Source organism: Bacillus sp. ISL-4, from assembly GCF_018613275.1.
In the GTDB taxonomy this organism is placed as follows: Bacteria; Bacillota; Bacilli; order Bacillales; family DSM-1321; genus Peribacillus; species Peribacillus simplex_E.
In genome coordinates, this window is sequence record NZ_JAGGQN010000003.1 from 1 (window position 1) to 210,182 (window position 210,182).

A 210,182-nucleotide genomic window follows, 5' to 3' on the forward strand; every position below is an offset into this window, starting at 1 on the left:
TTGCGAAGTACTCTAAAACTGCATTTGATTTTTCGTCTATCGAATATTTAGTCAAAAAAACTGCACCTCCAATTGTTAGATGTTGTCTAACAATTGGGGTGCAGTTCATTTTCCATGGCTCCTTTTTTATGTTTCAAGGGCCAGTCGAAGAATATTGTCTCTCTTTAAAATCTTGCTCGGTGTGATTGGCTTGCCCCTGATAAAAGCTGCACAACCAAACAAGGAAAAAAAATATATAACACTTCTTTTGACCACCTGGCACCCATTCATTCTATTTGATAATCCAGATATTCTTATCTAAAAACTCCCAATTCTGCGGGAATTCCAAACCAATCTGCCAATAAGTTGCACCTATCAGTTCATATGCATCAATCATTTCATATTTTGCGCTTATCGATCGAATATCTTCAAACCAAACTACATGGTTCGAATTCTCTCTTCGATAAGAATAGGTAGGGGAAGCCGCTGAAGTGTCAAAAGTTATTTCAGAGCCAGTTGCAATGGCAAGATTTTGGGCATTTTGAGCTGATAAAGCTTTAGTCTCGTGGCTTGGTACTATCCAATCGTATCCATACATAGGAAATGCCGACTGCAGTTTATACTCAGGTATAGTCGTCAAAGCATAACGAAGAACCTCGCCCATCCACCAAAGTGGGGAAATGGGTTCAGGCGGGCCAGTTGGATACCCATAGTCAATGGTCATCACGGCAACAAGGTCGGCTGCCTCTCCGATCCCCCGATAATCATGCCCCCCTACAATTCGATTATTAGGATTATCCGCTGTTTTTGCATGTACATTCACATGCAGGATCAGTTCGTTCAACCCCTCCTTTAATTCTTTTAAAAAAAGCACATAATCGGAACGCCTGGCAGGTGGGATGAATTCGATGTCCATACTGACACCCCCATAGCCTTTCTCCGTAACGAAATTCAGCATACTATTGATTAAATTCGCTCTATATACTGAACTAGCAAGGACATCACCAGCCAAATCAGCATCAAAATCACCACCTTGGAAGTTCCGGATCATCAGTAGCGGCTTCACCCCTGTCTGCTCGCATTTCGCAATAAGGGGGAGATCATCGCCATCAACGTATGCATTTCCTTCCCTTGTAAACGAATAAGCTACAATGGCTAAATAGGATAGTTTATCACCATTCTGCTCAAGTGTTTCAAACACTACTCCACCTGAAGTCGGGAAAGCAAAACCCAGCGTAATCAATTGATTTTTGTAAGGAGACGGAATTAAAATTTCCGTACCGATTTTTAGCGAGTTTGCAACGATTCCTGGATTGACCTCCATGATTTCCGCTGCACTCGTACCAAAACGACTGCCTATTCTAGTAAGGGTATCCTGACTTTTAATTAGATACCTCCGATTCACCGCTTTTTCATTAGGTATATACAATGCCAGGCCAGGGACCAAAGTTGTTGATTCCAATCCGTTTACTTCAATTATCCTCGATGGGTCAACTTTATTTTTCGTGGCAATTTCCCAAAGACTGTCACCTTTTTTTACAATAATGATCGTCATTTAAAGCCCTCCAAACTCCCTCCAAAAAAGTTTATGTCATTCAGGTAATTGGATAGAACGCATTATCACATTTCCTATTGATGATATCCTGGTTTTTTAGACTTTATTTTAAATGGGAATGAAGGATCACTAAAAAAGAGGCTGTCCTAAGGGACAACCCCACGCTATAAGCCATCAGTTGATTTTTCGTTTCACATACTCCCATACATCAAAGTAAATTCTTAATATCATAGAACTTCCCATTCTCCAAATCTTCCGCTTCAAGAAGCTGCAAAAGTTTATCTGCCACAAATTCGGTGCTTCTTAACATGCCATTCTCTTTATATTCATGGAATTTGACTCGATCAGAAAAGTCCCGTTCGTCTGCTGACCGGATTGTCCCTTGCATCTCCGTATCCATTACACCTGGTGAAAAAGAAATGAGAGACGTAGGGAAAGATGTTTTATCCTGTTCCAACCCTGCAACGCGTGTGAACATTTCTAGCCCCGCCTTAGTGCTGCAATAGGCTGACCAGCCATGATAAGGGTTTTTTGCTGCTCCTGAAGATATGTTGACCATTACCTTCTTTCTGTTCCAGTCCTTTGTCTGTTTAACGAATTCATCAGCCAATACGATGGGTGCCATGAAATTCACCCGCATGCTTGTTTCCAAATTTACTATACCAAGGTTTCCTACCGGCTTAATCGGTTCAATGACACCTGCATTGTTAATGAAATAAATGTCACTTGTTTCATCGACAGCAGCAAGAATCTCATTGACTAAGGAAGGTAACTTTTCAGTTTCATTCAAGTCCATCGAAATAAAAGTAAGTTTCGTCCCGGATCGGTCAGCCATCTGCTGCATTTCAGGATGGGCTGTACGGGAAACTAAGATGCAATGATCACTCGTCTGCAAACATCCTTTGGCGATTGCAGCCCCTAAACCTTTTGAAGCTCCTGTGATTATAAACGTTTTCACGACATTTCCCCCTTTTATGGATATAAACTATTGTACCAAAATGGAGTCCAAAATGGTCTCCTGCCGAATCCCTTTCACTATTTTTACCGAAGAGATGTTTACTATAATTTTAAAACAGTCTTGGTTATACTCCGTGATTTATTATTTGCGACACTCCTGCCGAAAATTTGCTAGCCGAGACCCCGGTGACGCTTGCTTTGATGAGGCTTGGCAGACAGTCGGCGGAAAGGAACGGATTTCTGAAATCATAGCTAGAACTTTTTTGAGTGTTTGTAAAATTTTGAACGTTGTTCAAAGAAAAAAACTGCAGGCAAACTCGCTTTTTACGAATTTGTCTACAGTCTGAGCGTCCCATATAGTAATGGTCCGCATCTTTAAAAATTATAATATGGGTGATACCAGCCTTGCAATGGACTCTTTAAAACGAATCCACTTTGAACGCTTTTCAAACTCTTCAATTGTAAGCTGCCTGCATACTTCGACATCCTTATAAAAAATCTTTGTCAGTGTTTCGGCCATTCCTTCATCATAAATGAAGGCATTTACTTCAAAGTTCAATTTAAAACTACGGACATCAATGTTAGCAGTCCCCACCGAGGAGACCTCTTCGTCCACCACGATCATCTTCGCATGAATAAAGCCGTTATCATAAATGTATATCTTAGCTCCCGCTCTTAATAACTGCCCTGCATTGAACGTTGTTGCCCAATAAACGAAAAGGTGATCAGGTTTATTCGGAATCATGATTTTTACATCTAACCCTGATAAGCTGGCAATCCTGAGTGCATCCAATAAACTTGCATCCGGTATGAAGTAAGGTGTTTGAATGAGAATCGATTTCTTTGCTGAAGATATTAATTTAATATAGCCATTTTTAATTTGTTCCCATTCAGAATCCGGCCCACTTGTCACTATTTGCAAATCTATATTGCCTTGAGGCTTTAAAACAGGGAAATAATGAGGCTGATAAGTTATATCATGGTGCTTTGATGCCTGATTCCAATCCAGGATAAAGCGGGTTTGAATGGCTTTGACAGCCGAACCCTTTATTCGAAGGTGTGTATCACGCCAAAAACCGAATTTTGGATTAAGCCCTAAATATTCATCACCAACATTAAAGCCTCCAACATACCCTACTTTTCCATCAATGATGACTAGCTTTCGATGGTTCCGGAAATTCAGACGTAAATTTATAAATTTTAATTTGGATGGAAAGAATGCCTCCACTCGCCCTCCTGCCTGCCTAAATTCCCTGAAGAAACTTTTAGTCATCCCCCTAGAACCCAGCTCGTCATAAAGAACCCGAACTTTGACGCCTTCATTCGCTTTTTTAGTCAAAGCTTCAATGAATCGTTTACCAAGGCCATCCCTTTGAATGATGTAGTATTGTATGTGTATATGGTTTTCTGCCGCTTCGATATCTTTAAAAAGCTGGTCAAACTTATTTTTTCCTTCCGTAAAAATATCGACTTGATTATCTTCAGTAAGCACGGCATCATTGTTCCGGAGATGCATATAAATCAAATCACGGTAATTACTTGAAGAAGCATTTCGAAAAGGAAAATGATCCGTTGAAAGCTCTTCCATCTGTTTATCAAGGATTTCTTCAATCCCGATTTTCTTCTTGTCCTCCCATTGGAATAAGTGGGCGTGCCTTAAACTCGTACCAAAAAGGAGATATAAAATAAAACCAACTACAGGGAGAAAATATAACACCAATAACCAAGCCCAGGTGGTGCTCGCTTCCCTTCTTTCAAAAAATATGACAATCGTGGCAAATAAAATATTTAGAATGATGACGAGGCCGAGCAAAACCGATGTAACATGCGTAAATTCCATAGTATACCCTCACTCAATTTTTATCCCTTTAAGGATACCATGCAAATTCTTTATATCAAAGGATTTGCTTATCAGAAATGAAAACAGAGAATTCAAAAAAAGGCCTCTTCCTGTAGAGGCCCATTTTAAAAAAATCCATCCACCCTGGACACTAGAATTTCTCAGATTGGTCAAATTGTTTTCAAGCATTTTCCTAAAAATTCCAATTCAACAATAACCATAAATATAATTGCTTATCGGCTTCTCACTAATAAATTCACAGCTTCTTTTACTAGCTCTTCGGGATTCTTTTCTCCGGTTTCATTAGCCTCCCGGACGCATTCTACAAGATTTGAACTTACTATTACCCCGATTGTCCTATCGATTGCAGATCTAGTGGCAGATAACTGCGTTACTACATCTCGGCAATCTTTGTTTTCCTCCATCATTTTCAATATCCCACGAAGCTGTCCCTCAATTCGCTTCACTCTATTTTTAACCTGCTTATCATATTCCATGTGAGGCCTCCTACCATGCCTATTACTTATGAATCCTATCCAGACATCCATCACAAAACCTATACAGTTGAAATGAAGGATCGATAAAAATCTTACAATTTATAATACATACCACTTAGGTATAATTGTCAAGTGCCAATATTCAATAATGTTAGCTCCAATATGTAATTTCTATTTTTGTACTAGGAGACTTTGTGCAACTGCCTCAGAAAACTCGATCGTCATTTGGGGAACGTAGGTTTTTAACAAAGCATTGACGATAGGGGCTTTAGCTCCTTTTGCCGTAATCGCCAGGCATCCAGTCATTTTAGTCTGTCCAATTCCGCACTGTTCTGCTAAAAAATAGCCATGCCCATCAAATTTTTCATTTAATCCCTTAAGTTTAAATGTTACCTTTTCGGGTTCAATCCATTCCAATATATTCACTTCAAGTTTTATTTTCTTCTTCATTAATCCCAAATCGCTTTTAAACTCCCAAATGAGTGTCCTTTCATTCATCATCTCATGATTGATATATCCTGGGACAAGAGGTGCCCAGTGATCTATGACACTGACAAATCCCCATACCGTTTTTAATGAAACAGGTAAAATGATACTATGCACACCTTCTGACAAAGCAGTTCCCCCTTAATCATTCTATTTACATCTTTTTAATGTATGGCTGAATCATATTGAATAGAACGGTAAGCTCAGGTTTATAAACAAAATTCTTCCTGTGGTAAGAAACCATTTAAAGATACTAACAGTAAAGAACCACCCCTCGGTAATAAAGGGACGATCCTTTTTTGTCGTATTCCTTATCAATCTGACGCAAATTCAACCGTATACATATTCAATCTTGGATCTGGGTTAATCCAGGAGCTTTCAAATACGAAGACCACTTTATAATTTGCGTAATCGGTATAAGTGACATAGTACATCCCTTCTTGCTCCACCTCACTTACAGGTTCACCAATCAATCCCTTCAACATGGATAAATGGATGGTTTGCAATTGCGGATCAAAATCATCAATGGCGGTAATCGTTTTTCTTCGCTTTAATAGGACCTATTAAATAAAGAGCTGCTATTTTGGTATGAGTTTTTTATATGTATCATCATCAATACTTAACTTAATTAGGTTCAAAAATATTATATTAAGGAGGAATTGGATTCTTAATTTACGGACCTGAAATGTTAATAGGTCTACAAGCACTGTGGATTTAGTTCCTAAAAAAGTTGCTTTGCTGGCACTTTAGCAGACTGACTGGCTTATTTGGATATTTATGAGGATCTGTAGCACCCAATGCTATTAGATATATTCCATGGGGGATGGATTATGAATAGTTAAACACCCTCCATGATTAGATCGACGGTCAAAAAATAACTGAATATTCAGATTTTAATACCTGAAAGCAGGGTAACATTTCATAAAGGAATGTATATAATAAATGACTATGCCTTTATACCAACGGTCCTAAAGGCATAGTCATTACATCAAAAATCATATAGATTAATGTTTTCTACTAAAATACTGGTTATTGCCGATCAAAAAGAGAAGCTCCCGCTATACCGGGTTTTGTCATCTCATAAGGATTTAGAATGAGATCCAATTCTTCTTCTGTCAACACATCATATTGTAAACAAAGTTCGCGAACTGATTTGCCTTTTAGTATTGCTTCACGCGCAATACGTGAAACCACTTCGTACCCAAGGTGCGGATTGACTGCTGTAATCACTCCAACACTTTGTTCGACATAATCTTTTAAATGTTGCTCATTAGCTTCAATGCCTTCTAAACAATAATCTGTAAAGACATTGAAAGCATTGTTCATTATGCTAATTGATTGCAATAAGTTGAATACAAGCACTGGCTCCATTACATTCAATTCTAGTTGTCCTGCTTCTGATGCTAAGCAAATCGTATTATCGTTCCCAATTACTTGGAATGCGACTTGATTAATTAATTCTGGCATTACCGGATTTACTTTTCCTGGCATGATGGATGAACCTGGTTGACGTGCTGGAAGTGTGATTTCTCCTAATCCCGCTCTCGGTCCTGAAGCCATCAAACGTAAATCATTAGCAATTTTAGACATATTCATCATACATACTTTCAATGAAGCTGACACTTCAGTATATGCATCCGTATTTTGGGTTGCATCTACTAAATGTTCTGCTCCTACAAGCGGCAAGTTACTGATTTCAGCTAAATATTTAACAACATTTTCAATGTAACGAGGATCTGCGTTCAATCCCGTTCCCACTGCAGTTGCCCCCATATTCACTTCATATAAATGTTGACGTGATTGACTGATTCGTTTTATGTCCCGATCCAACACGCGACTGTATGCCTCAAATTCTTGACCGAGTCTAATTGGAACTGCGTCCTGAAGATGTGTGCGTCCCATTTTGATAACATGATCAAATTGTTTTGCTTTATTCTTTAAAACCGTACTCATCTTGGTCATTGTTTGTAACAATTGCTCTAAAAGCCGTAGTGTTGATAAATGAATGGCAGTAGGGAATACGTCATTGGTTGATTGCGACATGTTAACATGGCTATTTGGACTTAATTGTACATAATCCCCTTTATTGTGTCCCATGAGTTCTAACGCACGGTTGGCAACGATTTCATTAATGTTCATATTCATCGATGTACCTGCGCCGCCTTGAATTGGGTCAACGATGAAATATTCATGCCACTTTCCATCGATCACTTCATCAGAAGCCTTGACGATAGCGCTTCCAATACCATCATATAACCGTTTGGTATCCATATTTGCTAAAGCGGCTGCTTTTTTAATCATAGCTAGCGCACGAATCATTTCTTCATTGACTTTGTAACCGGTAATCGGAAAATTCTCTACAGCGCGTAGAGTTTGTATTCCATAATAAACATCTGCCGGAATTTCCTTTTCCCCAAGAAAGTCTTTCTCGATTCGGTATGTTTTCTCTTCTATCAACATTTCCTCTTACCCCTTTGTTTGTACTATAATGTAATGTCCTCTGCAATCGGTGTTTCCATCATTTCCTTCACTTTTTTGGGATCCTGTGTCTTGGCTAAAATCCACATCAACTTAGGAACGATGGCTTCTGTATTCATATTTCTGGAACGAATGATGACATTCTTATTCACTTTTCGTCCCACTTCGTAAATATCCATATCTTCCCCTTCTTCTAAACATTGGGTAGTAATGACTACGGATATTCCACACTGTACCAACTCATTCAATTTTTCTAATATATTTCTTCCTTGAAATGGAATACCACCGCTGCCATAACTTTCAATTACGATTCCCCGACATTGATTTTTCAGAGAATCAAAGAATTCAGGCTTAATACCGGGATGCAGCTTAACCAAAGCAACATCAGTACATAGGGAAGCATCTAACTTAGCTTCCTTTTTCTTTGGTGAATGAACTGGCTTTAGATACTCAATTTTATCTTTGAATATGGTAGCGATATATGGATAGTTAATACTTTCAAACGAATCATAGCTTTTAGTTCTCAATTTAATGGCCCTAGTACCCTGGATGACTCTACCATCAAAAACAACATATACTCCTCCAATATCTTCACAAGCAAACCGGATCGCATCAGAGATATTTCTTTTGGCATCTGTCTTTTTAAAGGCAATTGGGATTTGAGAACCTGTAATGACAATTGGCTTCCCTAAATCTTGTAACATATATGAGAGCGCAGCTGAAGTGTAAGCCATTGTATCTGTTCCATGGGTAATCACAAAGCCATCGTAATCATGGTAGTGCTCATGAATGGATTGTGCCATTTCTGTCCAATCTTCCGGCTGCATATTTGTACTATCAATATTCATCAAAGGCTTACTATCAATCTGATAAAGTAAATCCAATCCCGGCAGGTGTCCTAAAAATTCGTCAGCTTTCATCTCTGGAACCAGTCCATTTTTTCCTTCTAACGATGCAATTGTACCACCTGTAGTAATTAACATCAACTTCTTCATTTTTGACTTCAACTTCTCCAATATACTACCCCCTATAAAGCCTCCCTGTTTTACAATCATTCAATCATCTTAGAAAAGGATGTTTTCGCTGTAAATGTACATGTTACGCGTACACCACATGTTATTATAGTCATGTTCCAGAGTGAAATCAAGCTAAAATCATTCATTACGCGTACGCTTTTTCCAATATGATGTTATAATGGATTTATATAAAAGGAGAGTAATAAGAATGATTGTAAATAGATTAACTACATTAAGGAAGGCCAAAAGGTGGTCTTTGCAATATACCGCTGACAGACTCGGAATCGCCAAGAGTACCTATGCAGGTTATGAATCGGGCCATCGCCGCCCTTCATTAGAAACGATTAATTTATTAGCAGGCTTATATGATACATCCACCGATTACATTCTAGGTCGAGTGGATTATCCATCTAAAGATATTACCACAGAGTCACCTCGAGTCATGGAATTAACGGATTCACCAAATATGGAGCTGGCTGTAGATGGAATCTCTCTTTCTGAAGAGGAAACGATTCAATTCATCGCTTTTATTAGAGCTAAACGAGAAGTGGAAATAAATCGCGATAAACAAAATGAAACATAGCAGACATTCGTATATGGGGGAATGCACTGCCCTTCATCACCAGGTTCTTATAATATTCACGATGTAACTGGCATGATTTAATTAAAACTGTAAACTTCCATGGCTTTAACCAGTTAGGATAAGTCGGTTATGATTAATCGTTGAGTTTGCCCTTTTGGCGTTACATGTAATTAAACTTACTAACTGGGATTGGTGGTTTTTAGAATTCTAATAGTGCGCCGAGTTTAGAAAATTAAGTTTTATTATTTATATATAGAAGAAAGTCGACTAATTGAATGCTTCCATCATCATTATTCTGTTATCTTCTTAAACTTACTTCCTTTTCCATCAAGGGAAGATGAGTAAATTCCGCTGTTTTTTCTATCCACCATATATGCTTATTTAAGTTTAATCTCCGACTTTCCCTCTTGATTTATATGCAATGAAAGAAAAACCATAGCAAAGCTCATGGTTTTTCCTAAGTATATAAATGGAAATTGCTTTCTCATCTTTAAAGCTAAAAACGAAGCTGAATTTTGGAAGCCTCATGATGTGCTTCTATTTTCGGAAAGCAAAATTATAAAATCCTTAAAGGTATGGAAAATTGCCCCATATCTTGATTGTTTAAAAGTGTCTCATTCAATATACTGTTTCCCAATAAATCAAGGCATCTCGTCTTCTTTTTCCCGATTTTTGAAAGCTTCATGTGTGACAATATCCTCGATTTGTTCATATTGCCGGCTATGTTCCTTCTCTTCGCTAATTCTATTATTGGGTAGATTTCCTGGATGTCCTTTTTCTTTGTGATTAAAATTTTTACCACGACTCATACTCATTCTCTCCTTTCCAATCATTGTTTGTTTAGTTTCCCCAAGCACACAAAAAATATGATTTATTTTCTCTTTTTCCTGTTTTTGCAGCAGGTTTGGATTAACCTGTAATTTTCAGCCGAAATTCATTGTAAAAACACTGAAAAAATAAGAGATATGAGTCAATCCAGGATGTTCCTTCACCCGATCTAGTACAAAAAAAGAACAGGACCCGTCAAATTATGACGCTTCCTGTTCTTTTTATTTATCCACTATTTACATTCCTGATAACAGTAAAAGGGCTAGGAGGATACCACCACGGAAGGTCGCCACTTTCTTGAAATGTCTGCAATATGATGCGGTGCCGTTCTGCAACATCCTCCAATTAAACGTGCCCCTGCATGGTGCCATTCTTCAGATTTCAGGTCGAGCCTGTTACATGATTCTTGACCATGCCAGGTTTTAGTTTCCGGATTATATGTTTCACCAGAATTCGGATAAACTATAATTGGTTTATGCGTGTTTGAACGCATCACCTGTATGGCTTCCGTGATACCTGATACAGGCGCACAGTTGATGCCAATTGCTGCAATTTGCTCACTGTCCCCAAACAATCTGGTACACTCCTCAAGCAATGTACCGTCACTAATCGCTTTTTCATTTTTCAATGAAAAGGATAGCCAAGCATAGACTTCTGGGTAATCTTTCAATAATGAATGTAATACTTTTGCTTCTTGCAGGGAAGGAATCGTCTCAAATGCTAAAATGTCAGCACCGGCTTCAATCAAAGCAGATATTCGCGAGCGATGAAATGCAGTTAAAGTTTCATCTGAAACACCATAGTTTCCTACATACTCTGAACCATCTGCAAGGTAAGCCCCATAAGGTCCAACTGATGCAGCAACCAATGGCTTAGGTCTAATCGTTTGATATTCTTCTTCCTTCCAAAATTCATCTCTTGCTTCCCTTGCAAGTAAAACCGTTTTCCGGATTAGTTCCAAAGCCTCTTTCTCTTGTATTCCGCGGAGGGCGAAACCTTCAACTGTTGCTTGGTAGCTTGCCGTTATCGCACAGTCAGCACCAGCCCGAAAGTAGTCAGAGTGAACTTGATAAATCACTTCTGGATTTTCAAGTAATACACGTGCAGACCACAGAGGATCGTCCAAATCGCAACCATGCCTTTCAAGCTCTGTAGCTAGAGCTCCGTCCAAAATCATGACTGAATGATCTCGTAATATTGCGTCAATTGGGCTAATTTTATTCTTCATGTTCTACTCCTCTTTTTCTTTATAGTTTGTGTCAGATAATAACTTCCATAGCAAAGCAAAATAAAAGGAATGCCACAATATAGTGCAATTCTTTGTGTAGGATCAAATGCAATTCCTATGCAAGAAGCAAGACATAGAAAAAAAGATACGATTGGTATGAGTGGATATAATGGTGTATGATAAGCCAAATCATTTACTGAATTTCCTTTGTTTATAAATCGTCTGCGAAATAGAAACTGCGACGCGCTAATACTCATCCAAACTACTACCACGGCTAGTCCAGAAATGGATACAAGCACTATATATACAGTATCCGGTGCAATAATACTCGAGAAAAGGGCTAAACCACCTCCCAACATACTGAAAAGGACTGCATATATCGGAACACCCCGTTTTGTCAATTTTGCAAATATGGGTGATATAGTTTTCTTATCTGCAAGTGACCAAAGCATTCTGGATGATGCATATAATCCTGAATTTGCAGCAGACAAAATGGCAGTTAATATAACAAAGTTCATAATATCCGCTGCATACGGCACTCCAATTCGTTCGAGAACTGCAACAAAGGGGCTCTCTAGTACGCTTGCATCCGAAATAGGCAATAATGCGGATAATACAACAATGGTTCCTACAAAAAAGATAATCAATCTCCATAATGTCATACGGATTGCCTTTGGTATCGTTTTTTCTGGATTCACTGTTTCTCCAGCTGCAATTCCGATTAATTCAGTTCCAGAAAATGCGAAATTCACCGCGAGCATCGTCATTAGAATGGCAAAAGCACCATTCGGAAATAAACCTGCACTTGTAAAATTGGATAATAACGGAGCTGATTGTGAATTAATTATTGGAATAAAACCTACCATTGCTGCAGCTCCCAGAATAATAAATATCACAATAGCAAATACCTTTATAGACGCAAACCAGAATTCGGATTCAGCGAAAAACTTAACGGTCCACGCATTTAAAGCCAAGACCAATATGGCAAATAGAGCACTCCATATCCAGACATTGATTGATGGAAACCATCGCTGCATCAACAATCCTGCAGCCGTAAATTCCGAACCTAGTGCAACAGTCCAGGTTAGCCAATACAACCAGGCTACTGTATACCCTGTCCCTGGTCCGATGTATTTGGCTGCGTAGCTATGAAACGCGCCTGTCTCGGGCATATGTACTGCCAGTTCACCAAGACATAGCATGACTAGATAAACCACTAAAGCTCCAATCAGATACGAAAGGATGGTGCCGAATGGGCCAGCCTGTTGAAGCGTATAACCCGAACTTAAGAATAAACCAGTTCCAATCACCCCGCCAAGCGATAGCATTATTATATGCCGTGCCTGCATTTTCCTTTGAAAATCATGTTTCCTTTTGTTCTCCATTCTTACTCTCCTTAATCTTGGATCCAGAAAAAACGAAAACGCACTCTAAAAGAGTGCGTTACTGACAAATAAACACGTACGGTCTTATCTATCAAGGTTTCACCCCCTGGAATTAGCACAGTGTCTTTGTAGACCTGCTGCTGAGGTTTCATAGGGCCAGTCCCTCCACCTCTCTGGATAAGAAATTATTTTTTTATAACTTTATCAATCTATGAAAAATTTGTCAAGTTTTGTTTCAGATTGTAAAGACTTCCTTTAAAATTCTAACGATCATGGCGCCGGCGGCATAAATATGAAATGGTTGCTCGTTTTTGGAACAGTCGCTTACCACATTAAAATGGAAGATAAAGCTAACCGGGTTATTTTGATTTAAAAAAATGACGCCATCTTAAAAAGATGACGACATTTTTTCTTTCTTTTCACTTAAGGACGTTCTATTTCAAATAATTCCCCTAGTTTTGTATAAGTATGACCCGCTAATCTTGCTACAGGTTTTAGCCCATTCTGGTCAATTCGGCCATTATGGTAAATATCTTGCTCTATATGATAGCAGACTATTTTCCCTATCAATAAATCACAACCAGGTTTATTCTGGGAACCTGCCAATGGTATCGCATGCTCTAATGTACATTCAAAGCGTACCTTCGCTTCTTGCAATCCAGGTACGGATACCATATCACTAACAGCCGGCGTGAAATTGGTAAGACCCAATTCACTTTCGTCAGATGGGAGTTCCTTCGCCGTTCGATTTGCATCAGCTACATTATTCTCATCAGTGATATGAACAACGAATTCACCTGTTTGAATTGCATTTCGAGCCGTGTCCTTCGAAACCCCTTCTTTCCGTTGAACAGAAATGGAAATCATCGGAGGATTTGAACTGACTATGTTAAAAAAGCTGAACGGCGCTATATTGATTGTACCGGTTTCGGATTTTGTCGTAACCAAGGCTATAGGTCTCGGGATAATGCTTCCAGTCAAAAACTTATAATTATCCCGTTCAGTCAGACTTTCAGGATTAACAGAAATCATCTTCATTCCCTCTCATTCTTATAAAAAGTTCTTTTGAAACCATGAACCCGCTGCCTCAACCTCTGAACGTGTTAACTGATGACCGTAATTTTCCCACTGAACATCCACTGTAGCACCAGCTTGCAGTAAAAGTTGATTAAGTTCATCAGTTTCTGCTGCCGGGCAAATCGGATCGTTTTTACCTGCAGCAATAAATACAGGTATATCCGAAAGGGACGGCAATGCAATACCTCGTCTAGGCACCATTGGATGATGAAGAATCGCTCCTTGTAATCCCCCTTCAAAATGGAACAGCAAACTTGCCGCTATATTTGCACCATTGGAATAACCTAATGCTACCACTCTTTCACGGTCGAAGTCATATTTTTTGGACGCTGATTCCAAGAAGTCATAAAGCTCCTTCGTACGAAAGATCAAATCTTCTTCATCAAAAACCCCTTCGGATAACCGGCGGAAAAAACGAGGCATTCCGTTTTCAAGTACATTTCCCCGTACGCTTAATACGGATGATCCCGGTGAAACCATTTCCGCTAATGGCAAGAGATCTGTTTCCGTTCCTCCAGTGCCATGTAAAAGCAAAAGCAATGGCGCTTCTGGATTACTTCCTTTTTGAAAAATATGCTTCATCATTTATCCTCCTCCAGTACTCTCGGCACTGCCGGCAGTAACGTTTTCTCCATGATTCCCCTTTTTTCTTCCAGCCATGGCGGAAGCATTAATTTACTCCCCATCGTTTCCTTCGTTTCATCATGAGCGAAGCCAGGTGGATCTGTGGCAACTTCAAAAAGTATGCCTCCATCTTCCCTGAAATAAATGGCATCGAAGTATTGACGGTCTGTAAAGGGTGTCACACCATAGCCATGGTTGGCGATATGCTCCCTCCATTCTTTATGATCTTCATTATCGATTGCACGCCATGCAAGATGATGGACAGTTCCCACTCCGATTTTCCCATTGGGCAAAACCGTTTTTTTAACATCTATCAAATTACCGGTGTCGGATGTGGATTTGAAGCGGATGTAATCGCCCTCTTCCTCAATTTTTTGCAGGCCCATCACTTTCTCTAATAGTTCCATCGTTTTGATCGGTTTTGATGTCAATAATACGGCACCGCCGAATCCCTTGACCGCCTTGGCAGCTGGTACACCGCCGAATGACCACTCGCTATTTTTCCCTTCTTTACGCTCAACCAGTTCAAGTTGCAAACCGTGTGGGTCTTGAAATTCCAGATATTCCTCGCCGAAACGTGAAACCTTTTTATAGTCTATGTTAAATTTACCTAAACGTATTTCCCAGAAACCCAATGATCCTTCCGGAACGGCATAGGTTGTAACCCCCACTTGTCCTGAGCCAATTCTCCCTTTGTATGCCCCAGGCCAAGGAAAGAAAGTGATGATAGTTCCCGGAGAACCTGATTCATCTCCGAAATACAAATGATAGGTGCCTGGATCATCAAAATTAACGGTTTTCTTCACCATACGCAGTCCCAATACTCCAGCATAAAAATCCACGTTCTCTTGAGGATTGCCTACAATTGCGGTTATATGATGTATTCCTGCATTTTGCTTTTGCATGCCGATTACTTCCTTTCCCGTTGATTAATTTGTTGGTTTTGTATTCAGCGGTTTTAAATTCGCTTCAATATCTTTTCTTTTCGATTCTAAAAATGGTGGCAGGGCAAGGTTCTCACCTAAGTGCTGCTCTGCTTCATCCACTGCAAAACCCGGTCCATCAGTAGCTAATTCAAATAAGATGCCATTCGGCTCCCTAAAATAGAGTGAATGAAAATAAAAGCGGTCCACATAACCCGAGTTCACGAATTTCGATTCACTAATTTTCTCTATCCATTTTCTCAGTTCCCCTTCATTATCCACCCGGAAGGCAATATGGTGTACTTCACCCCTCCCCAACCTTTCCCGAGGTATGTCATTCCTTTCTTCAATATGGAGTTCCCCTCCAGTTCCTCCCTCACCTGTCTCGTAAACGACTATCGGAGTTTTCCCCCTTATTGAGGATGGGTATGTGCCTGATTTCCTGAACCCCAATACCTCGGTAAGAACGCGTTCTGTTTGTACAATATTAGGTACAGTAAGTTTTACTGGTCCTAATCCAAGAATGGAAAACTCTTGCGGCACCGGGCTTCCACCCCATGGTAATCCTCCTTGAACGCCGTTATTATCCTGATCGGAAACTAAAAGAAGCCTCTGCCCTTCAGGATCTTTAAAAGAAAGCACCTTCCTTTCAAAACGGCTTGATATTTCATCATGCTCAACATTGAATTCAACAAACCGTTTTTTCCAATATCCTAGTGCTTCATCATCTCTCACCCTTAAGGAAATTTCTGAAATACTATTGTTCCCCTCATGAGTGCGGGCAGCATTGGGAATCTCAAAAAACGTCAATTCCGTACCCGGTGAACCAATTTGATCTCCATAAAATAAGTGATACACACGTACATCATCTTGATTCACCGTTTTTTTAATTAATCGCATCCCTAAGACTTTTGTGTAAAATTCAAAGTTATTTCCCGCTTTAGCTGTAATCGCCGAAACATGATGCAATCCTTTTAATTCCATCCGTACCACTCCTATCTTTATAAATCTCCCCTTACGGAGATGAATTAATCCATATATAATATCTCGAATTCAAAGTATTTAACCTGCACAATACTTTTAATGCAAATATCTTGATTTAAAGATAAACGACAGTGATAAATTTGTCAACCATTTTCATTCAAATAATTTCACCCGTATTCACTTATCATAAAATATTAAAATCAGGTCAAAATAAATCGGTATAAAGAATGGAGGTGTGATATATGGTTAAAGATTTTTTTAGCGCAATTGAAGATAGACGCTCTTATTATTCCCTTAGCAAGGAACGTGTTGTTCCTAATAAAAGGATTAAAGAAGTTATCGATCATGCCGTTCAATATTCCCCTTCCGCTTTCAACTCCCAAAGTGCAAGAGTGATTGTTTTAACTGGTCAAAGCCACGACCAATTATGGGATATCACGAAAAAGACATTAAGAAAAGCAGTCGGTCACAAAGATTTTGAAAAAACTGAAGAAAAAATGAAGTCATTTATAAATGGGTATGGTACGGTTTTATTCTATGAAGATCAGGCCATTATAGATAGGCTTCAAGAAACATTCAAAACGTATGCCGAAAACTTTCAGATTTGGTCGAACCAATCGTCTGCCATTTTACAATTTGTCGTATGGACTTCCTTGGAAATTGAAGGGTTTGGGGCAAGTCTTCAGCATTATAATCCTTTAATCGATGACGAAGTGAGAAAGACATGGGATATATCGTGTGATTGGAAACTCATCGCTCAAATGCCCTTTGGAAAACCCACTGCAGAGCCTGGCGATAAAGACTTCTCACCACTTGAAGACCGTGTGAAATTTTATCAATGATACAATAGGACTGGTTCTAAATAACGAGCCAGCCCTTTCATTTATTTCACTTTAGTAATCCGGAAATGTTGCAAAGAATTTTGAAAATATCAATGATGCAAAACCTATATACTCTACAACCGGCATGATTTTGATATCCTCACTGGCGTTCAACATGTACATTTCACATCCCCCTAGTAACCTATTGAATTGGTGAAGAACGCCCTGGTAGCCATTCTTTCAAATAATATGGGAGTACACCGGTATATTGTTTAGCAGCATGTCCACTTTTTATTAGGCTAAATGTCTTATCCTTACATTTTAAATGCTTCATTACCGGATAAATCATTTCCTGCGGGACCAATCGATCATACTTACTCGCTATTACCAAAACACTAGCATCAATTTTCGATAGCTTAGCTTTTTTTCCCCTTACCTTAAATCCCCCATTAACCAAGCTATTTTTTATCAAAAGGTCTTTGGTTAATTGTTTTGCGGCTGCTCCGGATAATGGTACATGCCCATTAACCCAAGCATTGAAGCGGCGCCAATTTTGAACGTACTCATCATCATCCGCTTGATTCAATAAAGATAAATAGGGTGATATATAGATAGGAGATGTAATTAACCGGATTCCATATTTAACTGCACTGGCTGGGATCGTTTGATAAATATCAATCGTATCGTTAAAATCCGCGGTACCTTCCTTTAACGCTTCCTGCCATTGATCAAAAAATTCTGAGGCACTGAAATCTACCGGTGTAGCGGAGAGGATCAAATTCTTGATTGGCTCGTCTGCAATGGCAGCATATATTGCGGCTATTGTACCGCCGAGGCAAAATCCCATGATTGTAATTTCTGATGCTCCAGAGTGGCGTAATGCCCGCTGTACTCCTTTTTGAATATAATCGACGATATAATCTTCGATCGATATTTCACCATCTTCAAAGCCCGGACTTCCAAAATCAAGCAAATACACATCAAAACCTTCATCTACAAAAGATTCTATTAAACTATTCCCGGGGGACAAATCAAGAATCAAAGGAGTATTGATTAGTGAATATATAAGAAAAACCGGCACATCATATTTTTTTTGTGCTGATGGATAATACCAAAGCGTTGATTTGTTTTTTTTCCACACCGCTATCTTCGGCGTCAGTCCCATTTCAGGCATTGGCTGATTAGGAATATCCATAAAATGTTTCCATTTAGATATGGAATCAGATTGATTTTTCGGCACTTTCCGCTTAGACATTTGAATTACCCTGTCCAAGTGAATCGAACTCAGGTAACTGCGAGCTTAACAATAATGAGTTATTTATAAAATCCGATACTCTTTTTTTACGCCCTTCCATTTCATTTGATTCCCGACTTGACTTCTTTTTCTTACTGCGCGATGATAAAGCATTGCGTTTATTACTAACTGAAGAATTACCTCTGACGTTCCCGCCCCTATCCTCTACAAGTATTGAGACCAGCTCTTCTAAACTATCAATTTTTTCTTCGAGCTGGATGACTAATTTCGCTACACTCGCTACATCTTTTTTTGTTGGATAATTCATGATGATGGACATTCTTTCTGAGGCTTCCTGCATTCTATTTATTCTAGGAATCTGCAATCGGGCATTGTCGCTTACTGCTTCTATTAACTCACGATTATTTAGCAGATCCTGAATTTTACCATTAAGCTGTTGCTCTTTTTGTGTGCCTAGTAATTTAATCCCTTTATAAAAATTTGATTTTCCCGTCATATATTTCTTCCTTCCTTTCTCCTCCGTTTACACTAATGCCGATATTCCACCGTCAATGATCAAAACATGACCAACCATATAGTCAGAAGCCTGTGAGGCTAAAAATACGGCGGCACCCTTTAAATCATCTTCATCGCCAAACCTGCCAGCCGGAGTTTTACCTAATATGTCATAGTCAGACTTTTCAAGAATTTTCTTTGTGATTTTAGTCGGGAAAAATCCAGGTGCAATTGCATTGACTTGGATCCCGTATCTAGCAAGTTTAACTCCTAAATCCTTGGTCATTGTAATGATGGCACCCTTACTGGTATTATAAGCTATCGTATCCAATAGCTCAGGAAACGTCCCGCCAAGACCTGTCACCGATGCAATATTTATGATTTTTCCGGAATTTTGCTGCTTCATGACCTTCGCTACAGCCTGTGAAAACAGGAATGTACCTGTAACGTTAACATTCAATACTTTTTCCCACTTATCCTTGGGAAGATCCAAAAGCGGACCTGACCAGGACGTACCGCTATTATTGACAAGAATATCAATCGTGCCGAATTGAGCAACCGTTTCCTTGACGACATGGTCAATGGCACTCTCATCCGTGATATCACATTCAAAGGCAACGGCATTAACACCCATCGATTGCAAGTCTTCACATGCCTCTTTACATAGAGGTAGATTTCGTGAAGCAATGACTATATTTGCACCAGCCTCCCCCAACGCCATGGCGATTTGTTTGCCCAGTCCTCTGCCGCCGCCGGTGATGATAGCCGTTTTATTAGTCAAATCGAACATATTACTCAATGTAGTCAACTTTTCAGCCCTTCCTTAATGAAGAATTTTTTATATAAAACCGTCTATATCATTATAGAAAAGCCTATCCAATATTGTGCTTAAAATAGCCTAATGCCTCTGCCTTTTGTTTCATCAACATGTATCCTTTATATCAATGCTTCGGTCAGCTTGCGGAAATTCGGCCTACTGGAAACTTAATTCGTCCGATTACTGGATAATACGACTGAGTGAGCAAAATCGGATACTTAACCGGGTTAAATCGTTTACACTATAGAATAGTAAGGAGGTTAAAAAAATGACGATACATCACTTTCATTTAACCGCCGAATGGCCCGGCGGCAGAAATGATATCGGCACGATTCATTCAGGGAATCTTCAAACACAGATAAGTATTCCTACTGGAATGGAGGGACCAGGGATCGGCACTAATCCTGATGAAATGCTTCTTGGGGCGGCAGCGACCTGCTATATCATTACCTTTGCTGCCATGTTAGAGCGAGCCCATATAGAAAAGGCGAGCTTGTCCATGCAATCGGAAGCGTTAGTGGATGTTACGAATGGTGTATTCACCTATAAGAAAATCATTCATTGCCCTGCACTTGTATTAGTACCGGGCACTTCTGAAAAAGTGATTGAAAAAGCGAGGAAACTTGCTGAAAAAGCTGAAACTTCATGTATGATTTCTAAAGCGATAAAAGGTAATGTAGCGGTGGAATTGAATGCGGCAATTTCCATAGCACAGTAACCTTGAACTGAAAAAGTGCCTAACCCTATGTCGGTTTAGGCACTTTTTGAACTATTGAATCATGTTCACTTTATTTTCAACCTCGCGGCACACTTCATCAGCCGTTAAACCATTTGCCTCAATGATGGACGCTTTCAATGAAGTATCGCTTATACCCATCACATTACTTTCCAACCCTGTTACCACACAACAATCCACGTTTTTTGCGTCAGCTTCTTGTTTAATCTCCACAACATCAAAACCTTTTTCGCGAAGTGCTTCCTGAATATTCGTTAATGATTCTTCAACACCGATTTTTGACATCAACACACACCTCCTCTACCCTCTAACCTGTCCTTTTCACCTTCAATATATGTATAGGATCTAAAGGAAATAGGGAAAGTAATATCGAGGTGATAAACATGAATGGGAAAAACAAGAAAGATGCTTCACAAACTCGTTTAGGTTCTTCTCAGATAGAGGGGCAAGGTACCACTACGAAAGAAACCGGGGCCTTCACTCAACCTTCTTCACTTAAAAAGCAAAAACGTTCCTGATAAAAGAGAATCCTAAATAAACCATGGAACTCCGCCTTCATGATACGCAAAAAAACGCTTGGTTTAACAGCCAAGCGTTTTCCTCTGCATGACCCTGTCTCACTTTACATTAATCATGGTCTTATATATTTTGTTTTCTGATTTCCCTTTGAATTTTCAGATCATTCAATTGATCTCCATCAATTGTTTTTGAATCCATTTTTGCTTTATCGGCTTCACCTGTGTTTAAATCACTTGCCCTTAAATTATTATTGGGCGCTGCTTGCTCGTTCCATTTGGTCATCATGATCTCCTCCTCAGTCCTTTATCCTTCCCAAACCTAAGAATATTCATGAATACACCCCATCATTTATTGCAAAGATAGGAATGGAGGTGGTTTTATTGGAACCAAACAAACCCGGCAATAAGAATGTACCGGATTTTAAAGAGTTGAACGACCGAATGATCAGAGAAGCATCACAGAGTCCCCGTTTAGTAATTAAAACAAATTTGGATGCAAAGAATGTAAAGGATGAGAACCCTTATGCGGATCGGATTAACAGTGAAGGATTTTCTGATTTTTTTGAGGAATAAAACAAAACCGGCTTAATAAGCCGGTTAATTTTAAAAATATTTTTTCTTCCAAAAAATGAATGCCGTCGTCCCAGCCAATGTGATGGCAATTAATAATGTAAAAATGAAAGCAAACCGATTATGTTCAAATGGCAGTTCCACATTCATTCCGTAAAAACTTGCCACCATCGTCGGAAGTGTTAAAATAATGGTCACCGAGGTTAGAAACTTCATGGCATTATTGACATTATTGGAAATGATCGAAGCGAATGCATCCATCATACCGCTAAGAATGGATAGATACACTTCTGCCATTTCGATTGCCTGAGCATTTTCGATGATTACATCCTCAAGCAATTCTTTATCTTCTTCATACATTTTCAAATAATTAAAACGGAGGATCTTATCAAGTACTACGCGATTGGATTTCAATGATGTCGTAAAATAAACCAGGCTTTTTTCCAAAGCAAGGAAAGTGTATAATTCCTTATTTTTCATGGACTGATGCAATTCACGTTCCGCTTCATTAGTCATCTTGTTAATCTGTTTCAGGTATCGTAAATAATAGGATGAAATCTCAAATAATATTTGTAAAGCAAACCTTGTTTTCTTATTAGTGAAAAATCCTTTGATTTTATTGTTTTTGAAATTCGCCAATATCGGTGTTTCTTTCAAAGACACTGTAATGAAACAGTCTTTGGTAAAGATCATACCGATGGGGATCGTTTCAAAGATCGGTAAGTCTGCTTCGTCCCTGGTCAAATATGGGAAGTCGACAATAATTAAAACATTATCATCCTCTTTTTCGATTCGTGGCCTTTCTTCATCATCAAGTGGATCTTTCATGAAATTGATCGGTAATTGCAAAGTCGTGCATATATAATCTATTTCAGCTTCTGTGGGCGCAACAATGTTCACCCAGGAACCTTTTGTCATGTCCTCGATATTGTTTAGGTGACGGTTTTCATCCGTCTTGTAGATTTCAATCATTTCTTGACCTCCTCTTCTATAGAGAAAGCCTTATTTACCTTCTTCGAGCAGATACTCATGGAGAATAACAGTCTCGACTTCTAGCATCATATTGGCTTCCTCTTTCTTTCTGGGTTCAGGATCATAAGAACTGCTGCTCACTCGTATCCACTTCCTTTCGATTCTTTAATCTTAATCCTTATTCATTTAAAGCACAATAAAGAATTTAATACCATGAATCCCTATCCCGAATTCGCAATCATCTGATTTTTTTCATTTGAAAAATATAATGAAAAAAACGCTTGGGTATCCCCAAGCGAGTCTGATTGCATTATCCATGCTTCGCATTATTATAATAGTGAACACCATACATGGCGCCTTCATCTACCATTTTATTATCGTCATGATCATATGGATCAGGGTGACCTGCCTTTTCAATTACTGGATCCAGCTCGGAAGCCTTCCTATTCCAAAAGCCTACTGTTTTTGCTTTTGCATTGGACCATATGTCCTTCACTTTTCCTCTGTTCGTTTTATTCGATAAAAATGAGACTCCGGCAACTCCGACTCCTATTAATACTACGTTTTTTCCTAATGCCATCATTACCTTCCTCCTTATTTATTGACTTGCTATAACTATACCCTACGCCAGTTAATTTAAACCTTTATTTATATGGAGGAATTTGATAAAAGAAATTAGGTTTCATTATTTCATTGTTATATGGCTGATGAAAAACGTGTGTCGTCGCTGGAGACACCGGTGGAATTAACCAGGTCCAGTCCCCCGTTATTTTCCGGTTACAAGAGGTTTCTTTTTCTTCGAATTTCTTGAATTGTTTAGCTGCTGTATGATGATCTACAATGCTGACTCCGTGTTTTTTATACGAATGAAGGACTGCTTCATTCAGTTCGATCAGGGCTCTATCTTTCCATAAATTCGAATCACGCTTAATATCCAAGCCCATCCTCTCCCCGATTGCCGGCAGCATATTGTAGCGTTCTTCATCCGCAAGGTTCCTGGCACCGACTTCCGTTCCCATGTACCACCCATTAAATGGTGCAGCTGAATAAGTAATACCGCCAATTTCCAACCTCATACCGGAAATGATTGGAACCGCATACCATTTGATTTGAAGATCTTTGAACCATTTTAGCTTAGGGTGGATGATTTGAACTTCTTTAACGAGGCTTTCAGGTATATCATGAAAACTAGGGGTTTTTCCGTCCAATTGGACTACAAGGGGTAAAATATCGAAAGGTCCGATTTTCCCTTCCCATCCTAATGCCATACATTGCTTGGTGAATTCGATTGAACTTGAATCGCCGATTACGCCATGTTCCGTCTCATATCCTGCATATCGAATAAGCTGATGATTCCAAATATCCACTTTTCGATCATGATCTTTCTGTTTGAAAATTGTAATCACAGGTCTGATGCTCCCATTATTCGTAGCATATTCGATATGCTCAAAGAGAGCCGATACTATTCCCTCTTCGCTTTGAATCATCCTTTTATCAATTACCCTCAGCGATTCCCAAAAAAAGCGCCCAATGCAACGATTGCTATTACGCCAAGCTAATTTAGCACCATATACCAATTCTTCATATGTATGTTCATATCTGCCTGTTTCATTTATTTCCTTGATAATTTGTTCGATCCTGCCATTTATGTCCTCTTCCGTTTTCAATAATTCCGGATAACTTGTCCTGATAAAGGATACGGCCTCTTGCAGTAAATCATTCATCTTTCCCCACGGATCCTTCCATTTGCAAAACTTTTTACTTCAATATTAAAATAACATATTTTTCATGGTATCTCTAAAGAACACAATTTTTAAAAAGCACATTTTTTTAAAGTGTGGCAATTCTGAGACGGAAAACTTTTCATGATACTTAAAGTAAGCTCATAAATTTCTTATACTATAACATCTCTAGTAACTAAATAATTATCGGTAAAGTTGTTACATTTGAGGTAAATGGATTATAATATATTAATAATGAGGTGATATGATGAATAATACGACACTTTGTCCACGATTTGAAAAAGGAATGCAAATCTTGAGTAAACGCTGGACTGGATTGATTGTCAATCAATTACTTAAAGGCCCTCAACGGTTTTGTAATATTGAATCTGCATTCCCGATAAGCGGCAGGATTCTTTCTGAACGTTTAAAGGACTTGGAAATTGAAGGTATTGTTAAAAGGGACGTATATCCAGAGACACCGGTCAGGATTGAATATTCTTTAACTGAAAAAGGCAAGGCCCTTGCACCGGTAATGAACGAAATTCAAAATTGGGCACAAGAATGGCTTGAACCAATACAGAATCAATGATATAGGAATTAAAGAAAGGAGGAAGGTCTGCCAGCTGCGGACTTCCTCCTTTTTTGTTTATGCGCCAGCGACTAGTGGTATATTTTTTACAGATAGAATAACACTAGGTTTATTCCAAATTTATGGGCGGTGAATTCATGAAACAAGCAGATTGCATTATTATTGGTGGAGGTATAGCCGGTATTCAGGCAGCCATCCAGCTCGGAAGATATAAACATGATATTATCGTCATTGATTCTGCTCAAGGCCGATCTTCAATTGCCAAGGCTTACCATAACATTCTTGGATGGCCTGATGGGGTAAGCGGCAAACAATTAAGGACGCTTGGCAGACAGCACGCTGAAAAATTCGGTGTCGGATTCTTGGATGATACAGTGAAATCTCTTGAAAAAAAGCAGGACATGTTTTTTATCCAAACAAAGAATGACAGGGAATATCAAGCCAAAATGATTTTTCTTGGTACTGGCATTACCGATAACATTCCTCCAATCAAAAACATCTATCCAACTCTTGGGACATCCACATATATATGCCCTGATTGTGATGGGTATGAGATCATGGATAAGCAAACCGTTGTCATGGGGGGCGGAAATGCGGGCGCGGGCATGGCGCTTACTCTATTATATTGGTCAAAAGATATCATTTACGTAAATCATTTGAAAACAAAAATTGATGATGAGTATAGGGAAAAGTTAAAGGAAAATCAGATTCCCGTAATCGAAGAGGAAGTTTGTGAGGTTCATGTTGATGCCAAACAGCAGTTGACAGCCATACAATTAGTATCAGGTAAAATAATCGAAGCTGAAAAGGCATTCACGGCATTTAAAGGTAACAAACTTAATAATGAGCTAGCCTTACAATTAGGTGTGCAAGTAAATGAAAACAATCATGTGGTGATTCATCCACGGACTAAAGAAACAAATATAAAAGGAGTCTGGGCAGGCGGCGACCTCGTTGCCCATTCCGAACAAGTCACCATCTCGATGGGGGATGGTACCCAAGCAGCGATATGGATTCATAAGAGGCTGTTAGGCCAGCCACTTCCTTATGATTGACAACCTGATGGAAAATTAAAAGGCGACCTGTCCATCAGGCCGCCTTTACATCCACGTTAGCTTTCAATACACATCTATGTTCGATTCCTTCCCTTAAAAACTTTAACCAAAATGAGAATGACCGCGATGATAAGCAAGATATGTATAAATCCCGCAGCCACTTTAAAGACTAAACCAAGAACCCATAATAATATTATTACACCAATAATTGTCCAAATCATGATTATCCCCTTCTTCCCTTCTTTAAATGATTTATTATTAATAAGAAGCTACAACGAAATTTTCTGCTTACATTTAAATTACCCATATCTTTCTGTAACAAACCCTTACCCTGTTTTTTTACATAAAACTGTAAATGCTGTAAATGATAATAAAGAAATGAGGAATCTTCCATATTGAAAAAACATCGACCATTAGGAAGAGACTTTCAGGTTTTATAGGTTCAACAAAAATCAAATAGAAGGAGTCGTTCATTCATGAAAAAGTTTTTAGTCATCTGTTTAACAGCATGTTCCCTGTTCTTGGTTAACCTGAATCACCCGGCTGCACAGGAAAATAAAGCAAAACCGGAAAGTGTCCAATTCACTGAAGCTCAAAAATCAGAAATCGCTAAGATCCAAAAGCAGATACTCGCTGACAAAAAGATATTGATTCAAAAATATGTCGAGTATGGCGCACTTTCAAAAGAAGAAGCCGATAAAATGGTTTCACATTTTGAAGAACATTATAAAATGATGGAAGAACATAATTTCCAAATTCCGCCGCACCGCCCACATACTCGACACACGCATAAGTAATTGTATGTTTTTGCCTATATAGCCTGATAATCCGACCTGATGAATAGGCCGGATTATTTTCATTTCTTTCGTCCTTGATAAATAAACATTACGCGTTTACCATTTACTAAAGGATTTATATTTCTCTTTAGCGAAATACATAACTATGAGAATTGAAAGGGTGAAAAGGATGAACAAAATAGGTATAACAGCAAGAGACTTATTTCACTTGAAATCAGTAACCGATCCAAAGCTATCCCCGGATGGCAGCATGGCGATTTATGTCCAAACCAGAATAGATGAAAAAACGGAAAAATACATTTCCAATCTGTATATGTTCAGCCTGATCACGAATGAAACAAAGCAATGGACGTTTGGGGATAATCGTGATACGTCACCAGCCTGGTCCCCCGACGGCAAGCATATCGCCTTTATATCGGACAGATCTGGTAAAAAACAAGTCCACATTATTGGGAGCATTGGTGGGGAAGCTCGACAGCTGACACATTTCGTTAACGGCGTAACAAAACCTATTTGGTCTCCTTGTTCCACCAAGTTGCTGCTTTCAACCGGATTAAAGGTGGGTGAAAACCTTAACACGGATAAGGAAAATGATTTGTCCAAAGAAGTTCATAGGTATGATCGGATTAAATATAAATGGGATGGGAGAGGCTATTTTGATCAGTTATATCAGCAGCTGGTTATAGTGGAAATTTTTAAGGGAGATTCCACATTGCTAACGGAAAACAATATTGATCATCATCCGAATGCATGGTCCCCAGACGGACAGCATATTGCATTCATTAGCGGGGATGCAGAAAGAAGTGATGATGAACTTTTTTCCGATATTTTCATCATGGAACTAGAAACGAAAGCTTTAGAGAGGATAACGGATGGCAAAGGGTTCTTTAGAGATCCGAAATGGTCACCCAATGGCGAATATCTATCTTTCATTGGCCATAATAAAGAATTTGCCGGTGCCACCTTTTCAAATATCTGGTTATATTCCATTTTCGATCAAACGACTCAGTGTTTGACCGATGGTTGGGATGTCCAAATTGGAGATTCCGCAATTGGGGATTTCCAAATCGGAGCCGTCGACCCAGGTATCTTATGGACAAACGATAGCCAAGGCTTTTACTTTTTAATAAGTGATTACGGAAATACCGGAGTTTATTATGGTTCCATTGAAGGAGCCATGTATCCATCGATCCTTGACCCGCAGCATATTTACGGCCTGACTATAGATCCCGAAAGCCATCGTGCTGTCGTGGCTATCAGTACACCTGTTCATCCCGGCGATCTTTTTGCTTATAACCTTACCAATGGCGATAAGCAACAAATCAGTTTTGTTAATGATGATTTTTTGAAGGATAAACATTTATCCATGGCTGAACCCATTACATTTCCATCTGTTGATGGACTTACCATCCACGGCTGGATCATGAGGCCGACCGATTTTAATGGTAATCAAAAATATCCGCTCATTTTAGAAATCCACGGCGGTCCGCATATGATGTATGCCAATACCTATGTTCATGAATTCCAGACCTTGGCTAATGAAGGGTATACTGTATTGTTCACTAACCCGCGCGGGAGTGTAGGATATGGCCAAGACTTCGTAAATGCCTGCCGGGGCGATTATGGAGGCATGGATTATAAGGACTTAATGGCTGGAGTTGATCACGTTTTAGCTACGTATGATTTTATCGAGCATGAAGATTTAGGGGTATCCGGAGGAAGTTATGGAGGGTTCATGACAAATTGGATCATCGGACATACCAACCGCTTTAAGGCCGCTGTAACTCAGCGTTGCATAAGTAACTGGCTAAGTTTTTATGGGGTCAGCGACATTGGCTATTATTTTACAGAGTGGGAAGTAGGCGGCGATATCGTTAACTCTGCTGAAAAATTATGGCAGCACTCTCCTTTAAAATATGTTTCCAATGTGAATACCCCTTTACTTTTACTTCACGGTGAAAAGGATTTCCGCTGTCCCATTGAACAAAGCGAGCAATTTTTTGTCGCTTTAAAACGGCAAAAAAAAGAAGCAGTGCTTGTTTCATTCCCTGAAGAAACTCATGAAGTATCCCGAAGTGGATCTCCAAAAATGCGCCTGCAACATGTTGAGGAGATCAAAGGATGGTTCAATAAGTATCTTTAAAAAACAAAAACTCTGTTAGCAAAAGCTAACAGAGTTTTTGTTTTTAGTGTTGAATTTGGTCTCTGTCCTCGGAAATTGAACTTAAAGCATTTCCCGCCATTGAATTTGTCTGTTGGTGTACAGCAAGATCACCTAATGCCACGACTCCCACCAGCTTGTCATTCTCAATGATAGGGAGCCTTCTGATTTGTTCGGTAGCCATTAACTCTTCAGCTTCATCCACTGACATATCAGGCGTACCTGTTACAAGGTTCGTGGAAATGACATCAGTAATTCTAGTTGAATTCGGCTTTTTCTCGGCAACACAGCGAATGACGATATCCCTGTCTGTGATGACACCAATTAAATGGTTATTCTCCAATACAGGAATGACACCAACATCTTCATTCTTCATTTTGACTGCTGCTTCATATATATTATCTTCTGCAGTGCAACAATCCACGTCTGTTGTCATGATATCTCTTAATGTAGTCACGGATATCCCTCCATTTTCATAAGTTGCTTGTTTATTTTTGACTTTTGAAGAGAAATTATTCATGGAACACGTTCATGCTTCATTCCACATATTTCCCATGATCCGGTTTAGCTAATGAATCGAATTCCTTTGCAAGCTTTGATAAACCCATTTCCAGTTCTTGCCCTTCAACAGGATACCCGTGCCCCGTTATGGCAACAGCCGGCTTCATACTTTCCAATAACTTTACAGATTCTTTTGCAGCCTCCCAATCGGTTGTCAAATACCGCGGTGGGCCCGCTATTTCTTTTTCCTGAGTGATTACCTTGTATAGGGAATCTTGCCTGACATTCACAAAAGCATCTCCAGCAATCAAACTTCGGTCACTTTCACGAAAAAGTGAGATATGTCCTTTTGAATGGCCAGGGGTGTGAACCCATTTCCAATTACGAAGCCCGGGAACACTATGATCATCAGGCAATGGCTGAACTTTTTCATCAAGGTTGATTCCCTCATTCGGAAATATCCATGAAATTTTTGCGACCATCCCTCCTTCAACAGTAGGATCCGGATTGGGGTAATTTTCCTGTCCCGTTAAATAAGGCATTTCTTTTATATGGGCATAAACTGGAGCTTTCCAATACTCCATTAACTCAATCAGTGCACCAACATGATCGAAATGTCCATGGGTCAAAATAATGGCAGCTGGTGGATTTTGTGGTCCATATATTTCTTCAGCAGTTTTCTTTATTACCTCCGCTGAGCGTGGCATCCCTGCATCTATCAATACCCATTTATCATCTTTGGGTGACCCTACAAAAATTACATTAACGATTTGGACGGAAAGACAATATATATTCTCATTTATTATCTGTACATCACCACTGGATACTGAGGTCATTGGCATCAATTTTTCATTCAAATGATTATCATCCATTTATATTCCTCCTAATTTTGAACATACTTTTTTTAAAAGGATACCCTGTACAAGAAAATAAAAAACAACCTATTATTTATATAGGCTGTTTCAGACAGAAGACAAATTCGAAGAAAAAGCGAGTCTGCCTGCAGTTTTATATTTTTAAAAAAGTTGCAGATGATTTCAGAAATCCACTCCCTTTCCGCCGACTGTCTGCCAAGCCTCATCAAAGCATGCGTCTGTGGGGTCTCGGCTGACAGTTATTCGGCAGGAGTGTCGACAAATTCGAAGAAAGGCCAGTTTACCTGCAGTTTTTTTATTTTTTTAAAAAAGTTGCAGATAATTTCAGAAATCCGCTCCCTTTCTGCTTAGTCTCCTCGCCGCGAGCATCTAGCGGGGTCTCGGCTAGCCATTAAACCGAGTCTTCTTTTGAAATCCTGTCCGGGGCGCGACGCTTCCGGAAGCCCTTTTGTCAACAAACTGAAACAACTAATAATCTATAGGCTGTTTATCAGTATACATCCCTCCGGGTAAATACTGTAAAAGATACAATTAAAGCAAGAGCCCACCAAACGAGCAAGGTAATGACAGATGATAATAAAGTCATCCCTTCTATCGGTGGAGCCGTCCCGCTAATATAAGCGGTCAACTTCAAATTCACCATAAAGAAATATTTCGCTGATTCCCATGATGAAACCATATTGTTCAATATAGCCCCGGAAATTAATGCAGCCAGCATGATTCCCATGCCTGCAGGGGTGCTCCTCACTAAAACTGAAAGCATGAAAGAAAGGGTCCCTACAACAACCGCCACCAGCCAGACAAGTCCCAAATCCATCAATAGGAATTTCCATTGTTCAACTAACCTTACTTGACTGACATCCACATCAGCTCCATTCAATTCGAATCCGGTTATTACGGGGGCTCCCCATCCTTGATACCCGAAAACGATTCCTGATAAAAGGTAAGACAATAAGGCTGTCATCGCCACGATAATCGAAACCGATAATAATAATGTTACATATTTGCTCAATAAGATTTTCCAGCGCTCCACTGGCCTTGTCAGCAGAAGCTTGATCGTGCCTTGTCCATTTTCGGAAGAAACCAAATCACTGGCTACAATCATGACTAACAGCGGAATGAATAAATCAATTGCATTTTCCAAAAACATGCGTGTAAAAGTAGCTGCTCCTGGTTCTGAGGGATTGATATCATGATCGAGATAATATTGCTGCTGCTTCAGACTTACTTGCAGCTGTTCACGCCACTCATCCAGCATCCTATTCGAGCCCAACCGATTTTGAGTATCAATGATTTGCTGCTGAAGAGCTGCACGCCAATCATCAGTTCCCAACTTCTCCCGCTGCTCTTCCACTTGTTTGTATTGGGCATATGTAAACATCAATACTAAAATTCCAACGATGATACCGATTATGATCAGCCGCTTTTTTGCCAACATCTTCATCAATTCATTTTGGACCAAGTTATTCAATGCCTGCACCTCCGACACCGGTAACTTGCAAAAACAACTCTTCCAATCCCGGGAGCTTTCGATTCATTTCATGCACCCTCACCCCTGCTTGGTTAAGTGCAGCATTCCATTCGGGTGTATTAAGTTCATCATAAGCTGTAATGATATATTTTTGATCTAAGGTAATATCGGTGAAGCGGCTAAGAATTTCCACTCCCTTTTGAATAGGGTCCACCCGCCAAATTATCCGCTCCTGCGCGGATAATAAGCTTTCCACTGTATCCGTTTTAATAATTTCCCCGCCTTTAATAATTGCGACCCTGTCACAAAGTTGCTGTATTTCACCTAATAAGTGTGAAGAAACCAGAACACTCATACCTTCTTCTTCAGCCAACTTCCTGATGAATTGTCGCATTTCACGGATTCCGGCAGGATCTAGACCGTTAGTTGGTTCATCCAAAATTAACAGCTTAGGGCTGTTCAGCATTGCCTGCGCGATTCCTAAACGCTGCCTCATCCCTAACGAATAGGTCTTCACTTTATCGTGAATTCTCGCTTGCAGACCGACGAGTTCAACAACCTCGATCATTCTTGTTTCATCGACTTCAGGTAACATTCTTGCAAAGTGGAGCAAATTATCCCACCCACTCAAAAATGGATATAATTCTGGATTTTCAACGATGCAGCCCATTTGCTTCATAGCCTTCGTAAATTCCTGACGAACATCATACCCGCATATATGGATGGAACCCGAGGATGGCTTAATCAATCCGACCAACATGCGGATTGTCGTCGTCTTACCTGCTCCATTCGGTCCTAAAAAGCCGAAAACCTCACCTTCATGCAACTCAAAATCTATTCCTTTAATAATTTCCCGTTTGCCAATCTTTTTTCTCAAGTCCCTAACAGACAATGTCACCTGTTTCATCGTTCCACATCCTCCCATTTTATTAAAGGAGCAACTCTATCAGCAATTAAACGATACCCCTTCTTATTAGGGTGAAATTTGTCCGAATACAAATACTCATTTACCGACAATTGAAATAAATCGAATGTTGGAACGAAAATTGCATTTTCATAATGAGCCACGACTTCTGCCGTTTCATTATTCCAGTCCCGTACGATGCGGTTCGTATCAAAGTCTTTATCCAAATCTATAAATGGATTATACAGGCCAAGCAACAAAATAGTAGCGGAATCATTGACTTTATTTATATCTTTAAAAATTTCATGTAAATTTCCCAAGAAATTCTTTTGTGATACGGATGTAGCTTCACGATCATATTCAAGCAGGGTCTGCCCTTTTTGAAATAAATCGTTACCCCCGATTGTAACTAAAATAACATCAGCTGCCTGGATTTGGCGCTTAACTTCCGGTTGTTTCACTTGCTGTACCAGTTCTTTAGACACTTGTCCATTAATTCCAAGGTTATGAATGATTGGTTTTCTATTATATTGACTCTTCAAATCTTCAACAACAAGTCCAACATAGCCTTTGCCTGTTTCATCACCTGTGCCACGTGTTAATGAATCGCCTATCGCCACTACCGTAAAATCATCGGGAAGATCATTTTTAATGGGGTTTTCTTCAATTACTTCCATATCTGATGATCTTTTTCCATAATGGTCCATAATCGCCCATCCTAAGCAAAATACAAAAAACAGGCCGATAAGAGCTGATACGATGGTAGTAACCAACACCTTTGGTTTACTCAAAAACACTCACCCTTCCATTCATTCTCTATCTTCCATTAAATCATATTATTTCCAAAAACAAAAAAACGTTTACTTATGGTTAAAAATCCCAATAACTTAATTGTTAACAGCATTTCTTTAATAAACCGCACTCTTCCCCTCTTTTTTTAATAAAAAAAGGCAGAAATGGGACTCATTTAATCCCTTTCTGCCTTTTTTTGATTTACGTTTAATCGATTCCTGACCAACCACGGAATTCCCTTTGATTTTGTCTACTCTTTTTGACCCGGAAACATGATGCCACACACTAAAGATGTCACTCGTGACGGCCTCTAGTAAAGAGAAATGAACTGTCGTTAATGCAGCACCTAAACCTGAGTTTTGCATGCCCACTTCAATTGATTTTGATCTTCGTATGGAAGTTTTAACACTTTAGCAGTAAGAAAACTAATAATCCAAACGAATTATATAGGACCATCACTCCGAATAAAGCAGGCCCTGATTCAAGTATCTTCTCCTTATTAGAACTGACCACTCATCATTTTTCAATTATACCTATAGGTTTCCCCATTACTTTTAAATTCTTTTCTAACTTCATGAGCCAAATTGTAAGCAGCATCCCGATCAGTGTGAGTAAACCAAAAAATAAATAGACTGAATATATTCCTGATTTTTCCAATAGTATTCCGCCGCTGAAGGTACTGAACCAGTTCCCCAATCCGTTGCCAATGGCGGAATAAAGCGTTATTGCTGTTACTGTTATACGTGCAGGGACAACTTCCCTGATATATTGTAAAGCTGCTGGAATGAATAAGCCAAGTGAAAACCCTTGAATGATCGAAGTCACATATACGGTAGCCAAACTTGGTTCGGTGAAGTACAAACCCCAGCGGACCAATGAAGCCGCGCCAGCCAATAAGGTAATTGGCAGCAGGCCTATCTTATGAATCCAGGCACCTGCCAATCTCATAAAGGGGATTTCCGATAATACAGCTAATAGGAACGCAATGCCAATTCCTGTATATGTTCCGCCTCTTGCCTCGACAAATAAGCCATAGTATACATTATTTGCAAGATTAGGACCAAAAAGCAAGAACGTTATTGCAAGAAAGATAATAAATCGCTTCATGGTAATCAATTCTTTCATTCCACCGAAAAGTTTCACTTTTCCACCAGGTGGCTCTTCGGGCAAACGAAGAGCCAGACTAGCCGCTATCAACAGGCCGAAGAAAAAGGCATAAAATATAACGGAAGGACCCATAAAGGATTCAGATAACTTTCCCATTACAAAAACAGCCACACCGTAACCAAGTGATCCGAATAAACGGATTTTCCCATAATTCGATTTGATTTTTGTTGTATATTGAAGGGTGATGCTATCAGAAACTGGTATTATCGCACTTTGAAAGATGGCCAAAGCAATTGCGACGGATACTAAAAGGAAATAATGTTCGAACAGCAAGTAGCCCAAACCGAATACACCAGCAAGAAACGATGTCATTGCAAGTATTTTTGCTGGTCTCCCGCTCCAATCACAGACAATTCCCCAAAAAGGTTGAAAAACGATCATCACTATCGGTCCAACAGACATGATCGTCCCTATTTCAATACCGGATAAACCTGCCTCATTGGCCAAATAAATGCTTAATAGCGGTGTTAAACTTCCCACTGCAAAAAAAGAAAAAAGGTAAAATACCTTCAAGCTAATAATATTGACATGCTTTTGTTTTTCCAAATCCCGTTCCCCCACGCAGACATCTTCTAAAAAATTGATGATTTTTTTCATTGCTTCCTATTAGGCATTTTAAATAGGAATCACGATATTAAAGACTGTTCCTTTATTGACTTCGCTCTCGACAAAGACATTTCCCGAATGGCTTTCTATGATTTTAAAGCTAATCATGAGACCTAACCCATTACCAGATTTTTTCGTTGTGAAAAATGGTTCTCCGAGTCTCTTAAGCTGCTCTGGCGGCATCCCAATTCCTGTGTCGGTAATGGATATATGCACATTATCCTCTTTAAGTTCAGTAATGACTTTTATGACCCCACCGTCAGGCATAGCTTCCATACCATTTTTAATGAAGTTCAATATGACTTGTTTTAACCGATTCTCATCACAACGAACGAGGATTTCTTCGTCATTACAATCCGAAATCAGCGTGATGTTCTTCTTCCTAGCTTCAAACTCCGTCAAAGATAAAATGTTTTGAATGATCGACACAAGATTCTTCGTTTCCAATATCAAAGCCTGTGGTTTGGCCAATTGTAAGAACTCTTCAACTATCTCATTCACACGATTGATTTCATCCATGATTATTTCTAGATATTCTTGTTTATTTTCGTCCGTTTCATCCAATTGCAAAAATTCCGTATACCCTTTCATCGAGGTCAGCGGATTCCGTATTTCATGTGCCACCCCAGCAGCAAGCTGACCGACAGCGGCTAATTTATCCTGCCGATGGAGCATCTCTTCAGATTGTTTACGCTCAGTTATGTCATATCTAAGTGCCAAAAACTGAAATGGCTTTCCTTCTTCGCTGAAAAATGGAACAATTGTTGTATCGACCCAATAAAAACTGCCATCTTTCGCCTTGTTTCTAATTTCACCTTTCCAAACTTTCCGTTCATGGACGGTCTTCCACATTTGTTCAAAGAATTCCTTTGAATGGTATCCGGAATTAACCATTTTATGGGTCTGGCCTATCAATTCACCTTTCCCATAACCTGAAACCTCCGAGAACTTTTCATTCACTTCAATAATGACTCCTTTATCATCGGTTATCGCCACAATCAAAGATTGGTTGATTGCATAATGCATATCTTCTAGTTCCTTGATTGACCCCTTTAAAGCATTTTCTGCTTTTTTACGACTGGAAATATCCGAACGGATGGAAATATATTGATATGGTTTCCCCTTTTTCATAAAAGGAACGATAGTTGTATCCACCCAATAAACATTACCATCTTTAGCCCGATTGCATATTTCACCATGCCATGTTCTCCCTTGGCTGATCGTTAGCCATAAGTCAGTGAAAAATTCTTTTGCATGATAACCAGAATTGATTATGGAATGATTTTTCCCTATTAGTTCATGTTTTTCATATTGTGATATTTCCAGGAATTTTTCATTAACATATGTAATAATTCCTTTTGCATCCGTGATGGCGACGATTGCCGATTGATCTAAAGCATAACGGATATCACTCACAGTATTATCGCTTTTTGCTAACCGACGGCCCACGATCGTACTTGAAGCTATCAAGCTTGCAAGTATGAATAATGAAACGAAGCATGTAAGATAAAGCATAAATGGAGTGAGTGGAACAAATTCACCCGTTTCATTTTTAACGTTCATCGGTAACACTCTCACAAAAAGATAATAGCCTTCAATGATTGCCCCACTCATCATAAGCGTACTGACTGGCTTTAGCGAAGATTGGCTTAATTTATTAAAATAAAATAATATTGCAAGCGCTGCTACAAATAATATAAAGATACTGAAAAGCGTACTGAGAACCGACAATGGGCTAAAATGCAAAGAGTGATTTAAAGATGATGTTCCCATTATATAATTGGATAAAATGGCCATCGTAAACATGAAACCGCAAAAAACAATTTGCAGGACTTGTGTTTTATACGAAATGGCCAATAACCCAGCCCCTGCGAGTGCTATCGCTAATGCTAACGAAAAAATTATTGTAGAAAAGTTGTATGCTGCCATTCCTGAATTATCGAGGGTGTATATGACCACAAAATTAAGCGTCCAGATAGCCACTCCCATAGAGCAGCTGCTCCCTATATATACCAGGCGTTTATATCTCTCTATCGTCAGTAATGTTGTCAGTAAATCTAAGGCCGTATAACACGCCATTATTATCAATAGTACTGCAATCATAAAGAGGACAGGATTTGATGCCACAATTGATTGTTCCATTTTTTTACTTGATCACCTCTACCGTTCTATTCTCCTATATTGTAATGTAAATTCATAGGACCTCAAAGGTTTTTTATTTCCTTACACCTGTATATTTTCACTCTGATTCTTTCGGCGCACCCCCTACCTCAAGAAAATGCAGGTTTTTTCATAAAATCAATAAAATGAGAAATACTATTGTTTTATATAGAGTAGAATATGAATACATGGTAATGACAAGCATTCACAACCCTGCTTCATCATTGCAGGGAATTATCAATAATACTAATAATTATTCAGGAATATAATAATTAGGAATGTTAATTTCTTTATTTAATTATACCTATAGGTTTATAATTAAATAGAACCTATATAGAGAGAAGGAGTGGGGGGCATGATTATGTCAGACCTGGCAGGTGCAAGCACAACAGAAATTATGCAAAAGAAGACCCAGCATAAAAAATTAACACTTAGACAAATTTTGCAGAGAGGTCTTTTAATTACAATCGGTGCGGTTTTAATGGCTGTCGGCCTCGAGATTTTTTTAGTGCCGAATAACGTAATCGACGGGGGCATAACGGGTATATCGATTATGTTATCTTACATCACTGGATGGAAGCTTGGAATCTTTCTTTTCATTTTGAATCTTCCTTTCTTTTTTATCGGTTATAAACAAATCGGAAAAACCTTCGCGTTATCTACCCTTTATGGAATTTTAGTCCTTTCCATTACCACTACATTGCTTCATCATGTACCAGCTTTCACTCAAGATATCCTCTTAGCGTCCGCTTTCGGCGGAATGATTCTTGGCATTGGTGTTGGAATGGTCATTCGATATGGCGGCTCATTGGATGGTACAGAAATACTTGCTATTCTCGCTAGCAAGAAGCTCCCTTTTTCCGTTGGGGAGATCGTCATGTTTTTTAATTTATTCATCCTTGGCAGTGCGGGCTTCGTATTCTCGTGGGATCGTGCCATGTATTCGATCATAGCTTACTTCGTGGCATATAAAACGATGGATATCGTCATCGCAGGTTTGGATGAATCCAAATTTGTTTGGATTATCAGTGATGAATTTAATGATATCGGCGAAGCGATAATGAATCGTCTTGGACGGGGCGTAACCTTTTTAGTTGGAGAAGGTGCTTATTCCGGTGATGATAAAAAAGTCATCTTTTGTGTAATAAACAGGCTTGAGGAAGCAAAACTTAAAGAGATAGTCAAAAGCTTCGATCCATCTGCATTTCTTGCCGTAGGGGATATCGCGGAAGTTCGAGGCGGTCGATTCAAGAAAAAAAATATCCACTAACCTCATCTGCTTTTTGCTTCATCCAATTGGCAAAAAGATAAAAAAAGCTGAAGGGAGAATCCCCTTCAGCTTTTTTTATCTAGCCTTAATAATTTCTTGGATTGTTGATTGCTTGAAGCATTCTGGTGCCGGGTTTCATCTCGCTACTACATAACGGACAAACATGTTCATCATTACTTGTAAAGTTATCGCGAATCCAACCTTTGCAATCTTCTGATGTACATTCCCACACCTTTGTTTCTTCAGGAATGATTTCTTCCGTATTATTTCTTCTATACATATATCTCACTCCTTAGAATTGAATTGACTCCGTCCTGCATAACAGATCACAAGCCATAAAGATAAAAGAAAGAATAGATGGCGTTTAATCTAAATTGTGAGTAAATAACCATTCGTAAATCTAAGTATGATTATTGTTCTTTCAAACAAACATTTGAATGGTAAGAACTTGAGATTACGACATGAATTTTTCATATCTCATTAACCATTATATCATATATATGCTTTATATATTTGAAGAAAGATTCTAAAAAAGAAATGATTCCCCAAAATGAAACACAGTCCCTGACTTACCCTTCAAGATAATCGAGACTGCGCTGTTTAAGAATCCATTTCATATGGTTCTTCCTGCTCGTTCAATGAACATTTCAAAGTGTATCGAGCATGAGAGTAATTTTTAATGCCAAAACCTAAAACAATGAAAGCCCTGCCTCTCTCCCATCCATACGGTTCCTAGACCGTGCCTGCGAGAATCAGATAAAAGCTTGTAAGTACATGTTTATTAATTAAAACCGTCCGTAATTCCAATTGGGTAGATTAAATTCCAAAAGACAAATGGTACATAGAAGTAAGTTAATGAAGAACAGAAATGGATCGAGGAAAATAATTACATGTAGTTCTTTTTTCTAGATGTATTTAACTTGTTCTACTTCATCATGAAAATGATGAAAAATTATTTTATTAATAAAAATGTTACTTTAAATTACCCTCCAGTGCTTTCTTTTCATAACACTGAAACTTAATAATACCATAAATATTTTTATATGTAAAGCGTTAATCAAAATGAAATCACTCGTCATACTTCTTCTTAAAATAAAAAATAAAGAGGCTATGATTCACCTCTTTTATTTAAACGCATTATACTCATTTTCAATTTTTGGAAGTTCTCTGACTTCCTCAACTAATTGACTTCCGCACATTGGGCAATCATAGTTTTCCGAGGCAAAATCTTTTCTCATCCAACCATTGCAATCTGCTGATCCACATGCATATACTATCGTATCTTCCATAACGATTTCTGGTTCCTCTGAATTCTTTTTACCAAAATACATGAGCAACCTCCTCTTTTTTATATAAAGACTCTGATTAAAGGCGCAAAATTTCTCCTTTTTATCATTTCTAGTATACGCAATAAACTAAATTCTTATTTATTCAATGAAGAAATTATCAAAAAAACCTTAACACCTTTCGTTTTCCAACCCTGCTTTAACCAAGATCGCTTTAATCATGAAGTAGGAAATATGCTCAGGCAGGGCTTCTTTTAGTGGTTTCAATTTTTCAGAAACCAATTGTTTCGCTGTTTCCAAAACAAGATCAAACTCTTTATCCGAGAAAATATCATCCCATTTGATATCCAAGTGTTCTTCTGCACACTTTAATAAATGATTTTCAATTGAAACGGAAGACAGCCCTCTCAATGTTCCTATTTCCTTGATTGATTTGCCTTCCCGATATAAGCGATAGCTTTCTAAATGAGATGGTTTAGTAGCTCGCTTTACCGTTTCCTTTGTAACCATAGTATTCGTTTCTAAATCAGGATGTGCCTGTACATATTGGGAAATCCCTTGTAAGAACACAGATCCGAAGCGTTCAAATTTCTGCATCCCTACGCCCTTAACTTCAAGGAATTCCTCTTCCGTCCTCGGCAGTTTGACGGCCATATCTTTCAAAGATGCATCGGAAAAAATAATGAATGGAGGTACATTTTCCTTACTTGCCAATTCTTTTCTTAACTGTCTTAACTCTTCGAACAACCCATGATCCGCACTGATGCTGCTTACTTTTTTTATTTCCTTACGCAGGACTTTTTTCTGTCCCATTAACACTTCCCTGCCAGCATTGGTAACCTTGAGGACCGGAAACTGGCCCCCCGTCATTTCGATGTACTGTTTTGCTGTCAGGAAATCAATGAAATCACCTACATCCTTCGCAGATTGATCTTTGATGATGCCATAGGTTGAAAGCTTCTGGAATCCGAACTCTTCAATTTTCTTATTGCGTGATCCCGTAAGCACTTGGGAAATCATCGTTTTACCGAACCGCTCACCCATTCGCAACATGCATGAAAGGACCATCTGTGCCTGTGTAGTTACTTCAACAGAGTCACGTTTATCTGTACAATTTTCGCAATGACCGCAATCTTCCGGGTTTTCTTCTCCAAAGTATCGAAGGATGAAGGCTTGCAAGCACCCTTCTGTAAAACAATAATCCTTCATCCTGTTCAATTTCTTCAATTCCTGGGATTGCCACTCCTGCGAGGGATTTGATTGATCAATCAAGAAACGCTGTATCTGCATATCCTGAGGTGAATATAAGAGGATACATTCACTATCCAAACCATCCCTCCCTGCACGGCCCGCTTCCTGATAATAACTCTCCATGTTCTTTGGAGTTTGGAAATGGATGACGTATCTAACATTCGACTTATCGATTCCCATCCCAAAGGCGGATGTTGCCACCATCAAGGGAACGTCATCACGAATGAATTGGTCTTGCTGTTCCGACCGGTCTTGTTCATTCATGCCAGCATGGTATCGACCTGTTTTGAATCCGGCTTTAATAAGCTTGGCATACAAGGTATCGACTTCTTTCCTAGTGGCTGCATATATGATACCCGATTCACTTTTGTTTTTCTCTAAATAGCGCATTAAAAACCGTCCGCGATTTTCTTCTTTCACAACGGAAAAGAACAGGTTATCTCTGGAAAATCCCGTTGATACTGTATGCTGCACGGATATTCCCAGTGACTGACATATATCATCGGTCACATGCGGTGTGGCTGTTGCCGTTAATGCCAGTACAGTCGGAGCTGATGGCATGTTTTTCAATAAGGTTTTGATTTTTAAATAACTTGGTCTAAAGTCATGTCCCCATTGAGATATGCAGTGAGCCTCATCAATGGCAACCAATGAAATTTCCACACTAAATAGATCCTGTTGAAATGCAGGATTTTCCAACCGTTCAGGTGCAACATAAACCAGCTTATATCTACCGTGCTTAATATCGTTCATTCTATTGGATGATTCTAACCCAGAAATGGAGCTATTAAGAAATGTGGCATCAATCCCATTTTGTTCGAGGCCATCTACTTGGTCCTTCATCAAGGAAATAAGTGGGGATATCACGAGTGTTACACCTGGTAACAGAAGGGCTGGGATTTGGTAACATATTGATTTACCTCCGCCAGTAGGCATGATTCCCGCTGTGTTTATCCCTCCCAAAACCTGTTCGATAATCTGTTCCTGACCTTTTCGGAATGACTCATAACCAAAGTATTCTTGTAAATATTCACGTGCTTTTTCCATCAATTCACTACTCCTCCAATTTACCTTGTTAGGATTTATAAGGATCTATTTCTTTCATTGTACCTGCTTTTCCCGTGAACCAAAAGGACAAAAAAAGCAGACACATTATGTCTGTGTCTACTTTTTTCAATATATAAACATGTTTTGTATGGTTTAATTAATTCAGGATTTGAACTTTGACGTTTTTAACGCCCCAATTATTAGCATCTTGTTCATTAGGAATAAAGATGTCCACTCTATTTCCTTTGATGGCACTGCCAGTATCTGCAGCCGTCGCGTAGCCGTAACCTTCGACATAGACTTTTGATCCAAGTGGAATGACTGATGGGTCTACGGAAATCACTTTTGCATTCGGGTTGGCTTTCAAGTCAACTCCTGTAGCTGTTGTACCGCTACATCCTTGACAGCTAGCCGTATAAGCAGTTGCTCTAACAGTGATTTCTTTTTCGATTCCTGCTTGATTGCTGGATTCATTGTTTGTGTCTGCTTTCTCTGATGATTCTGCTGGTTCCGATTGTTCAACCGGCTTTGTTTGTTCTGCTGGTTTCGATTGTTCCACTGGCTTTGATTGTTCTGCTGGTTCCGGTTGTTCTGCCGGGGCAGCTTGCTCTGATTCCTGCGCAGGCCCTACACTCGCAGCTTCGACTTTGTTAGCCGCCGGTTTAATGACCAGTTTCTGGCCAGGACGAATTGTATCTGAATTTAAACCGTTCCAAGATTTAATATCCTTTACTGCTACATCATATTTGTCTGCAATTTCCGATAAGGTATCCCCAGACTTGACTTTATGGTGCTCCTCTTGAGAAATATGTATGTTTTCCCCTGCATAAATCGTGTCTGAAGATAAATCGTTCCAAGACTTAATATCTTCTATTGATACTTTATACGTTTGAGATATCCCCCATAATGTGTCTCCATCTTTCACTTTGACATCTTCTGCTTGTACCGGAATTGTAAATGCACCGGATATTGCAGCCGCTGCCGCTAACGATAAGATTGATTTTTTCATATGTTGTTACCTCCTTGTGAGCTGCTTTATAAGCTACGAGTTAAATCTTAACATAGTTTTTTTCTATTCAAAGAACAAACAGATAAAGAATAGATGACAAACATCACAGTAAGATAACGAGACTATAACAAGATTTTATAATATTCTGAAAAAACATCATTTTCCAGATAATTTCCTTTCCTGACCAAGGGAGTCATATTATGCTTTACCAAGCATAAAAATTAAAAGGCTATATCTTTACAAAGGAGGTATTTTTGTGACTCGGGAAAAGACTTTTACCTTAGTTAAGTCATATAAACCTTTCCATAGTAAATTCGATCCTTGCCCGCCAATTGGGAGAAAGTACTACAGGACACCTCCTAATTTGTATATTAATTTTCAACCGCCGAATTTGGAGCAGTTCACACCAGAAGAAGCTTTGAAATACGGGACACTTTGGAAATTCTTTTATGATTTTTATGATAATCCATACCGGGAAAGGGAGACGTAAATGAAAAATAAACTGGATGATGAATATTATCAGTTGCTTGAGCAAATCCAGGCTGCCGATTTCGTACTGGTCGAGTTGACTCATTATCTGGATACACATCCTAACGACCAGCAGGCTTTACAGCAATTCAATCAATTCCATGAATATTCCAAACAATTGAAATCGGTTTTTGAGCCTAAATATGGTCCATTATTGGGATTCGGAAACAGTTCAGGCGGTGAAAATAAATGGGAATGGGGCCAAGGCCCATGGCCCTGGCAGGTATAAGGAGAGATTTCTATGTGGGTTTATGAAAAGAAGCTGCAATATCCAGTTAAAGTCAGAGACTGTAATCCTCGATTGGCTAAATATTTGATAGAGCAATATGGGGGTGCTGATGGTGAATTAGCTGCAGCGCTCCGATACCTAAATCAACGATATACAATTCCCGATAAAGTGATTGGCCTGCTAACGGATATCGGAACGGAAGAATTTGCCCATCTGGAAATGATCGCCACGATGATTTATAAACTTACAAAAGACGCTACCCCCCAGCAGATGGCAGCAGCCGGCCTAGGTGAACATTATGTCAATCATGATAGTGCTCTTTTTTATCAAAACGCGGCAGGAAATCCGTGGACTGCCACATATATTCAAGCTAAAGGCGATCCCATTGCTGATTTATATGAAGATATTGCCGCTGAAGAGAAGGCCAGAGCAACCTACCAGTGGTTAATTGACATCTCGGATGATCCGGATATCAATGATTCACTCAGATTTTTGCGCGAGAGGGAAATCGTACATTCGATGAGGTTCAGGGAAGCTGTGGAGATTTTAAAAGAAGAAAAAGGTAAAAAGAAGTTCTTTTAATGAAATTCAGATGAAAAAAGCAGCGGAGAAAATCCGCTGCTTTTTTCATTTACGGTCTGAAGAATATGTCCATCCATCTTCCTGGTAAATCTTTTCTTCCTTCATCAGTTTGCCGAGAGCACGCTTGAACGCTCCCTTGCTCAAACCGAAGTGAAATTTAATATCATCAGGTGGCGTTTTGTCACCATAAGGCATTGCACCGCCGCGATTCATTAAATAAGTGAAAATGACATCAGCATCTTCCCCCATTAAATCTTGTTTAAAAGGAATTAATGAAACATTAAGCGTTCCATCTTCTTTACTATCAATGACGCGCCCTTCAACTAATTCACCAAGACGGGGCTCCTCCTTGCGTTCACTTTCGTGAATGAAACAGCGGTACCCTTCTTGTGAAATAAAGAAAGATCCAACCATAAGCAAACGATAGACATTTCCCTTAATACTGGTGTTTCGCACTCCTTTTAAAGGAGCTGTCACTGCAATCTCCTGAATTACATCTTCCGTTGCAAGTTTACCAAACAGACGATCATGACGATCTGTCTTCAGGGATACATATAAACGATCACCAACCTCAGGCCATAAGCGATCTATATTCGGAAGGTCATCCAGGGATACAAGAATATCTTTGGAAAGACCGATGTCCACAAAAACACCCAGTTTCCTTTTCACATTGACAACTTCTGCCCAGCCATATCGATCAATCTGAATTTCGGGTATCTTCATTGTCGCTGTTAGCCTTGCTTGTTTGTCATGGTAGATGAACACAGTTACTTCATCGCCAATCTCAAGTTCCGTTCCTTCATTCATTTCATTATGATGAAGTAAGACATCTTCTGAACCATCCGTTAAAAACCATCCGAAATCAGCCTTACGTTCCACTTCTAACTCTACAGCCATGCCGGCCTGAATTTTTTGCATGAATAAAAATCCTCCTGTAACTTACCTTTACCTACAATTGTACCCAATTATTTATTTTTCCAACATATTTGAATTTATCATTTTTTTGTTGTTCTGTATACCTATTACGTTTTTTTATTTTTTAACCCTTGTTCTTCATGGAGTGCCTTAGGGTTCAGAATCTGCCCTTATTTACCGTTACTTAACAAGGTATGCATGATCACTTTGGATAATTGGCTCGGTTTATATGGTTTAACTAAATAATCCTTAGCTCCCAAGGAAAACCCTTCTCCCTTCTTCAAGTACGGTCGATACAAAAACGGGAATCTCATTCAAGTCAGCAAATCCTTTTAATTCCCTCAGGATCGTCCAGCCTTCCGTCTCTCCCTCTTCAAGAAGGATATCCATTACAATGGCATCCGGAGGTGAGGTTTTTAGCTTTTGAAATGCCTTTTTACCACTTTTGAAATAGTTGACGTGGAAGCCACTGTCCATCAATTCATATTTTAGCAGTTCCGCTAAGCACAATTTATTTAACATTTGTCATAAAGTTTACTTATTTACCTGACTTATCTTCTAAATCCGCAATTTCATACTCAGGTATTTCGATGATATAATTAAATGATCAACAGAAAGGAAAAAGTAATCATTCATGACAAAAAAATTGTATTATACATCCACCAAGACTTCCCAATGGGAGACCAAAATTCAGGAGAGCTTTGAAGAAGATGGCTTTTACTACATCACGCTTGAAGAAACCGCGTTTTATCCCGAAGGGGGCGGTCAGCCTGCAGATACTGGTTTAATAGAAGGAATCACCGTTCTTGACGTTAAAAAAGGCAATGATGGAAAGATTCTGCATAAGACGGAGAGAAGGCCAGATTCAGAAATCGTTCATTGTGAACTTGATTGGTCCCGCCGCTTCGATCATATGCAACAGCATAGCGGCCAGCATTTACTCTCTGCTGTCTGCAGGGAACTGTTCGACTCTAATACGGTCAGCTTTCACCTTGGAAAAGAATATTTAACGATCGATATAATGTCAGGATTTCAATGGACTGAAGTACATACGGCTGCTGCTGAAAAGCTAGTTAATCAATATATCATCGAGAATCGCGAAATACTTATCTATTACGTGACAAACGAGCAATTACAGACACTTCCTGTCGTCAAAATGCCTAAATTTTCAGATAATATCCGTATTGTTGAGATTGAAGGGATTGAATTTAACCCTTGCGGTGGAACTCATGTAGGGCGTACCGGTGAGATTGGCTTAATAAAAATTTTCAAAACGGAAAAGCAGAAAGAACATACCCGTCTCTATTTTAAGTGCGGCTTCAGGGCATTGAACGATTATTCCGAAAGTCTAGGAATTCTTTCAGCATTATCGAATAAGTTCAATACCGGACGTACAGAGATTCTGAATAGGGTGGAGAAACTGGAGAATGACTATAAGCAGCTACTATCGGCAAATGAAAACTTAAAACTTGAAAATGCAAACTTTCTTGCTGACTCTCTGCTTGCAGAAAATGCAGGGGGATTCATCTCTCATATTTTCGAAGGTAGCTCAATGAAAGAACTCCTTTACCTTGCAAGTACGATTGTAAAAAAGGAAAAGGTTACCGTATTATTAGCATCACGTAAGGAGCAAAAGGTCATCCTTTCGCACAGTGGGGCCCTCCCCTTTCATTGCGGACAATATTTCAGGGCTGAACTCGGTTCGTATAATGGGAAAGGCGGAGGGAACGAACAGACTGCACAAGCAGGTTTTGCTTCACAAAATGACTTCATTGCATTTTACCAATACACAGTTGAAAAATTAGGCCATACTCCTGGTGTATAAAACCTTTGCAAAGTGGTTGAAGACATTCGTGATGAACACGGAAATCATGACTTCTCAGAATGAGAAAAGAGAGGACAAATTAAGTCCTCTCTCTTTTATTCTTCTATTTTCAATTTCACTAATCCATGTTCTTCAATATGAAGATGATATTTTTCTTCGAGCTCCATGATACGTTTAAACGCTTCCTCCTGATTGTATTCGTGTTTTTCCGACTCCTCGGCTAACTCTTTTCTAGCCAAATGGTATGCAAGCTTATCCCTGAATACTCCTTCTTCATACTCATTTATGACTTCATGAAGTTGCTCCTCCAATTCCCTGCTTAAATCAAAAATTTCATATTCCTTCACGAACTGTACTCCTTCCATGCCGAAATCTTTGGCAAAGGAATTGAGATACTGTTCCATCTCACTGAATTCTTTATTATCTTCAGTATCGGAAGCAACCCAATATCCGTACTGAACCATTTTGAATAATGTTTCATACTGTTTCTTGGTAAAATTGATTTTCATTGTCGATACTCCTTTTCCGGTTTCCCTTACAACAAAAAGAATAAACCGCAATGGAACAAAAGTCCAATGCGGTTTATTCTCAATCCAATATTTCCGTTACAGAAAAATAAGCTGCTTTTTCCGTATCTACGACATAATGGCAATCGCCTTTAACTAAATTATAATAACGGTGCTTTTGAATATTTGAAATCATTTGAGTTGAGTCGTCGCCCTCAACCTCATGCTCTAGTTCTTTGCCGCCCGGAAAATAAAAACTAACTTTCAATTTCATCTTTCTCATCCTTCCCCTCATCTGGTTGAATCACTCTTTTATTTCTTATCCTTTCTCATGCAGTTTTAAACATAAATAATATGCTTATTCACTTTTTCCATGATATTCTAGGGAAAAACGGAAATCAGAAGGTGTTTTCATGAAGATAAGGAAAGCCATAGAAGAAGATGTAAATGGAATAGCAAATGTTCATATTAACAGCTGGAAAACGACTTATAAAGGAATCCTCCCGGAACAATATTTGTCCTCCATGAATCTGGAAGCCAAAAAGAAAAACTGGCTAAGAAATTTAAAGATGCTGCATAATGCCACCTTTGTAGCGGAAAACGCCAATGGGGAAATCATCGGTTTCGCTGCCGGCGGGCCTGAACAAACGAATGATGCGCATTTTCAAGGTGAAGTATATGCCATTTACTTTTTAAAAGAATATCAACGACAGGGACTCGGCCGAAAAATGATAAAAGCGGTCATACATGAGCTTATTGAAATGGGACATAAGAATTTAATAATCTGGGCATTAAAGGATAATCCTTCATGCGATTTTTACAAAGCCCTTGGCGGTCAAATGATAGCTGAAAAAACCGTTAAAATGGCAGGCATCGAGCTCATCGAAGTCGGTTTCGGGTGGGAAGATATTCAGGATATCCTTTTGCATTTGTAAGCGTATCCCGAGGAGGGTGGTTACACTCCACCCTTTCTCTTTCATATCTCGATAAGGAAAGCATTTTTCTCATTACCTAAAAAATAAAGCCTGTGCAATGGCCTTGTCATTGTTACGTACAGCAATTTGATATCAAGTTCATTTCCATGGCAATACGCTTCTTCCAGGGATATTGCAAATACGACATCGAATTCGAGACCTTTGGCTTGATAAGAAGGAACAATCAACGTTTTATCCTTAGGGATGTTTCCCTCTTCATCTATTAAATGAAAGTCTTGATGGAATCCCCTTAGTTTCTCGTTTGCCAGTTTGCAATCTTTCATCGTTTTAGCAATAACGGCAAACGTTTTAAATCCTTCTTCTTTAAGACTTGCAATAAGTTCGATAAGTTCTTCTTCCCAACCTTCCTTTTCAATGGAAATGAATTCCGGCTCTTTGCCATGACGGACTACAGGTTCAACTTCCGGGAAATCATATGTTAACAACTGAAGTATTTCATTAGCTTGTTTCATTATTTCAACAGTTGTTCTGTAGCTTTTTTGTAATTCGGTATACGTCGCCCGAGGAAAAATACGACTGTGAACCTCTTCCCATGTTTGAAGTCCGCGGTATGAATGAATGCCTTGTGCAAGATCGCCTACAAGAGTGAACATATCGGTATCCACTGCCGTCTTTAGTGCCTGTAACTGCATGAAGCTGTAATCCTGTGCCTCATCAATGACGACATTTTTTGCTTTGTTTTCTTTATCGACACCAAAAAGCCGCTCATGAAGATATAATAATGCTCCTAAGTCTTCCATCTCGTAACTTTTAACAGAAAATAATTTATGATTATACTCACATAATACACTGGCATCTTCAACAGTAAGTTTACCGTTGCTGTAAGAGGCAAGACGCTCCGGATCTTCGTATAACTCCTGATAGTAATCCAGGAGACCTTTACTTTTGAATTGCTTAAAATACCCTTTTACGGAAGTACGAATCGCCTTTTGGATCTGACCTATCCTTTCCTCCTTTTTATCGAGGCATTTTGTAACAAAATCCTTACGAATAACTGGATCAATATTTTTATAGAGAGCTTTTTCAATTTTGGCATCATAAAGGTCAACAACACGTTCAAGCATTATTTTCTTTTTCAATTTCACTTCATTTTGTAAAATGGCCTTCAGTTTGTCTAGTCTGCTGTATAACGGTAAATACCAATAATCCTCTTCCAATAATCTAATGAACTTCTTTTTGGAATAGAGGCGATATTTATCACAATAAAAATCTGCATTCGGATGAAAACCCCTGAAAATATCCTTTACATATTCGTCCAATATATATTTAAAGACAGGGGAGCCCTTCAGACCTGATATCCAGACGGCTGATTTAATTTCTTCATCATCCTTTTCCAGCAATCGAGTTAATTTATCATCCGCTACAAGCTTCACTTGCTTTCCTATCGCTGCCTGAACATATTCGGAAAATGTGAATTGTTTAACCTTTTCGACACCCAATTCAGGTAAAGCTTCAGATATGTAATCAATGAAAACCCGGCTCGGAGCAAGAATCATTAATTGTCGCGGATCGAACAAGTCTTTATAGTGATAAATGAAATAAGAGATCCTATGTAAAGCAATTGTAGTTTTACCACTGCCCGCTGCGCCTTGGACAATGATAGGTTTATTCAAATCTGCACGAATGATTTTATTTTGTTCTTCCTGGATCGTGGTAATGATATCTGTCAATCGATTGCTGGAACTTTTGGAAAGGGATTCCTGCAATAATTCATCCGTTGTTGTCAAATCAATGTCCCTTATCTCCTCCAAGACACCTTCTTCGATCATTAGCTGTCTTTTTAAAGTGATGTTCCCGCTGAATGTCTCTCCTTCCGCTTCATATTCTATTTCACCAATCCGTCCCTCATAATAGAGGTTTGCAATCGGGGATCGCCAATCGACGATGATTTGTTCTTGGCTTTCCCTCTGATAAAGCGATGTTTTTCCGAAATAAAGGACTTCTCCTCTATCACCGTCATTCCTTTCAAAATCCACTCTTGCAAAATAGGGCTTTTTACTTGCTTTGCGTAAACTTTCAAGTTCGGTTTTGGACATCTCAAAAAAGTTGGCCGTCGTCAGCAACTGTGAATATAAACCTGATTCAGACCAATCGGCATCGCCAAAAGCTTCTTTCATATTCCGCTGAAATTGATCTTTGCTTGTTTCTGATGTTTTGATGACTACATCGATATAACGTTTCGTAAAATCCAGCCGCTGCCGTTCCTGTTCAAAATCAGGGTGATTACCCAATGAAACCACTTCCCCTTCCTTATTTAGTTATCAAACTCATTAAAATGCCGATGCTAAGACGAAATGGACATTTATACTATCAGAAAAGCCAATGGTTGACAAATCTGGAGACATAGAATTATATAGTTGAAATTTTACCTCCCCTGATATTTCATAAAATTTGCAGAATATACTAAATACTCCAGATTTAATTTCACTATAATATGTTGACTTATGAAGGAGCTTCCAAAATGCTTTCAGGAGGAAAATCATTGAATACTTTTTTTACCATTCTAGGAATAGGAAGTTTATTTCTATTTCATCGGATCGATATCACATTATCCGATGCAATTATGTTAATGACAATTATACTATCCTCTTTATACATCATGATATGCAATGAATTGATTGTATATCAAAAAGATGTCAAACCCATCAAGCACCATGGAACGAATGAACCCTACCCTGCTCTTCCTTTAAACCTCCTATACTTCTGCACAGAAGTTTCCGTTGTTAGCAAGTAGACGAACCCTGATATTGCATTACTTAGGGGCAACCATACCTTCCGTCTTACATGTTATCTTATTTATATATTGGGAAAGGCTGCATTTCAGGTACCTTGGTGCTATTGGGATTGATCATTAGTGTAATTATGTCTGTGATGCGGGCTTTAATTGACTTTTTATTATCCATGAAAGCCGTCCGCCCTGAAAAGGAATCCGATCAAATAAAGATGACCCCGGTAAAAGGGGCGCGGACATCATAGAAAGATATAATATGGGCGGGGAATTACTATAGCTGGGACCGGGCGTTGGCATCATCATGAAAGGTATGATGGATTGGGATACCTTTATTCGGTCGAATCATTACAGTTGCAGACGCCTTTGATGCAATTATCTCCGATAGAGCCTTGGGTACGGAGATGTCAATGGAAAAGGCATGGAAATCATTGAAGATGGTATGTGCAGGGAGTGGGATCTATACCTCGCCAAACGCTTCATCAAAAAGAAAAGAAAAGAGCTTTTCTATTCCGGCACTGGCAAACCGAATCAAAAACGGCTGAATGATCCTGAGGGCCGAACCCTCCATACCATAAAGGAATTTACTTCAAGCAAATTTTTAATGTTTCTCCTACGACTTTAACTAATCAACTCTCTTGGCTTTAATGCTTCAATAATATGTGCTCATCATGATTATCTGGGAATGATCAGCAACTCCATGAGGGTAAAGTGCTCGATTATACCTTTCTTCTACAATTGTCATCATCTCTTAACATAAATAACGCTAATTTAATATTTTATTGGAAACTCACATTATATACTTAAATTACAATTAAATAATTTTTATAAGAAAGTAGGTACTGTCATGGAAATAAATGAAAGACAACCAATGCTATCCCCTAAATTAATCCATGAACTTGAAATTTTATCATCCAAAACAAATATGCCTATCTCCGAACTATTAGAAATATCTGTAGTATCACTGCTGGAAAAGGTGAATAATACCAAAGAACTAAATGTTGGACTTAATAATAAGGAAATGATTTTAAGAAATAAAATCATCATTAATCAAAATAAAGAGGTTTTGAATAACCAAAGCACTTGACCATATAGGTGAAGTGCTTTTTGGTTCCTAACTGCCACTGTTTTAATGGATAAAATATTCTATCGTGGTTTCCAATGTAATATTTCTTAAAATAGCCCCAATAAAGTATTCTGCAAAATTCCCTTTGATGAATATACCATGTAGGGTTCCTGAAAAAATCATATCTGTTTGAATGTGTAATTTCGAATAAAAAAAGCAGCTATTAACTGCTTTTCAAAAGGAGTGCTATCTAAATGTTAAACAAAGTTGATTGGAGACTCCTGCTTAGAAAAGCGCGGCCAAGCGAGTTCCCTCCGTTCCAATCAACGCTTGAATTTTTACAAACCCTCAAAAAACTATAGACAAACTTGATTCTCCAAGTTTGCCTACAGTCTGAAACAGCTATTAAACTGCTTATCAATAAATCATGGTTTATTTGATGTCACGTATGTACCTGCTATGAAATCATGTATCGCTCTATGGTCTTTTCTTAGCCCGACCATGAATGCACTAACAATAAACCCTATCCCCAATGTAATGGCATACACCAAAGCAGCAACTAAATACCTCAATAGCATTGTGCCTATTCCTAATTTTTTGCCGTCCATCCTTACTATTCTTATTCCCATAATCCTTTTACCTACTGTATAGCCATACCATAATATCGGAACAAACAGCATGTAAAGAAAGTGGAAGAACGTTGAAAAGTTTTCATTTTCCCAATCTCCAGTAATCAACCCGAAAATTATCGCTAATGGTAAAGATACTATTATGCCATCCAATAATCCTGCAAAAAAACGTTTCCAAAAACCTACTGAATCACTCATTTATGATCCTCCTGTCGTGTTAGTTACAGTTACCTATATTACCAATTAAAAGGTTGATGCGTAATGAGTCTTTATACCTATAAATTTCTTCTATGAAAAAATAAAACATACTTTATACGCAACAATTTAAAAACAAAATTAAATCCTTGTGTAATTTTTGCTTATAAACGTTTGTTTTTGCTAATCTGCCTTTAATTTTCATAAGAAATAAGATACAATTTAATGAACGGCATTTAAAAAATTATTAGACATAAACTGCTGTTTGTGTGAATCAGCGTATAACTAATGAAACAAAGTGTTGGACACGTTGAAACAAAAGTATTTTGGAGGAATGTAAATAAATGATTACAGTAAATAATGTTGGTTTACGCTATGGCGATCGTAAACTGTTTGAAGATGTTAATATAAAGTTCACGCCTGGTAACTGCTATGGTCTTATTGGTGCAAATGGTGCAGGTAAATCCACTTTCTTAAAAATCCTTTCAGGTGAAATTGAAGCACAATCCGGTGATGTCCATATGGGGCCTGGCGAACGCCTTGCCGTTCTAAAACAAGATCACTTCGCTTTTGAAGAGGAAGAAGTCCTTAAAGTTGTCATTATGGGACATGAAAGATTATATGAGGTAATGCAAGAAAAAGATGCCATCTATATGAAGGAAAACTTCACGGACGAAGACGGAATGAAAGCTGCCGAACTTGAAGGTGAATTTGCCGAATTAAACGGCTGGGAAGCTGAACCTGAAGCTTCAATCCTCTTAAAAGGCCTTGGCATTGCAGAAGACCTGCATACAAAGAAAATGGCTGAATTGAACGGTGGCGACAAAGTTAAAGTATTACTTGCCCAGGCACTATTCGGTAAACCGGATGTTCTTTTACTGGATGAGCCTACCAACCACTTGGACTTAAAAGCGATCAAATGGCTGGAAGAATTCTTGATCAACTTTGAAAACACTGTTATCGTAGTTTCCCATGACCGTTACTTCCTTAACAAAGTTTGTACACATATTGCGGACCTCGATTTCGGTAAAATCAAAGTTTATATCGGAAACTATGACTTCTGGTATGAATCAAGCCAGCTTGCCCTTAAACTGACTCAAGATGCCAATAAGAAAAAAGAAGAAAAAATCAAAGAGCTTCAAAATTTCATTGCACGATTCAGTGCTAATGCGTCCAAATCGAGCCAGGCAACATCCCGTAAGAAATTATTGGACAAAATCAGCTTGGATGACATACAGCCTTCTTCGCGCCGCTATCCATATGTCGGCTTTACACCTGAGCGTGAAATCGGGAACGATCTGCTTCGTGTCGATGGAATCTCGAAAACGATCGATGGCATAAAAATATTGGATAACGCTAGCTTCACGATGAATAAAGGCGACAAGATTGCATTTGTCGGTAAAGATGAGATTGCTAAAACAACAATGTTCAAAATCTTGGCAGGTGAAATTGAACCGGATAGCGGTTCATTCAAATGGGGCGTTACGACCTCTCAGGCTTACTTCCCTAAGGATAATGCTGAATTCTTTGAAGGCGTCGATTTAACTCTTGTCGATTGGCTCCGTCAATATTCTCCTAATGACCAGAGCGAAAGCTTCCTGCGCGGTTTCTTAGGCAGAATGTTATTCTCTGGCGATGAAGTAACGAAAAAGGCAAGTGTACTTTCAGGGGGCGAAAAAGTCCGCTGTATGCTTTCTAAAATGATGTTAAGCGGTTCGAACGTCCTAATGCTTGATGAACCTACTAACCATCTGGACTTAGAGTCAATTACGGCATTAAACAACGGTTTGATCAGCTTTAAAGGATCTATGATCTTCTCTTCTCATGATCATCAGTTCATCCAAACTGTAGCGAACCGAATCATTGAACTTACACCAAAAGGTACAGTCGATAAGCAAATGAGTTATGATGAGTACCTTGAAAATAGCGAATTGCAAAAGCAAGTGGCTGAAATGTACAAATAATACTTTTATGAAAGCACATCCTTATTGGATGTGCTTTTTTCGTTCCCGATTCTTCTGCCTCCATTTATTTCATACCTTTAATGTATTGAAGGTATAAAAAACACGCTGCAATAAATATAATAATATTCCCCGAAAGATGAGCAATGAATAATTTCATCGATAAAAAGGTATATTGGTAAGGAAGGAGTGAGTTAGAATTGGATGGTCAAACAGTGAAAAATATTTTTGATGATACAGGATACCTTTTTTTATATGATAAATTCAGTTATCATTTTTATGTATCCGGATTGTTCGACTTAGTGGATCAAGAAAAAATAATCTCGGATTTTTTAAATTCTTATGGATTCGATGATAAAAATCCTCTCTTTTTTGACGACTTTTCCTTTTATTTTAATTGCTTTCATTATTCCCACCAAAAACAAAAGATGATAAATTACTTGAAAACCGAGTATGACGAACATATTTGTTAAGTATAAAGGGCCAGATAAACTGATCCTGCTTTTTTTAAACGAGTACTATTCAAAAAAGATAAGAGCATATTAGTGCTCTTACCTTTCTTCATTTTATTTTTCTCTGTTACTCTTCCTTCCCTGCTGCCATATTCATGTTCGCTTCGATATTCTCCTGGCTGACGGTGGAAAATGGTAAATTTCGCTTTCCTGAGAAATTCTCAAGCAAGTCTTTTACATATTTTCTCTTTCTTTAAAGAATCTTATATACTCTTGGTTATTATGTAGTTGTTCAGGTGTTCCTGTAGCTACATTGTCCTACGAATAATTATAATAATATCTGAATTGATAATTGTATCTAGTCGATAGGAACTCTCAGATAGAAATCCGCAAACGATCGAGAGACGAAAAGGGGAGATTCCCTCCAACCGGTTCTTCTTTATAAATTAAGGAGGTATCACCATTAAAATCGGATAGGGTACCCTTCTTAACTCTGTACAGTTTTAATTTCGTTTTAGTTTTAGGTCCTGAAAAATTGTAAGCCTTTTGTCCGCATTATTCATTATTGCTATATTGTCTTTTTATAATGAATAAAAGTGTAATCTTATTGACCTGTAAATTGTGGTTTTCTCCGTTCGCTAAATGCAATAAGTGCTTCTACACGGTCTTCTGTAGGAATCGTAAGTTCATATGCCTTTGCCTCAATGGCTAGTCCTGTTTGCAAATCCGTATTCATTCCCTGAGTGATGGCATATTTTGCTTGTTTTAATGCAACCGGACCGTTTTTCATCATATCTGCAGCCAATTCTTCACAGACAGTTTTCAGCTCGGTACGCGGCACCACTTTCACAAGAATGCCTAAATCAAGTGCTTCTTCCGCTGTCACCTTTTTAGCAGTAAAGATAAGCTCTTTCGCTTTTGTTTCACCGATAAGTCTCGGTAACCTCTGTGTACCGCCGGCTCCTGGTATGATAGCCCAACTTGTTTCCGTTAGTCCCACTGATACACCTTCGACTGCTATGGCAAAGTCACAAGAAAGTAGCCATTCAAGCCCTCCACCCAATGCATAACCATTAACAGCGGCAATTGTCGGCTGGGGAAGCCCCGCAATACTGTTAAACACATCTCGAATTGCTTTGACATTTCTTCTTACTTGCGCTTCATTTAATGTCTTTCTTTCTTTCAAATCCACGCCTGCGCTAAATGCTTTATCACCTGCTCCTGTGAAAATAACCACACGGATGTCCTGGTTAGCATAAATCGCATCTACTGCTTCCTGAAGTTCAATAAGGGTCTCATAATTAAAACAATTCAATACTTCTGGACGATTCACTGTTACAAAAGCAATATGATTTTCCACTTTATATATAACGTTAGACATGAAAATTATCTCTCCTTTTCTTAGAAGAATAGCCCTTACTAGACCAAGCTAATAAGGGCTTATTTTTTACTCCTCAATGTTTTCTATGATTGCTGATATGCCCTGTCCAACACCGATACACATGGTGGCAAGTCCATACTGGACATTTTGCTTTTTCATCTCATGAAGTAGTGTTGTTAAAATGCGTGCGCCGCTAGCACCTAGCGGATGGCCAAATGCAATCGCACCACCGTTTACATTCACTTTTTCCGGGTCCAATTTTAATTGACGGATACACTCAATAGATTGGGAAGCAAACGCCTCGTTTAATTCGACAAGTCCAATATCATCTACTCCTAAATTTGCCCTTTCTAATACTTTGCGTGTTGAATAAATAGGGCCAAGGCCCATAACAGATGGTTCCAGGCCGGCAACTGCACCGACAACATATTTGGCTAGAGGTTTTAATCCGAATTCCTTCGCCTTTTCTTCACTCATTAACAGTAATGCTGAAGCCCCGTCATTTATACCGGAAGCATTCCCAGCTGTTACAGTGCCGCCTTCAAAAATTGGTTTCAGTTTTCTCAGCTTTTCAATCGTTGTATCCGGACGCGGATGTTCATCTCGGTCGACAACTACCTCATTCCCTTTTCGATCTGTAAAACGGACCGGTACAACTTCATTCTTAAAACGGTCATCTTCTAATGCTTGTTTTGCTCTTTGCTGACTTTGAAACGCAAATTGGTCTTGGTCTTCTCTGGACACCGAACAGCGTTGGGCTACGTTTTCTGCTGTTTGCGGCATTGAGTCCGCTCCATACATCTCTTCTAGCTTTTTATTCGTAAAGCGCCAGCCAATCGTTGTATCCAGAAGCTCCATTAAACCTCGCGGAAAATCACTTTCCGGTTTTGCCATGACATATGGAGCCCTTGTCATGCTTTCCGTTCCACCGGCAATGTAAATATCCCCTTCGCCTACCGCAATGGATCTAGCAGCATACATAACAGCATCAAGACCTGAGCCACATAGCCGGTTAATCGTTGTACCGCCCACACTGACAGGGAGTCCGGCCAAAAGTGCTGACATTCTTGCCACATTGCGATTATCTTCACCAGCCTGGTTGGCATTCCCGAAAATTACATCCTCAATTTGTTCTAGAGGAAGATTGGGGTTTCGTTCAATAAGTGCCTTAATGACAGCAGCCCCCAAATTATCCGGCCGAACACTCTTTAACGTGCCTTTATACCTTCCAATCGGAGTTCTTACAGCATCTACAATCACTACTTCTCTCATTTCCCAATCAACTCTTCTTTCTCTGTATAGTTATAGACACCTTTACCTGATTTACGTCCAAGACGACCCGCTTTTACATACTGCTCCAGTAACGGAGCCGGCCGGTATTTTTCACCCAACTTTTCATGTAAATATTTTAAATTGTTCAAACGTGTATCAAGACCCACTAAGTCTACCAACTCAAAGGGACCCATTGGGTAATTAAGGCCGAGTTTAATCGCTTTATCAATTTCTTCTGGTGTCCCAAGTCCCTCTTGAAGCATATAAAAAGCTTCATTGCCAACTAACGCATTGATGCGACTCGTTACGAAACCAGGAAACTCATTAATGACAACCGTTTCTTTCCCCATCTGCTCCGCCAATTTTTTGATAGCTTCCGCTGTTTCATCACTCGTTTCAAGACCTCGAATAATTTCGACAAGCGGCATTTTATGCACCGGGTTAAAAAAGTGCATGGCGATGGTCTGAGCAGGACGTTTTGCATAGGAAGCAATTTCCGTCGGACTCATAGTAGAGGTATTCGTTGCAAAAATGCAATGAGCTGGTGCGCATTGTTCAATTGTTTCAAACACCTCTCTTTTAATTTCAGCTTTCTCAGGTACAACCTCAATAATGAAATCAGCCGACGAAGCCGCCTTTTGTAAATCTGTTAAATAAAACAAGTTAGCTTTTGCCTTCTGCTCCTGTACATTGGAAAGTTTACCCCTTAAAAGTGCTTTTTCAAAAATAGTGTTCAGTTCAGCTTCAGCATTTTTAAGTGAAGTTTCATTGACATCAACCAACGTAACGTTAAAGCCCCCTACCGCTCCAACATAAGCAATTCCACGTCCCATGACGCCTGAACCTACTACAACAAGACTGTTCATCATTTCCCCTCCTATTTTTTATGAATTTTCTTCTACGATTAAAATTAAAAGCTTACTATTATAAGGTTTACATAGTTTTAGTTTTGTTAACGCTTTCTTTTTGTTCAGTAACAGCATTTTCTTCCTTTTCAAATGGATCGTACATTTTTTCCCGGATAAACAGCCCAGGAATCACCGCTGCTAAGACATAGGCAATACCCAGAGTAGCTAAGCCTAACCCGATTGATTGAGATTCCGCAATGAAACCAATCATAAATGGAGCCATCGCTGCCCCGAGTCTACCTATATTATACGATCCTCCTACAGCTGTACCACGAATATGTGCTGGAAAACTCTCATTCATGTATGTGGAATTGACTGCATATGGCATACCATAGAGAAATCCCAGAATTGTTAATAACGCAATAACGTTAGTCGGTGTATTGTAAAGATAAACGATTGGTAAGAGAATCGCAGTAGATAGACCACCAATAATAAACATCGTTTTTCGACCGTATCGATCTGCCAGCCAACCTGTAATGATTTTACCTAAGATTGCAGCTGTGTAGGTTCCTACAAGATACCCTGTCATCTTTTTAAAATCAATACCTAAATCAGTTACAATATATGTCGGCAGCCAGGTACCAACACCATAATAAGCAAATTGTAAGAAGGTCGCAGTAATACCCCATAATATAAAAATCTTTCTTGTTTTTGAATCTTTGAAGATTGTAGCCCACTCGTTTTTCTTATTCCCCTTTTGTTTTTGCGCTTGCGCTCTTTCTTTCCATCCTTGAGGTTCTGGAACCCGGAATCTAATATAAATGGCCAAAAGAACAGGTATGACAGCAATAAAGTATAGAGGCCGCCATCCGTATTCAGGCAAGATTGCACCCGCCAATAAAGCGGCCACTAAATATCCTAATGAATATGCTGCTTGTATCGTACCTAAGACCGTCGTTCTCCTTTTCGTAGGTACATATTCAGCCATAAGCATCGTAGCGATCGTATATTCCGCCCCTATTCCAATAGCAGAAATGAAACGAATTACGATAAATTGCTCATATGTTTGGGCAAATCCAAGTACGCACGTTCCAATTGAGAATAGAACCAACATCCAGGTCGCCATTCTTACCCGGCCAAATCGATCAGCTAACCAACCACCACAGATTCCGCCGACACCCATACCTACTAAGGACCATGTAGCAATGAGTCCTGCTGATGCAATACCAATATTAAACTCTTCCATTAAACTAGGCATCGTGATAGACAGCATGATTAAATCCATGCCATCTACCATTAGACCTAAAAAGCAAGCGATGAAAACTACAATCCAAGTCCGGTCTGATCTAACATTATCCATAAAACACCGCCTTAATTATTTATTCAGCCTCTTTATATGCTCTTGTTGGAAAAGATAAACAACTCCCTTTCGTTGTAAGCGTTGTCTATTTAAGGGTGTAACATCATAGGATGATAGGAATGTATAATGATGAGTAGTTTTCATCACCGATTCATTTTCCGACATTCATTTTGTTCATGTACATGGTATTAATTGCAATCTAAACACTACCTTAACTTAACGGTACGTGATTCAATTGTTTATGGACGAGATATCTAGTTGTTAACTAAGCAATTTATTTTAAATAACCTTTTCATTTATGAAAGATTCAATTTCTTGTTTATCATACCCTAATTCTAACAATACTTCTTCAGTATGCTCCCCATGTAAAGGGGGGTGCCTCTCAATAGTGACCGGTGTATCTGAAAGTTTGATTGGTGACCCTAAAAGTTTAACCATTCCAACTTGTGGATGTTCAACTTCCTGTATCATTTGCCTTTCGAGTACTTGCTTATCTTCAAAAACTCTATCTAAGGTATTAATAGGACCACAAGGAATATTATTTTCCTGGAAGGTTATGAGCCATTCATCTGCCGTTTTTGTTAACAATGCTTCTTGTATTTGAGGAATTAATGCCTCCCTATTAATGTTACGTGCGCTGGCTATTGAAAAACGCTCATCACGAGATAACTCGTCCAACCCTAGTAAGGAACAAAGACGCTGGAACTGTCTGTCGTTACCTACTGCAATAATAATCTCATAATCATTAGTTTTAAAATTTTGATAGGGAACTAGAGTCGGATGCTGATTTCCATATCGTTTTGGAAGGTTCCCTGTATTTAAATAGCCTGTCGCAAGATTAAGCATTGTAGCTAACATGGTATCCAAAAGAGAAATATCACAATGCTGGCCACGACCCGTATGAGTTCTTGCCTGCAAAGCAGCTAATATGCTAATGATAGCATGTAGACCTGTGAATAAATCAGCCATAGCATTTCCAGCTTTCGTAGGTTCACCATCTGGTGCGCCATTCACACTCATAAACCCGCTCATCCCCTGAGCAATAAAGTCATATCCCGGCAAATGTTTGTAAGGTCCTGTTTGCCCAAATCCTGTGATGGAGCAGTGAATTAATTTAGGGTTTAACGCTTTCAATTCTTCATATCCTAGTCCTAACCGCTCCATTGTCCCTGTTTTAAAATTTTCTACGACAACATCCGCTTCCTTTAGAAGCTTTTTAATGATTTGTATTCCCTTTTCTGTTTTTAAGTCCACCGTGATTGCTCGTTTATTTCGATTAACTGCCATAAAATATAAACTGATATCTTCAACATCAGGAGGAAACCACGCCCGCGTTTCATCAAGTAATTCCGGCCCCTCCACTTTAATGACATCTGCACCCAAATCTCCCAACATACTAGTACAAGTTGGACCAGCCACCACCCGACTTAAATCAAGAACTTTAATCCCGCTTAATGCTTTTGCCATGATGCCCTCCCCTATTCTTAATCGTTGTCATACACCTTATGGTAGAGATTGATTGTTTAGAGTTTCACGGATTGTTGCACTTGTTTTAATAAACCTCTTACAGCCTGAACCGGAACTTGTTCCCAGTCAACAATAGCATCAAACCATTGTAATAACGATGGATCCGAGTAGCTATAATTATCCAAACTATTAGAAAGCAAATAACGGTGGAGATACTGTAAAGTCATGTATAATTTACGGTAGCTTCCTTGTTCTGTAATTTGCACAGACGCTTCTTCCAGTAAAAGACTGGCTGCACAAACATGATACATGCGGTTCATTAATTGTTTCGCAGGCAGTTCCCTCTCTGGCCCGTTCAAATTCATTATTTTCTTCGCTTGCGATTCAATTTTATTGGTAACGTGTAAAAGAATCTTGCCAGTCTGCTGCGCCAAAGAATCAGAGATGCCATCTATAGTATTGTAAACTGTGTTAAAGAAAACCTCTCCTGCTTGATCTTTCACTAAGGATCTTATTACGTCTAAGGCCACAATATTTGTGGTTCCTTCCCAAATAGCACCTAAATGAGCATCGCGCACAAGTTTCGGTTCCACCCAATCCTCGATATACCCATTTCCCCCTCTTGCTTCCATCCCTTCAGAGGTAGAATTTCTCGCTCGTTTACAAATGTATCCTTTTAACAATGGCGTTAAAATACGTAATAGCTTTTCATCGGTCTTGCTGCCTTGATCTGCTTTATCATAAACGGAAGCTGTGAAGAATGTCATAGCCGCAGCTGCCTCGGAATCTAGTAATAATTCAAAAAGGGTTTCTTTCATAAGCGGCTTTTCGGCTATAGAGCTGCCAAATGCTACCCGGCCCCGAGCTGAAATAAGCGCTTCCAAAAAGCTTCTTCGCATCATTGCTGTAGAACGAACGGCATTCGATAATCGTGAGGAATTTACCATCGACATCATTTGCTTAAAACCATTCGTAACATCACCCACAGCATAAGCGACCGCCCCTTCAAACGCTACCTCACCCGAAGCCATGTCCCGTGTTCCTAACTTATCTTTTATTCGATTGATGCTGAACTTATTTAGAGATCCATCCGGTAATTTTCTTGGCATTAAAAACATCCCAAGACCTTTCGTGCCCGCTGGAGCACCTTCAGGACGAGCCAACACTAATGCTAGGTCTGTTGATAGGTTGGAACAAAACCACTTATCGCCCCAAAGTTCCCACTGATCGCCCACTTTTTTTGCCGTTAACGTGTTAGCCCCAACATCAGACCCACCTTGCTTTTCAGTCATAAATTGGGCACACGTCCATAATTCCTTCATATCTGTACTCGTCAAATGTGGTAAATAGGTATCCTGCATGTCTTGATCGGCATATCTCCTTAAAACACGCGCACCAGAATCTGTCATACTCATTGGGCAAGCTAAACCAAACTCGGATTGTACAAATAAATACCAAAATGCATATTTTAGTACGTGCGGAAGTTTCGTAGAAAATCCTAGCACTGGTTTATGTGACATAGCTGCGAGACCAAATTTGCTATATCCTAAATACTCCATTTCCTTATAGGCCGGATGATAGTCAACTTCGTTAACACGCTCCCCCTTCCCATTGAAAGCAATCAACTCAGGAGTATGCTTATCCGCAGTACGAGATAACTCGTCTAAACGTGTTCCCGCTATTTCACCTAATTCTGTTAAGTAAGATAGGGCGTGATCATAATCTTCTTTGGAAAGATAACGATGTAGGATAAAAGGGAGATTGAGATCTTCCTTAAAAAAGTTTAAACCTTTTGTCTCTGGCATCGCACCAACTTCAGCTTTTATTGAATTAGATGTCGACAGTTGTAAATTCATAAATTTTCCTCCTATTCAATATTTTTTAATTTTTAATTAACAATATCGGAATTGATATTCCTATATTTGATACTACGTGATAATTATCTAAAAAGTCAATTTATTTTTAAGCCACCAACCTTACTTATAAAAATTGCATTTAGCTTCTCGAAAACTTATATGCTATATAAATATAATAATTTATTAAAAAATGACTGATATAAAAGGACACTTTTAGTGATTTAAAGGGATCTTCCTTTCAATAGTGACAAAAACATGGGGTACTCTCCCCTAATTAATTGGCTTATAATCTTGGTATGATATAATATTTTTAATTATTGAATGAATTTCGCATTTCCAATTCCCTTTCTCCCAAGCGTTTCAAGAGACCGTTTAATAATTGAAAATAGCAATTATTAAATTGAAATAATTAATTTAAATGGAAATTAACGGAGGATTTTATTTATGAACACAAAGATTTCATCTACAGTACAGCGTGCAATTAAAATTATCAATTTTCTAAATGAAACACCAGGTCCACAAGGAATTAAAGATATTAGCGAAAAACTTAATATTTCTCCTCCTATTACTCATCGCATGCTAACTACTTTGAAAATGGAAGGTATGGTATTCCAAGATATAGTTTCTAAAAAATATTCACTCGGGACCGTTTTCATTGACTATGCAAATAAAATAATCACAGATTTACCGTTTATCTCTTTAATTGACTCCCAATTAATTAAATTGAGAGATGAAACTCAGGAAACGGTAGGATTTTATATGTTAACAAGCATGATTAGGATGTGTGTAATCGAACATGTAAGTAATCAGGAAATAAGCAGAAAAGCAGGAGTTGGTAATAGGATTCCCCTACATCTTGGGTCAAGTGGTCGAGTAATTTTGGCATTCCTTAATGAAGATTTACAAGCTCAAGCATTAAACATCCTTCCTGAAGAAGAAAGAAATATACTTCGACTAAAACTAGAAACCATTGTAAATACCGGTTACTCAATAAATGAGGAAGAACTCACGAAGAATGTAGCTGCGTTATCAGCTCCTGTCTTTGGTGCAAAAGGGAAAGTCATTGGAGCTATTTCTATTTCTGGGCCAGTCTTTCGATGGAATAAAGAATCGATGGAACAACATATATCTTTATTATTAAAAACTACTGAAAATATTTCAAAATCATTCTATTAAAGCTAGATTCTGGTGCAAAAATAACGTGACATGGAACAAACAACTCAAGCAAAAGAATATAAGGTTAAGGAATAACTACTTGCAAAGACGCCGGAGTAGGGCTGGATAAAGGGTTATTCGAACTTGATGCCCATATAGATGCGGTCACTACAGGTAAAACCCATTAAAAATGCGAAAATCACCTATTACGTGAAGATGGTCCGTTTGCTAATTAAACGGTCGAACAACTACAGGAAGAGCCCGAAAAAAGGTCAGAAAACCGCATTCATCTTGATATCTTCAACATTTCCAGGATGGTTCCATTCAAGGACATACAGCCGCGCTTAGGAAACCTTATTCCAGCAACAGCTCTGAGTATGATGAACTATTAAACGAACAAGAAGCCTTCAATGAAGAAATATTAGATTTGCATAAATCGAGGCTTCCGTATCGCCATACATGTCAATGGCGACCGAGCGATTGAATCTAATATTAAAGCTCTGGGAGCAGCCATAAAGGGCAGTACTTGAGACGATTATCGCCACCGAATTGAACACATTCAGACAGCAAATTTTAATGACTTGCAGACCATGAAGGAATTTGGAATTGCTGCTTCTTTCTTTATTATCACGTTTATTATTGGGAATATCGACATCGCTATATATTTTTAAAACGAGAGCGCGCTGACGGATAAATAAATCCATTAGCCAAATCACTTGATCTAGATTTATTATTTACATTACATTCCGATTGTCTAATCATACCAATCTCACCGCTTTTTTCTGTTTGGGAAGCCGTGAACCAAATTACAAGGAACGGAAATGAGTTAGGAGAAGATCAAAAAAATTGATGTGTTAACAGCACTAAAATCAATGACTATTTATGGAGCCGAACTAAACTTTGAACGAACAATAGTGGTAGGCCAAAAAGCAGACATTGCTGTATTGGCCAAAGATCCATTAACCTGCCCTCTAAAAGAGATAAGGACATTCCGGTGTTAGCAACCATCCTAAACGGATATGTTGTTTGGAAAACAAACTCCATTGAAGTGTATATTTTGTATTCAAACACCTCTAATTGGTATTCGTCTAATATTGGTTTGACTCGTCTAAATTAATCTTTGCTCATTTCTATTTGAAAAGCTTTATGTTCAGGTAAAATCAACGCTCCTGCCACTTTAGAATTCCTCTGTCAAGGATTGTCATTTGAATATCTTCATTCTTTCTATAATTCACACAACAGAACAAACGTTTTTAATTATACTTAGAAATTTTCATCTAACTCCCTCATTTCATTTTTCTTTTCAAAAAATAAAAACACCGCGTGAAACAGTGTTTAAAACGGATCGTTAAGTTCGGGAAAGGCCTTCCTTGGCAGTCATATTAATTATTATCACAAGAGGGGGTACCCCGAAGTCTTTTAAGAGGTTTCAACAGCAACAGCATTAATTAACTTCCATATGTAGGTATTATCTAATTCGAAACCAATAAAGGTCCGACTTTGATTTATAGCAGCTAGTCATGTTGATTTTGAACCCATGAAACAATCTAATACTGTTTCACCTTTATTAGAATGAGTTGCAATTTTTTTTTCGAGAACAGCAACTGGCTTTTGACAAGGGTGAAATCTCACTTTTCCACTAACTATAGGTGCTTCATAAGAAGCCCTATCATAATAAGAATTTAACGTTCTTTTTGTCCCAATGGGGACCGAATTCGTTTTTTCCCAGATTCCTATTCTTAGTTGTTTCAACTTCAATTGTTCTGCAACAATTGATATATCACCTATTTTAAAATTATCGTAAAAGATGACCATTGGTCCACCTGGAACTAGTACCCTTTTAAATTCTTGTAATAGGGAAAAACAATTTAAACTACTTACTACTAAATTCCATTCACCAAATTCCATTGAAATAGAGTCACCCCCACCACTTTTAAAATTCGTCTACCTAGATATAAAATATGGCGGGTCCGTACAGATTAAATGAATAGAATTACTCTCAATCTTTTTAATTTCATTTAAGACATCAACATTTATTAACTTCATTTCTTGAGCTGATTTACAAAAAGACATTTTAATTATCCCCATTCGTGACCTGAACTCCGTTTCAATTCCTGGGGATAAGGACCAGATTATACCACTAATATTATGAGAGTTGGAGGAGTCAGTTTCGAGCTCGTTATTTATGCCAAAGAAACAGTCGCTATAGATAGTGTGAAAGTTTATAATTATGGTTCTGTTCTCCAAAACTACTTTCTAGAGGACTTAGCTGATTTGGAAGTTTTAGCTAGCATTGACCGTCATCCTCAATGAGTATGAGAATCGACTGTGAAGATGGGAAAGGCCCCATTGTAAACGGCAGTCGGCTTTCTATTTTCGCTACATTCCAAACGGTACCAACTATGAATATTCGATAGAGTTTACAGAATAAATGTCAAAGCATTTCAACAAGAAGAAGCAACAGATTGTATATCTGTTGCTTCTTCTTGTATGATTTGGCCCTATTGCTCTTAATGGTTAATTCTTCAATATTTTTTGTTATCTTAATTCTTTTTGTCTTTTGCAATACTTCTTATTCTAATGCATCAGCTTTAATTTTTTATGTGATGAACAGTATGATTTACCTTTTACTCTTCCTTCCCTGCTGCCATATTCATGTTCGCTTGGATATTCTCCTGGCTGATGGTGGAAAATGGTAAATTTTGCTTTCCTGAGAAATTCTCAAGCAAATCTTTGACATCAATTCCCGAAGATGCCTTTAATGGCTCCTGCAATGTTGCCATTAAATCCGTTGCATACCCAGTCACTTTATTAGCCCCGCCATTCGAACCGCTTCCACCCGTGTCCACAACAGTAATTTTGTCGATATTAATAAGCGGGCTTGCCACTTGTTTTGCATATTCCGGACAAAACTGAAAAATTACTAACTACAGGAATGCTAAACGACCCTTTAGCTTTCCATTTATGAAAAAAGAACCTCTAGTAATATACTAAAGATTCGGGATTAATAAATATATGGTAACTTTAATTAGTTAAATAAAAGTAATTAAGTTAATATATTTCCATAATACGAGATAAACGAATAGAGAAAATCTTTTGATTTTCATCCTTTAAGGAAAGGGTTTGTTCATTAAGGTTAAGTTTATGCAATTGACCCTTACATGTTTTTAATACTCCTTCTTTATAATAAATGATGGTCGTTATGCCCTTTTTTTTCAACGATTTCAAGATCATCTGATTATCTCCTTTCTAGTCTATTCAATTCTTTATTAAAAATTGTATGATAATTGGTGCAATACTATGAAATCAGTTAGGATATGTATATTATATAATGAAAATCGTAAGCGTTTTCATTGTTGTTGTGAACAATTTGTGAAAGTTTGAACATTAGAATATTTAGTGCGATATTGTTGAGTTAAAGACTTTAAGATAGATTGCTGATTGTATCGTAAAAACTCTTAAACCTTCTTAACCTCAGAAGACGTCATAAAGTATTGATTTATAAAAGAGGGTTATAAAAACAAGTGAAATCCTACTCTATTATCAGGTTTTTTGGCTTGTATATGGTTTTAGTTTTTTATCAAATTTTGAACCATCGTGTCATAATATTGAAGGTCCCCCTGAAGATCTAGCTAATAGTTGAGCTCCTTGTACAAATGCCATTATTATCTTCGATTGTTCCCTTGAACTAATTTGATAATCCATTATTCCAGATTCTTTACCTTGATTTATTACTTTTTCTATCCAGTTTTCATTATCCCTAAAGAAACCATTGATTTCATTTTGGATTTCTATCGGGAATGAAACTAGTTCAGCTGCCATTATAGAGCATAGGAAAAGCTTAGAATCATTAGCTAATGTTTCACGATAATGTTGAAAGAAACGAAAAAGCTTTTCCTCCGAGTTAATTGATATTTGTTCAATCTGGTCAAGTTCATTTAAAAATTCTTTACGATATCTATGAAGAATTGCCTGAACAAGTTCCTGTTTAGTAGGAAAGTGATAATGGATGCTTGCTTTTTTAATACCAATTCTTTCGGCAATATCAGCATAGCTCATTGCATTATAACCGAGTTCATGTACAAGATATTGTCCTGTATCCATAATAAGTTGCATAGTGTCCTTATTTTTTTTCAAACATTCAACCTTCCATCTAAAATAGTAAAAAATCAATTATAAAACAAAAGTATTATAAGTATATTTTAGCAAATTGAGAAGTTGCTAAAATATGCTCATAAAAAGATTTAGATAAAGTAAATCAAAGCCCCTATCTGTTTGGATAAGGGCTTTGATTGATAAAATACAATGAGTAGTTGTAGTAATAACTACTATAATTTAATGAGCAAAACATCTTAATGTAATCCCTTAAAAATAATGGAGATGTTTCGATAACGCAAATTTATTTCAATCTTGCTGTTACTCCACCGTCTATAAGTAATACGGCTCCTATTAAAAAGGAAACCTTATCACTTGCTAAATATAAAATCGCCTTAGCAACTTCTTCTGCGGTCTCTCTTTTCCCAATACTATTTTAGATTAGGATCATTTGCACTGTTTTGTAAGCTACCATTACATGTGGCTATTTTGATCCAAGCCATTGTTAACAATTGGAGATTTGTAAGTGGGATATTTATTGTACTGGTGTAGCTGATAACAAACATAAAGTGATGGAAATACTTCTAATTGGTTTAAATTTTCTTGCATAAGAAACGTATAAGATAATAATACTATTTGAGAAATAAAGGAATTTTACATTGAATAAATAATAACATTTCACAGATGTTAGCTGCTGATTACCTGAGTCCTTTTCCGCAGGTACAGAGCATCCTGATCGCGTGATTGCTGCCTTGATGGAAGGTCAAGTGGCCATCTTATTAGATGGGACGCCATTCGCTTTGATCGTTCCAGTTACATTAAGCATGATGTTACAATAACCGGAAGACTATTATGAAAGATGGAGCAGATTGCGTTTACTTCGTTTTCTCGCAGTTATTCTAGCCCTATTTACACCGTCTTTGTATATAACTTTCATCTCATTTCATCCAGGGTTGATTCCGACTAAGTTAGCCATTTCCATTATAGGAACCAAAGTCCTCAATTCCGTTTCCAGCACTTATCGAGGCATTATTTATGGAAATATCCATCGGGATTTTGAGGGAAGCTGGGCTACGGTTGCCTAAGACAATTGGTCCCGCAATGGGAATATCGGTGGATTAATCATTGGGGAAGCTGCTGTACAGGGAGGGATTGTTAGCCCTATTTTGGTGATTGTAGTAGCGTTAACTTCTATTTCATCGCTTGCCATTCCGCAAAATAATGCAGGGATTGCGTTACGTATTCTTCACTTTGTCACCATGCTTTGCGCTGCTATATTAGGATTATACGGGGTCATTCTATTCATTCTTTTCATGACCAGTCATTTGATGATATTAAAGAGCTTTGGTGTACCTTATGTGAGTCCAGCCGTTCCTTATCGCTTAAGTGATTGGAAAGACTTTATGGTCCCCTTATGATGGTGAAACGTCGTCCGAAGATGATGTATACGAAAGACGCCACGCGTAAAGGATAGCTCCTTATGAAAGGAAGTGAACCAGCGATGATAGTTAGTCCAAAAGAGCAAATTACGACTTCGCAAGCGACGGTTATCGTTATCAATTTTATACTTGGAACCGGAATTCTCACCTTGCCCCGAACATCTGTGGAGAAGGTGAAAACATCAGATGTCTGGATAACCGTTATTTTAGGCGGGCTGATCGCAATGATAGCAGGAATAATCATAGTGAAATTAAGTCAACAGTTTCCCGAAAAAACCTTTTATCAATACAGCCAAGAAATTGTAGGAAAATGGGTGGGCGGGTTACTTAGTCTACTCCTTGTATGTTATTTTATAACACTTTGTGGGTTTCATGCCCGTGCATTAGTAGAAGTAACAAGTTACTTTTTATTAGAAGGTACCCCATTATGGGCCATCCTGATGCCATTTATGTGGATAAGTCTCTATCTAATCAGGGGCGGTATAAATCCGATCGCCCGTCTGTTTGAAATTATTTTACCAATTTCGGTTATTCTTTTTATAATAGTTGTCTTTATGAGCTTTAAAATATTTGAGATGGATAATCTACGCCCAGTACTAGGGTCAGGAGTCAAACCAGTACTAAAAGGAGTAAAGTCCACGGCTCTCTCATATACAGGTTTTGAAATCATGTTATTGCTTATTCCGTTTATGAATCAGCCCAAAAAAGCAGTAAAAGCCGTTCTTGTTGGGGTTTCCATTCCATTGATTTTTTACGTGATAACGGTCGTAATGGTTATCGGAGCATTATCTATTGATGGAGTGGTCACGAGAACATGGCCGACACTTGATCTTATACGAAGTTTTGAAGTCACCGGTTTAATCTTTGAACGGTTTGAATCTTTGTTACTGGTGATATGGATTATGCAAATGTTTACTTGCTTTAACATTGGCCATTATGCTTCTTCTTTGGGTCTGTCTCAACTTTTCAAAAAGAACATTGATCCATTTATGTATGGCTTGCTTCCGATTATATACATCATAGTCATGTTTCCGAAAAATATCAATGACCTATTTAAACTTGGAGATATGATCGGCAATGTCGCGTTGTTATTATTTGGCTTACTCCCGCTACTCCTTCTCATTATCTCAAGAGTAAGGAGGAAAATATGAAACAAACACATAACAATATACGGTCCCTCATCCTTCCCCAGTCCGTCCTTTTGTTCTTATCTCTTACAGGATGTTGGAGCAGTCATGAAATTGAAGAGCAAAGTTTAGGTATAGGTTTAGCATTTGATAAAGGCTAGGAGTTCTTCATTGAGAAAGAGTTAAACGAACAAGGCGAGGGATATACAAAAAAAATCTGATTACAGCAACCTATCAATTGATCACTCAACAAGTAGCAAGTTCAACAACAAAACTAGCCGGACCACAAGGAAAAGCTTATGTTAATGTTTCTCAAACGGGAGATTCCGTCCTTCAAATGACTCGTGAATTATCATTGAGAAGTGAACAACCCATAAACTATTCCCATTTGAAAGTGGTTGTTATCGGTGAAAAGCTTGCAAGATCGTATAAATTGGAACAATTACTTAATCAAAATCTTCGTGATAATGATTTTGACCAAGCTGTCTTGTGCTCATTAGTAGGGACTGGTCAGCAGATTGTGTATGAGTTAGAGTCCATGAAAAGCAGTATTAAACCCCAAGTTAAAGGAAACAACATCTCTTTTGATGTAAACATTGAATCAGAGGGAAGGCTGTCTGAAAATTGGGTGGTTTCGGGAAATACTTTTAGCAATGATTTTCTAAAAAAAGCGGAAAAATCATCTGAGAAAGAAGTGAAACGCTTGGTAAGGAATGTAGTAGAAAAAATGCAAAAAGAATACCAAGTAGATGTTGCTGGCTTCGGAAATCGATTGAGAATTGAGAACCCCAAAGTATAGAAGAAGGTCAAAAAGAATTGGGACCAAACATTTAGTGAAACTCCGGTCAACTACATTGTAAAATTAACTATTAAAGATTATGGAACATCAGTATCTGTAAAGAAGTGAGCCTTCAGGTTCATACGATTGGACCTTCTTAGCCTCTTTTGATGTGAAAAAGTTCGAAATCCTGCTTTCTTCGCATACTGAACTGCTAGGTGCCCAAGCCCACCAATACCCTGAATGGCTATAAGATCGCCAGGTCGAGCTTTGCTATTTCTTAAAGCACTAAACGTTGTTTCATCATCACACATAAGTGGTGCTGCTCCTAAAACAGATAATTCGTTTGGAATGCTTGACAAACTATCTTCATAGGCACCATGTATTCATCGTAACCACCGTCCATTGTCAAACCTGTTACATGGTTGTTCCCTCCATGCCATCCAATGCCTACACGTTCACCAATCTTCCACTTCGTAGAACCTGCGCAAAGTTCTTCAACTACGCCAATTACTTCAAGACCAGGAATGCGGGGATACTCTGGAGAAGCACCTTTAATAGCCCATGGAGTCTCCATTACATACTCCGCATGCCTCTACACGGAGAAGTACTTGTCCTTCTCCAGCCTGGGGAATTGGAATCTCTAAAGTTTCATCTTTTCGCCTTTAGACGGAATTTGTATAGCTTTCATCATTTTCATCACATATTCTTCAATAAGGGATTGCACTCCTCCTATGAATCTCACCGATCTTTCAACAGAGTTTTCTGGCAGTACATAACGCTCTTTAAGTCTCATAGAATGTAACGAAGTCATTTCATAAACGCGAGATAAACTGACTCGTTATTTGAATCAAAATGATTTTTAATTTATGGATTCAATTCGTTAGTCAGTAAGTTTAAGAAAAAGTTTTATTGCTGATTTTTCGTCGTGTCCTTGGGGGTTCAATTTCTTATTTCTAATAATAATCTTAATGCTATGGAATTTATACAAAAAGCGTCCTTTAAAGTCATCCATTTAACTTTAACTGATTAAAATATCCCGATTTTCTTCTAGCTACCCTAATAATACTAAAATGATGATTATCAAAAAAACAGCTAAATACAAATAAAATTGTTACATTTCACACTTGTATAACCGTATTTCACAGATGTTTCAACTCCCTCATAATGTTTTGAATAGCGCGCTCATCTACACCGCAATAGAAGGATATTTCAGCGTTTGCCGTTTTGATTTTGCAAATGCCAGTTAAAGGATCTTCTGAAGAGTAGATCGTAAAGATTATTTTCGGCATGTAATGTAACGGGGACAATCGTTAATTTTTGTTGCGGCATAGGAAAAGCATCTCCTTTGATTGATACAAGTATCGTACCAGGAGGTGCTACGTATTTAAAATGCGCTGTTTAAATGAGGGGCTTTCCTTTAACCGTAGTTTACGACCCACTATCTAACTGTTTACGCTTAAAGATATAAGTTATCCTTTATCCTCCAAAACTCTGTTCGAGTGAGTGGCTAACTCTTATTCGGCGGGAATCCCACCCGATATATGTCACGAACTATGCTCGATCGCTCTGACAGAGACTGGATGCTGATCCTAACTAGCAGCCGAATCGATGTGAAATTATCGAAACCAAATCCACCTATTCAACACTTTAACACACTAACTGGAAACTTCAGCTTAGTGGGGTCCTGACCTAATTTTGTATTTTGTTTGGGAAGTATAATTTTCGCCTGCTAAAAGAAGAATATCTCCAAAATCTTCAAACTCAATCGCTCCTGGAGCAGCTTGGGTTTCAAACGTTATTCCGCCGTGTTGAATTAATTTTTCTCCGTGCATAAGTGGCACATCTTTCACAACGTTTGCAGTGTAAATGACAACCGCAGGCTCTTCTGTGTATACTTCGACTGTTATTTTCTGGTCAGGACTAATTAATTTGACTGCAGTTTGATCAAGTCCTGAGCACGTAAGGAAGAATGGATGGTCGATTCCTTGAACCTTTTTAACTTCTGCGTCAATGGCTTCAAAGGTTGATTTTAATTTCTTCGGGGTTCGAAAATCATAAGGCGTACCAATTGTGCTTCGCTTTTCCCCAGTTACCGTGGTATCGTCATTTACTGGTGCAAATTCTTCAGAAAAGATTTGTAAGAAATGATCATCGATTGGATTGCTGGGATGCCCTGTTAAGTTAAAATAGACGTGATTGGTCGGATTAAAAATTGTGTCTTTATCACTATTTGCTTGATAGCTGACTGACCAAATATTTAAGTTGTCTAATTTATAAGTCACACTTACTTTCAAATTCCCCGGAAAACCATTCTCGCCATCAGGTGAGTGGGTTGAAAAGATGATTGATGCACTTTCATCCGTCTCCTTCACTTCATAATCCCAGATTTTTTCATCGAATCCAGGGTTGCCACCGTGTAATGTATTCCCTAATTGATTTACAGATGTTTGGTAACGTGAATCACCAATTGAAAATTGGCCATTTTTTATTCTTCCAGCGACTCTTCCTATTGTTGCTCCATAATATGTTTCTTTTTTGTAATCCTCAATCGAGTCAAATCCCAATACGATATTATTACGACCCGTTTCCGTTAGGACGAACAGATTGACGATTCTTGCACCAAAGTTTGTAACTTCAATTCTTACTCCATGATCATTTTCTATAGTAAACAGCAAGACTTCATTTCCAAACGAGCTTTGTGATGTTTTCATTTTTTTCTGCTCCTCCTAATAAATTCCTTCTTATTAATAAAAGCTAAAACACCATGAATTGCACAAAAAGTTCAGCAAACATTTTAATAGTTGAAAAGCCGAAGTAGCAACTTCGGCCTTAAGAAAGGAAATCATATGAGTAAATCAACATGTTCATGATGTGTGTGTAGATCATAATTACAGAAGTATTTCCCTTATGACCCCCTGATTTAAAATGCATGCTAAACTCTCCTATTTGCGTATAGCTTCTTTGAATTCTGCTCCAAATCTCATAGGTATAATTTAAGCACTTTTTCCCTTATCTTGTTTATTTTCTCCATTTTTTTCAATTTCCTCCAAAGTGTGACCTCGAGTTTCAGGAACGCATGTCCGGATAAATAAAACACCAAGTAAACAAATAGCACCAAAGATTGCAAAAACAGCTTCTTGAGACATCGAAGCAATCATGATTGGAAATAGCAATCCAACCAAGAAAGAACCAATCCAGTTAAATGATGAAGCTAATCCTGACGCACGCCCGCGAATTACCAGGGGGAAAATTTCTCCAACTATGACCCAAGTTAATGGAGCCCACGTGAATGAATAAAGTGCTACATAAATACTTAAAAAAACAACCATCATCATCGGATTTGCATTAGGAATTAATAAATTCAATATTGCCGGCAAAATAAAGGATAGTCCCATAATAGTTCCGCCTATTGTCAATAAAGTACGGCGATTAAATTTATCAGCAATCATAAGGAATATTAATGAACCTAGTACGAGAATAACCCCTTGAATAATTGGCCACATCAATACTGAGCTGGCTTCATGCCCTGTTGCTTTTTCCACAATCATAGGAATATAATAAAAAATTGCGTTTGCGCCCTGGAATTGTTGAAACGCAGCAACACCCACACCAGCAATTACTAAATACCGGTATTTATTACTTAAAAGTGTACCCCATGATGCTTTTTGATTTACCTTTGCTTCCTCTTTAACAGTTTCTTGAATTTGTGTTATTTCGGAATCAATTTGTTCTTTGTTAGAGCGAATAAAGCCCAACACTTTACGAGCTTCATCAATTTTATTGTTCTTAATTAAAAAACGTGGTGATTCGGGTAACCTTGACACTCCAATAAATAAGATCAAAGCAGGTACGGCAGCCAAACTAAGCATCAACCGCCATGCCATAGTTCCTGGTAAGTCTTTCAATAAATAAGCGACAATGTACGAAAGCAACATTCCAGAGACAATCATTGTTTGATTAATTCCTGACAGACGTCCACGTAAACGTGCAGGCGCCATTTCCGACATATAGGCTGGGACCAACGCAGAAGCAGCACCAACAGCCAACCCTAATAAAATCCGGGCAACAATCATAAAAAGGATCCCATTATGAGGGGATATTCCTGCCAAAATGGATCCAACAGCAAAAATGATAGAAGATATTAAAATCATTTTGCGCCGTCCTAAACGATCAGAAAGTTGTCCGGCCAGGGCACCTCCAAAAATAGCTCCAAACATCAACGAAGAGGTAATCCAGCCAATAGCACCAGGGTTGTTTTGAAGGTTCCAATCATGTTGCAGAAAAGGCAAAGCACCCGTCATAACGCCGATATCATAACCGAAGAGAATGCCTCCAAAAGCCCCAAAAAAATAAATGAATCCACTTGAGATTTTCTTTTCATTAACCATTAAAATTCCCTCCTCAAGGTTTTAAGATTATATTTTTAAAATCCCACTACTAAAAATATTGATTGCTTTTTAAGAAAATAATAATAGTTTCTCAAACTACAAATATATGCTAGTAGATTCATCCTAAATATTATTTATTAGGATGAATTCTATGTGGTTATTGTGCTATTAAAACGCTTTCATCTTTTTCCGAAAAACCACGAACACGCTTACAAATTAAGGGATCACACTAATGGTTACCATTTCCATTCTCCAACTTCTGGAGTATCTATTTCTTCCCTCCTAGGAAGCAGAGCCTCCTTGGAGGGGAGAGACGTTACTTAATAACTACGTATTCCAAGCCAACAAGTTTTGCATAGGTTATGATTTGGTCTGTTGTTAAGTTCAATGACACAACTGTATGGTGACCGCCACCATTCTCAAGCCAAGCTTTCACTCCATCTTGGAAGTTTGGCTTCACTTCCCAAAGTACACGGGCCACTGGAAGGTTTGGTGCTGGAACAGTTGGCTCAAATGCAGAAACTTCATTAATCAAAAGTTTATAGTTTGTACCAAAGTCAGCCATGGAAACAACGACACCGTCTCCTGCTTTGCCGTCGAATACTAAACGTGCTGGATCTTCACGATCACCTATACCTAATGGAGATACGACAATTTTTGGTTTGTTACTTGCTAAAGATGGGTCAACTTCAAGCATATGTGATTGAAGGATTGATTCTTGTCCAGCAGCTAATTCATATATGTAATCTTCCATAAAACCAGTTGATTGGTTATGGCTCATCACTTTCAGTAAGCGATCAAGTGCTGCCGTCTTCCAATCTCCTTCACCCGCAAAGCCATATCCTTGTGCCATCAAACGTTGGACGGCAAGACCAGGAAGTTGCTTCATCCCATATAAATCTTCGAAGTTCGTTGTGAAGGCCGTGTAACCACCATCATCAAGGAAACGTTTAATCGCAATTTCATAGCTTACCTGTACCTTTACGCTTTTCTCCCAATCTTCCCTACTGTAGGTACCATAATCAAATTCATAAAGGCTTTCGTATTCTGCAAATAAAGCATCAATTTCTTCATCAGTAACCGCATTTACATATTGAACAAGGTCTCCGATTCCAAAATAGTCAACTGTCCACCCAACTTGGATTTGCGCTTCAACCTTATCCCCTTCAGTTACCCCAACGTTACGCATGTTGTCTCCAAAGCGAGCGACCTTAATGTTGAAGCTTTCGTTATAAGCAACCGCTACGTCCATCCATTGTGCAATTTGCTGTCGCACTTCAGGGCGCTCCCAATAACCGACAACAACTTTATTTTGTTTTTTCAAACGGGCATTGATAAAACCATATTCACGGTCACCATGAGCGGATTGGTTTAGGTTCATATAGTCCATATCAATCGTTGCCCAAGGAATACTTTCATTGAATTGTGTAGCTAAATGAAGCAATGGTTTTTGTAATAATTTTGTTCCACGAATCCACATTTTTGCAGGTGAGAAAGTATGCATCCAAGTGATGACACCGGCAACTTCATCACGATAGTTGACTTCTTTCATGATGCTTGTAATTTTATCTGCACTAACAGCTAAATCTTGCAATACAACTGGATAAGGTAAAATACCGCTTTCATTTAATGCATCGGTTATCGTTTGTGCATGCGCCTTGACCTCTGCTAACGCTTCTTCCCCATATAGATGTTGTGATCCTACGACGAACCAAAATTCCTTTTTTTCTGTTGTTAACATTATAATCCTCTTTTCTTAATTCTAATGGTTTGATAATTTGATAGAGTTAATCTTACTTTTGACCGTAATACGCATATTTTCCATGTTTTCGTAAATAGTGTTTATCCAAAATATTTCGTGGTAATTCTTTTGCAAAATGATTTAATTCCCGTGTAAATAAATTCATTTTCGAAACTTCATCCAACACCACACTATTCATTACGGCGGATTTTGCATCTTTGCCCCAAGTAAACGGACCATGACCATGAAGTAAGACACCAGGAACGGCTAAAATGTCTAACCCACGCTCTTCAAATGTTTCGATGATTAACTTCCCAGTCTCCACTTCGTACCCACGATCAATCTCCTCTTGTGATAGGTAGCGGGCACATGGGACGGATCCGTAAAATGTGTCTGCATGAGTGGTCCCCATTGCTGGAACATCAAGACCTGCTTGAGCCCAGATTGTCGCCCAAGTTGAATGAGTATGCACAATGCCGCCGATTTCTTGGTAATACTTATAAAGTACTGTGTGAGTCGCTGTATCTGATGAAGGCCTCAACTCTCCTTCAACAACATTGCCATCTAAATCAACAACAACCATATCACTAGCTTTCATCGTTTCGTAATCAACACCACTAGGTTTGATAACAAATAAACCACTTTCACGATCAATGGCACTTGCATTTCCCCATGTATATTTCACGAGTCCATATTTAGGCAAGTCCAAATTTGCTTGAAATACCTCTTCTTTCAGTTGTTCCAACACGTCAATCCCTCCAGTTTTCCACTCATAAGATCAAATTGTCTACAGCGGCCTGCTCAATCACTAAACCCTTCCTGTATCTTTCAATGAATGCTTCAAATCCTTTAACATCTACTTGATCAGGATAAATTTCTTGCCCATCAACCTCTTCGAATACTTTTTTGTCGAGGAAGTCTTCTAAACTTTCTTTTTGATCTTTATTCATCATGTAAGATGCAAGAATAGCCATTCCCCACGCGCCGCCTTCTCCTGCTGTTGACATAATTGATACCGGAGTATTCATTGCAGCGGCAACAATTTTTTGTCCAACAAGAGGGGTTTTAAATAAACCACCGTGAGCCAAAATACGATCAATTGCAACATTTTCGTCCTTTGTCAAAATACCCATTCCGATTTTCAAAGCACCGAAAGCAGTAAAAAGGTGAGTCCGCATGAAGTTCGCTAAATTGAAATGACTCTCAGGTGAGCGTACAAATAATGGTCGTCCTTTTTCTAATCCTGTGATATTTTCACCTGAGAAATAACCGTAGCTAAGCAAACCGCCACCATCTGGATCCGCTTCCAAAGCCTTATTCAACATTACTTCAAATAATTTATTTGTATCAATTTTTTGTCCCATTGCCTCAGAAAATTCACGGAACAATCCCAGCCAAGCATTGAGATCACTTGAACAGTTATTCGCGTGAACCATTCCAACTGGACTTCCGTTTGGTGTAGTTACCAAATCAATTTCTGGATATACTTTTAAAAGCTCTTTCTCTAGTACAATCATGGCAAAAACGGAAGTTCCTACTGAAACGTTTCCGGTACGTTTCCTCACACTATTCGTAGCAACCATTCCAGTTCCAGCATCGCCTTCTGGTGGGCAAATTGGAGTGCCTGGTTGTAAATTTCTTGATCTATCCAGGATTTTCGCTCCAATTTCGGTTAATTCACCCGCTTGCTCGCCTGAAATGTAGACTTTAGGAAGAATCTCCTTTAGCCTCCAAGGATAACCTTTTGTTGCAATTAAATCGTCAAACTGCTTGACCATTGATTCATTGTAATCTTGCGTTGATTCATCAATTGGGAACATGCCTGAAGCATCTCCAATGCCAATTGCTTTATTACCAGTCAATAACCAGTGAATGTATCCAGCCAAAGTCGTAATACAATCAATGCGAGGCAAATGTTTCTCTTCATTTAATATTGCTTGATAAAGGTGAGCAATACTCCATCGTTCAGGGATATTAAATTGAAATTGATTAGTTAATTCTTTTGCTGCAACACCAGTTGTTGAGTTACGCCAAGTTCGAAACGGAACAAGTAACTCCCCTGTACTGTCAAAAGCCATATACCCATGCATCATTGCAGAACATCCAATAGAACCTATTTTTCGAATTGTAATTCCGTAATTCCGCTCAACTTCTTGCTTCATTTCACTATAAGCTGTTTGCAGACCAGTGATAATATCCACTAAGTTGTACGTCCAAATTCCATCTTCCAAGAGGTTCTCCCACTCATAACTTCCAGATGCGATTGTTTCATAACGATTATCAATCAACACCGCTTTAATACGTGTGGATCCAAATTCGATTCCAAGTGAAGTTTCTCCCTCGATAATCGCTTGTTTAATTTTTAATATATTCGTTTGCATGTTAATCCCCCTTCTGGCAGCGCTTTCAATATAAAGGAGGCGCTTAAATTTATTAACAACCATATTATATTTTTTGTACGTACATTTGTCAACAATCAATATTATTTATACTTACAACTTTTAAGAGATATCCTCCATCCTCACCTTAAAATTAGTAATTAGTAATAAAGGAATTTATATGACATAAAACCTAAATGGTAAATAGGCAGAATTTATAACTTTTCAATAATTTATACAAAAGACTCGGGTGATTTGTTTTAATTTATTTAAAATCATGTTAAAATATGTCCGCACAAATATTTTAAGCAAATAAATTAGAATGCAAACAACTATGAAAGAAGTGAGGTTTAATGAAACCAAAGTATCAGGTAATCATTGATGATTTAAAAAATAAAATCCTTACAGGTGAATATAGTGTAGGGGAACAAATTCCTACTGAAACAGTCATGCAAGAAATGTACAACGTTAGCCGACACACTGTACGAAAGTCCATTTTAGAATTATCAAACGAGGGATTCTTAAGAAGTGAAAAAGGATCTGGCACATATGTAAGTAACCAATATCAATCAAAATCTGGTGGCAATTCCAAAAATAAAACGATCGGTGTAATTACGACCTACATTTCTGATTACATTTTCCCTTCTATTATCCGCGGAATTGAAAGAAGATTAAATGAAGATAATTATTCGTTACTATTAGCCAGTACAAATAATGATGTCGAACAAGAAAAAAAAGCCTTGGAAATGATGTTGTCATTTGGCGTGGATGGTTTGATTATTGAACCTACAAAAAGCAATCTATACAATCCCAACATCGCTTACTACCTATTGTTTAAGGAACAAGAGGTTCCATTCATCATGATCAACGCTTATTATGAAGAATTAGAGGTTCCTTTCTTTTGCCTAGATGATGTGCAGTCAAGCTACCTCGCAACAAAAGAATTGATTTCGAAAGGGCACACCCAAATTGGACTCATTGCGAAAATGGATGATTTACAAGGAAAGTATCGAATGAAGGGATATATAAAAGCACTTGGAGAAGCCAAATTACGCTTTCAACCAGAGCAATTGCTTTCGTATACTACAGAAACGAAGCTAGACCTATACACGAACTTGAAAGGGTTCCTAAATGAAAATAGAGACTTGTTGACTGCCATTGTTTGCTATAACGACGAGGTAGGGTTGGAAGTAGCAAATGTATGCAGACAACTTGATATTTCTATTCCCGAACAATTATCAATTATTGGCCAGGACAATTCTTATATTGCGAAAAATGCTAATATCAAACTAACGACATTGACACACCCACAAGAACAAATGGGACATGATGCAGCTGATTGGGTCATTAAGAAATTACAAGGAAAGAAGGATTTACCAAACGAAACCTATTATCAACCAGTGTTAATTGAAGGCGAAACTGTCAAAGAGTTAGAAATACAATAATCTTAGTGTGTGATGCCTGTAGGCTCCATTCCCACAATGGCTGCTCCAGTTTATTAAGTCTTTGAAGCTTATCCATCCATTTTAATAAACCAGCAAATCCATCTTCATTATTTTCAAATGCAAATGGGTCTACGACTACAATTCAACGGAAATTCACTGCTCTAGCCACATGTAATTGTTGGGCAATATCCACCCCAACAATAAGGTGTTTATCGGAAATTCTCTCGATTAGTTGATTTTGTTTATCTTGCATTTTAAACTTCATATTAGGGTTCCTCCTCAGTAGGATATGAGTTAGAGTGGTTTCTTACTCATATCCTACTGAGGAGCCCTATTTTTTTCAAAGCTGAAGAATAACGAACTAACGGAATGTTAACCTGCCCCGTTTTGTTCCATAAGAAACCTCTATGGCGGCGATCCTCGCCGCCACCATCTATCACGAAACCCTACTCATTACCCCAAAATAAAGTCTAACCCATTAAACCGTTGACAATAATGGTGATAACAATACAACCAGCTGTAGGCAAACTCGATTTCATCGAGTTTGCCTACAGTTTTTTATGGGTGTACAATTTAGACGTTGATTTCCGCTCTAGGCACTCGCTTTCCGCGGGCGGTCCGGGGAGCCTCCTCGGCGCCTTTGCGCCTGCGGGGTCTCCCCTGGACACGCTTTTCCCGCAGGAGTCTCGTACCTTCCGTTCCAATCAACTTTGTCTTATCTTTTAGATAGAACACTTTTGCCTGGAGTCATTTTTGTTTTAAAATAGAAGTATTAAAACTTGAGGTGATGAGGATGCTTTCTAAACATGATTCTATTCAGCGAGATCAACTTGAAATGATTACTTTAGATCAACTGGTGCCACCGAACCATTTGGTTCGTAAAATGGAGGGTGCCATTGACTTCACTTTCATTTATGACTTGGTGAAAGATATGTATTCAGAAATTTTTTATTCCAAACCCCCTTTGTCTACTGAGGTAAGAGCATACAAGTAGCTCTTACCTCCCTTAAATTTTTCCCTGTTACTCTTCCTTGATTACTGCCATATTCATGTTCGCTTTGACATTCTCCTGGTTGATGGTGGTAAATGGTAAATTGCGCTTTCCTGAGAAATTCTCAAGCAAGTCTTTGACATCAATTCCCAAAGATGCCTTTAATGACTCAATGTTGCTATTAAATCCGTTGCATACCCAGTCACTTTATTAGCCCCGCCATTCGCACCGCTTCCACCTGTATCTACTACATTGTAACAGGGTTATATTACGGGAGAAATTAAAGAATTTATATATGGTATATGAGGTATCCATTAAACCCAGGTGTTTCTGGGAGAAAAAAAACCTAAAATGTATCTTAAAAATATAAATTTTTTATGTATCAATACCAACCATTTTACGATTAAATCACCCAAGATTTATTTCGCAAATCATAATGAAGAAGAATGGAAAAAAATAAGAGCCTGTCTATTCAAGAAAGGATTCTACCCTCCATAGGACATCTTAGTATCATAACCTATTGGTCGAACTATAAAAGCCAGTCTCTTAAAAAAAGAACTGGCGACTTTCGCATCGCATCGCATCTCATCAAAAATACAAATTTGTCATTCTTACTAATTTAATAAAGTCAAAATCAGTATCGACCATAACTTTTTCCTCATTAAATAAATATAAAACAAAAGAAATAAATGTAGTCAATATAGTTTCTTCAGATGATTTTAGTTGATTAATAAATTGATATAAATCCTCCAATATCTGATTTTTATTAGATGCTATTAAATTTGGTTCTCTAACATTAATGTCAAGGGGCATCAAGATAAAAATGAGTTCTATTAAGTTATTATTCCGTTCTAATAAGAGAAATGAAGGCAAGATCTCACTCGAAACTCTTAATTCCAGTTTTCCTAATTCTTATAACTGACATATCGAACATTGATGCTATTTTCGTACACCTTTTTCAAGAATTGGGAAGCAACAATACTTTCTAGCCCACTTTCTGTTCTGCCAAACGGATGACTTCTTGCCAGTCATCTATCGGAAGCTTGTGAGAAACGTCCACATGTCTATATTCTTAAAGCCGTAAAGCAACTTCCCCATACGGTTAAGATTAATCTTGAAATACCTGACTCGGCTCTCCTTTTGCCCCATCCAGACCAACGAGTATAGTTCACGGGATCACGTCCCACGCACACGTACACTTTACCTTGGCTACAATATAATATGTTCTATTAAAAAAAGGTCAACCAGTAAAATTAAACTGGCTAACCTTATTATTCGAACGCACCTTGTTATTAAAGACTTACTAAAACAAACATTCATCCTCGTTTTCATTCATAATTTAAATGAAGGGGATTCCTGTGATTGATGCCATTATTTATCCTCGGGATTTTCCACCTGAAATATTAACGGTTGTACCTGTAATATAACTAGAACGGTCTGAAGCTAGATAAGTGACTAATTCACCAATTTCATCCAATTTACCAGGTCGTCCAAGTGGTATTGTTTTGCTGTAATCAGATCCAAGACCTTCTACTGTTACTCCACGTGTGTAAGCTAATGCTTCATTATAAGCATCTGTTGTTAAACCTGTTTGCTCATTAATCCCTGGCGCAACACCCACTACGCGGATGTTGAATTTCCCCAGTTCTTTTGCCCAAGAACGGGTAAAGCCATTGACGGCACCTTTTGTTGCTGAATAAACACTTTGTCCAGAAGACCCTTCCATACCTGCCTCAGAAGAAATATTAATGATTACGCCTTTATTATTTTTCACCATTACTCTCGCAACTGCCTGAGCACAAAGGTAAGGTCCTTTTTGATTGACGGCAACCATGAAATCAAAATCCTTTTCACTTAACTCATACTCTGGCTTTTCGCCACGGAAATCGACAAGTAAACGCGGTAAGTTTACACCAGCATTATTAACTAAAATATCTACGGTTCCAAATAACTCAGTGGCTTTGGTGACCATATGTTCAACGCTTTCTTTATTGGTAACGTCGCATTGGATATGATAAGTTCCATCAGTTTGTTCGCCAGTTTTTACATTTAGATCGGATACTATCACCTTTGTACCATTCTTTACTAAATGTGCTGTAATTTTTGAGCCAATTCCAGAGGCACCACCCGTAACAATTGCCACTTTATTTTCTAATTGATGCCATGATTCATTCATTCTTTTTCCTCCCTTTATATATAGAGTCGAGAATAATAGGTAAAATTTAATTTAGCTGTTTTAACTCTTACGAATGCAATTTTCCGGTGAGGTAACTTCCCTCTTCTTGCATTCAATTATTCTATATAAATCTTTGATAAGCTTATTTTTTCAAGATTTGAAGAGTTGTCCCTACTTGCGGCATTTGAATATCTCTTTCTTCAAGATGTAAAGTGCCAGGTAATTCTGCCGTTTCAGAACCATTGAATTTTAACGTGATATGTCCAAGTGTACCTAAATTCTTTTTTACCACGTCACCTACAGAGGTAATGCTATATTGATGATTGCCTAAGACGAGAATGTCGCCCTTTTCGATTTCACCATTAATCTCATTTACATCAATTAATAGGCAATAATCCGCTAATTCACTCGGGGCATTTGCTCCGAATAGGATGAACATTTGTTCTCCAAGAAAATCAGAGACAGATGGACCAAGTTGGTTAATTTGAGTTTGATAAACTGTCTGCACAAGAAACTCCTCCAATTCTTTGCTTTACATCATTCATTCAGAATCTATTCTAGTAATTATTCATACATACCGAAGCTTGCGAGCCAAGCAATAAAAACGGTTGGTGCTCCGGTTAAAAAACGTCCGTACAATACGGAAGGAACTCCGACTTCAATGGTTTCCACTTCTGCCTCTGCTAAACCTAGCCCAACTGGTACAAAATCAGCTCCAGCTTGTGAGTTAATCGCGAAAAGAGCTGGCAATGCAAGGTGTGGAGGGATATTTCCTTTTCCAATTTCCACTCCAATTAATGTCCCAATGACCTGTGAAATAACAGCTCCCGGTCCCAAGAATGGTGATAATAATGGGAATGAGCAAATTAAAGAGATTAAGAGCAAGCCCGGCAAAGATCCTGCAAATGGTGATAAGTATTGTGCGAACACATCCCCAATTCCAGATGCTTTAATCACCCCGATTAACATGGCCACAAAAGCCATAAACGGTAAAATGGTTTTAATGACAGTATCTATCGTGTCACGGCCAGCCTGATAAAAGACATTGACGATGGAACCCATCGCCATCCCAATGCGTGCTATGAAGCCTTTAGGCTTTCTTTGTTCACTAATTTTTTCATCTGCGCTATACTTAGGTTTAGAAATTGTTTTTTCAATTTGACCGTTAGCATTGTTCACATTGGATGTTGGAGGTGTTGCAGCACCTTCATACAATTCAATGTTTTGAGGCTTTACTCCAGAAACGTAAATGTCCTCGGTAATGTGCATTGCTAACGGGCCACTTTGTCCAGTAGGCATGATATTGATCGTCATGATTCTTTTTTTGGGGTATAAGCCACATCGGAGCGTTCCGCCACAATCAATGATGACACACGCCATTTCATCCTCAGGTACACTCGTTTTAAAACCGTCGACTAATTCACAGCTTGTTAATTCTGCAATGGTGTCCGCAATATCCGGTCTTGTTCCACCCGTTACAAATACCACTTTATTTTTTTCTTCTGTCGGTGAAATCACTAATGGCCCGCCAAATCCGCCTTGCCCTGCATTGACGATAATTGACTTGTACTTCGTAACCGTTTGCGTCATTTCTTTCCCCTCCTTAGAGATCCACTGTTTCTTTCAATTTAACGCCTTGCTGTTTAGATACATAATAAGTTGTTAAATCTGTTACCCAGCCTCTTAAAAAGTTTGTGAAAATCCCCACCAAGAAGTAACGAAGGGCTAGTTCTGTTGTTTCAAATCCCAGTGTTGTAATTCCTGCAGCAATTCCCAAGAATACGAACAGCTCTCCTGGATTAACGTGTGGAAAAAGTCCGTTATGCGTGTGGCAGGAATAAGAAGCAGCAGCATAATAGCTTGGTTTGTATTTTTCCGGCAAAAATTTCCCAAGTGATAATGTCATTGGATTTGCCAAAGCGAACGTTCCAATTACCGGAAGAACAAAATATCTTGTAAGTGGGTTCTTACTCGATTTCTTCGCAATCAGTTCCACTCTTTCTTCTCCAACCAACCGTATAAGGGCATTCATTGCAACTAAAAGCATGATTAGGAGCGGAACAATACCTGTTACTAAATCGACAAAAGTTTCGGCACCTGCTCTAAATAAATTCATAAAGCCATCTGCTGCATTTGTAAGCCAATCCATTCAATTCACCTCAATAATTCCTATTATTTTGATAAGAGTAAATCAATCCATCCTTTCTTAACCTTCAATTCACCTCCTTTAGAGATAATATGATAGCTGTTCAGTGCATCCTCAATGGCTAACCTTGTTAACTTATTTACTTTATTAAAATCCTCTTCACCGAGGTGTAAGAGATTTTTCCCTTCAAATCCTTTTAAGTTCCGTACTCTTGAAAGCACGGTCACTCCCTGCATTTTGGCGGCTTTCAAAATGTTATTTTTTCGGTCAATTGCAAACATTACGACAGTGCCTGATTTAAAAAATCCCGTTCTTTTGCCAATCGCGACCCTTCCAAGCTTTCTCAACTCTGCATACCTTTTATTGAAATGCTTGATTTGCAAAAATCCAAAAATGCTCTGAAGAAGCCAAGAAAAACCAATTAATATAATGACATACCATAGCATTTTGATTTCCTCTTTTCATATGAACTGAATCTTACATCTTGTTTCCGTAACAATCAGATAATAAATCCATACTCCTTAAGATAGAGTAGCTCCATTTTCTTCTATGATTTCAATGATTTCATTTGCCGTTTCCTCAGTGGTGATCAGAGTGTTAAGGTATCCTCCTCTTAATCCCCCGATAATGGAAGGAGCTTTTTCAACAGACTCTGCAATACCGATTGAGTATGGAATATTCTTTAGTTTTTCCAGCTCAATGGCTATTGTTCGATCAGATAAGTCAGATTGAATCAGGTTTCCATCTATATCATAAAATCGTGAGCAGATATCACCTATGGCACCTTGTTGATTTAAATCTTCAATTTCCCGATTGCCGCAAAAACCGGCCCAGACTAAATTAGATGATTGGTTTGGGTTCCCAATCCCTACTACTGCTATTGTTAAGTTGTCCCAAAGCTCCGTTATTTTAGCGAAGTAGTGAGATTGAACAATATCATCCTTTGTCTCTTTTTTTTCCACTACTGCCGCAGCATCAATAAAATATGAAGTTCCTCCAAAATCTTCTGCAATATTATAAACAATTCTATTGACGTGATGCTTCGTATCCATAGGTCCAGGCCCGCCTACTAAAGGGACAAAATGAGCGTCTTTTTTTCCGGCGTTGGTAAATTCACCGATCAGACTTGCCATCGTGCTTCCCCAGGCACAGCCTACGACATCCCCGTCTTTTATAATCCGTTTTAGTAATTCAGCCCCGGCCATCGCTACCACTTTCTTTTTATCCAGTTCGGTACTGTCTCTTTTTTCAGGAACGATAATTACTTCTTTTAAACCAAACAACTTTTCCAATTGACGTTCCAATTCAAAAGCTCCATCAATATCGCTGCTGACAGTAATTTTAACTACACCATCTTCCCTTGCTTTTTTTAAAAGTCTGCTGACGGAAGTTCGGTATATACCTAATTCTTTTGAAATGGCACCTTGAGTCATATCTTCTTCATAATACATTTGTGCAATTTTAACTAAGAGTCTTTTTTCTTCTCTTTTATCCATTTAGTCCCACACCCTTTTTAATATGCACATTTGTGCAGACATAATCATTTGTGCTTCTTTATTGAATTTAGTATACGCTTTCAAAAATAGCAATGTCAACAAAAAACTGCCACTTGTGCAAATTTTAAAAAAATTATGTCATTTGTGCTAGTTTTGGAATTTAATAAAAAAATGAAGCAGCTTCATTTGATCAGGCTGCTTCATTTCTATTAATCTGACAGTAGGTTGGTTGAATCTTTTTGTAATATCAACCTATACAAAATCATACCAATCATCGACAGATTTCTTCACGGGCTGTCGAGCAAGGTACACAACATTAACAGTGACCCACCTTACCTTCCCTTCACCTGTTAAAATCTTTGATAATAGTTCTAACTTTTCCTTTTTTAAATAATTGCTTGCCGTTGAAGCATTTGTACATCCCGCAGAACCATAATGGATAACCATTAGAATATGATTTTATCTAAAGTACCCTCTTTTTCTATTTTTAACTTAAGTACAGATGATAATCTTTATTTGTAGGCTTGTTAAACTAACACACCCGTTAGTTCTCAAAATAACTTCATTTTAACATTCGAAAGGTATTGTCTCTTTATTTAATTCACGATGTAATACATCACCCATGCGCTTCATGCCTTCAATGATTTGGTCTTCAGGCATATTCGAGTAATTTAAACGTAAAGTATTCTTCTGTGTGCCATTTGGAAAGAATGGAACACCAGGAACACAAGCAACATTATTTTTTAAGCACTCTGTAAATATATGTTTGGAATCAACTCCCTCTGGGAACTCAATCCAAATAAATAACCCACCTTCTGGCTTACTGTAAGACAAATTTTCCGGAAAGAATTCTTCCATGCAGTCTAACATTTTTGTACATCTTGCTTTATATACTGCTTTGATTTTATTAATATGCTCTTCCATATCGTAAAGTTCCATATACTTAGCTGTTATCCTTTGAGCAAAGCTGTCAGTATGTAAGTCAGCTGTTTGCTTAAAAGCTACGTATTTATCAATAAACGATTGATCTGCACAAATCCATCCGATTCGAAGACCTGGAGTAAAAATCTTAGAGAACGTGCTCATATAAATTACTCTGCTCTCTGTGTCAAAATGTTTCACTGGCGGGATCTCTTCTCCAGCAAACCTTATAGCTCCATAAGGATTATCTTCTACAATCAGTACATTGTATTGATTAGCAAGGTCAATCATTCTTTTACGTCTTTGAAGTTTTAAAGTACGACCTGTAGGGTTCTGGAAATCGGGAATAGTATAGATGAATTTTGCGCTAGGATGCTCTTGCAGTTTCCTCTCTAGCTCTTCCATTATCATCCCATCATTGTCCATAGCAACTTCCACAAAGTTTGCATTGTATGATTTAAATGCATTAATTGCTGCAAGATAGGTTGGACTTTCACAAATAATAGTATCTCCTTCGTTAATAAATAGTCTTCCAGTAAGATCTATTGCTTGCTGGGACCCTGAGGTGATAAGAATATTGTTAATAGTAGAGTTAATCCCAATGGCTTTTAACTTTTGACAAATAGATTCTCTCAAGGGACCATAGCCTTCAGTGGTACTATATTGAAGAGAAGCCGCTCCCTCTTCATTCAATACAACATTGCACGCAACTTTAAGCGCTTCTACAGGAAACAGCTCTGGAGCTGGAAGTCCCCCCGCAAATGAAATGACTTCTGGTCTTTCTGTTACTTTTAATATCTCACGGGTCTCAGAAGATGAAACTAGACGAGCTCTCCCAGCGAATTTATTTTCCATTTGTAAACATTCCTTCCTTGAAACTTCGATATTTTACCTTTCACCTCTACTTTATTTGAATATTCAGTTATCTCATATTTTCATTAATTGTTTTGAAAAGTTGACTGATCTAATTTCACTAACAAATGTAGAGCCTAATAGTAATACCCCACCCAGCATTTGAACTATTGTCATTTGTTCTTGCAGGATAATTGCAGAAATCAATATAGCTACAAATGGATCTACATAACTTAGCATAGCTATACTCTGTGCTTTTAATTTTTCCATACCAGAGAAAAATAACCAAAATCCAATCCCTGTATTGATGATCCCTAAAATTAAAATAAAAGGAATGGAAGAACTTGATACTTCAAAAATACCAAAGCCTTCAGTAAGGAAAACATATGGCATTAGAAGTAAAGTGGTTGTTCCAAGCTGAATGATGGTCAGCTCTAACTTTCCCATATCTTTAATAAATTTATTTAAAAGCAATAACGCGGCATAACATGCAGCTGCGATTAATCCAAAGGAAATACCAAGTATATCATCTGATCTGGATGCACTCACGCCTTCTCCTACAATCATTAACATACCAATGATCGCTACACCAATGCACACAATTTTTTTAATGGATAATTGTTCCCGAAGTACAAAGGGAGAAAGAATCATCACAAACACAGGTGCAAAGTAATAACCTAGCGTTGCATTGGCAAGTGTTGTATGATCGTAGGATTGATAAAGAAAGATCCAATTCCCTCCCAATGCAATACCTGAAAGAATCAAAAATAAAGCATTAGATTTAACTAAATTCCATGATATTTTCTTCTTATTCATGAAGAATATTAAGAGTAAAAATAAGCATCCTATGAAACTGCTTACTAATGCTCTTTCGCTCGAAGATAGATCAATGTATCGAACAACTAAACCAATTGTACCGAAAATAATCATTGATAATATAAACTGAATTTTAGATTTCATCGTTTACTCCTTCGAATCTGCGAAACAGCTTATATTTCGCAGATTCTTAACCTGTTTTTAATATAAGCGATCACAGGACTTCAATAATATGCAGGGTGACAATACATACACCGATTTGTGCATGTTTTAAATAAAAATATCCAGCTTGCACCCATCGCCACGCCCAAAATCACTAAATACAAATGCGTGATTTGTTTTTCCAAAACTGTACTTTCTGCTTAGACAATGCAAATATTCAAATGAGAAAAATGCTCCCTATCAAAGTCCGCAAAAAAACAATTTTGTTGCTTTTCAATTAAAATGTAACCTGCAACAATTCCGTTGGAGGCAACCAGGAGCATTGCGGCTATATATTTGAAATATGCAATTTCATTTTAATCACATTCTTTTTCTGAATTTTTTATTTCAATGACAGTCGGAATGTGCTTTGCATAGGTTAGGAAGTTATTGACGATCAGCTTTGTTTTGACCTTCATATATCCCGTTGTAGTCCCATCGCTACATCCATATCCCTCTTCCAAAAGCACATCCTTATCGAAAACAACCTGCACAAGATTTTCCTTGTCCATTAAAATGCCAAATACAGTAGCAGTGCCGATTTTTACGCCCAGAATATTTTCCATCAGCTCCGCAGGAGCAAAGGATACGCGTGAAATGCCAAGTGCATTGCTGAAATCTTTTGATTTGAATGGCTTATCAGCGGTAGTTATAAATAAATAAAATTCTGTCTTTTTACTATTACAGAGGAACAGCGTTTTTACCATTTTCACATTCAATTTTTGATTGATCTCGATACAGTCCTCCATTGAAATTGCTTCATCTGTATTCACTCGTTCAAATGAAATCTGTAACTTTGTCAATGATTCGTAGACCATTTCTTGTAGCGGAGACTTATAGCTGTCTGGTGCTTTTTCCAAAATATCACTCACAAAAAACATCCTTAAATACCTTTCCCTTTCCTAACTTGAATTTTTAATAGTAATAACATATCATATTCACATACATTACAAAAACGAATGTTTCTCATGATGTTCATGATTAAACCGGATGGATAGGAGAAAGAGATATGAATATCCAAAAATATATGGCATTTGTTAAAGCAGCAGAATTTGGTAGCTTTACAAAAGCTGCCGAAGCATTGGATTATACACAGTCTGGGATCAGCCGTATGATAAACGATTTAGAAACGGAATGGGGGGTTTTCCTTTTCGAAAGAGGACGTGCCGGTATCAGTTTAACCTCGGATGGCTTAAAGTTACTGCCCCAATTAAAGCGAATCTGTAATGAGCATGAAATCTTAATGACGCAGATCGAAGATTTACACGATATGCAGTCTGGGGTGATTCGTATTGGGACATTTTCCAGCGTAGCAACCCATTGGCTCCCTAACATTATTAGAATTTTTAAGAAGGATTATCCAAAGATAGATTTTGAACTTCTGCTTGGTGATTATACAGAAATTGAAAGCTGGATTCTAAATGGACGTGTTGACTTCGGATTTGTGCGGCTACCGTCAAAAACAGAACTAGAAACTACCTTTTTGGAGCAAGATCGATTGCTGGTAGTGATTCCGCAAAATCATATGCTTGCTAATTGCGAAAAGTTTCCAATCAACGACCTACTGAACAGTCCGTTTATGCTTTTGGAAAAGGGCGCAAAAGCAGAAATCTCTGAAATTTTTGAGAAGCACCATATTTCACCGCAAGTTAATTTTACAACATGGGATGACTACGCAATTATGTCTATGGTGGAAAACGGTCTAGGAATCAGTATATTACCAGAATTGATTTTACAGCGTATTCCTCACAAAATTATAGCGAAAGAGCTTGAAGTTCCGGCTTTTAGAACTATTGGTATTGCAACGAGAGAGCAAAAATCACTTTCCCTTGCGTCCAAGAGATTTTTAGAATATTTACCATATAGGAACAGTGAAAAAGTGTGATTGGTAATCATTTAATCACATTGTTAAAACACCACATCAATTTAATCCTGAATTCTGTTTCCAATTACTTAAACACACATGACAGTCTGTTTGAAATTTCTCAAATCAGTGGTTCGCGCCTATACTCTGGTCCGAACTTTTTATGATACTGAAGAAAACATTCAGACAGGCAACAATGCGTGTTTTTAAAAATAGATCTCACTAGAACCTTAGCAAACAAATGTATAAATAACTATTCCCGGATAAAGCCAGCTGGCATAATGGAGTTTGTCTCTCCGACAACCAGGAAAAAATTCTATAGTCATTGTATGACGTACATATTTGTTAATTATAAAAGGTCAGATGAACTGATCATGCCTTTTATAAGCGAAAACTATTCAAAAAAAGGTAAGAGCATACAAGTAGCTCTTACCTCCCTTAAATTTTCCCCTGTTACTCTTCCTTGCCTGCTGCCATATTCATGTTCGCTTCGATATTCTCCTGACTGATGGTGGAAAATGGTAAATTTCGCTTTCCTGAGAAATTCTCAAGCAAGTCTTTGACATCAATGCCCGAAGATGCCTTTAATGACTCCTGCAATGTGGCCATTAAATCCGTTGCATACCCGGTCACTTTATTAGCCCCGCCATTCGAACCGCTTCCACCTGTATCCACTACAGTAATTTTGTCGATATTACTAAGCGGACTTGCCACTTGTTTGGCATACTCAGGAAGCATTTTCAAGATCATATCCATGACGGCTGCCTGACCGAACTGTTCAAATGCTTCGGCAATCTTCTGCTTCGCCTCCGCCTCTGCCGTCCCTTTTAAGCGGATGATTTCCGCTTCAGACGTACCTTGTGCCCTTTGTGCGTCCGCTTTTGCAAGACCGTCCATGCGAACGCGTTCCGCTTCGGCTTTTGCCATGGCTTCGATTTTATACTTATCGGCATCCGCTTCTGTAATCTGTTTCATCTTGTTAGCAGAGGCTGCCTGCTCTACTGCATAACGGTCGGCATCAGCCTTTTTCTTCACTTCTGAATCATATTGCTTTTCACGGCGGAGGATTTCTTTTTCTTCCAGCTCAATTTGCTTCTGCCGTTCAATGATCCTGATTTGCATTTCCTGTTCTGTTACATCCTGCTTAGATCTGGCCGTTTCAAGATCGTAAGCTTGGTCAGCTCGTGCTTTGGCAATATCCTGCTCGCGACGGAATTCCGCAACCTTTAGCTTATTGATTTTTTCGGCTTCAGCAATCTCTGTTGCCCTTTCAAGTTCAGCTTGCTGTGCTTCCTTCGATGCTTCGGCGCGCTTGATTCGCGTTTCTTTCTCTGCTTCTGCGGTAGCTATATCGGCATCCCTCTTTACTTGTGCGATTCTTGGCTTACCAAGGGATTCAAGATATCCATTTTTGTCACGAACATCTTTTATTGTGAATGATACGATGATGAGTCCCATTTTAGCTAAATCCTGCGAGGCTACCCTCTGTACTTCCTGGGAAAACTTTTCGCGGTTTTTATAAATTTCTTCGACTGTCATCGACCCAAGGATGGAACGAAGATGTCCCTCCAAGACTTCCCGCGCTTCTTGTTCACGGTCATCTTTGGATTTACCAAGGAATTGCTCCGCCGCTGTGGCAATATCGGTGATTGAACCGCCAATCTTGATTATCGATACACCATCAGCCATGACTGGAACTCCCTGTTCTGTATATACTTCAGGCGTTGAGACCTCAAGTTTGCTTGACAACAAGCTCAATGGTTCTGCTTGCTGGAACACCGGCAAAACGAAAGCACCTCCACCACGAACAATCTTGATTTTATTTCCTGATTCGTCGATGTGAACATTTTTGCTTCCTAAGTAGCTTCCAGTCACGATCAATGCCTCATCAGGACCAGCCGTGCGGTATTTCGTAATAAAGACAGCAATAAGTGCGATAAGTAAAAATGCAACAATGGCGACGACAACCCAAATCAAATTAAACATAAACTACCTCCTACCCTTTTTTTAATCCTGATGGGGCATAACATAGACAACCCCGTTTTTAACTTCGATGATCAAGACCTTTGAATCCGAAACAATTCCTTCATTTTTATAACTGGCCGCAGTTTTCGCGATGCTTCCACTGATGCTTTCAATAAGGACTTCCCCAAACCCGTCAACCGGGATTGATGTCAGAACCCTGCCGACCCTCCCTCTCAGATCGTTATCATGAAATGTCAAACTTTCTTCCGCTGATGAGATGGGAATCAAAACAAATACATTCAGTAAAGTGACGATGGTAAATGAAATGATCAGGGAAATGCCGGCACTCAATCCAGCATGAAGTCCTGAAAGAGATTCAAGTAAAAACCCACTCGCAAAAAACACGGTCAAAAAGCTAAAAATGAGTGTAGGATTAAATATATCCGGTAATTCAAGGCCAGAAAATATATCATTAAACAAGATAAATAAGAATGTTAGCCCCCCGAATATAATTAATCCATATAAATAGACTGTTTCTAATGGAACCCCAAATAACTCCATCTCTTTCATCCTTTAAATTCGATTTTTTCCAAGCCGCATACTATTTTAAGGACCTGGGATAAGCGTTTTACCAACATTGATAGTCTATTGTTATAATCCCCTCCATTTTCTTCGCTTACCATTCATACGAATGATGCATTAAAAAAGTTTCATTTATTTTCCAAGTTTTGAATTTTACCCTTGTGTTCCCTTACAAACATTGTAGTCTAATAAATCATTAATGAATTAAAATCCATAATATCATTGACAGTGTTTAGTTAACATATTAAAATTCATTATATGTTAACTCGCCGTATAAATAGGTTTACATTAGGAGGAAGCACAATGAAGGAGCGTCATGAGAAGTTAAGAATGATGATGGTTACAGCTTTATTTGCAGCACTTATAGGAATACTTGCCCAAATTACAATTCCACTGCCCTTAGTACCGATTACAGGACAGACTCTAGCCGTCGGACTGGCAGCAACGATACTTGGTTCACGTTATGGAACTTCTTCCGTTTTATTATACTTGTTCATAGGGGCAGCGGGAGTGCCGGTATTCGCTGAAATGTCTGGAGGATTAGCTAAGATATTCGGTCCGACAGGCGGTTATTTATTATCCTATATCCCGACAGTATATATAACGGGGCTGATATTGGAAAAAACCCGTTTCTCAGTTGCAATGGCTTTCCTTGCCAATACAATCGGGATGATAATTACTTTAGTCATCGGTACGGTTTGGTTAAAATATATGAGTTCATTATCTTGGCCAGTGGCATTTGCCAGCGGTTTTGCTCCATTTATAATCGTAGGCGTTTTAAAGTCATTCCTTGCATCATGGCTTGGCATTACAATCCGTTCAAGGTTAGCCTCGGCTAATATGCTGCCAAAAAAAAATGCACCACTTTCCCAATGATGGGTAAATGAAAGAGAGGGTACTGCTTGTGGTACCCTCTCTTTCATTTATATTCAAATTCCCGAACACTTGCACAAAAAAAAGACTCTTAAAAAAGAATCTTTTTTACAAGTAATTATTGCGGTCCTATCCCCATAAGTCCGAATATAAATAGCAAATGTATATTTTCCCCTTTGCTAACCGTAATCATTTTACTATAGTAACAGTAATTTGACAACTATTGAGGATACACATGAACTTACTGCCATTTTATTACTTAAGGATGAATAAAGTAACAGATTTAATTATTTATTATTCACTTTATATTCTTTTTTCGTACCATCTTCGAAAACGACCTCTAAATCAAATTCTTGATAGTCATCCTTCAAATTAAAAGCTTTTGTCACTTCTTGAATGACCTCCTCCTCTGATGAATCTTTGGTGAATGTCAATTTTTCTAGAATCGGGGTCAATTCTTTCATTGCTTCATCACCGTGAACTTCATGTTTGTTAAGTTTGTCCTCGATCGAAGCTTCTGTTTGAGCTCCCATGGTATCATATTCAGCTTCGTATTCGTTATCATTGCCTGTATAATCCGCTTCCAATTGAAAATCCTTATAAGTGAAAGGCAGTTTTTCATTATTATCCGTTCCTGTTTCAGGATTATTTTCAGCTTGATTTTCATTTTCCTGAACCGGTGGGTTTTTCACTTCATCGTTTTCTTCGCCGCATCCAGCCAAAACAAGTATAGCGGCAAACGGCACTGATAATATTTTGATTGATCTTCTCATGAGTTTTTCCTCCTATAGTCTGTATACCTTATCTATTGCCTAATAGAGATCAAATAAAACTCAAGATTTCCTCATATACATCAAATCGACCAAGTGATCATAGTGGAAGGATATAAAACAATATCGCAAAAAAATGTGTGACAGATCCCCCAAGCACGAATACATGCCAAACCGCGTGATGAAACGGAAAACCGCGCCAAACATAAAATATGGCTCCAAACGTATAAAGCAATCCCCCTGCAATCAGTAACTGGATACCAGCTGTTGGCATCGTTGCTGTAAGTGGTCCCCAAACGATAACGATCATCCACCCCATTGCAATATAGAGAATCGTCGAAAGGAAGAGGAATTTTTTCACATAGAAAGCTTTGAAGACGACCCCAACTATGGCAACTCCCCAAATTATATCCAGCAGGGTCCAGCCTAGTGACCCTTGGATCACAAGAAGCATGATGGGCGTGTATGTTCCTGCAATGAATATATATATAGCTGAATGATCAAAGATTTCAAATATATCCTTTGTTTTGCCCTCTGGAAAACTATGCACTAAAGTGGAAGAGACGTATAAAAGTAGCATGGAAACACCATAAATGACAGAAATGACTATATGCCAAGGCGATCCCGTTTGGGCTGAGAATATGATTAAAAACACAAGTGCTGCAATACTTAACAAAACGCCGACACCGTGGGTTATCGCATTGACCACTTCTTCTTTTTTTGTATAAACATGTGTATTGGCCATGTTACAGCTCCTTAATTCCGGATTAATTTAGTATTCAACTAAAGTATACATTAGATCTTCCAAGCAATATAGAAAAGTGAATATTAACTTGATTATCACCCTTTAATTAGATTATTATCTAATTAGATGACAATCTAATTAAAGGAGGGATTAAAGTGCAATTAGAAAAATTGGTCGCTTTCCATAAAACGATTGGTGATGTAACTAGGATTAGAATTATTTCCATCCTGGCAAATGGTCCAAAACACGGACAGGCACTTGCTGGAATATTAAAATTGACGGCCCCGACCATCTCACACCATTTAACTAAATTGAAGGACATTAATTTAGTGAAGGATCGTAGAGAAAAAAATACGGTATATTATTTTTTGAATGAAGATGTCCTGAAGCATTATTCATCAGCATTACCTAAAATGGTTTCAACTAAGGGGGATTCCAATAATATGGATAATCAAAAGCTGAATTTAGAACACAAAAAGATCCTTGAAAACTTTTTGATGCCAGATGGTCGACTAAAAACCATACCTGCACAGAGAAAAAAGAAAATGATCGTTCTTCATCATATAGCCAACCTTTTGGAAAAGGGACGGAAATATCCAGAGAAAGAATTGAATGAATTCATCCAGTCTTTCCATGATGATTATGCAACAATAAGACGTGAACTCATTATCGGGAGTATCATGTACCGTGAAAACAGCATTTATGAATTGAATCCCCGCGAGATGTGGGCTGATATCGTTTAACGGAAGGTTTCAAAAATAAAAAACCGGCCTCCCATTTGGAAAGCCGGTTCTTGTGATATAGTTCATATGGCAAAATGGTGGCCACCGATAATTTTTATTACCTCTAATTGTTTCATCCATTCACTGTCCGAAATACTAGGATTCCAAAAATACAAGGCATCATTTGTATAGCCATGAATCGCCAATGCTTCATTGACAGCTTTCTTGGCATCATCTCCTGCTGGTTTATTTATACTGCCATCTCCAACAGGCGAGAATTGGTTTTTTTGATAAATCACTTCCCGTACCGTATCAGGAAATTCATCGCTATCAAGGCGATTCAAAACAACTCCTGCCACCTCAACCTTACCTCTGTATGGCTCCCCTTTAGCTTCTGCATGCACAAGTCTTGCTAATAATTCTTTATCTTTTTCATTCATTACATGTGGAATAATCAATGTTTTACCGGGCTCGGCAACATTATTTACATTATTATTGACTTCTTTCAACTTTCCGATTGGAACACCGTACTGCTTCGCAATATCCCATATCGATTCACCTTGTTTAATGACATGTTTGGCTGCTCCATCCGAAGCTTTACTGGTCGTTCCCTTAGGAAAAGCTATTCCAAGTATGATGACACTTAGAGTCATTATCACGGTTAATAATACTGATAATTTCATCCTGTAACCTCCTCGTTAAGCATCTTCCAAGGATAACAGACCATATGGGAGAAAACAGTGCTAAATTTTTTCCAAGGAAATGTAGGAAAAATATTCTCGGGGGTCTATTAACTTCGAAATTTTAATGATTCCCATTCTTCCCGTAGCATTCCCATTCTGATTGAATCATAATAATAACCATCATGATAACGGCATTTTCTCATCCTTCCCTCTACTTGCATGCCTAGCTTTTCTCCAACTGCGATCATGCGTTCATTACCTGACCATGTCGTCAGACCCACCCGCTCAATCTCCATTTTTTCGAATAAATAGCCTATGAATAACCTTAACGCTTCTGTTCCATAACCGCCATTCCAATACTCGGGCTCAAAAATCGTAATTCCGATTTCAAGCCAACGCGAAGGTTCATGTTCCCAGTAATATACAACAGATCCTATTATTTGATCGTTTTTTTCCATTAATAGCTCAGAGTAAGCCCCCATTTTTTCATCATAGGTTCTATGCTTCGCTTCTTTATCGATATACGTTTGGAAATCAATGAGTTCAAGTGGATGAAAAGGTGCATCCCACTTTTTCCATTCTGGATCCACTTCTCCATATTTCAGGCTCCATAAATGTTTTAAATCGGCTTGTTTAACATTCCTCAATATTACTTTACTTCCTTCAATCCAAACATCGTCCAATCCGCTTCCTCCCACTCAACCTTGCCGTACTTTTCATTTTACCTGTCGACACATAATTTAATAAAATATTGCCTATCTCTGGGACCATCGAATTCACAAAAATATACACCTTGCCAAGTGCCAAGGATCAAGCTCCCTTTATGGATGATCACCTGCTGTGAAGAACCAACCGTACTTGATTTCAAATGGGCTGCCGTGTTTCCTTCCATATGTAAATCCAATGTATGATCCCATGGGTATTGCTCATCCAATCTTCTTAACATATCCTTTTTGACATCGGGATCAGCATTTTCATTAATCGTGATCCCCGCTGTCGTATGTGGACAATATATAAGAGCTATCCCCTCTTGAATCCCATTTTCCTTGATGAATGCCTGTACTTCTGTCGTAACATCAATCATATCATCCCTTTTCGTCGTTTTTAAGGTATTTTTCTTCAGCATGTACGTTCACTCCTTTTGTTCGTTTTTATATTCCTTTACCCATAAACATAAAAGTTCATGCTTTAATAAACCAGTCGATAGTAAGATTAGCAAACCTTATTATAATTATTTTGTTTTAATATTGGAACTATAAGGAATGAGGGGGGTATTTTAAGTCAACATTTCCAATTAGCCACTCCTGCATATAAAGTGGACCGATTGAGGAAGTATTTCACGAAAATTCTATTTAAAAGAGAAACCTGCAGCCTAAAAATGTTAAGGGGGAGTATGGTTTGAATCCGGATCGATCAATTGAGGACTGCGCGAAAAGTCACATCCATCTCTTGAAGTTGAAAATCAGATGGGCTATTGGCTTCTAGCCACATTTAATAATTAATCGTATATCTTTAAAGTGACGCAAGGTTTCCTGAAGCGAACCGCATTTTTGTATCAACCTTTCGGCAACCGGATTGAAGTTTGGATTGGATATAAGAAAAGCGGACCCACTGTAATGGTAAGCGCTTTCAAACTGAAGACAAACTTGATGAAAATCGAGTTTGTCTTCAGTTTTTTTGTATTATGCTATGTTAATTTTCATTGTTGAATTACGATTGAAATAACAGCTAATCGAATAAAATGAATTTTTTCCTCTTGTGCAAGTTGCCGATATATCATTAGTTCTCACCCAACTCTAACTCCTTTATGGTCTTGCCATCCGTGGTTAATCGGAAGAGACCGAACATTACTGGATTGGCTTGCACCAATCCTTCACGCACTAAATCTTTAAGAGTCTGATTTACACAGGATAGATTTCCCCATTCTTTCGGGAGACGGCCAGCAATTTGAATCGGTGTCTGCCAATCAATGGTTAATGATAGCAACAAGTTTCGTTGTTTTGGGGTCAAGTCCATACTTACTTCCTCCCTGTTTTTAGGTCACCATTACTATATTGTACGTTCTTAATGACTGATAAGTTTCGTTAATCGGTAATAAACAGCTATCTACAAAGATTTTACTTATAGATAAATTGAAACACGGGCCATCAAGGACAGATTCAAGAAGAAATAAATCAATATCGTAAAAACAGTGTAAAGAAGCCCTTTCCACCAGATAAGTTTATCAAGGAAGAAAAAAAGGGGATTAAAGAAAGTTCAACTGATCCTGAGAGTAGCTACTATGTGCAAGAGAACAAAACAGTTTGCCTATTCGTTTCATGCGGAAGCAGAAAATACGCATGATAGTCACTTTAGATCCTCTATTTACAACTGCTTCCTTCCAATAAAATTCAAAAAGGTTTCGGAATGATGCCATTCCGAAACCTTCTTGTCTACAAACTGAATGCGGATCCAATATACTTGGACCCGCTTTCCTTTCAGTTTTTTTATATCCGTTTCTTTTTCCAGAACCCCAATATTAAAGCGGTGATGAGGGATCCTATTAAAATGGCCAACAAATAGAAAAATGGGTGATTGACAAGTGGGATGACAAATATTCCACCATGTGGTGCAGGGAGAGTCACGTTAAAAGCCATTGACAGTGCTCCCGCTGTCGCTGCACCGACAACACTGCTGACGATAACACGCAATGGATCCGCTGCCGCAAAAGGAATCGCTCCTTCTGTAATGAACGAAGCACCCATGAAATAATTAGTGAATCCTGATTTTCTTTCCATTTCAGTGAATTTGCTTTTAAAGAATGTAGTGGCCAAGGCAATCCCTAGAGGAGGAACCATTCCACCAGCCATTACAGCAGCATGCGGTCCGAAACTCTGAGCTTCAATGGCCGCTAGCCCAAATGTGAAGGCAGCCTTGTTTAGGGGGCCACCCATATCTACAGCCATCATCCCCCCAAGAATCAAGCCAAGGAATATTGCGTTCGTACCAGATAAACCTTGCAGCCAATTGGTCAAGCCCATGTTTATTGCGGTTACTGGTTCATTTATGAGAAATAACATGATAAACCCTGTAATTAACATACCGAATACAGGATAGAGTAAAACCGGTTTAATGCCATCGAGTGTTTGCGGTAATCTGGAAAACAATTTTCTTAAAAGTAAGACGACATAACCTGCAAGGAAACCGGCAATCAGTCCGCCAAGAAAACCGGCATTAGCCTGTGCTGCCAATAATCCCCCTACCATACCAGGAGCAAAACCCGGACGGTCGGCAATACTTGAAGCAATGAATCCAGCCAGGACAGGGACAAGTAAGAAGAAGGCACCATTTCCCCCGCCAATATCACTTAATGCTTTGGCAATGGGATTATAATCCGGATTTGCCGGATCGGCTGCCTCGATTCCAAAAAAGAAAGAAAGCGCAATCAAGATTCCGCCCCCGACGACAAATGGAAGCATATTACTTACGCCATTCATTAAGTGCTTGTAAATCCCCAATCCTCCTTTTGCTGAATCACCTTCATCACTTTTATCGTTTCCTGTTCCTTTGTAAACAGGGGCATCCTGATTCAATGCTCTGGTTAACAGCTCCTCAGTCTTCCGGATTCCATGGGCTACTGGGACAACAATGACATGTTTTCCATTAAATCGATCCATTTCCACCTGCTTATCAGCTGCAACGATAATCGCATCCGCCTCATCAATTTCTGCGGCGGTTAAACCATTTTTGATTCCTGTGGAACCATTTGTTTCGACTTTGAAATCGATTCCCATTTCCTTAGCTTTAGCCTTTAACGCATCGGCAGCCATATAAGTATGGGCAATTCCTGTTGGACAAGCTGTAACGGCTAGAATTTTACCTCGTTTATTGTTACCACTTGCAGCATTACTTGATTGCTGCTCTTCTATTTCTTCTTCATCGGCTTCCATTTCTTTTTGATTGATTATCTCCAACACTTCCTCACCAGAAGTAGCAGAAATCAATCGGGCCCTGAATTTATCATCCATCAGTAATGAAGAAAGCCGGGAAAGTGTTTCCAAGTGATCTGCATTCGCTCCTTCACTTGCTGCAATCATAAAGAACAAATGAGCCGGCTGCCCATCAAGCGATTCATAATCCACACCACTGACGGATTTGCCGAAACAGATGGCAGGCACCCTTACAGCACTTGTTTTTGCGTGTGGTATGGCTATCCCTTCACCAATCCCTGTTGTGCTTTGGTCTTCACGTTTTAAGATGGCAGCTTTGAAACCCTCCACATCGTTTAACCTGTCTGCCTCGGCTAGCTTTCCTGATAGTTCATCAATGACTGCTTGCTTTGTAACGCTTTGCAGATTGATGATGATTGTATCCAATTTTAACAAGTCTGTAATTTTCATAGAGTCAGCCTCCTGTTAGATGATTGATGGCAATTTGCGGTAATAACTCTTCAATTTTATCCAGTGTACCGAGATCGGATGAAAAGGCTGTAGCACTTCCTGCTGCAAGACTGAAGCGGAATGCAGATAGAATATCCACTGTACTTTCATATGTCCCGATGAAACCTGCGACCATTGAATCACCGGCACCCACTGAATTGATGACGTTCCCTTTTGGAACATTTGCGGAATATGACTCTCCACCGGAGCAAAGCACGGCCCCCTGTCCCGCCATTGATACAATAACGTTTTGTGCTCCTGCTTCAACCAATTTAGCGCCATATTCCCTAGCATCTTCAACCGTTCTTATTTCGGTTGAAAAAAGCTCACCCAGTTCATGATGATTGGGCTTTATTAAAAATGGCCGGTGTGGAAGGACATTCAGTAATTCCTTGCCACTCGTATCCACCACCACTTTAATGCCGTTATGGGAACAAGACCTTGCCATGGCTTCGTATACATCCGAAGGAACGCTTGGAGGGATGCTTCCTGACAAAATGAGAATATCATTATTATTCAACTGTTCGATCTGACTAAATAATTGTTGATAATTCCCCTTTGAAATGATTGGCCCTTGGCTATTTATTTCTGTCTCCAGCCCTGTTTTCAATTTAACGTTTATTCTTGTATCTCCAGCTATCTCTGTAAAGTCCGTGAAAATCTCTTCTTGTCTTAAAAACCTTTTTACAAATTCACCAGTTTGTCCACCGATGAATCCTAACGCTGTCGTACTATTTCCCAGCCTTTTTAGCACTCGGGAAACATTGATCCCTTTCCCTCCTGGGAATTTTGCATCATAACTGGTTCGATTCACCTTGCCCATTTGAAAACTCTCCACCTCGACCAGGTAATCGATGGATGGGTTTAGTGTCACTGTATAAATCATTAAATGGTCACGACCTTTATCTTTGGATTTTTATGGAGTTGATCAATTGCCTCTTCATCATTGCTGTCAGTAAGGATTATGGCATCGCTTACATCTGCCACCTTAGCGAAAGTAGCTTCATTCAGTTTTGAACTGTCAGCAAGCACGTATGTCTCGTTAGAGAGGCGTAATGCCATCTTCTTCAGTAGTGCTTCCTCCGGGTCGGGTGTTGTGAAACCCAGATCTTGATGGATGCCGTTCATTCCCAAGAAACATTTATCAAAACGGTATTCATTCAGAAACTGTACAGCATTACTTCCAATAACAGCATTTGTCGAAAATTTTATCGTTCCGCCCACTAACACTGTTTTGATTTCCAATTCGATGAGTTTTGGAATATGCATAAGACCATTTGTGAGCACCGTTATATTTTTATCCTTTAAATAAGGAATCATTTCCGCAGTTGTCGTGCCTGCATCAAGATATATACAATCATTTTTCTCTATGAATGAAACCGCCAGCTTTGCTATAAGTTGTTTTTCAGCTCTTGCTTTGTATTGCTTTTCCATAGTTGTTGGTTCAAGGCCTTTTCTTTGAAGTAAAGAGGCCCCACCATGCACGCGTTTCAAGAGCTTCATTTCTTCGAGTTGCACTAAATCTCTCCGAATGGTCGACTCCGAGGCTTGTAACTGATCTACAAGCTCTTGCAGCTTTACCGTTCCTTGTTCTTTAAGGATCGATAAGATGAACTGGTGCCTTTCAGTTGTCAACAATTCGCCCACCTCACTTTAATATCATCATCATATATGAAAACGAAGCAATAATCAATCATAAACGTTTAAAAATACTCAAATTCATTCAAAAATACCTTCAAAAACATTCATTTAGATAGATATGCCCTTTCTTGAATCCCATTATCTTTTTTTCTATGAAAATATCCTTTCAGTTCTTCACACACAAAAAACCCCCATGTCATGATGACATGGGGGTTCGTATTATTTTATTAACCTTGAAGTAAAAGTTGTTCTGGATCTTCCAGCATATCTTTGATAGCCACTAAGAAACCAACAGCTTCTTTTCCGTCAACGATACGGTGATCATAAGATAATGCAAGGTACATCATTGGCCTGTTTTCGATTTGATCTCCAACAGCGATTGGACGAGTCTTGATTGTATGCATGCCCAAGATTCCAACTTGAGGGGCATTCAAAATTGGTGTAGATAATAGGGAACCGAAAGTCCCGCCGTTTGTGATAGTAAAAGTACCACCTGATAAATCTGAAAGTCCCAGTTTGTTGTTACGCGCTTTAACAGCTAAATCCGAAATGTTCTTCTCGATTTCAGCAAAGCTTTTGCGGTCAGCATCCCTTACTACCGGAACAACAAGTCCTTCATCAGTGGATACAGCTACACCGATATCATAAAAGTTCTTTTTCAGGATATGGTCGCCTTGGATTTCAGCATTCAATAACGGATATTTTTTCAATGCGCCAATGACCGCTTTAGTGAAGAATGACATGAAACCAAGTTTAACATCATTTGTTTTCACGAAAGAATCCTTATGGCGGCTACGCAATTCCATGACTGCAGAAAGATCGACTTCGTTAAAAGTAGTAAGCATGGCTGCTTCGGATTGTACTTGAACTAGACGTTTGGCAATGGTTTGACGACGGCGTGTCATCTTAACCACTTCAATGCGGTCATCATTCACTTCAACAGGAGCTGCTGCTTTTTTAGCTGCAGGAGCTTGTTTAGGAGCTGCCGCAGGTGCTGCAGGTGCATTACTTGCTGCTTCTACGTCTTGTACACGTACGCGACCTAGTGGGTCGGCTACAGGCACTTGAGTCAAGTCAATTCCTTTTTCGCGAGCCAATTTCCTTGCAGCTGGTGATGCAATAACTTGTTGAGTGGATGATGCTTCTTTCGCTTCCGCTTTAGGAGCCTCTTTAGCAGGAGCCGCTTGTTCAGCCTTAGCTGGTTCTGCTTTAGCTTCTTCAACCTTAGGAGCTTCCGCTTTTGGAGCTGCAGCAGCTGATCCATTTTCATCAACGATGGCGATAGCCTGTCCAACTTGGACAGTATCGCCTTCTTCTGCTAAATGTTCCGAAAGTGTACCAGTATAATCTGAAATGATTTCTACGTTCACTTTATCCGTTTCAAGTTCAAGGACATATTCTCCTTTTTCAACGTGATCACCGGGTTGTTTTAACCATTGCGCAATAGATCCTTCAGAAATCGATTCTGCTAATTCAGGTACTTTTACTTCAGCCATTTTATTTCTCCCCCTCATTATTGCGTGTAATTGCTTGAGTCATAATCCGTTGTTGTTCATTTTTATGGACAAGTGGATCTCCCTCAGCCGGGCTTGATCTGCGCTTCCTTCCTATATATGTTACTGAAAGATTGCCAGGAGCCGCTGCATTTAGGCGTGGTTCAACAAATGTCCAAGCACCCATGTTTTTAGGTTCTTCTTGAGCCCAGAAGATTTCTTTAAGATTTGTATATTTTTTCAGGGCTTCTTGGACTCCAGTGAATGGGAATGGATAAATTTCTTCGATACTGATGATTTGCAACCAATCTGTATTTTTTTCAGTTGCCGCTTTTTCACGAAGTTCAACCGCCAATTTACCTGATGCAAAAACAATGCGTTCAACCGATTTAGGTTTTTTGCCCAAAGCTTTGGTTTCTACGAATGATTCAAAAGAGCCTTCACTGAATTCTTCTGCTGTAGAAGCCATCACTTGATTACGAAGCATACTCTTCGGTGTCATGATGACAAGCGGGCGTACTTGCTCTTGATCCAAAATCTTAGCTTGTCTTCTAAGGATATGGAAGTATTGAGCTGCCGAGCTTAAGTTGGCAACTGTCCAGTTGTTTTCAGCCGCTAATTGAAGGAAACGCTCCAGGCGTGCACTTGAGTGCTCTGGTCCTTGTCCTTCATAACCGTGTGGAAGCAGCATGACAAGACCTGATTTTTGACCCCATTTTGCACGGCCTGCCGCGATGAATTGGTCAAAGATTACTTGTGCTGTATTAGCGAAGTCACCGAATTGTCCTTCCCATAATACAAGTGTCTCAGGTGCAAATACATTATAACCATATTCATAAGCCAGAACTGCCGTTTCAGTAAGCGGGCTGTTATGAACAGCGAATGATGCTTTGGCAGTTTCTAGTGTGTGAAGTGGTGAATATGTTTTTCCGGTAACACTATCATGTAACATGATATTACGTTGAGCGAATGTTCCACGCTCTGAATCTTGTCCTGTCAAACGGATTGGAGTGCCGTCACTCAATATGGATGCATATGCCAATGTCTCAGCATGAGCCCAATCAATTTTTCCGTCAGCACCAAAGGAATCCAAGCGACGTGATAAGATCTTTCCTAATTTTTTATTAGGAGTGAATCCTTCTGGCCACTTAACAAGTTCTTCGTTAATTGTAACTAGTTCTTGTTTCGGAACTGCCGTATCAATGGCTGGAAGTCCTTTTTCAATAATCCCAGGAGGATTACATTCTTTAGAAGCTTCCGGTTTATTTCCGGAAATTTTCGCATATGCATCTGCAAGCCTTGTATCTACTTGCTCAGCAATCGCTTTAACTTCAGCTTCAGTGAACTCGCCAGATTGAATCAGTTTTTTTCCATAAAGCTCTTTAACGGTTGAGTGCTTATGAATTAATGCATACATTTCAGGTTGAGTCACCAATGGCTCATCCATTTCGTTATGGCCGAAACGTCTGTAACCGATCAGGTCGATCAAGAAATCCTTTTTGTATTTTTCACGATATAGGTTAGCAAGGTTCACAGCAGCCATGCATGCTTCCGGATCATCTGCATTCACATGCACGATCGGCACTTCAAAGCCTTTGGCCAAATCACTAGCATATAAGGTTGAACGTGAATCTTCACTTTCCGTTGTAAAACCGATCATGTTATTCGCGATGATATGGATGGCGCCGCCAACTTGATAACCGCGTAAACGGCTTAAGTTAAACGTTTCAGGTACAATTCCTTCACCTGGGAATGCTGCATCACCATGAATCAGAATTGCAAGAGATTTGGAAATGTCTTGAACCGGGAATCCTTTTTCTGAACGGTCTTCTTGTGCCGCACGAGAATACCCTTCCACGATTGGACCAACTACTTCCAAGTGACTTGGGTTATTGGCAAGTGTTATCCTTGCTTTTTGTATATTTGCTTTAGTTATCTGTTTATCCAGACCTAAATGGTATTTAACATCACCAGTCCATCCATTGTTAATGCCTGTTGAACCTTCGGAAGGAACCAAATCTTTATTCGGTGAATGTTGGAATTCAGAGAAAATGACCTCATATGGCTTTCCTAATACATGTGCAAGCACATTCAAACGTCCTCGGTGAGCCATGGCAATATTCACATTCCCCGTTCCGTTTTGAACAGTTTGTGAAATCATTTCATCTAAAATCGGAACCAAAGCATCCAGTCCTTCAATAGAGAAACGTTTTTGCCCTACATATGTGCGGTGAAGGAATTTCTCGAAACCTTCGACTTCATTCAATCGTTTAAGTAATAGTTCTCTTTTCTCTTTAGTCACTTCCGGGAACATGTTTCCGGATTCGACCATATCAGTAAGCCATTGCTTTTCATCCAAGTCATTAACATGGTGAAATTCAAAGGCTATCGTTTTTGTATAGAGTTGTTTTAGGTATTGTACGGCTTCGTATCCGTCTTTCACGTCTTCAGGTGATTCCGGGCAAATAAAGTCAGCCGGTATTTTCCTTAAATCATCTGCAGTCAAGCCATATTTTTCAAAGTGAATTTGTTCAGTATCAAGAGCTTCTTCTTTTAAAGGATAAATATTTGCAGCAAGATGTCCGTATGCACGGATATTTTCAGCTAACTTTACTGCAGACATAATTTTCTTCATTGGAAGAACTTCTCCGGTTTGTACAGTTGGTGCAGTTCCAATCGTTGTTTCTACCGATACATCGAATGAAGGAGGACCTGCTACTTCAAAAAAGTTTTTCAGTTCCGGATCCACTTCTTCCGGGTTGGCTAGAAATAGATCGTATTGCTCCATGACATACCCAAGGTTTGGACCTGAAAAAGCTCTCCAGTGGTCTAATACCTTAGAATCATTGATGGTCATTTTGTAAACCCCCAAATTTTTCTCATAATTTTTTTCATTACGTTTTATCCATCCCCAAATTTCTTTCTTCTAAATTTTCCCCAAATATATGATATATATAAGATATATAATAAATAACTTTGGTCATTGAATAATAAAATTTTAAAGGATAAAACGTTTTCAGATGTTATATTAACATGTTTTTGTCGAAATATCCAAAGGTTAAACAACTTTATGCAACCTTTTTGAAACTATATTTCTGTTTAATTCGTCAAAATACGCTTTTAATTGACTTTTTTGCTCATTTAAGTCTTTTTTTCGCTAAAAAAAGATTTTTGTATTTTTGTATAATGATTATTTTTCAGGTAAATTTAACTAGTCTGAAAGCCCTTTCACACTTCAATCAAACTTCCAAGCTGTTAAACTTAGATTGCCATATTGAAAGCTCCTGTGCAGGAGAGCTGCCTTTTTTTTGTCATCCCCTGACCCCATTGCGATGACCAATGGAATGAAATGCTCTTTGGAAGGCACAGCCTCTGTACTATAAGGGGCGGTTTTTTCATATTCAAACAAGGATTGCAAATCCCAATTCAAGATTTTCTCTTCGACCCAGTTCTCAAACTCGATTGCCCATCCTTCTGCAACATGCATATCCTCCTGTATTTGGGTGAAATTATGGACAATTCCACCGCTCCCGATGATCAGGACATTACTTTCCTTTAATTCCCTCAATGTTTTCCCAATTTCATACTGCTTGTCCAATGGCAGCGCAGGACTAATAGACATAGATACGGTCGGGATGTCAGCTTCGGGATACATGATATGCAAAAGCCCCCATGATCCATGGTCCAGGGGGCGCCTTTCATCAAGTTCCCCCAATACACCTATCCTGGACAATAAGGTTAAAATTCGATCTGACAGCTCCAGGCATCCCCTAGCTGGATAAGTAATCTGAAATATTTCTTCAGGATACCCTGCAAAATCATAAATGACTTCATGCTTCCCTACTGCTGAAATCATTTGATCTTCACTTTCCCAATGTGCTGACAAAATAACGATGGCAGCAGGTTTCTTCATAGTTTGCATATACTCCTTCAAAAAAGAAGTGTAGCCATTCTTTTCCAAAGCTAAAAGCGGTGTTCCATGTGATAAAAACAATGATGGCATCATAGAAACGATAAATCCTTTCGCATTGTAATCTCAATACCCTATACCTTAATTTACTATAGATAAACATTGTGTTCATCAATTAAATTGCAATTTCGGGGTTGTCTCATCAATAGTATCAAAGGTATACCCTTCTTTTTTAAGAAATTCAATTATATCAGGCAATGCTTTCACAGTATTCTTCATACTATTGATATCATGCAATAAGATATTAACATGCTTTTGATTTTTCGTCCCTTTTTGTACGGCAGTAATGATTTGTTGTTCACTTATTGACGGACTGAAGCCATCTGTCGAGTCAATGGACCAATCAAAGTAAATATACCCTTTTTCCTTTAGTTGTTGAAGGATTCCATTGATGATGGGTTTCGTTGCAGCCTGATGCCTCAGACGATTATTCGAGCCGCCAGGAAGGCGAACAATACGGCTTTTTATCCCATACTCCTTTTGCAGCATGGTTTCAAGCCTATTCAAATCTTGAAAGAAACTCTCAGTCGATCGATAAACGATGGAATAATCATGTGTATAAGAATGAAGGGCTATCGCGTGACCGCGGGAAACCATTTCCTGATAACTTTCCTTTGCATATGGTTCTTCATTCCCTTTTACGAAAAATGTGGCCTTAACATTAAAGCGGTCCAAAATATCCAATATCTTCATGGTATTCAAAGATGGTCCGTCATCGAAAGTCAAATAAGCGATTTTCTGATTTTCCTTACTTTTTAGAAGCGGTGTTATCTCTTCAGGAACCATTGCATGTACTTGAATGTTCTGGACATCCACAACCAACAAAATAATAATGAAAGAACCCGCCATGGAAAGAAATAATTTCAGGATATTCTTCATAGGTGTTGCATCCCCTTCCTTTTGACCATTAAGATGTACCAATTAAGGGGATTCATGCGCAATAAGGCAGCGGTAAAAAATACCGCTGCCTTTATTAAATGAGTTATCGATCAACATTAAAGTAGCGGGCTTCAGGATGTGCAAAAACAATGGCTGACACGGAAGCCTCTGGTTCCATCATGAATCCTTCAGTCAATTCCACGCCAATATCCTGAGGTTGTAACAGGCGGAATAGCTTCTCCTGGTCTTCCAGATTAGGACAAGCAGGATAACCAAATGAGAACCTTTGCCCGGTGTACTTAGCGGCAAACCGCTCTTTCATGGACATTTCAATTGGATCGCTGATACCTAAATCATCCCGCATTAATTGATGAATTCTTTCCGCGAAACCTTCAGCTGTTTCGAGAGCAAGTGATTGAAGGGCGTGATTTTTCAAGAAATCACCTTCAAGCTTTAGTTTTTCTGCCCATTTTCTGATCCCTTTTCCGGCAGTGACCAGGAAGAAACCAACATAATCCATTTGCCCGGAGGAGATTGGTTTCGCGAAGTCCGCTAAACAAAGATGCGGATTCGTATCTTGCCGGGGGAAGTCGAAAGTTTCCAAAACCTCGTTATGATTGTCCGGGTTGTAAACGAATAGCTTATCTCCTTCGCTTTGAGCAGGGAAAAATTGATAAACTGCATGCAATCCATAATCCGGTTCCGTCTTTAGGAATTCAATCAATTCATCAACGAGATCATTGAGCTGCACTGCTTTTTCATTCCCTTGCTTAAGCAATTCGGAAACTTTACCTTTTAACCCCAAATGATGTCCAATCAGCATTTGCCTATTAATATACGGCTGGATGACATCCAGTGGATAGTTTTTCAGGACGTGACGCTTGATGTCACGCGGTTTTTGAACAGGAGCATCGCTTAAAGGCGCAGCTGCGGACTGCTTCCGAACAGGTTTTTCCATCGTGGCAGCAATGGCGGCATTCGCTTTCGCTCTTTCTCGTTTCTCGACTAACTCTTCCAAGTACACCACTTTTTTGTCAGAGTCATGTAAAATATTCGTTACAGCCAAACCATCCATCGCATCTTTGGAATATAAAACCGGTCCTTCATATTCAGGTGATATTTTAAAATCGGTGAATTTACGGGATAATGCTGCCCCTCCCACTAAAATTGGGGTATCTATTCCCGCTTGCCTTAAATCCTGTGCTGTTAAAACCATTTGCTGTGCAGATTTGACGAGTAACCCAGATAGGCCAATGATGGTAGGCTCATGTTTTCGAACTTCTTCTATGATTTGTTGCGGTGCGACCTTTATTCCCAAATCAATGACTTCATAGCCATTATTGGATAGGATGATATCCACTAGGTTTTTCCCGATATCATGCACATCTCCCTTGACAGTCGCCAAAAGGATTTTCCCTTTCTTGGCACTATCTTCAGAGTTTTCCATTAGTGGTTCAAGGTGAGATACAGCCGCCTTCATCGCTTCAGCACTCTGAAGCACCTCTGCGACAATAAGTTGGTTGTCATTAAATAACCGACCCACTTCACTCATTCCATCCATCAATGGTCCATTGATGATTTCCAACGGGCTGTCACCGCGTTCAATTGCTTTATTTAAATCATCAATCAATCCTTCTTTCGTACCTTCGATAATATAGTTACCTAATCGTTCGTCCAATGGCAGGATCACACCATTATCCTTCTTCTCCGCTTTTTTCCCACGATAAAACTCGGTAAAGATCGCTAAAGTTTCTGTAGATGTTTCAAAAAGGAGTGCCTCAGCCAATTTCACTTCGTCTTCCGGTATCAGAGCGAAACGTTCAAGCTTTTCCGTATTCACGATAGCATAATCGAGACCAGCTTTTGTACAATGGTAGAGGAAAACGGCATTTAGAATTTCCCTTCCACGTGCTGGGAGACCGAATGAAACATTCGATATGCCAAGTATCGTTAAGCATTCCGGAAACTTTTCTTTGATTGCCTTAATTCCCTTCACCGTTTCTAAAGCAGAACCGATATATTGTTCATCACCCGTACCTACAGGAAATACCAGTGGATCAAAAATAATGTCACTTTTGTTAAGTCCATACTTATTTACGAGCAAATCCACAGAACGTGTAGCCACTTCCAATTTGCGCTCAGCATCGACGGCCATCCCAATTTCATCAATGGTTCCTACGACAACGGCAGCACCATATTGATGGACGAATGGCACTATTTTTTCAAAGCGCTCTTCACCATCTTCAAGGTTAATGGAATTAATGATGGATTTTCCTTGTGAATGTTTTAATGCTTGTTCAAGTACGGCTTCATCTGTAGTGTCGATGACCAATGGGACTTTCACTTTTTTGACGACCTCTTCTACGAACTCCTTCATATCACCAAGCTCATCCCCATCAGGATCAGCAAGACAGATATCAATGACATGGGCGCCTTTTTTTACCTGGGCACGTGCAATTTCGGCAGCTGGCTCGTAATGCTTTCCACGAATCAGCTCCTTGAATTTTCGAGACCCGATAACATTCGTTCTCTCACCTACGAATAAAGGACGCATTGAATCATCATAAATGAGTGGCTCTATGCCCGATACGGCATGCCCATGGGCTGATTCGGTAATTGTACGGGGCTGAATGCCTTCAAGGACACTAACAAGTTCTTTAATATGCTCTGGCGTAGTACCACAACAACCGCCAATGATATTGACCCATCCCTTTTCGGCAAATTGCTTCATTTTCTCTGCAAGGGAAGTCGGTGACTCATGATAGTGACCCTCTTCATCCGGGAGCCCGGCATTCGGGTAACAACTGATTGCGCTATTGGATATATCTGCAAGTGTCCTGATATGGTCTATCATGAATTCCGGCCCTGTTGCACAATTCAGGCCGACAGCCACGGGCTTCATATGTTCAACCGATAAATAGAAAGCTTCTATCGACTGGCCAGCAAGTGTCGTCCCCATCGGTTCGATCGTACCTGATATGATGACAGGCACATCTTTTCCTGATTTAGCGAAGGCTGCTTTTATTCCAGAAAAGGCTGCCTTGACATTAAGCATATCCTGACAGGTTTCCACCAATAACAAGTCTACCCCGCCATCCAAAAGACCGAGTGCCTGTTCTTCATAAGAATCGGTTAAAATATCAAAAGTCGTTCCACCTGTTACGGATAGCGTTTTTGTAGTTGGACCCATCGAGCCAGCTACATACCTTGGCCATTCATCATTGGAATACTTTTCACAAGCTTTAACGGCAAGCTCAGCTGATATCTTATTAAGCTTGTAGGCTATAGTGCTTATTTGGTATTCCTCAAGAACGATGCTGGTCGCTCCGAAGGTATTTGTTTCAATGATATCTGCACCCGCTGCCAAATATTTTTCATGGATGGATTGAATGATTTCCGGTTGCGTCAGTGATAAATATTCATTGCAGCCCTCGAATTGTTCCCCGCCAAAATCCTCGACTGTCAAATTCTCCGCTTGAAGCATGGTTCCCATCGCCCCGTCAAGAAGGAGAATCTTAGAATTTAACTGATCTTGAATCGCTTTTTTATTCATGTACTGCCACCTCTGATGTATGTTTACTGTCGACTTTTCTAATATATTTCGTAAGTTCCGCCGTCATTTCATAGCGAAGGAACGGAGTGATTAAATATATGCCCTTGAATTTTTCCCTTGCCGCGTCCACTAGCTCTCGTGCAATATTCACACCTTCAATCCTTGACTTTACAGGGTCATCCCCCGCTAACGCCATGGCCCTTCTAACATTATCAGGCAATTTGATGCCTGGGATCTCATTATGGATGAATTCGGCGTTCCGGGTGCTTGTCAAGGGCATGATACCGATGAAAATCGGGGTTTCTAAATGTTTTGTGGCTTCATATACTTCTTCGATCTGCTCCACGGAATAGATTGGCTGTGTCAAGAAGGATTGGGCACCGCAGGCAATCTTCTTTTCCATTCTCAGTACGGCTTTATCCAGATATTTCACATTGGGATTAAACGCTGCCGCAATTTTGAAATTTGCCCGTTGGCCCAAACTTTGACCGGAATAGGAAAGACCTTCATTAAATTGTTTGACCATACTTATTAGGTCAAAGGAAGATAAATCATAAACCGAAGTGGCCCCCGGGAAGTCCCCAATTTTTGAAGGGTCTCCGGTGATGATCAATATTTCGTTCAACCCCACTGTCTGCAGACCCATTAAATGTGACTGCAGGCCAATCAAATTTCGATCACGGCATGTTATATGCACCATCGGCTCTATATTCAATTGGTTCTTCAGTAAATTAGCCAGTGCATCATTCGATATCCTTGGTGAGGCAAGCGAATTATCCGCTAATGTAATGGAATCGACCCCTGCTTTTTTCAAAACCTCGGCACCAGTCATGAAGCTCTCTATACCTAATTTTTTCGGTGGATCAAGTTCAACTAGAATCGTCCTTTCTGTTTTGGCCTTTTCGAACAGTGGACGTTCCAATTCTCTATCATTCACTTCAATTATTTCTATTTCACGGGATTTCGTAAATTTCTCTTTCACAGGAGCCAAACTTCCAATCGCATTCTTTACAGCTTGAATATGCAGCGGAGTCGTTCCACAGCACCCTCCTATGATCGCGGCACCCTGCTCACGAAGTTCTAGGGCACTTGAACCGAAATATTCCGGCACAGCTTTATAGACGAGCCTTCCATCCACATAATCCGGGAGGCTGGCATTTGGGTATATGGCAATTGATGCTTGCTTTGGCAAACTCACTTCCTCCAAGGCCCGAATCATATGATGTGGACCGAGACGGCAATTCACCCCAACAACATCGGCACCCAATTGCTCGAGTTTTTGAAAGGCTTCATTTAAATGGATTCCATTTTGAAGATTTCCCAGTTCATGCATCGAAACATTTGCGATGATCGGCAGTCCAGTTTCATTTTTAACGATTTGCAGGACGGTTTCCAGTTCTTCCAGGTCATAAAATGTTTCCAAGAGAATCCCATCAGGGTTTTCCATCAAAAGACTGTATAGCTGTTCACGAAAACCCCGTTTTATCTCTTCAATACTTAAATCCGATTTCCTGATGCTCCGCTGTGCCCCTATGGTACCGAAGACATATGCCTTTCCTTTTGCCGCTTTTTTAGCAAGAATGACTCCCTGGCGATTGATTCTGCTTACTTCATCTTCAAGTCCATACCGTTTCAATTTGTTGAAATTGGCTCCATATGTATTCGATTGAAGGATATCTGCACCAGCTTCCAGATAGGCACGGTGGATGGACTCTATTTGATCTGGGTTCGTGCAGTTTAATTCCTCATAACATTGATCGATGCCATTTGAATACAATAAGGTCCCCATTGCCCCTTCCCCAACCAGTATTCTTTCTTTCACGTCTTTACGAAAATTCATCATTACACCCTCTCTCAAAAACAATCCTGTTTTTGTCGTATTCTATGAGTATGAGAGAAAAGGAAAAAAAACCTTCTCAAAGAAGAAGGTTTTTTGAAACATTCTCCTCATCTATCAAGCTCTGCTTGCTGGATTTAGCACCTTTGCCTAAGCTGGTTGCTGAGGTTTCTTCGGGCCAGTCCCTCCACCTCTCTCGATAAGATCCATTATATAATTTTCACAAGATTTCAAAATTTGATTATATTTAATTTACATTAATAATCTGTCAATTTCAATACCTGATCGACATTTTTTTCACTTTTGCAAAAATCATTCAATCTTTTGCAACTTGAACCCTCTTCAAGATCCTTTGTTTCCAGTCTTCCGCTAACGAGTCTAGTGTAAGTAAAGCCTTTGCGCCTTCCAGCCCATCTCGTTTATGAAGAATTACCTCTGCTGCATAATGAACTGAAATTTTTTCTTGCACACGATCTATTAGCACAATCTCGTTTTGTTTAGTTATCGTTCCTTCTTGAAGTACTCTTGCAAAATAACCAGTGAAACTCGTTTTCAGCACGAGTTCCAAAAACTTAGGTTCTTGATTGAAGTGGGAAATGGTCGAACAAGGTATCCTCCCTTGGTTAATTTGAACAATCACTTCTCCTATTTGATAGATATCGCCGATATACGTTGATTCTTCCCTCATCCCCTCTATGGTTAAATTTTCACCGAATGCAGGGATTTCCAACTTTTTAGAGAATTTTTCATTCCATAATGAATAATGCTCAAAGGGGTAAAAGCACAAAGCGCGATCAGGACCTCCATGGAACTTTACATTACCTACCCCATCACCAATTATACCTGATTTAGTCACTGTCACATTATCCATTGCTAGTTTATCCATTGCTGAAAAGATATCGATATTCGAAAAAATTTCATGCTTTGGCTTCCCGGCATGAAGTGCTTTGATTTTTCCATTTTGCATTTTGCATCTTCCATTCATATTTAATTTATATCATCCTGTATGTATAAATTATACTAAAAATCCATTTTATTCTGTAGTTTTTTATAAGAATATGCAATGCAAAAGCCTCATGAACCGTTAGATGGGCGAAATATCATTAATTTCCAGAAAAATTCATAGGTTAGTTTCAGTAATTTTGTTGCTATTTCAGAATTAAATATGGTAGAATATGAACACAATATATAGTCGAAAACTACAACCGTTCGCCTATATGTTGATTTTCACGATTGAATTCCTCATTGTCGCTCTTTAGGGAGCGAATTTTTTTGCCTTCATTTCCACCCATCATTTTCTTTTAACTCCATTCTGTTCCTTACATCGTGATCCACTTACATATTTATACTATCTTTACCTATGTAAATCTCCCCCTGTTCATTCACTTTCATTACCTTATTAGAAGGCAAATCCCCTTGCTAAAACAAACAGAAAGCCGAGCGACATCATGCGTCTTCCGCTCAGCTTCCTGTTTAAGCTTGTTTCTTTTTTTTCGGTGCCACTTTCTTTCTGGTCGTCTTTTTCATTTCTGGTTCATCATGTTTCGTTCGGTCAATGGATGCCTGTAACGCCTCCATTAAATCGGTTACATTGTTGGAAACTGGTTCTTTTGTTTTGGCTGTAATCGTCGTCTGTCCAGCTTTCTTTGATTCAATCAATTCAAGTAACGCGGTTCGATAGTCATCGGTGTATTTTGTCGGGTCGAAGGTAGTCGTTAATTGATCTATCAATAATACGGCAGTATCGATTTCTTTTTTTACAATGGTATCATTGGCAGGGATATTCGGAACATCTGCTGTGGAGCGGACTTCATCCGGATAATGAATCGTTTCCATCACCAAGGTATTATCAACGACTCGGATTACCGCCATTTGTTCTTTAGAGCGAATGATGATTTTCGCTAACCCTACCTTATTCGATTCCTTGAGGGCCTGCCTCAAAAGGGAATAAGCTTTTATCCCTCCGTCATTAGGGGACATGTAATAACTCCGGTTAAAATAAATAGGATCTATTTCTTCAATTTTAACGAAATCCACGATTTCCACGGCTTTTTCTTCGTTTTGTTTTTTCAGTTGTTCTAGTTCATTGTCTTCCAATACAACAAACTTTCCCTTTGTATACTCAAAAGCGCGGACTATATCATCCTTCCCCACTTCTTTCTGGCATACCGGACAAACCTTTTCGTATTTAATCGGCGAATGACATTCCTTATGCAACGTCCTCAAAGAAATATCCTTATCCTCCGTTGCGGCATGAAGTTTAATCGGAATGTTCACCAAACCGAATGATATGCTCCCCTTCCACATCGTATGCATATTCGTCACCTCATAACTTATTTTTAAAGAGAAGAACAATTTTATTATTCCCCTTTGTTCAAAAAAAAACGAAAAAACAATTGCCAACTCTAACACTTCGTTTTTTTGGCAAAATAATGTTAATCAATTATTTGCGGAGGTAAATACAAAAATGAAACCGATGCTGCCAACCTATTACCCCGAAGCCCCCAACTCCAAGGATTGGCGTTATGAAGTCAAATATGACGGCTTTAGGGCTATTTTAACGATAGACTCCGATACCATAAGCATTTCAAGTCGGAACGAAAAGGAATTATCACCACAATTCCCGGAAATCATTGCATACATCAAAGATCTGGAACTGGAAGAATATCTCCCGCTTCAGTTAGATGGAGAATTGGTCTGGCTTACCAATCAGGCGAAAGCCGACTTTTTTCAAATACAGTGGCGAGGACGCCTTGGAAAACAATCCTTAATTTCAGAAAAAGCCCGTTTTTCCCCATGCCGGTTTATAGCGTTTGACCTGCTTAGCATCAGCGGAAAAAACGTAGCGGCTAAACCTATGGAAGAAAGAAGGAAATTGATGTTGAATATGGGGGCAAATCTTGGCTTTCCTATGCCTCCTGATCCCAACGATAAGGCTTTGATACAATTAATAGAGAGTTTTGACGTTTTGGATAATGCCTTGAATAAGGTCGCCCTATTAGATGGCGAAGGAGTTGTCGCCAAGGAAATTCGGGGTACTTGGCAAGAAGGAAAACGTACTACCTCTTGGATTAAGGTGAAAAATTGGAAGACCGTTTCTTGTTTCATTACAGCATTGCACAAAGAAAATGGTTACGTTTCCCTCGCAGTTTTCAAAGAAGGTGCCGTAACGAAAATCGGAAGTGTTAAAAACGGACTGAGTGCTCAAGATAAAAGGATATTGCATGAACTGATCAAGCAAAATGCATCAGGCGAAGACGCACAATTTTTTTATATCCATCCATCCATTTGCATCGAAGTTCAATTCTTACACGTGTATGAGGTAAATGAATTGCGTGAACCTCAGTTTTCGCAATGGCTTTTACAAACGGCTCCCGAAGAATGTACCTGGGAGAAATTCGTGCTAGGTCAATACACATTTCCAGATACTGTACAAATAACTTCCAGGGATAAACCGCTTTGGATAACAGGAGATGAACAGGTGGTAAAAGTTGAATACCTTCACTATTTACGGGAGGTTTCAGCTTTCTTCTTACCCTTCTTGAAGGATAAACTGCTTACGACGATCCGCTATCCTCATGGCACCTTGGATAAAGAAAGATTTTTCCAGAAAAACAAACCTGATTATGCGCCGTCCTTTATTAAAACATTCATTGATGACGATATCGAGTATATGCTATGTAACGATATTGAAACGCTTCTTTGGTTTGGCAATCAACTTGCATTGGAATTCCATGCGCCATTTCAGAAAGCGGGTAAAACACGACCCGACGAAATCGTCCTGGACTTGGATCCTCCTTCCATCGAATTTTTCTCCCTAGCGAAAAAGGCCGCACAGGAAATAAAAAAGGTGATGGAATCATTAAGGATAAAAGCTTTTGTAAAAACTTCAGGTAACAAAGGACTGCAAATTCACATCCCACTGCCTGAAGACAGATTTACTTATCAGGAGACACGCATTTTCACCGACTTTCTCGGTGACTACTTAACAAGTTCCAACCCAAATGATTTTACAACGGAAAGAATGAAAATTAATCGACATAATCGACTATACTTGGACTTTGTGCAGCATAGTGAAGGAAAAACCATCATCCTTCCTTATTCCCCGCGAGGAAATTCTTTCGCTGGTGTGGCTACACCTTTGTTTTGGGAGGAAGTGGACGAAAGTCTCCAGTTAAAGGACTTTACGATTGAAACCATACCAAACAGAATAAAAAGGGAAGGGTGTGCATTTATGGATTACAGACTCGTCGATAATGGACCAGCCTTTTTGGAAGTATTGTCGTTCCTAAAACAAAAAAAGACCAACTAAAGAAGATAAAGTTAGACACTTCATTTATTAAAGCAGCCCTTTAGGGTATGAACCCGGAAAGGGCATGCACTTTGATTTGTTGTTGATCAAAGTAGTGAATATATCTCATAATTTTCAGTTGACATGAATCAAAAAACACTAGATCGGCACGCTCGCTTACGATTGATCGTGAATTTCGTGCGTTTACTCGTGAATTTGGACTTTTACTCGTGAGTTTGGCATTTTTACTCGTGAATTTCAGGCGTTTACTCGTAAGTTTCGCGCTTTTACTCGTGAATTTCAGGCGTTTACTCGTGAGTTTGGCACTTTTACTCGTGAATTTGGACTTTTACTCGTGAATTTGGACTTTTACTCGTGAGTTTGGCACCTTTACTCGTGAGTTTCAGGCGTTTACTCGTAAGTTTCGCACTTTTACTCGTGAGTTTCGCAATCTCGTGAGTTTTCGACTTGTTAAGGTTCATTGAATACCTTGCACAATCTCTAACTTTTAACCAAATTGAAAAAGGGGTTCGGAATTAAAACATTCCGAACCCCTTTTTAATTTAGACTAACACCTAGTCGGTACTTTCCTTATAATGTAGTTTTCAAATAACTTTGAACTTCATCCTGCAACTTAGCATATAAGCTTGTTTCCGCTTCAAAGTCCTGTTTTTCCAGGATTTTAAATTTTTCCGGGTGGTTTAAGTCTAGGTCAATCGAAACCTTGAATTCATAGGTTGCGTTCCCGATTAAATCAATTGAATACTTTTGGCTTTCTTCATCATGGTGGACCACACATTTAACTTTTCCGCCGTTATTGTAGACAGATATTTCACTTTCCAACGTGTTTAAACCAACAGAGCATGTTACTAGGCTTGAAGCCGACATCGCCGTTCCACATGCATTAGTAAAGCCTACTCCCCGTTCGAATGTCCGCACATAAATGCTCTCTGGTTCCAGCTCTTTCACAAAACTGACATTGACACCATCAGGGAAAAGCTCATTCGGTTGATTGACCTTTGTTGAAAGTTCATTCTGCAAATCACTTTGTAAAACCTCACTATCGACGAGCGTGATCAAATGTGGATTAGGAACCGCCAATGCCGAAAATAATAAGGTATCATGAAGTTCCGGCAATAATTCGTTTTGCAATTGTTCTTTAGCCAATACAAGAGGTAGATCCTTCACATTAAAACTTACCGGGGAAATTTCCACCTTGAAAGTCGGAATTCCCTCATAAATATCTTCCGTTTTTTCCACGAGTAGATTTGCCTTCATGGTTTCCACGATCATTTTATCGAGCCCTAGAACGTCGTTCGCGTATCGTGCAACACAGCGAAGTCCATTGCCGCACATCGAGGCTTCCGATCCATCCGCATTAAAGACACGCATTCGGCAATCAGCATGTTCACTTTTCATTACGAACAAAATACCATCCGCTCCAAGCCTCTCCCTATCGCATAGGGCCTTCGCGAAATTTTCCCGCTCTTCTTCAGTAAACGTTAGGGTCGTAGTCAATTCATCAATGATTAAGAAATCATTTCCTGAACCATGGCTTTTTAAACCTTCAATAATCATCCTGTCACATCCTCTAATATGCTGCTTGTCATTTATCATTTTTTTAATATTCTATATCATAGCATTTTCAAGATGGATGTGTCATCGCGTAAATCACTATACATCCATTTTTTTCGACGAAAAAACCAATAAGAAGAGCGGTTGGAATAAGAATTAACTCATTCCAACCGCTCTTCTGAATTATTAACCGATCATACCAATGATGAAATAGACGATAAACATTCCGGCACTCACATACATCGGGGCTGACACTTCTCTCGCTTTTCCGGTTACCAGCTTCAAGAACGGGTACAGGATGAAACCGAATGCCATTCCATCGGCAATACTGTAAGTGAAAGGAATGATCGTAATGATCATGATTGCAGGTATGCTCTCGGTTAAATCGCTGAAATCCAGCTCTTTTATATTTCCGAGCATCAAAATGCCAATGATAATTAAGATGGGGGCAATGGCGCTATCAGGGATTACTTTAATCACCGGTATAAATAGAAGTGATAGAATGAATAGCACGCCCGTCACCACTGAAGTAAAACCAGTTCTGCCTCCTGATGCGATTCCAGCTGCCGTTTCAACTGTAGCAACGGTAGGACTCGAACCGAATATGCCTGAAAGCAGAACGGACACACTTGTCGCCTGCAGCGACTTTTTATAGGCATCCTGGCGGTTTATGCTATCTACATGCCCGTGTACAAGACCAATATTTTCAAAAACAAGAACCATCGTCATTGCAAATACACTTATCCAGAATTCAATCCGGTTCGCTTCCAAGAACGATAATGAAAAGAAGAGATCGCCGTAGGAAGCTGTGTCAATGCCTGAAAAATGGATTTTTGACAGTTGAACCGTCCCGAACAAATAAGCAATGAGACTGCCTGCCAGAATGGTAATCATGAAATTACCGGGGACATTCTTGATGAACAGAGTGATTGCCAGTAAAAAGGTCAACACCGTTGCACACACCGCTGGATCGCTTAAATCTCCCAGTGCGACGATAGATGATGAACCTCTCGTGATTATCCCGCCCTTCTCGAGACCGATTAGCATCAAGAATAAGCCAAGACCGACAGAGATGGCTTCTTTTATCGACCTTGGAATCGAATCACTGATTAACTTAGAGTATTTTGTAAAAGCGATGACTACAAAAATAACCCCTGAGATAAACACAGCACCCAATGCCGATTGCCAAGATAGACCCATTCCTTGAACCATGGTATAAGCAAATAGGGCATTTACGCCCATTCCTGGAACGAGGAGGATTGGGACATTCGCCCAAAGTCCTATCATGACACAGCTTAAAGCAGATAAAAGAATCGTCGCAATCATTGCACCATTAATCGGAATGCCCGCTTCCGATAAAATCAGGGAATTCACGATGAGAATATAGACTATTGTAAAATAGCCGACCACTCCAGCAAGGATTTCACGTTTTCCATTCGTTCCATAGTCGGAAAAATGAAAAAACGTTTCCAAGTTTAATTTCTTCATGTTGTATCCTTATTAAATTTGTCCCTCGCCCACCCGTTTGTATTAGTGACAAACTACACTTGGCGATTTTAACAAAAAAAAGGATAAAAATAAATAGTATTGATCAAAATTTGAAAAAAACTGTCGGAAATAATCCCGACAGCCTCGTTGAATATATTATTTTTGTCCTTCCGCATACCCATCGACTACCAATTCCAGCTTCCCTGTATCAGGTGAAATGATAAGACCATGTACAGGAATATTTTTAGGGATCAAAGGGTGCCCTTTAATCACTTCCACACTTTTCTTACAACTTTCATAAACATCATCAAATCCGCGAAGCCAACTGCGAATATCTATACCCGAAGCTCCAAGGGTATCGATGGTGCTCTGTGGAATATCACGTTCGAGCATCTTCCCTACTACAGAATCAGCATCTACTGATGCCATCCCGCAATCATGGTGAGGAATGACCAATACTTCATCTGCCTTTAGCTCATAAACGGCAACAAGGATACTCCGCATGACACTTCCGAATGGATGGGAGACGATTGCCCCGGCAGTCTTCAGGATTTTGACATCGCCATTTTTGACATTCAAGGATTTTGGCAATAGTTCAACGAGTCTAGTGTCCATACAGCTTATGATGACCATACGTTTCTCAGGGAACTTATCCGTTCTATACTTGACATATTCACCTTTTTCTACAAACTGTTCATTAAAATCAAGAATCTCATTAAGTAAACTCATACTCATATTTACCACCTTTTAATTAAGTATTTAATCTATGTATTCCACTAAGATTATATCAAATATTTAAAAGATTTGCTAAAGGTTAACCCTAGTCAATTTGAACGATGATTTAGAGTGGCAGCACAGAACCCCAAGACGATGATTTTAGGAATTTCATCAACATTTGATGAAAAAGAAAGTATGGGTGTATTTGTCTTGAATCGTTTCCCCCACTCCAAAGGCATCCAGCCCTCTTGGTATGAAACGATCTTTTCCCCTTCTTTTGTGGCAATCTCGAATGAATTCACACTTCCCGGCGTTTCAATGGGCATCCATTCCGTACCATCTTCCTTATATATCATTCCATTAATCTTCACGAATGACCGATTTTCTTGATACGATCCAATTATGCCGCCCTGATCATCCATGATCGTCAATTTATTGAAAAGTCCCCTTTTGATATGGTACTTAGCCAGTAAACGCCCCTCATGGTCCACCAGTTCATAACGCTTGGCCAGGAGCATCGACAAGAAATTGGGTATCATCCACATGAACCACTTCATATTCAAATCCCGTACCTCGCCCATTAAAGACCCATTCGGCGCAAAGAGAAGCAGGCGCAATGTCGGTGCTGGCATAAAAGTCAACAAAATATGTTCATTTTTAAATAACCCAGCATTTGTCCCGATGTGTTCATCAGGTAATTCCTTCATTCTATTTTCATATATACGATGACTGACAAATTGGGCAATGCTAAAGAAAATAAAAGGAGACGTTATCAATAATATATTGCCCGGTATCATCGCAAAAATATGGCAAGTGAAAAATACAATGGCCAAAAGAAGTGATATCCAAGATGCATGAAAATTTGAATTGCTCGTTTTCTGATAATATTCACGTATATTCATATCCTGCTCTGCTCCTCACTCCTTACAAGAAAGATTGCCGCCTTGAACGAACATTGATTAGCAATACCACAAGCCGCCCGGCATCCACTTCCTAAAAGTGCATTGAAGTAGTTATCATAATACTTTATTCGCCTTAATGTGATCTATTCCCTTTTTAATGTAGGGCAATTCCAACTTGGTTCATAGAAAAAAGGACTCCGAATTGAACGGAATCCTTTTACATCATTACTATAATATCCTGAAAATCAACGGGAACCTATAATCCGTTCCTTCATAAGCCCTAATGGCAGCAATGATGGTGAATACGACTAAAGCTATCCCGATAACCGGCAATAGCAAGAATCCAACTAATACTATAGTGAGTATCCCTGCAACTATTGAATATACGGTGTAGGAAATGAAAAAATTCAGGTATTCCCTTCCGTGATAATCCACAAATTGTGACGAGTCCTTCTTCAATAACCAAATCACCAAAGGACCGATAAATGCTGTAAAAAAGCTGATCACATAAATAAGGGCAGCAAACACTCTTTCATCTTTAGTAGGCATAGTGTCTTCTCCTCCTTTCTCATATGAATAATTACGAATCAAGTGCAAAATAGTTTCATTTTTCCTCTCATTATATTCGAAAAAGGTAAAATTGGACTACCTTTTCTTCAAAAACCCAATTGGCAATACATATGACAAAAAATCAGAATATGTTCATCTGTCTTGTGCATACAGTTTAAATAATGGATGTCCCATACCTTCTAGAATGGAGTGATGTTTTTTTGCTGAACGAATTTCAAGCCTTCATCCTTGGGATCATTCAAGGCTTGACTGAGTTTTTACCTATTTCAAGCACTGGACATTTATATTTAGGACGGCATATTTTCCATCTTGACGAGGCCGGCATTTTTCTGGATACCATGCTCCATATCGGAACCTTGCTGGCGTTATTGGTCGTCTATAAGAATGACATTATTGCCATTTTGAAAAACCCTTTCTCCAAAATGACTCTGCTTCTCATTGCCGGGACAATCCCTGCAGTGATTGCCGGTATTTTACTCGGGGATTGGTTCGATGGCCTTTCAAAAACAGGTGTGACCATAGGCTGGGAATTTTTAGCGACCGGACTGATTTTATGGGTAGCGGACGGAGTAAGAAAAGGCGGCAAATCCCTTAATGAAATTTCGATTAAAGATGCCTTGATCATTGGTACCTTCCAAGCCGCTGCCATCATGCCTGCCCTTTCGCGCTCTGGCCTGACGATAGCCGCTGGCCTATTCTGCAGGCTGGATAGGGCCACAGCAGCCTATTTTTCCTTTTTGCTATCAATCCCTGCCATTACCGGGGGCATTGTATTTCAGATGAAACCGATATTTACAGGAGAAGTTGAACGGCTTCCACTCACTGCGCTATTCGTCGGAACCCTGGCAGCAGCAATCTTTGGTTATATAGCCGTAGTATGGATGATCGATTTCTTAAAAAAGCGTTCACTGAAAATATTCTCCATTTATGTATGGACCCTCGGCGCGATCATTTTATTCATGCAATTCACAGGTGAATTTTAAAGAAAAAAGCAGGCGAAAAAATCAGTTTTTCATGGAAAAATGCATACGTTTGCCTTTCAAATTCACCCTTGTTGAAAAAGTTGAAATTTGACGAAAAAAAAAGGCAAAAAACCTATTCCCAAACCGTTTTTTTTTTAGTATTATACCTTCGTAAGGTTCTTTTGATTTGCATACTTTCTGACAATAAAAATAGGGAAGGCAAATGGTGCGCCACCGGTTTCCGGTTCTAGTGGGTTCGATTCCCACCCCGAAATTTTTTGATGAACGACTTAAAAAATTTCGAGGGTGGGCAGCGACTACGCATAAGAACTGCCCTCAAACGGAGGGACGGAAATGTTAAAAAAGAGAGATTTCACAGATTGTTTTTCTCTTTATGAACAAATGACGCATCCAGATGTCTTCCCTTTCGTGCGCCATAAGGTAGATTCATATGAAGAATATGTTTTCATTACTAAGCAAACGATCGAAGCAGAAGATGCTGGGCAACTCATTTCACGAACAATCTTGGATGAATGGGAAAATCCCATCGGTTGTATTTCTTTATACGATATTGAAAATGGTGCAGGTTTCTTAGGCACATGGCTTGGCAAGCCTTATCATGGAAAAGGGTATAATGCCATTGCAAAAGACGCTTTCTTTAAAGAGCTTTTTTTCGAGCTCGGTTTGGAAACGGTCTTCATGCGTATTCGCAAAAAAAATATCCGCTCTATTAAAGCCGCAGAAAAACTTCCCTATGCCGTCAATGCCAACGAAACAAGAAAATCCCTTTATGATCAGATCAATCATGAAGAAGATATCTACGATTTGTATGAAATCCCTAAAGATTTATACACCTTTCATATCCTTAGACAGCATGATGATGACGAACAGCAGTTACTTGAAGCATAGAGCGAAGAACATTTCAACATGGCTTTGTTTATCTTTTCATATAATGGCCGGAGCTTCCAAACCTGGAAAGCTCTTTTTTCCATTTTCACAGGATATTTAAGGTCGATTGCTGCAAATCCCTATTCTTTTTAGGGATATTTTTTTATAATGAATACAATTGACCAATTCAATAATATATTCAAAGCGTCATTGAAAGGACTTAATCATGAAAAAAACATTTGCTTTTATCGTGCAGCTCATCTTCCTGCTCATCATTTGCAAGCTTGGCTATTATTTAGCCAATTTACTTCATTTACCCATACCAGGCAACGTCATCGGCATGATTTTATTATTCGGTTTATTACAGACGAAGGTTATAAAAGTCGAATGGATTGAACTTACTTCAGGATTTTTGGTAAAGCACTTAGCCTTTTTCTTCATTCCCATTTCAATCAGTTTAATGACCATGGGATGGCTTTTCATTGAATTCGGTTTGCCATTGGCACTAACATTGGGAGTCAGCCTGATTTTTGGATTCATCGTTTCAGCTTGGACCGTTCAGAAGCTATCCCATAGAGGAGAGGTTAAGCAGCATGACAGTGTTCATCACAACTTATAGCATCTTGATAACCATCCTTGCCTATTTCATTGGAAGGAAAATATATGCTAAACATCCATCACCTTTTACGACGCCCGTATTTTTCAGTACGGTTACAATTATTCTCGTACTGCTGATCAGCGGTTTGGACTTCGAAGATTATTCACCAGGAAAAGACATCATCACCTATTTCCTGGGACCGGCTACCGTTGCTTTGGCCGTACCACTTTATAAAAATAGAAAAATAATCGTTAAATATGCAATGCCGGCAATTAGCGGCATGATTTTTGGTCTTCTAGTCACATTGATCATTGCCTTTGCCATTGCAAAAGCATTTTCACTTCCGCAATTCATACTCCAAGGATTGGCGGTTAAATCCATTACAGTGCCCATCGCTGTTGAAATCACCGAACTTTATGGCGGAAATTCCAATATATCAGCAGCCTTCGTCATTTTGACAGGGGTACTTGGTACGATGATCGCTCCAAAAATGATGGATAAACTGAACATTACGATGCCTTTCGCACGCGGTATCGCTTATGGTACGATCGCTCATGGTCTCGGTACGGCTCAAGCAGCCCAGGAAAGTGAGTTTACCGGGGCTGTCGCAGGTGCGGCAATGGCTATCGCAGGTATCCTTATTTCCTGTTTCTTTCCTTTTATAAGTAATTTCCTATAAAAAAGACCGCAACGTCAACGACGGTGCGGTTCTTTTTATGATTTATTTTTTTTGCAGATCGTCGTATAAACGCCTTAGAATATACGTTTTATACAGCTCCAGCTTTTTTTTCTCAATTGGATGATAGCTAATCCCTGCGGCTTTCAGCTGCTGAATGAACCACCCTTTGGAATATTCATAAGCCACTCTACCCCCTCCTCTGTTCGAAAAAGATATGCTACATAGAGGGGAATGATACTTATTTTTTTGCACCCATTACTTTAAGTAGTAATTCATACATTTCAGCTGCCGTTTTGAATGGGCGTTTTTGACGCATTTTCTCCTGATATTCATCCGATTGTTTCACTAAATCCGCTAATGTAGCATTAAAAATCCGGTCATTTAGCTCTTCTTCTTCGATGACTTTACAAAAACCCTGTTTTTCAAAGCTTGACGCATTCAGGATTTGATCTCCACGGGATGCATTGGCACTTAGAGGGATAAGTAACATCGGCTTTTGTAAAGCAAGGAATTCAAAAATTGAATTTGAACCTGCCCTTGACACAACCACATCAGCAGCCGCCAAAAGATCGAACAATTCTTCATGTACGAATTCAAAAGGAGCATATCCCCTTTGTTTCAATTCCGTTTTCACATTTCCCTTCCCGCAAATGTGAATAATCTGATAATCCTTTAATAAGGCATCAAGGTTATCTGTAATTAAATTATTGATTTTAACGGCCCCAAGGCTTCCTCCCATAACGAGCAACACTGGTTTGTTATTCGTGAATCTACAAAATGCCTTTCCAGCAGAAGCGTTTCCAGTAAAAATCCCATCGCGCAATACAGCGCCAAGATACATTGCCTTCTCTTTAGGAAGATCCTTTTCCGTTTCCTGGAAAGTAGTGAAGATTTTAGATGCAAGCGGCATGGCAATCTTATTAGCCAGACCAGGCGTATAATCCGATTCATGTATCGCGATCGGTATTCTCAGCATCCTGCCTGCCAAAACGACTGGAACCGAAACGAATCCACCTTTAGAAAAAATGAAATCCGGCTTGGTCTTTTTTAATATTTTTCGTGCATCAAAAATCCCTTTTATGACCCGGAAAGGATCTTTCATATTTTCAACAGATAGATAACGCCGGAATTTTCCAACGGAAATCGTTTCATAACGGACCTCGGGAAATTCCGTTTCGATGATATTTTTTTCAATGCCTTTTTTTGATCCAATATAAGTAACATCCCAATCATGCTTTAAAAATTCCGGGATAATTGCTGCATTAACAGATACATGACCGGCAGAACCGCCTCCGGTAAATACTATTTTCTTAGTCAATATTTCCACCTTCCAAACTTAAAAAATCACTTTGCATCCATATTACCATATATCCTTGCCATTAATAACTTGAAAAAGTATTCAGTGATTCGCTAAATCCCAATGATGAATGTAATCATCGATTATTTTTCCTTTTTCAGCATGAATATATTATAATCTTAGTATTCTACAATACTACAAGATACATTGGAGGAGTAATACATTGCAAGAAGTTTCTGAATCACTCGATCAATTTGATGGAATCGAAGCCTGGACCAAATTAGGAATTTCCATTGGCATTTTTCTAATTTTCCTTTTGCTTCGGAAAGTATTTACTACATATATATTCAAGTTCTTTCTACGAATTGCAGAAAAACGTAAAGTAGAATTTGCCGCCAACTTAATGCTCGCTATAGAACAGCCGGTAAGATTGCTTATCGTTTTGATTGGTGTCATTATATCCATGCACTATTTTCCGATCGACTCACCTTCGATTGAATTCAGATCGAAAATATACAGATCGTTTTTTGTCTTCATATTCTTTTGGACGATTTTTAATATCAGTTCGATCTTAACTATATTATTCCCGAAATTGGTAAGTAAATTCGGACTTGAAGTCGATGAAATCGTCATGCCGTTCTTTACGAAAATAATAAAATTAATCATCATTGCTTTTGGTGCCTCCATCATTGCGGAAGAATGGGGATTTAATGTCGATGGATTTGTTGCAGGGCTTGGTTTGGGTGGATTGGCTTTCGCTCTTGCCGCTAAAGATACCGTCAGCAATTTCTTTGGAGGTATCGTCATCGTTACCGAAAAACCTTTTACCATAGGAGATTGGGTCAAAACTCCAAGTGTGGAGGGAACCATTGAAGACATCACATTCCGAAGCACAAAAGTTCGGACTTTTGCTCAAGCTTTAGTTACAGTCCCAAATGCGACCCTATCGAATGAACCGATCATCAACTGGTCAAAGATGGGCAAAAGACAGATTGCCTTTCATTTGGGCGTGAATGTCACGACACCAAAAGAAAAATTGGAAAATGTCATTAAAGAAATTGAAAAAATGCTCATTGATCATCCTGAAGTACATCCGGAAACGATTTTGGTTAAATTTGATGAATTCAGTCATTCCGGTTTCAACCTTTACCTTTATTTCTTCACGAAAGCGACGGACTTTGGAGGATATTTATCAATCAAAGAAGATGTGAACTTTAAAATAATGGAGATATTGGAACAGGAAGATGTACAAATTGCCATTCCATCACAGGCATTCATTCTTCAAAAAGACTCAAATTTGGAAGCCATGAATGATTTTGAATCCATGCGCGACTAACAAAAAGACTTGCCCAATACGGCAAGTCTTTTTTAGCTTCAAATAAAAACTCTTAAAACATCACATCCTTATGTGATATAATTCTTTCATTGTGTTGAAAATTCCAAATATTGATATTGAGGTACTTTGATGAATCAGACTTATACTAAATCACAAAAGATCCGGCTGTTATTTTATATATTGATACCTATCCTGATCACCCAAATCAGCATGTATGCCATGACATTTTTTGATGTGATGATGACGGGACAATACAGCACTCAGGACGTTGCTGGCGTCTCCATTGGCAGTTCGCTATGGACACCCGTTTACACCGGGCTGAGCGGGATATTGATTGCCTTGACGCCGGTGGTTTCACAGCTGCTAGGTTCCAGGCAGTCTAAATCCGTTTCCTATTCCGTGATGCAGGCCATTTATTTAGCTGTCGCTTTAGCCATGATCATTTTAATCATTGGGGCGTTTTCTTTGAACCCCGTATTGAGTGCCATGGACCTTGAAGATGGTGTCCACATGGTGGCTCATGATTATTTGATCGCCCTTTCACTCGGGATCATTCCTTTATTCATTTATAATGCGTTGAGGGCTTTCATCGATGCTCTGGGACAGACTAGGATTTCCATGATCATCACCTTATGTGCACTCCCGGTAAACGTCCTTTTTAATTACCTGTTAATATACGGGAAGTTTGGATTCCCTAAACTTGGCGGTGTCGGTTCCGGTTACGCCACTGCCATTACGTATTGGTTAATTGCCCTTGTGGCCATCCTTGTTGTGATAAAAATCAACCCATTTTCGACATATGAGGTTTTCAGTGAATTTTTCCGGGTTTCCTGGAAAGAATGGAAGGGCTTATTATTGATTGGAGTACCAATCGGACTGGCTATCTTTTTTGAAACAAGCATTTTCTCGGCCGTCACCCTTTTAATGAGTAAATATGATACCGTGACAATTGCATCGCATCAGATTGCCATGAATTTTGCGTCACTGCTTTATATGATCCCGCTAAGTATATCCATGGCATTGACGATCGTCATTGGATTTGAAATTGGGGCAGCCCGTTATAAAGATGCCAAAGAGTATAGCTGGATTGGCATTTCGATGGCATTGACGATGTCGCTCGTTTTGTCGACCATCCTATTCCTCTTCCGCGAACCTGTAGCCTCTTTATACACAAAAGACCATGAGGTAATGATGCTGACATCACATTTCTTGATATATGCCATCTTCTTTCAGATATCGGATGCCCTGCAGGCACCTATTCAGGGTATTTTGCGTGGATATAAAGATGTAAATGTCACATTTGCGATGTCACTTGTCTCCTACTGGATTCTCGGGCTTCCCATTGGCTATTTCTTTGCAAAGTATACGGATATGGGAGCCTATGGGTATTGGATCGGCTTAATTTCCGGCTTGGCTCTCGGAGCTATAGGCTTGGCGGCTCGCTTACGGTTCATACAGCAAGTAAAATATAAAAAAATGGCATAAAAAAAGAGTGGGACTGGATTATACCGGCCTCACCCTTTTTCATTCTGAATTCAAACTCTAAACCACTAGGCTTTATATATTTTCCCAAGAACATCCTTACCGCCTGTTACCGGTATGATGCTGCCGGTAATGAAATCTGATTTTTCATCACAAAGGAACGTGATGACCCTCGCTATATCTTCACCTGTACCCGGTCTGCCGACTGGAACCGTATCATCCTTTACTGCTCTTGCGACCCTAATTTCCTCCTCTTTCCAGTCACCTACGATATCACCGGGACAGACCATATTCACGGTGATGCCATGTGTAGCTTCTTCGGCAGCTAAAGTTCTTGTCAAGGAGGTCAAGCCGCTCTTTGCAGCAGCAAAAACAGAACGATAGATCCAACCTGGTGCAGTTTCACACCGTTCAAACCCTAATGTAATGACTCTACCCCATTTTCTACTGCGCATATGTGGAATAAGCTCTTTCACAAAATAGAAAAAACCATTTAAATTTCCATCCATGATGTACTTCCATTCATCACTGCCATATTCAGTCATGGGTTTACGCTCATGCATATATGGCCCTGCGTTATGAATGAAAATATCAACATGACCAAATGACTCCGAAATCTTTTGCAAAATATTCAGGCAATCCTCCTCACTTGACGAGTCACCTTGAATCGCAATTGCCTTAACATGGTACTTATCCTGTAATTCATCCACTAATGCTAAAGCTGCCTTTTTACTTTTTCGATAAGTAATGATAATGGACATTCCATTATCCGCGAGTGAAAATGCCATCCTTTTGCCGATTCCAGTTGCTCCACCAGTAATAAAAGCTACTTTTTCATCCACAGGCTTTACCCTCTTTATCTAATGGATTTTACTTAATTATACATAAGTTTATTCCATTTTCTATAATTTAGTAATTATAAAAAAGAACCTATGGGCTTTAGCTGCATAAAATATAACAAATAAACCTGTCAGACAAAAAGCAGGAGAGAGGAATTCAATATGTTTCCCTGGAATTCACTTTTTTCTTTTAAGAATAACCCGAACCAGAAGGACTTCATGAAAAATATGCAGCAAAGTGATGTACAATCGTTCATCGAAAAAGTATTTTCACAAGTCATCCCTGACAATATGCAAGGTATGATGAACCAAAATGATGGCGGCTCACAAATAGTAAAAGCCAGATCTGAACATCCTTTACATGCCGAAGTATTTGAAACCCACTTATATGTCTTTGTAAGAATTCCCATAGAAGATGAATCTTGGCTAAAAAAAATGAAACTTTACCATACATCTAACCAATCCATCATCGAGGGGATTCCTGAAGAGTCAGATCGGCATGTCATTACACTCCCCGCACTTGTTAAGAAAAAAGGGGCATCGGCCCAATATAAAGAATCAACATTGGAAATACGTCTTCAGAAAAGTTTCAATACCCAGTATTCAGAAATCGATGTATCCGAGATATAAATTGCTACACACCGGGACCTCGCTAATAATAAGGTGCGGTTCCTGTTATTTTTTTGGTGCCAACCTTTTTTAGATTTCGATGTATTTTATTTCATGGAATGATCCATTCTCGCAAAAAAAAAGCGCACCCCATGTTAATGGGATGCACTTTTCTATTAATCTATTATTTTCCGATGAATTGTTGAGTCCAGTAGTTACCAGATTCTACGTAACCTACTCCGATATGAGTAAAGCTAGGGTTCATGATGTTTTCACGGTGTCCTTGGCTATTCATCCAAGCTTGTACCACTTCTTCAGGTGTTTGTTGACCTTGTGCGATGTTTTCGCCAGCTGTATTATAGCTGATTCCGAATTGTTTCATCATATCGAATGGTGAGCCGTAAGTTGGGCTATTGTGATCAAAGTAGTTTTTATCTTTCATGTCTTGAGACTTGATACGTGCAACTTTGCTCAACTCAGTGTCGATTTTAAGAGCTGCCAAACCTTGTTTTTCACGTTCTGCATTAGTTAATTTAACAACTTGTTGTTCAAAAGCGCTTAATTCAGAGTTTGTCTCTTGTTTTTCATCAGTTGATTTATTAGGTGTTACTGGTTTTGCTTCAGGTTTTGCTTGGTTCGTTGTTCCAGCTTCTTGCTGAACTGGTTTTTGTACTGGTTTTTGTACTGGCGTTTGAACTGGTTTTTGTACTGGTTTTTGTACTGGCGTTTGTTGTGCCTGCGCTGCAGGTAAAGTGATATTGTATTTAGCTAGGTATTGGTTAAGGACTTTTTGCATATCCTCTTTATTAGTAGATTTAAAAGTTACTTGATTCACAGTATCACAGTTGGCTGCTTCAGCTTGGTTAGCTCCTACTCCTGTGAATATAATAGCTGCAGCCGCTGCTGCTGACATAAACATTTGCTTTTTCATTCGTATTTCCTCCTGTGATGTTCATTTTTTGTTGTGCTTTGCTTCTGGAATTATCATAACATGCACTTTTTGTAATAAAGGCTCCATCAATTTCCATCAAATTCACAGGGTGCGAATGAAAATATATTTATGATCCAAGTTTCAGAGAAATCTTGCAAAAATGCTTTAACTATCTATGTTTCTGCCAGTAGTATAAATACTCATATTCTCCCAGTAATTCCTTGTCAATGGTAGTTACATAGAACTATTTCCATTGAATACTAATAAATTTTAATTGACATATCATTTCCAACCTGATTTTTATGACTTTCTTTACTTTTATGTTACAAATTTTTCAGTTTAACTTCGACATTTCGTCATTTTCCCTCTATCGTCTTGAATATTTTTCCAAATAAAAAACAATCCGGTTTTAAACCCGAATTGTTTTGATTTCGATGGTATATTCATCATTTCATTTCTTCATCATTCATCTCGTCCATTTCCTTTTTTTCGCCATTTTGTTCAGGAGTGCTTGGTTTGCCTATTACGAATTCTTTCTTTGGCATGTTGTGCATATCCCTTGCAGTTACATGGGCATATACATAGTAGGTTCCTTCTTTATCAAAATTCTTTTCCAATTCATATAGGCCGTTCCCTTTATGTTTCACTGCGATCTTGTCATGATCATCGCTATTCGCAAGCCAAATTTCAAAACTGACATCATCCGCATCTGTCACAGCTTCATCCCCATATGTTACTTTTGCCTGAAATTTCACAGGCTCATTCACTTTACCCTGAATTGGATCGACAGCTAAATCGACATTTAACATTTTCGGAATTTCCTCTTCCTTGCCGCATCCAGCCAAAAAAATTAACGCCATGCAAAATAACATGATTTTTTTCATTTTTGAACGTATCCCCTTTTTATGAATTCCATTCTTCTTTTATAATCGGTAGGATGACCCTGACTTTTGTTCCCCTTTTTTCCTTGCTTTCTATTTCGATTTTACCATTTTGTAATTCCACCAATTTTTTAACAATGGACAGTCCAAGCCCTGACCCGCCATCAAAACGGCTGCGTGCTTTGTTCACTCGGTAAAAACGATTCATGATATATGGCAGATCCGCTTCCGGAATCCCGTTACCCGTGTCAGTAACCAGCAGTTCGCAATCATCTTTATGCTGAATTAAGGTAATATGGATCGCTCCTCCGGAATCCGTGTACTGAATGGCATTATCAATAATGTTATGTAGGATCTGTTCCATCCTTCCTTCATCCCCCAAAATAATCGGGTCTGGATCCAGATCTAGCTGCAAGCCCAATTGCTTTTCTTTTATTATCGGTTCATATTTCACAAGTACGTCTTCAATGAATTGCGCATAGGCAATCGGGGTTTTATTTAACATGAATGGATCACTATCCATTTTTGATAAGTCCATCAGATCTCCCACAAGCCGCTGCAGCCTAAGAGCCTCCCTTGAAATGAGTTGAAGGTATTTCCTTTGCTCTTCATCATTTTTCACGACACCATCCAATATGGCCTGCGTATAGCCCTTTACGTAACTAAGCGGGGTTCTGAGCTCATGTGCAACATTTTCTAAAAATTCTTTTTTTCTTTCTTCTTCCATATGGATGGAATTGGCCATATCATTAAAGGCCATTGCCAGTTTCCCTATTTCATCATGACTCCTTACCTCGACCTGTATGTCATAATTCCCCTCTGAGACACGATGGGCTGCAGTCTCGATTTCCTTAATCGGACTGACTAGCTTTTTCAACCATTTCGTAGTAAACAAAATCGCGACAATCAAAAATAATAGAACTGCCGCCATCCATTTTGCGGCAAATTCCTTGAGTAATACCGTAATGGAATCTACAGGAATATATGTATAGATGATACCTTCGAGCCGATTTTCGTCAATAAGGGGTATGATCGCCGCTACGATGTTCTTTTCAAATCTTTTCTCATAGCCCTCTTTTTCAACGGCTTTCCCATCTAAAAGCATTTGCCGTTCTTCTTCAGAAATAAGGGTGTCATAATTGATTTCAAAAGGCAGACAGGCACTCAATTCCCTCGGATTGTTGACGACAAAGACCTCGCTGTCATTCTTACTGTTAAACCATTCAACTTTTTTCTTGAAATCTTCGCTGATTTCACCGCCGGAGTAATCCGCCCCTAGCAATGACGCTTCATTGACTAAATCTGTTTTAAGCTTCTCCACATATAGATTTTTATAATAATATTGAGAAAGTGAATAAGCGAACAGCACGGATAGGATGATGGCGGTGATGATGGTGAGCCATAATTTAAAAGAGAGGGTTCGCCATTTATTGATCATTTCTTTTCCTCTATCTTATAACCGATTCCCCAGACGGTTTGAATGTAATCGGCTGCTCTTAATTTCATTCGTAACGTTTTGATATGGGTATCCACGGTACGTAAAGATCCTCCATACTCCCCGCTCCATACATTTTCAAGCAGCTGTTCCCGGCTGAGTGCCTGGCTTTTATGACGCATGAGGAATAAAAGCAATTCGAATTCCTTCAAGGTTAAATTGATTGGCTTCCCTTCCACCAAAACCGTTCTGGATTGTAAGTTCAAGCTAATTTTACCGAACCGGACATGGTTTTGACTCTCTTCATTCAATGATAATTTCCCTGTCCTCCGCAATACCGCTTCGACCCTTGCAACCAATTCTCCTGGATTGAACGGTTTGACGATATAATCGTCGCCACCAAGCTTCAGCCCTTTCACCTTATCCCATTCTTCACCTTTCGCACTGACAAAAATCACAGGGATCTCCCAATTTTCACGAATTTCTTCACAAACGGAGAAACCATCCATACCTGGCATCATGATATCCAAAAGAATTAAATCCACTTCCTCTGTTTCAACCATACTAATAGCTTCTTTTCCATTCGCAGCTTGAAGGCATCGATAACCTGAGTTCAGTAAATACATTTCAACTAGATTTCGCATATCTTCTTCATCATCCACGACTAAAATGGTGTAAACATGCATGTCATCTACTCCCTCAACATCAATTGGAACGGACCTTCGCCGACTTTGATCGTTTTTTTAACATCGACTGTTTCAGCATCCATTACGTACACTTCATCACTATCATATCCCGCCACGATCACATCTTCGTTAAAGCTAGCCATTTCAAAGGGGTTGACGCCGACCACTTTGCTTTTCACTTCCTCATATTGATCATTCAATTTATATAAGGAGCTTGTACCATGACTAAGGACAAATATGCCTTCTGCATTCTCAAGGAACTTTATCGGCATGGTTGGGGCCTTCAGCTTATTCTTCAACTCTCCCGTTTTTGCCGAATAAATATATAGATTTTCTTCCACTTTGTCCCCATCACCGTGCCCTCCGATCCATATTTCATCCTTTTCTTCCCTTAATAATGTGCCTGTGCTGGAACTATGTACGGGAAATTCAAAATCGACCTTTTTCGTATCAAGATTTATCACAGAACATTTGGTATCACCAAAATTAATAACATACAAACGATTCGCTTGCTCCCCTTGAAGAACGGTCAGGGGGCTTTTACCAACCTTGACAATATCCTGTTTCTCCCCATCTGTATTTAAAAAATAAATGGAGTGATTCGATTGGTTGACCGCCACGATGCTTTTTCCATCACGTAACAACTGCATATTAACGATCCCTTTGCCAATTTCCCAACTGTTTATCAGTTTTCCTGCTGATAAAGAGTACACTTGGACTTTCTCCATCTCTTTTCCATAAAGCAGGATAGTATCTTTGTCTGCCAGGAGCAGGGCTCCGGTAAATGGTTCTGAAATATCCCATTTTGCAAATGGATGATAGTTTTCATCTATGAAAGTCAGTGAGGTATCCTTGATATTGACAGTCGCCAGGAAAGATTCACTTTTATTGATTTTAGTAAATGCATTACCGCTATTACACCCAGTAAGCAGTACGATGGCAAGAAAAAGCCCAATGCCCCACTTCATATTTTAAGCTCCTTATTCATTAAATATCTATTTTTTAAAGATTTTAACAATGATTTGTGAAAAAAGTATGAAGCAGAAAAGAATATTTGCTAACAAGCATCTGTAACACCTCGGAAATTATAATCTTTCCAATTCAGTGATATAGGCCATGACGATCGCATTTTTCATTTCTTCAGAAAGAGAAGATTCCATCACGCGTTTAATACAGAGGTAAAATTTCTCCAATACTGGTTTTCGGGCACGGGGATGGGCATTTTCATCCAAAAGCTCACGGCGGATGAGTTCCGACAACACTTCCCTTCCACCTCCATCGGTCATCTTACGATTATTCCATATGCTTAAATAAGCCACCAGTAATTCTTCTTGCCTGACATTTTCTTTCATAGTATCCCTTCCATCCATTACTAATTTATACATATTAATGTTCGAGTTTGTAAAGACTATCTTAATAATACGATCATGCTTTTTAAAATTCAAAAAAGGAGTGAGTACAATGTCTCAAGTATACCGCTGTCCGAATTGCCGGACAAATAAATCTCGCTTCAATCTCATTCAGCAAGTAGCAACACCCATTAAAAAGGATCCACAGTCAGGTGAGATTATTGAACAATATTCGAATGATTCCCTTCAGCCATTCCATCTAGCATATAATGGTCCTGAAGTTCGGGTTCAATGTGCTGCTTGCGGATTAATAGAAGACGAAAAGACATTTGCCGCCTTTGGAATGCAACAATAAAAATGGTCAGACCCCTAAATGGGTCTGACCATTTTTTCAATCTTTTCCTACTGATATCTTAGCCCGGTCTATGGCGATTGGAATGGCTTTTCCATCCTCATATCCTTCATCCAATAATGCATTGGCGATTTCTATAGCCTTTTCCCTTACATCTTTATCTAGATTCTTCATCGAGTTTGGGTAATCGTTCTTATTCCATGGCACTAATACCGCCTCCTTGATAAGAAAGTCTCCTTTTTATGTTTCCCTTCTTTAAAGGGCGGTAAACTTTTATCGGGCCGCTTTCAATTCCAAAGCTTTCAACTGACCGATCAACATTTCCTTATCCAACTTTTCCCCGATCATAACGATATTCAATGGCATTTTCATCATTTCATTCATATACATCGGCATTCCGTAGGAGTATTGGAATAAATGGGGGTATTGTGAATGTGTAAAGGAAATGTATCCTTTCATTCGATAGACCGTTTCCGGCAGAGCCCTAAGCCACTCTTCAAAGTCGGTTTGTGCCACGGCTCCTTCAAATGTATGAACGACTGCAGTTAAATGCAAATGGTCATGTACATCAAGCTTTTGATGGCCATTATGCCGTTTTCTTTGCATCTGCTGCAATGATGCCAAGGATACGGCTGCATACTCCGTCAATAAACATACAGCATCCGAATTCAGCGCCTGTATCGTATAATTCAGCTGTGCGGCCTCCATCTCACTTACTAAATCCGCTTTATTCAATAATATGAAATCGGCATGGTGGATTTGCTCGGCAAGCAACTGTCGAAGCTGCGGAGACAGTTCCTCCCGATCGCGCCACCTTAATAAATCGACGACAGTGATAATCCCTTTATACTCCAGCCTTTTGGCGAAAATCGGTGACATGATGCCATCCAATACTTCAACTGGATGAGCTGCGCCCGTCGTTTCAATATAAACCGCATCCAGTTCATTTTCCGTTAGCAATTCATGAAGCTGAACCTCCAGTTTATCTTGAATTGTGCAGCAAATGCATCCGTCAAACAACTCCTTAAGAGGCACTCCATCACCAATGAGTCCGCTGTCAACCGATACACTGCCAAGCTCATTTAATAGCACGGCCACTTTTCTACCCGCTTCACTTTCCTGTTTTAAAATATTTCGAAGAAACGTCGTTTTCCCGCTGCCGAGAAAGCCGCCCAATATGTACACTTCTGTTGTTTTCATTCTTATCTGCTCCTATGATCCGGTTAAATTCGATTCCCGTTAAATTTTATCATACTTATCTTACTAAAGCACTTGCCGGATCCACATAAAAAAACCAGCCCGCAAGCTGGTTTCAGACATAGACAAATTCGAAGAAAAGCGAGTTCGACTGCAGTTTTTTATTTAAAAACGTTCCAGTCGATTTCAGAAATCCGCTCCCTTTCCGCCGACTGTCTGCCAAGCGTCTGTGAGGTCTCGGCTAACCAGTTATTCGGCAGGAGTGTCGCAAATTTCTTCAATTCAATAAGGATTACCGTAAAAAACCATTAAGGATAATCTGGTTTTGTTTTTTAAAATCATGGTTCGGGATGAGACCATTCCGATTTCCCTTTTGTCGACAAATTGAACCCAGCCCGTTAGCTGGTTTTTCAAAAATGATTCATGCTTGAACTTCATCTTTTTCGTAAATCGGCACCCATCCTGCCGCTGTAACGAAAATACGGACAGCAACAGTTTTCCTATCTTCTGCGAGCGTGAAATAATGTCTTGTTGATTCTGGTACACTAATAAGATCTCCGGGATTAAGACGTACATCAAACCACTGTGTATCATTGCCTTCAATGGCAAAGATACTCGTCCCCCCCGCTATGAAACGCACTTCATCATCTTCATGGTGGTGTTCCTGCTTAAAGTTTTCAAGCATTTGATCCAAGTTCGGATTTGCATCTGATAATGTGATGATATCATGCGCTTTATAGCCTCTTCTTTCAGAAATTTCCGCTATCTCTGATTGGAATGTTACAAGGATTTCCTCCTTGTCAGCATCTGTTAGATCGTATTTTTCCACAAGATGGGCCGGTAATTTAGAAATGTCCCATTGCTCATAAATAACCCCTTGTGTTTCTAAAAACCCTTTTACCTGTTCACCGTTTTCAATAACCTCGTTTGTTTCATGGAATCTGATCGTCGCCATCATTCATACCTCCTCTATGAGTGTTTATCTTAAAGAACCTGCAAACGCCTTTTGTTGATTAAGCAACAGTTGGTATTGAATTAAAAATTCGCAAGCTTCAAGTATTCTTTTTGCTTCGAGTCCGCTTTTACCCCAAACCGTGATGCCATGATTGCGGATCAGCACGGCGCCAGAGTCTTCTTCGACATGCTGCTTGAACTTTTCGGATAACAGCGGAATGTCAGCGTGATTATATATGATTGGAATCCGAAGCTCCGAATCTTCCTCCCACCGACCGGTCGCTTTAATGATTTCATGATTACGAAAGGAAACCTGGCCTTCATCTCCGTACAATTCTGATATCACATTATTTTCAACAGTATGCACATGGAGTACACAGTTCGCATTGGTTTTCCGGTAAATGACTGTATGAAGTAAAGTTTCGGCCGATGGTCTTAGGTTCGTTTCTTCAACTGGTTTTCCTTTTAAATCCACCAGTAAAAAGTCCGAATCCGTTTGCTTCCTTTTATCCTTACCGCTTGCCGTAATATAAAAGAAAGGGCTTTTGGGCTCGCGGATGGACAAGTTCCCGCTTGTTCCCATAAACCAATCCCTTTCGGCCAGTTCAGCTTTAATATCTGCCAACTCCCGCCATTCTTTAGAATGATTGTTCACGCTTTAACCGCCTCCTGCTGCTTTAAAATATCAATTACATCAAAAAATGTTTCAAATCCTTGATGTGGAATTCCTTCCCTATCGCATTTTTCAAGCAGTATGTCACGGGCTATGACAAAATCGGCCTGTTTTGCCGCTTCAAAATCCGTTACTGAATCTCCAATAACGAACTTAAAATCTTCCGCATCCGCTATTTCCCTCATAATGGATGGCTTGCAGCAACCGCAATCATTATTACATTGATCATCACAAGCATGCGGCCACTTTATATAAATCTTTTCCTTATCAAAAAATGCATGGTTGCAATAAACGGACTCTGTTGGCAAGATATCATTTAAAAGCGGTGCAATGAAAAAATCCATTCCCCCGCTTACTATATATAAAGGGATGTTGGCTTGTTTCGTATACTCAACGAATTCATAAAACCCTGGACGAATGCCGGCCGTCTTTCTTACATATTGGATGATGTCATCCTTCATGCCACTATCAAGCAGTGAAAACATATCTCCAACTCCTGAAGATATACTGATTTTTTGCTGAAGGACACCATCTTTCAACGCTTCCCATTCCGGAGGCGCAAATTTTTTCATGATGGAAATGATATTATCCGTGTTGGTGATCGTTCCGTCAAAATCACAAAAGATGATCGGTTTCATTATTTCTTATAAGCCTCCCCATAACACAAGAGCTTTTTTTAGTGTTTCTTCCTCAGCCGCCGCTTCAGATAGGTCCTTTCCTGCTAGAACGGCTTCCACAGCAGAACGGAAAGCCTTGGCCCCGCCCTCTGCTCCGTCAGGGTGCCCGTGAATTCCGCCCCCTGCATTAATCACGCTATCGAGCCCAAAATCCTTGATTAGGTCCGGAACCATGCCTGGATGAATGCCTGCAGAAGGAACAGGGAAGGCTTTTTTCCATGAAAGTTCATCTTTTGTCAGAGCTTCAGCAATCGCCAAGGTCTCCTTTTTTTCTAGTGCGACATTTCCATAAGGGGATGGGAACAAGGATAAATCCGCACCTGATAACCTTACTAATTTACCAAGCAATAACGGATAGCCGATCCCATAAAATGATGAAGATGCCAATGCCCCGCTATATGCGGGATGCGCCATGATCGGCAGCTTGATACGATCATGTTCACTCAAGGCCTGCAATACATCCAAACCATATGTATGAACGTTGAACAATAAAGCATCTGCCCCTGCTTCAGCCGCCTGCTCTGCCTTATCCAGTAATTCAAATGTTTTCCCTGATAGATTGACAGCATATAAAGTTCGGTGGCCAGTGGTTTCATGGACTTCATTCAAAATTCTTTTTCCCGTTTTTATCCTATCGAAAAATGGAGTCAGTTCCTGGTCGAAGAGGATCTCATCATCTTTAACTAGGTCGACACCTCCTAATGCTTGTTGCCTCAGTTGCTCATTATGGAATGTCAGGTCCCTTCCTAATACACCTTTAAAGATGCTCATCACCAGGGGCCGGTTAAATACGCCAATCTTTTCCCTTATGCCTCCAATACCAAATTGCGGCCCGGGAAAAGCTTTTTGAATATCACCGACAAAATCCAGGTCGATAAGTTTTATTTCTCCGTCCAATGAAAGTTTGCCGAAGACCGTCGTGAGGATTGCAGGTAAATCAATGGAGAAATTCCCTGCCGGATAGGCAATTTTAATAAGCGAACGGTATACTTTACGATTAAAGTAGCTGTTTGCCCTCTCTTCTTCAGATAGTGGTGTCACCGATACGACGCGCCCCTTATGTTTTTCCAGTTGTTTCTGGACCAAATGTGGCAGGTCCGTCCATGTCCCGACAGTCAAACCTAAGGCAATGCTCTCTGCTTTTTTCTCATGATTTCCATTGAAGTCATGAATTAAATAAGTAGCGACTATCTCGCTCATCTGAATCACTCCTATAACACGTTAGTAAACTCTCGATGTCATTAACCTGTAATGTTCTCAAAATGGCAAAAGCCCCTTCATAAAGAAGAGGCTTTAAAAAGCCATCTTCTTATCTCCCAGCCAATGGCTGCAAGAATTAGCACCGTGCCTTGTGGATTTAAAGAAAATCCGGCGAAGAATTCCGCCCCATTTTACAATGGAATTACGGTCGGTTGCTGGGCTTCATAGGGCTAGTCCCTCCACCTGCTCAAAATAAGAAAACGCTGATATATAAATTGCATTCAAGTATCGAAAGATTAAGAATTTATTTTGTATTCTGACAGGTAATCCCTACTTTGTCAATAAGTTTTAACTATTTAACGGTGAATAAATCGGATACCTCATTCCATCGTTAAAATAAGTTTAATGTACGTATTCGTTCCACAGCCTCTTCAAGCCGTTCTTCCGAAGTCAGCAGTCCTACCCGGACGTAACCTTCGCCAAATTCACCGAATCCATTCCCTGCGGCAACAGCTACGTGGGCATGGGTTAATAAGTAATCTGCAAAACTCTCTGACGTAAACCCTTTAGGTACCTTGAGCCAGGCAAAAAACGATGCCGCAGGCGCTTTGACTTCCCAGCCGATTGCCCTCAATCCCTCAATGAAAACATTCCTTCGTCCTTCGTACATCTGCACTAACTGCTCTACACAGCTCTGCGAGTCAAGCAAAGCACTTGCCGCAGCTTCTTGTATCGCCGGGAAAAGACTTACATAAAGATGGTCTTGTAATAGTTCAAGAGCTTCTATTACACTCTTATTCCCCACTGCGAAGCCGACTCTCCACCCTGCCATATTGTATGTTTTCGATAGTGTGTATATTTCTATTCCTATATCCTTCGCCCCCTCCGCCTGGAGAAAGCTAATCGGTTTTTTTCCTTCAAATCCGATCGCACCATAAGCGAAATCGTGGACCACACAAATGGAATGCTCTTTTGCGTAGGAGACGGTTTCATCAAAGAAACTTTCAGTTGCAGAAGCACCTGTGGGATTATTCGGATAGTTCAAGAACATCATTTTGGCTTTATCAAGTACTTCTTTATGTATGTCATCGTATTTCGGAAGAAAATCATTTTCTTCTGTCAAGGGCATGAGTTCGGTCTTTGCCTGGGCTAAAACAACCCCGGAAAGATAATCCGGATAGCCGGGATCTGGAACAAGGATCGTATCACCTGGATTCAATAAACACTGCGGCAGTTCGACAAGACCTGCCTTCCCCCCGAAGAGAATCGCCACTTCACTATTCGGATCCAGCGTGACACCGTATTCTCGTTCATAAAAGACGGCGGCAGCATCTTTTAAATATTGATGTCCCCGGAATGGCGAATATTTATGATTAATCGATTTTTCAGCGGCAGACTGCAAACTTTTCACGATATGTTCTGGCGTCGGCTGATCAGGGTTTCCCTGGCCTAAATTAATGACATCATGTCCTTGCTCCGTGATCGCATTGACTTTTGCGACTAGTGAAGCAAAAAACTGCTTGGGCAGGTTCTGAAGCTGGCCGGATTTTTCGAATTGCACCATTTATACACCTTCTCTGAAATTTCTTGAAATTCTAGTCACAAATGATATATGTTTATCATAGTCTTGTAAAGTATTTTTTACATGTGGGGGTTTTAAACGATGAAGTGGAAAATAGCTTGTATTCAAATGGATATAGCCTTCGGGCAACCAGATCTCAATTTTCAGGTTGCAGAACAATGGATGGAAAAAGCAGCACGGTCAGAACCCGATATCGTCATTTTACCGGAACTTTGGACAACAGGATACGACTTGACCAGGTTAAACGAGATTGCTGATCACGAGGCAGAAAAAACGATTGAATTTTTTAAAACACAGGCACAGAAACACCAGATTCACATCATAGGCGGTTCCATTGCGAAAAAAACAAGCAAGGGAATCTATAACACCATGATCATCATCGATAAACATGGAAATCTCATTAAAGAATATGATAAGCTTCACTTATTTCAGTTAATGGATGAACATCATTTCCTGCAACCAGGAGAAAAAGATGGCTTATTTACTCTTGATGAAAAAATATGTGCTGGATTCGTTTGTTATGACATCCGTTTTCCTGAATGGCAGCGAGCCCATACCGTTCAAGGCGCCGAAGTTCTATTCGTAACGGCTGAATGGCCAAAGTCGAGACTCGATCATTGGAGAGCCTTGTTGATTAGCCGTGCCATCGAGAACCAAGCTTATGTTGTAGCCGTTAATCGTTCAGGTTCGGATGTCAATAATATATTTGCGGGTCATTCCTTGATTATTGATCCATGGGGGAATATCATAAGTGAAGCCGGAGAAGAAAACGAACTCTTGACAGGCATCCTGGACTTCAATAAAGTTACGGAAGCCCGTAACAAAATACCTGTATTCGAAGATCGCCGCCCTGATTTTTATTAATTTACCCATTGACAAACTATTTAAAAAGTTGTTATTATTTTCCCGAAGATTAAAATTTCAGAAAACATTTACTCTTATCAAGAGCAGGCTGAGGGATAAAGGCCCTATGAAGCCCAGCAACCGACTGTAATACCATTGTGAAATGGGGCGGATTCACCGCCGGATTATAAAATCCACAGAGCACGGTGCTAATTCCACCAGAATTCATATTCTGGAAGATAAGAGGTCCGAAGCCAAAACTTCTGCCTCTTTCTATATGAAAGAGGCTTTTTTATTCTTATTTTGAATCTGGAGGGGAAAAGAATGACGCAAAACCATTCAAATTTTAAGAGATTGACAAACGAAACAGCAATAACCCTTGCAAAAAAACTTGGGTTGGTCAATGCGGATGCAAGTTTAAAATGTAAAGAAATCGGCGATGGAAACTTAAATTATGTTTTTCATATAACAGACACGCACACAAATAAAGGAATAATCATCAAACAAGCGGTCCCTTATGCCAAGGTACTTGGTGAAAGCTGGCCGCTGACATTGAAAAGGGCTGCCATTGAAGCGAATGCGCTGATTCATTTCAGAAGTTATTGCCCCGAATTCGTACCGCAAGTCTATTATTCGGATGAACAGCTTGCCATCACGGTCATGGAGGATTTATCTCACTTGAAAATCGTTAGAACAGGATTGATCGATGGCGATTCATATCCATTGCTTTCACAGCATATTGGTGAGTATGTTGCGAAGACGTCATTTTATACATCCGATTACCATTTAGAGCCATCTGCGAAAAAGGAAGTGGCCCGACATTTCACGAATCCGGAACTCTGCAAAATCACTGAGGTCTTTATTTTCACGGATCCATTTTTTGAGGAACTCCCGGGAGACTTCGAGGTGGAATTGACTGATGCCGCCAAAAATATCTGGAATGATCAAGAAGTGATACTTGAGGTCGCTAAGCTGAAACAAAGCTTTGAAACCGAGCAGGAAGCCTTACTTCATGGAGATTTACATACTGGAAGTATATTTGCAAGTGAAACTGAAACAAAGGTTATTGATCCGGAATTCGCTTTTTATGGGCCCGTTGGTTTTGACCTTGGTCAATACACCGCCAACCTTCTCTTCCAGGCAGTCACACGCAATGACGCTGGAAAGGAAGAGATTTTCACACACCTTCATGAATTTTGGAATGCCTTTGAAGAAACTTATACCGAATTATGGGAAGGTCAAAATAAAAGCCCATTCCGCCATGTGAAAGGTTATCTGCCTTACTTACTGACAAAATTCAAAAAAGATGCTTTCGGTTTTGCCGGCTGTGAACTGATTCGGCGAACCATTGGCCTTTCCCATGTTGCCGATTTAAACGTCATTGAAAATAAAGAAACAAGGATTGCTGCCAAAACGGCATCATTGGAAATTGGTGCATTTTTAATTAAAAAACGGGAAGAATTGGATGTTCCAGCTGTCATTGAAGCGTTGAAGCAACGTACCCTGCCATCTTATTCAACCATTTAAAAGGAGACCTGCACATGACTACACTAGCACCCTTACCATATTCGGTACAATGGGATGATACCCATATTATATTATTAAATCAACAAGCCCTTCCTTCCATAACTGAATTTATTGAACTTCATTCTGTTGATGATGTATATGACAGCATTTTGACATTAAAAGTTCGCGGTGCCCCAGCAATTGGACTGACGGCAGCATTTGGTGTTGCTCTTGGTGCCAAACAGGAAACAAGCGCTGAATTAGGGGATTTCAAGAGAAATGTAACGAGGCATATTGAAAAACTCGCCTCTTCACGGCCAACTGCAGTCAACCTTTTTTGGGCGTTAAGGAGGATGGAGAACACCTTGCATTCTGCGCAAAGCATTTCAGCTGCAAAGGAAGCACTTGTATCGGAGGCTAAAGCCATCTTTGCTGAAGATGAAGAAATGTGCAGGAAAATCGGGGAACATGGTTTATCCTTATTCAATAGAGGAGATTCCATTCTCACTCATTGCAACGCTGGGGGAATTGCCACAGCTCGGTATGGCACAGCCCTGGCTCCCTTCCACCTTGCTAAAGAAAGGGACTTTCCGCTAAAAGTGTTCGCATGTGAAACCAGGCCTGTCCTGCAAGGTGCGCGTTTGACGGCTTGGGAATTGATGCAAGCAGGGGTTGATGTCACCTTAATTTCAGATAATATGGCTGCACATACGATTCACCACAAACAAATAAATGGAATTATCGTCGGGGCCGACAGGATCGCGGCTAATGGAGATACAGCCAATAAAATCGGGACATTGGGATTGGCCATATTAGCCAAGCACTTTGGCATCCCCTTTTATGTGGCCGCACCATCAAGCACATTCGACCTTTCTATCGAATCCGGCACATCCATCCCGATCGAAGAACGGAATGAAGCGGAAATCACCTTCATTCAAGGTGTAAGGATCGCTCCGGAAAACGTGAAGACTTTCAACCCAGCATTTGACGTTACACCAAATCATCTTATTACGAGCATCATTACCGAAAACGGCATCATAACACCGGATTTCATTAAAAACATTCCGCATTTTGTTAATTGATCCAGGTTCCCTATTGGTGATAAAAAAACGAGAAGGATTTCGTATCCCTCTCGTTTTTTAAAGATGATGATTATTCTTACAAGGTCTATAATACAATAATTCAAGTGAATTGGAACATATTCACTTAATATAAGGTTGTTTTCAATAATAGATCTTATTATTTTGAAAAGAACTCCTGAAGTGCCTTTTTATTTTTAGTGTAGTCCATTTCCAAAACGGCTCCGGACTGGGGATATATTACATCTTTAAAGCTTCCTTCCACTGGAACCCTTAAGGTTTCGACGGTGTCCGGTGTATGGAAGACGGCTTTTGGACCCATTTCCATTATTGTTTTCAGTCCAATATCTGTATCCAGGTACGAGAGTCCTTGTTCGATGATACTAGGAAAGGCTGCCATCCCTTCGAAGGATGAGATTTGATTTATGAACGCTGTTTTTAATTGGACCATTACTTCTTGTTGACGCTCTACCCTTCCAAAATCACTTTCATCGTCATGCCTAAAACGGACATATTTCAATATTTCCTCACCATGTAAAACATTTTTACCAACACTTGCTTGAATGCTCATATCATCAATGATTTCCTGATCCACATTCACCGCTACCCCCTCAGGGGCAAGTAAATCGACCATCTTCACAAATCCCTGGAAATCGATTACCGCTACATGATCGACCTTGATATCGAAGTTCTCCTGTATGGTTTTCTTGAGCAGTTCCCTTCCACCATAATAATAAGCTGCATTTATTTTGTTATATCCTGATTTATTCCCGGGCATTTTTACATAACTATCACGCATGATGGAAGCCAGCTTCAGTTTCTCCTGCTCAGGAAAGTATTTTGCCAGGATAATCGCATCTGATCGAGATTTTTGCTCTCCCCTTGTATCAACACCAATTAACAGAAATGTTTTCACGCTTTCCTGGTCCTCTTCTTTGGTTAGTTTTTTTTCCGTACCTGCATTTCCATTTTGTTTGGGTAAAGGGGCATAGGTGCAGCCTGCCAGAATCAAGATCAATAGATATATGAAAAATACCTTTTCTTTCATTACCTCACCTCATCGGAAAATTACCCCTATTATCTGTCTAATATTGGAATTTTATGCATTTAACGACAAAAAAGCCTGCCAACGATAATCGCTGACAGGCTTTTCGGGCATAATCATTTATTTGATTTCTTTCTTTAATACTTCTACTGCCTTTTTCACTTGTGTGTCGTTTTTAAGGATCTTCTCGCGGATGACCTGCATCAATTTCACGGTAGTATCATCTTTAATAGTCCCAGTTTCTTTAATTTTTTGTTCCTTCTGGAATGCTATGACCGCATTCGTGGTTGCTTCATCAAAGAATCCATCTATCTTTCCTGGATCATGTCCTGCTTCCTTCAGCATCTCTTCAGCTGCTTTCACTTCACTCGAAGAATCGGATGCTTTCAATTCCTTATCAGGTGAAATGTACGGAAGGCTGGCATAATCAGGAAGCTTTACATTAATATCCGGCTTGATCCCTTTTTTATGAATCCAATTGCCTTCAGGAGTCAACCATTTAGCTGCCGTATATTTGAAGTTAGATCCATCTTTAAAGTCTTGGGCAGTCTGAACTGTCCCTTTCCCAAATGACTTGACACCGATCAATGGAATGTCCGCAGACTCACTGACAGCCGCTGCAACGATTTCAGAAGCACTGGCACTTCCGTCATCAATCAACACGACTACCGGGATTTTCAGTTCTCCATCATTCTCCGATTTATAGACTTCTTTTTTCCCGCTGCGCTCCTCAACTTGAAGGACCACTTTCCCATTAGGTATGAACAGGCTTGCCATTTCTATTGCTTGGTCAAGAAGTCCCCCTGGGTTTCCGCGCAAATCCAATACAAGACCCTTCATATCCTTCTTCGACATTTCTTCAAGCGCCGTTTTCAGCTCTTGGACTGTATGTTCGGAAAAACTGGTCACTTGAATTTTTGCAACTCCATCATCAAGCATTTCCGCATATACCGTTTCAATCGGAATTGTATCCCGTTTAATTGTGAGATCAATCGGTTCCGACTCACCAGCTCTTGAGATGGATAAATTCACTTTCGTTCCCTTTTCGCCCCTGATTTTCAGGACAGCTTCAGAAGAGCTTAGTCCTTCAACGCTTTTACCGTCCACACTTAAAATGATATCATTCGGTTTTACCCCTGCTTTTTCTGCTGGGGACCCTTTTATCGGTGAGACGACCATGATTTTTCCATCCTGCTCCTGAATTTCGGCACCGATTCCTTCAAAGGATGAAGAGATGCTCTCATGGAAACTCGAAGCTTCCTTTTTATCCATATAAGCAGAGTAGGGATCATCCAATGATTTGATCATTCCATTAATTGCCCCGTCAACCAGCTTATCTTGATCAATCTCTTCATAATAGTTATCTTTTATCGTGTCATATGTAGAATACAGCTTTTCAAATTCCGAATGTTTATCCGGTGCTAATGACTCTACTTTTTCATCTCCAAAGGTCAAGGCTATTGTAGTAATCCCTGCAGTTAGAAATATGACTAAGAAAATCCCCATAATGAACGTAAACTTCTTTATTTTAATGAATTTCCCTGCCTCTTTTGGCTGTTTTTGATTTTCTTCTTCCACTGAAGCCTCACCACTTTCATTCTTCATGACGATATAAACGATTTCATTCCTATTTTATCAGCTTTCATGCTAATCGAAAAATAATAGTTATCAAAAATAACAACTTATGACCATATGTATTTTTTTACCGCTTCGCAAACGTTAATATAGAGAAAGCTCCAAGGGCAACAGCCATCTCCGACATTACAAAAATACGGATACCAAGGAATAAATGAGCCTGTATCCCAACTGTCATTATACAGCATCACTTATTCCTGGTAACCCGCCTGACATTTACATCCAATTATCAATCCTTGATAGCTGCTTCCAATGCCACCTCAACCATTTCGTTAAAAGTTGACTGGCGCTCATCCGACGTCGTTTCTTCACCGGTTAAAATGTGATCGGAAATGGTTAATACAGATAAAGCTTGGCGGCCAAATTTAGCGGCAAGCGTGTATAGGGCAGCTGATTCCATTTCTATTGCAAGTATTTGGTATTTTGCCCATTTTTCCAATTCACTATTATCGTTATAAAACTGATCAGCCGTAAATACATTACCGACCTTCAATTGCAAGCCCTTTGCCGTACCGGCGTCATACGCTTTTCTTAGTAATTCGAAATCAGCGGTTGGGGCAAAGTCCACCCCACCGAAAGTCATGCGGTTCATTTGGGAATCGGTGGAAGCACTCATGGCAAGGATCACATCCCTGACTTTTACATCTTTTTGAATCGCTCCTGCAGTTCCCACACGAATCAGCTTCTGGACATTGTAGCTATTCATCAATTCATTCACGTAAATGGAAATCGATGGAACCCCCATGCCTGTACCTTGTACAGAAATTCGTTTCCCTTTATATGTCCCTGTATATCCAAACATGTTACGAACTTCATTATAAAGTTTAGCATCCTCTAAAAATGTTTCAGCAATATATTTTGCACGCAACGGGTCCCCTGGTAGTAAGACCGTTTCCGCAATTTCATTTTCTTTTGCACCAATATGTACGCTCATACGACTATGTCCTCCTTAACTTGTGGTTGAAATGATATTCAAAAACTACTATACCATATCAACCACAAGTTAGGAAAATTGAACCTTATCCTAGAACTTGAAAAACTGGAAATCACGAAAAGACTTTTGGCACCCTTACTCTAAACCGCAAACAAAACGGCGGTGTTCCGCCGTCTTTTTTTTAATCGTTAATAAAATTAAGGGAAAGGAAGCTGCTAACCGTCTTATGACAGGTTACTCATCGACTTCTTCATCAATTATGCATTTTTCAAGAAGATATTCGAATGTGATGTCAGCAAGATCTTCAACTTCAGCTTCTGTTGGAAGATAGCCCCGTCTTATCAATTCTTGAAAAAAGAATTCCGCTATCTCTTCTGTATCAATAAAAACCTCAATTTCTCGCAAATCATCGCCCCCTTATTTAAAGGTCTATGAATGTGTAGAGACAAATATACCAGTAAGGCATCCCATAATGGAAAATCATATGAAGGGCCTATAGTCATCATGGTCCATTTCTTTTCAATTTGAATGGAAGCTTCTATAGGGAATTTGGAAATTGCCCTTTAAAAAATTTGGGATACCTTTCACTTCGTTTGCTTCTTTTTATGATCTGGATAAATTTCCTCTGCCGCTTTTTCAATTTTCGCAAGGGCAATCTTCATGATATGGCGGTATTCATCATCGCCAAAATGTTCGTAGAGCTTACAATAATCATTATATAAATCCAACAGTCCATCAATCATTTCCTTTTTTTCATTTTTTGTCATTGTCATATCTCGCTCACCTTTACCAGGGTTGTTTTGTTTAGAAATGATAGCAAGCTCATTTTTCTTTTTAGGAAGTAGCAGACCCAACTTTTTTATAATTCCGTCTGCACGTTTAGCATCGGCTATCAAAGTCAGTTCTTCTTCATGCGCTTCAAGCCATTCAGCATCCGAGATTCTTGATAACTCATAGATTACATCCTCCCAGGCATTTTCCTTATAGCGCCAAATTTCCGTTCGATAGCCGATAATCTTGAAATAATCCTGTTCATATCCATCCACTTGGACCAAGTCACCTAATAAATATTTATATTCAATATCGATTTGTTCTTTTGGATAAAGGATTTCTCCTTCATATTCATTTATCGATTGCAATGTTTTTTCGATATAAAGACCTTCACTATAGTTCACTTCATACACATAAGCACCATCGAGAAATTTCACATCGGTTATATTCCCGACTGTCCCATACATTGTTATTACGACTGTATCGCCTAATTTAAATTTCGGCTGTTTTTTTTTGCCCATAAGAGACATCCCCCAATATGGTCCTTATCGTTTGATTAGTAAATTATATGCACAAACAAACATGGAGGTTAATGGAAATGAGAGGGCATTTTGCTCATTTAACTAAGTAACCGGCCCATTTATTAAAGGGAACTACAACCAAACAAAAACCGCCTCATTTAATGAGACGGTTCGTAGTGGGGATGATGAGAGTCACTTTCGTTCCTTCGTCGCGGACGCTCTCCATTTGGAATTTACCTTTTAATTCCTCCATTATCTGAATGCACGTCGCCACACCTAATCCGTTACCATCCGGTTTGGTGGTATAAAAGGGCATACCGATATTTTTTAAATCCTCGGGCCTGATGCCTTTTCCATCATCGCTGATCACTAATTTTACATATTGGGACACGGAAGACTGTTGCAGTTCAATCTGCCCCCTTGCTTCAATGGCTTCACAAGAATTATTCAAGACATTCAAGAGAACCTGCCTTAACCGATTTCTGTCTGAATAAACAAAGACGGATTGTGTCACTCCATTAATTATTCTTACATGATAACTCGGATTTGAAGGGGTATAGGTATCTATAATTTCTTCAAGGAAATCCTTTAAATCGAATTTCTCCCATTCCAGTTGATGCGGTTTTGCCAAATCAAGAAGTTGTGTCACGAATGCATTGACCCGATCCACTTCATGAAGCATGACATCACTATATTTTTCTATTAAAGATTTATCATGATCCTGGCTCTTCATTAATTGGAAAAAGCCCTTTATTGTCGTCAACGGGTTCCTGATTTCATGGGCGACACCGGCAGCAAGCTGGCCAACATATTTCAATTTTTCCGTACGGACGATTTCCTTCTCACGTTCTTCTATCGTTTCCATCATTCTTAGAAAGGCAAGGTTCAATTTTTCCATTTCCTCGAAGCTTCTTTTGTCGGATATGATGAATTCCTTTCCCCCTATGAAATCCTCTGTCGCTTCGACAAGTTCTTGAACTGGCCGTATGAGGGTCTTTGTTAGTAAATAGACAGCCAGAATGATAGAAACAAAAACGATGCTGTAGATTGTCAGGTACCGTGTTAATAGGTCATTCAAAGGTTGAAACACCTGTTTCTTATCAGCACCCACAACAACAAACCATTTATTCTCCGTTTCTGCAATCGTATGGACAGGCTGGATGGAATATATTTTTTCCCCATTCTCTGCACTGTACAAATCATCCGATAACGAAGCTTCCATCAGCTTACCTTTAGTTAATCCCATTTCTTTCAAGGCAGAATCCTGCATGACGCCATGCGGGTCATTTTTCGAGATCATGATGCCTTCTTGATTGATCATGAAAAAGTTCACTGGATATTTATCGCTAATTTCATTAGCCTTTTTCTCCATCATCTCCCAAAGCCCTTCCAATCGGAAAGCTGGGGATACCACACCGATCATTTTCCCTGCATCATCATATACCGGCGAACTTAGAACCATTATGGGTTTTGAAAAAGTCCGGGTTTTATAAACGTCAGAAAGGAATTCATGACCTTCTCTGGCCTCTTTGAACCATATTCTCTTCGAGAGGTTGTCCCCGATCATTTTATTTGATGTATCTGCAATGACATTGCCTTCCATATCCAAATGCAAGACACCGTAATAATTACCTTTTGCATCGATAAACTTTTTTAGTTCATCTGATTTCTCTTCTTTTGAATAGCCAGGATTGACGATTACCGAATTTGCACTCATAAACTTCACATCACTGATTCGTTCGTTCAAATAGTTATATGTTTCATTTAAAATATTCAGTGAACCTGCATTCAGGGCATTTTTTGCTTCCTTCTCCAGAAGGGACCGTTGTGATCCATAGGATATGATTCCCAATATCAGAAGAGGAACACTTGCAATAAGTAAAGAGTAAAGCAAAATTCGGGCTTGAAGGCTTTTAAGCATCCTTCCGATCCTCCCTATTCCTGATCTCCCAATATGAGCCCTTCTTCTATTTGGACATACTGTTCCCACGCATGATCGAATACTGACATACTTTCGAGATAGTCTGCATTCAATTCTAAATAACTGCTCAGTTCATTATAATCAGTCGATTGTTTTGGGAAGCCATGGTCCTCATAGGCATGATTGGCAAATTTAGTGATTGCTTCAATTTCCTTCGGTTGTCGAAATTTCATTAAATATAAATAAAATGGTCTCATGATGTCGAGCCCCCCTAAAATAACTATGATTTCTGCTTTAATATATCGGAAACTTTCGCTTCCGTCCACTTTTTTTAAAATCAATTTGGTTTTTTCTTCCTCATTTTAAGAAATCCACGATTTTTCAACACAAAATGCATTCGATATATTACGGAATTACACTAAAATATCGTACTCATTCCATATTTATTTCATCCTTTTAAAGAATTTTTTTACTTTTAACGACTTAGTTCTTCATGACTCGATAAAGGAAACGAAGTGCTTCAATCTTGTTTAACCTAATACCCAGGCCCCATAATAAATACGCTAAGCATGTTCTGTCATGCCGCTTGAAGGATGGGGGAATTTCTCAAAACCTTATTATCCAATTTACCCGCAGGCTTCATTTTGCAAAAGGGAAAATCCCCTACATCTAAGATAGAAATAGTGGTTTACACTGTTCAGTCGTCTAAAATGAGGGGATTTATTCATTTATGGAAAAGTAATACACCTTACCACTAAAAGTCAAAGTAATTATGTTTCAACAGTCTTTTCATGTTCATTAGCTTACTGTTCTTCGTTTGTTTTTCAAGCTGTTTCGAATCAATTAAAAATAGTTGATTTTCAATTTCCTTCACTATTTCATCACTTTGAAAAAAAGCATCGCAACTCTCCCAATGAGATGAAGGGGTTTCCCTAATTTCAACCGCCCTCGTACCATCATCCGGCAGTTCCCAATACACAGTCCCCTTTACTGTTGCAAGCTTAACTTTCTCACACCATGGACACGTCTCCATGCTATTCATCCCCCTTTGGAGTGCCCTTTTTCTGCTGTGCCTGGAATTTCTTTTCTTTTAACAGATCCCGCTTTTCACGTTGGTTTTTCAATGAAGCATACTCTGGGTTGGTCACGTAATTTCCCCGTCTATTCATTCGCTTCAGCCCTTCTGGCACTAAATTGAATTGCTTGTCGTTCATTAAACCCGACACACCTAAATCTGACTGTTTTTATTCCATATCAGGATATACCCCTTTGAAATAATCATCTGCAAGTCCTGGTGTATATTGCTCAGGTTCAGGATATGTGGTTATCACATCTTCAAAATTGCGCAGCAACGTTTTTGTTGGGGATTGTGAAAGGATATAATTGGCTGCAGTGCGATTTTCTCTACCCCTCCTGGAGCATCGATGACGAAGGCAGGGACGTCGTTTTTTATTGTAAGTATGAGATGTGTGTCTTATCTAAAGAAAACATGCGAAAAGAAGCCAATAGATACACGGTTGTTCCACTGACTCCTAAGTTATTTTGCTAGCACCATCTGTTACTTTAATAAGCAAAAAGAACTTAGCTATTGATTAACTTACTTTTAAAGTGGGTACATATAAATTAAAAAGCAAGTACAGAATAATCATCTCTACTTGCCTTTCAATTGAACTCTATTGTTAGTTTTTCTATATTATTTATTGCTTTTATTTGCTGTAAAAAATCCAGTATTTTCACTATCGCCTTACATCTACCCATTTTTCTCAATGATATTGGGGTTCTTACGATTAGTATGAAGAACATACAACTCACGAGTAGGATTTTCACGATGAAGTCCTTGAAGCTTTCATTGCATCTGGAGAAATAGGAAATTTCTTTTTGGTACTCTTCACACCCATCAAACACCTTGCTATTACTTTTCCCTATTCATAGCTCATTGTCCCTATTTCAACTTTAATTACTCATCATACGCTCCCAAGCTGTTTCATATCAATAACTCCAACCCCAGACCATACATAGTATTGTACCGAAGACAGTAATTAGAGCTAGGAATATAGCGCAATATAGAGTCATAAAAATTGATTTGCTATCATCAGTTTCACGAGCATGCATAAACACAACTAGTTGAACAGCCGCTTGTATGAATGCTGTCAATATAAAAATTGTCATTCCTGTTGCTTTTGACATATTGAAGAAGTAAACCAAAAGAGCTACAACCGTCAAAATCAATGAAAATACAAAACCCCATACTTGTTTAGCCGGGAAAAATTCCTTCATGCTTATGTCATTCCTTTCATGTAGATAAAGGTGAAGATAAAGATCCAAACGATATCTAAGAAATGCCAGTATAGAGAGAAAATGAAGGATTTATTGGCTGTTTCAGGTGTCAACCCGCGTTTTTTCACTTGAAGGATAATAAATAACCCCCAGAAAAGTCCTAATGTAACATGTGCTCCATGTGTCCCTAATGTTGTAAAGAGCATCGATGTAAATGCACTAGTTTGAAGTGTAGCTCCTTCGCGATAATAGGTAATGAACTCAGTAATTTCAAATCCTATGAATCCTAATCCAAGAAGGAGAGTGATTACGAAGAATGTCAACATGGCTTTCTTGTTGCCAAGTCGCATGGCATGAATTCCAAGCCCGATGACAAAACTGCTTGTTAAGAGCAAGAATGTTTCAGCAAGTACTGGAGTGATTTCAAAAATTTCTGCTCCAATAGGACCGTTACCCGTACGATCAACTAATGTAAAATATGATGCAAAGAGTGTTGCAAAAAGCATAATTTCGGCTCCAAGGAAAATCCAGAAGCCTAAAATATTTAGACGATTTTGTTCCGTACTATATTCAAGAGGTTGCGAGTGATCTATTTCCATTTATTAACACCTCCGAATTTTGCTTCTGTCTCTTTAATTTCTTCTACAGAAATGTAATGCCCATGATCTATTTCGAATGAACGATGAGCCATGCAAACAAAGATACCGATTAACCCAATAATCGCAAGAAACCAGATGCTGAATACTAACGCAAATCCAAAGACAAAGAAGATACAGGACATGATAAACGGTCCGCCGCTGTTATTGGGCATATGAATTTTTTCATAGTCACCCTTGAATAATTCATGTCCTTTATATTTAGCATCCCAAAACGTTTCCCTTGAATTCACTTGTGGAATAATAGCAAAGTTATATTCTGGTACTGGATTATGAGTAGCCCATTCAAGGGAACGTGCATCCCACGGATCATCACCAACATCTCTTGGAGCATGGCGAATGCTATAGTAAATCGTATATACAATTAATACAAAGCTGATTGCCATAAAAACGGCCCCGATAAACGAAATCATATTCAATGGTCCAAATCCAGTCGATTCAGAGTATGTGTATATACGACGTGCTTGACCATCTAAACCAGTGATATACATAGGGAAGAATGCTAAGCAAAAACCAATGGTTAGAAACCAGAACGCCCATTTCCCAATCCTTTCATTCAACATGAAACCAAACATTTTCGGCCAGTAGTAAGTTCCGGCACCCAGCACAGCAAATACTACACCCGGAATAATGACATTGTGGAAGTGAGCGACTAAAAACATTGTATTATGGTATTGATAATCCGCCGCTGACATCGCAAGCATAACCCCGGTAACTCCACCAATTGTGAAAAGAGGTATGAAACCTATTGAATAAAGCATAGGTACGGTGAATCTGATTCTACCTTTCCACATCGTGAACAACCAGTTAAAGATCTTGATTCCAGTCGGAATAGCAATTACCATCGTTGTAATCGAGAAAATACTATTAACATATGCTGCTTGCCCCATTGTAAAGAAATGGTGCGTCCAAACGAAGAATGAATATATAGAGATAAATACCATTGAAGCAACCATTGATCGATAGCCATATAGGTTACGACGTGAAAAGGTTGGGATAATCTCACTAAATAGACCAAATGCAGGCAAGATCAAGATATATACTTCAGGATGTCCCCAAACCCAGAACAGGTTAGCCCAAAGCATATCCATACCGCCATCAGTCATTGTGAAAAACTTGGTTGCAAATAGTCGATCCATTGTTCCCATGATCAGCGCCACTGTTAATACAGGGAATGCGAAAATGATAATAATGCTTGTGACTAAAGCAGACCATGTAAACATTGGCATTTTCATTAATGTCATACCGGGTGCTCTCATTTTAAGAATAGTCGTCAAAAAGTTAATCCCCGTCATTAATGTACCTATTCCGGCTATCTGAATACCAATCATATAATAATTCGTTCCAACATGCGGGCTAAATTCATTACCTGCAAGCGGGAAATAAGATGACCACCCTGCATCAGGCGAACCACCAATTACAAAAGAGATGTTGAATAGCATCGCACCCATAAAAAATAACCAGAAACTTATGGCATTTAGACGTGGGAATGCTACATCTCGGGCACCAATTTGTAATGGCACTACGAAATTCATTAAGGCCATAATGTACGGCATCGCCATAAAGAGAATCATCACAACCCCGTGTGTTGAAAAAATTTCGTTATAGTGCTGTGAATCTAATAATTTGTTATCCGGTACGGCAAGTTGCGCACGCATCATCACAGCATCTACCCCACCACGAAATAGCATCAACAAAGCAGATATTAGATACATAATGCCTATTCTTTTATGATCGACTGTTGTAAGCCAGCCACTCCATAAATGAAACCATTTTTTAAAGTGGGTTATACCAACAATGATCAAGAGAACAGTAACACCAATGGCTACCATTGATGAGTAAATGACGGGACTAGGATTAGGTATAAGAAATCTAGAGAAAAAACCCATACTTTTGTGTTTCCTTTCAGAAAATAATATTTTTCTTGAGATAGACTAAGAAATTATTCATGATTGTGTGCTGATTTTTCTTTACTATTACTTGACTTATGATCATGCTCCATATGTTCACCTTTTGAATTCGCGTTAGAGTCACTTGAGCCATGATGATGTCCAGCATTTTCACCTTCTGGAGCTGGGGAAAAGTCCAAATGAGTTCCAGTAAACGTTAACTGTCCCTCATGACCCTGTTTTAATAATTCATTGAATCTTACTTCAGTAATAGGTTTAGCAGTTTCCTTAACTTCCTTTACCCATTCATCAAACTTATCTTGAGACATCGCTTCGACGTGGAACGTATTTTCAGCGAATCCTTTCCCACTAAAGTTTGCATTTCGTCCCATCATTTCCCCTGATTCGTCGGCTGCTAAGTGTAATGTGGTTACCATGTTAGACATGGCATATTTTTGACCGCCAAGTTGTGGAATCCAGAAACTCGTGATAGGCCCGAATGAATAAAGTTTAAACTCAAGTGGTCGATTTGATGGAATATACAAGTAGTTTACTGTCTCAATATCATTTTCTGGATAACTAAAATGCCACTTCCAGTCAGATGACGAAGCGTAAATAACTAATGGATCTTGACCTTTGTACCCTTCCGGAGTGGCTTCCACTTTATTGTTGGAAATTACAGACACAATGGAGAAGAAAATGACGATTAAAATTGGCACCCCAACAATAATTGATTCAACAACATGATTCCCTTCAATATAGGGTGGTTCATAATCTTTAGGTAGTTTAGAGTCACGGTATTTCGTTAACACAAAAACTAAAATAGCACAAACAACAATAACAATAACCGCCATGATCGCAATTGATAGCCAAATCACATTGGCTTGAGTTTGGGCTTGAGGTCCTTTAGGATCTAAGACAGCTAATGATTCACAGCCAGAAAGCACATTGACTATGGTAGAAAGAATGGCTAATAAAACCCATTTTGTTTTCATATATGTATCCTTCCTTTTAAGATTTTATTTCTAAGTTATCCACAAAAAATGAAGTTATCCCAAAAAATGCTTATTAAGAATGGTGGTAATTTCTCACAATCACATTTATAGGCGGGATGAATATGTATGAACTCATTTTGGGAATGTTCAGAGAAACAGGTAATCTAAATACCTACTTGCTTTGAAAAGGAATTTGAATATGTGAGGAGATACTGCATGGATATTTTTTTTCCTAGTGGTCAAAGTAAAGGGAGTGAAGATGAAAATTTAAAATGGTGGCAATTGTCCTTAATAGGGGTTGGATGCACGATTGGCACTGGATTTTTTCTTGGATCGGCCATTGTTATAAAAATAACAGGCCCTTCAATTCTCTATTTTAGCAGCTATTGGAACCTATATTGTATACAGCTTATTAGCTAAAATGACGGCTGAAGATCCTCAAGATGGATCTTTCTGCTACTATGCAAACAAAGCATATGGGCGTTGGGCCGGTTTTAGTTAATACCCATTGAAGAAATTTCAAAAGACCTCTCCAAAAGAGGCTTCCAAAATAATATATCTCAATTTACCGCTTGCTTCCTTCAGAATTCCGCGTCACCACGGAAAGCAACCGCTACTAATGCCTTCACCGTTCGAGATGTACACCCTATAGACCGCACCGCCGGGCGCACAGAAAAACCTCACCAAAGAAAGTAGATGAGGCAACTTCTAATTATTTTGTTATTTCCCAAAATCAAAATAATTCCGCTTTAACACCCGCTTCATCTTCAATAACTCGTCATACGTCGTCTGTTTCCCTAACTGTTTCGAATCTATTAAAAATAGCTGATCTTCAATTTCTTTTACAATTTCATCACTCTGAAAAAGAGCTTTACAATTCTCGCAATGGGAAGATGGAGTTTCAGTAATTTCAACGGCTCGCGTCCCATCTGGTAATTCCCAATAGACCGTACCAGTTACCGATGAAAGTATACCTATCTCACACCATGGACAAGTTTCCATGCTATTCATCCCCTTTTGGAGTACTCTTTTTTTGTTGTGCCTGGAATTTCTTTTCTTTTAATTGATCTCGTTTTTCACGTTGATTTTTTAATGAAGCATGCTCCGGGTTGGTAACGTAATTTTCACGGCGATTCATTCGCTTCAGCCCTTCAGGCACTAAATTGAATTGCTTGTCGTTCATCAAACCAGCTATTCCTATATCTGACCGTTTTTCTTCCATTTCAGGATATATCCCTTTGAAATAATCATCTGCAAGTCCTGGTGTGTAATTCTCAGGTTCGGGATATGTTGTAATCACTCCTTCAAAATTACGAAGCACTGTTTTTGTCGGTGATTGTGAAAGGATATAATTCGGTTGCAATGTGATTTTCCCTCCCCCTCCTGGAGCATCGACGACGAAGGCAGGTACAGCATACCCGGATGTATGGCCTCGCAGCCCCTCGATGATTTCAATCCCTTTTGAAATGGGAGCCCTGAAATGACCGATGCCTTCCGAGAGATCGCACTGATAAATATAGTAAGGGCGGACACGGATCTTAACAAGATCATGCATCAGCTTTTTCATGATTGCGACACTGTCATTTATCCCCGCTAAAATAACTGCCTGGTTGCCCACAGGTACACCTGCATCGGTAAGCATCTCACATGCTTTCTTTGACTCCTCGGTAATTTCTATCGAGGTATTGAAATGAGTATTCAGCCAAACTGGATGATATTTTTTTAAAATGGCACATAAATTTTCAGTGATTCTTTGAGGAAAAACAACCGGAGCCCGCGTACCTATCCTGATTATTTCAACATGAGGAATTTCCCTTAAGTTCTTGAGGATATATTCAAGGATCGTGTCATTGATCAATAATCCGTCCCCGCCGGAAATAAGGACATCACGAACTGCTGGCGTGTCACGTATATAACCGATTGCTGCGTCCAATTGTTTTTTTGGCACGCCCATGCCAATTTGGCCTGAAAAGCGTCTTCGTGTACAATAACGGCAGTACATCGAACATTGATTCGTCACCAAAAAAAGAACGCGATCCGGATATCTATGGGTCAGTCCCGGTACAGGGGAGTCCTCATCCTCATGTAGGGGGTCTTCCATGTCATATTTGGTTTTATGCATTTCTTCCGAGATTGGGACCGATTGCATTCTGATTGGACACCTTGGGTCATCTTTATTCATTAAAGAAGCATAGTAAGGGGTGATATTCAATGGAATGGTTTTTGTGGAAATCCTCACACCTTCCTCTTCATCCGGAGTCAGGTTTATCACTTTTTTCAAATCATCAACAGTTCGGATCGTATTCGTAAGCTGCCAAAGCCAGTTGTTCCATTGTTCTTCGGTTACATCTTTCCATAGCTCTATATCTTTCCAGTTGCGATCTGGCTTATATAAGTCAAATAACATTGTTATACCTCCTGAGTTATGATAGTAGTATTAAATGCAAGAAGGGTGCCAAAATGACCTAAAAACTCGAGTGCCCATAAAAAAAACCGGACTGCTGGCTGCATCCGGATTTTTTTCATTCAAATATGTTTTTTTATTTTATATTGCAAGGTCTGTCTTGGAATTTGCAATAGCTTCGATGCCTGGAAAACGTTACCGTTCGTTTGTAGAAGGGCCTCGGTAATCAATTTTGTTTCCATCTCAATCATGGCCTCACGAAGCGGAAGTATTTTTTCTGATGGGGTGGGCTTTTTTAAAAATTGGGGCAAATCTTCAAGATTCAAAACATCATTCTCCGTATGGTTCATCATGAATTCTATCGTATGTTTAAGCTCCCTTACGTTTCCAGGCCAATGATATTTCCGAAAAAAAACCTTGGTCTTCTCATCCATGCCTTTTATCGACTGTCCTAATTTACTGTTAAATATTGATATGAAATGTTCAGAAAGAAGCTCTATATCATCAATCCGCTCCCTTAACGGAGGCAGCTCGTAGCTCAATACGTTCAATCGGTAAAATAAATCCGGTCTTAGCCTGTTATCCGATACCGCCTTTTTCGGATCTATATTCATCGCTGCCATGATCCTGACATCCACCTGTACACTCTTTGTGCCGCCTATCCTCCTGATGAACCCATCTTCAAGTACACGCAAAAGCTTTGCCTGCAAGTCAATCGGCATCGATTGCAATTCATCCAAAAACAAGGTTCCGCCGTTGGCTAATTCAAACAATCCCTGACGTTCCACAGCACCAGTGTAGCTTCCTTTTGCCGTACCGAATAGAAGCGATTCCAATAAACTTTCTGGAAGGGCAGCACAATTTTGCGCGATGAAAGGTTCTTTACCACGGCTCGAATCCTGGTGGATGCTTTGAACAAAAAGCTCTTTTCCTACACCGCTTTCCCCATAAACCAATACCGATGAGGAGGAGCAGGCAGCCTTTTTCCCTTGTGATATCAAACCTTTAAACCCAGTATCATTTGTCAGGATTTCCGTAAAAGAATACAATCCGCCGTTCGCAGGCGTTTTCCTTTCAGGACTTTTGATCGTCTTGAGCGAGCTTTCCAGATCAGCTAACCTTTCAGATAATTGCTTCAAGCTTGAATAATCCTTGGCAATTTCTATCGCACCTATCATAAACCCATCAACATATATGGGGAGCGTCGTATTTAGCGTCTCAATAATTCGCCCATGTGCATTTACATATGATTGACTATAGTTGTAGATTGGTTTTTCAGATTTAATGACCCGGAGTAAGGTCGATGATTTGTGATTCAAAGAAGGAAAGGCTTCAAGCAATGGTTTCCCAAGCACCTCACTTCTTTTCATCCCATCATGATTGGCCGCCACTCCGTTATAAAAGATGGTCTGTCCTTTTGGATCTATCACGTGAATGCCTTCATCAATGGTTTCTAATATCGCTTCCAACACTTCACTTGTATTAAAAAATTCACTTGGCAAGATATCCCTCCTCAAGACCTTCTTGCTAGATGTATATGAGGAAATGCCAAAAACTTGTCATGTTACGCCTAAAATTGAGCATTCAAGTGAAATTTTTCACCCAAAGATTCATATCTTCCAGTTTATCGAAGATATAACAATTATTGGCCAAACGTCCGCGGTACGAGTAACCATGCTGATGCAATGCAGCATTCATGCCGAATGAGAGCGACCTGGCAATCGAATAGATACAATAAATTCCATGTGAAAAAAGATAGTCTTCAAGCGAGGAAATCAAGTGTTTCATCAAGCCGAACTGCCGATGTTCCGGCAATGTCGCACAATCGGTGATTTCTGCATTATGGTAAAAGGAATTAATTTCTGCGGAAGCGGCACTGACGATCCTCTCTTCATGGACATAAATATAAAAAACCGTTCCCATTTCCATGCACTTTTTCACATATACCGGATCATTCATCGGTGTGGGATACACTTCGAAAACCTTACCATACAATTGGGCCAGCTGAAGTGCATCGGTAACTTCTGCTTTACGGCCTTGATAGGCTGACGGCGGATCATCTAGTCCTGATTTTGTCGGCAGACTCTGAACATCGGTAAGGATTTGATCTTCCTTCTCCCATTCTGCACTGTTGCGCCTTTCATTCCGGTTATATTTAACCAGGAAGAAACAATCGCTTCCCAAGAAGAATTTATCGATGCTTCCTTCATATAGAAAGCCTTGGGCAAGCAATGCCATAACGTTTTCCCTGCGTGACTTGAAGATGATTTTTTCTGCTGATATGCCTTTAGCCACCTTCAAAGATTCCTCCACGCAATCTTGAAAATGACCTAGATAATCATCAACCCTGATTCGCTTATTAAAATGATCGATCGTAATATGTATGGTGCATCTTGGCTTTTGAATTCTTTTTTCAATGATTCCAGCCTCCATTTGTCCGCTCCTTTCACATTTTCGAAAATTGTTGCGAAAGGCCTGACCCTTCCTGGAATCAGACCTTTGGAAAAATGATTATTCCTGGTCCACCCCACACCATTCAATAATGGTCAATGCGATGATTTCCGCAACCATCATCATTTTATCCACCTCAATATATTCGTTCGAATCATGGGCCATCTTCGTTTCCCCTGGTCCAAACACAACTACGGGGGTAGAGCCAACAGATGATAGATACCCTCCATCCGTCGCCCAAGGGGACGCTTCGACAAGCGGTTCTTCCCCTACCACTTTTTCATGGTATGTGCCAATTGTCTTCATTAGCGGGTGATTTATTTCGAGATTGCCAGGCAGCCATCTGGCCCCAAACCATTCTAATTCAATAGGTTTTTCTTTGAACCATGCATCACTCCGGTTTAAAGCATCTATTCGCTCCTTCAGCGATTTTTGTGCCTCTTCCATGGTTTCTGTCGGGGCGATGCCGAATCTACCTTCTAGAACGGCTGTATCCGGCACAGAGGAAGGCCAATTCCCGCTTTGAATGCTACCTATGTTGATTGGAATCGGGATAGGAACATTTTTATAGAGTGAATGACGGAGTGACTCATTCCGTTCTTGTTCAAGCAACTTGATTTCTTTCATTACAACAACCGCTTTATCTATTGCACTGACTCCTTCATACCTCGTGCCTCCATGTGCAGACTTGCCTTTTATTCTCAGTCGAAACCACATCGAACCTTGCTGTAAAGGGAATAGTTTCATATTTGTAGGCTCCGGAATGATTGCACCATCAGCTTTGTACCCCCGTAAGACTGCCGCAAGTGTGCCGGCACCACCGCTTTCTTCTTCAATCACACTCTGGAATATCACATCTCCCTTCAATTGAATTCCAGATTCGACGATCGCTTCGATGGCCAGCAATAAGGATACATTGCCGCCTTTCATATCCGTCGTTCCCCGCCCGAAAACTTTCCCGTCTATCAACTTGCCGCTATACGGATCATCGTGCCATGCTGCATGATCTCCTTCAGGAACTACATCAATATGTCCGTTTAAAATAAGGGATTTCCCCTTGCCTGTTCCTCTTTTAATAGCCACAAGGTTCGGATTACCTTTAAAATCCCTACGGTCGCAATAAAAGTGAGGATGTTTTCTTAATTGTTCATCCCCGATCTCCCAAAGATCTATTTCTAGTCCAAGTTGTCTGCACTTCTCGACCACTATGGCTTGTGCACTTCCTTCTTGCCCCCTTTTGCTCGGTTCCTGAACCAGTTTTTGCAAAAGCTGAACCCCATTCATCCGATGTTCATTCAACCATGTTCTTATTTTTTCATCATACATATCCATTCTCCCCTCTCATTCTTTTAAATTATGGATGTTTTCAGAGACGGTAAACGAGGCTTCGGTCCGATTCCTGATTTCCTGAATGCTGGACGTATCAAATACATCAGTTAATAGGAGACCCTCTGAAGTTACGGAAAACACGCCTAATTCGGTGATGATCATATGTACGCATTTTTTGGCAGTTAACGGCAACGTACATTTTTTGACTATTTTAGACATGCCCGCTTTATCGTTATGTTCCATCAAGACAATGACCTTTTTTGCCTTCGCAGCCAGTTCCATTGCACCGCCCATGCCTGGCACCCGCTTTCCCGGGACAATCCAATTAGCGAGATCCCCCGCTTGACTTACTTGAAGGGCTCCTAGAATCGTGATATCCACCCTGCCTCGCCGTATCATCCCAAATGCAACAGTACTGTCGCAGTAAGAAGCCCCGGCTCTAATGGTGATCGGCAGTCCCCCAGCATTGCAAAGATGCGCATCTTCCTTCCCCATTTCAGGAGTACTGCCAATTCCAACAAGGCCATTTTCTGCATGAAACATAACTTTATGATCATTCAAAAGATGATTCGGTACAAGTGATGGAATGCCAATTCCCAAATTGACCAGCATCCCACCGCTTATTTCTGCTGCTGCCCGTTTCGCTATTCTGTTTCTATCTCCGGTTCCCAAACCCATTTCCAATCGACTCCTTTTGATGGAATGATATAATCCACAAAGGCACCGGGTACAATGATGTCCTCTGGATCCAAAGTGCCAAGCGGAACGATTTGCATGGCTTCGACTATAGTGATTTGACCGGCCGCAGCAACGATTGGATTCGTGTTCCTGGCACTTTTATCAAATGTAAGATTTCCATAAGGATCTGCCATTTCTGCGTAAACAATGGCGATATCCGCAGTTAATGCCGGTTCCACCAGATAATTTTTCTTACCCAGCTTTACGGTTTGTTTGCCGTCCCGGACGATATCGGCCTCAATTCCAATATCAGTCAATATCCCGCCGAGTCCCATCCCTCCGGCCCGGATGCGTTCGACAAGTGTCCCTTGGGGAGAGAACTCCACTTCGAGTTCTCCATTATTCATTAATAGTCCTGCATTTGGATTGGAACCGATATGGGAAACGATGACTTTTTTCGCACGGCGTTGGGTGACCAGTTTACCGATTCCGATATCGGGGAAACCTGTATCGTTCCCAATCAAGGTTAAATCCTTAATACCCGATTCCAAAATCAGATTGATCAATCCCGGAGGCGTCCCTATGCCACCGAATCCCCCAAACAGGATGGACTGTTTATCCTTAAAGTGATGGCGGACATCCTCCAAACAACAAATCTTCTGGAATGTATTTTCCACCACTATGACTCACTTCCTTGTTGTGATGGCCGTTTACCTATCGATTCATTAAATTGCCAAAAAGTTATATCGACCCTCATTAACAATTCAGCACACTCCTCTTCCGATATCGTTAACGGCGGGGAGATGATGATCGCTGCCCCTGTTACACCGTCAAGGCCTGCAGCTGCGGGATAAAGAAGTATTCCATTCCTCATTCCCAATTCAATGATTTCATTAGTCACGTCTGCCTCCTTCGGAAATGGGGCCTTCGTTGCTTTATCCTGGACAAATTCGATGCCAATCAATAAACCTCTCCCACGTATATCACCAATAAAGGAATACTTCCCTGCCAACTTTTTCAGGCCCCTAATCAGGTAATTCCCTCTGTCGGCTGATTTTTCGACAAGTTCATTCCTTTCGACATATTCTAAAACGGCCAAAGATACCGCACACGATAACGGATTTGCACTTAGAGTATGGCCTCCTATAATTGACTTCGAGCCCTTCATTATGGGCTCCATCACGTTTTTGGTCATTACTACGGCCGCTATCGGTGTATACCCCCCGCTCATACCTTTACCAAATGTTACAATATCAGGATCCACATCCCAATATTCGGAAGCAAGCATCTTACCTGTACGTCCAAATCCGGTCATTACTTCATCCGCAATGAATAAAATATCATTCTCTTCGCAGATTTTCTTGAGTTTTCGAAAATAACCATCAGGAGGAACAATGGCCCCTCCGGCTGCGCCGATAACAGGTTCTGCAATGAAAGCCGCTATATTTTCACTGCCAATACGACGGATTGATGCTTCCAATTCCGAAGCACAGGACATTCCGCATGTATGTGGATCAAGTTGAAGTGGACATCGGTAACAATATGGAGGAGATACAGAAGGATATGATTCAAGCATAGGAGTAAATCTTTCCCGGCGAATCGGATGTCCAGACATTGAAAGAGCTCCCATCGTGATGCCATGGTAGCTCATCCATCTCGATATGATTTTCTGTTTCTTTGGCTTCCCTTTTTCCTGCCAATGCTGAATGGCAATTTTCAATGCCGTTTCAGTCGCCTCGGAGCCGCTGTTTACAAAAAAGCTGTATGTCAGTTCCCCTTTGGTCAATTCTGCAATTTTTCCGGCAAGTTTCTCTGCAGCATCGCTGGTAAATTGGGAACGATACACAAATGAAACCTGTTTAGCCTGTTTTACCATCGCTTCAATGATTTCCTGGACTCCATGGCCAATATTGGCTGTAACAGCACCTGAAGAAGCATCAAGGTATTCCTTTCCATCTTTGTCGTATAAAAACACTCCCTGACCATGACTGATAGTCGGGTAGGCTCCTCCCAGGACCGGTTTGATCAATGAAGACTGCTCCATAAGCCCACACACTCCTTCTCTTTAAAAACAAATGCAATATAGTAAAGTGTATGTCCAGATGAAAGCAATCTTGCTAAAGAAATTGGCCTAAGCATGTTAACGGATAAATTTCTTGCTTTCATGGGTGATCGTCCAAAAATGGCGACAAAAAAAGTGTATCCGCAAGAGATACACTTTTTTCTTACAATGCACTATTTAGTTTTTCTTCACGAATTGACTCCAAAAAACTTTCATCCTTTAAAACAGCCAGCACATTTTTATAAAAAGCAGTTTTATCGATAACTGAAGTATGCACATATTCATACTCTTTTAAAGACGGATGACGCAAAACATTTTTCATGCAGGAATGACAAACTTTTTTAGTTCCTAACTTATAGTAGTTCAAGTTACTTGCATCCCCATTAGAAGTATCTTCGTTACAAACGAAACATGTATGGCTCACACGGCCTTTTTTATTATACTCGGCCAAAGCCCCTTCTAAACGAATGGATGCTGGAATTGTTAATAACACATAATCACCTTTTCTATTTTAAATCTCTTAGTATTATATCAGAAAAATATAGAATTTGAACTATTAGACTCATATTCCCTAATAATGCTTGTAAAATAGGACTATTTCCAGGGCTGACAAGAGGAAAGACTCCTAATAAAATACACCCTAATGCAAAATATATTCATACATATCCCGAACAGATTAAAACACCGTCCACTTTTGAACGGCGTCTTCAAACTGTGTCATGGATGGATCTGGATCGTCGCTTTTCCGTTCTTCACCTTCATTACTGCTTTTGAACCAACCGGCACCGTTACAAATGGATGAACATGACCAAAGTTGGCATTAGCGATCACGGGTATGCCATTTATCTCCTCTTTGGCGGCGATGATTTCCTGTAAGGCATATTCAGTCATTCCTGAATCCTTTTGGAAACGGCCGATGACGATTCCTTTAATCCCACTTGCACCTGGCTGATGGAGCAAGGATTGTAAATCCCGGTCAAAACTGAATGGATGGCTTTCTTCGTCATCTTCTATGAAAAGGATACTGTCCTTTAAAGATGGCATGTACTCTGTGCCTTGTAATAGATTGAGTGTACAAAGATTTCCCCCAATGATTGTCCCAGCAGCTTCACCTTCCTGAATGACCATGTATCCAGCATTCGGGTGGAAAGTGCGGTCATCCTGTTCTAAATGCCAAGAATCATCACTCCACGTTTCACTTGGATCAAGATAAAAACCTTCACTTTCGATTACAGCCTTTTTAAAATATTCCATCGTATATTCCAGACCAGCCTTCATCCCGAACGTCGAGAAATGAGGACCTGAATATGTAGTTAAGCCTGTTTTATTATATATGGCCAATAATATTGCTGTTATATCACTATACCCCATCAACACTTTTGGATTTTCCTTAATCAAATCATAGTCGATATACCGTAACAATTGGTTAGCGTTATATCCCCCGATGGCTGTAAAAATCCCCTTCACATTTGGATCCCTGAACGCATCATGCAAATCCTCGATCCGGTCTTCGATCGAATTCGAGAAAAAGTCATCATGGAACAAAGTCGTTTCACCATATGTCACTTTAAAACCAAGCTCAGTCAATCTTTCTTCTGCCAATCTGCGTTGTTCCCCTTTGACAATCGCCAAGCTTCTTGAAGGAGCGATTACGCGAATTTCATCCCCTGCTTTTAAACGGGAAGGTTTCATATCTTTATCCCCCTAAATTAATTACATTCTGTCGTTATTTTAGCAGAAATGGTGAACAAAGAAAAACCAAGACCCTTAATGTCATTCACACAACTCATTTCCCTTCCTGATTGGCCTAATTTCCCTCCTCAATGGCATTCTCTCGTCATTCCCGTTGTGCCATAATCTGGATTGGAAAAAGGAATGGTTATGCATTTCCTGTCCCATTTTGATTACATGTTTTTTCAGTCAGACACCTTGAATCTAAAAGGTCCACCGTCACCCCACCAATTTCCTTACATAAAGAAAAGACCAGCTTTCAGCTGGTCTTTGGGTTATTGTCTTAGCAGCAGAATGAAGCACCGATGATAATCAATAGAATGAACAAGACAACGATTAATGCGAAGCCTGATCCAAATCCGCAGCAACCGCCGCCGCCGTATCCGTATCCACCTCCACCATAACCGTACCCTGGTCCTGCAACATTTCCACCATATCCGTACATAAAGTTTCACTCCTTTTAGAATTCTGATTTCTCTTTACACCTTACCATATGTCAATACGCCCGCCTCGGTCTGTGCATTTGCCTATTTTTCTGAATTTAAGAAAAAACTTCAATAAAACACCATCTTCACCGCTAATCATTCAATGTCTGAAATACCACGATTAACCATGAAAAATGTCAAAAAAACGTTTTATATTTATTGTGTTACTTCAAAATTGGGATATAATAAGGAAAAAACAATTCTTAGCCTTTTTAAGCTATCTCATACCTACATGGATACATAAAAGGCAATACGGGGGAACATAATTGAAAACGAACGCAAAATCCTTCATCCCTTTCGCTGCAATTGCCACGATCCTTCTAATCAGCTATATCCTTCAAAAAGCCCCTAAAACATATGGATCAGATGATTCGATAAATGTTTATCAAAAATTCCAATCAGGCCAGCCCATTCAGTATCTCGTCATTGGTGACAGTATCGGAAGAGGGTCCGGAGCTGAAAATCCTAATCTAACATGGTTCAAACAGTTAGAAAATAAGATGAATGATGCCAATGATATTCCTTTACACGGTGACTACGTGGTCCAAAGCGGATCCACTGCTTTTGAAGGCCTATTCAAGCTCTCCCAAAGAAGGGAGCATGATCATAAAGATCTGATTTTCTTCGTTTTTGGTGAAAATGACCGCAAATATATGAATGTCGATGATTTTACCATGACATATGAAGCGTTAATGAGGAAGGCAAAACGTCTCCACCCTAATGCTGAATTATTCACAATAACAGAGAGTTCCTTGAAATATAAGGAATTTGCTTCAGCCATCGGACTTTTATCCAAACACTACGGTGCAACGAATGTGGATATGCGACCAATATTCAAAAATTCAGGATATACGGAAAAACAGCTGACAAGAGATTTGATTCATCCAAATGGGCTTGGTTATAAATTATATGCTGATGCAATTTATGAACGGTTCCTTGATAACATCAAACGGGAAAAGGCTGTAGCAGGCCTTCCATCTAAGCTTCATGCCCGTTCTGGATTTGAATTATCGGAAATTGACCACTATGAAAAAATGAGCGGTTTCCGTCCAAGGGGCGGTTATTTCACTAGTAGTGAAAAGGGCAGTGTGATTGAATATACCTTCAAAGGAAGTATGCTTGGTGTGAAACTTCTTAGAAGTCCTGATGGCGGGGAAGTAAATGTATGGATCGATGGAAATGAAATCACGACATTGAATACGTGGTGGCCATTTGCCCGTGAAAGATATTTATTTGTCACGAATGGACTCCGTCCAGGTTCACATACAGTCCGTTTCGAGGTGACTGGCAGGACTAAAGCAATGAAACTTACCACCATTCCATTTGTCCGGATCGCATCAATCATCACGGATTGAATCCCACCTAATATTAAAATAACCCCCTATCAATTTCTGATAGGGGGTTTTCCAATCAATCAAAAAGCTTTTTGTATTCTCCGTATCCTTCTTTTTCAAGATCTTGGAGCGGGATGAACCTTAATGAAGCGGAATTGATGCAATAGCGTAATCCCGACGGTCCCGGCCCATCATTGAAAACATGACCCAGATGGGAATCGGCCGTTTTTGAGCGAACTTCGATCCTTCTCATACCATAACTCGTATCGAGGTTTTCCACCACTTCCTCTTCTTTAAGCGGTTTAGTGAAGCTTGGCCAACCGCAGCCTGAATCAAACTTTTCCTTTGAAGTGAAAAGAGGATTACCTGAAACGATATCCACATATAATCCTTCCTCCTTCAAGTTCCAATATTCATTGTTAAAGGCTGGTTCCGTTCCATTATTTTGTGTGACTTCATATTGAATCGGATTGAGTTTCTTTTTTAATTCTTCTTTACTTTTCATTTTTTTCCCCCCAGTGATGTTGTATGAACGCTTTGCGTCCTGAGCCAATCGAATATCTTTCATAATGTTCAGGTTGCTTTTTATAATAATGCTGGTGGTATGTCTCAGCTGGATAAAACGTTTTGGCTGGTATTATCGGAGTTACGATCGGTCCAGAAAATTTCCCGCTCGCCTGCAGCTTGGCTTTGGATGCTTCTGCAATTTCCCGTTGGTTTTCGTCCTGATAAAAAATAGCCGTTTGATAAGAACTTCCCCGGTCATAAAATTGCCCGCCAGCATCTGTCGGGTCAATTTGCTGCCAAAATAACTCGATTATCTTCTCGTATGGATATACGTTTGGATCAAAGGTGATCTGAACAGCTTCATAATGTCCCGTGGTTTCAGAACAAACCTCTTTGTATGTGGGATTTTCCGTAGTCCCTCCTGTATAGCCAGAGATAACGGATTCGATGCCAGGCTGTTCATCGAACGGTTTCACCATGCACCAGAAACATCCACCTGCGAATGTTGCTTTCTCTAATTGCTTTGTCAAATGAATATCCTCCTTTTTTTGCAAACAATCCATTGAATGCATTTTAACGCTTTTATTTTACCCTGTAAAATAATATGCCGATCGAACCTGTTTACGAAAAGGGTCCATTCCCTTTTTAAAAAGGAGACACATGCCCAAGCATAATTACATATGGTAAAAACATAATGGAAAAATGAGAGGTGTTGGAAATGAGCGATAAACAATCATATTCACAAAAATCGGTTACATATGATTTACTATCGTCTTATAATAAAAACAGCGATCCGCAATTGCATGATTATTATTACCATAAGCATCTGAAAAGTCTCGAAAAAGCAACACGACAATTGGGATATGAACAAATGAATGCCATACTGCCTGCACAAGTTCGCTTTTTACATGCTGACCCGACAGCTTCCTCATTTGATGTTTATGTAAATGAAATGCGTATCCTCAAAAGTTTCTCATATAAAGAGAACAATGATTATTTACCACTGCCTCCTGGCAAGTGCCAATTGGATATATACCGCAGCGGGCAAAGCACCTTACCTCTTTTAAGCCGTAAATTGGCTCTCGAAAGCGGGAGTTCCTATACCATTGCTCTAGCACCTACCCAGGCTAATGAATCGTTGAAAATGTTCCCTTTCGAAGATAATCCATTTGTTCCTCCGAATGAAGCAAAGATTAGATTCATCCAGCTTTCACATGATTTACTCTCGGTGGATATTGCCGTCAAAGATGGAGATGTCGTTTTTGATCAACTCTATTTCAGTAAAGCAAGCGAATATCTTAATATTCATCCAATGATAGTAGACTTCGAAGTGAGGATAGCGGGAACAAAAGAAATCGCACTCCCTTTGCCAAACAAGGCTTTCCAAGATAATACTCCCTCAACCATTTATATAATCGGATCGAATCGGGAATCATCCTCACTAGAAACCATAACGCTCTCTCCATAAATGGAGAAAAAACCAGGATGAATCGATATATATTTAGATAACAAAACATAGGATAGTTAGTCTATAAGGGGCTAATCATCCTTTTTTCTTAATTCACCAAATGCATAACGTTTAAAAATAAGAATAAAAAACATTAGTATGGAAATAGTAAGGTAACTCACCATTTGTTTACATCCAACTTTTGGCATTGTAATCTATTTTCAAAGAGAGAGGGCTGTTTATTTAATTTTACTAATAAGTTTTTTATACTGTAAATCACCATATCCTATTGTTGGGAAGTGGATAAATAGCCTGTTAATCAATTGTGATTCAGGCAGGCTTTTATTTTTAGAAATATAATTTGTTACTGGATTATCTTCTTTTAACATTTCTAAATATATGTCTATTGCCTGATACATTACTGGTAATACTTCAATTGATGTTTTTTTATGATTTAATAATACTTCTTCATATACAGTTAAATAGTTGCCTAATCTAAGTTTAGTTTGCCTTACTTTAAATTCATTCTCTCTAAAACTGTTCAAGAACACTCTGCCGCTATAATCGGCCTGTTCAAGGTAAGCAAGGATTGTAAGAAGGTTCATTTGGCAAAACATATCTTCACCAAACCACAAAACGATGCATTCATAATCTTTGTAAAATAGATTATTTAATGGATTAATTACCTTGTCGATATAATTTTCAACTAATTCATGGTGTCCTATTGCTCTTGTTTTAATGAATTCCTCATTAAAAATATTCTTGGTCGTTGTATTTACACACATAGCTTGGCCATTCAATATATTGAGTACATATTTGTCAAACAACTCTCTTTGTTTGTTTTGTATTTGATCAACCCCGATTTTTCTCGAAAAATCCATTCTGCACCACCCTTTATTTTTATGAATAGTGAGCTTATTGAATGATTGAACCGGCATCCTGTTAAGTTGAAATTCTCTTGGACTAATGCCAAAGACAGTTTTAAACGCCCGACTATATGCTTCTTTCGATGAATAATCATAATCAAAAGCAATATCAATTATTCTCTTACCACTTTCTAAAACATTTGTAGATAAGTAAAGCCTTCTTAGAAGCATATAGCGCCTAATTTTTATGCCTGTCATTTGGTGGTATAAACGAACAATAATAAGGCGAGTATCTCAGATCATTGGCAAGTCCATCTAAAGAAAATTTATATTTTATATGGTTTTCAATCCAATCAATCATAATTTATATAATTCACCTCTAATGGAAATTATAAGTGGGATCGATTTCATTTATTTGATATTTCCTGTGATTTAATTAAATTATAAAAGTCTGTGCTTATCCCTTACTTTATCTCAGAAATTGATAAGAAATCTAGATAATAATCAAGGTTTTGGGTTTTTATCAACCAGAGGGGGCGTAAAAAAAGAACCGCGCATTTTAGACATATCTAAAATGCGTGGTCCTTTTATCATCAACTATTTAATACATCTAACCTGGTCTTTTATCCATTTATTCGCTATCACTGTAAAGATGATGGGATGGTCAATAAAAATGAAATGTCATCATTTTTAAGGTCGAATTCTTTCGCCTTCACCCTAATATCACTTTTCAGTTCCATATCCTGTAATGACACATAAATACTTTCGTCATTGGGACTGATGCTAACCCAATCCGGCATATTATAACGCTCATTTATTAAATTCATTACATATGAAACAGGAAGGTTCATTTTTCCGACTGCAATTGATTTTTGCTTTAAGATCAAATCCCCATTTTTTTGGGCAATTGGTTCAAAAGTCAATTTCATTTCCACTTCACGGTTGAAAAATGGCATCGTTCCATATAACTCGACCTCATCCGTCAAATACACTTCGTAGTGAATGGATCCCGTCAACCCCTCCTTATCCAGATATTGGTTGATTAATCTTGTCAAATCTTCCCGATTCGTGTGAACTTGAAATTGGATATCTTCTTCATGGCTTACTTTGGGTATCAGCTCTTTATCTTTAGTCGGCAGATTAACTAAAATCGTTACAAACAGGATGACCAGGATGTTTAGGGCTAATAGGGAAATAAACAAAGTCTTCCATTTGACATTTGTCATTCTTGGTCATCATCTCCTTTGGCACTCGCTTCCAATGTATCGTTTCCGATAGTGGTAATATCCATATCATTATAGATTCTTTTCGCGATTAATTCATATCCGCGATCATTTGGGTGAAAATAATCCTCGGCATACAGCAAATCTTCTTCGGAATTCTCGAAAATGTCTGCTATATCAATAAAATAGGCTGAATCATATTCTTCGATAATCTCTTTCCCGCTTTCATTCCAATCATTCATGATCATATCAAGTTCATCAAAATCTGCGAACCATTTGGAAAATGGATTATAGACGCCCACAAGATAAATTTGCGCATGATCATTTTCGGAACGAACCTTATCAAGTATCTGCCTTAATCTTTTTTCATACCCTATTTTTGCCGAATCAAACTGATTCAGTTCCAAGTCCGAAAAATTCTGCTTAAAGACCTTCATGATATCATTTCCACCGATTGTGACGACAATCGAATCAGCTTGCTTTATGTCTTCTTTAATCCTAGCTTTATCCAGTCTTTTCAATAGTTGGTCGGTCCTATTTCCACGTATGCCATGATTAATCATCTCAACGGAAGTAATCGATGGTTCTTTTTCCAGCTTATTTTGTAAATAAGGCAGATACCCGCCATTATCTTTACTATCACCGACACCTTGAGTCAAGGAATCGCCGATCGATACGATTTTCACAGGGTCCGGAAAAAAGCTGGCAGGAATGGTTTCCTTTTTACTCAGCTCAACTATGCTTTTCTGCTGAACAGATGGCTGATTTGAGGCTGGTTCACTTTGGCCGCAGCCTGAGATCCAAACTAGGCATATGAAAAGACAGGTGATTCTGTACCTCATGACCCTCACCTTCCTACCCATATATTATATCATGCGGAAAACGAATGATTGCAAACAATATACCTTCATTTTCATTGTACTTTTAGCTTGAGCCTTCCTTACTATACAATATGAAAAATGCAGTGAATTAAAGCTAGTCCTATAAAAATTAGCATGTACTGAGCATGCAAAATCATTCTTCACTTCCGCTGTTTCTTCAAAAACAAATTGCCTTATTTTCAACATCGTTAAAGCCCTAATGAAATCATTATTAAATGATGGATGAAAACAGAAAGAACAGGTCATTTAACCTGTTCAATAATTCTGTAAAATTTTAATATGCTTAATGATTTCATCAAAGGGAATATCTTGCAGACCTGTATAATCCATGATGATCTTTCCTTCTTGATCAATTAGAAAAAAGCTGGTCCCATGAATCACCTGATCTTCTGCTTCAGGTTTTTTGACGATCGTTTTAAAGTTATCCAATGCAAACTGCTCGATTTCTTCCTGACCATAACCGGTCAGAAAGTGCCAATTGCCGTAATCCACATTAAATTGGTCGCTATACCTTTTTAAAACATCAGGTTTGTCAATTTCCGGGTCCACGGAAAATGAAACGAACTCAACATCCGTAATACCTTCATCCTTCAATTGCTGCTGCAGCTTCGTCATATTCGAAGTCATGGGGAGACAGACAGTCTCGCAGCTTGTGAATATAAAATCCGCTACCCAAACCTTTCCTTTAAGATCGCTTTTTGAGAAAGGTTTACCCTCCTGATCAATGTAACTGAAATCTTCAATATCCCAATTTTTGGAACCGGGTACACCATTGGAACCGCATGCTGTCAACAGCAAAACAATTGATGCTCCCATAGCTGCCATAAGCAAATGCAGCTTTCTCATCCCTACCCCGCCCTTTATGTATAAAATATTCTGTTACTTCATATATTCTAACAGACCAATCGTAATGAGAACAGCAACTATTTCTACGAATTAAAGACAATTGTAAAAGTGACAATACCTCCGCCATATGCAGTTTCATATGGTGCATCCATATCAGTCCCAATAATACATGATTGCCATGGCGCCTTCACCTGTATGGGTACTGACAACGGCCGTTGTTGCTTCTATCTTTATGTCTTGATATCCTGTTAAGTCTGCAATGGCCTTGCGGACCTTATCCGCTATTTCAAGACCATTCGCATGTACAAAACCAATGCCTCTAATTTTTTTTCCTTGTGTATCTTCTTTGAATTTCTTGATGATGAACTTCACGACCTGAGACTGGCTCCTGGCTTTGGATACAGGATTCAGTACACCATCATCCAGAAGTGCAATCGGCTTTATGTGTAGCAATGAACCGATAAAAGCAGAAACTTTGCCAATCCTTCCACCCTTAACGAGGTTATCAAGTGTTTCTATGACAATGATTAAACTTGACTGCTTTTTAATATGTTCCAATCGTTCAATTATCTCAGCTACGGATTTCCCTTCCTTCGCCATCTTCGCTGCCTCGATCACCTGGAATGACATCGCTTTTGAAATGAATTTCGAGTCAAGAACGGTAACCTTCGCTTCAGACATACTAGCTGCGCTTTCCGCTGAGCGAACTGTGCCGCTCATGCCACCAGTCATATGTATGGAAATAATCTCGCTGCCGTCCTTTCCGAGTTCATCATATACCTCCACAAAGGTACCTACGGCTGGTTGTGAGCTTTTTGGCAATTCTTTTGACTGGTTCATCCTTTGCAGGAATTCTTCTTGTTCGATTTCAACCTTATCCAAAAAAGTCTCCCCATCTATAAAGATTGATAAAGGGACCATTGTTATATCATAAAAGTTCAGTTCCTCTGGTGTCATATCTACTGTCGAATCTGTTACTATCTTTACTTTATTCATCATTACACATCCCTAAATTTACATATCTATTGTATTATACCTATTCAAGGTACGCATTCAAACCAAAGGTCTTCTTTTTCAAGTGAAGTGATACTTTTCTTTTGAAATGTATACACAAAAAAAGACCGTTCCATGAGCTAACCTGAACACATGCCGATTCATTCGATATTGCATGGCATTGTGTCATCTCTTTGAACGGAGAAGTTAGCTATGGAATAGTCCACATTAAGCATTATTGAGTAAACTTCCAAAAAAAAGCTTGTTATAAACGGGCCATTTGAGTACCGATGCTAAATAATGCTTAAATGAGTAATTTTCTTTATGATCTTTATTGGCAAAAACCTTCTTAACAAAAACTTCCAAACGCACGGTCAACATAAAAAAATTCGGGTCACTAGGCAGTAAGACAGGTATTTCTGAAATTATGACCTTATGTCCAAAACAATCTTTGAATTCCAAGCATTTGAACATCAAAATATCAATCCTCATTTTTAACCGATTGCTTACATTATACACAATAAATCCAAAAGTATAAATATTCAAATGTGTAAAAAAACAGATAAATCAGATTGACATTCATAAAAAAAAAGACCCATAAGGGCAAAATGCCATTATGGGCTTCTTCTTATAAACCTTCCTCATAGGTGTCTTCCCGCAAGCTTTCACGTTTCACCCTTCGTTTATAGACGACTTTTGATAACGAAATACTGATTTCGTATAATAACAGCAATGGAACCATCACCATAAAGTCTGACATAAAGTCAGGCGGCGTAATCGATATCGCTATGACAACCAGTACAAAGTATGCATACTTCCTTAACTTTTGAAGCACATAAGGATTTATTATGCCAAGGGAAGTCAAAAACATGGTAACGACAGGAAGCTCGAATAAAACAGCAAAAGGTATCGTCATATTAAATACGAATGAAAAGTACTTATCCGCTGTAAAACTGGTTATGAACATCCCATCTCCCAGTTCAATCAAAAATTGAAGAATGGTCGGGAAGATGACAAAATAACCGAAAGCAAGCCCTCCGATAAAAAGCAGGAAAAGTGCTGGAATATAGGCAAGGGTCGCCCTTACTTCATTTGGCATCAAAGCGGGTTTGATGAATAACCAGATTTGCAGAGCAATTACAGGTATGGTTGCCGCAATGGCTACGACACCTGAAAGCATAAAGTAAATCCAGATAATATCACTCGGTCCCAATACCATCAGGTCAAAATCGAGATCTTTCACGAACCAATTATAAATCTCCTCAACATAAATAAAACTGGCGATAAAAAAGATCAAAAAAGCAACAGCAGTAATGATGAGCCGTTTTCTCAATTCATCGAGATGATCGATGATATTTAATTCTTTATCTTCCAAAGTTGATCACGCCTTCATCTGAAAATCTGTATCTTTGTTCCAGCATAAAGGCGCAAGACGATTGCATCTTACGCCCAGCATTCAATCATTCATGATTTTTTTGTTGTAGCTTCTTATCTTCTTCATAATCACCTTTTGTTAAATCACTCGTGGACTTTTTAAACTCACGAAGTGTTTGTCCAAAAGCACGTCCGATTTCTGGAAGTTTCTTCGGACCAAAGATAATTAAAGCCAATATTAAGATGAGAATTAGACCAGGTACTCCAATGTTCGACATGGATACATCCCCTTTGGTGTTGTAATTAGACCTACTCCGATTATAATACCATTTCCAACCAATAGAAAGGGAACTGGCAATTCGTCATAGAATGGTAACAATTATCGACAGTATACCCATAAACGACTGGCCGGCAGAATTAAATGTAAAAACATAGGTATTATTCTATCCTAATTTAACATTTAATCCATGATTAAATCAATAAGTGAAATAAATTACTGTCTTTATTGACCTCTACGAAAGAGAATCCTTTCTTGTTCATCCTCTGAATGAGCCCTTCATAATCATTTTTATCTTTTAATTCTACACCAACCAGGGCCGGTCCGCTTTCTTTATTATTTTTCTTCGTATACTCAAAACGGCTTATATCGTCATTCGGTCCTAACACCTCATCAAGGAATTCCCTTAATGCTCCAGCACGTTGTGGAAAATTCACGATAAAATAATAAAGCAGCCCTTCATATAATAAGGATTTCTCCTTAATTTCCTGCATACGCCCAATGTCGTTATTCCCTCCGCTGACCATGCATACAACCGTTTTGCCTTTGATTTGTTCTTTGTATAAATCCAACGCGGCTACAGATATAGCCCCTGCAGGTTCAGCGACAATCGCATGCTGATTATATAAATCGAGAATCGTCGTGCAGATTTGGCCCGAAGGTACGACAACGATATCTTCCAGGTTTTCCTTACAAAGCTGAAATGTCAACTGTCCCACACACTTGACAGCTGCCCCGTCAACGAATGTATCTATGTTTTCAAGTTCAGAAACTTTTCCTTCCTTGAAGGAGTATTCCATCGAAGCAGCACCTTGCGGCTCAACGCCAATACATTTCGTATTTGGAGAAACCGATTTGAAATAACTCGATACTCCGGCCATTAAACCGCCACCGCCCATAGCGGCAAATACATAGTCGATTTCATCTTCACAATCATTCAGGATTTCTACAGCCGTTGTACCCTGCCCGGCGATTACCTTTTCATCGTCAAATGGATGGATAAACGAACGCTCTTCTTTTTCACAGCATTCCATCGCCATGGCAAATGCATCATCGAAAGTATCCCCGACAAGGATGATTTCCACATTATCCCTTCCGAATAACTGCACTTGATCGACTTTTTGCCTTGGAGTTGTAGCAGGCATATATATTTTCCCATGGATACCTAATTGGCTGCAGGAAAAAGCTACTCCTTGTGCATGGTTTCCTGCACTGGCACAAACGACTCCATTCTTCGTCTCTTCCTCGGTCAGGCTTTTCATTTTATAGTAAGCCCCTCTTAATTTAAAGGAACGTACGTGTTGTAGGTCCTCGCGTTTTAAATAAACATTACAATCATATTTTTCAGAGAGCCTCTGATTTTTTTGTAAAGGAGTATGCAAAACGATTTCTTTCAGTTCTCTATAGGCAATTAGAATATCTTCCAATTGAATCCCCCTATTCTTAGATGCAGTCTGATTCATAACAATCCCTCATTTCCTTCCCTTAATGAATTCAATCATTATAGCACTTTACTGTTATTAATGTAATTGATTTTTCTAAAAATTCTCGCTTTTGTTCGTTCCATACCAAAAAAATCCGATTATGGTCATTTTCCCATAATCGGATTAACACTTTATTTTTTTTGTAGAATAATAAAATCATGTGCAAAACGATTTTTTTCATCGATGCTGCCTGGGCTTGAGGAGATTTTATCCCATTGATTTTCATCAATCACGGGAAAGAAAGTATCACCTTCAAAGGTTTCATGAATTTCCGTTATATACAGGCGATCGGTAACAGGCAGGATTTCCTTGAAGATTTCGGCTCCGCCAATCACGAAAACTTCCTCATCACGGCTATCTGCAAACGTTTTGATTTGTTCGATATCATGTAAAACTACGCAGCCTTCCGCTTTAAAACCCTGATTGCGGGTAACGATGACATTTTCCCGGCCAGGCAGGACCCTGCCGATCGATTCAAATGTTTTTCGGCCCATGATGATCGGATGGCCCATCGTCACTTTTTTAAAATACTGCAAATCTGCCGGTAAATGCCATGGCAGTTCATTGTTTTTACCTATCACACGATTTTGATCCATAGCCACTATCAACGATATCATATGCTAACCTCACCTTTAATATGGGGATGGGCTTCGTAATTTTCCAAAACGAAGTCCTCGAAGCTAAAATCAAAGATATTTTTTACATCTGGATTGATTTTCATGATTGGCAATGGTTTGGGATCACGGGTCAACTGCAGTTCCACTTGTTCAAGGTGGTTAGAGTAGATGTGGACATCCCCGAAAGTATGTACAAATTCGCCAACTTCCAAATCACACACCTGGGCGATCATCATCGTTAAAAGCGCATACGAAGCTATATTAAAAGGAACACCTAAAAAGACGTCCGCTGAACGTTGGTATAGCTGGCATGAAAGCTTTCCATCAGCGACATAGAATTGAAAGAAAGCATGGCAAGGCGGCAGGGCCATTTCGTCCAGTTCCCCAACATTCCAAGCACTGACTATCAATCTTCTTGAATTTGGATTCGTTTTTATTTGTTCGATCAATTCACTGATTTGGTCGATTTGCCTTCCATCGGGCGTTCCCCAAGAACGCCATTGATGACCATAAATCGGACCTAATTCTCCATTTTCATCAGCCCATTCATTCCAAATCCGCACGCTATTTTCCTGAAGGTAGCCAACGTTTGTATCACCCTTCAAAAACCATAATAATTCATGGATAATCGCTTTTAAACTAACTTTTTTCGTTGTAAGTACAGGGAATCCATCTTTTAAATTGAATCTCATTTGATATCCAAAGGTGCTGATCGTTCCCGTTCCCGTACGATCACCTTTTTGCGTTCCATTTTCGAGTACATGCTTACATAAATCTAAATATTGCTTCATGATAAACCACCTTTTCTACTTTCATTCTCCTTATTTTAACGTATTATTGCCCAATGTTTAATCTAATTGTTTAATAAAATTATAAGTCTCGGGCGCTTTTTGTCTAAGCAATTGATTTTGTTCATTGTTCACATAAAACATGGCAAACGTTTCTGCAAAGTATTCCTCAGGGTAATTGGAAAAATACGTCTGGCCAGGAAACAGCCCATCCACTTCCTTACCCCAAATCTTCAAATATTCCATGTCTTCACGGATTCCATCAAACACTATATTATCAATTGAATGCCCCAGCTCATGCAGTTCCAAATTAACGGAGCCATGTCCATTGCCTTTGTCACTTGCTCCGATTTTAACCAATACCGTATGTGATCCGCCCATACCAGGCACATCATCCCAAGTTGTTTCTTTATTCAAATAACCACGCGGAGTTTTCCCCTTTAATTTGGCCGCGGATTGATTTTCTGTTATATCACCATCAAATAGTTTGATTCTCACACCACTTTCAGCAGTTTTCACCAAAAGGGAATGAGGCAGTTTATTAATGGTTCCAGCAATTTTGAGTGCTTCCCTTTGATCGAACTCCTCTTCCGGAAATAAAAATATCCTTTGTAATTCTTTATTCCCCTTAAAAAGTTCAGCTTGCCTTAAAAGATTATCTTTGTTTAAATTGCGCCATTTTACCGATTCATCCTTCGCTAACGTATAGGAGAGCAAGGAGAGTAAAAAGACAAATAATGCAAGTATGGATAACCATTTCTTCCTTTTCACACTCTTCTCCCCTTTCTTCATTTCTCATTATCGTTAAGAAAATATAAGTAATTTAAAATCTCTAAACCTTACATACTATTATATTAGTATAACATATTGACCTAGTGTTAAAAATCTATGTTTTTTTGGCATTTTCGGTTGCACATTCATTCGGAGAAGAACAATTGATCCAGTCTTTTCATATATCAACAATATATAATCGTAAAAGGTTTAAGGTGATCGCATGGAAACCAACAATAAAAAAGCCATTTTGGATGAGCACCGTGAACTTGCTGAAGAAGTCCTTGATATCTACAGTTTAAAAGTGTTCATCATTCTCGACCTTTTTCTATTCTCCATTTTCTTTGGCATACTGCTGCATCCGCTAATGTCTTCTCTTTGGCTTAACTTTTTATTGCCTTTGCTTTTCTTCACTACATTTACCGGCCTTCTTCAATTACTTGATATTTTCCTAAAAAAAAGCTGACATCATTTTGATGTCAGCTTTAGACTGTAGACGAATTCAAAAAAAGTCATTTTACCTACAATTTTTTCAAATAGAATTTCCAGTTGATTTCAGAAATCCGCGGGTCTTGTCTAGCCAGCAATTCGGCAGGAGTGTCGCAAATTTCTTCAATCTATTGAGGGTTTCATCCGTATAATCATGTAAAAAACATGTAGGATAATCAAATGTTCTTTTAAAATCATGTTTGGGATGAGATCATTCCGAACCTCTTTTGGCGACAAAAAGCTGACATCATTTTTGATGTCAGCTTTTTTTATTGTGCTCAACCATGTTCCTTGAGCTTTTTACTTTTCTTCAAATGAAATACAATCGTGGTGCCGAAAATCAGCAAAATAAAGGCAAAAAAGATCGCAGACGGGATTTCAATCCCTGCAACGGCCATTAGCATTTTTATAGCAATGAATCCGATAAGGACATATGCGGCAGTTTCCAATTCAGGAACCTTATCTATCAATTTTAGAAATAACCCCGCCACTCCCCGCATCATCAAGACACCAATCATACCGCCTGTCAAAAGGACCCAGACTTTTTCACTTACCCCGAATGCGGCCAAGACACTATCGACGGAAAATGCTATATCCATCAATTCCACTGCCGCGACCGTTCCCCATAATGTACCAAACATACGGATCAGTATGCTGTTTTTACTCATTCCCTGGATATCTTCTTCGATCCCATCTTGTTTCTTTCTTTTATTCCTAAAGTATTTAAATGAGAGCCAGCCAAGGTAAGCGGCTCCAATCACCTTCACCCACCAAAGCTTAATGAGGAAAACACCGATTCCTATCGCAATGAATCTAAAAGCGTAAGCACCTAATAAACCATAAAAAAGAGCTTTTTTCCGTTGTTTTTCAGGAAGGTGCCTGACCATTACAGCTAATACCAGAGCGTTATCAGCTGATAGTAATCCTTCCATTAACACGAGCGTTCCAATTAATCCCCAGCTCACCGGGTCGGATAAAACCTCCACCCACATATGCCAGTCAAAAAATTGAGCATACGTTTGCATGATGTTATTTAACAACTCTGACATGATAAAGACTCCTCTGCTACTATGACAGCAAAATTAGAAAACCTTTTAAAATAACATTGTTCCCCGTTATGATAAAAACTCTACTTTTATTTAAACACAAAATAAATACGTTGCATGACAACGTATCATTTGATGCTTATTAGAAAATCATTTACATTTCATCTTACTCTTACATTAAATAAAATCAACGAAACCAACCACTATGCGAGCCTTTGTTTACTCGTCCACTCTGGCGGCGTATTTTTATCCCAATATATTTTCCCGATATTATAATGGGTGGCAAATGAATCATGATGGGTATGATAGTGAAAATTGAACCAATAGCCTTCCAGTGGAGGATTTTCCTGCCTGACATGGAATCTGATGATATCCTTCCCGCTGATTGAATCATAAATATGAAATATCTTCTCGGCCCTGCCTGCACTCGGCTGCTCAGTGATGGTTAATTGCTGTAATTTTTCATCTGGAAATTGTGCAGCCATTTCTGTAATAGCTTCTTCCATTTTTGGTAATATGGCCATTTTGAACTCATCGCCAATTTTAGGATTGATTTTTTCTCCAAATTTCATAAATGCGTTTTCCTCTGCCTTATTCAGAATGTCCGATAAAAATTCTTCCCGGTTGAATTCTTCCTCAAGTTCAGTTGAATTCTGCGAAGGAAGATAGGCTAATCCCTCTTCTTCCACTAATCCCTTTTTAGTATCCTTTAACGAATCGGCTTCCGCTAGCCACGCCAGATCTGAAGGAGTGACAAGACCAAACGTCAAAACGGATACTAAAATGACGAGACTTTTCCTGAACCAAACCGCTACTTTCAACTCACACTCCCCCTCTTTTTTTGTATTGTCTTTATATTTAGTATACTTTTATTTTTTGGTAATTACGAATATATAGTTACCCATGTTTTGAAAATCAAAAAAAAGGATAAATACCTATATAAACTTTATGAACCAGAACTTTTTTATTAAATATCAACAATTTTACATTTTAATGAAGGATTTTGACGATTATTGGAGAAATTAATTAGATTCAAGTCTTTTTAAGGAGGGGTCTTATATGGCTTCGACTGCCATGGTGGCTTTATGTCTTGTAACATTAGCATTTTTCGTATATTTATCATTTGCTGATTAAGAATAAATGAATCCCTACGAAAAATCTCCTTGTCATTTTTCTACAATGACAAGGTTTTCTTTTCACTCAAACATAAGCCTAACCTTTTGGCAGATAAAAGGACTGAATAATGGAGGAATCATTTTGGAAAACAACAATGAAATCATTAAAGATAAGGATTACAAAAGGGAAACAGATAAAGGGAACGCCGGAATGGTCGTTACAGCTCATCCCGTAGCCACTTCCATTGGGGAAAAAATATTACGTGAAGGTGGAAATGCTGTCGATGCGGCGGTTGCCATCCAATTTGCCCTAAATATTGTGGAACCCATGATGACTGGTATTGGAGGAAGTGGTTTCCTTATGGTATATAACGCAAAAGATAAGGAAACGAAAATATACGATGGCCATGTAAGGGCACCTAAAGCCGCTCATCGAGACATGTTTCTTGATGATGAAGGGGAGGTCATCCCATTTAAAGAAAGATCAATAAAAGCTACAGCCGTTGGCATCCCCGGAATACTGAAAGCTATGGATGAAGCACTCAACGAACATGGAAGCAAGCCATTAGCGGACCTCATCGAGCCATCCATTGAATTTGCAGAAAAAGGAGTTCCCGTCAATTGGGTTCTTTGCGATGCTCTTAAAAATTTTGAATATCGATTGGGTGATGAAGCGCGTAAGTTCTTCATGCCAAATGGAAAAGCGTATCAAGATGGCGATCTGCTCATAAAAGAAAAACTGGCGAATACCTATCGGATATTACAACGTGAAGGCATTTCCGCTTTTTATGAAGGTGAAATCGGAGAGGGCATCATTTCCTGCATACAGGAACTTGGAGGGTTCATGGAGCTTTCTGATTTAAAGGAATATAAAGCTACAATCGATGTACCCTTGTATGGGACTTATAAGGATTATCTAATTGCATCATCAAATGCACCAAGCGCTGGCGGATTCACGGTCATCCAAATCCTGAAAATATTGGAGAGCTTCCATATAGAACAATATGATGTCCGTTCTTGGGAAAAATATTATTTAATAGCAGAAGCGATGCGACTGGCATTTACAGATAAAAAGGCATTTCTCGCTGATCCTGAATTTGCCGAATTGCCATTGGCGGGTCTCATGCATGATGAGTATATAGCTAAACGCCGCTCATTCATTAATTTCAAAACAAGAAATAATGCCATTGACTTCGGAAACCCTTGGATTTATGATTCCGTGAAACAAAGGGAAGTCATTCCGCAGCCTAATGAAGAAGATATCAGTGAAACGACACACTTCACTGTCCGTGACAGATGGGGTAATATCGCAGCATGCACTTCTACAGTGGAACATCCATTCGGATCAGGGATCATGGTTTCCGATTATGGTTTCATGCTGAATAACGAACTGACTGATTTCGATTCCATTCCAGGCGGCATGAATGAAGTACAGCCCAATAAACGCCCCGTCAGCTGTAAAAGCCCGACCATCATCTTTAAAGACGGCGAGCCGATCTTGACGTTAGGTTCACCTGGTGGACCGACCATCATCAGTTCAGTCGTACAAACGATCATTAATGTACTCGATTTAAAAATGGATTTGAAAGCAGCCATCGAGGAACCTAGAATTTTCACTCCAATGGGCCCTCATATTGAATGGGAGCCTGGAATGGATATGACTAGCAAAGGCCACTTGGAAGCGATGGGCTTCGCCTTTAATGAAGTTCCCCACTCTATAGGGAATGTCCAAGCGATTCAAATCAACCCTGATGGCTCGAACTATGGTGCTGCCGATTCAAGCCGAGAAGGCTGTGCAATGGGTCTGGACGAAACAGATTATAAATCGTGATCACTGGATTGAATGAAGCCAAAATGGAATTTGGATGTTTTTCTCTTTATTACCTCAAATCCAAATTCCTCAAAGCGGGAGCTGCGAAAATGGTCTTTCAACACGACTCTCTTGCGTGCAACCCGCTTGGCTTCATTCATTATTTCCACAGATAAATCCTTACCTACCGCAAAATGAGTCAGTCCCCTGATTCCATTCGATTCCTGAATCGTTTCTTCAAACATGGGATCGAAATATACGACATCAAAATGATTATCCGGCAATGCTTTCAAAATTTCGTAATGATCACCGTACATGACCTCTACTCTTCGCATCGCAGAAATCATCTTTTCTTCTGCATCCTCCCATGTCTTCATCCCATGGTCCACGAGTAATGCCAAATATTGATTTCCTTCCAATGCGACAACCTGTCCATGTTCGCCCACTGCGAAACTTGCGACTATCGCATCCGAGCCCAAACCCATGGTACAATCAAGCACAGCGTTCCCTTCATTTATATCTCCGGCAATGAGAAATGGGTCACTCTCTCCGCGCATTATTCTTTTTATACGGATCATCGCTAGGTTCGGGTGAAAAAAGAATGGTTCTTTTTCCTGGTATCGATATAACTCCATCCGCTTTTTACCGAAAACAAGGCAATCATCTTCATTCTGTTCCGCTTGGATATCTCTGACCGATCTTTTTCTTCTGGCTATAAAGGGGATTTGTAATTCTTCAGCTAAACTTTTGGCTAATATCATCGTTTCTTTATCGGCTCTTCCTACTGTTGTGACAAACATGTACCCTACCCCTTCATACTCTCTAAAATTTGAAAAGAATGCCCTGTTTCCAGGGCATTCCGCTTCATCACTTATTTACTTGACTGAACGCTGCCAATAAATTTTCCATGATAGCTTCCATTGGCTGTCCTTCTATATCATGGCGTGGAATGAAATGTACAACATCTTTTCCCTTTAAAAGAGCCATGGATGGTGAAGAAGGTTCTATTCCATCGAAATATTCCCGCATTTTAGCTGTCGCGTCCTTATCTTGGCCGGCAAATACAGTTACCAAATGATCTGGCTTTTTGTCTGCTTGAAGTACAGCTTGAGTAGCAGCTGGACGGGCTAACCCGGCAGCACAGCCGCAAACTGAATTCACGACCACAAGTGTCGTACCTTCTACCGATTCCATAAAGCTTTCAACCGCTTCAGCGGATTCCAACTCATCAAAACCTGCTTGCACCAGTTCCGCGCGCATTGGTTTCACCATTTGTTTCATATATTCATCATATGCCATCGACATAAAAAAACCTCCTTGGTTACAATTCTTCAATTAGTATAATCATACTATATTTTTGAGCGCATATGCAAAAATGACGCTTAAAGCTTTGTAAAATTTCATTGTTCTTCACAAAAAAACATGGTGACAGAATCCACTTTCATTCTGCCCCCATGTTTTAATCTTCCTTTTAACTAAACTTTCATCACGCCGCCTGAGCTGGCATTCGTCACAAGTTTGGAATAACGTGCTAAATAGCCTGTCCTGACTTTTGACTCGAAGCCTTTCCAATTGGCTTTGCGTTTTTCGAATTCTTCATCGGAAATTTCCAATTCGATTTTACGATTATTCAAATCCAATTCGATGATATCTCCATCTTCAACAAAGGCAATCGGGCCTCCCTCAGCTGCTTCAGGGGATATATGACCAATGCTGATGCCTCGAGATGCGCCTGAAAAGCGGCCATCAGTGATCAAACCGACTTTAGCTCCAAGTCCCCTCCCGACGATTTGGGAAGTGGGTGCCAACATTTCCGGCATACCCGGTCCTCCTTTAGGTCCTTCGTAACGAATGACCACTACATTCCCCTCTTTTACTTTTCCAGTAATGATTCCTGAAAGTGCATCTTCCTGGGAATCGAAACAAATGGCAGGACCCCTGTGGTAGCCACCAACTGATTCGTCAACCGCCCCTACTTTTACGATGGAGCCTTGAGGAGCAAGGTTACCAAATAATACAGCAAGCCCACCACGCTCAGAATGCGGATTATCTAACGGATGGATAACATCCTTGTCCAATATTTCACAACCGGCAACATTTTCGCGGAGCGTTTTACCTGAGACAGAAAGGCAGTCCCCATTAAAGGCACCTGGTTTTTTGAGTAACTCATTAATGACGGCACTTACACCACCGGCATTATGTACATCTTCAATATGATAATCGGATGCCGGTGCGATTTTCGCTAGATGCGGTACTCGGTTAGCTATTTCATTTATGCGTTCCATTGGATATTCAAAACCTGCTTCATGTGCCAATGCAAGTGTATGAAGAACGGTGTTGGTCGAACCGCCCATCGCCATATCCAATGCAAATGCATTATCAATTGCATCAATCGTTACGATATCACGAGGCTTGATATCCTGTTTGATTATCTCCATCAACTGTTTAGCGGATTTCTTAACGAATTCCTTACGTTCTTCGGCTACCGCCAAAATCGTTCCATTTCCTGGAAGCGCAAGTCCTAAGCCTTCTGCCAGGCAGTTCATGGAGTTTGCCGTGAACATTCCTGAACAAGAACCGCAAGTAGGGCAGGCAACTTGCTCGATTTCCTGCAAATCTTCTTCATTGATATTACCTGCTTGATAAGCGCCCACACCTTCAAAAACGGATGTTAATGAAAGGGATTTACCGTTTTTGTCTTTACCTGCCTTCATGGGTCCGCCACTTACAAATATTGTTGGAATATTGACACGAAGTGCTGCCATCATCATTCCCGGCGTTATCTTGTCACAGTTCGGAATGCAAACCATACCGTCAAACCAATGTGCTGATACAACAGTTTCCACGGAATCCGCGATGATTTCACGACTTGGCAAAGAATAGCGCATACCAATATGACCCATTGCAATTCCATCGTCTACCCCAATCGTATTAAATTCGAAAGGAACACCGCCAGCTTCGCGAATCGCTTCCTTCACTATTTTTCCGAATTCCTGAAGGTGGACATGACCTGGAACGATATCGATGTAAGAATTACAAACCGCGATGAACGGTTTACCGAAATCTTCTTCTTTAACCCCTGCTGCCCGCAACAGACTTCTATGTGGAGCTCGATCGACCCCTTTTGTAATCATGTCACTTCTCATATTTGATGTAGACATTTGTTGTACCCCCAATTTCCACTAAATGTTTAATGATTCAATATAATATAATTTTTAGTATACTCTAAAAATTCTAACATATTTACATACAAATGCAACCATTCAACACAAAATATCTACAAAAATCATTTTACTAAAATAATAGAGATCAAATTTATATCATAAAAACTTCTGTATATCGAAAAATTAGCCATTTTGAATGTTTTGGATTGCAAACGAATGTCAAATGACTTGAAGATCCGCTTCAAGAATAAAAAGGCATACGGATTAAATCATCCGCATGCCTTTTGCCTGTAACCATTTTAGATTCCATTAAGTTATTCCCATTAAATCTCACTTGTCATTCGCTTGTCTTGATTCTGTCATCTGCTTCCAAACCGAACCTTTTGCTTCTTCCCCATTTTCTATACGGTCAATGGCCATCTTGACCTGCAGGGCCACTTCGAATTCAGGGTCCTGTTCCGCTTGCTTAAGATAAGGGAGGGTCCTTTCATTTCCCACTTCATATAAAAACATCGCCGCCCTCCATCTAACCAATTTATTTTTATCCGAAAGTGATTGAGACATTTCTCCCATCGCTTCTTCAAAGCCAAGATCGGATAAACAATCCCCAGCCGTACGTCTTACGGCCGCACTTTTATCTTTCAATGCTTTATACAAGCTCGGAAGCACTTTTCTATCTTCGATCATACCCAAGTATACTACCGCGAGCCTTCGAATGGAGACCTTATTATCGGAGAGTGCCATGTCCAATACGGGTATATCATCAACCGTTGGATCTTCCATTTGTTCTAAAGCCTGATAACGCTTTTCCCAGCTTTCGTCATTCAGCATTTCTGCAGTCAGTTTAATTTTTGGTCGTTTCAAAATTGCTTCCTTCGTATCCACCATTTCTTTTGCAGCGGCTACCAGTCGATTAATTCGTTCTTCCGGGTAAGCTGCAATCAACTCATCGGACACTTCCTTCACGATATCTTCCATATCACCATATCTTACGCCATAATCCTTCCATTTTCGAAGCAGTACTACATTGTCATCTTCTTTTTGAGCAGCGGAAATGCCCTTTATGAAATAATCCGGTAAGGCAAAACGTTTTTCGTGTTGGCTATCACTTGCTTTAATTTGCATCGGAATGCCCTTGAATTGTTGAATGGCAACAGTTACTTCACCGTAATGTTCATTTAATGCCGTTTGTTGATTTTGTTCTTCGGTTTTTTCCCCGAAAACTTGACGGATTTGGACCAAGATATCTTTCCAATCATATTTTGCATTTCGCTCAACGGCTAAGAAGTCCGCAACATGATATACCCCTTTCACTCCCTCGATCGTAAATAAATCTCTAATCAGCTGGGGTGCTTGGTCAGCTTGATCTTTCTTATAATTATTGCTTTTACCAGCTAATAGCTCTTCAGTTAAATTGATTTTCATTGTATTCGGACTTGGTGTAGGTTCTATCGACTTAATTTTCAATGCATTTCTCTCCTTTAACAAGACGTTTCCATGTACTAGATATTATCACATCGGCAACAGATTCTCATGCAATTGAGATTGGCTAAAAAAAGACCGGTCCAAGTTTGCTCCCTTGGACCGGTCATCCCGCTCATTCCTCTTCCAATTTTTCCGCTAAATACGTCCATCTTTCCATCAAATGGTCTAATTTATCCGTTAGTTCCTTTTCTTCTTCAAGCAGCAGGCGGACTTTTTCAAAATCGCTTCCCGCTGCTGACATTTCTGATGTTATGTCTTTCAGGCGCAACTCGACCCGTTCCATGTTCCCTTCTATCTCTTCCCATTCCTTACTTTCCGCATAAGTTAGTTTTTTCTTTTTCTTTTCGGTCCGGTTCATCTGAGGTTCCGGTGCTTTTACTGGCACGGCCTCTTCAGTCTTTTCTTCCAAGAACTCTGAATAACTGCCGTAATAGAAATCAATTTCAGCTTTATTCTTGAAAACAAGAAGCTGATGGCACGTCTTATCCAGGAAATACCTATCATGTGATACAGTAATGACTACACCTGGAAACGTTTCTAAATAATCCTCCAGAACGGTCAAGGTTTGCGTGTCCAAATCATTTGTCGGTTCATCCAAAAGCAGGACATTAGGTGCCGACATCAAAATGTTAAGAAGATATAAACGCCTTTTCTCTCCTCCGGAAAGCTTGCGAATAGGCGTCCCATGAGAGCCCATCGGAAACAAAAACCTTTCAAGCATCTGCGCAGCCGATATGAAACTACCATCTTTAAGGGCGATTGAATCCGCCGTTTCCCGAATATACTCGATCATGCGCAAATTCTCATCCATATCGACGCTTTCTTGCGTATAGTACCCTATTTTCACGGTTTGCCCTTTTTCCAGGTTTCCTTCATCTATAGATTCCCGTCCGGCCAGGATATTTAACAAGGTTGATTTTCCACTGCCATTATTACCGACGATCCCAATTCGATCACCCGGTTTGAAGAGGAAGGAAAAATGGTTGATGATGGTTCGATCACCGAAGGATTTAGAAACATCCTGCATCTCGAGTACCTTTTTTCCAAGGCGGGCACCGCTTAATTCCATTTCCAGGTTCTCGGTTTTCTGCTTATCCTTTACACCTGATTCCAATGTTTCGAAGCGTTGGATCCTGGCCTTTTGTTTCGTTGTACGGGCTTTTGCGCCTTTACGGATCCAGGCCAGTTCTTTTTTGAATAGACTTTCCTTTTTCGATTTTTCAGCCGTTTCGTTCTCTTCACGAATGGCCTTTGATTCTAAATAATCCGCATAGTTTCCTTTGTATTCGAAAAGCTGCGTTTGGGCAATTTCCCAAATCTTATTGGACACGCGATCAAGGAAATATCGATCATGGGTCACAAATAAAACGGACTTTTGATATTTCCCCAAATATTCTTCAAGCCAAGTGATGCTTTCAAAATCGAGATGGTTCGTCGGCTCATCCAAAATCAGTAAATCAGGAGTCTCAATCAAGGTTTTTGCCAGGGCCGCACGTTTTTTTTGGCCACCTGACAGTTCCCTCAATTTCCTTGTGTGATCAGGAAGACCAAGCTTGGTCAGTATCGTTCTGGCATTGGCACTTGTATCCCAGGCACCAAGCGTGTCCATATCCTGTTGCTGCTTTAACAAACGGTCCTGTATTACGCTATTCTGTGGATCTACCTGGAGTTGAACGAGCGTCTTTTCATACTCCTTAATCAAGGAAAATACAGGAGTTGAACTTTCATACATATATTCCATGATCGTCAAACTCTCATCAAATTGCGGATCTTGGGATAGATAGGAAATCGTGTAATCATTCGGATGATCCTTCGTTCCTAAATCACTGTCTTCCAAGCCTGCGATGATATTCAATAATGTCGATTTTCCGGTGCCGTTTATACCAACGATCCCGATTTTTTCCCCTTCGGTAATGGAAAAAGAGACATCTTTAAAAAGCAGCTTTTCCCCTTGGGTTTTCATTACATGTTCCATGCTAAAAACTTTCATAATCGTACATCCCATTCCTTATTAAATTCCTCTAAAAATCCAACCATAAATTCATGCCTTTCACTTGCAATCTTCTTGGCTGTACAAGTATTGAGCATATCTTGCAAACGCAATAATTTTTCATGAAAGTGATGAATGGATGAGCTTTTGCCACTCCTGTATTCCTTCTTGGTCATGTTTTCCCTTATGGGCAATGAAGGATCATACATAAGTTGTCCCTTTTTTCCGCCAAATGCAAATGTCCTGGCTATGCCAATGGCACCAATTGCATCCAAGCGGTCCGCATCCTGAACAATTTCAGCCTCGATCGAAGGAAGCTTCAACTGCCCTGCACTATATGAAATTGTATTGATGATCTGTTTGATGGCATCAACACTATCAATATCCAACTTCATTTCATCAAACAAAACGTCAAGCTTTTTCCAGCCTTCATCGGCTTCCTGGTTTAGTTTATCATCCGGGATATCATGAAGCAGAGCCGCCAATTCAATGATAAACTCATTTCCTTTTCGTTCTTCTTTTGCAATATGTAAAGCCAGCTTACGAACACGATCGATATGGAACCAATCATGGCCGCTGGCATCAGAATTCAATTGGTCATATACATACTTCTCCGTCAATTCAATCATCGTTTGTTTCATATCACCACTCCAAGTCCCTTCTATTTTACCATGGTTCTCAAAAATGGTGTGCTTTAATCTTCATTGAACCAACTGATCCCAATCGTCTGTTCACCGGTATGCACCCCGATGGCACTGCCCAGTGGGGATACATGGATCAACACATGAGGAAATTCTTCGGTAATCATCTTTTTCCATCTTTGTGCCTGCTCCGACACTGCACCATATAATATGGTGCATTCCTTTACTTTTCCCGCCTCGACTGATCTGCGAAAATCAGTGAAGATCTGCTTTTCCGCTTTTTTAAGGTTCCGAGGTTTAGATTTAGTATGAAGCACACCATTTTCGATTGAAATAATGGGTTTAAAGCTCAATAGGCTTCCTAGAATATACTGTGCGTTCGTTAACCTGCCGCTGCGATGAAGCTGATCTAAAGAACCAATTAATACATAGGTTTCATGGTTATACGCGTACATTCTCGTTTTGACGAAAGCCTCATTGATGGAATCGCCATTATCAATATAATGCATGAGCCTTTTCATGATTAATAGCATTGGAAAGGAAATAAGTAAAGTATCAAAAACGTCAACAGGGATCGACACCATTTGTGCAGCTTGCCTGCTCGCGGAAACGGTCCCGCTCAATTCACTTGAAAGATGTACGGCTATGATTCGATCATAGCGTTTTTCAAGCTCCTTATATAACTCTTGGAATCTGCCGACCGAGGGCTGTGACGTAGTGGCGGTGATTTTTTCCTCACTCATCCGCTGGTATAATTCCTCAGGTAATAGGTCGACACCATCTTCATATTCCTTTCCATCAATGATGACGACCATCGGAACGACGTATACATGTTCATTCAATGATAATTCTTCGTCCAAAGTTCCCGTACTATCTGTTACCCATGCAATTCGTTCCATGGTTTCCCCCCTCATTTGTGTCTTCTATTATATTCAACATCCCAACCATCTGTCCCCTTTTAAATACGGATGCTTATAAATATCTTACCTCAAAAAAAGAGCCCAACTGGAGCTTCCGTTGGACTCAATATCATTCTTCATAATAATTTTTTTATATCCTCTTCCATTTCCAGAGGTTTTGTTTTAGGTGCATACCGGCTCACTATATTTCCATTACTATCAATCAAGAACTTTGTAAAATTCCATTTTATCGATTTGGACCCCATCACTCCAGGAGCATTTTCAGTCAGGTAGCTGAATAAGGGATGGGCTTCCTTTCCATTGACATTCACTTTTGCAAACATCGGGAATGTTATACCATGATTCAATTTGCAGTATGAGTCGATTTCCAGATCATCACCAGGCTCCTGATTCAAAAACTGATTACAAGGAAAACCAAGTACGACTACCCCATCCTCTTTATATCGTACATACAGGCTTTGCAAATCATCATACTGTGGCGAAAAACCGCATTTGCTTGCGGTATTCACTATAATCATCACTTTCCCTCTATATTCCTCAAGCGAGATAGTTTCTCCATTGATTTTATTGACTTCAAATTCGTAAATGGACATGTATGATCTCTCCCTTTAGTATGATGATTCATTTTACCGTATTTAAAGGTAGGTTTACCAACTTTTATCCTTTCCTTTCATCCCTGAATCTTCACTGCTTGTATGGATTGAATCAAATACTCTACCATGTCTTCCAAATCATCCATTTGCTCTTCTTTTACAAGCCTTCCAAATGAAACTTTATATATAGAAGAAGTAACGTGTTGCATTTTTTTACTCACCGTATCGCTGGTCGTCACTGTAATGATTCTCTGATCTCCCCAAATTTTTTCCAGTTCATTCAACAATTGTTCAGCATTCACTTCATCGAGCTTTTTGGGAAAAGTAATGAAAATATCGACTGTGCAGCCCGAATGAGTTTCATCAATAGCTGCATCGAGTAACTCCGAACTTAGGTTCTTGAGTGAAGCTTGTAGCTCAATGGCACCGCTAATCGAAATAGGCGCGATTGGTTTTTTCAATTCCATCTCAATCTTATATGATCTGGACATAGTCGAGAGATTCACTATATCATCACGTTTTATGACCAATATATCTCCAATGAAGTCACGATCGTAAACCGCTCCTTCCAAAACCACTTTCATGTTCTCAAATGCTGTAGGATCAAACAATCTCCAAGCACCTCTCCAACTTCATAGTTTATGTATTCATGAACTTCCCATTTTACCATTCCCAGGCCATTTCCTTCGGGATTTTCAAGAAATTATTAAAATAGCTTTTCTATTCAATAATTTTCTATATAATTAAAATATTATGATTTTTGAAGAAGGAGGCTAATCATGCCAATTAGAATTCCGGAACGACTGCCAGCAAGGGAAATTTTAGAACAGGAAAATATCTTCGTTATGGATGAGGAAAGAGCTACCAATCAGGAAATCCGTCCATTGAATATATTAATATTAAACCTAATGCCAGAGAAAGAAAAAACGGAGGCCCAGTTACTGCGCTTTCTTGGCAATACTCCGATTCAAGTAAATATATCATTCCTGCGCTTGAGCACACATGAATCAAAAAACACAAGTAAATTTCATTTAGATCAATTTTATAAATCATTTAATGATATCCGCACGAAGAAATATGACGGCTTGATAATTACAGGTGCTCCAGTAGAAAAGCTGGAATTTTCAGATGTTAATTATTGGGAAGAACTGCAGAGTATCATGAACTGGTCAAGCGAAAATGTCACATCCACCCTACATATTTGTTGGGGGGCACAAGCTGCCCTGTACCATCATTATGGAATAGGCAAATACGAACTTCCAGAGAAATGCTTCGGGATATACACCCATGAGGTCCTTGAACCGAATGAAAATCTAGTCCGCGGATTCGATGATTATTTTATGGCCCCTCATTCTCGCCATACGGATATTGACTATCAAAAATTAGTTAACCATCCGGAACTGAAGGTTCTCGCACAGTCCGATCAAGCTGGTGTATTGATTGCTGCTTCAGTTGATGGAAAAAGAATTATGGTTACCGGCCATTTTGAGTATGATGCCGATACCCTTGGTGAAGAATACAAGCGCGATAGGGAGCGTGGAATCAATACGCAACTACCTGAAAATTACTTTCCTGATAACGATCCGACCAAGGTACCTCTTCACCGCTGGAAGAGCCATTGCAGCTTGATGTTCTCGAATTGGCTGAACTATTATGTCTACCAATCAACCCCTTATGAGTGGGATTGAAAGGGTAAGAAAAAAGAAGCTTTCACGTTTAAGTGAATCGTTTTTTGGTCAGCCACTTCCGATTATCATGGGAAACAACCTGAGTTTCTGACTCAGGTTGTTTGTTCATGATTCCTTATTGCCATTGCCGAAATAAACCTCTTCAAAAGGTTGGACGACCACAAATCCTTGACCTTCGAATTTCATTTGAACGGATTCGCCGCTTCCCCTTCCAAAAAACGACTTCAGTGAAACATCCGTTACGAATTCAGGCTGCAATTCCCCAGACCAAGCCACTGTTGCATTCGGGTCAGTATAGACTGGATTCCCATGTTCCACCATTAAAGTAAGCGGCTCATAATGGGAAGTGAATGCGACCATGCCTCTCCCCTCGAGCCTTACGTTGAACAATCCCCCCGCCAATAATCCGGCAATGCGCCGCATCATTTTTATATCCCATTGAATCCCCGGCTCAAATGCTAGTAAATCATTTCCGTTAACACAGATCGATTCCCCATTTAACTGTAAAATAGAAATCTTCTTTCCTTGATCCGCGACGTATAGCTTTCCGCTTCCAGTCGCTTTCATCAAAGATGCACCCTCACCTGTCAAAGCCTTTTTGAAGAGTTTACCAAGACCATGCTCCAAGATACCTTCCCGCTCGAATTTAATTTGGCCGCGATAAGAAACCATCGTCCCCATTTTTGCCCAGATCTGCTGTTCCAAATTAATTTCCAGAATTCGTTCCGTTTCAAGTTCGAATAAACCTTGCCCTTTATCCTGCTGTTTCGTCTTTTCAACGAATTGATCGATATGATACTTCTCCATCACTGCCCCACCTCTTTTTGAAGGAGAAAAAGCCACATGAACGATACAGCTTGCTTTAACTCCTTTGAAAAATGTCCCAGTTTTGTATAGTCCACCCCTCTCTTTGCAACGCCGGTATCAGCCACTGCCTTCCATCCGTTTTCTAAAGCCATTTTTTCAAATTCCCAAGGCTGCATTGTATTCATTATGACTTTATCTCCTAATAACCGTTGAAAACTGAATTTTTTTCGTGGTTCAGCTGTTGGACCAAGAATTCCAAAACAGGCATAACCGCCAGGCTTTATTACCCGTTGAATTTCCTTCATCACCGTTAATGGTTCACCCGTATATTCCAAAGAATTAATGACCATTGCCGCATCCAGTTCTTCATCTTTGAATGGAAGATTATAAAAATCCCCTTGCAGGAAAGAAAGTTCTGGTTGTTGAGCGGTTTTCCCCTTTGCAAATTCAATCATCACATTGGATAAATCAACTCCGGTTACTTCGAATCCCGCTTCGGCCAATTTCAAGGAACCAACTCCATCTCCACAGCCAATGTCAGCCACCTTCACTCCCGAAGGTACATATTCAGAAAAGAAAGGAATAATGTTTTTCCGGCTCCCCGTTTCCCACATTTCTTGCGAATTCTTCACCCACATAGGTGCAAAAACATCCCATTCCTTTTTCGATTCTTTATGCCATGTATGTAAATTCATCAGAAATTCCCCCTCCTAATTAGACAAGTTCCTACTATATTAAAAACACTCAGTTTCCAGAATCAAAATAACGGGGCTTCTTTATAGCTATTCTGCTCAAAATTAAAAAAACCTCTTTTATAACTTCGTTCAGGAATACAGATGATTTTCAAATACATAAAAAAAAACTGCCAGCGGCAGCTTATTTTGAATTTTCATTTCTTTTTTGTATCTTTCGTAAATCCTCGACACGGTCAGGAGATTCTTCAAAGAATTCGACCAAGTCTCCAATCCTATCGATGGCATTCCAGCTAAGGTGGTGTTCGATCCCCTCTACATCATGATAAATATTTTCTTCCTTGACCCCAATCAACCTTAGCATCTGTTCTAAAAGTTCATGACGGTATACGAGCCTTTTACCAACTTTTTTCCCATTTGCAGTTAAAACGAGACCCCGGTACTTTTCATATATCAAATATTTTTCCTGATCAAGTTTTTGAACCATTTTTGTAACAGAAGAAGGGTGGACGGAAAGATTTTCGGCAATATCGGAAACTCTTGCATATCCTTTTTCTTCAATAAGTAAATAAATTTGTTCTATGTAATCCTCCATGCTCGGTGTAGGCATTCGGAATCCTCCCATTCAAACGCATATCTAAAAATTTTACTATATAAACGACCCCGAAACAAGAAGATATAGTCTCAGGGCGCCTTTAATGAAGTTTCTTCTCAAGTTTGCTTGACGTTTTGTTCTGTTGGGAATGTAAAACTGATCTTCTTTTCAGAGTCGGACCAAGATAAAATGGCATCAAAGGTCTTTTCCCCTTTTTTAAAACCGCTTATCAAATCCGTTTCACCGCTCGCCAACAGCTTTTTTATATTTGCTTGACTGATTTTCTTATTAAGGATTTTTTTGGAGATAGTGAAGTTACACTTTGTTTTTTGATAACTTACACATCCATAGAATTCCCCTTTATCGACAATCTTAGAACCGCATAGTTTACAACTGCCCACAGATGCTGAACTTCTCTTTTTTGGGCCGCTCTGTTGAATCGACTCGGTGTCCAGCCCTTGAAAATCCCAGCTTTCCGATGACTCCACGGCATCACTGATAATTTTTGCTGACATCTTTTTAACAGCTTCCATAAATCCGCCAGCTGATGCCTTCCCTTCACCGATTTCCCTTAAACGCTGTTCCCATTTGGCTGTCATCTCGGGTGAAGCCAGGATTTTCTCCCCAATCGCGGTAATCAGCACTTTCCCTTTATCTGTCGCAAACACCTGGTTTTTTTTCACATTAATGTATTTACGGTCTTTGAGCATGGTAATGATGCCAGCCCGCGTTGCTTCAGTTCCAAGACCCTCGGTTTTCATCAGCACCTTTTCTAACTCTTCATTATCCAGATGCTTTCCGGCAGTCTTCATCAAAGTGATCAACTGACCTTCTGTATAGCGCTTAGGAGGCTGGGTTTTTCCTTCTTTCACCTTTATATTGGCGACCTTTCCAGAATCCCCTTTTGAGACGGACGGCAAAATGATATCATCATCTTCCTTGTCATTTTGGAAAATCACTTTGCGCCATCCCTCTTGAATCTGCTGCTTTCCTTTAGAAATGAATTCGGCACGCTTATCGACAAGCGTTTTAATGGTGGTATAATCGAAAATGGCTTTCTCATAATGAGCCGCAATCAAGCGGCGTACCACCAAGTCATAAATATTCCGTTCTTCAGCGGAAAGCCGCTTTGGGTCGGTTACCTGTTCCGTCGGGATGATGGCATAGTGATCAGTCACTTTCTTTTCATTTACAAACCGTTTATTATTCATGATGTTCGGTTGTGGCAAAGGAAATAGGGATTCATATTCCGAAAATCCGCTTAGTTTTTGCAAAATATCGGGAAATGTTTCAGCTTCCCCCTCCGTCACATAATTGGAATCTGAACGTGGGTAAGAAACGATCCCTTTTTGATATAAACTTTGTACTATATCAAGCGTCTGTTTCGGCGAATATTTATAAATCTTGTTCACTGTCGCTTGCAATGACGAGAGATTAAATAACAAAGGCGGCTGGAATTCTTTCCTTTCTGTATCCATTTCAGCTATTTCAGCTTCCTTACCCTTGCAAAAATCGGCAATTTTATCCGCCATTTCTTTTGTCTTGATTCTCGGATCATTGTTCTGCTGCCATTTTCCCTGATACTTCTTTCCATCCATCTTGAAGTCAGCGAACACTTCCCAGAACGGTTCGGACTTGAATTGCTCAATTTCCATTTCCCGCTTCACAATCAAGGCGAGAGTCGGTGTCTGAACCCTTCCAGCTGAAAACACATCCGAAACGCCCCTTTGTTTCAATAAAATACTATACGCTCTCGACGCATTCATTCCCACAACCCAGTCCGCGCAAGCTCTCGTATACGCTTCATAATAGAGCGGCCTGGTTTTTTCCTCACTCTTCAGATTTTGGAATCCCTCATAAATCGCTTTTGGGGTCAAAGAGGAAATCCATAACCGTTTCATCGGTTTATTGACATTGCATAGATTAACGATATTACGGACAATCAATTCTCCTTCACGCCCGGCATCTCCTGCATGAATGATTTCATCGACTTCCTGTTTCCTAAGCAAAGTCTTCACAACATTGAATTGCTTTGCCTTTTGTCGGGTCACTTCATATTGAAATTTCTCAGGAATCATCGGCAACGTTTCCATCGACCATTTTTTCCATTTTGAATGATAGGTTTCCGGCGAAACGAGTTGACATAAATGACCAACGGCCCAAGTCACATAAGCCCCATCGGGGAAAAGTTCATTCGGCATGATTTCTATATAGCCTTGCTGTTTCTTCGTTTTAAATTGAGCCGCAAGCGTTGAACCTTGATCTGGTTTCTCCGCAATGATTAGCTTCATGATCATCTTCACCTAATCCGTTAAAAAATATCTTCCCCTATCATTATACCTTAATTATCACAATCGGCTAGATATGACTTCGTTTTTACTGAACGTTCCGGAAAAGCATGAAATGATTTCTTTACTGCGGCGAAGATTTGGAATTTCCGGCTAATGATAAAAGCCGTCAAACTATAGGCAGATTAATTTGCAAAAAAACAAGCTTCATTAATGGATGGCCAACATAAGAATTGAACTATATACAATAACAACAAATACAATGTTAATTGTTCCTTTTCTTGCCCTCCATTGGTTAGATGAAGATGAGGAAAAAAATTTTTTTGATATTATTAATACAAAAGCTAAAGGTATAGGTACTTCTTTAAGTAGATTTTTAAAAAGAGAAAATGATAATTTTGGTTGGATTGCAACACAGTTAATTATGGATCCTAACAGCCCCTTTTATATTAAAGGAACGTTAATTGGCAAAAGAACTAAAGAAAAGCATATTAAAAATGTATATAACTTTCTTTTGTTATTAATTAAACATACAAAGATAGCCGAATTACCTAAGGAAAAAATACTTAATATAACTCTTACTTATTTTAATTGTATAAAAGAGTTGTTACCTGTTGAATGGAGTGATTATATGCAATATAGACTAACTCATATAATCTGATTAAATGCTTTTGCTATAGCCGGCAATAAAATTATTCCTTCAAATTATAATTTTGTTTCTAACCAGTTAAACATTAAAGAAGTAAATAAAAGAATGAGCAGTATAAAGATATTTGATTGGTCTAGTGAAGGAACATTGAAATATCTAAAAGGTGCTAGTGGTTCTAAACTCTTAGCTGAAGACATCATTGCATCTGTAGAAAAATAATTCTTGAATCCCCCATTTTCAAATATTAAAATGGCCGAAAAATCAAATTGATTTTCGGCCATTCTTATTCCTTATTCTTTGGAGGGAACTTTCCAGCTCAGTTCATGTATGTATTGTGCTAAAGCATCTGTTAAAAAAAAGAATCCACTGTAGCTTTTGATCAAAAGGTCCTCCTGAACCCTCATATTAGCGTAAATAAAAAGAATCCATTTTGAAAGGAGATTGATCAAAAAGGGTTCTTTTCTAGTGAATTAGTATACAATTTTTATAAAATAGTTTGATTATTTTTTTAGTGACATTATAGAACTCCCTCAGTTTAATAGATAATGCTCACGAATACTCGCTTATTCGCAGGATTTCAAACCACATGGTATAGGTTGCTTTAGATGAACGAAAGAGATAGAACCGTTTTGATAAGATGAGGGCAGATTGGAATAGGGGATCTATTGAAAATCCCATATTATTACATATACTGCACGCATTTCCACGCTACCCCTGGAGGCTTTCCCTCCCATGTCTCAACGGGTCATAATCATATGCCCTTTCATTCCTTCGTCATGCCTATCCAAGGGGTGGAGGCTGGTTTTGCTAACGGAACGGGTCATTGCCCTTTTGTTCTATATATCCAGTACTTCGTGCTTTCTTTGAAATCCTACGAATAAGCCAACTTTCGAAAAAAATGAGAATGTAAATTTACGCTGCTAGTTGTTCAAGAGGGAATACCATTTCCGGTTTATAGGCAGAGCCATTACGAGCAATCCCTACTAGGACACGGGCGAGTTTTCCACATAGTTTCATGATGGATTTCATTTTCTTAATCTTCTTCACTTTAACATTGTTCGAGTGTAGGGCTTTAAACTCAGGGTTATTCATCACCAGACTCATGGTCGCAAGGAAGAGGTAACGCCGCAGGCGTGATCTTCCACGTTTGGAAAGAACAATTTGGCCTTTCCACTTCCCAGAGCTTGCCTCAGCGAGATGCAATCCTGCATGA

General features: G+C 39.3%; 205 protein-coding genes, 17 pseudogenes and 4 riboswitches. Of the genes and pseudogenes, 51 read left to right on the forward strand and 171 right to left on the reverse strand.

The window, feature by feature from the left end:
- Positions 1-271 precede the first annotated feature (271 nt).
- The 6 genes from J7J00_RS01690 to J7J00_RS01715 all read right to left on the reverse strand — a co-directional run bounded on the left by J7J00_RS01690 (position 272) and on the right by J7J00_RS01715 (position 5,850).
- The gene (locus J7J00_RS01690; protein WP_214786936.1) at positions 272-1,534 is read right to left on the reverse strand and encodes a glycosyl hydrolase family 18 protein; all 1,263 of its coding nucleotides are present in this window, start codon (positions 1,532-1,534) and stop codon (positions 272-274) included.
- 208 nt (positions 1,535-1,742) lie between these two features.
- Complete coding sequence (locus tag J7J00_RS01695) at positions 1,743-2,492, reverse strand: (S)-benzoin forming benzil reductase (RefSeq protein WP_214786937.1); 750 nt, start codon at positions 2,490-2,492, stop codon at positions 1,743-1,745.
- Between the two features lie 381 nt (positions 2,493-2,873).
- Entirely contained in the window at positions 2,874-4,331 is a 1,458-nt protein-coding gene (gene cls / locus J7J00_RS01700; protein WP_214786939.1) for a cardiolipin synthase, read from the reverse strand.
- A 233-nt stretch (positions 4,332-4,564) separates the two neighbouring features.
- Positions 4,565-4,828, reverse strand: coding sequence for a metal-sensitive transcriptional regulator (locus tag J7J00_RS01705; protein ID WP_214786941.1), 264 nt, complete (start codon positions 4,826-4,828; stop codon positions 4,565-4,567).
- A gap of 171 nt (positions 4,829-4,999) precedes the next feature.
- A complete protein-coding gene (locus J7J00_RS01710; protein WP_214786943.1) occupies positions 5,000-5,443 on the reverse strand; it encodes an SRPBCC family protein in 444 nt (147 codons plus the stop codon).
- A 185-nt stretch (positions 5,444-5,628) separates the two neighbouring features.
- Positions 5,629-5,850, reverse strand: coding sequence for a DUF4309 domain-containing protein (locus J7J00_RS01715; protein ID WP_309487125.1), 222 nt, complete (start codon positions 5,848-5,850; stop codon positions 5,629-5,631).
- Positions 5,851-5,972: 122 nt separating this feature from the next.
- On the opposite strand from J7J00_RS01715, the pseudogene J7J00_RS27825 reads away from it, so the two are divergent.
- Positions 5,973-6,092, forward strand: a pseudogene (locus J7J00_RS27825) (hypothetical protein); the annotation flags it as partial.
- Between the two features lie 251 nt (positions 6,093-6,343).
- Here J7J00_RS27825 and aspA read toward each other — a convergent pair.
- Both aspA and J7J00_RS01725 read right to left on the reverse strand, forming a co-directional pair.
- Positions 6,344-7,774 (reverse strand): aspartate ammonia-lyase, encoded by a 1,431-nt coding sequence (gene aspA, locus J7J00_RS01720; protein WP_098369444.1) that lies wholly within the window; start codon positions 7,772-7,774, stop codon positions 6,344-6,346.
- A 23-nt stretch (positions 7,775-7,797) separates the two neighbouring features.
- Positions 7,798-8,787: an asparaginase gene (locus J7J00_RS01725; protein WP_214787261.1), complete on the reverse strand. Its 990-nt coding sequence runs from the start codon at positions 8,785-8,787 to the stop codon at positions 7,798-7,800.
- Positions 8,788-9,016: 229 nt separating this feature from the next.
- On the opposite strand from J7J00_RS01725, the gene J7J00_RS01730 reads away from it, so the two are divergent.
- Positions 9,017-9,391, forward strand: coding sequence for a helix-turn-helix domain-containing protein (locus J7J00_RS01730; RefSeq protein WP_098369443.1), 375 nt, complete (start codon positions 9,017-9,019; stop codon positions 9,389-9,391).
- A gap of 641 nt (positions 9,392-10,032) precedes the next feature.
- Here J7J00_RS01730 and J7J00_RS01735 read toward each other — a convergent pair.
- From J7J00_RS01735 to J7J00_RS01765, 7 genes are all read right to left on the reverse strand, one after another.
- Complete coding sequence (locus J7J00_RS01735; RefSeq protein WP_162878727.1) at positions 10,033-10,200, reverse strand: hypothetical protein; 168 nt, start codon at positions 10,198-10,200, stop codon at positions 10,033-10,035.
- A 281-nt stretch (positions 10,201-10,481) separates the two neighbouring features.
- A complete protein-coding gene (mmuM, locus tag J7J00_RS01740; RefSeq protein WP_214786948.1) occupies positions 10,482-11,447 on the reverse strand; it encodes a homocysteine S-methyltransferase in 966 nt (321 codons plus the stop codon).
- A complete protein-coding gene (gene mmuP / locus J7J00_RS01745) occupies positions 11,444-12,832 on the reverse strand; it encodes an S-methylmethionine permease (protein WP_214786949.1) in 1,389 nt (462 codons plus the stop codon). The genes mmuM and mmuP overlap by 4 nt, the downstream gene beginning before the upstream one ends.
- A gap of 81 nt (positions 12,833-12,913) precedes the next feature.
- Positions 12,914-13,016: riboswitch (SAM riboswitch) on the reverse strand.
- Positions 13,017-13,255: 239 nt separating this feature from the next.
- On the reverse strand, positions 13,256-13,864 hold the full coding sequence (locus J7J00_RS01750; RefSeq protein WP_214786951.1) for a flavin reductase family protein: 609 nt from the start codon (positions 13,862-13,864) through the stop codon (positions 13,256-13,258).
- 18 nt (positions 13,865-13,882) lie between these two features.
- On the reverse strand, positions 13,883-14,491 hold the full coding sequence (locus tag J7J00_RS01755; protein WP_214786953.1) for an alpha/beta hydrolase: 609 nt from the start codon (positions 14,489-14,491) through the stop codon (positions 13,883-13,885).
- Positions 14,491-15,438, reverse strand: a complete 948-nt coding sequence (locus J7J00_RS01760; RefSeq protein ID WP_214786955.1) for a ring-cleaving dioxygenase — start codon at positions 15,436-15,438, stop codon at positions 14,491-14,493. Before J7J00_RS01760 ends, J7J00_RS01755 begins: the two co-directional genes overlap by 1 nt.
- Positions 15,439-15,462: 24 nt before the next feature.
- Entirely contained in the window at positions 15,463-16,440 is a 978-nt protein-coding gene (locus tag J7J00_RS01765; protein WP_214786957.1) for a ring-cleaving dioxygenase, read from the reverse strand.
- A gap of 242 nt (positions 16,441-16,682) precedes the next feature.
- Between J7J00_RS01765 and J7J00_RS01770 the strand changes: the two genes are divergently transcribed.
- Positions 16,683-17,282, forward strand: a complete 600-nt coding sequence (locus J7J00_RS01770; protein WP_214786959.1) for a nitroreductase family protein — start codon at positions 16,683-16,685, stop codon at positions 17,280-17,282.
- A 181-nt stretch (positions 17,283-17,463) separates the two neighbouring features.
- On the opposite strand, the gene J7J00_RS01775 is transcribed toward J7J00_RS01770, so the two are convergent.
- Genes J7J00_RS01775 through J7J00_RS01785 form a run of 3 tightly spaced genes read right to left on the reverse strand, consistent with a single transcriptional unit; the run spans position 17,464 to position 19,801 of the window.
- Positions 17,464-18,516 carry an alpha/beta fold hydrolase gene (locus tag J7J00_RS01775; RefSeq protein ID WP_286201135.1) on the reverse strand — a complete coding sequence of 351 codons (1,053 nt, stop codon included), beginning with the start codon at positions 18,514-18,516 and terminating at the stop codon, positions 17,464-17,466.
- A complete protein-coding gene (locus J7J00_RS01780) occupies positions 18,509-19,012 on the reverse strand; it encodes a hypothetical protein (RefSeq protein ID WP_214786961.1) in 504 nt (167 codons plus the stop codon). The genes J7J00_RS01775 and J7J00_RS01780 overlap by 8 nt, the downstream gene beginning before the upstream one ends.
- A gap of 27 nt (positions 19,013-19,039) precedes the next feature.
- Positions 19,040-19,801, reverse strand: a complete 762-nt coding sequence (locus J7J00_RS01785) for an SDR family oxidoreductase (RefSeq protein ID WP_214786963.1) — start codon at positions 19,799-19,801, stop codon at positions 19,040-19,042.
- Between the two features lie 295 nt (positions 19,802-20,096).
- Here J7J00_RS01785 and J7J00_RS01790 point away from each other — a divergent pair, with 295 nt between their 5' ends.
- On the forward strand, positions 20,097-20,546 hold the full coding sequence (locus J7J00_RS01790) for an OsmC family protein (protein ID WP_214786966.1): 450 nt from the start codon (positions 20,097-20,099) through the stop codon (positions 20,544-20,546).
- 51 nt (positions 20,547-20,597) lie between these two features.
- Here the strand turns inward: J7J00_RS01790 and J7J00_RS01795 are convergent, their stop codons facing one another.
- Complete coding sequence (locus J7J00_RS01795; protein ID WP_214786968.1) at positions 20,598-20,849, reverse strand: YkuS family protein; 252 nt, start codon at positions 20,847-20,849, stop codon at positions 20,598-20,600.
- A gap of 98 nt (positions 20,850-20,947) precedes the next feature.
- Here J7J00_RS01795 and J7J00_RS01800 point away from each other — a divergent pair, with 98 nt between their 5' ends.
- The gene (locus J7J00_RS01800; RefSeq protein ID WP_098369432.1) at positions 20,948-21,082 is read left to right on the forward strand and encodes a YuzL family protein; all 135 of its coding nucleotides are present in this window, start codon (positions 20,948-20,950) and stop codon (positions 21,080-21,082) included.
- Between the two features lie 121 nt (positions 21,083-21,203).
- On the opposite strand, the gene J7J00_RS01805 is transcribed toward J7J00_RS01800, so the two are convergent.
- A complete protein-coding gene (locus J7J00_RS01805) occupies positions 21,204-21,365 on the reverse strand; it encodes a hypothetical protein (protein ID WP_214786969.1) in 162 nt (53 codons plus the stop codon).
- Between the two features lie 98 nt (positions 21,366-21,463).
- Here J7J00_RS01805 and J7J00_RS01810 point away from each other — a divergent pair, with 98 nt between their 5' ends.
- Entirely contained in the window at positions 21,464-21,655 is a 192-nt protein-coding gene (locus J7J00_RS01810) for a hypothetical protein (protein ID WP_396020467.1), read from the forward strand.
- A 30-nt stretch (positions 21,656-21,685) separates the two neighbouring features.
- On the opposite strand, the gene J7J00_RS01815 is transcribed toward J7J00_RS01810, so the two are convergent.
- The 3 genes from J7J00_RS01815 to J7J00_RS01825 all read right to left on the reverse strand — a co-directional run bounded on the left by J7J00_RS01815 (position 21,686) and on the right by J7J00_RS01825 (position 24,348).
- Positions 21,686-22,624: a magnesium transporter CorA family protein gene (locus J7J00_RS01815; protein ID WP_098369430.1), complete on the reverse strand. Its 939-nt coding sequence runs from the start codon at positions 22,622-22,624 to the stop codon at positions 21,686-21,688.
- 310 nt (positions 22,625-22,934) lie between these two features.
- Positions 22,935-23,204 (reverse strand): hypothetical protein, encoded by a 270-nt coding sequence (locus tag J7J00_RS01820; protein ID WP_142244697.1) that lies wholly within the window; start codon positions 23,202-23,204, stop codon positions 22,935-22,937.
- Between the two features lie 64 nt (positions 23,205-23,268).
- The gene (locus J7J00_RS01825; RefSeq protein ID WP_214786973.1) at positions 23,269-24,348 is read right to left on the reverse strand and encodes a nitric oxide synthase oxygenase; all 1,080 of its coding nucleotides are present in this window, start codon (positions 24,346-24,348) and stop codon (positions 23,269-23,271) included.
- 265 nt (positions 24,349-24,613) lie between these two features.
- Between J7J00_RS01825 and J7J00_RS01830 the strand changes: the two genes are divergently transcribed.
- Together J7J00_RS01830 and J7J00_RS01835 are read left to right on the forward strand one after the other, a co-directional pair.
- Positions 24,614-24,937 carry a winged helix-turn-helix transcriptional regulator gene (locus J7J00_RS01830; protein WP_098369429.1) on the forward strand — a complete coding sequence of 108 codons (324 nt, stop codon included), beginning with the start codon at positions 24,614-24,616 and terminating at the stop codon, positions 24,935-24,937.
- A gap of 137 nt (positions 24,938-25,074) precedes the next feature.
- Complete coding sequence (locus tag J7J00_RS01835) at positions 25,075-25,992, forward strand: NAD(P)/FAD-dependent oxidoreductase (protein WP_214786975.1); 918 nt, start codon at positions 25,075-25,077, stop codon at positions 25,990-25,992.
- Positions 25,993-26,066: 74 nt separating this feature from the next.
- On the opposite strand, the gene J7J00_RS01840 is transcribed toward J7J00_RS01835, so the two are convergent.
- On the reverse strand, positions 26,067-26,213 hold the full coding sequence (locus J7J00_RS01840) for a lmo0937 family membrane protein (RefSeq protein ID WP_142244687.1): 147 nt from the start codon (positions 26,211-26,213) through the stop codon (positions 26,067-26,069).
- A 255-nt stretch (positions 26,214-26,468) separates the two neighbouring features.
- On the opposite strand from J7J00_RS01840, the gene J7J00_RS01845 reads away from it, so the two are divergent.
- A complete protein-coding gene (locus tag J7J00_RS01845) occupies positions 26,469-26,789 on the forward strand; it encodes a YckD family protein (protein WP_214786977.1) in 321 nt (106 codons plus the stop codon).
- 169 nt (positions 26,790-26,958) lie between these two features.
- Positions 26,959-28,932 carry a S9 family peptidase gene (locus J7J00_RS01850; protein ID WP_286201136.1) on the forward strand — a complete coding sequence of 658 codons (1,974 nt, stop codon included), beginning with the start codon at positions 26,959-26,961 and terminating at the stop codon, positions 28,930-28,932.
- Between the two features lie 43 nt (positions 28,933-28,975).
- Here J7J00_RS01850 and J7J00_RS01855 read toward each other — a convergent pair whose 3' ends face one another.
- The 8 genes and pseudogenes from J7J00_RS01855 to J7J00_RS01890 all read right to left on the reverse strand — a co-directional run bounded on the left by J7J00_RS01855 (position 28,976) and on the right by J7J00_RS01890 (position 37,408).
- The gene (locus J7J00_RS01855) at positions 28,976-29,407 is read right to left on the reverse strand and encodes a CBS domain-containing protein (protein ID WP_098369624.1); all 432 of its coding nucleotides are present in this window, start codon (positions 29,405-29,407) and stop codon (positions 28,976-28,978) included.
- A gap of 79 nt (positions 29,408-29,486) precedes the next feature.
- A complete protein-coding gene (locus tag J7J00_RS01860; protein ID WP_214786980.1) occupies positions 29,487-30,323 on the reverse strand; it encodes an MBL fold metallo-hydrolase in 837 nt (278 codons plus the stop codon).
- 493 nt (positions 30,324-30,816) lie between these two features.
- On the reverse strand, positions 30,817-31,797 hold the full coding sequence (locus tag J7J00_RS01865) for an ABC transporter permease (RefSeq protein WP_214786982.1): 981 nt from the start codon (positions 31,795-31,797) through the stop codon (positions 30,817-30,819).
- Positions 31,790-32,704, reverse strand: coding sequence for an ABC transporter ATP-binding protein (locus tag J7J00_RS01870; RefSeq protein ID WP_214786984.1), 915 nt, complete (start codon positions 32,702-32,704; stop codon positions 31,790-31,792). Before J7J00_RS01870 ends, J7J00_RS01865 begins: the two co-directional genes overlap by 8 nt.
- Positions 32,701-33,492, reverse strand: coding sequence for an SGNH/GDSL hydrolase family protein (locus J7J00_RS01875; RefSeq protein WP_286201137.1), 792 nt, complete (start codon positions 33,490-33,492; stop codon positions 32,701-32,703). The genes J7J00_RS01870 and J7J00_RS01875 overlap by 4 nt, the downstream gene beginning before the upstream one ends.
- Positions 33,493-33,753: 261 nt before the next feature.
- A pseudogene (locus J7J00_RS28605) lies at positions 33,754-34,006 on the reverse strand (bile acid:sodium symporter family protein); the annotation flags it as partial.
- A gap of 3 nt (positions 34,007-34,009) precedes the next feature.
- Positions 34,010-35,206: an MFS transporter gene (locus J7J00_RS01885; protein ID WP_286201138.1), complete on the reverse strand. Its 1,197-nt coding sequence runs from the start codon at positions 35,204-35,206 to the stop codon at positions 34,010-34,012.
- Positions 35,207-35,275: 69 nt separating this feature from the next.
- Positions 35,276-37,408 (reverse strand): PAS domain-containing sensor histidine kinase, encoded by a 2,133-nt coding sequence (locus tag J7J00_RS01890; protein ID WP_214786990.1) that lies wholly within the window; start codon positions 37,406-37,408, stop codon positions 35,276-35,278.
- 373 nt (positions 37,409-37,781) lie between these two features.
- On the opposite strand from J7J00_RS01890, the gene J7J00_RS01895 reads away from it, so the two are divergent.
- Entirely contained in the window at positions 37,782-38,696 is a 915-nt protein-coding gene (locus tag J7J00_RS01895; protein WP_286201139.1) for a YitT family protein, read from the forward strand.
- Positions 38,697-38,781: 85 nt separating this feature from the next.
- On the opposite strand, the gene J7J00_RS01900 is transcribed toward J7J00_RS01895, so the two are convergent.
- The 4 genes from J7J00_RS01900 to J7J00_RS01915 form a co-directional block, all read right to left on the reverse strand.
- A complete protein-coding gene (locus tag J7J00_RS01900; RefSeq protein WP_034307294.1) occupies positions 38,782-38,976 on the reverse strand; it encodes a cold-shock protein in 195 nt (64 codons plus the stop codon).
- 844 nt (positions 38,977-39,820) lie between these two features.
- Entirely contained in the window at positions 39,821-40,027 is a 207-nt protein-coding gene (locus J7J00_RS01905; RefSeq protein ID WP_061463486.1) for a cold-inducible protein YdjO-related protein, read from the reverse strand.
- 126 nt (positions 40,028-40,153) lie between these two features.
- A complete protein-coding gene (gene recQ / locus J7J00_RS01910) occupies positions 40,154-42,283 on the reverse strand; it encodes a DNA helicase RecQ (RefSeq protein WP_214786992.1) in 2,130 nt (709 codons plus the stop codon).
- A 154-nt stretch (positions 42,284-42,437) separates the two neighbouring features.
- Positions 42,438-43,289, reverse strand: a complete 852-nt coding sequence (locus tag J7J00_RS01915) for a LysM peptidoglycan-binding domain-containing protein (protein ID WP_214786994.1) — start codon at positions 43,287-43,289, stop codon at positions 42,438-42,440.
- Positions 43,290-43,545: 256 nt separating this feature from the next.
- Between J7J00_RS01915 and J7J00_RS01920 the strand changes: the two genes are divergently transcribed.
- From J7J00_RS01920 to cotJC, 3 genes are read left to right on the forward strand one after another with little or no spacing between them, the layout of a single operon-like run.
- On the forward strand, positions 43,546-43,779 hold the full coding sequence (locus J7J00_RS01920) for a spore coat associated protein CotJA (protein ID WP_063234475.1): 234 nt from the start codon (positions 43,546-43,548) through the stop codon (positions 43,777-43,779).
- A complete protein-coding gene (locus J7J00_RS01925) occupies positions 43,780-44,046 on the forward strand; it encodes a spore coat protein CotJB (protein WP_214786996.1) in 267 nt (88 codons plus the stop codon). It begins immediately after the preceding gene.
- A 12-nt stretch (positions 44,047-44,058) separates the two neighbouring features.
- On the forward strand, positions 44,059-44,628 hold the full coding sequence (gene cotJC / locus J7J00_RS01930) for a spore coat protein CotJC (RefSeq protein WP_214786998.1): 570 nt from the start codon (positions 44,059-44,061) through the stop codon (positions 44,626-44,628).
- Positions 44,629-44,673: 45 nt separating this feature from the next.
- Here the strand turns inward: cotJC and J7J00_RS01935 are convergent, their stop codons facing one another.
- Positions 44,674-45,546 (reverse strand): CvfB family protein, encoded by an 873-nt coding sequence (locus tag J7J00_RS01935; protein ID WP_214787000.1) that lies wholly within the window; start codon positions 45,544-45,546, stop codon positions 44,674-44,676.
- A 246-nt stretch (positions 45,547-45,792) separates the two neighbouring features.
- Positions 45,793-46,065: a response regulator gene (locus J7J00_RS01940; RefSeq protein ID WP_214787002.1), complete on the reverse strand. Its 273-nt coding sequence runs from the start codon at positions 46,063-46,065 to the stop codon at positions 45,793-45,795.
- A 112-nt stretch (positions 46,066-46,177) separates the two neighbouring features.
- On the opposite strand from J7J00_RS01940, the gene J7J00_RS01945 reads away from it, so the two are divergent.
- Positions 46,178-47,368 carry an alanyl-tRNA editing protein gene (locus J7J00_RS01945; RefSeq protein ID WP_214787004.1) on the forward strand — a complete coding sequence of 397 codons (1,191 nt, stop codon included), beginning with the start codon at positions 46,178-46,180 and terminating at the stop codon, positions 47,366-47,368.
- Between the two features lie 95 nt (positions 47,369-47,463).
- On the opposite strand, the gene J7J00_RS01950 is transcribed toward J7J00_RS01945, so the two are convergent.
- Entirely contained in the window at positions 47,464-47,877 is a 414-nt protein-coding gene (locus tag J7J00_RS01950; RefSeq protein WP_214787006.1) for a hypothetical protein, read from the reverse strand.
- Between the two features lie 79 nt (positions 47,878-47,956).
- Complete coding sequence (locus J7J00_RS01955; protein WP_098369411.1) at positions 47,957-48,148, reverse strand: hypothetical protein; 192 nt, start codon at positions 48,146-48,148, stop codon at positions 47,957-47,959.
- A gap of 139 nt (positions 48,149-48,287) precedes the next feature.
- On the opposite strand from J7J00_RS01955, the gene J7J00_RS01960 reads away from it, so the two are divergent.
- The gene (locus tag J7J00_RS01960; protein WP_214787008.1) at positions 48,288-48,809 is read left to right on the forward strand and encodes a GNAT family N-acetyltransferase; all 522 of its coding nucleotides are present in this window, start codon (positions 48,288-48,290) and stop codon (positions 48,807-48,809) included.
- A 41-nt stretch (positions 48,810-48,850) separates the two neighbouring features.
- Here J7J00_RS01960 and J7J00_RS01965 read toward each other — a convergent pair whose 3' ends face one another.
- Positions 48,851-51,100 carry a HelD family protein gene (locus J7J00_RS01965; RefSeq protein ID WP_286201140.1) on the reverse strand — a complete coding sequence of 750 codons (2,250 nt, stop codon included), beginning with the start codon at positions 51,098-51,100 and terminating at the stop codon, positions 48,851-48,853.
- 251 nt (positions 51,101-51,351) lie between these two features.
- On the opposite strand from J7J00_RS01965, the gene J7J00_RS01970 reads away from it, so the two are divergent.
- The 4 genes from J7J00_RS01970 to J7J00_RS01985 all read left to right on the forward strand — a co-directional run bounded on the left by J7J00_RS01970 (position 51,352) and on the right by J7J00_RS01985 (position 52,684).
- The gene (locus J7J00_RS01970; RefSeq protein WP_214787012.1) at positions 51,352-51,603 is read left to right on the forward strand and encodes a hypothetical protein; all 252 of its coding nucleotides are present in this window, start codon (positions 51,352-51,354) and stop codon (positions 51,601-51,603) included.
- A gap of 50 nt (positions 51,604-51,653) precedes the next feature.
- Entirely contained in the window at positions 51,654-51,845 is a 192-nt protein-coding gene (locus tag J7J00_RS01975) for a hypothetical protein (protein ID WP_214787014.1), read from the forward strand.
- 173 nt (positions 51,846-52,018) lie between these two features.
- Complete coding sequence (locus tag J7J00_RS01980; protein ID WP_214787016.1) at positions 52,019-52,222, forward strand: hypothetical protein; 204 nt, start codon at positions 52,019-52,021, stop codon at positions 52,220-52,222.
- Between the two features lie 222 nt (positions 52,223-52,444).
- On the forward strand, positions 52,445-52,684 hold the full coding sequence (locus tag J7J00_RS01985; protein ID WP_063234466.1) for a hypothetical protein: 240 nt from the start codon (positions 52,445-52,447) through the stop codon (positions 52,682-52,684).
- 404 nt (positions 52,685-53,088) lie between these two features.
- Here the strand turns inward: J7J00_RS01985 and J7J00_RS01990 are convergent, their stop codons facing one another.
- A complete protein-coding gene (locus J7J00_RS01990) occupies positions 53,089-53,490 on the reverse strand; it encodes an RDD family protein (RefSeq protein WP_214787018.1) in 402 nt (133 codons plus the stop codon).
- Positions 53,491-53,831: 341 nt separating this feature from the next.
- On the opposite strand from J7J00_RS01990, the gene J7J00_RS01995 reads away from it, so the two are divergent.
- On the forward strand, positions 53,832-55,451 hold the full coding sequence (locus J7J00_RS01995; RefSeq protein WP_214787020.1) for an ABC-F family ATP-binding cassette domain-containing protein: 1,620 nt from the start codon (positions 53,832-53,834) through the stop codon (positions 55,449-55,451).
- A 1,053-nt stretch (positions 55,452-56,504) separates the two neighbouring features.
- Here the strand turns inward: J7J00_RS01995 and J7J00_RS02000 are convergent.
- The 6 genes from J7J00_RS02000 to J7J00_RS02025 form a co-directional block, all read right to left on the reverse strand.
- Positions 56,505-57,281 carry an enoyl-CoA hydratase-related protein gene (locus J7J00_RS02000; RefSeq protein ID WP_214787022.1) on the reverse strand — a complete coding sequence of 259 codons (777 nt, stop codon included), beginning with the start codon at positions 57,279-57,281 and terminating at the stop codon, positions 56,505-56,507.
- A gap of 66 nt (positions 57,282-57,347) precedes the next feature.
- Positions 57,348-58,553, reverse strand: a complete 1,206-nt coding sequence (locus J7J00_RS02005; RefSeq protein ID WP_214787023.1) for an acetyl-CoA C-acyltransferase — start codon at positions 58,551-58,553, stop codon at positions 57,348-57,350.
- Positions 58,550-59,422, reverse strand: a complete 873-nt coding sequence (locus J7J00_RS02010) for a 3-hydroxyacyl-CoA dehydrogenase (RefSeq protein ID WP_214787025.1) — start codon at positions 59,420-59,422, stop codon at positions 58,550-58,552. The genes J7J00_RS02005 and J7J00_RS02010 overlap by 4 nt, the downstream gene beginning before the upstream one ends.
- Before the next feature lie 64 nt (positions 59,423-59,486).
- Positions 59,487-60,761: an MFS transporter gene (locus J7J00_RS02015; RefSeq protein WP_214787027.1), complete on the reverse strand. Its 1,275-nt coding sequence runs from the start codon at positions 60,759-60,761 to the stop codon at positions 59,487-59,489.
- Positions 60,762-61,040: 279 nt separating this feature from the next.
- Positions 61,041-62,228, reverse strand: a complete 1,188-nt coding sequence (locus J7J00_RS02020; RefSeq protein WP_214787029.1) for a CaiB/BaiF CoA transferase family protein — start codon at positions 62,226-62,228, stop codon at positions 61,041-61,043.
- A gap of 56 nt (positions 62,229-62,284) precedes the next feature.
- Entirely contained in the window at positions 62,285-64,084 is a 1,800-nt protein-coding gene (locus J7J00_RS02025; RefSeq protein ID WP_214787031.1) for an acyl-CoA dehydrogenase family protein, read from the reverse strand.
- 444 nt (positions 64,085-64,528) lie between these two features.
- On the opposite strand from J7J00_RS02025, the gene J7J00_RS02030 reads away from it, so the two are divergent.
- A complete protein-coding gene (locus tag J7J00_RS02030; protein ID WP_214787033.1) occupies positions 64,529-65,260 on the forward strand; it encodes an IclR family transcriptional regulator in 732 nt (243 codons plus the stop codon).
- Positions 65,261-65,646: 386 nt separating this feature from the next.
- On the opposite strand, the gene J7J00_RS02035 is transcribed toward J7J00_RS02030, so the two are convergent.
- The 6 genes and pseudogenes from J7J00_RS02035 to J7J00_RS02060 all read right to left on the reverse strand — a co-directional run.
- Positions 65,647-65,943, reverse strand: coding sequence for a hypothetical protein (locus tag J7J00_RS02035; RefSeq protein ID WP_214787035.1), 297 nt, complete (start codon positions 65,941-65,943; stop codon positions 65,647-65,649).
- An 814-nt stretch (positions 65,944-66,757) separates the two neighbouring features.
- The gene (locus J7J00_RS02040) at positions 66,758-67,147 is read right to left on the reverse strand and encodes a DNA methyltransferase (RefSeq protein WP_214787037.1); all 390 of its coding nucleotides are present in this window, start codon (positions 67,145-67,147) and stop codon (positions 66,758-66,760) included.
- Positions 67,148-67,866: 719 nt separating this feature from the next.
- Positions 67,867-68,151: pseudogene (locus J7J00_RS02045) on the reverse strand (flotillin family protein); the annotation flags it as partial.
- 139 nt (positions 68,152-68,290) lie between these two features.
- Complete coding sequence (locus J7J00_RS02050) at positions 68,291-68,473, reverse strand: YolD-like family protein (protein ID WP_034307388.1); 183 nt, start codon at positions 68,471-68,473, stop codon at positions 68,291-68,293.
- A gap of 366 nt (positions 68,474-68,839) precedes the next feature.
- Positions 68,840-69,376 (reverse strand): TetR/AcrR family transcriptional regulator, encoded by a 537-nt coding sequence (locus J7J00_RS02055; protein ID WP_214787040.1) that lies wholly within the window; start codon positions 69,374-69,376, stop codon positions 68,840-68,842.
- 262 nt (positions 69,377-69,638) lie between these two features.
- A pseudogene (locus J7J00_RS02060) lies at positions 69,639-69,761 on the reverse strand (SDR family oxidoreductase); the annotation flags it as partial.
- 269 nt (positions 69,762-70,030) lie between these two features.
- Between J7J00_RS02060 and J7J00_RS02065 the strand changes: the two are divergent.
- The 3 genes and pseudogenes from J7J00_RS02065 to J7J00_RS02075 form a co-directional block, all read left to right on the forward strand.
- A pseudogene (locus tag J7J00_RS02065) lies at positions 70,031-70,808 on the forward strand (spore germination protein); the annotation flags it as partial.
- Positions 70,809-70,835: 27 nt separating this feature from the next.
- Entirely contained in the window at positions 70,836-71,924 is a 1,089-nt protein-coding gene (locus J7J00_RS02070) for a spore germination protein (protein ID WP_214787270.1), read from the forward strand.
- Positions 71,921-72,807: pseudogene (locus J7J00_RS02075) on the forward strand (Ger(x)C family spore germination C-terminal domain-containing protein). Before J7J00_RS02070 ends, J7J00_RS02075 begins: the two are co-directional and overlap by 4 nt.
- Here J7J00_RS02075 and J7J00_RS27830 read toward each other — a convergent pair.
- The 7 genes from J7J00_RS27830 to J7J00_RS02105 all read right to left on the reverse strand — a co-directional run bounded on the left by J7J00_RS27830 (position 72,777) and on the right by J7J00_RS02105 (position 81,191).
- Complete coding sequence (locus J7J00_RS27830) at positions 72,777-72,992, reverse strand: hypothetical protein (protein ID WP_286201154.1); 216 nt, start codon at positions 72,990-72,992, stop codon at positions 72,777-72,779. The pseudogene J7J00_RS02075 and the gene J7J00_RS27830 overlap by 31 nt on opposite strands.
- A 14-nt stretch (positions 72,993-73,006) precedes the next feature.
- The gene (locus J7J00_RS27835; RefSeq protein WP_286201141.1) at positions 73,007-73,255 is read right to left on the reverse strand and encodes an alcohol dehydrogenase catalytic domain-containing protein; all 249 of its coding nucleotides are present in this window, start codon (positions 73,253-73,255) and stop codon (positions 73,007-73,009) included.
- A gap of 1,099 nt (positions 73,256-74,354) precedes the next feature.
- A complete protein-coding gene (locus J7J00_RS02085; RefSeq protein ID WP_214787041.1) occupies positions 74,355-75,392 on the reverse strand; it encodes an aldose epimerase family protein in 1,038 nt (345 codons plus the stop codon).
- 282 nt (positions 75,393-75,674) lie between these two features.
- Positions 75,675-77,069, reverse strand: coding sequence for a sugar porter family MFS transporter (locus tag J7J00_RS02090; protein ID WP_214787043.1), 1,395 nt, complete (start codon positions 77,067-77,069; stop codon positions 75,675-75,677).
- Between the two features lie 316 nt (positions 77,070-77,385).
- Positions 77,386-78,810 (reverse strand): L-arabinose isomerase, encoded by a 1,425-nt coding sequence (gene araA / locus J7J00_RS02095; protein ID WP_214787045.1) that lies wholly within the window; start codon positions 78,808-78,810, stop codon positions 77,386-77,388.
- 52 nt (positions 78,811-78,862) lie between these two features.
- Positions 78,863-79,558 carry an L-ribulose-5-phosphate 4-epimerase gene (locus J7J00_RS02100; protein WP_214787047.1) on the reverse strand — a complete coding sequence of 232 codons (696 nt, stop codon included), beginning with the start codon at positions 79,556-79,558 and terminating at the stop codon, positions 78,863-78,865.
- Between the two features lie 22 nt (positions 79,559-79,580).
- Complete coding sequence (locus J7J00_RS02105) at positions 79,581-81,191, reverse strand: xylulokinase (RefSeq protein WP_214787049.1); 1,611 nt, start codon at positions 81,189-81,191, stop codon at positions 79,581-79,583.
- A gap of 350 nt (positions 81,192-81,541) precedes the next feature.
- On the opposite strand from J7J00_RS02105, the gene J7J00_RS02110 reads away from it, so the two are divergent.
- Positions 81,542-82,633, forward strand: coding sequence for a GntR family transcriptional regulator (locus J7J00_RS02110; protein ID WP_214787051.1), 1,092 nt, complete (start codon positions 81,542-81,544; stop codon positions 82,631-82,633).
- Between the two features lie 14 nt (positions 82,634-82,647).
- Here the strand turns inward: J7J00_RS02110 and J7J00_RS02115 are convergent.
- A pseudogene (locus J7J00_RS02115) lies at positions 82,648-82,898 on the reverse strand (IS110 family RNA-guided transposase); the annotation flags it as partial.
- 528 nt (positions 82,899-83,426) lie between these two features.
- Here J7J00_RS02115 and J7J00_RS02120 point away from each other — a divergent pair.
- A pseudogene (locus J7J00_RS02120) lies at positions 83,427-83,573 on the forward strand (IS5/IS1182 family transposase); the annotation flags it as partial.
- 81 nt (positions 83,574-83,654) lie between these two features.
- Here J7J00_RS02120 and J7J00_RS27840 read toward each other — a convergent pair.
- From J7J00_RS27840 to J7J00_RS02170, 11 genes and pseudogenes are all read right to left on the reverse strand, one after another.
- Positions 83,655-83,875: pseudogene (locus J7J00_RS27840) on the reverse strand (flotillin family protein); the annotation flags it as partial.
- Between the two features lie 1,124 nt (positions 83,876-84,999).
- Positions 85,000-85,800, reverse strand: a complete 801-nt coding sequence (locus J7J00_RS02125; RefSeq protein ID WP_214787053.1) for an SDR family oxidoreductase — start codon at positions 85,798-85,800, stop codon at positions 85,000-85,002.
- Positions 85,801-85,942: 142 nt separating this feature from the next.
- Complete coding sequence (locus J7J00_RS02130) at positions 85,943-86,308, reverse strand: PTS glucitol/sorbitol transporter subunit IIA (protein ID WP_214787054.1); 366 nt, start codon at positions 86,306-86,308, stop codon at positions 85,943-85,945.
- 56 nt (positions 86,309-86,364) lie between these two features.
- The gene (gene srlE / locus J7J00_RS02135) at positions 86,365-87,390 is read right to left on the reverse strand and encodes a PTS glucitol/sorbitol transporter subunit IIB (protein WP_214787056.1); all 1,026 of its coding nucleotides are present in this window, start codon (positions 87,388-87,390) and stop codon (positions 86,365-86,367) included.
- 13 nt (positions 87,391-87,403) lie between these two features.
- Positions 87,404-87,949 carry a PTS glucitol/sorbitol transporter subunit IIC gene (gene srlA, locus J7J00_RS02140; protein ID WP_214787058.1) on the reverse strand — a complete coding sequence of 182 codons (546 nt, stop codon included), beginning with the start codon at positions 87,947-87,949 and terminating at the stop codon, positions 87,404-87,406.
- A 23-nt stretch (positions 87,950-87,972) separates the two neighbouring features.
- On the reverse strand, positions 87,973-88,392 hold the full coding sequence (locus tag J7J00_RS02145; RefSeq protein WP_214787060.1) for a transcriptional regulator GutM: 420 nt from the start codon (positions 88,390-88,392) through the stop codon (positions 87,973-87,975).
- Between the two features lie 75 nt (positions 88,393-88,467).
- Positions 88,468-89,442 carry a sugar-binding transcriptional regulator gene (locus J7J00_RS02150; RefSeq protein WP_214787062.1) on the reverse strand — a complete coding sequence of 325 codons (975 nt, stop codon included), beginning with the start codon at positions 89,440-89,442 and terminating at the stop codon, positions 88,468-88,470.
- Positions 89,443-89,694: 252 nt separating this feature from the next.
- The gene (locus J7J00_RS02155; protein WP_214787064.1) at positions 89,695-89,889 is read right to left on the reverse strand and encodes a hypothetical protein; all 195 of its coding nucleotides are present in this window, start codon (positions 89,887-89,889) and stop codon (positions 89,695-89,697) included.
- A 120-nt stretch (positions 89,890-90,009) separates the two neighbouring features.
- A complete protein-coding gene (locus J7J00_RS02160; protein WP_214787066.1) occupies positions 90,010-91,218 on the reverse strand; it encodes an aminotransferase-like domain-containing protein in 1,209 nt (402 codons plus the stop codon).
- A 72-nt stretch (positions 91,219-91,290) separates the two neighbouring features.
- The gene (locus J7J00_RS02165; protein WP_214787068.1) at positions 91,291-92,175 is read right to left on the reverse strand and encodes a DMT family transporter; all 885 of its coding nucleotides are present in this window, start codon (positions 92,173-92,175) and stop codon (positions 91,291-91,293) included.
- Positions 92,176-92,549: 374 nt separating this feature from the next.
- Complete coding sequence (locus J7J00_RS02170) at positions 92,550-93,113, reverse strand: prolyl-tRNA synthetase associated domain-containing protein (protein WP_214787070.1); 564 nt, start codon at positions 93,111-93,113, stop codon at positions 92,550-92,552.
- A gap of 128 nt (positions 93,114-93,241) precedes the next feature.
- On the opposite strand from J7J00_RS02170, the gene J7J00_RS02175 reads away from it, so the two are divergent.
- Positions 93,242-94,117 (forward strand): LysR family transcriptional regulator, encoded by an 876-nt coding sequence (locus J7J00_RS02175; protein WP_214787072.1) that lies wholly within the window; start codon positions 93,242-93,244, stop codon positions 94,115-94,117.
- 432 nt (positions 94,118-94,549) lie between these two features.
- Here J7J00_RS02175 and J7J00_RS02180 read toward each other — a convergent pair whose 3' ends face one another.
- Positions 94,550-96,082 (reverse strand): flotillin lipid rafts scaffold protein FloT, encoded by a 1,533-nt coding sequence (locus J7J00_RS02180; RefSeq protein ID WP_214787075.1) that lies wholly within the window; start codon positions 96,080-96,082, stop codon positions 94,550-94,552.
- A gap of 21 nt (positions 96,083-96,103) precedes the next feature.
- Entirely contained in the window at positions 96,104-96,622 is a 519-nt protein-coding gene (locus J7J00_RS02185) for an NfeD family protein (RefSeq protein ID WP_214787077.1), read from the reverse strand.
- Positions 96,623-96,946: 324 nt separating this feature from the next.
- On the opposite strand from J7J00_RS02185, the gene J7J00_RS02190 reads away from it, so the two are divergent.
- On the forward strand, positions 96,947-97,519 hold the full coding sequence (locus tag J7J00_RS02190) for a biotin transporter BioY (protein WP_286201143.1): 573 nt from the start codon (positions 96,947-96,949) through the stop codon (positions 97,517-97,519).
- 284 nt (positions 97,520-97,803) lie between these two features.
- Here the strand turns inward: J7J00_RS02190 and J7J00_RS02195 are convergent, their stop codons facing one another.
- Both J7J00_RS02195 and trhA read right to left on the reverse strand, forming a co-directional pair.
- Entirely contained in the window at positions 97,804-98,289 is a 486-nt protein-coding gene (locus J7J00_RS02195) for a YusW family protein (RefSeq protein WP_214787078.1), read from the reverse strand.
- Between the two features lie 97 nt (positions 98,290-98,386).
- Positions 98,387-99,031: a PAQR family membrane homeostasis protein TrhA gene (gene trhA, locus J7J00_RS02200; RefSeq protein WP_214787081.1), complete on the reverse strand. Its 645-nt coding sequence runs from the start codon at positions 99,029-99,031 to the stop codon at positions 98,387-98,389.
- A 155-nt stretch (positions 99,032-99,186) separates the two neighbouring features.
- On the opposite strand from trhA, the gene J7J00_RS02205 reads away from it, so the two are divergent.
- The gene (locus J7J00_RS02205) at positions 99,187-99,774 is read left to right on the forward strand and encodes a DUF2087 domain-containing protein (protein WP_214787083.1); all 588 of its coding nucleotides are present in this window, start codon (positions 99,187-99,189) and stop codon (positions 99,772-99,774) included.
- 62 nt (positions 99,775-99,836) lie between these two features.
- Here the strand turns inward: J7J00_RS02205 and J7J00_RS02210 are convergent, their stop codons facing one another.
- The 4 genes from J7J00_RS02210 to J7J00_RS02225 all read right to left on the reverse strand — a co-directional run bounded on the left by J7J00_RS02210 (position 99,837) and on the right by J7J00_RS02225 (position 102,452).
- Positions 99,837-100,436, reverse strand: a complete 600-nt coding sequence (locus J7J00_RS02210) for a cell wall hydrolase (RefSeq protein ID WP_214787084.1) — start codon at positions 100,434-100,436, stop codon at positions 99,837-99,839.
- 107 nt (positions 100,437-100,543) lie between these two features.
- The gene (locus tag J7J00_RS02215) at positions 100,544-101,119 is read right to left on the reverse strand and encodes a GNAT family N-acetyltransferase (protein ID WP_214787086.1); all 576 of its coding nucleotides are present in this window, start codon (positions 101,117-101,119) and stop codon (positions 100,544-100,546) included.
- A 38-nt stretch (positions 101,120-101,157) separates the two neighbouring features.
- Complete coding sequence (locus J7J00_RS02220; RefSeq protein ID WP_214787093.1) at positions 101,158-101,562, reverse strand: secondary thiamine-phosphate synthase enzyme YjbQ; 405 nt, start codon at positions 101,560-101,562, stop codon at positions 101,158-101,160.
- A gap of 653 nt (positions 101,563-102,215) precedes the next feature.
- Positions 102,216-102,452, reverse strand: coding sequence for a hypothetical protein (locus tag J7J00_RS02225; RefSeq protein WP_214787095.1), 237 nt, complete (start codon positions 102,450-102,452; stop codon positions 102,216-102,218).
- A 129-nt stretch (positions 102,453-102,581) separates the two neighbouring features.
- Here J7J00_RS02225 and J7J00_RS27845 point away from each other — a divergent pair.
- Positions 102,582-102,786 (forward strand): annotated as a pseudogene (locus J7J00_RS27845) (IS5/IS1182 family transposase); the annotation flags it as partial.
- Positions 102,787-102,922: 136 nt separating this feature from the next.
- Here the strand turns inward: J7J00_RS27845 and J7J00_RS02230 are convergent.
- The 11 genes from J7J00_RS02230 to ku all read right to left on the reverse strand — a co-directional run bounded on the left by J7J00_RS02230 (position 102,923) and on the right by ku (position 120,543).
- Positions 102,923-104,815 carry a PTS fructose transporter subunit IIABC gene (locus J7J00_RS02230; RefSeq protein ID WP_214787097.1) on the reverse strand — a complete coding sequence of 631 codons (1,893 nt, stop codon included), beginning with the start codon at positions 104,813-104,815 and terminating at the stop codon, positions 102,923-102,925.
- Between the two features lie 4 nt (positions 104,816-104,819).
- Positions 104,820-105,740, reverse strand: a complete 921-nt coding sequence (pfkB, locus tag J7J00_RS02235; RefSeq protein WP_214787099.1) for a 1-phosphofructokinase — start codon at positions 105,738-105,740, stop codon at positions 104,820-104,822.
- Entirely contained in the window at positions 105,740-106,492 is a 753-nt protein-coding gene (locus tag J7J00_RS02240; protein WP_214787101.1) for a DeoR/GlpR family DNA-binding transcription regulator, read from the reverse strand. Before J7J00_RS02240 ends, pfkB begins: the two co-directional genes overlap by 1 nt.
- A 230-nt stretch (positions 106,493-106,722) precedes the next feature.
- Entirely contained in the window at positions 106,723-107,991 is a 1,269-nt protein-coding gene (gene odhB, locus J7J00_RS02245; RefSeq protein ID WP_141993739.1) for a 2-oxoglutarate dehydrogenase complex dihydrolipoyllysine-residue succinyltransferase, read from the reverse strand.
- Position 107,992: 1 nt separating this feature from the next.
- Positions 107,993-110,845 (reverse strand): 2-oxoglutarate dehydrogenase E1 component, encoded by a 2,853-nt coding sequence (locus J7J00_RS02250; protein WP_214787103.1) that lies wholly within the window; start codon positions 110,843-110,845, stop codon positions 107,993-107,995.
- A 378-nt stretch (positions 110,846-111,223) separates the two neighbouring features.
- On the reverse strand, positions 111,224-111,994 hold the full coding sequence (locus J7J00_RS02255) for a dioxygenase family protein (RefSeq protein ID WP_214787106.1): 771 nt from the start codon (positions 111,992-111,994) through the stop codon (positions 111,224-111,226).
- Positions 111,995-112,069: 75 nt separating this feature from the next.
- Positions 112,070-112,837, reverse strand: a complete 768-nt coding sequence (locus tag J7J00_RS02260) for a polysaccharide deacetylase family protein (RefSeq protein ID WP_214787108.1) — start codon at positions 112,835-112,837, stop codon at positions 112,070-112,072.
- 103 nt (positions 112,838-112,940) lie between these two features.
- Positions 112,941-116,390: a methionine synthase gene (gene metH / locus J7J00_RS02265; RefSeq protein ID WP_214787110.1), complete on the reverse strand. Its 3,450-nt coding sequence runs from the start codon at positions 116,388-116,390 to the stop codon at positions 112,941-112,943.
- Positions 116,383-118,230: a bifunctional homocysteine S-methyltransferase/methylenetetrahydrofolate reductase gene (locus J7J00_RS02270; RefSeq protein ID WP_098369377.1), complete on the reverse strand. Its 1,848-nt coding sequence runs from the start codon at positions 118,228-118,230 to the stop codon at positions 116,383-116,385. The genes metH and J7J00_RS02270 overlap by 8 nt, the downstream gene beginning before the upstream one ends.
- Positions 118,231-118,334: 104 nt before the next feature.
- Positions 118,335-118,433: riboswitch (SAM riboswitch) on the reverse strand.
- A 110-nt stretch (positions 118,434-118,543) separates the two neighbouring features.
- Complete coding sequence (locus tag J7J00_RS02275) at positions 118,544-119,194, reverse strand: MOSC domain-containing protein (RefSeq protein ID WP_214787112.1); 651 nt, start codon at positions 119,192-119,194, stop codon at positions 118,544-118,546.
- A 506-nt stretch (positions 119,195-119,700) separates the two neighbouring features.
- Entirely contained in the window at positions 119,701-120,543 is an 843-nt protein-coding gene (gene ku, locus J7J00_RS02280; RefSeq protein ID WP_141994677.1) for a non-homologous end joining protein Ku, read from the reverse strand.
- A gap of 151 nt (positions 120,544-120,694) precedes the next feature.
- On the opposite strand from ku, the gene ligD reads away from it, so the two are divergent.
- A complete protein-coding gene (gene ligD, locus J7J00_RS02285; protein ID WP_214787115.1) occupies positions 120,695-122,539 on the forward strand; it encodes a DNA ligase D in 1,845 nt (614 codons plus the stop codon).
- 209 nt (positions 122,540-122,748) lie between these two features.
- Positions 122,749-122,877, forward strand: coding sequence for a hypothetical protein (locus tag J7J00_RS27850; protein WP_286201144.1), 129 nt, complete (start codon positions 122,749-122,751; stop codon positions 122,875-122,877).
- Positions 122,878-123,109: 232 nt separating this feature from the next.
- Here the strand turns inward: J7J00_RS27850 and dapF are convergent, their stop codons facing one another.
- The 5 genes from dapF to J7J00_RS02310 all read right to left on the reverse strand — a co-directional run bounded on the left by dapF (position 123,110) and on the right by J7J00_RS02310 (position 127,749).
- On the reverse strand, positions 123,110-124,096 hold the full coding sequence (gene dapF / locus J7J00_RS02290; RefSeq protein WP_214787117.1) for a diaminopimelate epimerase: 987 nt from the start codon (positions 124,094-124,096) through the stop codon (positions 123,110-123,112).
- 183 nt (positions 124,097-124,279) lie between these two features.
- Positions 124,280-125,581, reverse strand: a complete 1,302-nt coding sequence (locus J7J00_RS02295; protein ID WP_214787119.1) for an NCS2 family permease — start codon at positions 125,579-125,581, stop codon at positions 124,280-124,282.
- A gap of 156 nt (positions 125,582-125,737) precedes the next feature.
- Positions 125,738-126,310 carry a beta-class carbonic anhydrase gene (locus tag J7J00_RS02300; RefSeq protein ID WP_192205134.1) on the reverse strand — a complete coding sequence of 191 codons (573 nt, stop codon included), beginning with the start codon at positions 126,308-126,310 and terminating at the stop codon, positions 125,738-125,740.
- Between the two features lie 95 nt (positions 126,311-126,405).
- Positions 126,406-127,200, reverse strand: a complete 795-nt coding sequence (locus J7J00_RS02305) for a hypothetical protein (RefSeq protein ID WP_214787121.1) — start codon at positions 127,198-127,200, stop codon at positions 126,406-126,408.
- 228 nt (positions 127,201-127,428) lie between these two features.
- Positions 127,429-127,749 (reverse strand): DUF4870 domain-containing protein, encoded by a 321-nt coding sequence (locus J7J00_RS02310; RefSeq protein ID WP_192205136.1) that lies wholly within the window; start codon positions 127,747-127,749, stop codon positions 127,429-127,431.
- 224 nt (positions 127,750-127,973) lie between these two features.
- Here J7J00_RS02310 and J7J00_RS02315 point away from each other — a divergent pair, with 224 nt between their 5' ends.
- The 4 genes from J7J00_RS02315 (at position 127,974) to J7J00_RS02330 (ending at position 130,897) form a co-directional block, all read left to right on the forward strand.
- Complete coding sequence (locus tag J7J00_RS02315; RefSeq protein ID WP_214787274.1) at positions 127,974-128,753, forward strand: undecaprenyl-diphosphate phosphatase; 780 nt, start codon at positions 127,974-127,976, stop codon at positions 128,751-128,753.
- Between the two features lie 333 nt (positions 128,754-129,086).
- Positions 129,087-129,641 (forward strand): GNAT family N-acetyltransferase, encoded by a 555-nt coding sequence (locus J7J00_RS02320; protein WP_101225221.1) that lies wholly within the window; start codon positions 129,087-129,089, stop codon positions 129,639-129,641.
- 205 nt (positions 129,642-129,846) lie between these two features.
- The gene (locus J7J00_RS02325; protein WP_098369368.1) at positions 129,847-130,239 is read left to right on the forward strand and encodes a CidA/LrgA family protein; all 393 of its coding nucleotides are present in this window, start codon (positions 129,847-129,849) and stop codon (positions 130,237-130,239) included.
- On the forward strand, positions 130,214-130,897 hold the full coding sequence (locus J7J00_RS02330) for an LrgB family protein (RefSeq protein WP_214787123.1): 684 nt from the start codon (positions 130,214-130,216) through the stop codon (positions 130,895-130,897). The genes J7J00_RS02325 and J7J00_RS02330 overlap by 26 nt, the downstream gene beginning before the upstream one ends.
- A gap of 42 nt (positions 130,898-130,939) precedes the next feature.
- Here the strand turns inward: J7J00_RS02330 and J7J00_RS02335 are convergent, their stop codons facing one another.
- Together J7J00_RS02335 and J7J00_RS02340 are read right to left on the reverse strand one after the other, a co-directional pair.
- Positions 130,940-131,083 carry a DUF2639 domain-containing protein gene (locus J7J00_RS02335; protein ID WP_192205140.1) on the reverse strand — a complete coding sequence of 48 codons (144 nt, stop codon included), beginning with the start codon at positions 131,081-131,083 and terminating at the stop codon, positions 130,940-130,942.
- Between the two features lie 52 nt (positions 131,084-131,135).
- Positions 131,136-132,224: an undecaprenyldiphospho-muramoylpentapeptide beta-N-acetylglucosaminyltransferase gene (locus J7J00_RS02340; protein WP_309487122.1), complete on the reverse strand. Its 1,089-nt coding sequence runs from the start codon at positions 132,222-132,224 to the stop codon at positions 131,136-131,138.
- A gap of 193 nt (positions 132,225-132,417) precedes the next feature.
- On the opposite strand from J7J00_RS02340, the gene J7J00_RS02345 reads away from it, so the two are divergent.
- Both J7J00_RS02345 and J7J00_RS02350 read left to right on the forward strand, forming a co-directional pair.
- Positions 132,418-133,530, forward strand: a complete 1,113-nt coding sequence (locus J7J00_RS02345) for a mechanosensitive ion channel family protein (protein ID WP_286201145.1) — start codon at positions 132,418-132,420, stop codon at positions 133,528-133,530.
- 129 nt (positions 133,531-133,659) lie between these two features.
- Positions 133,660-135,015: an MATE family efflux transporter gene (locus J7J00_RS02350; protein ID WP_214787127.1), complete on the forward strand. Its 1,356-nt coding sequence runs from the start codon at positions 133,660-133,662 to the stop codon at positions 135,013-135,015.
- 65 nt (positions 135,016-135,080) lie between these two features.
- Here J7J00_RS02350 and J7J00_RS02355 read toward each other — a convergent pair whose 3' ends face one another.
- Complete coding sequence (locus tag J7J00_RS02355; protein ID WP_214787129.1) at positions 135,081-135,854, reverse strand: SDR family oxidoreductase; 774 nt, start codon at positions 135,852-135,854, stop codon at positions 135,081-135,083.
- A 216-nt stretch (positions 135,855-136,070) separates the two neighbouring features.
- Here J7J00_RS02355 and J7J00_RS02360 point away from each other — a divergent pair, with 216 nt between their 5' ends.
- Positions 136,071-136,481 carry an Hsp20/alpha crystallin family protein gene (locus J7J00_RS02360; protein WP_286201146.1) on the forward strand — a complete coding sequence of 137 codons (411 nt, stop codon included), beginning with the start codon at positions 136,071-136,073 and terminating at the stop codon, positions 136,479-136,481.
- A gap of 163 nt (positions 136,482-136,644) precedes the next feature.
- Here the strand turns inward: J7J00_RS02360 and J7J00_RS02365 are convergent, their stop codons facing one another.
- The 6 genes from J7J00_RS02365 to J7J00_RS02390 form a co-directional block, all read right to left on the reverse strand.
- Positions 136,645-137,391 carry a CAP domain-containing protein gene (locus tag J7J00_RS02365; RefSeq protein ID WP_214787133.1) on the reverse strand — a complete coding sequence of 249 codons (747 nt, stop codon included), beginning with the start codon at positions 137,389-137,391 and terminating at the stop codon, positions 136,645-136,647.
- 446 nt (positions 137,392-137,837) lie between these two features.
- Entirely contained in the window at positions 137,838-138,275 is a 438-nt protein-coding gene (locus J7J00_RS02370; RefSeq protein ID WP_214787135.1) for a FixH family protein, read from the reverse strand.
- A 19-nt stretch (positions 138,276-138,294) separates the two neighbouring features.
- The gene (locus tag J7J00_RS02375; RefSeq protein WP_214787137.1) at positions 138,295-139,710 is read right to left on the reverse strand and encodes a sensor histidine kinase; all 1,416 of its coding nucleotides are present in this window, start codon (positions 139,708-139,710) and stop codon (positions 138,295-138,297) included.
- Positions 139,707-140,393, reverse strand: a complete 687-nt coding sequence (locus J7J00_RS02380) for a response regulator transcription factor (RefSeq protein WP_098369359.1) — start codon at positions 140,391-140,393, stop codon at positions 139,707-139,709. Before J7J00_RS02380 ends, J7J00_RS02375 begins: the two co-directional genes overlap by 4 nt.
- Positions 140,394-140,398: 5 nt before the next feature.
- Positions 140,399-141,361 carry a YncE family protein gene (locus J7J00_RS02385; RefSeq protein WP_214787139.1) on the reverse strand — a complete coding sequence of 321 codons (963 nt, stop codon included), beginning with the start codon at positions 141,359-141,361 and terminating at the stop codon, positions 140,399-140,401.
- A 117-nt stretch (positions 141,362-141,478) separates the two neighbouring features.
- A complete protein-coding gene (locus J7J00_RS02390) occupies positions 141,479-141,745 on the reverse strand; it encodes a hypothetical protein (protein ID WP_214787141.1) in 267 nt (88 codons plus the stop codon).
- A gap of 109 nt (positions 141,746-141,854) precedes the next feature.
- Between J7J00_RS02390 and J7J00_RS02395 the strand changes: the two genes are divergently transcribed.
- Positions 141,855-142,097, forward strand: coding sequence for a DNA alkylation repair protein (locus J7J00_RS02395; protein ID WP_076366082.1), 243 nt, complete (start codon positions 141,855-141,857; stop codon positions 142,095-142,097).
- 57 nt (positions 142,098-142,154) lie between these two features.
- On the opposite strand, the pseudogene J7J00_RS02400 reads toward J7J00_RS02395, so the two are convergent.
- The 7 genes and pseudogenes from J7J00_RS02400 to J7J00_RS02430 all read right to left on the reverse strand — a co-directional run.
- Positions 142,155-142,301 (reverse strand): annotated as a pseudogene (locus J7J00_RS02400) (DUF2188 domain-containing protein); the annotation flags it as partial.
- Between the two features lie 66 nt (positions 142,302-142,367).
- Entirely contained in the window at positions 142,368-143,294 is a 927-nt protein-coding gene (locus J7J00_RS02405) for a CobW family GTP-binding protein (protein ID WP_214787143.1), read from the reverse strand.
- 418 nt (positions 143,295-143,712) lie between these two features.
- Complete coding sequence (locus J7J00_RS02410; RefSeq protein ID WP_214787145.1) at positions 143,713-144,246, reverse strand: cupin domain-containing protein; 534 nt, start codon at positions 144,244-144,246, stop codon at positions 143,713-143,715.
- 24 nt (positions 144,247-144,270) lie between these two features.
- Positions 144,271-144,900, reverse strand: coding sequence for a methylthioribulose 1-phosphate dehydratase (locus J7J00_RS02415; RefSeq protein WP_214787147.1), 630 nt, complete (start codon positions 144,898-144,900; stop codon positions 144,271-144,273).
- A complete protein-coding gene (locus tag J7J00_RS02420) occupies positions 144,897-145,556 on the reverse strand; it encodes a 2-hydroxy-3-keto-5-methylthiopentenyl-1-phosphate phosphatase (protein WP_214787149.1) in 660 nt (219 codons plus the stop codon). Before J7J00_RS02420 ends, J7J00_RS02415 begins: the two co-directional genes overlap by 4 nt.
- Before the next feature lie 6 nt (positions 145,557-145,562).
- Complete coding sequence (gene mtnW, locus J7J00_RS02425) at positions 145,563-146,795, reverse strand: 2,3-diketo-5-methylthiopentyl-1-phosphate enolase (RefSeq protein WP_076366072.1); 1,233 nt, start codon at positions 146,793-146,795, stop codon at positions 145,563-145,565.
- A 106-nt stretch (positions 146,796-146,901) separates the two neighbouring features.
- Positions 146,902-147,054, reverse strand: a riboswitch (SAM riboswitch).
- 132 nt (positions 147,055-147,186) lie between these two features.
- A complete protein-coding gene (locus J7J00_RS02430) occupies positions 147,187-148,359 on the reverse strand; it encodes a pyridoxal phosphate-dependent aminotransferase (protein ID WP_286201147.1) in 1,173 nt (390 codons plus the stop codon).
- Between the two features lie 99 nt (positions 148,360-148,458).
- On the opposite strand from J7J00_RS02430, the gene J7J00_RS02435 reads away from it, so the two are divergent.
- The 3 genes from J7J00_RS02435 (at position 148,459) to mtnA (ending at position 151,808) form a co-directional block, all read left to right on the forward strand.
- Positions 148,459-149,241, forward strand: coding sequence for a carbon-nitrogen family hydrolase (locus J7J00_RS02435; protein WP_214787151.1), 783 nt, complete (start codon positions 148,459-148,461; stop codon positions 149,239-149,241).
- 71 nt (positions 149,242-149,312) lie between these two features.
- Positions 149,313-149,466, forward strand: a riboswitch (SAM riboswitch).
- A 78-nt stretch (positions 149,467-149,544) separates the two neighbouring features.
- Positions 149,545-150,747: an S-methyl-5-thioribose kinase gene (gene mtnK, locus J7J00_RS02440; protein ID WP_214787153.1), complete on the forward strand. Its 1,203-nt coding sequence runs from the start codon at positions 149,545-149,547 to the stop codon at positions 150,745-150,747.
- A gap of 14 nt (positions 150,748-150,761) precedes the next feature.
- Positions 150,762-151,808 (forward strand): S-methyl-5-thioribose-1-phosphate isomerase, encoded by a 1,047-nt coding sequence (gene mtnA / locus J7J00_RS02445; protein WP_214787155.1) that lies wholly within the window; start codon positions 150,762-150,764, stop codon positions 151,806-151,808.
- A gap of 157 nt (positions 151,809-151,965) precedes the next feature.
- On the opposite strand, the gene J7J00_RS02450 is transcribed toward mtnA, so the two are convergent.
- The 16 genes and pseudogenes from J7J00_RS02450 to qoxA form a co-directional block, all read right to left on the reverse strand.
- Complete coding sequence (locus J7J00_RS02450; protein ID WP_214787157.1) at positions 151,966-152,853, reverse strand: LCP family protein; 888 nt, start codon at positions 152,851-152,853, stop codon at positions 151,966-151,968.
- Between the two features lie 117 nt (positions 152,854-152,970).
- Entirely contained in the window at positions 152,971-154,455 is a 1,485-nt protein-coding gene (locus J7J00_RS02455) for a lmo1851 family serine protease (RefSeq protein ID WP_214787158.1), read from the reverse strand.
- Between the two features lie 259 nt (positions 154,456-154,714).
- Entirely contained in the window at positions 154,715-155,419 is a 705-nt protein-coding gene (gene deoD, locus J7J00_RS02460) for a purine-nucleoside phosphorylase (RefSeq protein WP_076366058.1), read from the reverse strand.
- Between the two features lie 234 nt (positions 155,420-155,653).
- Complete coding sequence (locus J7J00_RS02465) at positions 155,654-155,824, reverse strand: YozD family protein (protein ID WP_064505166.1); 171 nt, start codon at positions 155,822-155,824, stop codon at positions 155,654-155,656.
- A 179-nt stretch (positions 155,825-156,003) separates the two neighbouring features.
- Positions 156,004-156,711, reverse strand: a complete 708-nt coding sequence (locus tag J7J00_RS02470) for a hypothetical protein (protein ID WP_214787160.1) — start codon at positions 156,709-156,711, stop codon at positions 156,004-156,006.
- Between the two features lie 154 nt (positions 156,712-156,865).
- Positions 156,866-157,393 (reverse strand): sensor histidine kinase, encoded by a 528-nt coding sequence (locus tag J7J00_RS28800; RefSeq protein WP_396020472.1) that lies wholly within the window; start codon positions 157,391-157,393, stop codon positions 156,866-156,868.
- Positions 157,391-157,456 (reverse strand): annotated as a pseudogene (locus J7J00_RS28805) (hypothetical protein); the annotation flags it as partial. The pseudogene J7J00_RS28805 and the gene J7J00_RS28800, both read right to left, overlap by 3 nt.
- A pseudogene (locus tag J7J00_RS28810) lies at positions 157,435-157,537 on the reverse strand (histidine kinase dimerization/phospho-acceptor domain-containing protein); the annotation flags it as partial. The pseudogenes J7J00_RS28805 and J7J00_RS28810, both read right to left, overlap by 22 nt.
- Positions 157,538-158,002: 465 nt before the next feature.
- A pseudogene (locus tag J7J00_RS28815) lies at positions 158,003-158,632 on the reverse strand (PDC sensor domain-containing protein); the annotation flags it as partial.
- A gap of 14 nt (positions 158,633-158,646) precedes the next feature.
- Positions 158,647-158,889: a YozE family protein gene (locus J7J00_RS02480; protein ID WP_214787164.1), complete on the reverse strand. Its 243-nt coding sequence runs from the start codon at positions 158,887-158,889 to the stop codon at positions 158,647-158,649.
- Between the two features lie 497 nt (positions 158,890-159,386).
- Positions 159,387-159,665, reverse strand: a complete 279-nt coding sequence (locus J7J00_RS02485; protein WP_214787166.1) for a YokU family protein — start codon at positions 159,663-159,665, stop codon at positions 159,387-159,389.
- Position 159,666: 1 nt separating this feature from the next.
- Positions 159,667-160,073 (reverse strand): annotated as a pseudogene (locus J7J00_RS02490) (lysine 2,3-aminomutase); the annotation flags it as partial.
- Between the two features lie 548 nt (positions 160,074-160,621).
- A complete protein-coding gene (gene qoxD / locus J7J00_RS02495; protein ID WP_144528982.1) occupies positions 160,622-160,909 on the reverse strand; it encodes a cytochrome aa3 quinol oxidase subunit IV in 288 nt (95 codons plus the stop codon).
- Between the two features lie 2 nt (positions 160,910-160,911).
- Complete coding sequence (gene qoxC / locus J7J00_RS02500; protein WP_144528983.1) at positions 160,912-161,508, reverse strand: cytochrome aa3 quinol oxidase subunit III; 597 nt, start codon at positions 161,506-161,508, stop codon at positions 160,912-160,914.
- Positions 161,499-163,454, reverse strand: coding sequence for a cytochrome aa3 quinol oxidase subunit I (qoxB, locus tag J7J00_RS02505; RefSeq protein WP_214787168.1), 1,956 nt, complete (start codon positions 163,452-163,454; stop codon positions 161,499-161,501). Before qoxB ends, qoxC begins: the two co-directional genes overlap by 10 nt.
- 53 nt (positions 163,455-163,507) lie before the next feature.
- On the reverse strand, positions 163,508-164,449 hold the full coding sequence (gene qoxA, locus J7J00_RS02510) for a cytochrome aa3 quinol oxidase subunit II (RefSeq protein ID WP_214787170.1): 942 nt from the start codon (positions 164,447-164,449) through the stop codon (positions 163,508-163,510).
- Positions 164,450-164,665: 216 nt separating this feature from the next.
- Here qoxA and J7J00_RS02515 point away from each other — a divergent pair.
- Positions 164,666-164,948, forward strand: a pseudogene (locus tag J7J00_RS02515) (amino acid permease); the annotation flags it as partial.
- Positions 164,949-165,169: 221 nt separating this feature from the next.
- Here the strand turns inward: J7J00_RS02515 and J7J00_RS02520 are convergent.
- The 11 genes from J7J00_RS02520 to J7J00_RS02570 form a co-directional block, all read right to left on the reverse strand.
- The gene (locus J7J00_RS02520; protein ID WP_214787172.1) at positions 165,170-165,451 is read right to left on the reverse strand and encodes a YokU family protein; all 282 of its coding nucleotides are present in this window, start codon (positions 165,449-165,451) and stop codon (positions 165,170-165,172) included.
- 1 nt (position 165,452) lies between these two features.
- The gene (gene kamA / locus J7J00_RS02525; RefSeq protein WP_214787174.1) at positions 165,453-166,856 is read right to left on the reverse strand and encodes a lysine 2,3-aminomutase; all 1,404 of its coding nucleotides are present in this window, start codon (positions 166,854-166,856) and stop codon (positions 165,453-165,455) included.
- A 119-nt stretch (positions 166,857-166,975) separates the two neighbouring features.
- On the reverse strand, positions 166,976-168,355 hold the full coding sequence (locus tag J7J00_RS02530) for a sigma-54 interaction domain-containing protein (protein ID WP_214787176.1): 1,380 nt from the start codon (positions 168,353-168,355) through the stop codon (positions 166,976-166,978).
- 82 nt (positions 168,356-168,437) lie between these two features.
- On the reverse strand, positions 168,438-169,286 hold the full coding sequence (gene ablB / locus J7J00_RS02535; protein WP_214787178.1) for a putative beta-lysine N-acetyltransferase: 849 nt from the start codon (positions 169,284-169,286) through the stop codon (positions 168,438-168,440).
- A gap of 78 nt (positions 169,287-169,364) precedes the next feature.
- A complete protein-coding gene (locus J7J00_RS02540) occupies positions 169,365-170,636 on the reverse strand; it encodes a peptidase (protein ID WP_214787180.1) in 1,272 nt (423 codons plus the stop codon).
- A 9-nt stretch (positions 170,637-170,645) separates the two neighbouring features.
- On the reverse strand, positions 170,646-171,311 hold the full coding sequence (locus J7J00_RS02545) for a 3-oxoacid CoA-transferase subunit B (protein ID WP_214787182.1): 666 nt from the start codon (positions 171,309-171,311) through the stop codon (positions 170,646-170,648).
- On the reverse strand, positions 171,278-171,967 hold the full coding sequence (locus J7J00_RS02550) for a CoA transferase subunit A (protein WP_309487126.1): 690 nt from the start codon (positions 171,965-171,967) through the stop codon (positions 171,278-171,280). Before J7J00_RS02550 ends, J7J00_RS02545 begins: the two co-directional genes overlap by 34 nt.
- A gap of 23 nt (positions 171,968-171,990) precedes the next feature.
- Positions 171,991-173,355 (reverse strand): aspartate aminotransferase family protein, encoded by a 1,365-nt coding sequence (locus J7J00_RS02555; RefSeq protein WP_214787184.1) that lies wholly within the window; start codon positions 173,353-173,355, stop codon positions 171,991-171,993.
- Between the two features lie 181 nt (positions 173,356-173,536).
- The gene (locus tag J7J00_RS02560; RefSeq protein ID WP_076366028.1) at positions 173,537-173,866 is read right to left on the reverse strand and encodes a hypothetical protein; all 330 of its coding nucleotides are present in this window, start codon (positions 173,864-173,866) and stop codon (positions 173,537-173,539) included.
- Positions 173,867-174,090: 224 nt separating this feature from the next.
- Positions 174,091-175,065: a S66 peptidase family protein gene (locus J7J00_RS02565; protein WP_214787186.1), complete on the reverse strand. Its 975-nt coding sequence runs from the start codon at positions 175,063-175,065 to the stop codon at positions 174,091-174,093.
- A 322-nt stretch (positions 175,066-175,387) separates the two neighbouring features.
- Positions 175,388-175,549, reverse strand: a complete 162-nt coding sequence (locus J7J00_RS02570; protein WP_214787188.1) for a YjcZ family sporulation protein — start codon at positions 175,547-175,549, stop codon at positions 175,388-175,390.
- Positions 175,550-175,855: 306 nt separating this feature from the next.
- On the opposite strand from J7J00_RS02570, the gene J7J00_RS02575 reads away from it, so the two are divergent.
- Positions 175,856-176,944, forward strand: a complete 1,089-nt coding sequence (locus J7J00_RS02575; RefSeq protein ID WP_214787190.1) for an SGNH/GDSL hydrolase family protein — start codon at positions 175,856-175,858, stop codon at positions 176,942-176,944.
- A 55-nt stretch (positions 176,945-176,999) separates the two neighbouring features.
- Here the strand turns inward: J7J00_RS02575 and msrB are convergent, their stop codons facing one another.
- Together msrB and msrA are read right to left on the reverse strand one after the other, a co-directional pair.
- On the reverse strand, positions 177,000-177,428 hold the full coding sequence (gene msrB, locus J7J00_RS02580) for a peptide-methionine (R)-S-oxide reductase MsrB (RefSeq protein ID WP_098369330.1): 429 nt from the start codon (positions 177,426-177,428) through the stop codon (positions 177,000-177,002).
- A complete protein-coding gene (gene msrA / locus J7J00_RS02585) occupies positions 177,418-177,909 on the reverse strand; it encodes a peptide-methionine (S)-S-oxide reductase MsrA (protein WP_396020473.1) in 492 nt (163 codons plus the stop codon). The genes msrB and msrA overlap by 11 nt, the downstream gene beginning before the upstream one ends.
- Before the next feature lie 239 nt (positions 177,910-178,148).
- On the opposite strand from msrA, the gene J7J00_RS02590 reads away from it, so the two are divergent.
- Positions 178,149-178,898, forward strand: coding sequence for a DUF4397 domain-containing protein (locus J7J00_RS02590; RefSeq protein WP_214787194.1), 750 nt, complete (start codon positions 178,149-178,151; stop codon positions 178,896-178,898).
- 218 nt (positions 178,899-179,116) lie between these two features.
- Here J7J00_RS02590 and J7J00_RS02595 read toward each other — a convergent pair.
- The 12 genes and pseudogenes from J7J00_RS02595 to J7J00_RS02650 all read right to left on the reverse strand — a co-directional run bounded on the left by J7J00_RS02595 (position 179,117) and on the right by J7J00_RS02650 (position 188,997).
- Positions 179,117-180,104, reverse strand: a pseudogene (locus tag J7J00_RS02595) (helix-turn-helix domain-containing protein).
- Between the two features lie 280 nt (positions 180,105-180,384).
- Entirely contained in the window at positions 180,385-180,969 is a 585-nt protein-coding gene (locus J7J00_RS02600) for a YpmS family protein (protein ID WP_214787196.1), read from the reverse strand.
- Positions 180,966-181,808: an SGNH/GDSL hydrolase family protein gene (locus J7J00_RS02605; protein ID WP_214787198.1), complete on the reverse strand. Its 843-nt coding sequence runs from the start codon at positions 181,806-181,808 to the stop codon at positions 180,966-180,968. The genes J7J00_RS02600 and J7J00_RS02605 overlap by 4 nt, the downstream gene beginning before the upstream one ends.
- Before the next feature lie 294 nt (positions 181,809-182,102).
- Complete coding sequence (locus tag J7J00_RS02610) at positions 182,103-182,693, reverse strand: SCO family protein (protein ID WP_214787200.1); 591 nt, start codon at positions 182,691-182,693, stop codon at positions 182,103-182,105.
- Positions 182,694-182,846: 153 nt separating this feature from the next.
- Positions 182,847-183,689 (reverse strand): DegV family protein, encoded by an 843-nt coding sequence (locus J7J00_RS02615; RefSeq protein WP_214787202.1) that lies wholly within the window; start codon positions 183,687-183,689, stop codon positions 182,847-182,849.
- Between the two features lie 225 nt (positions 183,690-183,914).
- Positions 183,915-184,178, reverse strand: coding sequence for a DUF2535 family protein (locus J7J00_RS02620; RefSeq protein WP_309487124.1), 264 nt, complete (start codon positions 184,176-184,178; stop codon positions 183,915-183,917).
- 136 nt (positions 184,179-184,314) lie between these two features.
- Positions 184,315-185,061 carry a twin-arginine translocase subunit TatC gene (gene tatC / locus J7J00_RS02625; RefSeq protein ID WP_214787209.1) on the reverse strand — a complete coding sequence of 249 codons (747 nt, stop codon included), beginning with the start codon at positions 185,059-185,061 and terminating at the stop codon, positions 184,315-184,317.
- An 85-nt stretch (positions 185,062-185,146) separates the two neighbouring features.
- A complete protein-coding gene (gene tatA, locus J7J00_RS02630) occupies positions 185,147-185,338 on the reverse strand; it encodes a twin-arginine translocase TatA/TatE family subunit (RefSeq protein WP_034307557.1) in 192 nt (63 codons plus the stop codon).
- Between the two features lie 193 nt (positions 185,339-185,531).
- Positions 185,532-186,800, reverse strand: coding sequence for a threonine ammonia-lyase IlvA (gene ilvA, locus J7J00_RS02635; protein ID WP_214787211.1), 1,269 nt, complete (start codon positions 186,798-186,800; stop codon positions 185,532-185,534).
- A gap of 152 nt (positions 186,801-186,952) precedes the next feature.
- Positions 186,953-187,438, reverse strand: coding sequence for a dihydrofolate reductase (locus tag J7J00_RS02640; protein WP_214787213.1), 486 nt, complete (start codon positions 187,436-187,438; stop codon positions 186,953-186,955).
- Positions 187,435-188,229: a thymidylate synthase gene (locus tag J7J00_RS02645; protein WP_214787215.1), complete on the reverse strand. Its 795-nt coding sequence runs from the start codon at positions 188,227-188,229 to the stop codon at positions 187,435-187,437. The genes J7J00_RS02640 and J7J00_RS02645 overlap by 4 nt, the downstream gene beginning before the upstream one ends.
- A gap of 57 nt (positions 188,230-188,286) precedes the next feature.
- Positions 188,287-188,997 (reverse strand): anthrax toxin lethal factor-related metalloendopeptidase, encoded by a 711-nt coding sequence (locus J7J00_RS02650; protein WP_214787217.1) that lies wholly within the window; start codon positions 188,995-188,997, stop codon positions 188,287-188,289.
- A 223-nt stretch (positions 188,998-189,220) separates the two neighbouring features.
- On the opposite strand from J7J00_RS02650, the gene J7J00_RS02655 reads away from it, so the two are divergent.
- The gene (locus J7J00_RS02655; RefSeq protein WP_076365996.1) at positions 189,221-189,463 is read left to right on the forward strand and encodes a hypothetical protein; all 243 of its coding nucleotides are present in this window, start codon (positions 189,221-189,223) and stop codon (positions 189,461-189,463) included.
- A gap of 301 nt (positions 189,464-189,764) precedes the next feature.
- Here the strand turns inward: J7J00_RS02655 and J7J00_RS02660 are convergent, their stop codons facing one another.
- Both J7J00_RS02660 and J7J00_RS02665 read right to left on the reverse strand, forming a co-directional pair.
- On the reverse strand, positions 189,765-190,535 hold the full coding sequence (locus J7J00_RS02660; RefSeq protein ID WP_214787219.1) for a TerC family protein: 771 nt from the start codon (positions 190,533-190,535) through the stop codon (positions 189,765-189,767).
- A 200-nt stretch (positions 190,536-190,735) separates the two neighbouring features.
- Complete coding sequence (locus tag J7J00_RS02665) at positions 190,736-191,353, reverse strand: YpjP family protein (protein WP_214787221.1); 618 nt, start codon at positions 191,351-191,353, stop codon at positions 190,736-190,738.
- 436 nt (positions 191,354-191,789) lie between these two features.
- Here J7J00_RS02665 and ggt point away from each other — a divergent pair, with 436 nt between their 5' ends.
- Positions 191,790-193,478: a gamma-glutamyltransferase gene (gene ggt / locus J7J00_RS02670; RefSeq protein WP_286201148.1), complete on the forward strand. Its 1,689-nt coding sequence runs from the start codon at positions 191,790-191,792 to the stop codon at positions 193,476-193,478.
- Here ggt and J7J00_RS02675 read toward each other — a convergent pair.
- From J7J00_RS02675 to J7J00_RS02715, 9 genes are all read right to left on the reverse strand, one after another.
- Positions 193,466-194,257 (reverse strand): class I SAM-dependent methyltransferase, encoded by a 792-nt coding sequence (locus J7J00_RS02675; protein WP_214787225.1) that lies wholly within the window; start codon positions 194,255-194,257, stop codon positions 193,466-193,468. The genes ggt and J7J00_RS02675 overlap by 13 nt on opposite strands.
- Before the next feature lie 67 nt (positions 194,258-194,324).
- Complete coding sequence (locus tag J7J00_RS02680; RefSeq protein ID WP_214787227.1) at positions 194,325-194,762, reverse strand: BrxA/BrxB family bacilliredoxin; 438 nt, start codon at positions 194,760-194,762, stop codon at positions 194,325-194,327.
- A gap of 170 nt (positions 194,763-194,932) precedes the next feature.
- The gene (gene ilvD, locus J7J00_RS02685) at positions 194,933-196,618 is read right to left on the reverse strand and encodes a dihydroxy-acid dehydratase (RefSeq protein ID WP_185150912.1); all 1,686 of its coding nucleotides are present in this window, start codon (positions 196,616-196,618) and stop codon (positions 194,933-194,935) included.
- A 333-nt stretch (positions 196,619-196,951) separates the two neighbouring features.
- Positions 196,952-198,088: a conserved virulence factor C family protein gene (locus J7J00_RS02690; protein WP_214787229.1), complete on the reverse strand. Its 1,137-nt coding sequence runs from the start codon at positions 198,086-198,088 to the stop codon at positions 196,952-196,954.
- Positions 198,089-198,218: 130 nt separating this feature from the next.
- Positions 198,219-200,096, reverse strand: a complete 1,878-nt coding sequence (locus J7J00_RS02695; protein ID WP_214787231.1) for an ABC-F family ATP-binding cassette domain-containing protein — start codon at positions 200,094-200,096, stop codon at positions 198,219-198,221.
- Complete coding sequence (locus J7J00_RS02700) at positions 200,093-200,737, reverse strand: HD domain-containing protein (protein WP_214787233.1); 645 nt, start codon at positions 200,735-200,737, stop codon at positions 200,093-200,095. The genes J7J00_RS02695 and J7J00_RS02700 overlap by 4 nt, the downstream gene beginning before the upstream one ends.
- A gap of 53 nt (positions 200,738-200,790) precedes the next feature.
- Positions 200,791-201,636 carry a DegV family protein gene (locus J7J00_RS02705; protein ID WP_214787235.1) on the reverse strand — a complete coding sequence of 282 codons (846 nt, stop codon included), beginning with the start codon at positions 201,634-201,636 and terminating at the stop codon, positions 200,791-200,793.
- Positions 201,637-201,773: 137 nt separating this feature from the next.
- A complete protein-coding gene (locus J7J00_RS02710) occupies positions 201,774-202,250 on the reverse strand; it encodes a glutathione peroxidase (RefSeq protein WP_214787237.1) in 477 nt (158 codons plus the stop codon).
- Positions 202,251-202,327: 77 nt separating this feature from the next.
- Positions 202,328-202,861: a hypothetical protein gene (locus tag J7J00_RS02715; RefSeq protein WP_098369308.1), complete on the reverse strand. Its 534-nt coding sequence runs from the start codon at positions 202,859-202,861 to the stop codon at positions 202,328-202,330.
- 168 nt (positions 202,862-203,029) lie between these two features.
- Here J7J00_RS02715 and metA point away from each other — a divergent pair, with 168 nt between their 5' ends.
- Positions 203,030-203,938 carry a homoserine O-acetyltransferase MetA gene (gene metA / locus J7J00_RS02720; protein WP_214787239.1) on the forward strand — a complete coding sequence of 303 codons (909 nt, stop codon included), beginning with the start codon at positions 203,030-203,032 and terminating at the stop codon, positions 203,936-203,938.
- 105 nt (positions 203,939-204,043) lie between these two features.
- On the opposite strand, the gene J7J00_RS02725 is transcribed toward metA, so the two are convergent.
- The 4 genes from J7J00_RS02725 to J7J00_RS02740 all read right to left on the reverse strand — a co-directional run bounded on the left by J7J00_RS02725 (position 204,044) and on the right by J7J00_RS02740 (position 208,323).
- Positions 204,044-204,745, reverse strand: coding sequence for an AIM24 family protein (locus tag J7J00_RS02725; RefSeq protein WP_214787241.1), 702 nt, complete (start codon positions 204,743-204,745; stop codon positions 204,044-204,046).
- Positions 204,745-205,440: a class I SAM-dependent methyltransferase gene (locus tag J7J00_RS02730; protein ID WP_214787243.1), complete on the reverse strand. Its 696-nt coding sequence runs from the start codon at positions 205,438-205,440 to the stop codon at positions 204,745-204,747. Before J7J00_RS02730 ends, J7J00_RS02725 begins: the two co-directional genes overlap by 1 nt.
- 181 nt (positions 205,441-205,621) lie before the next feature.
- Complete coding sequence (mntR, locus tag J7J00_RS02735; RefSeq protein WP_214787244.1) at positions 205,622-206,047, reverse strand: transcriptional regulator MntR; 426 nt, start codon at positions 206,045-206,047, stop codon at positions 205,622-205,624.
- Positions 206,048-206,148: 101 nt separating this feature from the next.
- Entirely contained in the window at positions 206,149-208,323 is a 2,175-nt protein-coding gene (locus J7J00_RS02740; RefSeq protein WP_214787246.1) for a DNA topoisomerase III, read from the reverse strand.
- 214 nt (positions 208,324-208,537) lie between these two features.
- Between J7J00_RS02740 and J7J00_RS02745 the strand changes: the two genes are divergently transcribed.
- Complete coding sequence (locus J7J00_RS02745) at positions 208,538-208,981, forward strand: ParB N-terminal domain-containing protein (RefSeq protein ID WP_214787248.1); 444 nt, start codon at positions 208,538-208,540, stop codon at positions 208,979-208,981.
- Between the two features lie 44 nt (positions 208,982-209,025).
- On the opposite strand, the gene J7J00_RS02750 is transcribed toward J7J00_RS02745, so the two are convergent.
- Both J7J00_RS02750 and J7J00_RS02755 read right to left on the reverse strand, forming a co-directional pair.
- A complete protein-coding gene (locus J7J00_RS02750; RefSeq protein ID WP_214787250.1) occupies positions 209,026-209,250 on the reverse strand; it encodes a hypothetical protein in 225 nt (74 codons plus the stop codon).
- Between the two features lie 631 nt (positions 209,251-209,881).
- Positions 209,882-210,182: transposase (locus tag J7J00_RS02755; protein ID WP_214787252.1), on the reverse strand; the 301-nt coding region annotated here is incomplete at its 5' end.

Coding starts and splice junctions, on each gene's coding strand:
- J7J00_RS01690 (WP_214786936.1), bottom strand. CDS start 1,534: ATGACGATCATTATTGTAAAAAAAGGTGACAGTCTTTGGGAAATTGCC.
- cls (WP_214786939.1), bottom strand. CDS start 4,331: ATGGAATTTACGCATGTTACATCGGTTTTGCTCGGCCTCGTCATCATT.
- J7J00_RS01705 (WP_214786941.1), bottom strand. CDS start 4,828: ATGGAATATGATAAGCAGGTTAAAAATAGAGTGAAGCGAATTGAGGGA.
- aspA (WP_098369444.1), bottom strand. CDS start 7,774: ATGTTGATAGAAGAGAAAACATACCGAATCGAGAAAGACTTTCTTGGG.
- J7J00_RS01725 (WP_214787261.1), bottom strand. CDS start 8,787: ATGAAGAAGTTGATGTTAATTACTACAGGTGGTACAATTGCATCGTTA.
- J7J00_RS01730 (WP_098369443.1), top strand. CDS start 9,017: ATGATTGTAAATAGATTAACTACATTAAGGAAGGCCAAAAGGTGGTCT.
- J7J00_RS01735 (WP_162878727.1), bottom strand. CDS start 10,200: ATGAGTCGTGGTAAAAATTTTAATCACAAAGAAAAAGGACATCCAGGA.
- mmuM (WP_214786948.1), bottom strand. CDS start 11,447: ATGAAGAATAAAATTAGCCCAATTGACGCAATATTACGAGATCATTCA.
- mmuP (WP_214786949.1), bottom strand. CDS start 12,832: ATGGAGAACAAAAGGAAACATGATTTTCAAAGGAAAATGCAGGCACGG.
- J7J00_RS01750 (WP_214786951.1), bottom strand. CDS start 13,864: ATGATTTCTGTTAATCCTGAAAGTCTGACTGAACGGGATAATTATAAG.
- J7J00_RS01755 (WP_214786953.1), bottom strand. CDS start 14,491: ATGAAGCATATTTTTCAAAAAGGAAGTAATCCAGAAGCGCCATTGCTT.
- J7J00_RS01760 (WP_214786955.1), bottom strand. CDS start 15,438: ATGCAAAAGCAAAATGCAGGAATACATCATATAACCGCAATTGTAGGC.
- J7J00_RS01765 (WP_214786957.1), bottom strand. CDS start 16,440: ATGGAATTAAAAGGATTGCATCATGTTTCGGCGATTACAGCTAAAGCG.
- J7J00_RS01770 (WP_214786959.1), top strand. CDS start 16,683: ATGGTTAAAGATTTTTTTAGCGCAATTGAAGATAGACGCTCTTATTAT.
- J7J00_RS01775 (WP_286201135.1), bottom strand. CDS start 18,516: ATGTCTAAGCGGAAAGTGCCGAAAAATCAATCTGATTCCATATCTAAA.
- J7J00_RS01780 (WP_214786961.1), bottom strand. CDS start 19,012: ATGACGGGAAAATCAAATTTTTATAAAGGGATTAAATTACTAGGCACA.
- J7J00_RS01785 (WP_214786963.1), bottom strand. CDS start 19,801: ATGTTCGATTTGACTAATAAAACGGCTATCATCACCGGCGGCGGCAGA.
- J7J00_RS01790 (WP_214786966.1), top strand. CDS start 20,097: ATGACGATACATCACTTTCATTTAACCGCCGAATGGCCCGGCGGCAGA.
- J7J00_RS01795 (WP_214786968.1), bottom strand. CDS start 20,849: ATGTCAAAAATCGGTGTTGAAGAATCATTAACGAATATTCAGGAAGCA.
- J7J00_RS01800 (WP_098369432.1), top strand. CDS start 20,948: ATGAATGGGAAAAACAAGAAAGATGCTTCACAAACTCGTTTAGGTTCT.
- J7J00_RS01805 (WP_214786969.1), bottom strand. CDS start 21,365: ATGACCAAATGGAACGAGCAAGCAGCGCCCAATAATAATTTAAGGGCA.
- J7J00_RS01815 (WP_098369430.1), bottom strand. CDS start 22,624: ATGATTGAAATCTACAAGACGGATGAAAACCGTCACCTAAACAATATC.
- J7J00_RS01820 (WP_142244697.1), bottom strand. CDS start 23,204: ATGGCATTAGGAAAAAACGTAGTATTAATAGGAGTCGGAGTTGCCGGA.
- J7J00_RS01825 (WP_214786973.1), bottom strand. CDS start 24,348: ATGAATGATTTACTGCAAGAGGCCGTATCCTTTATCAGGACAAGTTAT.
- J7J00_RS01830 (WP_098369429.1), top strand. CDS start 24,614: ATGAATAATACGACACTTTGTCCACGATTTGAAAAAGGAATGCAAATC.
- J7J00_RS01835 (WP_214786975.1), top strand. CDS start 25,075: ATGAAACAAGCAGATTGCATTATTATTGGTGGAGGTATAGCCGGTATT.
- J7J00_RS01840 (WP_142244687.1), bottom strand. CDS start 26,213: ATGATTTGGACAATTATTGGTGTAATAATATTATTATGGGTTCTTGGT.
- J7J00_RS01845 (WP_214786977.1), top strand. CDS start 26,469: ATGAAAAAGTTTTTAGTCATCTGTTTAACAGCATGTTCCCTGTTCTTG.
- J7J00_RS01850 (WP_286201136.1), top strand. CDS start 26,959: ATGAACAAAATAGGTATAACAGCAAGAGACTTATTTCACTTGAAATCA.
- J7J00_RS01860 (WP_214786980.1), bottom strand. CDS start 30,323: ATGGATGATAATCATTTGAATGAAAAATTGATGCCAATGACCTCAGTA.
- J7J00_RS01870 (WP_214786984.1), bottom strand. CDS start 32,704: ATGAAACAGGTGACATTGTCTGTTAGGGACTTGAGAAAAAAGATTGGC.
- J7J00_RS01890 (WP_214786990.1), bottom strand. CDS start 37,408: ATGGAACAATCAATTGTGGCATCAAATCCTGTCCTCTTTATGATTGCA.
- J7J00_RS01895 (WP_286201139.1), top strand. CDS start 37,782: ATGATTATGTCAGACCTGGCAGGTGCAAGCACAACAGAAATTATGCAA.
- J7J00_RS01900 (WP_034307294.1), bottom strand. CDS start 38,976: ATGTATAGAAGAAATAATACGGAAGAAATCATTCCTGAAGAAACAAAG.
- J7J00_RS01905 (WP_061463486.1), bottom strand. CDS start 40,027: ATGTATTTTGGTAAAAAGAATTCAGAGGAACCAGAAATCGTTATGGAA.
- J7J00_RS01915 (WP_214786994.1), bottom strand. CDS start 43,289: ATGAAAAAATCAATCTTATCGTTAGCGGCAGCGGCTGCAATATCCGGT.
- J7J00_RS01925 (WP_214786996.1), top strand. CDS start 43,780: ATGAAAAATAAACTGGATGATGAATATTATCAGTTGCTTGAGCAAATC.
- cotJC (WP_214786998.1), top strand. CDS start 44,059: ATGTGGGTTTATGAAAAGAAGCTGCAATATCCAGTTAAAGTCAGAGAC.
- J7J00_RS01935 (WP_214787000.1), bottom strand. CDS start 45,546: ATGCAAAAAATTCAGGCCGGCATGGCTGTAGAGTTAGAAGTGGAACGT.
- J7J00_RS01940 (WP_214787002.1), bottom strand. CDS start 46,065: ATGTTAAATAAATTGTGCTTAGCGGAACTGCTAAAATATGAATTGATG.
- J7J00_RS01945 (WP_214787004.1), top strand. CDS start 46,178: ATGACAAAAAAATTGTATTATACATCCACCAAGACTTCCCAATGGGAG.
- J7J00_RS01950 (WP_214787006.1), bottom strand. CDS start 47,877: ATGAAAATCAATTTTACCAAGAAACAGTATGAAACATTATTCAAAATG.
- J7J00_RS01955 (WP_098369411.1), bottom strand. CDS start 48,148: ATGAAATTGAAAGTTAGTTTTTATTTTCCGGGCGGCAAAGAACTAGAG.
- J7J00_RS01960 (WP_214787008.1), top strand. CDS start 48,288: ATGAAGATAAGGAAAGCCATAGAAGAAGATGTAAATGGAATAGCAAAT.
- J7J00_RS01975 (WP_214787014.1), top strand. CDS start 51,654: ATGTTATCTTATTTATATATTGGGAAAGGCTGCATTTCAGGTACCTTG.
- J7J00_RS01980 (WP_214787016.1), top strand. CDS start 52,019: ATGGAAATCATTGAAGATGGTATGTGCAGGGAGTGGGATCTATACCTC.
- J7J00_RS01985 (WP_063234466.1), top strand. CDS start 52,445: ATGGAAATAAATGAAAGACAACCAATGCTATCCCCTAAATTAATCCAT.
- J7J00_RS01990 (WP_214787018.1), bottom strand. CDS start 53,490: ATGAGTGATTCAGTAGGTTTTTGGAAACGTTTTTTTGCAGGATTATTG.
- J7J00_RS01995 (WP_214787020.1), top strand. CDS start 53,832: ATGATTACAGTAAATAATGTTGGTTTACGCTATGGCGATCGTAAACTG.
- J7J00_RS02000 (WP_214787022.1), bottom strand. CDS start 57,281: ATGTCTAACGTTATATATAAAGTGGAAAATCATATTGCTTTTGTAACA.
- J7J00_RS02005 (WP_214787023.1), bottom strand. CDS start 58,553: ATGAGAGAAGTAGTGATTGTAGATGCTGTAAGAACTCCGATTGGAAGG.
- J7J00_RS02010 (WP_214787025.1), bottom strand. CDS start 59,422: ATGATGAACAGTCTTGTTGTAGTAGGTTCAGGCGTCATGGGACGTGGA.
- J7J00_RS02015 (WP_214787027.1), bottom strand. CDS start 60,761: ATGGATAATGTTAGATCAGACCGGACTTGGATTGTAGTTTTCATCGCT.
- J7J00_RS02020 (WP_214787029.1), bottom strand. CDS start 62,228: ATGGCAAAAGCATTAAGCGGGATTAAAGTTCTTGATTTAAGTCGGGTG.
- J7J00_RS02025 (WP_214787031.1), bottom strand. CDS start 64,084: ATGAATTTACAACTGTCGACATCTAATTCAATAAAAGCTGAAGTTGGT.
- J7J00_RS02030 (WP_214787033.1), top strand. CDS start 64,529: ATGAACACAAAGATTTCATCTACAGTACAGCGTGCAATTAAAATTATC.
- J7J00_RS02035 (WP_214787035.1), bottom strand. CDS start 65,943: ATGGATTTATTTATCCGTCAGCGCGCTCTCGTTTTAAAAATATATAGC.
- J7J00_RS02040 (WP_214787037.1), bottom strand. CDS start 67,147: ATGGAATTTGGTGAATGGAATTTAGTAGTAAGTAGTTTAAATTGTTTT.
- J7J00_RS02050 (WP_034307388.1), bottom strand. CDS start 68,473: ATGATCTTGAAATCGTTGAAAAAAAAGGGCATAACGACCATCATTTAT.
- J7J00_RS02070 (WP_214787270.1), top strand. CDS start 70,836: ATGATAGTTAGTCCAAAAGAGCAAATTACGACTTCGCAAGCGACGGTT.
- J7J00_RS27830 (WP_286201154.1), bottom strand. CDS start 72,992: ATGTGTGATGATGAAACAACGTTTAGTGCTTTAAGAAATAGCAAAGCT.
- J7J00_RS27835 (WP_286201141.1), bottom strand. CDS start 73,255: ATGGAGACTCCATGGGCTATTAAAGGTGCTTCTCCAGAGTATCCCCGC.
- J7J00_RS02085 (WP_214787041.1), bottom strand. CDS start 75,392: ATGAAAACATCACAAAGCTCGTTTGGAAATGAAGTCTTGCTGTTTACT.
- J7J00_RS02090 (WP_214787043.1), bottom strand. CDS start 77,069: ATGGTTAATGAAAAGAAAATCTCAAGTGGATTCATTTATTTTTTTGGG.
- araA (WP_214787045.1), bottom strand. CDS start 78,810: ATGTTAACAACAGAAAAAAAGGAATTTTGGTTCGTCGTAGGATCACAA.
- J7J00_RS02105 (WP_214787049.1), bottom strand. CDS start 81,191: ATGCAAACGAATATATTAAAAATTAAACAAGCGATTATCGAGGGAGAA.
- J7J00_RS02110 (WP_214787051.1), top strand. CDS start 81,542: ATGAAACCAAAGTATCAGGTAATCATTGATGATTTAAAAAATAAAATC.
- J7J00_RS02125 (WP_214787053.1), bottom strand. CDS start 85,800: ATGAATGAATCATGGCATCAATTAGAAAATAAAGTGGCAATTGTTACG.
- srlE (WP_214787056.1), bottom strand. CDS start 87,390: ATGACGCAAACGGTTACGAAGTACAAGTCAATTATCGTCAATGCAGGG.
- srlA (WP_214787058.1), bottom strand. CDS start 87,949: ATGGATTGGCTTACAAATGCAGCAGATGGCTTTATGAATTTATTTAGA.
- J7J00_RS02145 (WP_214787060.1), bottom strand. CDS start 88,392: ATGCTATGGTATGTCATTATATTAATTGGTTTTTCTTGGCTTCTTCAG.
- J7J00_RS02150 (WP_214787062.1), bottom strand. CDS start 89,442: ATGGATAAAAGAGAAGAAAAAAGACTCTTAGTTAAAATTGCACAAATG.
- J7J00_RS02155 (WP_214787064.1), bottom strand. CDS start 89,889: ATGGTTATCCATTATGGTTCTGCGGGATGTACAAATGCTTCAACGGCA.
- J7J00_RS02160 (WP_214787066.1), bottom strand. CDS start 91,218: ATGGAAAATAAATTCGCTGGGAGAGCTCGTCTAGTTTCATCTTCTGAG.
- J7J00_RS02165 (WP_214787068.1), bottom strand. CDS start 92,175: ATGAAATCTAAAATTCAGTTTATATTATCAATGATTATTTTCGGTACA.
- J7J00_RS02170 (WP_214787070.1), bottom strand. CDS start 93,113: ATGTTTTTTGTGAGTGATATTTTGGAAAAAGCACCAGACAGCTATAAG.
- J7J00_RS02175 (WP_214787072.1), top strand. CDS start 93,242: ATGAATATCCAAAAATATATGGCATTTGTTAAAGCAGCAGAATTTGGT.
- J7J00_RS02180 (WP_214787075.1), bottom strand. CDS start 96,082: ATGTTTAATTTGATTTGGGTTGTCGTCGCCATTGTTGCATTTTTACTT.
- J7J00_RS02185 (WP_214787077.1), bottom strand. CDS start 96,622: ATGGAGTTATTTGGGGTTCCATTAGAAACAGTCTATTTATATGGATTA.
- J7J00_RS02190 (WP_286201143.1), top strand. CDS start 96,947: ATGAAGGAGCGTCATGAGAAGTTAAGAATGATGATGGTTACAGCTTTA.
- J7J00_RS02195 (WP_214787078.1), bottom strand. CDS start 98,289: ATGAGAAGATCAATCAAAATATTATCAGTGCCGTTTGCCGCTATACTT.
- trhA (WP_214787081.1), bottom strand. CDS start 99,031: ATGGCCAATACACATGTTTATACAAAAAAAGAAGAAGTGGTCAATGCG.
- J7J00_RS02210 (WP_214787084.1), bottom strand. CDS start 100,436: ATGAAATTATCAGTATTATTAACCGTGATAATGACTCTAAGTGTCATC.
- J7J00_RS02220 (WP_214787093.1), bottom strand. CDS start 101,562: ATGCTGAAGAAAAATACCTTAAAAACGACGAAAAGGGATGATATGATT.
- J7J00_RS02225 (WP_214787095.1), bottom strand. CDS start 102,452: ATGGACTTGACCCCAAAACAACGAAACTTGTTGCTATCATTAACCATT.
- J7J00_RS02230 (WP_214787097.1), bottom strand. CDS start 104,815: ATGAAAATTACAGACTTGTTAAAATTGGATACAATCATCATCAATCTG.
- pfkB (WP_214787099.1), bottom strand. CDS start 105,740: ATGATTTATACAGTGACACTAAACCCATCCATCGATTACCTGGTCGAG.
- odhB (WP_141993739.1), bottom strand. CDS start 107,991: ATGGCTGAAGTAAAAGTACCTGAATTAGCAGAATCGATTTCTGAAGGA.
- J7J00_RS02250 (WP_214787103.1), bottom strand. CDS start 110,845: ATGACCATCAATGATTCTAAGGTATTAGACCACTGGAGAGCTTTTTCA.
- J7J00_RS02255 (WP_214787106.1), bottom strand. CDS start 111,994: ATGATGCCATCATTGTTTTTATCACATGGAACACCGCTTTTAGCTTTG.
- J7J00_RS02260 (WP_214787108.1), bottom strand. CDS start 112,837: ATGAAGAATATCCTGAAATTATTTCTTTCCATGGCGGGTTCTTTCATT.
- metH (WP_214787110.1), bottom strand. CDS start 116,390: ATGAATAAAAAAGCGATTCAAGATCAGTTAAATTCTAAGATTCTCCTT.
- J7J00_RS02270 (WP_098369377.1), bottom strand. CDS start 118,230: ATGAATTTTCGTAAAGACGTGAAAGAAAGAATACTGGTTGGGGAAGGG.
- J7J00_RS02275 (WP_214787112.1), bottom strand. CDS start 119,194: ATGCAAAATGGAAAAATCAAAGCACTTCATGCCGGGAAGCCAAAGCAT.
- ku (WP_141994677.1), bottom strand. CDS start 120,543: ATGCATACGATGTGGAAGGGGAGCATATCATTCGGTTTGGTGAACATT.
- ligD (WP_214787115.1), top strand. CDS start 120,695: ATGAAACCGATGCTGCCAACCTATTACCCCGAAGCCCCCAACTCCAAG.
- dapF (WP_214787117.1), bottom strand. CDS start 124,096: ATGATTATTGAAGGTTTAAAAAGCCATGGTTCAGGAAATGATTTCTTA.
- J7J00_RS02295 (WP_214787119.1), bottom strand. CDS start 125,581: ATGAAGAAATTAAACTTGGAAACGTTTTTTCATTTTTCCGACTATGGA.
- J7J00_RS02300 (WP_192205134.1), bottom strand. CDS start 126,310: ATGAGTTTACTTAATGAGATTCTTGATTTTAATGAACAGTTTGTAGAA.
- J7J00_RS02305 (WP_214787121.1), bottom strand. CDS start 127,200: ATGAATATACGTGAATATTATCAGAAAACGAGCAATTCAAATTTTCAT.
- J7J00_RS02310 (WP_192205136.1), bottom strand. CDS start 127,749: ATGCCTACTAAAGATGAAAGAGTGTTTGCTGCCCTTATTTATGTGATC.
- J7J00_RS02320 (WP_101225221.1), top strand. CDS start 129,087: ATGTTAAAAAAGAGAGATTTCACAGATTGTTTTTCTCTTTATGAACAA.
- J7J00_RS02325 (WP_098369368.1), top strand. CDS start 129,847: ATGAAAAAAACATTTGCTTTTATCGTGCAGCTCATCTTCCTGCTCATC.
- J7J00_RS02330 (WP_214787123.1), top strand. CDS start 130,214: ATGACAGTGTTCATCACAACTTATAGCATCTTGATAACCATCCTTGCC.
- J7J00_RS02350 (WP_214787127.1), top strand. CDS start 133,660: ATGAATCAGACTTATACTAAATCACAAAAGATCCGGCTGTTATTTTAT.
- J7J00_RS02360 (WP_286201146.1), top strand. CDS start 136,071: ATGAAAAATATGCAGCAAAGTGATGTACAATCGTTCATCGAAAAAGTA.
- J7J00_RS02365 (WP_214787133.1), bottom strand. CDS start 137,391: ATGAAAAAGCAAATGTTTATGTCAGCAGCAGCGGCTGCAGCTATTATA.
- J7J00_RS02370 (WP_214787135.1), bottom strand. CDS start 138,275: ATGAAAAAAATCATGTTATTTTGCATGGCGTTAATTTTTTTGGCTGGA.
- J7J00_RS02375 (WP_214787137.1), bottom strand. CDS start 139,710: ATGATCAATAAATGGCGAACCCTCTCTTTTAAATTATGGCTCACCATC.
- J7J00_RS02380 (WP_098369359.1), bottom strand. CDS start 140,393: ATGCATGTTTACACCATTTTAGTCGTGGATGATGAAGAAGATATGCGA.
- J7J00_RS02385 (WP_214787139.1), bottom strand. CDS start 141,361: ATGAAGTGGGGCATTGGGCTTTTTCTTGCCATCGTACTGCTTACTGGG.
- J7J00_RS02390 (WP_214787141.1), bottom strand. CDS start 141,745: ATGAAAGAAAATGTCAGGCAAGAAGAATTACTGGTGGCTTATTTAAGC.
- J7J00_RS02395 (WP_076366082.1), top strand. CDS start 141,855: ATGTCTCAAGTATACCGCTGTCCGAATTGCCGGACAAATAAATCTCGC.
- J7J00_RS02405 (WP_214787143.1), bottom strand. CDS start 143,294: ATGAAAACAACAGAAGTGTACATATTGGGCGGCTTTCTCGGCAGCGGG.
- J7J00_RS02410 (WP_214787145.1), bottom strand. CDS start 144,246: ATGGCGACGATCAGATTCCATGAAACAAACGAGGTTATTGAAAACGGT.
- J7J00_RS02420 (WP_214787149.1), bottom strand. CDS start 145,556: ATGAAACCGATCATCTTTTGTGATTTTGACGGAACGATCACCAACACG.
- mtnW (WP_076366072.1), bottom strand. CDS start 146,795: ATGAGCGAGATAGTCGCTACTTATTTAATTCATGACTTCAATGGAAAT.
- J7J00_RS02430 (WP_286201147.1), bottom strand. CDS start 148,359: ATGGTGCAATTCGAAAAATCCGGCCAGCTTCAGAACCTGCCCAAGCAG.
- J7J00_RS02435 (WP_214787151.1), top strand. CDS start 148,459: ATGAAGTGGAAAATAGCTTGTATTCAAATGGATATAGCCTTCGGGCAA.
- mtnK (WP_214787153.1), top strand. CDS start 149,545: ATGACGCAAAACCATTCAAATTTTAAGAGATTGACAAACGAAACAGCA.
- mtnA (WP_214787155.1), top strand. CDS start 150,762: ATGACTACACTAGCACCCTTACCATATTCGGTACAATGGGATGATACC.
- J7J00_RS02450 (WP_214787157.1), bottom strand. CDS start 152,853: ATGAAAGAAAAGGTATTTTTCATATATCTATTGATCTTGATTCTGGCA.
- J7J00_RS02455 (WP_214787158.1), bottom strand. CDS start 154,455: ATGAAGAATGAAAGTGGTGAGGCTTCAGTGGAAGAAGAAAATCAAAAA.
- deoD (WP_076366058.1), bottom strand. CDS start 155,419: ATGAGCGTACATATTGGTGCAAAAGAAAATGAAATTGCGGAAACGGTC.
- J7J00_RS02470 (WP_214787160.1), bottom strand. CDS start 156,711: ATGGGCAAAAAAAAACAGCCGAAATTTAAATTAGGCGATACAGTCGTA.
- J7J00_RS28800 (WP_396020472.1), bottom strand. CDS start 157,393: ATGCTTCATGAAGTGGATCGGGTCAATGCATTCGTGACACAACTTCTT.
- J7J00_RS02480 (WP_214787164.1), bottom strand. CDS start 158,889: ATGAGACCATTTTATTTATATTTAATGAAATTTCGACAACCGAAGGAA.
- J7J00_RS02485 (WP_214787166.1), bottom strand. CDS start 159,665: ATGGAGACGTGTCCATGGTGTGAGAAAGTTAAGCTTGCAACAGTAAAG.
- qoxD (WP_144528982.1), bottom strand. CDS start 160,909: ATGAAGGAATTTTTCCCGGCTAAACAAGTATGGGGTTTTGTATTTTCA.
- qoxC (WP_144528983.1), bottom strand. CDS start 161,508: ATGGAAATAGATCACTCGCAACCTCTTGAATATAGTACGGAACAAAAT.
- qoxB (WP_214787168.1), bottom strand. CDS start 163,454: ATGGGTTTTTTCTCTAGATTTCTTATACCTAATCCTAGTCCCGTCATT.
- qoxA (WP_214787170.1), bottom strand. CDS start 164,449: ATGAAAACAAAATGGGTTTTATTAGCCATTCTTTCTACCATAGTCAAT.
- J7J00_RS02520 (WP_214787172.1), bottom strand. CDS start 165,451: ATGGAAACTTGTCCATGGTGTGAGATAGGTATACTTTCATCGGTAACT.
- kamA (WP_214787174.1), bottom strand. CDS start 166,856: ATGTTATTTGACTTATATAAGCCAGATCGCAACTGGAAAGATATAGAG.
- ablB (WP_214787178.1), bottom strand. CDS start 169,286: ATGGAGGCTGGAATCATTGAAAAAAGAATTCAAAAGCCAAGATGCACC.
- J7J00_RS02540 (WP_214787180.1), bottom strand. CDS start 170,636: ATGGATATGTATGATGAAAAAATAAGAACATGGTTGAATGAACATCGG.
- J7J00_RS02545 (WP_214787182.1), bottom strand. CDS start 171,311: ATGGGTTTGGGAACCGGAGATAGAAACAGAATAGCGAAACGGGCAGCA.
- J7J00_RS02555 (WP_214787184.1), bottom strand. CDS start 173,355: ATGGAGCAGTCTTCATTGATCAAACCGGTCCTGGGAGGAGCCTACCCG.
- J7J00_RS02565 (WP_214787186.1), bottom strand. CDS start 175,065: ATGAAACCTTCCCGTTTAAAAGCAGGGGATGAAATTCGCGTAATCGCT.
- J7J00_RS02570 (WP_214787188.1), bottom strand. CDS start 175,549: ATGTACGGATATGGTGGAAATGTTGCAGGACCAGGGTACGGTTATGGT.
- msrB (WP_098369330.1), bottom strand. CDS start 177,428: ATGAAAAGTAAAGAAGAATTAAAAAAGAAACTCAATCCGATTCAATAT.
- msrA (WP_396020473.1), bottom strand. CDS start 177,909: ATGGTGAAACCGTTCGATGAACAGCCTGGCATCGAATCCGTTATCTCT.
- J7J00_RS02590 (WP_214787194.1), top strand. CDS start 178,149: ATGAGCGATAAACAATCATATTCACAAAAATCGGTTACATATGATTTA.
- J7J00_RS02600 (WP_214787196.1), bottom strand. CDS start 180,969: ATGACAAATGTCAAATGGAAGACTTTGTTTATTTCCCTATTAGCCCTA.
- J7J00_RS02605 (WP_214787198.1), bottom strand. CDS start 181,808: ATGAGGTACAGAATCACCTGTCTTTTCATATGCCTAGTTTGGATCTCA.
- J7J00_RS02610 (WP_214787200.1), bottom strand. CDS start 182,693: ATGAGAAAGCTGCATTTGCTTATGGCAGCTATGGGAGCATCAATTGTT.
- J7J00_RS02615 (WP_214787202.1), bottom strand. CDS start 183,689: ATGAATAAAGTAAAGATAGTAACAGATTCGACAGTAGATATGACACCA.
- J7J00_RS02620 (WP_309487124.1), bottom strand. CDS start 184,178: ATGAGGATTGATATTTTGATGTTCAAATGCTTGGAATTCAAAGATTGT.
- tatA (WP_034307557.1), bottom strand. CDS start 185,338: ATGTCGAACATTGGAGTACCTGGTCTAATTCTCATCTTAATATTGGCT.
- ilvA (WP_214787211.1), bottom strand. CDS start 186,800: ATGAATCAGACTGCATCTAAGAATAGGGGGATTCAATTGGAAGATATT.
- J7J00_RS02640 (WP_214787213.1), bottom strand. CDS start 187,438: ATGATATCGTTGATAGTGGCTATGGATCAAAATCGTGTGATAGGTAAA.
- J7J00_RS02645 (WP_214787215.1), bottom strand. CDS start 188,229: ATGAAGCAATATTTAGATTTATGTAAGCATGTACTCGAAAATGGAACG.
- J7J00_RS02655 (WP_076365996.1), top strand. CDS start 189,221: ATGGAAACCAACAATAAAAAAGCCATTTTGGATGAGCACCGTGAACTT.
- J7J00_RS02660 (WP_214787219.1), bottom strand. CDS start 190,535: ATGTCAGAGTTGTTAAATAACATCATGCAAACGTATGCTCAATTTTTT.
- J7J00_RS02675 (WP_214787225.1), bottom strand. CDS start 194,257: ATGTTTGTCACAACAGTAGGAAGAGCCGATAAAGAAACGATGATATTA.
- J7J00_RS02680 (WP_214787227.1), bottom strand. CDS start 194,762: ATGTCGATGGCATATGATGAATATATGAAACAAATGGTGAAACCAATG.
- ilvD (WP_185150912.1), bottom strand. CDS start 196,618: ATGTCTACATCAAATATGAGAAGTGACATGATTACAAAAGGGGTCGAT.
- J7J00_RS02695 (WP_214787231.1), bottom strand. CDS start 200,096: ATGAAAGTTTTTAGCATGGAACATGTAATGAAAACCCAAGGGGAAAAG.
- J7J00_RS02700 (WP_214787233.1), bottom strand. CDS start 200,737: ATGAAACAAACGATGATTGAATTGACGGAGAAGTATGTATATGACCAA.
- J7J00_RS02705 (WP_214787235.1), bottom strand. CDS start 201,636: ATGGAACGAATTGCATGGGTAACAGATAGTACGGGAACTTTGGACGAA.
- J7J00_RS02710 (WP_214787237.1), bottom strand. CDS start 202,250: ATGTCCATTTACGAATTTGAAGTCAATAAAATCAATGGAGAAACTATC.
- metA (WP_214787239.1), top strand. CDS start 203,030: ATGCCAATTAGAATTCCGGAACGACTGCCAGCAAGGGAAATTTTAGAA.
- J7J00_RS02725 (WP_214787241.1), bottom strand. CDS start 204,745: ATGGAGAAGTATCATATCGATCAATTCGTTGAAAAGACGAAACAGCAG.
- J7J00_RS02730 (WP_214787243.1), bottom strand. CDS start 205,440: ATGAATTTACATACATGGCATAAAGAATCGAAAAAGGAATGGGATGTT.
- mntR (WP_214787244.1), bottom strand. CDS start 206,047: ATGCCTACACCGAGCATGGAGGATTACATAGAACAAATTTATTTACTT.
- J7J00_RS02740 (WP_214787246.1), bottom strand. CDS start 208,323: ATGAAGCTAATCATTGCGGAGAAACCAGATCAAGGTTCAACGCTTGCG.
- J7J00_RS02745 (WP_214787248.1), top strand. CDS start 208,538: ATGGCCAACATAAGAATTGAACTATATACAATAACAACAAATACAATG.
- J7J00_RS02750 (WP_214787250.1), bottom strand. CDS start 209,250: ATGGCCGAAAATCAATTTGATTTTTCGGCCATTTTAATATTTGAAAAT.